Genomic DNA, 230,686 nt, shown 5'->3' with positions numbered 1-230,686 from the left:
TGTATGACGTCAGGTGCGGCAGCGTTCGAGTGCAATCGTAAGGAGAAATTACGTGAACGCAGCAGCTAGTCACAAAAACGAGCCTGAAAAAAAATGCCCTTCAGGAAGCATAACGAACCTCCCAATGCGAATAACCGCGGTTTCCAGCCACGGTCACCAGAAAAGTGCAGTATTTGACCGATCGTATCTCGGCGAGATAGATATTAATTTTGGATTCCCGGCATCAACCAAGGTTCAAAGACCAATTCCGTTGGATCAATTGACGATTCAATCCACGCATCAATCATAAGTACGGTAAGAAAGGCAAAGCCCCCCCGTGGCTCTGTACAAGCATAATGGTCGCGAATCGCTGGAAAGAAATGAATATCACCAGGCAGGCTTTATCGGCATCCTCATGCGGAGGATTCAATCCCGCAATCAGGCAAATAAATTACTGGTTGATGCAATCAGCAGATAATAGATGATGATGCGAGGAATACGGAACAGCACCGAGGCAGCCAGCACGGTCGACCATCGGATTCCTACAACGCCGGCGGTCCAGCAGGTGACCGAATAAGGCAGCGGCGTGGCGGCGCCTAGCACGATGGCCCAGAATCCGTATTTGCGGATGAAGTCGCGCTGATCGTCATTGAACTGGCCGAAGAGCCGCTGAACGGATTTGAAATGCCCCAGCCAGCGGCCGATGAACCAGCCCAACATGCCGGCGCCGACGGATACCATACCAAGGGTGAGGACATAACGCGGCCACTGTTCGGCAAGATCGCTCTTGGCAATCACCAGCAGCAGGATATCCGGAGAAATAGGCGTGACCAATGCATCGGTTACGAACAGAATCAGGCACATCCCGGCAAATCCGATGCGCTCGACCAGCCAGTTCGTAGCGACAACCAGCTCTTCTTCTAACCAAAAGCTCAGCGCAGCCATCACAATAGTGACAAACAGGATGCTGGCCAGGACCTTTATCAGATTCTCCCTGATCATGACACTTTTTCCGAAATTAACTGAAAGTTGCGGATCGTCAGCCTTGAATTCGACACTCATCAAAAAAACCTGCATTTTGTCCTTGCTGTTTACGGAGCAATCCGGAACGATGAGCGGCCATTTCAGAAATTATAAAGGTGATTAAAAGCATATGTGGGAGGCCCCGCAGCTGATCGGCTTATATTATCTTAACTGATGTTACGCAGACAATTGGTCCCTACGTCAAATGCGCCTGTAGGGTCGAATTAATTCGACCCGAGACGCCTTGTTAGTCATTGAGTGCGAATGAATTCGCACCTACAAGCTAATAGCGACCCCTGCGTCAAACGCACCTGTAGGGTCGAATTCATTCGACCCGGGATTTCGGTAAAGGAGACTCAAGCGCTGTAGTGAGCGGCAAACGGCATAAAAAAGCCGCCCGTGCGTAACATCAGATCTTAAATGATACCCAAGCCCCGCGCACGAAATATAAGGGCTGTCGCAAGAACCCATCGGCCTCTTCGAAGTCGAAACCGATGTGGAAATGCCTGATGGGAGTTATTCATGATGAACAATGTTCTTTCTATACTGATCGCCGTGGGTATAGGCCTGCCTGTCGTTTCCCTTGCTGTCGAGGCATTGCGCCGAAGCCCCTCGCCTCCAGCGCAATTGCACTGGGCACCCGATATCCCGATCCAGTATGTCGAAGTGAAGGGCATCCGGCTTCGCTACATCAAAACAGGCCGTGGCCCCGTCCTGGTTCTTTTGCATACGTTGAGAACCCAGCTTGACCTCTTCGAAAAGGTTGTGCCCAAACTGGCCGGGGATTTTACCGTGTACGCGCTCGACCTGCCGGGGCATGGTTATTCCGACATCCCCGCTGTGAAATATGACGCCGAGTTTTTTGCCGATGCGGTTGAAGGCTTCCTCGAAGCCCTCAATTTAAACGACGTCATGCTCGCCGGCGTTTCCATCGGCGGAGCCATTCCGCTGATCGTTGCCGCCCGCCGTAATTCCCGCATTACTCGCGTTGTCGCGATTAATCCCTATGATTATGTTCAAGGCCGAGGCATGGCACGCGGCTCACTATCGGCCCGGCTGGTGGTGATGGCGGCCGGCATACCCGTGCTCGGCGAGACGGTGATGCGCCTTCGCAATATGTTCATCATGAAGAACGTGTTCGAAGGCGGCGTGTCCGACCCGCGCAGCATACCGCCGCAATTGCTGAAAGAGATGTATTTGACAGGCAACCGGAAAGGCCACTACCGGGCGCTCATCAATCTGCTTCGAAACGCCGAAAGCTGGCAGTCGGCGACCAGAAACTATGCCCGCATCAAGGTCCCGGTTCTCTTCCTCTGGGGCGATCAGGACTGGGCCAGACCCGATGAGCGGGAACAGGACCACCGGCTTGTGCCGGGGGCCAGCATGGTGACAGTCGAGCGCGGCGGGCATTTTCTGCCGCTGGACAGGCCCGATGAAGTCGTCAGGCATCTGCGTGAATTTTACCGTCACACTGCATCACTCGACGGTCTAGATAACCTGTAATTGCCGGACAAGACCCGCGCAGATTATTTGCCATTACGCTTTGCCGGCGATTTCCTTGTCGCCGGTTTCGGCGGCGCCGGCGCATCATCGGACTTAGCCTCGTTAATCATGGCATAGCAGGCGCTGTCGTCACCCAGCCCCAGTTCGATCCATGGAATAATGGCGGCGATCGGCGTCAGCAGCACGCCCAGAGCGACCGAAGCCCCTCCCTTGATAGCCAGTCGGGTCCGGTCCGGCATGACTTTCGGTGACTTGAGCGGCCCTGAGACATCCACCGGCACGCGCGCGCTTAAAATGCTGGGATCCTTGGGGCTGGCCTTGAGCCGCAGATTGGCAGTCTCCTGGCGAAGATCGATATGGCCTTCGATATTGATATTGGTATCGGTTGTATCGATCACGAACGGCGCTGTCTTCATAATGCCTTGATTGACCTTGAAGTTGCCGATAATGCAACGTATCCGGGTGCTTTTGTCCTTGGTCAGCAAAAAACCCAGCGACTCCGCCACATCAAGGCCGGCCAGCTCTATCAGCAGGTTGCTGATACGGCCCTGTTCCATCAGCAGCGTGACATCGCCGTTTCCGCGGCCGAGCATATCGGCTACCGAGTTGCCGGTTGTATCGAGAATGATCTGGCCGAAGAACATGCCGTCGCTTTCCTCCTTAAACTGCGTATCGGCCAGCAGGCGTCTGAGCGGCACCTTGCGGATCTTGACGTCTGCCTTTGTAGCGATGATGTCCTTGCTCGCATCAAGCTGGATGACCGCTGTAATCTGGCCGATATCGATGCGGAAATTCAAGGGGTCCAGCGTCAACTTGCCGTGATCCATTTGCAGACGCGTCTTAAACTCGTCAACCGGCAGATTGGGCGTAATGATGTTGTCGCTATAAAAGCTTACGTCCCCGTCCGCGGAGCGCATGGCTTCCGGATCATAGGGCTTATCGGGAAATATGCGCGGTTTCTCTTTTTCTTCCGGCGTCGGATCGGCGCCGATGAATCCGACAAGATCCTTAAAGTCGAGCCGTTTGGACTTGATGTCGGCTTTCAGAAAAGGACGGTCTTTAGGCGAGCTATACGCGACATGGCCGGCGATATCGCTGCTGCCCATGTTTCCTTTCAGATCGTTTATAAGCCACTGCTCGCCGGAGCGCGTCACATGGCCGGTGAATTTATAGGGCGGCGTCTCGGCCAACGGCACGCCGATAAAAGGCGACAGCTTGGCAAGAGTGTCGCCCTGCAGATCGATCGACAGCTTGGGTTCCTGCAATTGCACCGGATCGGCGAACGTCCCCTCGACCGCCACCTTGGTATCGCCGGCGGCCATTTTCAGATCGACGGGATAGGGTTTGCTCTTTTCCCACAGTTCCAGCAAGGAGCCGCCTTGCACCTTCAACGTGAAGCGCTCGCCTTCGAAACGGCCCCGGCCCTGCAACCTGACGCCCTGCTCTTTCGCCGCTCCGGCGGCCGATGCGGTCAAATTCAGTTCTGTATCCGTGGTCGGATCGCGATAGACAAGCTTACTGTCTTCGAGCGTCAGGTTGTCTATTTTGGGAATCTCGGTGCGGTCGGTTTCGTCCTTCTTGTCGGTTTTAAACACCCAGTTGCCCTTGCCTTTGGCGCTCTTTTCCAGCAATGCGTCTAGCTTGGACAGATGGATTTCCGGCAGCACCACATCGCCCTTCAATAAATCCAGCAGCCTGATGCTGAATTGGAGGCGATCCAGCGTCATCATTTCCGGCTTGCTGCCCCAATCGGTATTGGCCAGTTCGATATCATTGACAGTGATGCGCGGCGTCCAGGCGAGGTCGACATCAAGATCGCCCTTAATCTCAAAGCGCCGGTCCAGCTTACTGCTGACTTGGGATGATATAGGCCCGCGCAGCTTGTTCCAGTCGAAGAAAGCCAGGAACAGCGCTATAGCGACGACCAGCACGAGCAAGGTTATTCCGACCCATTTCAAGATTTGCTGCATAGAAATACCCTCTCTGCTCCGCGGCCCATTTGTCACAGGCAGTGACAAAAACGCTCTTTTCAAAAGGAAATTGAGATACCTGGTTTTTATGCATGGATTAGGATCAAAGACTCAATGAAATTGTTAGAGTTCATAGATTACGGAACTACATGACTTTAAAGGACACGAATACAGTGCTATGAATGAAATATGCACTTGCCTTGTCTCATCAATACAATGTATAAATAATATCGATTCAATACTTTTTTTGATGGAGATTAACTATGAAACTGATTAATAAAACATCGTTACTTGCATCAGCCATTGCCCTGGCGTTGGCCAGCGGCATGGCTCTGGCCCAGGCAGCCGGCTATCTGACGCTCAAGGAAGTGGAAGTGGAATGGAAAGGCAAAGCCGATAAAAAAATGCTGGAGGTGGAAATCAAAACCGGCCAGGACATACCCACCGATGGAAAATCCGGCGCCTTCGGCTATGCCATATTGACGGACAGCGGCAATAACGTGCTGGTGCTGACCACTCACCTGCCTATTGACGACAGTTCCTATGAAGCCACGCCTTCCGGATTTCATGCCCACGTTCTGGACCTGAAAAAACCGACCGACGCCTGCCAGGGCGCCAACTTTGAAGTCGATCTGGAAAATTCCGGCAAGAACACCGCTTTCGACGCCGATTACAAATGGAAAGTCGACGATAATGAAATTTCCGTCAAAAAAGTCCCCGTCGGCGATCTGGGCGATGCGGGGGTGGAGTCGGTCGTATCATTCACGCTGAAACCGATACTGGACGCCAATAAGAAACCGACCAATCTTTGCGTGACAGTAGTGGACCAGGCCTAGACTCGCCCTTACACGGCGCAGTGCTGACAAAGCGTTGCGCCGTGCAGGTGATGCTCCGTGTGATGGTTGGCAGCGGATTCTAATTCTTAATAACTGATGTTGCGCACGGATGGTTTTTGCCCCGTTTGCCGCGCCGGGCGCTGCGGCTTTTAACGGCGGTAGGCTGGGTTGATAAACCCGACATTTTCGAGGCCGCCCATGCCGGGTTTCCGCTAAAGCTCCAACCCAGCCTACACATATTTATCTCGTTTGCCGCACTGTCTAAAGGCGGTGGGCCTCGGTCTCCTGCAGCATCTGTTTGAGCCACTGCATATAGGGCGTGCCGCCGGTTCCCCTCGGATCGTCCGTCCAGCGGGTGATGTATTCTTCCGCCCAGCCGTAATGGACTCTCCGGAAGGCCGCCATGGCATCCAGGATGGCGTTGTAAGGCTCCTTGTACCTGGAATTTCGGATGTCAGGCATGGCCTCGACTTCCTTGATCAGCACCTGGTGCCGAAGCGGCATGTACTTGCGCATATCCATCAGATGGTCCGTCAGAACGGATCGCTGGTGGGGAATCTTCATAAAGGCGACCAGTGTCGGCATGATACTGCTCTGCGCGCCGGTCTCGCCGCGAAACTGGATGGGCGCCTGATCCACGCCTTCATAGGTTATGTTTTCGAAAAAGCGGATATAGGGCCGGAAAGTCTTGTAGTAGAGGCTGGCGGACATGTGCTCGGGAATGCGCTTTAACACTTCGACCTGGCGTCGTACGGCGTCTTCGATATGCCATAACTCCGGACTCAGGTCAGCTTCAGCATTCTCCGTCAGTTTGCATTTGATCGATGCGATCGCAGCCAGAATATCGGCCGCGATCGCTTCAATCTCTACATGCACCAGGATGAACCAATGCTCGTCATACAGGTGGACGAAGCTTTGCAGGGTATCGATATTGCCCAATCGGATCGGCTGGTGTTTATGAAAGCGCTTCCAGTTATAGAGGGCGTAGCCGTCGTAGCTTAGAATGGGCAGACAATCGAGCAGCATGGCGGCCCGCGCCAGCGGCACCGCGATATTGTACGGCAGGAGCTTGACCGGCTCCTCCCCGACCTGATTGACGTAAGCGGAGGCGAGAAAGCCAAGCCGCACATAATAAAGGCGAAGCTGAGGAAGGTTCTCCTCGTTGACCGGCCCCTGCCATCTGGGAATTTCAAGCTCCCGCGCGTAAACCCGAAAGTCTTTATCATAGAGCAGGCTCGGCAGATCATGACCGATCTCATCGAGCATGGCATAGCGGGAACCGTGCGGAAATGCAGTCAGAGGATCGTCTTCGGGAAGAAACCCGCGTTGCGCATAGGTAGGCTTCAGCAATTCGCTGGCTTCGGTCTTGTTGATCATTGCAGCATCAAACCTTCCCGTCAAACGCCGCCACTGCGTATTTATGATCATGTTTTCCTTCGAAAAAACAAAAGGTCGCCGCATAACCTGTCTGAGCTACAGGCGCGCCCTATATGTTCTGAGACCGATGCCTTCCGGCACTTGTTCCCTGCCATTTTCCAAGATAGATTTTTAGGACGGCTCAAAATTCCATTTGCAGTCCCGGTATGCCGATACGTTGTATCCGAACGGCATTCTTGCCTTCCTCGTAAGCCGGCAATTGGCCTTCATGTTGCCAGAGCCTGAAAGCCAGCGAGTATGACAGAACGCGCACCGGATAATCGCGCGGCAGTTGTTGCAGATAAGGTTGTATGGTCACGAAATCCGTCACGCCGTATTGCTGCATGATGAACCGCAGGCCGCCGTTGGTGGGGCCGATATTGTAGGCCAGGAGACCCAGAAACAGATCGCCTTTCATTTCAGCCAGATAATGTTTCAGGGTTGCGGCGGCAATGAAGGCGTTGTGCCGGTGATCGAGCAAAGACAATTTATCCACGCCCAGGCGCCTGCCGGCCTGTTCAGTGGCTATCTTGGGCACGCGCGTGATCTGAAACAGGCCGTGTCCGCCGTCGCGGCTATCACGCGGCAGGAACGAAGACTCTGTCGCGGCGACGCCCTGCAACAGATTCGGGTCCAGATCGAACGCTTTAGCCGCTTCTTCGATAGCGGCATTATATTCCTGCGAGCGTTTTACCAGCCGCAGCAATTGCGCCGTGTCATAGCGCCGATAGGCCGCATAAACCTGATGGGCCAGCGTAACGCGCGCCGCTTCCTGTTTGCCGCCGACCAGCGCGCGGAAATGCCCGTACGCCAGGGCGAATTCGCCCTGAATCGCGAACCAGCCGACCATGAGCGCCAGTCCGGCGGCCAGCATCGGCGGCAACAACGATGATAAGGCGCGCAGCCGTGTTCGCAGTTTCCACCAGCCTATCAGCAGCGCCGCCGCAACCAGGATCAAGCCGACCACACCAATCGCGAACGGCAGCAGGCTGCTGAAAAACCGTGTGCCTGAAAATCTGTCGGCCGAATAGCCGAGCAGCACGATAACCAATAGCGCGGCCGTAATGACAAGGCTCGCCGCTTCAAGCATGATCAGCGACAGCCGGCTCCTGAAATTATTGATCGCCGGCTTGTGTGCCGCCGGCTTTTTTGCTGCCGGCCGAGTCGTCGGGCGCGGACGTGGTTTGACTTGAGGCGGTATCGGGGGCTTTTTAGGCGCCGGATGGCCTCGCATTGCCGGTTTATTCATATTAAAAAATCCGATTCAGATAAAGTCATCCAATGTCAGGAAAATTATAGAGTAGGTTTTGATTGAGTTTTAATTATTCATGCTATTTCTATTGCATTGTAGGGTACGCACTGCGTATCTTTTCAGAACCGTGATGCATCGACAAATTTTGAAAATGGTATGCGATGCATACCCTACAGAACCCGCAGCTGGACGGGGCATTGCAGAAACGTTAGGGACGGGGTTACAAACCCCGCCCCGCTTGAACCTTTGTAGATCAGCGGCTTTCTCTGTCAATCGGCCTCGATCTCATAGTTCAGCTTGATCCTCTGCGACGTGCCGGCCTCGGTTTGAATGCTGAGCGCCTTTGTCAGCATCCGTCTCAAGACCACTACGGCCTGCTTGTTGAACAGGCCGACCTTGGTGCCGATATAAAAATCCGGCGTCAGATGCCGGCCTACGGCAAGCAGCGTATCCTCCAGCGTCTCGCCTTCCCTGACCTCAAATTCATCGACACCGAATTTGTTGGCAAGCCACGAGACCTTGCCCGCGCCATAGGACAGTGCCGCGCCGGCTATCATATTGCCTTCGGACTCGCTGGCCTGATTCAGCGGCCGGCCCGTGATCAGATAGGCCAGCGCTTCCGCTTCGGGCAGCGCGGGTTCCGAATAGATGCGGGTCCGGGGCGTCTTCAACAAGCCGGTCACACTGAGCACCGCCGTCACTTTTTTATCTCGTGAAACACGCGTGGCTTCCACGTCCAGCCAGGGATTGTCGACCGGACCATTGAAGGCGAAGCGCCCTTCGCGCACGGCAAGGTCCTGGCCATACTGTTTGTAACGGGCCTCCTTCATGTCGACGGTGCCGTGCATGGTCATTTTTCCGGCTCTCTGGACGATCTTTAGCTTGCCTGCAAGATCGGTCTTTAGCCCTAGCCCTGAAAATTTCACATTCCTGCCCAGCTCGACATCGATATCGACATCGAAGCCCGGCACGGCGGGCGCTGTTTCCTCGACAGGCTCCTGACCGACAATGATTTCATCCTCACTGACCTTGACGGCCTGCTCCGGCAGTTGCTTGATCTGCATGATCGCTGTCGGCACGCCCAATTTGCCCGTCACTTTGCCCTGCCCGTTCGCAAAAGCGATTTTCAATGCCGGCGACACGGCTATCTGCGCTTCCGGCAGTCTCGCGACTTCAAAATCATCGCCGGTCAGCGTCAGTTCGACCGGCCAGCCTGATTCGGGCTGCAGCAGCGCAAAACCGTCCAGATAGACAGCCCCGCTGCCCGACTTGGCCCCGCCCTGTATCCGCAGACGCTCGGCATTGTCCCTGGCAGCGGTGATCTGCAACTTGATATCACGCAGTTTCAGGCCCAGCTCTTCAATATCGACAGCTCCGCCGGAAAGCTTTACCGTGCCGGCCGCCGCCGGTTTTTGCACGACCCCGTACAGCGTCAGGTCCGCCTGCAGTTGGCCTTTGAGACCGGATACCTTATCCGGGACAAAGGCATTGAAGAGCGCAAACTCGGCCACCGATGCCTGTATGCGGCCCATAATGGCCTGGCTCGGGCCGATATCGGCCTGCAGTTGACCGCGCACGAAATCCCTGCCGGCCAGGGCCAGATCCAGATCGGCTGACACCGCATCGCCATCCAGCGTGCCGGTCACGGACGAGGCGCCCAACGGAATGACCGTGGCGGTTTCCCGAGTCTCCAGCAAGACCCTGGACCCGGCCGGCATCTGAAGACTGTAGCGTCCGGCCAGCACTCCTTTCCGCCGCGTTATGTCAGCATCGGCATTGATGATGCCGCTCAGCGTCACCTGTTCCGCCAGATAAGTCTGGAGCAGCGCGAGCGGCAATGCCGACGCCTTCAGCGCGGCCTGAAAGTCGCCGTTGGCTTCATAATGCCCCTGCACGCAGACGGAAGACGCCTGCCGGGCCAGACAACCCTGTTCGAAAGCCAGATCGACGCCGGCCTCGCGCGGCGTTACGGTCATCGCCATGGCTTCCCGGAGCTGCCAGCGGCCCTGATTGGGCACATTCAGCGCCAGTTTCGATAAATCGCCCTGCCAGCGGCCGTTTTTGATGCCGCCCGTCAGCACGGCTGACAGATCGCCTTCGGATGAACGCAGATCGGCGCTGACGCTATTCGCCGCCTGCGTGCCGCTGCCCTCGACCAGCAGGCGGGTTATCTCGATGGTGCCGCTTCTGATGCGGGTCGCCGACAGTCGCAATGACGAGCTTGCCTCGGGACGGTAATCGATATCGGCGTCCAGCAGCCTGGCGCTGTATCCGGCAAAGCGCAGACGTTTGCCTTGCCCCCGGAATTCGATTGCGGGCTGCCGCCATGCGCCCTGCAGGCGTCCATTGCCTTTCAGGCTGCCGCCCAGATCCGGCCACAGCGTATCCAGTCTGGGCGCATCGATCGAGACATCCAATGCGCCCTGCTCCTGTCCCAGTGTGCCGTCCACAGCCAGCCTGTTGGCGCCGGAGACGATACGCAGCGCATCGACCTTGAGCCGGTCGCCGGCCAGAAACAGTTTGCCGTCGGCGCTGACCGGATAATTGCGCAGTTTGCCGGTCAGCTTATCGATATCGACCTCCAGCTGCGGCGACTGCTCCACCAGTTTGCCTTTCAGGTGCGCGCTGAAGGTCAGGTCGCCGGGCATTTCCGGCAGGATAATGGCCGGGTTGAAATGCCGGCCCTGAGCCGTCAGATCGAACGCCGGCACGCCCTTCCATGAGACATCGCCTGCCAATAGAAACAAACCGGTTTTGGATTTCAGCTCCAGTTTCTCTATGGTCATGGCTTCGAGGCTGCCTTTGCCGTTGAATGCCAGACGAGCCTCGGGCAGATACTGTTGCGTCAGCCGGCCATTGACGGTCAGCCGATAATCATCGAGCAGGCCGCTCAGCTCGAATGTGCCCTGCTCGCTTTTCAGCTGGGGCTCGGCGTCAGTCAGCGGCCATTTTAGATTGCGCCAGTCGCCGCGCGCATTAATGCGCGGCTTGCCGAGCGCATCTTCCAGATTGCCTGCCAGATTGGCGATGAAGGGCGTGGATAATTGATTGTCGAAAACGATCCTGTCGATGTCGCCATGAATGGCGGATGCGCCCTGCCAGATGCCGCTGGTTTCGGTGCTGACCTGCCAGTCGGCCTGCAAGCTGAAAGGAAAACCCTTGCCCAGCGTCACCTGCCCCTGCACGGTCGCGACGACAGGCTTGGCGTTGACTTCCAGCAGGCTGACGTTAAGCCGGCCCTGTTCGGTCGCGGCCGTCAGGCGCAGTCTGCCCAGTTCGTACACCTGCTCGCCCGACTTTAGCCGCGCATCGGTCAGCAACAGATTTTCAACCGCAATCTCTACCGGCAGCCGCAGTTCGGCCCGGAAATCGAACGGCGTCTCGTCCTTGGGTGTCTCGGGTTTCCTGAGGTTGACGGTGACGCCATGCAGCGTCAGGTCGATAATTTTGACAGTGCCCGAAAGCAGCTCCCGCGGCCGCCAGGCGAAAGCCAGGCTTTTAACGTCCACGGTTTCGGTTTCGCTCTGATAATGCAGATCAGTAAGTGCGATGCGATCGATCAGCCGGCCTTCTATCGCCGCAACCGTCACCTGCGCCGGCAGTCTTGAAAAAAACTTCTGTAGCAGCCAACGGCTGCCGGCTTCGCTGCTGACCAGCCCGAACAGGCCGGCCGGGATCGCCAGCACGATCAGCACAACAATCAGCCAAATCCATTTCCTCATAGCCTTGTGCCGGCGGAAAAATGGATCTGAAACGAGGAGTCGGCCTCATTCAACGGCACGCCGAAATCCAGACGCACCGGGCCGACCGGCGAATACCAGCGAACGCCCAGGCCCACGCCGGTTTTGAGGCTGATATCGCCGGCATTGAAGGCATTGCCGGTATCGACAAAGGCCGCCACGCCCCAGTCGTCGAGCACGGGATGCTCGTATTCGGCGCTGACGACAGTCAGGAACTGGCCGCCTTCGACATGGCCGAACCGGTCCTTCGGCGCCAGTTCCTTGTAATCATAGCCGCGAATGCTGTTGATGCCGCCCGCATAAAAACGGTACGAGGTCGGCAGTCTTTTCAGATCATCGACCAGCGTCGCGCCCAGGTTGGTCCGGCCGATGAATTTGCCGCCCCCGGGCAAAGGCTGCATCCATATACCTAAAAAACTGCCCTGCAGAAAGCTGACGTCGGAGATCGGATTTTCATAACTGCCTCTGACTTCGAACTCGGCCCTGTAGCCTTTGGTCGGCCGTACGACGCTGTCGGCCACCGAACGCAGCCAACTGGCGCCGGGCACCAATAACAGCGCCTCGCCCGATTCAGTCTCGGTTTCGAATTCCTCATAGCTGAGGTCGATAAAAAGCGTCTGCTTCCAGCCATTATCCAGCGCTTTCTTGTAACGCGTGGAAAGCGCCGCTTTTTTTGATTTGAAGTTGTCGGTATCTTCGTACCTGAAACCGCCGCCGAAGCTGAACACATCGTGGACCGGGTCCTCCAGGGGAATGCTGTATTCGACGTCGGCAATCGACAACACCTGCGAGATGTCGAGATTGGCGGTCAGAAAATGGCCGCGTCGGTTCAGGCGGCGGTTTTTGTAAGTCGCATTGGCCAGCGGCCCTAAGTCGGTATCGAACCCCAGGCCGAAGCTGTACAGGTGCCGGCGCTTTGGAGATAGGGTGATCGCAACCGGCACGCGCTGCTGCTCGATATGTTCGATGTCCGGGATGATTTCCACGCTGTCGAAATAGTCGCTTTGCGACAGCGCATTATGCGTTTTGACCAATTCTCCGGTGGCATAGTACTCGCCTTCTTTTATCGAAATGTACTTTTCCACGAAGTCGGGATTCAGAATGTCCTGCCTGACGGTGACATCGCCGAAATACATGCGCTTCCCGGCGTCAAACACCAACTCGATCCGGGCGCTGTTGCGGTCCTTGTCGATCAGCAGTCTGCTTTCGCTGAAGGTCGCATTCAGGTAGCCGCGCTCCAGCGCCAGCGCTTCAAAGCGCCGCTTCAGGCTTTCATAGTGGCCGTGATGGACGGGACTGCCGATTTTCAGCGGCAGGTCATTGCGCAATTTCTGAAATTCGAGATCGTCATGGGCATCGCCTTTAATCGTGATGTCGATGGCGCTAACGACTGCCTGCGGTCCGGGCCGGATGGCAAAGCCGGCCTGCCAGCAATCCCGTTTAAAGTTAAGCGATTTTTCGACGGCGGCGTGGTAATACCCCAATGCCCGCAGGGCCTGATCAATTTCCTGATCGGCCTGTGCGTACAGGCTCCGTATTTTCCATTCCGGCGCATCGCAGGCTTCCTTCTCCAGGGACAGCATGAGCAGAACGTTGTCCCTGGCCTGGCCTTTAACGCCTGAAACCGACACCTCGGCAACCGCCACGGGCGCAATCAAGTACAACATCAGCATGAGCAGAGCCGGTCCCGGAACTGAAGACATCAGTCGCATGCGTTCCGGCCCCGGGCTTTCACCTGCTGGTTTGCCATGGAATGGAACGCAGCACAGCCAGCGGGTGAACAGTTGGTTTTTTCATAGGCTCCTTCCAGTAATTGCATGTTTAATCAACCGTTGCCGGACTGCGACATATTAAAGGTAAAAGATCAGCGAGTCAGGCGCCCCTGTTCAGCGACATGCGGCAGTTGCCACTCTCTGGCAAGTCCGGCAATTAACGCTCTATTTCAAGCCACACGGCTTTTATATCGCCAGAGCAAGCGGCTGGTCAAGCTGAACGGAAGTTCGACCGCGCAACACAGTCAATTGCAATGGTTTCCGCCCTTTTATTGATATCTTCGGCATAAGGAATTTTAATAACTAAAATAAGTCGTAGTTTTTGAAACAGTTTTATTTGTTTGGGTGTGTGTTTCTGACCAATAATTCCAGCTTATACATGGAGGATATTATGAAGCCGTTATTACTTTTATTAAGTATCTTGATAAGCGCCTGCTCAAGTATGCCAACCGTGCTGAAAAACGCCCCTGCCGTGGACGTCAATCTCGGGGAAGTGCTCGGCAATGTCAATCGTTATCGAGGTACTCCCGTACGCTGGGGCGGCACGATCATTGAAGTCGAAAACGAAGCCGACGTTACGGAAATACAGGTCCTTTATTATCCGCTGGACAGATCAGGACGCCCGCGCCTTGACAAGAAAACCCAAGGGCGATTTATTGTTCAAAGCCCGAATTTCCTGGACCCGGCCATCTATAAAAAAGATTCGGAAATTACCGTCACAGGCAACATCAAAGGCGAGGTCGAGCGTTCCATCGGCAAGAAGATGCTGGCGTTGCCGCTGGTCGAAATCGGTAATATCTATCTCTGGCCGGAAGAGGACTACCGGGATGTCTATTATGGCCCGTATATGGGTTATTATCCGTATTATTATTACCCTTACAGCAGATTTGGCTATTACTATTATCCCTGGTATTAAACCTTTACAGAGCAGCTCTTTAGGGTAATCTCGTCCTCTATAGCAGAGGTTTTTATGAAAAAATCCAACACCCTGATAGCAGCACTGTTAACACTGCTTGCCGGCCTTTTAAATACCCGTACGGCAACCGCCGATGTCAGTATGGGGCCTTATCCCGACGAGCTGTTTCTCGAAATCGGCGACAGGCCCGGTTTCAGGCCCTACCCTTACAGGCCTTATTACAGTTACCCTGGATACAGGCAGTATTACGGCTATCCGAGACCGCCTCAACGTTATGACCAGTATCGCTACGTGCCTAGATACAAGCGGCCGCCTTATTACTATGAGCGGGATTATTATGAGCGCTATTATGATTATCCTCGGCGTCCTCCTTATCGATCCTTTCCAAGGCGAACGCCGGGGTGGGAGGACGATCCAAGATTTGAGCGCCGGTATCGCTAGCTGTTAATTTCGGCCGGTAAAGTCATCATGTAGCTTATCCATTAGGCAATTGTACTTATTGATCCTGTGTCAGGGTCAGGGAACAATAGCCATAAATCATAAAACCCGACCGCATCCGCCACAGGCTGGACCCGTCGGTTCCTGGAGGTACATCTCATGTCATCGAATCCTTCCATCGGCCATTATCTCCTGGCCCGCCTTTATGAGTCCGGAGTACATCATATCTTCGGCGTACCGGGCGATTACATCCTGCGCTTTTATCAGCAATTGTCGGAAAGCCCCATTCAGCATATCGGCACGACCCGCGAGGATACCGCCGCCTTCGCGACCGATGCCTATGCCCGCTGCCGGGGACTGGGAGCAATGGCCGTCACATATGGCGTAGGCGCCCTGAATGTCGTCAATGGCGTCGCCGGCGCTTATGCCGAATCATCGCCCGTGGTCGTCATCAGCGGCGCGCCGGGCATTAAAGAACGGCACGAACATCCCCTGCTGCATCACCGCTTCGGCCCGTTCCGGCTTCAGCACGAAATATTCGAGCGCATCACTTGCGCCACCGCGGTCCTGGACGATCCCTATATGGCTTTCCGCCAGATCGACCGCGTACTGGCCGCGGCCCGCGAGCATTGCAAGCCTGTTTACATCGAACTGCCGCGCGACAGGGTGGATGTGGAAGGTTATCCAATGCCCTCGGAATCAATGCCCGCACCTGCCAGCGATGCCGAATCGCTCAACGAAGCCGTGGAAGAAACCTTGCAATTGCTGGGCAAGGCCGCGTCACCGGTGCTGATCGCCGGGGTTGAGCTGCACAGGCGCGGGCTGCAGGATAAACTTCTCAGTCTGGTCGATAAGACGCATCTGCCGGTCGCGGCGTCGCTGACCGGCAAGTCGGTTCTGGGCGAACGTCACCCTTGCTATCTGGGCATTTATGAAGGCGCGATGGGATCGTCGCTGGCCCGCGATAGCGTGGAGCAATCCGACTTTCTGTTGATGCTGGGCGTCACCATGAATGACATCGATCTGGGCATTTTTACAGCCAAGCTCGATGCCAACCGGATCATACGCGCCACCCAGGACGAGGTCATTATTCACCACCATCGCTATCCGCATGTGCTGCTGCGCGATTTCGTGACCGTGCTGAACGAGCGGATTACGCCGCGTCCCGGTATCAGGCCCGCCGTTGCGGCGGAACCGGCGGCATTCGATTTTCCCGTCAAGGATCAGCCGATGAAAATCCTCCGGCTTATCGAGCGGCTCAACCGCTTCCTGACGCCTGACATGGCCGTCGTCAGCGATGTCGGCGACTGCCTGTTTGCCGCGATCGACCTGAGAGTCCATGAAAACAGCGAATTTCTGGCCTCGGCCTACTACACCTCGATGGGCTTCGCCGTTCCCGCCGCGCTAGGCGCGCAGATCGCCAATCCCACACGCCGCACGCTGGTTCTGGTCGGTGACGGCGCGTTTCAGATGACCGGCACCGAGCTGTCGACGATAGCCCGCTTCGGGCTCAACCCGATCGTGATCGTCTTCAATAACTGCGGTTACAGCACCGAGCGCTATATTCTCGACGGCCCGTTCAACGACATCGCCTGCTGGCAATTCGAGCGTCTGAGCGAGGTATTCGGCCCGTTGTCGGGTTATTCGGCCCGCACCGAGGATGAATTTGAGAACTGCCTGACCCAGGCTTTTGCGCAGCAGTCATCACCCAGTCTCATCAATGTACATTTGCCGCCGGATGATCCATCGGCGGCCATGAGGGGATTAGCCGAGCATCTCGGCAAGCGTGTTTAGGCCTTGCGCGGGAATTGTAGGGGCGACTTTAGTCGCTCATCTATGCGGTTGCCCACGGTTAATTAATCTGCCGATAATGCCTTTGGGCGAGCAGACTCGCTCCCACATCAGCTATAAAGAGCCTGTCCGCGCTTCAACGTCCGCCCGCGCTCTGCTTCGCCGCGATCTGCGCCACATGGCGGCCCTGGTAGCGGGCGCCTTCCAGCTCAACGGCCGAAGGCCAGCGGCTTCCGTCTCCGCCGGCGATGGTCGAAGCGCCATAAGGCGAGTTTCCCATCACTTCATCAAGGCCCATCTGCCCCTGAAAGGCATAAGGCAGGCCGACGATGATGAAGCCCAGGTGCATAAGCACCGGGATGAAGGTCAGTATGGTCGATTCCTGGCCGCCGTGCTGCGTTGCCGTGGACGTGAAAACCGATCCGACCTTGCCGACCAGAGAACCGTTCAGCCAGAGCGAGCCGGTCCGGTCGATGAAATTCTTCATCTGCGCCGTCATATTGCCGTAACGCGTGCCGGTGCCGAAAATGATGGCGTCGTATTCGGGCAGCTCATCGACAGTCGCTATGGGCGCGGGCTGGTCCATTTTATAGCCGGACTTGCGCGCGACCTCTTCCGGCACCAGTTCGGGCACACGTTTGATGACCGCCTCGGCGCCGATCTCGCGCGCACCTTCGGCGACGGCCTCGGCCATGCGCTCGATATGCCCGTAGGATGAATAATACAGCACTAGCACTTTAGTCATCGCTGTCTCCTGAAAATGCGCCGTTCCGCCGCTTGCATCCTGATCAGGCGCAACAATGAAATCATTTTATCTGCGTGAAGCAGGATTTTTCATGCATTGGGAAAACTTAAGACAAATGCTGCCGCGATTCAGTGCGATATCGCACATAGGCGTAAAAATCGGCCTGTGCGATCATCGCCGGCTGAAGAAACGGTAAGCGCTGACACCTTCGGCTTTCGCTGCGTACATGGCGGCATCGGCATGCTTCATCAGCTCGAAGTCGGTGGCGCCGTCTTCCGGGAACACCGCGATGCCTATCGATATCCCTACCTGCATCGCGACGCCTCTCACTTCGATCGGCTCCGCCAGCGCATTGATCAGTGTATTGGCTCTATCGATGCAATCTTCCGGCAAGGTCTGCTGCTCCAGCAGCACGACGAATTCATCGCCGCCCATGCGCGCCACCGTGTCGGAGTGCCGCAGCAGGGCCTTGAAACGCTGCGCGATCTGTTGCAGCAATTGATCACCCATGTCATGTCCCAGGGTATCGTTGATCGCCTTGAACCGGTTCAGATCGATGAACATGACCGCCAGCCGCGTGCCGCTACGCTCTGCCATGCTAACGGCATGCCGCAGCCGATCCTGCAATAATGCGCGGTTGGGCAGGCCGGTAAGCGGGTCATGGAAGGCCAGATAGTGGTTACGCTCGTCCTTGCTGCGCAGTTCGGTAATATCATTGAATATGCCCACATAACGGTCCGGTTGATCCTTACTGCCGGGAATGACGTTGATGCTCAACCATTCCAGGTAGGCTTCGCCGCCTTTGCGCCGGTTCCAGAGTTCGCCCTGCCAGTGCCCGGTGCTCAGCAGTTCCTGCCACATGAGCCGGTAGAAGTCGGCATCGTGGTGGTTCGAACGAAGCAGGCTGGGCTTCTGCCCTATGGCTTCCTGTGCCGTGTAACCGGTGATCTGGACAAAGGCCGGATTGACGGCGATGATGCGCGTTTCATGATCGACGATGAGAATGCCTTCACTGGTGTTTTCGACCACATTGGCGGCCAACTGAAGCTCGGCCGCGCGCATACGCTCCTCCAGTGCCTTGTTGCTGTCGATATAATCGTTTTCGCGTTCCTGTATTTTTTCCAGCATGTGCCGGAAGGCATGCGTGAGTGTCGAGACAGGGCCTAATCCGACATGCGGAAGCTGAATATCGCGGCCGCCTGTCGCCATCGCCTGCGCGGCTTTGGTGATGTTCTCCAACGGCACGAAGATGCGCGACAGCCATAACTGGAACAGCATACCGGCGAAAGCCACGATCAATGCCATAACGAGTATGGGCAACCCGCTATAAACCGCCAGTTCCCACAAAACAGCCGGCTTCGGTATAACGTAGCTTAACAGTAAAAAGCGCTCCGGCAGGCTCGGGTCTAAATCCAGCCGATGCGTGCTGATGTAAACCTTGCCGTAACGCGAGCCGGTTTTCTGCAATGAGTGATGCGTGACGGCGTCGGGCGCCAGATCGGGAAAATCCCGCATGAAACTGTCGCTCTTGCCGAACCTGAAGCCTAAGCTGCCCTGCTGATCCGGGCGCACAATATAACGTCCCTGACTGTCCGCGACGAAAGCCTGCACATGGGGCGGCAGGCTTTGGCCTATCCGGCTCAGAATCTCGCCGATGCGCATGTCGATGACCACGATGCCGGCCAGTTTGCCTGACTCGGTGAAAATCGGCGTTGCGGCGTGCAGGACAGGCATTGAGGCTATCTGATCAAAATCCATTCTGGAAAGATAGACTTCTCCGTCATGCAACTTAACTGTCTCGCGAAAATAGTCCTGGTCTCCAACGGTGCCGAGCTGTTCATGATCAACGACAACCACTTGGTCATCCCTGTATTCCACTCGCACCCGTTCCTGTCCGTTGCCGGCCAGACTGACGTAACGTATCTGTCTGTACATCGGGCGGGTTTCGGCAAATGCGGACAGCATTTTTTGCAAATGACCGATCCCTTCGGCATCGTGGGAACCCTCGAACGCTGGCTCAGAGCCGGATTGCGCAATGGTAAAAATAAACGGCGCACGGGAGAGAAAATCAATATCCTCACGCAGGGTCTCAATGGAATTGAGGATATCATTCCCTATGCGGATTGAACGACTGCCGAAATCGTCATTAGTACGCTTTAATAAGACATCATATCGATAGTAGCCGCATGCCGCGACTATCAGAAGTCCCATTAATGCGACCAGGGATAAAACCATCCTGTTAATTTTTTGCTTGGCTTTGATGATCATGTGCGACATTGAAGAGTTGCCATCAACCCTATCGTTTATCTAGTCCCGGCTTAAGTATATTCTGAGCAATTTAGAGGCGCCGACGGCGATGTGATTGCGGTTTGAGGCGTTATTGTAGCGCACTGGGGAGGAAAATATCCTCGGCATGCTTCCCGGCTTATTGTTTCCATTTAGCTGGGAACAGTCTGGATTGTTAAGTTAACCCATTGTGTCTATCATCATCGTATGAACCGACATGATTTTCTGGAGATTATTTTATGCACCCCATCAATAAAATCGTTCTTTTTTCTTCGGCCCTGCTCAGTTTGATAAGCAGCCCGCTGGTCCCTGCCCAAACGGCAAGTCCTGAACGTCAAAAGGAGATTAGCGAACGCGGCCGTCATGTGATGCCGTTTGAACTTACTCAAACACAGCACATTTTCAGCAAGACCGAAACCGGCGGCCGGCAACAAGTCATCGCCAGAGATCCGGACAATAGCGAACAAATCGCACTGATCCGTCGGCATCTGACCCAGATTGCCGGGGAATTCGCACGCGGTGATTTCTCCGGACCGGAAAAGATTCACGGCCAGGCCATGCCGGGACTGGCGGCATTACGGGCCGCCAAACCGGGCCAGCTTCACGTCCAGTATAAGGAACTGCCTGATGGTGCCGAAATCACCTATTCCGCGCAGGATCAGTCCCTGATTACAGCCCTCCATCAATGGTTCGATGCGCAACTGAGCGATCACGGACCTGACGCCGCGCCCGGCATGGACCATGGCACCATGCATCATGGGCATAAGCCATAAGAATACCGGCTAACGCTGCGCTTAACCAGCTGAAGGATTTTCGCCACAAAGATACAAGGACGCGAAGGAAAAGAAAGTCAAAATCCTCGCGTCCTTCGAATGCTTTGTCGTGTTTTTTATAAATGAGACACCCTTAGGCAAGCAGTCACAAACTCAAAGGCGACTGCCTGTCCTATATTACCCCTGCTTGTGCCAGCGTAGATTGCTCATACCATTGGCGGATCTCCATCAGATGCTCATCCTCCTCGTTCAACGCCGCTTGAAAATCTCTCGACATGTCATCAAGCCCCATGTCATCGGCCAGCTTGACCAGCATGTCCCAACCGGCGTTATCAACCAGTTCGGCGTTAAGCATCGCTTCCAGGCACTGATCGACGGATGTGCGCGGATCGCTCAAGACCTGAAGCACGCCGCCTGACGCCACGGCGCTGACATCGGCTCCGGGCGTCTGCGAGGTGGGATCGGCCCCTAAAGACTCCAATGCATCAGCGATCAGCATGAAGTGCTGGGCTTCCTCATGCCTGAAACGCTTGAGCGTATCGATGGAAATCGGCGGGCCGCTCTTCGCTGCCTCGCACTTGTTGATGAAATAATCGTATAGCCGCGTACCCGTCCGTTCAAAGGCCAGGCGCTCGCCCAGCTTGTCGACCAGAACTTCCGCATTTCTGCCGGCAAGCATCTGCATGGTGGCCTTGGCCGCGCCTTTCAACGTGCCGGGAATTGCTACCGTGCCCACCGGATCGGCTTCCTGAATATAGCGGGCCTCAACGTCCATCAAGGCCGAGCCATTCCCTCGGGAGCTGGGCATATAGGCATTGGCCGCATCGATCATTTTCTGGCTGTCGACAGGCGACCGGTCGATGCCGGTCCGGTTTCTCATGCTCATTTCAATTGGTTGATTCATTGTTCAACTCCTGCACAATTCGGTGATTAAGCGACTTTGCGATTCAGCTCGGTGCCGGGCATCCATTGATAGCCTTCAGCGACCGATTCGGAAGGCGAACCGCTGGAATTAACATGCTGACGGTAAGCCAGGGATGCCTGGTCTTCCTGGGCTTTGTCGACGAATTGGGTGCCGCTGGTGCGCAGATCCACTTCCTTATCGAGCGTCTGGCGCACGAATTCGCGATTGCTCGTGAACGGCATCGGATCGGGCAGCGTTTGCGAAATGATCTCGGCCGGATCCCGGCGCTCGTATTGCTTGAACAGTTCCGAGACGTAGGCGTAGTGTCCGAGTTCATAATCCAGGAAGCGCTCCCAGATCGCCTTGATGCGGGGGTTCGTCTCCTGCTCCACGCAGCTGTAGTAGTTGTAAACTTCAGTCGCTTCATGTATCAACCATTTCTCCAGCCAGGTTTCATTCGGATCGATGATCGATTCATACTGCGTGACATGCTGCTCCTCGATCGAGGCGATCTCGGCGTACAACTGACGCGCGACGGGGTCGGCATAGGTCGGCCCGATATTGGCATAGAAGTCGTGGGTCTGATACTCGGCGGCCATGATGGTCGTGGCGTGCAGCTTGCTGATCGTGTCCGCCGTGGCGCGGTCGTAATGATCCCGCAGATCGTTCTCGGGCGCCCGATGTTCGTCCGCGGTAGGCCGCCCCGGAATAATATCGGTATGGGATTGCAGGATGTTGTTCGCATCCTTGCCTTCCAGGCGATCGAGCAGCGCCGAATAGCGGTAGAGATGGTCGAAGTCCTCCAGCAGCCCGAACCGGTAGACCTGGGCCAGATAAGGATCGGGCTCGTTTTGCGCTACTGCAGCAGTGACCTCGACGGCGACTTGTTCATACGCAATAGTGGTTTCCAGCGGCGAGTGATCGGATGAGATGAGCCAATTGATGGTCGTTTGCTGGTGCTGCTCGACGCGCCGGACTTTCGCCAGCGGCACCTGCAGGTCTTTGTTCATGCGCGCGCATAGATGCTGGAAACGCAGCGCTTCCACTTCCAGTCCATTGGTGAGGATAATTCTCACCCGTGTAAAAGCTTCGTCGTCAAGCTTGCTGATGGGTGGCTGTACCATGTCTTTCCAAGTCATTCGTTGTTTATCGAGAGACATTCCCTTCGAATCGAATAGATTTACAGACATAACGCCTCCTTAACAATTAAGGAATAAATTCACGGTTACTTGTTGAGTAAACACGGCTCCGTGCGATCCTTTCGTTTACATTTCATCATGATGAGGTACCGACCCTGATATGGCGGGATTTTCAGGCTGACTAATATTGCCTGTCTATTTTTGGGTGTCGCCACTTCGGCCTGCCGCCCATGGACTATGTACATCATGATTTTTCCGTAACGGGCGAACATATCACAATCGGATAAATCAGGGCAGCCGGGTAAATACTTAGACGACTTGCCTGTTCAGGAAGGCAGGCTTGTTGATAAAGCGCGATGCGGTGCGCCTTGCACAGATGCCAGCCGAGTGTCTCCCTGCCTGGAAAAAACAGACAACGAAAAACCCGCGTCAGGGCAATTCCACCTGCTCGCCCAGCACGTCCCGCACATACAGCATCTGCACCAGCACCATGACCACGACCGCCAGCGGGGACGCGAGCAGGAGTCCCAGGATGCCGAAACCGGCCCCCATCACGAGCTGGGCGATCAGCAGCAAGGCCGGCGGCAGGGAAACAACGCGCTGCTGGATATATGGCGAGATCAAATAGCCTTCCAGACTTTGCACCACGAAATAGAGGCCGGCGACATACAGCGCCGTCGCTCCGCCTTGGGACAGCCCGACCATTACCGCCGGCACGGCGGCGATGAGCGGCCCGATGTTGGGCACGAAATCCAGCAGGGCGGCGACCAGGCCCAGGATGAAGGCGAACGGCACGTCCAGTATCGCCAGTCCGATACCGATCAGTACACCTACAGTGAGCATGGCGAGGATCCGGCCGAGCAACCACCAGCGGAGCGTATGCCCGATCCGGTCGAAGGCTTCGTTGACATGCTTTCTGTGCTTCTGCGGAAAAAGACGCGCCGTGCCGTTGATGTAAGGCTTCGGGTCGGCCGCAAAATAAAGGCCCAGCACGACCACGACCAGCATACTGCCGAGAGCTCCGAAGGCGGTCGAAAAAATCCCGGCGATCTGGGCCAATTGCTTAGTATCGGTCAAGGCGCGCCCGGCCCGGGCCAGGGTATCCATAAGCGCAGGCCCCCATTCGTACTGTTCGAGGGCGCTCCGCAACCGCTCCGGCGCCGACGGCAACTGCCGGAACAACTGATAGAAACCGCCGGCGATATTCGGACCGTACAGCACCAGAATCAGCACGAAAATGCCCAGCAGCACCACGACCACCAGCGTCAGAGACCAAGCCACGGACAAAGGCGTATGACGGCTGATGTAGTCCGCCAGGGTGCGCAGAAACAGCGCCAGCAACAGGCTCGCAAAAACCAGCAGTAAAATATCGGCCACCTGCAAAAGCATTAGCAGCAACGCAATAACCGCAGCGCCGGACGCGACCACGATCAGCGTCCGCTTGGTCAGCCATCCGCTCGCACTGCCAGTCGCGGCCGTTTCGCTATCTATCGCCTTGCTTTCGGGCGGCCTGGCTTCATCCCCGACGCTCATGGCCGCCTCTTTCCAGAGCGCCGGATACCGGCTGCCCTGTGGACTTCGCCATTGGACGGCCGCGCCATGCCCTTACAAGTCATCCGTTGTTTATCGAGAGATATCCCCTTCGAATCGAATCGCCTTACAGCCATAGCGCCTCCTTAAGGAATAGTTTGCGGTTACGTGCTGAGGGAGCATGTCCCCAATCCTGATAGTGACACGGAATGTCGACCTGCATATGATGGCAAGGCTTTCAGACAGGGAAATGCTTAGCGGTTACTTTAAAGCACAGCATGAAAAACGGCTGGCAGAAAGCGCACTCAGGGCAGTTCCATCTTTTCTCCCAGCACGTCCCGTACATAAAACATCTGCACCAGCACCATGACCACGACCGCCAACGGTGGGGCGAGCAGGAATCCCAGGATGCCGAAACCGGCCCCCAGCACGAGCTGGGCGGCCAGCAGCCAGGCCGGCGCGATCGATATCATCTGCCTCTGGATATAAGGCGTGAGCAGATAACTTTCCAGGCCTTGAATAACGGTATAAAGGATAATGACGTACAGCACCGTCGATCCATCCTGCGCCAAACCCACCATGACCGCTGGAACAGTTGCCAGAATCGGCCCGATGTGAGGTATAAAATCCAGGATAGCGGCCACCAGAGCCAGAATGAAAGCGAGCGGCATCCCTAGCACGACCAGCCCGGTCACGGTCAGTATGCCTACTGCCACCATCGACACGAGCCGGCTGAGCAGCCACCAGCGGAGCGCATGCCCGACCCGATCAAAGGCTTCATAGACACGTCCTCGGCGAGACTGAGGAAACAGGCGCACAACCCCATCGATGTAGGTTTTTGGTTCAACGGCGAAGTAAAGACCCAGCACGATCACGATCAGGCTACTGCCAAGCGCCCCGAAGGCGGTCGAGAAAACCCCGGCGATTCTGCCCAGCTGCTGAGGATTGGTCAGGGCGCGCCCCACTCTGGCCATCGCATCCAGCACCGCGGGTGCCCACTCGTATTGCCCGAGGTTATCCCGCATCCTGTCAATTGTACTGGGCAATTGAAGCGTCAATTGATAAAAATCAGTGGCAATATCAGGACCATACAGCGATCCGATTAGTGCGAGCCCACCCGCCAGAATCAGAACCACCAATATCAGAGAGGCATTCACCGTCAAGGCAGTGTTATCGCTAATAGTAACTGCGGAAGAGCGCAGAAACAGCGCCAGCAGCATGCTCGCGAAAATCAGCAGTAAAATCTGGGCCACCTGCCAGAGCATTAACAGCAGCACGACGATTGCCGCGGCCGCAGCCACCACGATCAGCGTCCGCTTGGTCAGCAGTCCGCTTATGCTCCGGGCCCCGATTCTTTCCATATCCGCCGCTTCGCTTTCCGGCATCCTGCCTCTGTCCCAAAAGCTCATAACGGCATCCTCCATGACTGCAATCGGCCCCTTGCGGCCATCCATCGTTTACGTAGAAAAACATCCTTCGAACTGAACAGTTTTATGGCCATAACGCCTCCTCAGGAATAAGAATTTCAACGCTACCTTGTCAAAAAGACTCTACCCCCGTGTCAATCGTTCCACTTTGCCCGTCGAAAGTTTTCGGTATTTGGAAATATAAAGGGCTGTCACTCACGATCCCGCGGGTCATCTGCCGGAGTCTCCCTGACAACGGAAAACATCAGCAGACAGAATCCCGTAAACCAGGCGGCAAAAGCCGCGACATGCCCGTATTCCCAACGATGACGAAAACGAAGGTACGCCGCCGGGACCGATCCCGAGCCAGACGCGATAACCCGGCCCCACTCGGCATTGACCGGCTGAACGAGCGCCGCCCACAGTGCCAGCGAGAGCACGAGGCCCAGCGTGCCGAACAGTGTCAGGCGAAAAGCACGCAAACGCCGGACCAAAAAGGTCAGCATGATAGCGGCAAGGATGGCTCCGACCTGAATGACAGCCCCTGCCAGGCCGAAAAACCGGTAGAGCGTGCTAGTGACTGCCGCATACAGCTCTGCGTCGTACTGCATCTTCGGTAGCAGTTCGAGCGCATGGGCCGCGCCGAACGTCAGGCCGAGCGCGGCAAGCAGCAGAGTGATAAAACGCCAAGTGCGCAGCATAATCCACCTCGGGCTAATCATTACATCTGTCGGCTATAAATAATCGGCATTCCGCAAGACTTAGATCGCGAAATCAGGCCCTTATCGCCCCCCGTGTAGCTCCATTGATGGAACTCGCTTCCTCGGAGGCAAGAAAACATATCGCGGCGGCAATTCGATTGAGCATGAAATAAATCAGGAAATTGGTGCGAATTCACTTGTGCCCTATAGGGTATTCGCACTATGCGGATACCAACAGTAGGCGCTTTAGGCGAATCCGCGCCTACAACGGTGTTCCTTATCATTATCGACGATCACCACCCGCCCGCCTCCGGCGGCAAATCCGTTGCAAGCCGACCGGCCAATTCTTGATCCGCCACCAGACAAGTCTTATCGGCAAAACGCATGCGTATTCGCCATAAATTGCCAGAGCCTATTTAAGGAAGTAGTCATCATGATTCATTTTTTAAATGGCTGTCTATTCGCAGCAGTACTTATGAATGGCGGCCTTGAACGACAGCGTTCTGATGGATGGCGCTGATTGGGCAGCAGCCTTTACAGTGAAATATTCGGTATAAAAGAGATAACCGCGAAGGTCACGAACGACAATAAGGATGGGGGAGGTAGAATTGCGTCTGGAACAGCAATCGAGAGCACGAAGTTTCAATGCATTGACTGAGTTTGTGTAAAACTCTTGAACCGATCCGACAACTTCCAAAATTAATCTTTCAACTGCATCAGGACATTGACTGTCTCAGATCGACCGAGGGTGTGTCAAAACGCGTGACTATATCTATCTGAAGTGAACATTACTCCACTAAACGGCTTAAAATGAGCGCTTTCTTAATGATTAGCTCCTTAGTGATCGGTATTCAGCTCGATAACTGGCATCATTAAACCACTGACTTTTCGATTTCTACGTTTTGACACACCCTGGACCCTTTGTAGCCGATCACTTTGTCTGATTGAATGACGCCAATTAAATCTTAACCGGTCACATCAAATCAGCGCCATGGGGATGATATGCATAAGGAAAAACTCCTTGTCTATCACAAATTTATCAAGGAGACGCCGATTTCGTGGTAGACATGTAGAAAACTGTGCTGATCATTTGTTAGATATAAGATAGCGAATTACAAGACTATTTTTCCGTCGGGAGGTCGCCCGGCTTTGCATTCAAGAACCAGTCGGGTGGAGACCAACTCTCTGGGATGTGCTTGTGTCCCCAAAGCGCCAGTTGTTGTAATACCGGTAGCAAATCCGCCCCCTTGCGGGTCAAAGAGTATTCGTACCTCACGGGCCTCTCTTGATAAGGATGTTTTTTGATGATTCCGTCCTCCTCAAGCTTACGTAGGCGATTTGCGAGAATATTTGTCGGAATGCCCTCTGGGGAATCCTGAAAATCCTTGTATCTTCTTTTGCGGATCATCAAGTCCCGAACGATGACTAAGCTCCACTTGTCGCCCAGCAAATCAAGCGATCCAGCTACGGGACATTGAGAACGGAATACGGGTACAGCAACTTCTTTATTCATGATGCAAACCATACACATGTCACTTGCAATATGCAAGTCTATATGTCATGATTCAGTCACTTGCAATTAGCAAGTGACAACATCTGATAAGGAGATGCTAACATGAACACAGAGATAAATGCCTCAGCCGGTATGAAAGGCGGTTGCCTATGTGGCGCAATCCGATATGAGGTCACCACTGCCCCCGCCATGGCGGGTTTTTGCTACTGCGAGAGTTGCCGCAAGCTCAGTGGTTCCGGACATGCCTTTCATGCCCTGGTTCCGGAAGAAGCCATTCAAATCAGCGGTAACGTCCGCGGATATGAATGGAAGTCTGACAGCGGAAACACCGTTATCACGAGTTTCTGCCCTACCTGCGGAAGCCCCCTGTTTGGAAAGAGTTCAGGCATGCCAGGCATGGTGACGTTCAGGGTAGCAAGCCTGGACCTCCCCGCAACTATATCTCCGCAAATGGCGGTTTACACAAAACGGTTGCAGCCATGGGATCACCTTGACCCGACACTGCCTGCTTTCAAGGAAATGCCCCCTATGCCTCAAGAGGGATAGATCATAATGAATACGCATCAGCTTTCTGGCGCCATGAATCTTGAAGAAAGAATCCGCGCCTTGCTTATTGGCTTGCCAATTTCCAAGAAGCGCATGTTTGGCGGCATAACCTTTCTGCTGAATGGAAACATGCTATGCTGCACTTCAAAAAAAGGCCTGATGGTCCGCGTTGGCAAAGATGCCGAACCAAAAGCGCTTGCCAATCCTATGACGAAGCGCTGCGACGGTGCCGGTCATACTATGCCTGGTTTCATTTCGATTGAGCTTGATGGAATAACCCAAGACAATGCTCTTGCGGATTGGCTGCAAATGGCGCTGACTTACGTTGACGCTCTTCCACCAAAAACAGAAAAATTCAAAATCAAACCACTACACTCTGCAAGGAGAAATAAATGAAAAAGTTTATGTTTCTGCATTACGGATTTGAAAAACCTACTCCGGAGATCATGAGAGCTTGGGAGACTTGGCTTGAGTCAATCTCCGCCAAGCAATTGGACCAGAGTGGGTTCAGTGGTGGCCGAGAAATCTCGAAGAATGGAATCCGGGACCTCCCATGGAATATGGAATCTATCACTGGTTACAATATCATTGAGGCTGAAAGTCTTGATGCTGCCGAGAAACTTGCCCAAAGCAATCCATTTATTGCAAGCATTCGGGTTTATGAGTTGAGGTCGATGTAGTCCATAGGATGCGCTGAGGCACGAAGCGCATCATTCGCGAGTGATGCGCCTCCTTCGTCGGCACATCCTATTGGATTTACATATTTTGCCTAACACAGCGATCAAATGGACGTGCCGCCTATCGGCGATTTTGAAGGTTCGCTTTTGAATCGGTTTCGTTGACTTCGCTTAACGACCTTCTGCGGCACGCCCTTTACCTTTAAGTTAGAACACAAGAGATCTCCCATGGCTAATCGTCGATTTCAAAGCCTAGATAGGAAAACTCAGGCAAACCTGATCAATTGTTTTCCTGACTTAGCAGCTATCACCTCTAATGAAAGCACGGGCAACTACCAACAAGTAGCTATAACTGTTTACGATCATTGGCTATCTGAAGAAGAGGCGTATAAAGAGTTAAACGATGTTCCAATCGAAAAACAGAAAATAAACGATGCTAAGTTGCACTTATTTGTTTGCAGCCTTACATCAAATTTTGAGTCATACCTTGTTAAACGGGTTGGCAGGTATAAGCAGCATATAACCTTCAGGGCGTTTACATCTCCGTCTGCAAAAAATATGGCATTAAGCCCTTTACCTTATTTGGCAAGCGGTTCTCACTGTTTCATGTTCGTTATCCCGTCTTTGAAACTCATATATATAGAAGGCTGGGACTTTACACATCATGTGTACTTAAAAAATCAAGCTTCAATTGGTGCTCTGAAGGCCGAAGCGGAAAAGGCTGGTGTATATGTACTCTAACCTTACGCTCAAGCGGGATGCGCCTACAGCGCGCCCTTTAGCCCCACGTTAGGTGTTTTAATGAGCCAATCCGAGTCTGACAAGATTCTAAATATATTATTAAAAGAAGAATCAAATCGTTTTGGTTGGAAATGTAGTCGCGGCTTTGTTTTCAAAAAAGAGAAGGATGCATTTTTCACGATTTTGATTACGGGTCATCCGAAGATAAAAAGGCTATCTTGGTCTATGCACTTCAAGCATTATGACTTTGACGATGTTTTTTGGGATGTTGTTAAGCTTCCAGAGAACAAAAAACAACCGCTTAGTTTTAGGGCTTGCGGTGCCTGGGTAGCGCCGAGTATGGAAGTCCAAAGTGGAAACACTACGCTCGATAAGTGGGAAGAAGAATTCATATCAAAAGAAATTTGCAGCGTATTTGAATTGCTTGACCCGATAAGTCTTGACGTGGCGTCTAGTATTACCTCCTATCAAAGCAATCTTGGAGCTCTAGAAAATTACTATTCGCAGCTAATGAAAAAATACCCAAATGCAGTTCGAACCATATGGATCGAGAAACTTCTCACCTGTCTGCTTGAATCCAAACCAAATGAAGCCAAGGAAATTGCTAGTGCCAGAATAGCAGCAGGTGATTCAGGTGGTTTCAACTACGAAGGCAACTCCTTCTATCAATTGGCAAATGAATACGTTAATACATCCAAAAACACCTAACAAGTCAGTCACGGACGCCAAAAAGCTACGCTTTTTGGTTCCCGCCGCTGCGCTCCGGTGCCGGTTACTTCCAACGTTGAATGACAGCTTTCTGTATTGCAGCCGTCATTTGGTTGAAATTCTTGATCGTCTCTTAGCAGCTATTCATTTTTTTAATCTTTAAATAATATCGATATAAGTCTGAATTCGATTTCATAGGTCAGATCAAATCCAGACTTTTTACAGTTAATGATTTCCTTCTCGTCCTCGGCACACCGCTACGCTGCTCCTGTAATATCTGTTCATGCGGCCGTTCATGATCTTCGTGGTGAAATGCTTTTTTGCTGTATTCGCAGAACTACTTGCGCTTGAAGCCCCTCAGTTGCGCTATCCGACAGTCTCAACAAGGAGCTTCGCTATCAAACGGCGATGCTACAAAACGGCTTGCTTATCCTGTTGCTCAGAAGGTTTAGTCTCTGTCCTCAACACCGGTACCGCGCCTAGCAGCTTTTTCGTGTAAGCCTGCTGCGGTTGGGTCAGCACCTGCGCGACACTGCCGTACTCGACGATTTTACCTTTATACATGACCGCGACTTCATCGGCTATTTCGGCCACGACGGCCAGGTCATGCGTGATAAACAGATAACTGACGCCCTTTTCCTGCTGCAGCGATTTCAACAGCTCGATAATCTGCGCCTGCACCGATACATCCAGCGCGCTGGTCGGTTCATCGCAGATGATCAGCTTCGGATCGACCGCCAGTGCCCTGGCGATGCAGATGCGCTGACGCTGGCCGCCCGAGAATTCATGCGGATACCGTTGCGCGGCATCTTCAGGCAGGCCGACCTGCCTGAGCAATTGCCTGACTCTTTCTTGCCTGTTGACCGCGCTGACGCCGGGATGTAGGGCCCGGATGCCTTCGGCGACAATTTCGCCGACCAGCATTCTCGGGTTCATCGAGGAAAAAGGGTCCTGAAACACGATCTGCATGTCCGCGCGTTTTAGCCGTAACGCCTCGTCCTGTAGTGTATCGAGCGCCACGCCGTCTATTTTGACTTGGCCTGCACTGCCCGGTATCAGGTTCAGCAGTCCTTTGCCCAGCGTGGTCTTGCCGCAGCCGGATTCGCCGACTAGCGCCAGCGTCTTGCCCTGCTGGATAGTAAAACTGACGCCGTCGACGGCGCGTACATGATCGACCACGCGTTTAAAAATGCCCTTCCTGATCGGGTGATGGACTTTGAAATCGTCCACCTGCAATAGCGGCGGCTTTTCCTGCCTGCCGTGCTTTAAACAGCTCTGCATGGAGGGCAAGGCACTCAGCAGCTTTTGCGTATACGGGTGTTTGGGATGGCGGAAAAATTCATCGCAGCGTCCGGTTTCGACGATTTTGCCCTGCTGCATGACCGCCACGCGATCGGCCATATTGGACACCAGCGCCAGATCATGGCTGATCAGCCACAGCGCCATGCCGGTCTGCCCTTGTATGGTTTTCAGCAAGTTCAGAATTTGCGCCTGAATGGTCACATCCAGCGACGTGGTCGGCTCATCGGCAATCAGCAGATCGGGCTCGCCGGCCAGCGCAATCGCGATCATGACGCGCTGGCGCTGGCCGCCGGACAGTTGATGCGGATAATCATTAATGCGCTGCTCCGGCTGCGGTATCTCCACCTGCCGCAGCAATTCCAGCACGCGCTGCTTGAGTGCCTGTTGCGGCAAGGCAAAATGCAGCTCGATGACCTCCTCAATCTGGTCGCCGATAGTCATGACCGGATTCAGCGACGACATGGGGTCCTGAAATATCAGGCCGATGCGCCGGCCGCGAATCCGGCAAAGCTCGTATTCGGACCGGCGCAGCAGATTATCACCCTGCAGGCTGATTTCACTGGCCTGAATGCGGGCATTACCGGGCAGCAGCCTCAGCACGGACAAGGCCGTGATCGACTTGCCGGAACCCGATTCGCCGACCAGCGCAAACGTCTCGCCCGGATAGATGTCAAAACCGATATCATCGACGACCTTGGGGCCGTGGTTGAAGCTGACGCTGAGATGCGCTACGGACAGTATCGGCTTATTCATAGGCACCTCGTCTTGGATCAAACGCATCGCGCACCGTATCGGCAAACAGGTTTGCGGCCAGCACCAGCGCGAACATAAATACGAAAGATGCCGCCAAAGACCACCAGACCACGGGCTCGCGCGCCATTTCCAGCCGCGCGCCGTTAATCATGTTGCCCCAGCTGTAGGTCGTCGGGTCGACACCGATATTGATATAAGACAGCACCGCCTCGGCCAGTACCAGCGAACTGAAATCCAGCACGACGGAGATCAGTACGATGTGCATGACATTGGGCAGGATATGGCGCAGCAGAATCACGCGGCGCCGGACGCCCAGCGCCTGCGCCGCCTGCACGTATTCCATCTCGCGCAGCTTCAGCGTTTCGGCCCGCAGCAACCGGCATAATCCGGTCCAGCTGGTCACGCCCAGGATCAGGCAAAGAAACAGCAGCCGCATGTCCGCCCGCACGATCACGCTGGTAAAGGCTTCCTCGTGAGCGGCCATATACACCTGCACCATCAGGATGGACGCGGCTATCAACAGTACGCTGGGAATCGAATTCAGCGTCGTGTAAACATATTGAATGACATCATCGACCCAGCCGCGAAAAAAGCCGGCCAGGATGCCGAACAGGAGAGCCATAGGCAGCATGACCAGGGTCGTCAACGTGCCTATCACGAGGCCCGTGCGTATGCTTTTTATAGCCTGATAAAACACGTCCTCGCCGACTTTATCGGTGCCGAAGACATGATAGTAAGTAGACAGATAGACCAGCATGTAATTGATCGAAACGATCAAAAACACCACAGTCCAGACCGCCTTGGCCGTCGGACTCACGATGAGGCGCTTATGCGGCTCTCTTAAAAGACTCCCTAACAGAATCATGAAAAATACGACCAGACTTGCGCCCTGAATCCAGCCGTAAAGCGCTTTCTTTAATATATCCGGCACCTGTTCGGTTTCGGGATCGGCCAGATGCGCGCCGCCAAATTGCAGGCGCGGATAGCCCCATTGCTCGGTGCCGTCCGCCAGCATCATCATTTCCTTGCTGTACAGATAGGAGGCGAAAGGCGCCGAGTAAGTTTTCTCGCCATGTTCGCGCAGCGGCGTGGCCCAATAATCCAGCGCACTGATAATTTCATTACTGCGACCGTCCTCCGACGGCTTAAAATGTATCGAGTCCAGCAGGCCGATCAGCACAAAGAAAATCAGCACGGTCAGAGAAACCATGCCGACTTTGCTGCGGGCTATCTGTTGCAGGGGACGTTTAATGTATTCCTTGCCGCGCAGATAAAAGCCGAGCATGAGTATCACGGCGATCAGCAGGAATATCAGCGCATCGGTCCATAATATGATCATCAGGACAACCTTACCCGAGGGTCGACGAGAGTGTAGGAAATATCGGTCAGCAGCAGGCCGATTACATACAGGACCGAACCCAGAAACACCATGGCCCGCACGATGGCGAAATCCTGACTGTTAATCGCATCTATCGTGTAGCTGCCCAGGCCCGGAATACTGAAAAACGATTCCATGATCAAACTGCCCATGAACAGTAACGGCAACACGACCACGACACCGGTCAAAATCGGAATCATGGCGTTTTTCAGCACATGCCGGAACAGGGTCCGGGTTTCGGTCAGGCCTTTTGCGCGCGCCGTGCGTACGTAATCTTTTTCGACTTCTTCCAGAAACAGGGTTCTGTACCAGCGCACGCCGGAACCGATGCCGGAAAAAACGCCGATCAATACCGGCAGGATCAGAAACTTCAGCGCCGACAAACCGCCGTCATAACCGGAGATAGGCACCAGCCTCAGTAATTTACCGATCAAAAACTGGCCGCCGATAATATAGAACAGTGAGGAAACCGACATCAGGATCACGCACAGCACGACCCCGGCATGTTCCAGATAACTGTTGCGAAACAGCACCATCATCAAAGCGAAGCTGATATTGACCAATAAACCCACAATCAGCGTCGGCAAAGCGACGGCCAGACTGGGCCACATGCGTTGCTGAATATCGGCCGAGATGTTTCTGCCGCTATCGGATACGCCGAAGCGAAACAGGAACAGGCCGACCGATTTTTGATAAAAGATCGTTCGGGTCAGTTTTTCTTCGCCTTCGGCCTTGCCGTTCCATAGCAACGGCAGGTCATAGCCGCGCTGCTGCTTCCAGTTTTCCACGGCCTTTTCGGTCACATGTTTCTGCCCCAACTGCATGCGAGCCATATCATCAGGACTGTTGACGACAAAAAACAGCACAAACGTCAGGATATTGACGCCCATCAGCAACGGGAAGGCGTATAAAATTCGGCGGATAATATATTGAGTCATTGAATTGTTTCCCTAATGCGGCGGCGATAAGCCAGAATCGCTGGAATCAACAGTAACACAAACACGACAAAAGCTATCAGCAAAGGCCAGTACACAGGCTTGTTCCACTCTGCTCTCTTTTCGGCTCTTTCCGCCGTATCGATGCGTGTATATTTAAGCTGGTTATTGGCCATTAAATTAGGCTTCAGGTTTTTATACCAGCCATGATATAGCGAAAAACTCTTGGGGTGGAAACCGAATACCCATGGCGCATCGCGGCGCACCAGCTCCTGCAGGTTCTGAATGATACGGTAGCGTTGCTCGCCATTGCCCATATTGCGCATTTGTTCGAATAAACGATCGAATTCGGGATTTTGGTAATTGCCCGCATTCTCCCCGCCGTGGGCGACTTTCGCATTGGGCCCATAGAGCAGGAAAAAGAAATTTTCAGGATCGGGGTAATCTGCATTCCAGCCCCAGAAAAAAATCTGCGCATTGCCGTCGCGCATTTTCTGCTGGAAACGATTGTAATCGGTGCCGCGAATGACCAGTTTGATGCCCAGCTTTTCAAATTGTTTGCGATACCAGTTCATTCTTGGACGATCGTCAATGCTGACCGAAGTCGTATCAAAATACAGGATCAGGGCTTGTCTGGTTTTAGGATCGACACCGCCCTGATAGCCGGCTTCGGCCATTAGCCGCTTGGCAACCTCTATGTTTTTACGCTGCGCTTTGCCGTTTACCCAGTCATAGACATAAGGATTGATGCCGTCCTTGCCTTCCGCATGGCCGTATATGCCGGGCGGTATCAGGCCCTGGGCGGCGACGCCGCGCCCGTTCGCAAAAATAGCGATGTATTCCTCATAATCGACGGCTATGGCAATAGCCTGACGCAACTTGCGCGCTTTTTCACTATCGCCGCCGACCGTGGCATCGAGCATATTAAAGCCTAGATAGAAAATAGATGTCGTTACCGCTGTTTCCAGCTGGATGCCTTTTTCTTTCATGGCCTCGGTCAAAGTGGCGGCGCCGCTGCCGGTAAACTGTATGGCCTGGTCGAAATTGTCGGAGGCAATACCGGACGCATCGTAATAGCCTTGCAGGAATTTGTTCCAGTAAGGAATCGTTTCCTTCTCCAGCATGTACACGACCTTATCAATGAATGGCAACTGTTTGCCGGCATCGGCCAGCAAACCTTTTTCCTTATCGCCGGGCTCGCCTTCGGAAGGATACGTTTCAGGATGAAACAACGGGTTTCTCTGCAGGATCATGCGCCGGTTCGGATTGTTCTCGGCCAGAAGATAAGGCCCTGTGCCTATCGGAAACCAGTCTAGCGTGATATTTTTATCGTTCAGGCCGGGCTGTTCGTAAAACACATCGGCTTCCCACGGCATAGGCGAGAAAAACGGCATGGCCAGCCAGAAAATGAACTGAGGATATTTGCCTTTGATGCGTATGCGGTATTTGTACGGACTCAGCGCGGTAACGCCCGTCATGGAAATGTCTTTTATCTCAAATTTCTGCTTGTTCGCGACCTGCTTTGAAAAATCGTCGAAGCCGATGATATAGTTTTTCATCAGTTCAGCGATGGGTGATTGAATTTTCGGATGCGCCAGTCGCTTGATCTGGTATACATAATCCTCGGCGGTCAGTTCGCGCGAACCGGTCTCGGGCAAATCCTGCAAGGAGCCGAGCCTGTCGATCTGCTCGCCGGTCAAATGATGGTAAATATATTCACCTTGTGCATCTTTTGCCAGAATCGGATGCGGCTGATAGCGGATACCGGGTTGGATTTCGAGCAAATAATCGGTATAGGCAATGTCGCTGTCATTTGCGGTTGAAGCCAGTTTTTCGCCTTTGGAATTCAGATACTCGATTTCAGGCATGCCGGTTGCCGTTAACGGCGTTAGTTCATAAGGTCTTTTCAGGTAATGATATTGATACGGCGGTTCATAAATCTGGGCAATAAACGCATATTCATTAGAGCTGTAAGCCACAGCCGGGTCCAGATGCTTGGGGCGTTCTGAAAAGGACTCATATAAAACCGACTGACCACCCTCTTCTTGCGCATAGGGATTATTGAGCTCCGAGCCGACGCAGGCGCTCAACAATACTGTCAGCAATATCAGCACTAGCGTGCGAGATTGGTCGATATGCATCTTCATAGAAAAAAGACTGAACATCAAAATACCTTACAGCCTGAAAAAATCCCTTTTTTAAGGATATGGTTAAAATTTGACAGTCCTGCGTCAGCAGGGCTATCCTTTCTGATCCCCCTTCGTCACGATGGGGTAGATCCGCCGTCTGCTATTATGGCGAATGTTATCATCGACCGGTTACAGGTTGGTGCGGATTGAACAAACATAGATAATTGAAGCTCTATTGTAGCAACAAAAACATGGGGAGATGATAATGGGTTTTATGCAAGGCAAGCGTGTCTTGATTGTTGGTTTAGCCAGTAACCGTTCAATTGCATGGGGCATTGCCCAGGCCATGCACCGTGAAGGCGCAGAGTTGGCCTTTACTTTTCAAAATGACAAACTTCAGAGCCGGGTCGAAACCATGGCGGCTGAATGTGATTCCAACATTATTATTGAATGCGATGTCAGTAGTGATGAGCATATAGAGAACGTTTTCAAAAAGCTTGGCGAACACTGGGACGGACTGGATTGTATCGTGCATTCAGTCGCTTTCGCGCCGCGTGATGCGCTGGAAGGCGATTTCGTCAATGCCACAACCAGAGAAAACTTCAGAATCGCTCATGACATCAGTTCGTACAGTTTTACCGCCTTAGCAAAGGCTGGCCGAGCAATGATGGCGGGCCGTAACGGTTCTCTGTTAACCTTGAGCTATTTAGGTGCGGAACGCGTCATGCCCAACTACAACGTCATGGGCGTAGCCAAAGCCAGTCTGGAAGCAAACGTCCGCTACATGGCCGTCGCCCTGGGCACCGAAGGCACACGTGTGAATGCGATTTCCGCAGGTCCGATCAGAACACTGGCCGCATCGGGTATCAACGATTTCAAAACCATGCTCAGCAAAGCGGCCGATGCTTCGCCTTTGAAGAAAAACGTCACGATCGAGGAAGTTGGTAACGCCGCGGCATTCCTGTGCTCGGACCTGGCTTCCGGCATCACCGGTGAAATTACTTATGTAGACGCCGGCTATAATATTACTGGATATGTAGCTTCTTAAGCGTTTATTTTTTGCGACATAAAAAAAGGGAGCGTACGCTCCCTTTTTTTATTTCCTGGTCAAATCTAGTTTTGAGCCTGGGCCTGGGTCTTCACCGAAATATCAGCTTCTGCCTGCAAACTGTTCAGGACCGCATTGAAATCATTCTGACCAAAAGCTCTGGCAATATTCTTGGTCGCCAGTTCGAGCTGCTTCTTATCGTCTTCACTCATGATGCCTTCTTTAACTTTGGACAAACTCACTACCGCTTGTTCATCGGACGGCAATACTGCTGTAAAGACTGTCGGCTTATCGCCAACGGGTTTGGCTGCCTTAAAGATTGCCTGATTCAACTGCCATGGCAATTCGCCATTGCTGCGAGTTAAGCCGGTCATTTTCTTGACGGTTAACTTATTTTCGGCAGCAACCGTATCAATGGATTCACCGGCTTGCAAACGCGTTTTTATCTGCTGTGCTTTTTCAGCAGCCTGTTGTTTGGCTTTATCTTTTAATAAGGTCTCTATGACCTCCTGTTTGACATCATTCAAGTCACGCGTGGTTGCAGCCTTGTGTTCCAGCATGCGCAACACAACCAAACGCTCAGGACCCAATTCTACAGGCGTGCTGTTATTGCCCTGCTGAACTTCTTCGGAAAATGCGGCACTGCGTATTTTAGGATCACTGGCTATGCCTTCACCATTATCTTTGGTGAATAATGCCGATCTTTTAATGGTTAAGCCTAACGCATCCGCTACCGTTTGCAGGTTGTCAGGATTTTCATAGCTCATTTCGGTTAATGTTTCACCGGATTCATAAAAGGTATTTTCAGCTTGAGCTTTTTGATAGGCCTTTGTTAATTCTGCTTTAACAGCATCAAAAGGCTTGACCTCGCCTGGCACTAATTCAGTTACTTTAATCAGATGATAGCCGAACGCCGACTTAACTGGCTCTGACACTTCGCCGAGTTTCAATGAACTCGCCGCGTCTTCAAACGCTTCCTCCATGGTGCCGGCAGCAAACAGGCCTAAATCGCCACCTTTATTAGCGGTTAATTTATCGTCTGAAACTTCAGCGGCTAACGTGGCGAAGTCTTTATTCGCCGACTCTTTTTTTGCTTGCAATGCTTTTTCCAGCGCCGCTTTTTCATCCTGTTTGTCATTGATGGCAAACAGGATATGACTGATCTTTCTCCGTTCCGGAGTCGAATACTGGTCCTTTTGCTCTTCGTAGAACGCTCTCAGCTTTTCATCCGTTACAGCGACTTTTTTAGCGATATCCTCAAGTAGCAGTTCTACGTATTCTACAGAGACCTGCTCGGGCACCTTGTATAAGTCTTGATGCTGCTGATAATAAGCTGCTACCTCTTCCTCTGAAGGCTGATCAGCCGGTTTCTGTGCCGGAACAGTCAAATAAGCTACATCACGCTGCTGATTCTGGATTTTAAAAAAGCTTTCTACATCATGCTGAGTAGCAAAACTGCTATCGATAATACTGCGCTGAAACTGTTCCATTACCAACGCATTCTTGATTCTGTTTACAAATTCGCCGGATGTCATTCTTTGTGAGTTCAACAAAGCTTTATATTGTTTCTCATCGAACTTACCGTCTACCTGAAAATATTCCAGAGATTTAATGAAGTCACGAGCCTTATTATCGCTGGTAACGAGACCTTCCGCACGCACATACTGCAATAAAACCTCATCCTTTATCAGTTTTTCCAAGGCCTGTGCTTTCAAAGTCTGTTCATCAATGTTGAGCCCCTGGAGATTCTGGCTGTATTGTTCATAAGCCCTATTGACATCCTGCTGATAAAAATCCCTATCGCCTACGGAAGCGACTGGCGGTTCTTTCCCTGTATCCAAATAATTTTGAATACCCCATAAAGCAAAAGGCACGCAAATTATTATTAAGATGCCCCATGCAAAAGCACCTTGCGCTTTTTCTCTAATTTTTGTCAGCATATGCTCTATCCTAAAGAAAACGGCTTAAATTTAAGCAAAAAAAAACCCCGAACCAGACCGGTACGGGGCTTTAATTTGGCGGAGTGGACGGGGCTCGAACCCGCGACCCCCGGCGTGACAGGCCGGTATTCTAACCAACTGAACTACCACTCCAAAGTCTGGTGGGTGCTGAGGGGTTCGAACCCCCGACCCTCGCCTTGTAAGGGCGATGCTCTCCCAGCTGAGCTAAGCACCCGACTAAAGAAGCACTAGTTTACAGCATCTTTTAAAGATTTACCAGCTTTAAATGAAGGAATTTTTGCAGACTTAATTGTAATCTCCTCACCTGTTTGCGGATTACGGCCTTTGCGCTCTGCCCTTTCCTTTACAGAGTATGTACCAAAACCAACTAAAGCAACAGAATCACCTTTACTTAAAGCAGTCGTAACTGCACTAATGAAACCATCTAAAGCACGTCCAGCGTCCGCTTTTGTCAATTCAGAAGACTCTGCAATAGCATCGATTAGTTCTGATTTATTCATCATTCCCCCTTAGGAAGTATTTTTTAAATTGTATTCTGCACAACCAGTGTATGATCCTTATGCGCGATTCCTAGCCACACAAGAAAGCTCGATATTTATATCAATAGCTCTTAGGCAGTGTCAAGCATTAAAGCCCTCGAGCCCATGATTTTTGCGGTTTTGCCGGATTCAAGCAAAACCGCAAGCTGTTTTTTAATGAGCGGTAACAAGACCTTGTTTTTTTAGCTTATCACTTTTAGCCTTTTCTTCGACTTCTTTCTTGTCGCTCGGCTTCGGCATGTACTGTAGAGCCACTTCAAGCACCTCATCTATCCAATGGACAGGCTTGATGTCCAAGTTCTGCTTTATATTTTCAGGAATTTCAACCAAGTCTTTTTCATTTTCCGCAGGAATAAGAACTGTTGTTATGCCGCCACGATGAGCAGCCAGCAGTTTTTCCTTCAACCCGCCTATCGGCAATACCTCACCTCGCAGGGTAATCTCACCGGTCATGGCCACACTTGCCTTTACGGGTATTTTAGTCAATGCCGAAATGATGGCCGTACACATACCTATACCAGCGCTAGGCCCATCTTTTGGCGTAGCTCCTTCGGGCACATGAATATGGATATCATTTTTCTGAAACACCTCATGATCTATTCCCAGAATTTCAGAGCGACTTCTTACCACGGTCATCGCAGCCTCGATCGATTCTTTCATGACATCGCCAAGTTTGCCCGTAGAAGAATGTTTACCTTTTCCCGGAATAACGGCTGTTTCAATCATTAGCAATTCGCCGCCTACTTCTGTCCAAGCCAAACCAGTCACTTGCCCAACCTGATCCTTTTCTTCTGCGAGGCCGTAGTGAAACCGTTTAACGCCCAGATATTTATCAAGGTTGTCAGGATTAATTTCAACTTTGTCTTTGCTCGGCTTCAGCAACAGGTCTTTGACTACTTTACGGCAGATTTTCGAAATTTCCCGTTCAAGACTGCGCACCCCGGCTTCTCGCGAGTAATAACGGATAATGTCCCTGACAGCCGCCTCTGTAATTTCGATTTCATGTTCTTTCAGCCCATTATTTTTAATCTGCTTCGGAATCAAATATCGGATGGCAATATTAATTTTTTCATCTTCCGTGTAACCGGCGAGGCGTATAACTTCCATCCGATCCAGCAATGCGGGAGGGATATTCATTGTATTGGCCGTCGCGACAAACATCACATCGGACAAATCAAAATCCACTTCCAGATAGTGATCCGAGAAAGTATGATTCTGCGCGGGATCCAGCACTTCCAACAATGCCGAGGCCGGATCGCCCCGGAAATCGGCTGCCATTTTGTCAATCTCATCCAACAAAAACATCGGGTTCCGTGTTTTCACCTTAGCCAGATTCTGCAAAATCTTGCCTGGCATAGAGCCTATGTAGGTTCGACGATGCCCACGAATTTCCGCCTCGTCTCGCACGCCACCCAAGGCCATTCGCACATATTTGCGATTAGTGGCGCGAGCAATGGACTCGCCTAATGAGGTCTTGCCTACGCCCGGAGGACCGACTAGACATAAAATAGGCCCTTTGAGCTGCTGCACCCGCTGCTGCACAGCCAGATACTCGAGAATACGCTCCTTGACTTTCTCCAAACCATAGTGTTCTGTTTCCAGAACCTGTTCGGCCAGCTTCAAATCATGCCGTACCTTGGTTTTTTTCTTCCAGGGCACACTGACCATCCAATCAATATAATTGCGCACAACAGTTGCCTCGGCAGACATCGGCGACATCAGTTTAAGCTTGTTAAGCTCTGCCTCGGCCTTTGTTCTGGCTTCCTTGGTCATGCCGGCGTTTTCAATTTTCTTTTCCAGCTCTTCAATTTCATTGGCAACATCATCCATCTCACCAAGTTCTTTCTGAATCGCCTTCATTTGCTCATTCAGATAATATTCCTTTTGATTCTTCTCCATTTGCTGCTTAACGCGCCCACGGATTCTTTTTTCCATTTCCAGAAGATCGACCTCACCTTCCATCTGAGTCATCAAATTTTCCAGCCGTGTTGCAATATCAGCGGTTTCCAGAATTGCCTGTTTTTCATTAACCTTTAGCGTCATATGCGCAGCCATGGTATCGGCAAGACGGCTTGAGTCATCAATACCGGCAAGAGAATTGAGGACTTCCGGTGGGATTTTATTATTCAGCTTGACATATTGGTCAAACGAACTGATTACTGTACGTTGCAGTACCTCTTGCTCCCGTTCAGATATATTTAGGATGTCATCAATTTTTATGACAGCCGCGGAAAAAAAACTCTCCGTTTCTTTATAGTAGAGAACTTTACTGCGCTGACTCCCTTCTACCAAAACCTTAACAGTGCCGTCAGGTAATTTTAGCAATTGCAGAATATTGGCCAAGGTACCGACCTGATAAAGATCGGTAAAATCCGGCTCATCAATTTCAGCTTCTTTCTGGGCAACCAGTAATATCTGCTTGTTATCCTTCATGGCGGCATCCAAAGCATCAATAGATTTTTCCCTGCCAACAAATAAAGTGATCACCATGTGCGGATAAACCACGACGTCTCTGAGCGGCAAAACCGGAATCAAAATATCTGTCTGTTGTATCTCTGTCATTTTGTGCGTTTCCATAACCGGAGCCTTTAGCAATTTTTGAAAAAAAGATATGGGGCCAATAAATAAAATAGCAAGAGTTAAGGACTTAAAACACAGTCATTTGCCTAGCTATAGCGCAAAAAAAAGGGAGCTTAAAAAATAAAGCTCCCTTTTATGCTATCCCGAATAAATTTCAAGATTCGGCCGAGGCCTTCTTCTTTTCCGTTTCATAAACCAGAAAAGGTTCAGACTCACCTAGAATAACACTTTCATCAATAACCACCTTGCGGATATTTTCCGATGATGGCAATTCATACATAGTATCCAGCAGAATATTTTCAACGATAGTTCTTAAGCCACGGGCGCCGGTTTTTCTTTCCATGGATTTGCGGGCGATGGCGATTAAGGAATCTTCTCTGAACTCCAACTCAGCACCTTCCATTTCAAATAAATGCTTATATTGCTTAATCAGTGCATTTTTAGGCTCAGTCAATATTTGGACCAAAGCCTGCTCATCAAGTTCTTCTAAAGTGGCAATAACCGGGAGACGACCGACAAACTCCGGGATCAATCCGTATTTGATCAAGTCTTCAGACTCAACTTCAGCAAAAAGCTGCCCGACATTTTTAGTCTCGTCCTTGGCTTTTACTTCAGCCGAGAAGCCTATGCCGCCTTTTTCCGAACGATCTTTAATGATACGGTCCAGTCCGGCAAACGCACCACCAACTATAAACAGGATATTGGCGGTATTGACTTGCAGAAATTCCTGTTGCGGATGTTTGCGACCACCTTGAGGAGGAACCGAAGCAATAGTGCCTTCAATCAATTTCAGCAATGCCTGTTGTACGCCTTCGCCGGAGACATCGCGAGTTATCGATGGATTATCAGACTTTCTGGAAATTTTATCGATTTCGTCGATATAAACAATGCCAGTTTCAGCCTTTTCTACATCATAATCACATTTCTGCAGGATCTTTTGAATGATATTTTCTACATCTTCTCCCACATAACCGGCCTCTGTCAGTGTAGTGGCATCAGCAATAGTAAAAGGCACATCCAGCAGACGCGCCAGTGTTTCAGCCAGCAGCGTTTTTCCTGAACCGGTTGGGCCTATCAATAAGATATTACTTTTGGCTAATTCGACACCATCTTTTTTTGACTTGCTGCGTAAGCGCTTGTAATGATTATAGACGGCGACAGCCAAAATCTTTTTCGCGCTTTCCTGCCCAATGACATATTCATCGAGTTCTGCCTTGATCTCTTTCGGCTTAGGCAATTCGCCGCCAAAGGAAGAAGAGTCGTCTTGCAATTCGTCTCTTATGATGTCATTACAAAGCTCTACGCACTCGTCGCATACATAAACCGATGGCCCTGCAATAAGCTTCCTGACTTCATGCTGACTTTTACCGCAAAAAGAACAATAAAGCAGTTTATCGTCGTCTTTGCTGTTTTTGTCATTACTCATAAATTGACTCCTGCAAACATCCAGAAACTGATGTTTTTTTACTTTCGATGAAGCAAAGAATATCTAAATACAAAAAAAATACCAACCGTTATTTATCAGAATCAATTGTTCGGCTTGATAATACTTTATCAATGAGCCCATAACTGACCGCATCATTAGCGCTCAAAAAATTATCCCTATCTGTATCCAGCCTGATTTTTTCTATCGGCTGCCCAGTGTGGCCTGATAAGATTTTATTCAGCTTCTCTCTGATTGCCAGAATCTCCCTGGCATGAATATCAATATCGGAGGCCTGTCCCTGAAAGCCGCCTAGCGGCTGGTGAATCATCATTCTCGAATGAGGCAGACAATACCGTTTGCCTTTAGCTCCGCCAGTCAGAAGCAAAGCCCCCATACTGGCAGCCTGCCCGATACACATAGTGCTTACATCGGGCTTGATAAATTGCATGGTATCATAAATTGACATGCCGGCCGTCACTGATCCGCCGGGCGAATTGATGTATAAATGAATATCCTTGTCAGGATTTTCTGATTCCAGAAAAAGCAACTGAGCGACAACAAGATTAGCCATGTAATCTTCCACTTGGCCAACCAGAAATATAACACGTTCCTTTAATAGTCTTGAGTAGATATCAAAAGAACGCTCGCCTCTAGCGGTTTGCTCAACCACTATAGGAACTAACCCACCCGCGGCCTCAGGAGCCATTGCTTGATTCATTTTATACATTCGAAACCTTACCTTTGCTGTTGATTCATTACATCGTCGAATTTCATAGGCTCATCAGATACTTTTGCCTGGGCCGCCAACCACTCAACGGTCTGGTCTTCCAGCACCATTTGTCTGACATCGTCCAGTCGACTTTCATCCGAATAATACCATTTAACCACATCTTCAGGGCGTTCATAACTTCTCGCCATATCTTCAATAGCAGATCGTACTTTATCCGCATCTATTTTGATATCATTTTTCTGAATGATTTCGCCCAAAATCAATCCTAAAGCTACACGACGTTTAGCCTGTTCTTCAAATGCATCCCTTGGCAATTTCAGATCGTCCAGCTTCATTTTCTGCCTTTTAGCAGTCTCTATATAAGGCTTCATCATATTTTCGACTTCCTGGTCGACCAGCGTATTCGGAACAGCAATCTGAATCTTCTCATACAAGGCATCCATGACAGCGTTTTTCAACTTACCCCGCAATGCCTGCTCAAGTTCTCTTTCCATATTGTTTCTGACATCTTCACGAAAAGACTCTACGGAACCATCTTCAATACCATAGGCCTTAACGAAAATGTCATCAATTTCAGGCAATACGGGTTCTTCAACAGCAATGACCTCAACTTCAAACTCAGCCGCTTTACCTGCTAATTTTTCGTTGCCATATTGCTCCGGAAAAGACACTTCAAATGTTTTATTAGCGCCCGCTTCAAGACCGATCAGGTTGTCTTCAAAGCCTGGAATCATCTGTTTCGCGCCAATTTCAACCTGATAGTTTTCCACTTTGCCATCAGTAAAATTTTCGCCGTCAGCAACGCCTGAAAAACTGATCGTTATGCGGTCATGTTCCTGTGATGCGCGCTCTACTTTCTGCCAAGTTTTTCTTTGTGCTCTCAGTTTGTCAATCATGCCGTCAACATCGGCCTCACTGACAGTAGCAACGGGGCGTTTTACTTCAATTTGACTCACGCCCTCCAGTGATATTTCAGGATAGACTTCAAATTCGGCAGTGTATTTAAATCCTTCCGTTTCATTGGAAGGATGAATATGCGGATGGCCGGCAGGTTTTAAATTTTGATCCTGCAATGCCTCAAAATAAGTGGATTGAATCAGGTCGCCGGCAACTTCGCCACGAATCCTATCGCCAAACATCTTTTTAACTACATGCTGAGGCACTTTGCCCGGACGAAAGCCATCGATTTTAACTTCGCGCGCCAACGACTTCAAACGCGCCGCCATTTTTTCCTGGACAACTTCTTCAGGCACGCTAACAGTCATTTTTCTGCTTAATTCTGATGTCTTTTCGACAGAAACTTGCATTTCTTTACCTCAAATAATTTATGGATAGATTTTTATATAGGATACCGGAAACGGCTCAAGGATTTGAAAAATTAACGACTGATATCGCTAATCTTAATATGTAAATATTTTGAATTTAGTGGTGCGAATGGAGAGACTCGAACTCTCACAGGAAACCTACTGGAACCTAAATCCAGCGCGTCTACCAGTTCCGCCACATTCGCACTTTGAATGAACGCGGCATTATAGCCCCAATTCCGTCATCGCAACAAGTTATAAATTGAAAATATTTCCACATCAATACTAATACACAGTTTCGTTCCCTTCCGGCGTAAAATCGCGCTACCTATACCAAGGCGTTATGATGGCTATGGTCATACAAAAATAAGGACGCCTGAAATGGATGTCAGTCTACCGTAAACACAATTCAATTAATAGCGCTCAGCATAAATCAACCTATGCGACCAGAGAACCCGTCAAGCAGCCTGCACAAACAATAAAGCCGATAGCATGTAATTCAACCCTATCGGCATTCCCAAATCCATACTACTTAAAAAACTGCGAAACTGAAAACATCATCAGTGATCAGGCTGCTCGAGACAGGCCATGCAATGCTTGGGACCTTGCTGGATATTCAAGCTTGAATCAAACGCTGACTGATACATCAAAACCCAGCTGCCTGATTTCATCGGCAAAGGCATTTAATGTTTCCGCCGGCAATTTCTCTAGCCACCCCGACTCCGGCTGCATGGAAGGCCGCGCTATTGTATACAGCATAACGCCTCTCAGGCTTACATGCTCTCTAACTGTCTTCAGCATATCCAAATAAGCCTGCCTTTCCTCTTTCGGCAAACCGCGTTTATCATAATCCAGCAGACAGGTCTGTAATTTTGTAGGACACAACTGTGCAGAAAGCATTAAATTTTCCAGACTGGCTTGATAACTCTGCCTCGCATTATTGATCAGCCGCCTGCCCGCTTCGGTAGCGCTGTCAAACTTAAACCAGACCTCTCCGCCATATTCCCTCAATTTCTTCAACCCATACTGAACTTTTGGCTGATGCACCAGACTGCCGTTAGTGATCAATACGAAATTGCTCTGTGGCAAAACACCGACTTCTGTCGCTATTTCGCCAATCAATACCACCGCCCTGTCAAATTCGTTTAAACTGGTTGGCTCGCCGTTGCCGGAAATGGCGATATCCTTGATAACGCGATTTCCGGCCGGTATCTGGAAACGTTCATAAAAATCACCATTCAGCACATCATCGAGAAAAAACCTTAACTCGTCTTCCAGTAGCTGAAAATCCATTTCAGGCGCCGCTCCGATTTTCAAATCGGGAACCTGGCAATAAATACAACGCCAATTACAGGCATTATTGGTATTGAAATTAATCCCTATAGACAAACCACCCGCTCGCCTGGAAAGCACCGGATAGACATATTTCAATCCTGCCACATCCCGACTGTGATTAGTTGTTGTTAATGTTGACGCCATAATTCTGTTCAGAAGCAACTTTAAATCGTATTATTCTACGTCGAACCGTAATTTTCGTTTAAGTTTTTGGAAATCAATGCATGAACGAAAAGATAATATTCCGCATAGTGAAGCCTTGATTGCAAACGGTCCGCCCAATAAGGCGGCAGAGCCTGAAATCATCATAGGCTACTGGACGCACCTGTCGGAATCGCCCTAGCCATGCTGATCGACAATCAGGCTAAAAGCCACTCAAAAGTTCAAGTTCACTCTGTTACATTAATGTTCAGCGAAGTTACAGTTAACAAGAACGGCTACACCAACATCTGATAGGCCCGGTTCAGACGGTGATTGCTAACGGCGTTCTTGACGCGGTTCGTGCCGACAAGAAAAGCCAATAATTTAAACATCATCCGACCAATCCGGCTGCCCCCCCCTGACGTCGCCTTTCGATGAGGATTTGAATTATCACATTCTGTTTGATATTCAGCGCAAGTCTGTGGCGCAAGCTATTCAAAAAGCAATAACCAATATCCCGAATATAAGCTGACCGCTGGAGAATCAGCAAAAATCACGCATAAGTATTTTCAGGTAGATTTAGATGGCAAAATTTAAAGCCATCACCTTATTAAAAATCCCGCAGCCACAAAGGAACTTTTTTATGCGGTATTTTTAACTTAAAGACACCAAAGGCTCCTTGTCTTCCAATTTCACATGGTACATTTTTGAATCCGCTAAATCTATTAACGCATCGATATCAGTGCCATCATCGGGATAATAGGCCACACCCATACTCGCCGATACATACAGTTGCTTATTCTGGTAGTTTACCGGCTGACGGATGGCCTGCTGTACTTCCAGCAGCATCGGCGTGATATCTTCTTTATTTTTAACATGATTAAGAAGCAGTACAAATTCATCACCGCCGAAGCGGGCCGCCACATCCGATTGACGTATAAAATTTCGCAGCGTATGGCCTACATGCATTAACACTTTATCGCCTGCTTTATGCCCTAATGTATCGTTTATATTTTTGAACTGATTCAGATCGATAAAGCAAACAGCGACTTTATAACAATCCCTCTGAGCCATTTTTAAGAATTGATCCGCCAGCACAAACAGATGATGACGATTATCGAGTCCTGTTAGGGTATCCCGATAGGCGATTTTCTTGATTTCCTGTTCAGCTGTGAGACGCAAACGAATTTCTCGCCTTGCGGTTCTGTAAGAAACAAACAACACAACAATGACGAATACCACCACTATCGCCAGCGCTAAAAAAATCTCTGAATACAGCCATAATTGTTCCTTGTCTACCTTAAAATCCGATTCATAAATAAACCCTTCCAAGGCATGATCATTTTCGACCATATTAGCTTGTACAAAAGTGCTGGCCATATGCCGCCAGCGCCAGGGATTCATATGCCCCAACTCAACCAAATCCGGCGCAATCAATGGCCTTATTGCGTTTGCTTCAAATTCCAGGTGTGCGATGGATTTATTAACCTTGTACTTATTCACTAACAAATCAATGATTTCCTGAGGATGATCCATGGCATATCGCCAGCCTTCTAGACTGGCGTTCCGCAATGCTTTTACCTGATCGGGGTGTTTTTTTATTTCATCCTCGGTAGTAAAAAGAATATCACTGTAAAAATCCACGCCGTAGTTACGCGGATTGAGCACCGCATAATCGACGCCATGCTGATTCAGATAGTAAGGTTCGTTGCTCAGATAAGAGTTAAAAGCGACAACTTTCCCGTCAACCAGATCCTGAATATTAAAACTGCTTGGAATGACATGAATGTCAGCCATGTCGATGCCTTCGTTGTACATCATGGCAAAAAAATCGGCATCGACGGCTTTGTCCATCAGCATTACATGCTTGCCGATCAAATCATGCGGTGAAAAAACGCCGGCATCTTTGCGTGCCAACAATACAGACGGAGAATGCTGATATATCGCCGCCAGAGCAACCAGACGCGCGCCACGCAAGCGTTCTAGCAACAGTTCGCTATTGGCTACACCATATTGGGCATGACCTTGAAGCACCTGTTGAACCGGTTTTTTCTCCGGCGAACCGGCGTCAAGTATTACATCAAGACCGGCTTTCCGATAAAAACCTTTTTCCAGAGCCGCGTAGTAACCGGCAAATTGAAATTGATGATGCCAGCGCAATTGTATATGCACTGGTTCAGCGGATATGCTGGAAAAAGACCCTATCAATAAGACATAAAACGCAACCTTCACCCTAATGATGGAAACCATGAAGGTTGCCGCTGTCGCAATAACATAATTAATGCAGCCATAGATAAGATTTATCAGCATAACGCCTTGGGTATTTTGAATATAACTTTACCGTTTGTTAGAGTACGATCTAGGTCAACAAAAAGCCCCGATTATCCGGGGCTTTCTGCATTCATTGCTGGAATAGAATTCCGGCTAAAATCGGTTGACTTTAGCCTATTTTAACTAACACTTCACCTCTGCCAATTTCCGACATATCGCCGGCGTAACGCTGTACCCGGTTAAATGCTACGGAAGCATCGGCAAATCTGGAATTGAGCTTTTTAAACGATGCAAACAGTATAGGCAAAAAAGCCAAGGTATGCGCGCCGCAATCATTAAAACTTGCTGATAATGTGGGCTGGTTCCATAACAGCAAGGTGCCGCGACGCATGGCATAACCCAAATACCGGCCGGTTTTGCCCATGACGGCGATAGTGCCGGCTGTCATTCTGGACCCGCAATAATCACCGGCATTGCCTTCAATGAGGATATTGCCGCGACGCATGTGATCCCCTGCCCGCTCGCCGGCACTGCCTTTGACCAGAACCGTACCGCCTTTCATGCCCATCTTGTTGCCCGGCAAGGCAGCCCCGAGAAAATCACCGGCATCGCCGCCAATGACGATGAAACCTTTTTTCATTTCACAAGCCGCATAAATGCCGACATTGCCTGTTACACCGATCTCACCGGACTTCATGCCCAGCCCAAGATAAGCGCCGGCATCGCCTTCGACTTTAATGCTGCCGCCATCGAGTTCCTTACCGATAAAATCGAGCTTGCCGAAACTGTTCCGGATGACAATCTGTTGCGTATCGGAACCGGCAATATTAAACAATTCATCAACACGAATTTTACGTTTACCGCTTTGAAGTTCAATGGCGGCAATTTCGCTAGGTTCCATGTCCTTCAGCAGATTGCAAACCAGGGGCGACATATCCACACGCTGATCCGGCCGTTGTTTCAGTGAAAATGTTAAAGCGCTCACGCCATAATCTCCTGTAAGTGAAAGTGGAACGGTCCGAGTTTGCCACCGTAATTACCGGCACTGATGCGCGTGATGCCGTTTTCGGCGCCTAAATCGCAGATAGCCTGGATGCCTACACGCATGGCCTTATCAATATCTTCTTTAGTCAGACCGTCGATAACGATCTCCATGACCGATTCAACCTCAGGAGACAGATCGGTCCGCGTCATGCCTTTCAAGGTCGGACAGAAAGCGTCATTGGTGGACGCGCCCAATGCTTTGTATTTCGATCCGACTTTAGATCCGGAACGTACGACACCGCCCGGAAACGGCATGATGACATTGGGAATTTTGCGCATCGCTTCAATCGCCGCCTCGCAAGCCGCCAATGCCTGGGGTTGTGATTTGGCCAAGACAAGAAAGTTGCCGCCGCCTACCGCATCCACCTGTCCGGTCGTCGCTTCGGCCAGAAACTCGCCATCCATGACCGGTATACGCCAGTAACGTTTGCCGTCTATCAGCTTGGCTACTTGAAAGCCGTCGCCGAAATAACGCAGGTTTTTACCCAACGGAATTTTTTTGTCGCTGTCGATACCGGCAAACAAGGCCGACGTGGGCGACGTCAGTACGCACTGCCCGGCGCGCGTTTCCAGTTGCTTGGCCAGTCCCTTACCGCCCATGGCAAAGATCATGACAGAAACGCCCGGACGACCGTCCGGCGTTTCGGAAGGATCCAATACCCGCTCGATACCGGCCTCACAACCGCAGGCAATCACCGAAGTGGCAAAACCGGTCATGGCTTGAGCTGAGATCATGGCCCATTTTTCATTTTGCGCGGTAATGATGGCGCGTGTCGCTTTCATCGGGAAAGCTTCGGCAAAGGTTGCATCTATCTTTACACCATTGATTATCATGCCACCTCTCCTTTAAGCGGATGCACCGTCAAGCTGCCGCGACCGTTCTCCGTGAATTCATCATCGCTGATTTTAAAGTTACCGACTTTCATAGTAAGGAATCGATCAAAATATTTCTGCAAATCTTTTTCTACCGATGGGTCCCAATCCGGCTGAACGATATGGGTGGTGCCCCATTTGGTGTGAACCACTGCGCCGTCTTTGACGACCAGTTTGCCGTCCTTGAAGACGTAATCCGGCTTGGTGAACATTTTTTCGCGGTCGGCATTGTCGGTATAGACGGTAATATCGGCCCAGTTGCCGGCACTCAGGCCGCCGCGGTCTTGCAAACCGATCAGTCTGGCCGCGCCGGCGCGCGTCATGATCGCGATTTCCTGCAGGCTGTATTCGCGGTCTATCGACGCCAACGTGGTCATTTTTTGCGCTTCCGGATGAATCGTCGCCAGCATGTCGTTACGGAAACTCTTGTCCATCAGTAACCGGATCAGATGCGGGTAGCTGGTAAACGGCGCGCCGTTAGGATGGTCGGTCGTCAGGAAAATACGCCACGGGTCGTCGACCAGCAGGAAGGTTTCCAGACCGATGGCCCACTGCAACGCATTGACGAAATTCTGATCCTTGTATTTGAACGGCACGACGCCACAACCCGCATCGCACTCGATATCCATGCAGACCCATTTGTTCGGGCTGGCATGTCTATGGTTGGCGTGCTGGCGCATGTTGTCGCCTGATGCGGTAACGGTCTGCCCGAACAGAACCTGCCCCACATCGATCGTGATATTCTTGTTTCTGTTGACCGCCTCGGCAATCTGCGCGGCACCGGAGGAAAACTTGAAATCTCCTTCCGTGCCATAGCTGTGGAACTGAATATGAGTCAAATGCATTGGCAGGCCGCCGATACCTTGAATTGTATCGAGCGTGGTATTCATATTGCCGGGCACGCCCAGGTTACAACCGTGCACATGCAATGGATGCGTGATGCCCAATTGCTTGACCGCCGTAGCCAGTGCCTGCAGAATTTCGCGCGGACTAACGCCGTAGTGGCTGTTTTTCTCGTCCAGGTCCAGTTTGCGCTGGTTGAACTTGAAGGCGCTGATGCCGCCCGGGTTGACGACTTTAATGCCGATACCCTTGGCCGCATTCAGGGTCCAGGCCACGTAATCATTGATCGCTTTCTGGTCTTTCTTGGCCGTCAGCATGCGCAGCAGGTAATCATCGCTGCCCAGCATGACATAGCCGCCTTTATCCAGAATAGGAATATCGCCCATTTCCATGTGCGCCTGGCGCGCATTGACCGGCAACACGGCGGGTTCGAAGCCGGCGGTATAACCCATTTCGGCATAGCGGTAGCCGGTTACGAATGTGCTGGGCATGGCATGGCCGCAGCCGGAGCGCGTCACATCGGTACGATGTACAGGATCCATGCGATGATCTTCGGGCAACAGAGTTCGGGCGATATTACCCTTGCCGCCACCGATATGCGTGTGCATATCGATCGCGCCAGACATGACCACTTTGCCGGTCAGATCATATTCTTTATCAACTTGAACGTCCGGGCCCGGTTGATTAACGATGCGCCCGTCTTTGATGTAAATGTCCTGTTTCTTGCCATCAATGCCGCTGGCAGGATCATAGACAGTTCCACCTGTTAACTTTATCAACATATATTTACCTACAAAGCTTGTTCAATGGCATTCAGCACGTCAAACGTACTGGGCAGGCCAGAATCGCGACATTTCTTCAGGCGAATCGCGACCACGTTATCCATACGGTATGCATGACCGGCATGATCAATGCCTGGCGTGCCGACCGGAATAAACACGTCCGGCTCTTTAGTGAACGTCATGCCCGAACGGCCGATGACTATCGTCGGCAGATTCGTTACCGGCGGCGCGGCATTGACGTTAAAGGCCTGCACCCATACCAACGCATCGGCTTCACCATTGGCCATCATCAATTCAATATCATTTAAATAAGGATCATATTCCGGAAAACCCCTGGAAAAACGCGTACGCGCCGGGAAACCCGTGGTCCAGCCGCAAACCTGATTGGCCGTCTGATCGCCTTCCTTGCCGCCTAGCGGCAAGCCCGAACAACGCGTATTCAGATCGTTAACGTCCTTGATCATTTCCGACAGCGTCTGCACAGTCAGCTCGGCCTGGCTGTAAGCCAAAGCCCCGGCAGCCCATGTCACTACACTGTAGCTCGCCGCCTTCAGTTTATCGGCGATGCCCTGCAAATCAGCGACAGCGATGCCGCCCACGGATTCAATCCGGATCGGCTGACCTTTAACCAGGGCTCTTAATACGGCCACGACTTCCGGCAGATCGTCCATGCTGCATTCAAAGATCAGGGCTTTTTTTCCTTTAGGCGAAGTGGACGCATCACCGGAAGGCGCCTTGCCTAAATAGATCACTTCACGATTGCCGGTATCTTCCAGGAACATGGATTCCTGATTCCAGAGATAGTGCTCGAAAAAGCGCGGCGCAAAACTTTCAGGATCGGCGCCGACAACCAGAAACAGATCGCAGCGGTTTTTAACTTCCGCCAGCGTGGTGTTCATCCAGCCGGAATCCTGAAGGGCCAGAAAGTTGCGCCTTGCCGCATTGAAATTCATGTTATCGACAACAGCGCCGCTACGATCGGCTAATGCCAGCAAGGCCCGCATGCCGTTGACATCGGTCGCGCAACCGCCGATAACAGGTTGATTGGTGCCTTTTAACAAGGCCGCCGCTTTTGCCACGGCCGCATCCATATTCACTGCTTTGCCGTCAACTCGGGGACTGGTATCGGTAATGGCCTGTTCAAAAGCAGGCGTATTAACCGAGCAGCCATTTTCGATCACTTTTAACGATAATCCGTCGACCCTGATTGTCAGGTCGTCGGTTCCAATACCGCAAAAAGGACTCGGTACTTCAGTTACTTCACTCACGCGCTATCCTCTTGTTGTCTCTACATATAAATCGTTGTTACCCGGTATTCCTCAACAATCTAACCACTACTCTGGCTTTTAAATTCGACTGCCTGTACCACTGGGTAAATATTGAGCATTTTACTCTCAATTGCTATTACTGTCTCAATATACATGCCCTTTTAGCATATATAAATAGTCATTTTGATTTTTCACACATGATGGATTTCATGCGTTATATTTTGAGAGCCGCCCCTTGGACATACAACAGCGGGAATGGTCTTCGGACGAAAATTCCGTAACGTTAATGCCTGGAATTTATCCGTCATTCCCCAGTATGATTATTTGCACCGCCAATAAAAAACGCTTTACCCGCTTACTATTTATCATGGCAACCACGCTTAAGCCTATCGGCATGCGCCGAACAGCCATAACTGCACTCATTACGTCTCAGGCAGCTATGAACAGATACTGGCGGGCGACACCAAACGTCCCCATCTGGTCAACCACCTGCTCTTCCTGCCTGAAAGACATGGCATTATTAAGTACCCTTCATAAGGAAAGGCCCAAGCTGAAAATGACCATGCCGGCAACTGACGATTTATCCGAAACCGATCAAATTCAGCGGGTATTGGCAAAACATCAACTGACCAGCATCGACTATTGGGTATTCGCCGATGAGAACACTCAAAGACTGCGCTTTGAAATAGCCCCAAAATGATACGACGAACTGCCCAGAACCTGTTTCTTTAATGCATCGCACAGCACACGAACATCAGCGGCGTCTGTCCAGGGATGACCAGGAAGCCATGTGGGCAAAAATCCTGAATTAGATTTGATCCACATTATTACGGCTTACATTTTTAAACTTCGGATAAAAAGTTAAGTTAAAATGGCCGGCAATTCAAACTACCGGCCATTTATTTATGTTTAAAAAAAAATTATCTGTTCTGGTAATTGCCTCCTTATTGGCAGCCTGTGCTGTCAGTCCTACCGGCAGAAATCAACTGGTTTTCATGCCTGATGCGCAGATCAACCAAATGGGTTTGCAGGCTTTTGATACATTGAAGCAAGAAAAACCTGTCAGCAATAACGCTCGCTATACCCAAGTCGCCCGATGTATTGCCCAAGCACTCACCCGAGAGGCAGGAGGCGGCAACTGGGAAGTTGTAGTTTTTGAAGACCAATCGCCCAACGCTTTTGCCCTGCCTGGCAATAAAATCGGCGTGCATACCGGCATGATCCAATTAGTTGAAAATCAGGATCAGCTTGCTGCCGTAATCGGCCATGAAATCGGCCACGTACAGGCCAGGCACAGCAATGAACGTGTATCGCAAGAGATGGCTGTCAGTCAGGGCATGGCGCTCATTCAGGCCGTCAGCGCGCCGCAGACCGCTTTAGGCCAGACCGCGATCGGCCTGCTGGGCATTGGAGCGCAATACGGCGTATTAATGCCTTATAGCCGCACGCATGAGAGCGAAGCCGATATTATCGGCGTTGATTTAATGGCTAAAGCCGGCTTCGACCCGAGACAAAGTATCAATCTCTGGCAAAAAATGGATCGGGCCGCGCAAGGTCAACAACCTATCGAATTCATGTCGACTCACCCTTCGCACAGCACCCGTATTCAGGATTTGAATCAGCACATGCCCGCTGCGATGGGACTATTCCAGCAAGCGCAATCAATGGGCAAACAACCTCGTTGCAACTAATCGATGACACCTTATTTAAAATCCCTGCATCCGTACCCGTTTGAGAAGCTGGCGCAACTCAAGCGTGGCATAGTCCCGCCCGATAACAAGGAGCACATTGCCCTGTCCATTGGCGAACCCGCGCATGCCACGCCACATCTGATCCAGGAAGCTCTGCTGACACATCTGCATGGCCTGTCCAAATACCCGACCACGAAGGGCATGCCTGAACTAAGGGCGGCCATAGCCGACTGGTTAAGCCGGCGTTTTGACGTTCCGTCCGAATTGATTGATCCTGAAACACAGGTACTGCCTGTCAACGGCACGCGCGAGGCGTTATTTTCGTTTGCCCAGTGCGTGGTTGATCCGGCCAGCGCCGCACCAGTCGTGATCATGCCGAACCCGTTTTATCAGATTTATGAAGGCGCAGCCTTGCTGGCCGGCGCCGAGCCTTATTATCTGAACACGCTGGAGGACTCCGGCTATTTACCGGATTTTGACGCGGTTCCGGAAGAGATATGGCAACGCTGCCAACTGATTTATATCTGCTCGCCCGGCAATCCGACCGGCTCGGTCATGGAACGGGCCAGCCATGAAAAACTGCTCGGGCTGGCCGAAAAACACGATTTCGTCATTGCCTCCGACGAGTGCTATAGCGAACTCTATGATGACGAAAACAATCCGCCGCAGGGCCTGCTTGAAACGGCCTATGCCATAGGCAATAATACTTTCAAACGCTGTGTGGTTTTCCACAGTTTGTCCAAGCGTTCCAATGCGCCGGGCTTGAGATCAGGCTTTGTCGCAGGCGATGCCGATATTTTGCAGCAGTATTTTCAATACCGGACCTATCACGGCAGCGCCATGTCGCTACCGACACAACATGCCAGCATTAAAGCCTGGCAGGATGAAGCTCACGTGATAGAAAACCGGCAGTTGTATCGCGAAAAATTCGCCGCCGTTATAGACATCCTTGCGGATATTTGCACAATCAGCAAACCACCGGCGGGTTTTTATATCTGGCTAAAGGTGCCGATTGCCGACACCGAATTCACGCAACAGCTTTTCGCTCAGGAAAACGTCACCGTGCTGCCTGGCAGCTTCCTGTCGCGGGAGTTCAATGGCATCAATCCCGGCCAAAACCATGTCCGTATCGCCTTGGTGGCGCCATTGGACGAATGCATAGACGCAGCCCGTCGCATTAAAAGTTTTATTAACACCTTAAAAAAGTAAAGAAAAAACATGTCACAACTTGAAAAGATCATTAACGACGCCTTTGAACAACGTGCCGAAATCACGCCAGCCAGTGTCTCAGCTGAAATCCGCGATGCTGTTGAAGAAACCATCAACCTGCTCGACAGCGGCACGCTCAGAGTAGCGGAAAAAATCGACGGCGACTGGGTTGTCAACCAATGGTTGAAAAAGGCTGTATTGCTGTCTTTCCGCATCAACGAAAACCGCATCATGGAAGGCGGCAACACACGTTACTACGATAAAGTGGAAAGCAAATTCGCATCCTACACGCCTGATGATTTCGCCAAAGCCGGCATACGCGTCGTGCCGAATGCCGTAGCCCGTCACGGCTCCTATATCGCGCCGGGCGCCATATTGATGCCGTCTTACGTCAACATCGGCGCTTATGTTGACAGCGGCACCATGGTCGATACCTGGGTCACTGTCGGCTCCTGCGCGCAAATCGGCAAAAACGTGCACCTGTCCGGCGGTGTCGGCATCGGCGGCGTTCTGGAACCCTTGCAGGCCAACCCGACCATTATTGGCGACAACTGCTTTATCGGCGCACGCTCTGAAATCGTTGAAGGCGTTATTGTCGAAGACGGTTGCGTAATTTCGATGGGCGTGTATATTGGCCAGAGCACAAAAATTTTCAACCGCATGACCGGCGAAATCACTTATGGCCGTATCCCGGCCGGTTCTGTTGTCGTTTCAGGCAACCTGCCTTCCGCGGATGGCAGCTATAGCCTGTACTGCGCGGTCATCATCAAGCAGGTTGATGAAAAAACACGCAGCAAAACAGGCATCAATGAGTTGCTACGCGATTAATAAGCACCAATAACAACGAACCAAACAATAACAACAAACCTAGGGGCGATACCTGTATCGCCCCTATTTTTTTGACAGACTATGCTTCCCTTACCGCAGGACATACAGCCATGAGCAAAAATCTATCCAGTAATGCCCTCATTTATGCCACGCTTGCGCTCAACAGTGAAATAGCACTGCAGAAAGAGTATTTGGCATCGCCCGATGTGCCCGCTGATGAGCGTGCCAACGAAGAAGACATCCTGTCGGACCTCGAGCAGGCGTTTATGGAATTCGTTGACCTGTATAAATCCCGCTGCAAGGCCGACAAAGAACTGCCCAGCATCGACGAATTACTGAATAGCCAACTGTAAGCCTGCCATGTATATACTCTACGGCATAAAAAATTGCGATACCGTCAAAAAAACCCGCAAATGGCTGGACGAAAACAACATAGCCTACCGGTTTCACGATTTCAGGACCGACGGGCTCACTTCCGAACAACTTGCGCATTTTGCAGCGCATGCAGACTGGAACAAGCTGCTGAACCGCAACAGTACCAGCTGGCGCCAGCTCAGTGCCGGACAACAAGCCGATCTGACGCAAAATAAGGCCCTGCAATTGATGCTGGAAATGCCCACGCTGATCAAGCGCCCGGTTCTGGATACCGGCCATCAGATCATTATTGGGTTTAAGACAGATACTTATGCCGCCATCCTCGACGCTAAACCTTAATAACCCACAATCAACATGAGCGATACACTAGAACTGCTTAAAGACCTAATCAAACGCGATTCGGTAACGCCCAAAGACGCCGGCTGTCAGGATCTGCTGGCCACGCGTTTGAAGAAACTCGGCTTCGAAGAGGAGCGCCTGGATTTTGAGGATACTCAAAACATCTGGCTCAGACGCGACGATGCCAAACCCTTATTCGTCTTCCTCGGACACACCGATGTCGTGCCGCCAGGGCCATTGAAGGCCTGGATTTCGCCCCCGTTTGAACCGACCATCCGTGACGGCAAGCTCTATGGCCGAGGCGCAGCCGATATGAAAGGCGGCATCGCCTGTTTTATCACTGCCGTGGAGCGCTTTATCGCCCGGCATCCTGAACACCAGGGCTCCATCGCCATCCTGCTGACCAGCGACGAAGAGGGCATCGCCACGAACGGCGTCGTCAAGGTGGTTGAGGTTCTGGAGAAACGTCACGAGAAAATAGACTGGTGCCTGGTTGGCGAGCCGTCCAGCGACAAGAAGATCGGCGATGTCATCCGTGTCGGCCGGCGCGGCTCTTTATGTGCCAGACTGACTGTCCTCGGCGTACAAGGCCATGTCGCTTACCCCGAACTGGCTGAAAACCCTATTCACACCTTTGCACCGGCGTTAAAGGAATTGACCGAGGAAGTCTGGGATCGCGGCAATCAATTCTTCCCGCCGACCAGCCTGCAGGTCTCCAATATCAATGCCGGCACCGGCGCTGAAAACATCATTCCCGGCAGTGTGGAAATCCAGTTCAACCTGCGCTTTTGCACGGAACTCGACGAGGAAACCATCAAACAGCGCACATGCGCCATACTGGACAAGCACGGTTTCAGATATGAATTGCAATGGCGCTTATCGGGCAATCCGTTTCTGACCGAAAAGGGTGCGCTGATCGATGCGGCTCATGCCGCCATCAAGGCCGTTACCGGCTTTGAAACACTGGATGACACGGGCGGCGGCACGTCGGACGGCCGTTTTATCGCGCCGACCGGCGCGCAGGTGATAGAACTCGGGCCGCTCAATGAAAGCATCCATAAGATCAATGAAAACGTCGGCCTGGAGGATCTGGAAATTCTGACCCGAATCTATGAAAACATGCTCATTAACTTACTGGCATAGAAAAGCGAACATCCAAAACAAGAGCGTTTATCAGCCGGCTTCGTTCGCCACGGATGCCAGTAAGGCGGCCAGAATATCGGGGTCTACCGGTTTCAGCAGATGATGATCAAACCCGGCGCGCTTAGAGCGTGCGCGGTCTTCTGGCTGCCCATAGCCGGTTAAGGCGATCAAGACAGCCAACTGCGTTTCCGACAACTCGCGCAATCGCTGCGCCACTTCATAACCGTCCATATCGGGTAGACCGATATCCAGCAATACCACCTGCGGCTGGAAGGCTTGCGCTCGCTCGATGGCTTTCGCACCGCAGTTGGCCGTGTCGACCTCATGCCCTTCCGCCTGGAGCAACATGGACAAACTATCCAGTGCATCAGGATAGTCATCCACCACAAGAATACGCAATTTGGGACATAAAGGCATGGCTCCTCCTGGCAGCGTAGATTCAGCAATCTCATTATGCTCATTCGATAACAGCGGCAAACGCACCGTAAATTCACTACCCTGCCCGATGCCCGCGCTTGATGCGGCCACAGTCCCTCCATGCATCTCGACCAGTCTGCGCACCAGGGTAAGCCCGATCCCTAAGCCGCCCTGAGAGTGAGATAGTGAGCGGTCGGCCTGAGTGAAAAGATCGAAGACATACGGCAGCATATCGGGCGCAATGCCAATCCCCGTATCCCGGACTTTGATCACGGACATTGATTCCTCCTGGCTCACGCTCAGCGTGATCCGGCCGCCTTCATCGGTATATTTGGCGGCATTATTGAGCAGGTTCGAAATCACTTGCGCCAGACGAAATCGATCTCCTCTAAGCCATTGCGGCGTTGCCGAGTGCAAAATGACCAGTTTCTGTCCGCGGACTTTAATCAAAGGGCCGCAGGTTTCTATGGCACTGTCCACGATCTCGGCCAGATTGAAATATTCGGTTTTCAGCGAGATTTTGCCCTGCATGGTGCGTGCCACATCGAGCAGATCATCCAGCAGGCGCGCCATATGGCTGGATTGGCGGTCGATGATATTACGACACCATTCCAGCATCGGACTGGTTGCCGCATCCTGTTCTTTCAACAATTGCACAGCATTACGGATTGGTGCTAACGGATTGCGCAATTCGTGCGCAAGCATCGCCAGAAACTCGTCCTTGCGGCGGTCGGCCTCGCGTAGCGCTTCCTCTGGGCGCTTGCGCTCGGTAATGTCATGAATAAAGCCATACCATAAGATACTGCCATCGGCTTCGACCTCCGGAATCGAAGAGCCTTCCAGCCAGATTTCACCCTTGGTTGGATGGCATAACCGCCATTGCTTATGCCAGGGTGGTAGACCACGTACCGATCCAGACGTCATGTCACATTTGCCGAAAACAAGCGTATCAATAAAGCCAAACAGAGTGTTTTGCTCGTTAGGAGAAGTGCAATCCAACCATAAGGTTTCATCCGTGTACCATCTGGATGGCTCAAATCCTGAAATGGAGGTAATTGAATCGCCGATAAAAGAAACCTTATAGGGGCTTTGGGGATCATCGGTTTGTTTGATCGTAAAAATCGCCGCCGGAATAATGTTCACGACCCGTTTAAAACGTTGTTCGCTGTCTTTGAGCGCCTGGTTAACACTTAGCAGTTCTTTGGTTCTTAACTCAACTTGATGGTCCAGGTTCTCGTTTAATTGCCTCAATGCTTCTCTAGTATTTTTATGAATAAGAACTTCTTCTTCCAGTTCCCGGTTCGCTTTAATTAACTGATTTCGGCTCGGAATAAGGATAGCTTTCGGCATGAGCGGCCATAACACTATCGAGGCAGCCAGAGAGATGATCGCAGTGATGGCCTTGGCCCCTGCTTCCAATCCATAGACCGGCTTCCAGATAGTGATAACGGATATTAAATGAGTAGTTCCACAGGCCAGAATAAAGAGGCTGAATAGCACGAAAACCCATTTGTATTCGATGTCTTGCCGCTTGTAGACAAAATACCCCATGGCGAGAGGAATGGAAAAATACGCTAACGCAATAAGCAGGTCGGAAACAACGAACAGCCACAACAATTGAGGTTTCCAGAGAAAACAGAAGCCATGCGGCATAAACTCTTCTGCACCAAATAAAAATTGTATTAACGCTTGCACTACTCACAACTCCTTATTTTATTGATGCCGCTGATATCTTTTGCACCGCGAAATTATAGCATTACCCAATTTGTAAGAAACGACGATCCACTAAAACTAATGCTCGACGATAAAGATAAAATCATGACGGATTGATCTTGGATGATTTAATGTGATCCCTATTTTTCTTGCTTCCTTTTGCCATTGACAATCATTAATACGTCACTTGAGGCTACCAAAAGTTCAATAATCCTCTGTGGAAAGCAATCGCTTATACATACAAGCTGCACAGATAAATCAGGATGAATCGGCAGATTCGGCTCAACCTGGCTAGTCAAACATAAAAAAACTGTTGACCTTGATTGTTGCCGGTACATGCTTGCGCCTAACTCAAGCGGAATCTATCAGTTACTTTGTTTAATTACTTTTTAAAAACTGTCCTAAGTTCTGCCTGAATAATAAATAGTTCTAAAAGCTGGCATAACTATCTAAGTTACTTTACTTATCGAATTCAATAAATATATAAAAATAATATCAGTTAGTATTCTCCGACTATAAACTATAGCCCTAACTGATATTAATAATTTTTTATTCTGGTCCATTTCTCGGGCGCGGCAAACGGAATTCAAGACTATCAAAACGGCGAAATCAGCAAATACAAGCCCAACCCTACCATGACCAAGCCACTGATCAGCTTCAGCCAGCGGCCTTCCTTTTCCTGCAGCCGACGCTGGCTGAGCGTGATGATGCCGATGGCCAGCACGATCGCGTCATCGAGCATATAAGCGAGATTGTAAAGCAGCAGATAGCCGTAATAGCTCGGTCCGCTCAATTGCTGCATCGTCAGTATGCGCGTGTAGAGCGCCGGAAAGCCCGAGGTACAGAGGAATTCGACGATCTGCACCAGAATGGCCAGCACCACGGCGCCGATCATGGCGCCGCGCAGACTCTCGGCTTGCAGGATAGCGCGGATTCTGGCGTAGATGCCGGGCTTGGCCGACTCGGGGATCGACAGCGAAACGCCCCAGCCGTAGACCCAGAAATCCTTCAGGTTGATCGCACCGGCCAGTATAGCGATGCCGGCGATGATGATTTGCGACGCGCGCGAGAGGCCTATGATCAGAAAAAGGTTGAGCCAGGCCGCCATGAAGGCGAAATAGGCGATGCCTTCCACGGTAATGAAGGCGCCGGCGACCGCGAACATGCGCACCCGATCCTGCATGGGGGCCAGCAGCGAGATCATCAGGACCAGAACCCACATGGAACAGGGATTGAATCCGTCAAGAAGCCCCATCGTGAGGGTGAAAAGCGGCAAACCGGCCTGTTCCAGGGTAATCCGTCGACCCAGAAACGTTAACTCCGGTTCAGGCGATGGTGCGGCATTTTCCGGTTCACAGGATAGCGGCGCTTCCGGCTCGCAGCTTTCCACCGCACCGACCGATGGTTGATGCTCCGGCGTGGGTTGGGTCAGTGCGTTGCGGATCAGTTTGCCTGTCGTGGCCTGATCGGCATAGCCGACGATGGTCTGGCCGTGCACGTAAAAAGTCGGCACGCTCAGATTGGCGCCTGTTGTTTCGGCTATGTGCTTCAGACGTTCGAGCGCGCCCGGATCGCGGTGGATGTCGCGCACGACAATACGCAGCTGTGGTTGCTCAAATGCCAATATTTTCAGGAATTCTTCAGCCTTCTCGCAATGCGGGCATCCCTCGCGCACGAAAACTTCAATATCGGCGGCCCGCAGGGGTCGCTCGCCATGCGTGGCTTCCTGTGCATTGACAGACCCCATGAAGCCCAGGACCGATATCCACAGCAGCATCGTCAAGGCAAAATCCCAACGTATCGTTTTCACCCGTTTTTTCGCCATCGCACCCTCGTTTTCGACTGATTGTCCAAGATTGCTCCCTGACGGGACTTATTGACATTGCTATCGTCATTATCATAACGTAAGCAGGCCGTCATGCAGATCGGCAATATCTCGTAGTAAAGGTAAACCATGCAAGAATTAAAATATCTGGCCGGCTATTCCGAAAAAATAACCGATCAGATACGCCACCTGATCCATACTAACCGGCTAGGCGAGCTGCTGCTGAAAAAATATCCCGCAGCCCATGACATCAGAACGGACAAGGCGCTTTACGCCTATGTCGTGGATATCAAAAACGACAGGCTTCGCCAGTCCCAACCGCTCAGCAAAGTCATTTATGACGATAAAATCAATGTCCTGCACCATGCCCTGGGGCTTCATACCTATGTCTCCCGCGTGCAGGGCGGTAAACTGAAAGCGAAAAACGAAATCCGCATAGGCTCCATGTTCAAGCAGGTGCCGATCGAATTCCTGCGCATGATCGTCGTGCACGAGCTGGCGCATTTGAAGGAAAAAGAACATAACAAGGCATTTTATAAATTATGCGAGTACATGGAGCCCGCCTATCATCAATTTGAGTTTGATATGAGGCTGTATCTGACGCATGTGGATTTGTTTGGGAAGATTTATTGACCAGTCCTATTGCTGACACCCTTTCCTGTTTGCCTCTTGTAGGGTCGAATTCATTCGACCGTGGGACGTCCAAGATATGACAAGCAGAGGTAGGCTGGATTGTTAAACCCGGCCTTTCGAGCTTCCCCATGCCGGGTTTACGCTAAAGCTCCAACCCAGCCTTGTGCTGCACGTGCTTGTAGAATTTACAAGCCTCTCAAATCAACCCTCTTTTCCTCAACCGCCGGTTCACCTGCCGATGATAAATCCTGGCCAGCAATGGCCGGATCAGCGGCAGGCCGATCAGCCAGGCGACGGGTTTCAGTATCGGCACTCGGCTCATCAACAAAATATAGGCGTCCAGTTCCGACACAATCCGCCCGTGCTCATCGCTGACATGCAGCTCCGTCAAAGCCTTCCCGGGATCGATGCCCAACTCGCGCAGCCGGCCCTCCTGCCCCGTGATGTCGAACCAGCAGACCTGATCGCCGCCCTTGCCCGCGAGTTTTTCATAATTCTGCCTGTCGCGGATGCATTTCGGGCACGCGCCGTCGTAATAAACCGTAATCTTGTCTTTACCCATAACCACCTCTGCAGAGCCTGCGCCAGAGCAGCACCTGGCCAAATCCCAAAATACAAATCAAGCATGAAGCAATCCGGATTCCCGGCGTTGTTTATTGGCTTGACCATCTCTATGAGGATTGATTTAATGGGGAATTCCTTCAAATTTACAATTTTAAGATACTGATGAATAGTTACGAACAGTCCAAAAAAGCCCGCTATATCGCTTCGGTGGTTTATATGGCGATCATGGCGTTTATCCTCGGCGGAACTTATCTTTCTCAACAGGAAAAGGAAAAAGCCAAACTGGAATCCGCCCCCGAGGCATCCTCTGTGGCTGTTGAAAGACAGGCTGACTAGAATCCGCGTTGCGTCGATTTCGTTAACTGATCGAATTCGCATGGCTCAGGCATAAAACTTACAAAATCACGCCTGAGCTTTATTTAATGTTTTACCCCAACGCGGAGAATCACCTCATGGGATCCAGCGGTTTTTTTATCCAATTCATACGTATTGCCGGTCCTTACTGGCATTCCGAAAACAAGGCCACCATTCGCAAACAGACCTTGGCCCTGATTGCACTGACCATCGTGCAGATGTTTATTGCCGTCATCATCACGGAATGGAGCGCTGCGTTATTCGATGCGCTGGAGCAGCGCTCGATGTCCGGTTTATTCAAACAGATCGGGCTTCTCGTGCTGATTTTTGCGGCGAGCATGACTGCCACGGCCATACATTTAACAGTCAAGCGGCGTCTGCAGATCGGCTGGCGGGCCTGGCTGACCGATCATGTGACCAGTCGATGGATGAACAAAGGCCGTCATTATCAGGTAACCCACATACAGACTGCCGAGCACGATAATCCGGATAGCCGTATCGCGGAAGATATCCGTATTGCCACTGAAGACGGCATTGCCCTGTTTCACTCGTTATTCTACAGCTTGCTGGTGCTGATCAGTTTCATTGAAATTCTCTGGACACTTTCGGGCGTCGTTACGCTTGATCTGGGCTTTATTGAAATGCCCATCTATGGGCATCTGGTCTGGATAGCGCTGATTTATGCGGCTGGTGCTTCGGCTTTGGGCTGGTTGATAGGCCAGCCTTTAAGCAAGACGACTAATATCAGGCAAACCGTGGAGGCCAATTTCCGCTTCGGCCTTGTGAAAGCCCGTGAGAGCTCCCTGGCCATCGCCCTGATTCATGGCGAACCCCATGAAAAAAAGCATTTTCAGACGCTTTTCCAGGGTATTATCGACGCTTATGACCGGCAAACCCGTGCCTGGGCGCATATTTTGCTTTTTACTTCCGGCTATTCGGTCTTATCGATGGCCGTCCCCGTTCTGGTCTCGGCGCCGCGCTTTATTTTGGGAACTATCACATTGGGTGCCCTGATGCAGTCGGCCCAGTCATTTCAGCATGTGGCTTCCGCCCTGTCCTGGCCGGTCGATAACATGGCTACAGTCGCCCAATGGCGGGCTTCGGTTGAGCGCGTATTGAGCCTGATCCAGGCATTGGACGATCTGGAAGATGAAATCGTGCGTCCCGATCCGCACCGGATTGTGCTGAAAAAAACGGATGAGCCTATCCTGCGTTTCGAAAATCTGTGCATCAGCCGGCTTGACGGCATCGTCTGCGCATCGGAAGTCAACGACGAGATCAGGGCCGGAGAACGGGTTCTGATTGCCGGCAATGCCTTTACCGGCTCCAAGCTGTTCAAGGCCATAGCGGGACTGTGGCCATGGGGCGAAGGCCGCATCGAATTGCCCGACGATGACTACATTTTTTTTATGCCGCCGCGCCCGTATTTGCCGACCGGCACGTTGCGCGAGGCCATCTGTTATCCTTCTCCCAGTGATGACTTCAGCCCCGACATGATTAAGGATATGCTCGAACTTGTAGGTTTGCAGGAATTAATCGAGCAGCTTGATCAGGTCGATAACTGGGAAAAAGCGTTGCCGCGCGAGCAGCAACAGCGCCTGGGCGTGGTCCGGCTGCTGTTGCAGCGCCCCAAGTGGATTCTGGCGGAAATAGCATTCGACTCGCTGGATTCAGAGGGCGAAATCGCGATGATGAAATTGATCTGCCAGATGCTGCCCGAGGCTTCCATGCTGACGATCAGCAATGAGCCCAAGGCCGAGACGTTTCATCAGCGCCGGATTGTGCTGTAACCACAGCCAGGCCACTTTTAGACAGTATAATGAAACCGGTATTTAACAATAAAAGCGGCAAGAAGCTGCGCGGCGTCAATCTCGGCGGCTGGCTGCTGCTGGAAAAATGGATGACGCCCAGTCTCTTCGAGGGCCTGAAAGCCGTTGACGAGACTTCTTATTGCGTGGAACTGGGGCCGCGCGCCGAACCCTTGCTGAAAAAGCACTGGGATACGTTTATCACGCGCGAGGATTTTGCCTGGCTGGCCCGGATCGGCATCAATGCGGTCCGGATTCCGGTCGGCCACTGGATAACCGAGCCGGACTACCCTTACCATCGCGCCTATGGCCCGGTCTTACATCCCTATGTTAAGGGCGGACTGGAGATTCTCGACCGCGCTTTCGACTGGGCCGAGGAGTACGGGCTGCTGATCGTGCTGGATCTGCACGCCGCGCCCGGCTGCCAGAACGGCTTTGACAACGGCGGCATCCAGAGCGTCTGCGAGTGGCATACCCATCAGGACTATATCGATTACTCGCTGCGGGTGCTGGAGCGCCTGGCCGAGCGCTACCACGGCCGGCCCGCCCTGCATGCCATCGAGGTCTTGAACGAGCCGCGCTGGGACATCGATACGGCTCTGTTAAAGCGGTACACGGCGGAAGGCTACCACCGGATACGGAGATACTGCCAGGCCCGCGACGTTGCCGTGGTCTTCCATGACGGCTTTCGGTCCTACACGGAATATACAGGCTTTCTTCAGGAACCCGGGTTCAGCAATGTCGTGTTCGATATCCACCGCTACCAGTGTTTTGACCCTGCCGACATTAATACGGATATTTACGGCCATATAAAAAAGGCCGCCGTGGACTGGAAAAATGAAGCCGACGACATCATAAGCCATTTAGGCCTGCCGACTTATGTCGGCGAATGGAGCCTGGGGCTGGATTTGAAAATGGTTTCGCTCTGGGCGAACGGACCTTTCGACCATACATTGACAGACATGGACGAGTTCCAGCTGTCTGTCGCCTATCGCGGCTATGCCGCGGCTCAGCTGGCGACTTTCGAGAAATACCTGGGCTGGTTTTTCTGGAGCTACAAGACAGAAACCATGCAGGGCTGGAGCTTTCGGGAATGCGTGAATCGCGGCTGGCTGCCTGATCGCTTTGCCTGATTGTTGGTAATAAAACCGGCTGTGGTTTAATCAATCAGCAAACCACGAAGTTATGTTTTTTCTTCGTGTCCTCGGCAACCGCTCTTGCATTGCTCTACCTCCTGTATCCTACAAGTCGTTCGCGTTCTTCGCGGATAATTAATCACTGATGTTACGGCATGGGCCGTTTTTTATCCTGCTTGCCGCGCTGGCGATAGGTTGTTAAACCGATCTTCATTCAACTCACAGGACCTCGTCGCCTGAATAGGATGCGATGCGCGTGTGTAGGGTTGAATTCAAACAACCGTCGCGCTGGCGGTACTTTTTAAACCCGTCTCAATTCAACTGATGCGTCACATCAGTTAATCAGTCTTGGCATGCCAGCAACACATCGCGGACCCGGTTGGGGAAGTCCGAAATCACACCGGTCACACCGGCGGCGATCAACTGCCGCATCTCATCCTTATCGTTGCAGGTCCAGACATTGACGGCGCGGCCTGACGCCAGAACATCGATAATTCCGCACGGATCGAGCTTTCGCGTCAACGAGTAAAATCCCATCGAATCGGTGCCCGGATGGTAGGCATCGGCATCGAGCAACGCCAGATAGGCGCCCGGTTTCGCGAGCCGGTCACCGGTCAGCACGCCTGTCGCTATGCTGTCTGAGCGCTGGCGCACGCTGACCAGCTGTTCATGATCGAACGACGAAACCAGGACACGGTTTTCCATGCCCAGCGACTCAACGAGTTCCACGACCGCCTCGGCCATGCCCGGGTACATGCGCGGCAGCGCTTTAAGCTCTATGTTGACCATTAGCTCTGCACTTAACGCCAGTTCCAGCGCCTGGCGTAACGTAGGCAGCCCGATCTCGCCGGAAGCGTAGAAGGCGAGCTCCTGCACGCTGACAAACTGCTCAATCTCTTCGCCGGTCAAGCCTTGCAGAAACCACTGCCGTTGATAAGCGGGCAATGAGAGTTGTTCGACGTACCAGCTGCCGGCATCCAGCCGATGCAACTCATCATAGGTGAAATCGGAAATCATATAGCTGCTGAGGCCCGGAAATTTCACTCTGGCATCGGTGCAGCGCGTCAACTGTTCATCGTGATGCACGATCAATTCGCCGTCTTTGGACAGATGCACATCCAGCTCGACCATCTGGCAACCAAAGCGCTTCGCCTTCTCGAAAGCGGCCAATGTGTTTTCGGGCGCAAACGCGCGCGCGCCGCGATGGGCGATATTCAGCACGCCGGCCGGGCGCTCGCTTCCCGCCCGTAGCGGGTACAGTTCAAATATCATGTTTGTTTATCCTTCCTGTTATCAACGGATGTTTTTCCGGCCGGAACGACAGTTCGATTCGCCGGTCCGGCTTGAGTCTTAATGTCCAGGGGCTGCTCGGTATGATTGCAGGAAAAGCCGGCATGCGGCCGGTAATTGGCGCATCCCCAGAATTGGCCGTGCTTGCCTTTGCGCAGGATCATGCTTCCGCCGCATTTCGGGCAGACCGGTTCTTCAACCTCACAGTCCCCGTTTTTACAAACCCTGGAGCGTCCCTTCGTAATCAAGGCACTGCCGCACTTCGGGCAGCCTTTTTGCGTATGGCTGCAGAGCGGATATTGATTGCAGCCGTAAAAAATGCCGTACTGGCTTTTTCTGGCAATCATATAACCGGTTTGACAGCGCTCGCAGGGCGTATCGGCCAATTGCTTCTGGAAACCGTGCCCCTGAAACTCATCGGCCAGAATGGCGTATCGGTCGTCGACCAGTTCGCGGACGAAACTCGACGCCTTGTTGCCGTCGGTGATCAGATACACATGATGCCTTGCCCGCGTCAGCGCGACATAAAACAGCCGCCTTTCCTCCGCGTATTGATAGTCTTCCGCTTCAGGCAATAACAATTCCAGCAGCGCATGCGTGGCTTTTTCCGAAGGAAAACCCTGCTTGCCGTGTTCCAGTCCCAGGACAATCACGTAATCAGCCTCCTTGCCTTTGGACGCATGCACCGTCATGAACTGCAACTTTAAGTTTGGATACTGGCGTTTCAGACTGGAAAGCTCGGGTTGCCTGAAATGAAATCGGGCCAGAATCAGCACGCTGGCGCCAGCAGGCTGTTTTCGAGAGATGCTGAACAGCGCGGCATCGAGGCCGATCGATTCGGCAGCGGTCTTGATCAGCGAGACAGCCGGTTTATCTACCTGACTGTGGCTCTGGATCCGCTTTTTGATCTGGGCCGGATTCCGGCTGACAAACCGGGACGCGACCTCGCCTATTTTATTGTTGAAGCGAAAGGTCTTGTCGAGCACGCTCGTGGCCGTAAAGCCGAAGTGTTTTTCAAAATCCCTCGTGATCGATACATCGCTGCCGGTAAAACAGTAAATGGCCTGCCAGTCGTCGCCCACACAAAACAGGCTGTTATCGGCATGCTGCGCGAGCAGCGCTTTGACCAGCCGGGCCCGGCTCGCCGAGATATCCTGAAACTCATCCACCAGTACATACCGGTAAGGCGAACGATACCGGCCGGATTCTACATAACTTATGGCCTTACCGATCATGTCATCAAAATCGATCGTACCGTTGTCGTGCAGGTGCTGTTGGTAAGCCTGGTAAACCGGCTCAAACAGCAGTACCGCTGCCAGCATGCGCTCCTTGTCTTCATGCTGGTGCGCCAGGCTGCTCAGGTCTTTTACGGACAGGTAAGCCGCCTTGAACAAGGCCAGGACTTTCGCGATCAATTCGCTGAATCTGGATATTTCACCGAATTCGCGCAACCGGCTTAGCAGCTGATCATCCGGCACGGGTCTGAATTGAACGCCGGTCGCCACTAATTGCGTCCTGAGCGCATCGATCAGTACGCCCTGGTGTTTTTGATAGCTGAAAGTCTCGATCAGCCGCGTTTTATGCGTTTCATGCAGCGCGCGCTTCCAAGCCATGCCTTCAAGGTATTTTTGCCGGTCGATGAACGGCGGGGTTTCGCCGTTTTCATTGATGGCGAAATGCTCGATATAAAGCCCGTACCCGGGCAGGTAAAAATCGGGCTGATAGGCTTTGAAATCCGGCCCGGCCGTATTGACCTGGTAATTGGCTTCATACTCGTAAACGATGCCCTGCCGGTACAGGTAATTGGCGATTTCGCATTCCTCATAGCTCTTGACCAGTTCGCCCTGTAGCGTGCGGATTTCGTTTTCCAGAATGTAGGCGTGATAGGCTCCTTCCGTTTTAAAGGCGAACTGGCTTTTATAGGGATAAATAAAGCGCGTAAAGTAAGTGACCAACCGGGATTTATAGTGATGATCGAGTAAAAACTGTTTGATCCGGTCATCGACAAACCTGGCTCTCAATGCTTCGTCTTCGGCCATTTTGTCAATGGCCGGCACCGCGCCTTCGACATCGGTAATGATCTGTTTGCCGAGGCTGTGGAAAGTCTTGACCGTCAGCGTGCTAATGCCCAGCCTGGCGTGAATGCGCTCCTCCATTTCCTTGGCGGCCTTATTGGCATAGGCCAGCATCAGAATTTGATCGGGTGCCGCGAGCCCTGACTTTAGAAGATAACCGGCCCGGCCTATCATGGTGCTGGTCTTGCCGGTTCCGGCCCCCGCCAGCACCAGGTTATGCTGTTCATCGATCACGCAGGCTTTGCGTTGCCTGCCGGTTAAAGGATTGCTCTCAATCCGGTCGAAATAGTCGCGGTATTTCTTGAGCTGGAATTGGACGTAAGCGTCATTGATCTTAGCGATATGGTCGTAGCCCTTTTCCAGGAAAGGCCGGATCAGCTCAATCAGCTGATTCTCTTCCCTAGACAGATAGTGCGAAATATCTGGACGGGAAACGCCGTCGCGCAAATGTTCATGGTTTTTCAGCCATTGCAGGGCGACAGCATGACGGATGTAACGCTGGCCATGGAATAAAGCCTGGGCTTGCTGACAGGCCTGCCTCAGATCGGGAATAATGGCCTGATAAAAACTTTTAATATAGTTTCGGGTTTGCCGGTTTAATTCGGCTTGAAGACTGCCCGCCTTTTTCTTTGAGATACCGCCAAAGCGAATAGTCCGGCCGTCTTCCAGATAAATTGCCAAGGCATCCCAGAAATAGCCTCGTTCAATCGCTATGCCCGGAGCAATCCGCAAGAATGGGATTGTGCGGGTTTCATTGCCCGATACCACGATGCCCTGCCTGGCGACCGTCAATAAACGATAAGTCAAGGCGTGCGCGGCGAATGTCTTGGCTAAAAAGCTGGTTTGATAAGGTATGAGTTGGTTATCCAAGCTTGATTTAAATATTAATAAAATTTAATAAATCACTATTATTTCATCAGATAATCCTTATTAATAGTAATAGGTTATCTTTATTTTATTAAGCGGATTCATTAAAAACACGGTTATTTCTTAAATCATAGGGTAATTGTTAAGTCTTAGTTAAGCTTTATGATTTAACCTTTCTCCCGTCACAGTCCCCTTCTTGGCTGTCTATCACACTCCTAATATATAGTTTAGCCGAAGGCGACTGTGGCGCAAATTGAACAATTCCATCGATTTCAGGAAAGATCAGAAACTGCAGATCGGCAAAATATCCTCATGGCCCGGTCAATGTTTGACGCAGGTCACAAAAAAGCGAATTTACTATACACCTCAAATCGCAGGATCAGTAAAAATAACTCCCTTTCAGTTAGGAATATTTAATGGCTATTAAATCAAGCTGGGTAACCGCTTTTGACGAAATAATAACCGCCGGGGTTAATCATGGCCTAGCTCAGCATACGACTGAAGACGAGTTTTACAATGGGAGGACGATCTGCCTGAACGGCAGACATATGGTCAATTTCGCGCTCTGCAGTTATTTGGGCCTGGAACTGGATAAGCGGCTTAGACAAGGCACTATTGATGCCGTCATGCGCTATGGTACACAGTTTGCTGTCTCAAGAACCTATCTCTCCGCCACACCCTACAAGGAGCTGGAGGCACTGCTGGAGGAACTATTCGGGGGCTATGCGCTGGTCACGCCCACGACAACATTGGGTCATATGGCTGCCCTCCCCGTCCTCATCCAGAAAGGCGATGTAATCCTTATCGACCAGATGGTGCACAACAGTGTTCAAACGGCTGCAAAACTCGTGAAGGTAGAAGGCGTTCCGGTCGAAGTCCTGCCCCACGGCAACCTGGAGCTACTGGAAGAGCGCATTAACGCACTGAGCCCTGAATATAACCATATCTGGTATCTGACAGATGGGGTCTACAGCATGTTTGGCGATTTAGCTCCCGTGGGCGCTTTAGGCGCACTGTTACAGCGCTACGAACAGCTGCATCTGTACTTTGATGACGCGCATGGCATGAGCTGGACCGGCAAACATGGCCGGGGTTACGTCCTCGACAAGATGCCCATTCAGGAACGCATGGTGGTTGCCACGTCTTTGTGCAAGGCATTCTCGGCCGGAGGCGGTGTGCTGATCTTCCCATCGGCACAAATGCATCGCCTGGTTAAAAACTGCGGCGGCCCCATGATTTTCTCAGGCCCTATCCAGCCGCCCATGCTGGGCGCCGCGCTTGCTTCAACCCGCATTCATCTGTCGCCCGAAATCGAGCGCCTGCAAAAGGAACTGAAAGATCGCATCTCGCTGTGCAACCTTCTGTTTAAGGAATATGAACTACCTTTAGCGACTCCGTCAAAATCACCTATTTTTTACATCAAACTGGGACATCCTCATGTCGCCGCCCACATGGTCAAACGCCTGCAGGACGAAGGTTTTTACACGAACCATGCTGTTTACCCGGCCGTCTCGCGGCGCAAATCGGGTATCCGCTTCACGTTGACGAGACATCATTCGGCCGAGGATATTCACAGCTTTGTTAAGGCGATCGCCCGCAATCTTCCGCAGGCGCTGGAAAAGAAATCATAAAGAAACCCAGCCAGGAGTATTAACCCCGATTAATGAGGCTAATACTCCTGCTACAGCATGTGCGAGAATAGTTCTGCTAACTATTATTCCGGCAATAAATCAAATTGGAACATCATCAACGGATTCTGCCGCTTCATCGATCGCATCATGCGCAGTATTGCCCACACCGGGTACGATCGAAATCACGGCGGCGCCTAAACGCATCGGTACCGTAGCCACTTTGGTCAAAACACAGCCTTGCATGACACCAGCCATGGCCAGCAATAATACGATATTCTTTATGCTCATTTTTAATCTCCAACGAATTTATAAATTAGGATGGCAAAGCCTCCTGTTCTTGATTTTCAGCGAAAAAATAGTTCAGATTTAAGTTCACCGAACGCTAATTAGACAGCTCTGTAGGGTATGCATCGCGTACCCTGACAAATTCGTGCTTTAGGCTGCTGAATTACCAGGACGTGATGAATGCAGTAAATGCATAAGCGCTATTCGACAACCTTTCCCGCGATAAACGGATTATCGTCCAATACAAAACCGGCGGCATTCTTATGTCCGCCTCCGCCAAAAGCCTGCGCCAAATGTCCGACATCGTAATCGCCGATAGAACGCAGTGAAAACTGCCACTTTTGCTTTCTGCCGTCATACTGGTAAGTCAGGCCGAATGTCCCCGATTTCTCGGCCAAAACGTGCCCGAGCTCGCTAGAGAAAGAAGATGGTGCGTTAACGGCCAGCCCTTTTTGTCCCTTCAGTGAGATCGGATGGGCAATCTTGGCGAGCCTTTTGACTATTTTTTGTTGGAAATCGATGTATATTCTGCCTATTTCCAGAAGTTCACCCAGATCGATCGCGCCCATTTCAGGCAACGTCATCGGCATTCGTTCATAAAGCGCGCTGGTTATTTCGCGCGTGCCAGCCAACTTAAACAGCCAGAGGTCGCGGTCTTCGATGTGCAACAGGATTGTGGGCGGCTGAAGCTCCGGGAAAAAATATTGCCAGGCCAGTACGCACCCGCTTCGTTTCATATCAAAATGCAGGGACAGGTTTTCCGGCAAGGGCTGAGGCTTGGCTTCCGATGCGGACAATACTGCACTGGGCTTCGAGGCGAAAAGTTCTCCGGAGCAATTTTTGTAAAAAAAAGCCTCGCATTGCTCCATGGCGGTAATATGGTGATCAATCAGGATGATCTGGCCTGCCTGCTCCGCGGCCATAAGTAATTGTTCAGGCGAATAGGAGAAATCCAGTATATAAATTGTTGTTCCCGGCTCAAACGCAGGGAACTCATCGCCATGGCGTGCGGGAATGTAGCGGGCATGCTCGCCCAGTTTGCAAAAGGCGCTCCAGGCGGCGCCTAACCCATCAAGACAATCGGCATGATAAATGACCAGTGTTTCGTATTTTTCTATCATTATTGTTATTTTCAATACTGCTAAATCTTGTGAAGCCTTATCAGCCGCCTCATTCTGCTGTTGCGATCAATGTCTCGCTTACGCCCTGCCTGGGCAGCGCACGACTGCCGGATTAAAGCGGCGGATCTCTATTATGCCAAAACTCAACTTATTATATTCTTATTAAATTAGCCATCTGCGTCCATATCAAGCGTAATTTTTCTTTGCTCCTGCCTTCGGGCAGACAACGCAAATACTGAGCGCGTTTGCTTTCAGGCCATTTATCGGCAAGAGCCGCCCAAATAGCGTCAATGTTATAGTTGGTGCCTGTCTGCAGGCTGACCGGTATGCAATCAGACACAGGGATGCGCAAGGCTTCGGCAACCGTTTCCTGCGCCTCTCGAATATTGCGCGCTTTGTCGTTTTGCGGCGTTTGTAGGTCATAGGGCGGTTGCCATTCTCGCAGGGGGCGCAGTTGATCGATGTGCGTGACTATGGCTAAAACGGGCGGCATGCTTCGGTGCAAGCGTTGATCGAACCAGTTGCGCAAGTCGGCCAGAAATTGGGCATCAGCCTCGCGCCCCGCCTGTGTCGCCGAACAGACCAGCAGCACCAGATCAAAGCCGCCCAGGGCGCGCTCTGGCTCTTTTTCGAACCAATGGCTTTCATCGCCATAACCGGGGCTGTCGAAGATTAGCACTACGCCGCTGTCATCCTGCTTCAGCTTATAGACGGTCAATTCATCAGTGAGCGGCAAGACATGTGCCGCGGCGCGCAGTTCGCCGAGCATCGCATTGATCAGGCTGGATTTCCCCGCTTTCAACTGCCCGACCACCAGAATACGCAAAGGCTGTTTCATTTCCGGCGCCAATCCGGGTTGCGGCTCCGGCTCGGCCAACACCGGCGGCGCTAATTGCCCGCTGTACAGGGCAATGGCGTAGTAGCCGGTTTTCTTGACTAGCGTTCGCAGTAGCCACTGCTCCAGCAGCCCGCGCGGATATTGCGCCACTTTGCCCTGAAAGAAACCGGAGAGTTCGGCCGGTATCGCAGTGGTTGGACTGAGCAGCATCCTGCCCATGCGGTAGATGAAGTGCCCTTTTTCCAGTCTTTGCTTCCATTTCCAAAGTTTCAGACCTTCATCGATGGTCAGCAAATGACTGAAAGGGACTTTCTCATCCAGTAATTGCCGCATATCGCGACTGACTTGCTCGGTAATGAACAGGATATTGCGCAACGGGATATCGAGTTCGGCTTTACCCGCTCTGGGCCGAAAATGACGCGCCACTTTGCGATTAACCTGCTGCACCAGCTGCAGCAAACGCGCGCTGTCGGTCAGCGGGTAATCGGCCGGATTGAGCTCTTCTATCAGCTTATCCAGTTCGCCCCAAATATCTTGGGCGGCAGGCGACCAGCGCTCATCGGCCTGCACGTCCGGCAACTGGAAGGGTTCTATTTGCCGATGTTTCAACCAGTGATTCAAAAGCGTGGCCGCGCCGTAGAACGAAGCCAGTATTACGAGCCCCGTGACCAGATAATGGTTTTGCCACAGCCAGAAAACGCCCAATGCGACCAGGGCAAGCCATGGCAGAACCAGCAGCAGGAATACAATAGCCCAAGGCCAGCTTGAAGGAAGGCGCATCATTAAACCTGTTTCTTTATGGAATTACGTAGCAGTTCCCCGCCGCGGGCGAATTCCGCATTGAACACTTCACGCAACTTATCCGCCTGCAATGCCTTCCCTTGCTGGGTTTTACTGAAATAGAAGCACAGCGTTTTACCTAAGGCATAGGTGACAGCTGCCGTATAAACACCGGCGACACTCAACGCAACTGTCTGTCCATAAGCCGGAATCAGTTTGAGCAGTTCGCGGCCTCCCATGCCTGCCAACACGCCCATGCCGACGGCGCTGATGATTTCCCTGATACTCTGTTTGGTCAATGGCAAGCCATATACATGGGCAATGCTATGAAATAATTTACTCTGAATCGCAACCACGGTGCCCAGACTGGCTGCCGGCACCGGAATCGCGGCGGCCAGCCCGGCTGAAATCGCATAGCCGATGATATGCGGGTGCGCGGCCTGCCAGTAAACATCATTGATAGCACCGATATGGCCTTCCAACATGGCCCGAAGACCCAATGGCAAAACCAGCTCTATGGCATCCCATAAGGCATCCAGGCCATAATCCGCCGGCGCATAGTCATCTTCCGGCAAAGTGAAGTCAAGCGGCACAAATGTGGCGGCAATGCCGGCAAAATACTCGCGCTGCTTTAACAGCGAACAACGCAAATCTGCGGGCACCGATTCACTTATTCGGCCATCGGCAAACGGATAAGGCTGGATATGCGCCATGGCTCGGCCGGGATAGCCCTCATGCAAAGCCGTCTGAGCTACGATGATCGGCCATTTCGGATGCGCTTCATGAACTTGCTTTAGTGCCGAAAGAACCGATTCCTGCTGGTGATCCATGGCCTTGATCACGACGATCACAAGATGTGCCTGCTGTTCGCACCATTTCATATCTTCGCTGGCATCATAGCCCTTCTCGGACAGTCCTCGGGTATCGAGAAAACGCAGAAACGCCGTTTCGGCATCGGGGAAGTCGAACAGCATGGCCGTGCGCGTGCACGGTTTGAAGCCATTGCCGATCTCCGCAGCGGATGAGCCGGTCAATGTCCTGATGATTGAGCTTTTGCCGCTCTGCGTCTTACCCAATAGCCAGAATACAGGCACCGGCAAACGTTCGTGGATGGCTTTTATTTTATCTTCCGCAGCCTTATCGACTTGAGGTTTGATGATCTTGTCAATATAGGCGGAGGTATTTGAAAATGGATTGCTGATTTTTCCCGACCAGGATTTCCAGTTGGTGAATTTGGACATAAAACTTTAAAAATATTGAGTTTGTATAAAAAAGACTCATGCGAGCGCCCATCTTTTCGCATATTTTGTTTTTCTTCTAGCAAACCCAATGGGAATCATTCATGAACAATCTAACTGCTTTCTCTTTATGAGCGAAGATTTTACCACCTGGTTCCATTGATCCATGAAAAGTAAAGGCTGTCGGCAGGAACATCAAAATGGCGGCGGTACACCTTTTGAGCTGCCCCTGCCGAAAGCCAGCAAAGTTCACGTAAGTGCGAATGAATTCGCATTCACCAAGAGCCATACCGCCGCTATACAAGTGCCCCGGGTCGAATTCATTCGACCCGGGGCACTTGGAACCCGATTCAGATACATCATGCTAGCGGAGGGTTTTGAAATCCGCTTCAATTCAACTGATGCGTAAACAACTGTTAATAAACAACAATAGCGTATTTTCAGCTACATCATACCGGCTTTTCGGCTTTAATTTCTTTCAACAAATTCTCTACAGCCTCTTTCTCAATAAAATTCCCTTTTTTATCGCCTATTGCCAGCGCTTGTTCCAGTTCGGCAATAGCGGCAGAATTGTTGTTTTTCTTGTGATAAGCAAGACCTAAGTGATATTTGAAAACAGCAACCTCAGGCATTTTGGCAACCACATCCTTAAACACCTTTAGCGCCTCGTCATTGCGGTCACTATTTAAGAGCGCCCATCCATAAGTATCATAAAAATAAGGTTGTTCGGACTTTTCAAAACGCGCAGCCAGTTTTACGGCACGATCAATATTTTCCTTGGTTTTATAATGATCAAGCAGCAATGAAACCAGATTGTTCACGGCAACATCAACATTCGGATGCTTGGAAATCAACGCTTCGTAATTTTCCAGGGCCTTATCATAGTCCTTGCTTTTTTCATAAATAGCAGCCAGCATCATTCTTAAGCTGATATTGTCAGGATCATTTTCCAGTCCTTTTTGGCTTACTAAAATAGCTTTCTCACGCTCTTGATTTGCAGCATGAATATTCGCCATGGCTTCATAGAATGAAGCTACCTTGGGCCATTTCTCAATCGATCCCGACAACACTTTAATTGCCTCATCCGGGCGCTTATCAAGCACATACAATTGACTTTTTAAAATCAATGGATAAGTATTTTCCGGATTTGCCTTGATAAACTCGTCCAGATACGCAAACATGTCTTTCCGCTGTTTTAATGCCTCATAACTGCGCATCAACCCCACCAAAGCATCGGACAATCCTGGAGAAACAGCCAGCGCATCTTTATACTTGGCAACCGCATCTTTATATAGCCCTTGCCCTTCCGAAACCTTGCCGCTCAGATACTTGGAAAAACCATCGCCCTTTGGCTTCGTTGAAATCGTATCAGCAACTTCCTGGGTTCCCGACCAATCCTTCTTTAACAATCTGACTTGAGCCAAGGCTTGTAAAGCGCCCGCATGATCCGGCTTTACTGCCAGTGCTTTCTGCAAAACTTCATCAGCCCTCGCAATGTCTTTGCTTTTGATCATTTGCGATACCACAGGCATGACCGCATCAAAATTGCCGGGATTCAAGTCGAGTGCTTTACGGAAGTGCTCATCAGCAAGCGCATGAGCGTCTTGCTTGGCATAAGCATGAGCCAGTAGGACCATGGCTTCATCGGATTTCGGATAATCGCGCAATACGCCGCGCAAATCGGAAACGGCCTGGTCGGTCAGACCATTAAGCAGCCTGATTTTAGCCCGCAGCACCAAGGCATCATAATTCCCTGCATTGAGCGAAAGCACCTCATCAACCAACTTCAGCGCCGCATCATTGTCCTTGTCATTAACGGCTATTTTTGCCAGCAACACCTTAGCCGCCAAACCTTCCTTATCTTCAGGCTTGTTATTGACCAGCCAGTTAAGCGATTCCTTTGCTTCCCCCCATTTATTCTGGCTGATCAGCAATTTCGCAAGCGGCAGATAATACCCGGCAGTGTCGGGCCGTTGTGCGATATAGCCCTGTAATACTGTTACCGCTTCAGCAGGCGATTTAGTGCTCAAGAAATCCACAAAAACCAGTTTTGATTTCAAATCATCGGGATGTTCATCAATCACTTTTTGCAAAACCGACTTTGCATCGGCATCTTTTCCAGTCTCGTCATGATATTTTGCCAGGGCATACTGGAAATCCAGATTATCGGGATAACTCTTAATCAGGGCCTGATAATCCGCTACCACCGCCTCCGGCTTATTGGTTTTCATATCAATCTGCAACTTCAGCAAATTGAGCGTCAAATCATTGGCATTTGCTTTAAGCGCGTTCTCCACAATAGCCAGCGCCTGAGTAAAATCCTGGCTTTCCAAGTATATGACAGCTTTTAAATTGACGGCATCGATATGGCCCGATGCCAGAGCCAGTGCTTTGTCCGCTTCGTCCAAAGCCGCCTTTTGGTTGCCTTGCCGCAATAAAATAGTTCCTTTCAAAACATGAGCGTCGGCATTGTCAGGATTTAACTTAAGAATTGCTTCAGCTTCAGCCGCTGCCTTATCGGTTTGACCGGACAATAATAACAACTGCCCCAACTTTCTATGGCCTTCGACATGATCGGGCGTCAACTTGACCACTTGCGATAAATTCTCAAACATCCCTTTCCAGTTCTGTTTTTTTTCATCCATTAACGCCAGATGAAAGTAGGCATCCGAGAGATTATTGTTAATTTGCAAGGCATTTTTAAACTCAACTTTGGCCTTGTCATAATTTCCCTGGCCATAAAATTCCTTGCCGCTGTCCAAATAATGCTGCGCTTTTTCGGTCGCGTCGCCACAAGCCTGAAAACTCAAGGCCATTCCTGTCAATAACAGAGTTCTAACTAATTGCATCACTTATCCTTCTCTTTAAAAAATTTACAATTTACTCACTGATGTTACGCATGGGCTGTACGGATAGGCGCGTAAGTGCGAATTTATTTATGTCCCAGAGGGATATTCGCACCTTTTCATGCCGATTCCCGAATTGCCTCGGGCCGAATGCCGACAGCAGGCACTCCGGGCGAATTCGACCCTACAGTTGCGTAGCATCAGCTAATCAGGAATATATTGTGGCAAAACCGGTAAAACTTCTTGAGCAAAAACCTGTAAACGTTGATCAGCAAGATCAAGGCTTTCACCGGGATTAACCATTGTAGTCAGGCGCACCAGCGCCCCATCGGTTCTGTTTAACAACAGTGCATCTTTAAACAAGTACCATTTCATTAAATACTCATTTGCCAACTTCCGGCCTCTCTGTTGAAACCAGTAGTAAACCAACTGCGTCATATCGCCTTTTTTAATCACAATCCGATTGACGGCCAGAAGCCCCAGATCTTTTCGTTCAATATCAGTGATCTGCCAGCCGCCGCCCGGAATACAAACGCGCGGCGAATGCGGAGAAATTCCTTTCCGCTGGGAAGCGTAATAAGCCGCATATAGATTTACCGGCGCTCCCTGTACCTGTCTGAAATCGGCCAAAATATAATCCGATAACCCCAGTTTGTTGATAACAGTATCTTCCATACTGCTGTGCTGCCCTTGCCAGTCCGCCAATTGCATCGGAAATATCGGGAAGTTTTTGCGCTCGGGGAAAACCTCTGCCCGCTTATCGATTGAAAATACCGTAACAGTAACCACGGCCAGGCTGGCAATAATCGCAATAAAAGGGCGTGATAACGGCCTGACTTTAGCACCTGCACTATCGTCAACAGATTGATCAACTGTCAAACCAAAAACTTCGGCAAAAGGCCGACGATCCGTACCAAGCCTGGACAGCAAAAGCATTTCTGCCACTAAAACACCCAGGCAGGCCATAAAAACGACCCAACCTTCAAAATCATGCAGAAAGCCTTCCGCCATGCTTGAGCCCCAGTTATCGACCAAAACACCGATCATGGCTATGCGAAAGCTATTCATGAACAAGGTGATCGGAATGGTCGACAAAAACACCAAAGCGCGCTTCCAAAACACCGTGTTATACATATAGGCGCAAATAAAGCCCAAACTCATCAGCGGAAAAAGATAGCGCAATCCGCTGCAAGCCTCGACTACCTGCAATTTATAACTGCCTAGATCAATAATGTTGCCTTCCAGATAAACCGGAATCTGACACCAGCGAATGAAAGACACGCCGAATTTTGAAGATAGTAACTGCAAGTTGGCGGAAAGGCTGGCTTCAAGAAAATACGGCAGCGGAATAGCAAAAATCAGCAGCAATATAGGCACAATGACCGGCTTGAGCGCCGGCCATCCCATAATGGCCAAGGCAATGCCCATCAATACGGCTATAAAGGCATACTGAATCAGGATATAAAGAGCGCTGATCTCGCCCACCAAAAATACGACCAACGCTAACAGAACAATACCGAATCCCATCCAGGAAGGCGAAAAAGCAGATTGTTGAATGAGGTTCTTCCGCTGCCAGATAAAATACAGCGTAATAAAAGGAAGAATATAACTATGGCTATACTCTTCCTGTTTTTCCCACCGGGAAACCAGTTCTTCCAACCCACCGGCAAATGCGATTAACAATAATAATAGACCGGATCCGATTAGTGCCAGATACCGGTAGTCAAATTTCCAAATGGCAAGCGCTTTATTCATTATATTTTTATAGCGTTAAAAGTTATGGAATTAGAAACTGGGCCGAGTTCCACTTAAAAATCCTGATATTTTGCCGATTAATATTTTGGAAATTTAACTGGCATCCATTCCAATTCAAATGCTTGTAAAGCAACAGACAAAGTCCTAAAAAAGCCCCATCAATTACCGGCACAGCCTGCAAATCAATCAGTATATTTTTCTTTTTTGAAACACACTCTTTAAAAACCGGCCGTAGGGCATAGATTGTCTTATCTATGCACGCGCCAATCAAATAAATTTTAATCATATGATCGTCTTCTTCAGTATGAATAACGACCGGCTTGATTTCATTTAACTTTTTCTGATTAAAACGTATCCAAAAGGCATAAGGAATCACATTACCCGACAGCAATTTCGCAAACCCTAAGAGCCTGTTCAATATCTGCTGAGTATGATAGATAATGAGGGCATGAGAAAAGTGTACCCCAGCGACATCAGTCGCGAACAATTTGAACCGATCAGAGCTCTGCTAGAAAATGCTCGCAAGAAAACCCGACCTCGTACAGTGGACTTGTATGAAGTGTTCTGTGCCATTCTGTACTTGCTGAAGAGCGGCTGCCAGTGGCGCATGCTGCCGAGCGACTTTCCGAAATGGCGCACGGTCCATCATTATTTTTCGTTATGGAGCGAGAAACCTGAAGGTGGAACCAGCCTGCTGGAGCAGGCATTAAAAAAATCAGGTTGGCGAGGCCCGTACCAGACAGGGGCGCAACGCCAGGACGAGTTTCTGCATCGTTGATGCACAGAGTGTCAAAAACACCGACTGCGCACGCAGCAAAGGTTATGATGCCGGCAAAAAGGTTTCAGGTATCAAGCGACATATTTTTGTCGACACGCAAGGGTTACCCCATGCAATTGCCATCACCACGGCGGACGTCAGTGATCGCCAAGGGGCGCTAAAAACCATTGAACAGAACTGGAAAGACTTAACTGAGGTCACTTCGCTGCTGGTCGATGGCGGCTATAGTGGCCAACCCTTCGCCGAAGCTGTTCAGAGTCTGCTTGGCGCTTCGGTGCAGGTGGCCAAACGCCATGAGCTTCATACCTTCGCTGTCATTCCGCAACGCTGGGTAGTAGAGCGTTCGTTTGCCTGGCTGGAGAAGTGCCGAAGATTATGGAAGAACACTGAGCGCTTGCTCAATACCAGCTTACAGTTCGTTAATCTGGCCTTCCTGGCGCTGTTGCTACGGAGATATTGAACAAGCTCTAAGCCATCGAAGAAATAGCGTTTCCATAACGAAGGTTCTTCTAAAATGCGCCACAGCCATTCCAGCCCGACACGCTGCATCCAGACTGGCGCACGTTTCACCGTTCCGGCAAAAAAGTTAATGACCGCTCCCAAATGACTGATAGCCGGCGCCTTTAATTGATGCCTGTTTTTCTCGATCCAGGCCTGCCCTTTCTTGGCGCCTAAAGAAACAATCAGAAAATCAATTTCATGCCGGTTGATTTCATCAATAACTTCACGGGTACTCATTTCTTCAATTGAGCCAAACCCGGGGCAATAATGCCCTACGGCTTGTAACCCCGCACCAGCCTGATTAATGACCTGACAAGCCCTCTCGCCGACGCCCGGTTCTCCGCCAAAAAAATACACACGCATGGGAGACGTGTTTTTGTCAGCAAATAACGCTTCCATCAAACTCGAACCCGCCACTCGTTCAGGCAATGGAATGTTTAACAATCTGGACATCCAGATCAGCGGCATGCCATCGGCAATCGATAAATCACTGTTAATTACGGATTCCCGAAAAGCGCTATCCGTTTGCGCCGCCATCAGAAAATTAAGATTAGGGGTCGATAAGAAAAACGGCACATCTTCTTTGATTGCCCGTTTTAAAGCTGAAATTGCAGACGACGTGTCCACTGCATCGAAGGGTAAACCGCAAAGACACCATGATTGACGACAGAAGGCTTCCATTGAATAGTCTTTATAGTTAGTAATGAGTATGGATAAATCCGGGAATTGTAGGTGCGGATCGCCTAAAGCCCCTACTGCTGGCACCTGCACAGTGCGAATGAATTCGCACCTACATCGGAAAATCATCTGCGCACTTGAGGCGGTTATATTATGCACATTCCTTAGCTGAGGGAAAATTAAAAGCTCAAGCTGAAGTCACATATTTCTCAAAGAGCTTTGTAAGCTGCGTAGCATTATCCTTTAAATTAAATTCCTTTTTAACTTTCGAAATAGCATTATTATTTAACTGTTTGGTTAAAGTTTTATCTTCAATTAAAGCCTGTATGGCATTTGCAAGCTGTATTTTATTTCCAGGTTCAACCAATAAACCAGTTTCTCGGTCAACCACCAGTTCCGGAATTCCCGACAAGCGCGTCGATATAACAGAAACACCGCTCAGCATAGCTTCCATCAACACGACCGGGATACCATCCATATCCCCGGCACGATCTTGTTTACAAGGTAATACAAAAACATCCAGTTCACTGAGAAACTTAGGGATAGCAGAGTGGGCAATCGCCCCTGCAAAAGAAACACACTCATCAGACAGACCCAGCTCCCTGGCTAATTCTGTCAGATGACCTTCCAACGGACCCGATCCGGCAATTACCAGTTTAAAATCCATGCCCAGCTTTTTCAGTTCATTGACAGCAAGCAACAGATCGTCCGCCCCTTTCTTTTCGACCAATCTGCCGATAAATCCGATTTTGGGCAGATCGGACAAGCCTGATTTTTTCTGGCAGTTAAAGTGTTCAACATCGACGCCACAACGTACAACAATAACCTGATCAACATTACATCCCTGCTGGCGTAGAAATTCCCGATTGAATTCGGAAATCGTGACAAAAAACTTTGCCCTATTCACTTTCTCAGCGAGTAACCATGCCCTTTCAAACAGATCATTGGCATGAGCCGTCACACTGAAAGAGATCCCTGATAAAGAAGCCGCATACATAGCAATATCGGCAGGCACATGGGCAAAATGCACATGAATATGCTGAACGCCAGTTTTTAAAAGCTGTCTGGCAAGGATAACCGAATAAAAAAAGCGAAAAGCCAGGCCCATTGCCGTCCGAGACAAAACCCCTACCTTGAACATGTCCGATAAAAGCGTCTTCAGCGTAATCAAATACCGAAGCGGATGCTTCAACAAAAACAGGACATTCTCTTTTAGTACAGCGTGTTTCTTCTGTGTGTATAAATAAAAAACGCCCGCTTCCAAGTCAGCCAGTTTTTTGTCGGTCACGGAAACGCCGGGCCTATGAACTGAAAAAGGTACGACGGAGTAGCCCAATTGCTCCAACTGAAAAATTTCATTATAAACAAAGGTTGCCGATAACGCCGGAATCTCAGGTGCAAGGTAGGCTAGCTTGATTTTTCTCATAATTTTAACCGAATCTTTAAATCAGCCTTTCCAGATCGCAGCCTGCTGCTCATTTAGTTCGGCAGTAGCCCGCTCCTTGCCTTTTAACAAACAAGCCCACTGATATTTCCTTACAAACTTGACCAATTCTTCATCCTCAAATCTGGGCAAGCCCTTTATTAAACTGTTTAAATAGCCCCAAAACATGGCCAATCCACCCGTCACGTAAGGAGGATGCGCCATACGATAAACTGCAGAAGCCAACATATAGATCATTCCGGTGCCCATGAAATATTGGCCAAACCCATGCCGCATCCGTCCTGTAAAAATATTCTGCTGACTTGATCCCATAGGGCGTAAATGAGTAAATCTTAAATCGGGCTCATCCCAACTTACGGCAATCCAACCCAACTGCCTGCAACGATGGCCATCGATGCCATCCCACATCACCTGCCGGACAAAGCCGCCAATCTGCTCGAAACATTGTCGCCGATAAAACTTTGAAGCCCCGATTGCATTCTCATCGCCGCAACCCTCGCTAACCAGTTTGCCGCTGTTCTTATCTATGAAATAAGGCTTGCCACTGCAGTTACCCAATCTAGGATTCTCATTCATGCGCTGAATCAAAATCTCAAAATAACGGGACGGCATGATCAAATCCAAATCCAGCTTGCAGATAAAATCGAATTCACTCAAATCAACCGAATCATAACCGGCGTAAAAAGCCTCTATCACTCCCGGCCCCACGCTGCGATGACCACGATCTGTGCGCGTTACAATTTTAACAAATGGATAACGGCTCGCATAATCGGCCAAAATAGCCGGCGTTTCATCTGTAGATCCATCATCGACTATTACCCATAACTTTGGCTGAATCGACTGCGCGACGACACTATCCAGTGTTTGCTTCATATAGTCGGCTTCATTGCGACATGGTGATATTATTAGATAGTTAGAAACATTATTACTCATAGATACCCTAATCAGAACTTGTATCGCAAAAAACTTTGATTTAGCTATCTTATAGCTAATATCAATTGACCACTATATTACTCTGAGATTTCTTTTGAACTCTTAAAGAAAGCGCCTTTCCAAACGAAATAAATTTCTTCTCATAATAAAAGGTTGACAAATGAGCAAGAACAAAAAGAACAGCCAATAATATTGGGCGCTTTATATATTTTTCTAATGTTTCACCTTCACCAAGCCATGTGTAGCGTAACCCTCCATGGATAACATAAAGCGCATATGAAATTGATGCCACATAAAAAAGAATCTTGCTATTCATCAATCTGGATATGTGATTGGATGAATGTCTGGCTAATGTTGAACCAATTAGCATAGCCGCCAGATATGGCCTGAAGTAGTTCATAAATCCGCTTTCAGGATGGCAAGATAATAAAAAAAGGACAATTAATATCCACTGACTTATCCATCCTAAGAACTTTTTTGAATATATTCCCAACTTGTCATTAAAAGAAAGCGCTAAAATTCCACCAGCAAGAATTTCATCTACTCTATACCAAGTATTAATAGCCACATATACACCATCGTGAACTCGATATAGCGTCGCGATTAAGCAAAGCACAGGGATTAGCAATAATCCGCGCCCTTTCAGAAGAAGCACAAGAAAAGCAATTCCCATATAAAACTGCATTTCAACGCATAAACTCCAGAGATGACTCGTCATCGCTGTTAACTGCATAGGCGGCCAATTGGCATAAAAGAAAAGATGCGCCATATATTGGTCAATATTAGATTGAGCGAAGAATAATACGATAACGATATATAACCAGGCTAATGGAACAATACGGAATAGCCTTCTGATCAGGAAATCCAAAACATTTTGTTTTTTCAACAAAAAATTTGTTATTAAAAATCCGGACAAGGTAAAGAACAGGCTCATTCCCAATGGGCCCGCTGCTTCATTTAATTGCCAGGATTTTGGTCCAAGAGGTAACAAATGGGCAGCCAATACAATTAATATACTCATGCCTCGCCATCCATCCAGAACTTGATAGCGATCTGCTTCTGTTTGCGCTATTGCTACGCTTGCCATGTAGTTTTTACTTTAGTATTACAGCTTAAAAACAAAAGATTGGCTATTATTAATAATCTTATTTATATTCAATAATTTCATGAACTTTATTTGTTTTTCTACTCAATATAAAGTCTATGATCCCATTAAATTGGGGGAACTTAGCCAACATAACAAAACTTGCATAAAATAATGACAATCGTTTTGAAATTAATTTATGCTTTTTTATCGCGACCTTAATAATTTGCAATAAATAGACAAGCCATCCCAGCAAAAACCATTGATTAATAATAGATAAAATAAATAATAAAATTGGAACTATACCGCCCCAAATAAATATACTAATAGTTTCTTTTAGCCTATATTTTTCAGGTGACATACCATGCAAATAGGCACCTTCAGCAAATGCATATCCTGCCCTTTGACTACGCTTCCACCATTGCCATAACCGAGTCATTGCCACATCATGCAGCGTCATTTCTACATCCAGGCGATAAATTTTCCAGCCAGCCTGTCGCAATCGGATGCATAACTCCGGCTCTTCTCCTGCAATCAAGCTTCCGTTAAATCCATTGACTGCTTGCAGTGCATCAACTCGCATCAAAGCATCTCCACCGCACGACTTGGTTTCACCTACCGGCGTATCCCATTCGAGATCACACAGTAAATTGTAAATTGAAGCATTTGGAAAGCGTTCTCTACGGCGACCACAGGCAACCGCGAATTGAGGATTTGCGCTTAGAAAATCTAAGCTCTGCTGGATCCACCCTTCAACAAGTTCACAATCACCATCAATAAATTGAACATAATTTAGAGACGGATATTGAGCGTTTAAAAACTCAAATCCGGCATTCCTTGCTCTAGCGGCTGTAAAAGGGACAGACAAATCCAGACTAATAACTTCCGCACCTAACTGTCTGGCTAATTCAATACTACTATCAGTCGAGCCAGAATCCACATAAACAACCACATCGGTTTCACGAATAGCTGATTTAATACACCGCGGCAGCCTTTCTCCTTCGTTCCTGCCAATAATTACAATACCCAGGTTATTTTTGTCCATTTAATACCTTTACAACCCGAGCTGGACTACCTACTGCAACAGAATAAGGGGGAATATTATCAAGAACTACCGCATTGGCGCCTATGACGCTGTCATGACCTATTCTGATGCTGCCAAGCAAGCAGACGCCCGCCCCGATATCCACCCGGTCTTCAATGATTGGAAGCTCATGATTATGAAATGTTCTGACGATGCCCATCGTCGTATTGTGCCGGATGTGCACATCATCACCAATGGATTCGGCATGCAAAACCATTCCGCTATGATGCCAGATCCTAACTCTGCGCCCCAGCTTAACGGTATAAGGCAATGTAATACCGCATGTCCATTCCACGACTTTATAGAGAACTTTGTATAAAATCGTACAAGGCGCGCGTAACAATTTATATTTTATGCCCATGCGCCAATTGCCGAACCGGTGCACGGCAATAGCCCACAACCCCTGTTCAAAAAAATCTTTATCATGCGTCAGAAAATCTTCTTTGATCAGAGAAAAGAATCCAATATCTTTCGGATTTTCATTGGTTGAGCCACGTTTTTTCATTAAGGCATTCATTTATTGAAAAAATTAAAATTAACAAAGTCTCTTAATAAAAATACTGGCTCATCATCTGGCTTATCTTGTATTTTCTGACGAATACGGAACAACAAAAAAGCCATACCCCAAGCTAAGTTAGCCAACATCAAATAAAACCAACCATGATTTTTTAAAAAGTACCGCTGTCTAGACTCGAACCAGTAACGGGGACGTCTTTTTTTGCTGCCATCGGTCACGCCGGTTGAGCTGCCAACGAAATGTACAACCCGGCTTGCTGGCACATACCAGCAAGACCAGCCCGACCTTTTCGCTTGTAAACAAAAGTCCGTTTCTTCAAAATACAAAAAATACTTGTCATCAAACAATCCGATGTCATCAAAAACCTGTTTTCGAATCAGCATACTGGCGCCGGCAACCCAATCCACGCTGACAGGCACATCCGAAATCGGCAACGGAACCTGCCATTTTTGCAACAATCTGGAAATAATGCCCAACCTTAATCCATTATCCAGCTCGCTTAAAATGGAATGAAACCGGAATGCCGAGCATTGTGCCTTGCCATCAATATATTCGAGCCTTGATCCTGCTATACCCACCGGGGGATTTTGCCGCATGAATGTCAGCAAATGTTGTAATGCATTTTCACGAACTACGGTATCAGGATTTAATAACCAGATAAAATCAGCACTAAAACCCATTTTTTCTACTGATTCAATTGCCAGATTATTACCACCCGAAAAACCAGAATTGTTTTCTGAGCAAATTAAATAGGCATTTTCATTATTTGAAATCCAGTTTCCAATTAAATCAGCTGAATTATCTCCGGAAGAATTATCGACAACAACGACTTTAACAGATTGATTCAAAATTGTTTTTAATGATTCAAGACAATTGACAACCAATTCACTTGTCCTGTAATTTACGATAACTATAATTATGTTGTAACTAATTTTATTAGCCATTAATGAAGCCTTTTGACGTCCTTGCTAGGTGCATAACAAAAATCTGCGCATGTTGAGATCATAAATTTGACATAAAATGCCAGAATTCAATGGCCGGGATAGCGGATAAAGTACATAATTATTTATTATTAGATCCAGAATTAAAAAGCATTAGTCATTAAAAAAATATTCAACTCTTAATCTTTTTAATTCAGGCTCAAGAACCGGATCAAAACTTCCTTCCCTTTTCTGTATCAATTCCGCCCACGGCAATTCATTTGTCTGTTTTTCAAGCTTTTCCACAAGATCATACGCTTTACCAATTGGCTTGGCTGGATTTCCAACAGCTATCACACCCTCAGGAATGTCTTTGGTTACGACAGAACCTGCGCCAACAATAACATTCGGACCGATTGTTACACCGGGTAAGATAATGGAGCCATGACCAATAAATACATTATCTTTAATATCAACCTTGCCGACTCTATCTAATTTTTTTCCATATGCTCTATTCAACACATCTATTGAACCATCGTGCCCTAAAATAGTACATGCGCTGAGCATAACGTTATTACCCAGTCGAGTGTATGCAGGATCTGTAATATTGGTATAAGGCCAAATATGGCAATCATTACCTATACTATAAAAACCACCCCATTTTTTTAAAAAATTAGCATATTCATAACCACTTGGTCGACAATATTTAATGTAAATATTTTTATATTTACCAGTCCTGAAAGCAACCATTCTTATAAACTTCTTTAATAGGTGATACATTATATGTTACCGTTCAAAATATGAACCAATAAATAGCTTAAGCCCAAACCGTGCCATATTTTTAATAAAAAACAAAATATAACTTTAAATAATCTTAGAAAATCAATAAAAATCCTTTTCGAAAATTAACTACAATGCAAATAATTTGTAAATTTAAACTATCTGAATTCAGATTTTTTTGATATTTGAATTAATTATTTTTATTTAAACAGTTAAAATAAATATCATGCAATTGATTTGCTGCTCTCTCAAAATTATACAACTTGTTCATATATTCTTTAGCAGCATTGCCCCAGATTTTAATTAGTTCGGGATTATTCAATAATTTAGAAATTGATTTTTCAACACCTTCACGAATATTTTCATTTGCCACCTCTATCTCTGCCTTTAACTGTGTTCCATGACTCCAAATACCTTGCCATCTGTTCTGCCGACCTAAATTTATATCAATGACATATCCAGTTTCATTGTGTTTAACCAATTCAGGAATCGCAAAAATATTTGTTGTAATTGCCGGCATTCCCAGTAAAGCTGCTTCAATAATGACCCAGCCCAAAGATTCATCATAAGATGGAAAAATCAATACATCACAATCATGCATAAGTTTAATAACGTCCTTGTTAGGCAAACTTTTATAATGGGTAACCCAATCAGAGGTTTCTAACAATTTATCCCATTCTAGAGGACTAGGTGAGTTTTCCCGCAATACATAACCACCCTCTTTAAACCGCCCAACAACTGTAAGATTTATATTCGCTCCTTTTTCGATAAGATTTTTTATTGCCATATAAGCTGGCACAAGTCCTTTACGAAATAAATCACCGCCAATAAAAAGCATTTTCAATGGGCGTTTACATTTTAAATCAATTGCAGATATCTCATTTTCCTCTCCCAGACTACTGACATCTACCCCTCCCCTGAAAACCCTTATTTTATCTGCAATCCCTGGATAACCCAGATTAAGCATTTTCTCTCTAGCCAGAGCTGCCGCAATATCGCTGAGCGCTAAAATAGCCAAACAACGATTTGAATTTAATATCGACAATCCAAGCGACTCCTGCCATTTATAAACGCTACCCAAATATCGTGGGATTTCATTTTCAAATGAAACAACAAAGGGAATATTAGATAAAGGAATCGCATTCCATGTATGGATTAAATCCACTTTTTGACCAAGAATAACAGGTGTATTTTTGTAAAATGTTCCTTTTCGCTCAAGCCTATGTATCGGTATTGAAACAACTCTCCGATATTCAATTTCTTTAACAGGCAAAGCGTAAGAAACTCTCTCATAACCATATCCAGGAAAAATAATTCCGATTTTCCGAAGTTTTGAGTTAAAAAAAATACTAGCCCTTTTAGGAACAACTGTAACATTTTTACTTAAATCCATTGGCTCCCCGCAATAAGTCCTTAATTATAAATTTGCATGTATTACTATCATCCATAAAGTCTAAGCATCGAAAATCCCATTTGGATGACAAATAAAATATGATTAAATTAAAAAGATTGATTGCTACAACCTTATAAACTAATGGCACACGAGTAACTCAAGATTTATTAGTATTTTTCATAACTGCTTGACTCAAAGCCTGCTCAAACAGTTCTGTAGCGTCATCCCAACTGTATCGGATAACCGTTGCATGAGCTTCATCAGATAAAGCAAGCCATTCCTGCTCCGTCGAGTTGAATACCTTCATCACAGTATCAGTCAAGCTGCCAACATCATCAATTTCACATAAAAATCCGTTTTCACCTTGCCTGACAATATCTTCGGGTCCACCAACTTTCGTCGATACCACAGGACAACGACATGCCATTGCTTCTAAAGGTGGCAAATGAAATCCTTCGGATCGACTACAGCAGAGCCACACATCGCATTGCCCATATATTTCGCGCAAACGTGATTGCTGTGGTTGATATTCAAACTCAAAATACTCTGGTAATAAACTTTTTAAAGGTTTACTGCTTCCAAAACAAATCACTCGCAACTCAGGCAATTGCTCTTTTACTTGCCCAATCACCTTTAGCAAGGTATCGATACCCTTGAACTCAACTTTTGAATATAAGAATCCCAATGTTGGCCTGATTTGCTTTTTTCTGAGCGTAGCAAAAAAAAGATCTGAATCAACACTATTAGGTACCAATGAAACGCTTGAGTCCCGGTAAGTGTTTTGCATTGTTTGCACCAACCAATTTGAGATTGTTATTTTATATAATGGCAATAGATAAGTTTGTTTGACTCTTTCAATCGGTTGCCCCTGATGAACTTCATGGTGCTGAATAAAATATACCTTAGCCCCTTTGCAAGCAGGAAAATGAGCAACCCATTCTGCCGTTTCCCACCAGGTTGCAATGACCACATCCGCGTCGGGCACATCGCTACCTGTAACAGGGCGATTTGATTCCAGGTAAGTAACATTAACACCTAATAAATCAAAATGATTTTGTAATTGTTCAGCAACAGTTACCCAACCAGTACCTTTAATCCATCGTTTTAGCTGTTGCTTGAAGGTTAACAGTTTTTTTTGCGGCGCAATAACATTGACATGATGTCCACGTTCAATCAATTTTTTTGCATAAATGGCACAGACTCTGTCCCCACCCGTCATAGCTGGATTCGCCATTATTATTGTTATATTCATGATAGACGTTATTAAAATAATATTGTTTTATAAAGATATAGTTTAAGAATCTATGAATAATACGAAACAACAAGCATTATCAAATTATTGATAAACCTTTGAGGCACTGGATAAATCGAAAGTTGCCTGTTTCCTATTTGCATCAAAAATCGCTTCGGTACGACCAAGCAACGCGCCCGTCAACAACCATAACCAGGGCGCCAACGAAGCATTGGGCAATTGATCTATCATAACAATTCCAATAAGAAGTGCGTGTGCCGATAGAAGTGTCATTTCCTGTTGCGTTTTAACTCTCTTAAACGCTGATGCGGCACTAAACACCGACAATGTCAAAAGTCCGAATTCCGCGATAAAACCTATCCATCCAAACTCTCCGAAAGTAATGATCCATTTTCCATCCGTCACAGTCATATCGTCACCAGTCTCTTCATTATAAACGCGATTACGCCCCCAACCTCCCCAACCAAAAAATAAGCGCTGCCGTGCATGCTCCAGCAGTCTATCTTCATTTTCAAAACGAAAACCCAATGATTGCGCGCGCTCAGCGCTCATAGACTCTGTCCAGTCCATCAAGGTCTGATGAGGAAAAAGATTCATAATGCTCATTGTCGGATAGAGCAGTGCTATCAATACCAATATTCTGGCTATTCGAAGCTGAGTCTTGAACGAAGTCACTTTAATCAACAGAAATGCCGCATAGCCATACATGATCGAAGCTACACTTTTACAAAGCAATAATACTAGCAATAAATAACAAGTGACATTAGCAGGAGCAAATCTACGTACCTGGATTTTTAACCGCCAAAATGCTGTTGCCGCTATGATTATAACGACTGTAAAAAAAGCTACCCACAGACCATGTCCCATGAAAACAATCGGACGGAAACCGTCGAATCTTATCTGCTGAATCCAACTATGTGGAAAATAACCATACAACCATCTATGCAACTGGGGACTCATGCGCACCTCAAATAACATCAGCAATGAATAAAACAATCCTGCCAAGATGAGGATACGGAACAGAAGGGCATGATCCTCCACAGTGCGAAACAATTGCCTCCCAAGAAAAAACGGCGTAATAATAATTAACTGGTTGATCACCGCGGATACTGCATCATAATGTTCCATCGGAGGTAACCGGTGTCCACCGATAAAAATAGCATCGCCATTTAATTCCGCAGTAACAAAAGGTCCCAATATAAACAGCAGCAGTAACCAGGATATCCAGCCACGCTGGCCCCAAAAAGGAATTCTCCGTCCGGCTATAAATCGGCAACCTAAAAAAGCCGCGAGCGCAGGAATTGATTCTTTCCCAAGAGGCGGTATCATCGGCAAGTCCACTTTGGTACCTACCGGCAGAAACATATGTCCACCGAGTATGGTCCATAAAGTCGCTTCTGTTACCGATTTAGATCTGTATAGCCATATAGCAATCAATGGCCACAAGACAAATAAAACGGCGTAAGCAAACCAATTAGGCATTTAATATTTTATTCCTTACCGTTTACGCGATTGAAAAAACAGACTACCTGTAACAAATTATTTGATAAATAGCATGATATAGCTTTTCCATGCCATTAAATTTGCCGGATTAATCAAGCATGCCCGAAACCCGCTTTTAATCGCCTTTAGTTTTTCGCCTTGCTTATGCAAACGCCAGGCAGTTCCAATTAAAGCACCTTGCAACTGATCCTTAGAATTAAATGCATCCCCTTGATCTTCTGGAACCAAGGGGGGATGGCCTGATTGCAAATCATCAATTCCTTGCTCAGCACGTTGTTGTCTAAAAAGACGCGCAGTTTCTTCGAAGAAAATCCTTTTTTTTGATGGTTGTGTATGTACAATCGATGAGTCATTGAGCCGGTAAAAATAAACAACTTCCGGCACATAGAATATGTTACAGACTTCTGCTAAGCGCAGTTGTAAATCAATGTCGGAGGATGTTACAAAATAGTCTCTAAATCCATTTATCTTATTAATAAATTCACGTCTAATCGCAAAAGTGCACAATGATGTTCGAGTTTTACCTGAAAGAAGTTCTTCCGTAATATCACAAGGATTATCTCCATTGTTTAGGTTGAGAACGTTACGACCTTTGTCGTCCATCATGGCAAAACTTGCACATACAGCTCCATGAGTGGTGTGATGATTGAGCCAATTAATTTGATCTGCTATTCGATTCTCAGGAACTTGATCATCCGCATCACAAAACAAAATGAATTCACCTTGGCAACTTTTTAATCCATTATTTCTAGCTGCCGCAACTCCTCGTTCATCACTATTTAATAAACGTAACCTAGAATCTCTAGCTAAAAAATCCTCAACAATTTTGCGCGACTGATCTGTTGAATGATCATCAATTACTACCAACTCTAAATCACAGAAAGATTGATTAAGAACAGATTCAATTGCTTGATAAACATAAGCCTCTGCATTTCGCATCGGCATAATGACAGAAACAGTTGGTAGATTCTTTTTCATATAAATTTAATGGATAATGATTTTAATAAAATACAACAAGTATCAATCTTACAAGCTTTATAGTAATTAATTAACGGTCTTAGTGCTTGATAATAAATCTGTACTTTTAAAAGTAAGACGGAAATAGCATATACCCTATAAAACAGGCCATTTATCAATTAATCAAAACCAATAGATATCTACCAAGTCCATATGACAAAAATAATATGGGCCACATCTTAAGCTCACCTTTCCAACTGAGCAGTTTATACTTATTCATCTTGTATAAGATCAATGGAATCTCCACTACAGAGTTTAAAGCAATAGCAACAACAGCCCCATAAAGACCAAAAAAGTTATATGCAATCGGAACTGTACCAAATAAAAAAACAGTTGATGTTGCTGTCAAAATCATAATAGTCTTTGAATCACCTAGTGCCATGAAACAAACACCAGCCATCGTTGTTCCCAAAAATACAATCGAAAATGAAAGAATTTCCAACATCCAGCCTGCATCCTGGTAGCGTTCATCATAAAGCAGATCAATAACTACATGACCTGTACTTGCTAATCCCCCAACAACAATCATTACTACTATATCCAGACGAGAACGCATCCGATAATAGACATTTTTTAAATCTTCCGGCCTGGTTCTAGCAACCTCGCTCATAGCCGGATAAAATACCGATGACCTTACTTTTTTCACGACCTCTTTAAAAGCCGTTGCAAGAAAAAAAGCAATTCCATAAACACCTAATTCCTCAGGCGAAATCAACCCTCCTAAAATAAGTCTGTCTCCTTGAGCAATTAAAAAAGTAAAGATTGACGATCCGAAAATCCATTTGCCAAAATGAAAAATTTCACTGACTGCCTCACTATCCCAGCAAAACTGGCAGCGATCACCGATGTCTGATGCATGCGATAAGGTCATTTTTATACTACATGAAATAACAGTGCCGAATACTAGTGCCCATATATCATGAGTTTTCCATGCCCAGAAAATCATAAAGCCAAGGCCAACTACTTGACTGAAAATCTCTATTGCCACCAATTTTCCCATCATCAACTTTCTGTTTAATAATGACAATTGGATTGAATTAAACCCTGAAATTGCTGCCGTTATCGACATAACAGCCAATATGAAGGGTAATTTAGCATTACCATAAGCAGTATTAGATGACAAATAGCTAAATTGATTAAGATAATATAGGCTTGCACTTATAATTAAAGTGACGGAACAAATCAGAAAACCTCTGATTATCTGAATTGTCCAGGCTGTATTCAGATAATCACGCTCTTCTCCACGCCTGCTCTGGACAATATTCTGAAGCAAGCCGACATCGGAAAACATTTGCAAGCCCGCTAAAATCACATTCACAATGGCCATTATCCCGAACATTTCTGGCACTAGTAAACGAGTCAAAATCAAATTACCACCAAAGCGCAAGAACTGCGAAAACAAGTGCCCGATTAGTACCCAACTGCCTGCTTTGAATGTCCGTTCCCTCAAACTGATAGTCTGTGAATTCATTTCTTTTTAATTACCTATATATTCCATTTTCGCTTTGTTCTTTGGATTTTGTAGTTAATAAACAAATTTTATATATCAGCACTGTTCTGCTCTCTTAACATCATAAAAAATACTTGGGTATATTTGATCTAAAAGAGCGCCAACTTAACATTTGGCCCAAGTGATCCAAAAAATCCTCACAACCGTCGCCAATATTGGATGTTGGAACCGACTATATGCAACATTCATTAAAAGCGGACGGGGCATCGTTGAGGGTAAGATTGTATAACGATTGTATTTTTCTTATTACTGTTGTTTTAGTAGTTGTTATCGACCGTAAACAGTTTTTTGTATCTTTTATTAATGCGTAAAATGACTGCTAGTTAATTCAATAATTATGCGAGTGCTGAAAAAGCCTTATAAAAGATGATCTTTCAGTAAATTTTTTACATCCAGAAATGTCATCAATATTCATTAAATAACCGTAAATACTATTTGAATAATTATCGAAATGAAAAAATTGTATATAGGCGCTAATCGATTGCACTCAGTTAAGTCGCCATTCCATTGATTCATAAAGAAATGACGACATGTTTTTTAACTTAACAGTATTATTGGCAGCATAATTGCCGAGGTAGTACATAACACTGATTAAACCATCCAAAATTAGTATTAAATTATTTTTATTACTTGGATATGTAAATCTCATTTGATCCCACATTCACATCGCCGGTGGAAGTCACAACAATGCCTTGCTTGCCTCTGTTATTGGAATCCAGCAGTTCAATATAATTACCAGTAACCAGTACCCGATCAGATTTAACCGTATCCTCGGTCCTGACCGGCGTCCTTATTCCCGTAAAACCAAAATCCTGGGAATGCGTGATGGTATTGTCCAGAATCTGCAGATCCGTGCAGGACGCGCAGCCGATGCCGACATTGCCGACATTGGTGACCTTGTTACCGGTAATCATCACATTGCTGAAGGACTCTTCAGTCGCATAGCCGGGATCGACGCTGATGCCCCAGCATGTCGGCTCGGCCGCCCCAATGGCTTCAAAAACCGTGTTGTCCTTAATGGCCAAATCCCTGACGACACCATGAACCACCAGGGCTACACCGGTGCATTTGCCGCCGACAAACGCTGATTTGGTTAAGGTATTGCTGGAAACCGTAATGCCGAAATTATTAGCGCCACTGATATAAATATTATGGTTGAGTATTTTTCTGGCAAAGCCGTTATTGGTGAACTTGTTGTTGTCGATCACACAGTCATTGCAGCCGCCCAGCCAGCCCTGGCCTTTATTATTGATGATTTGCGAGTTTTTCAGTTCTATACTCTCATTGACCCGATTGGCGCCGGGATTGGGCACATTAGCGCCCGCCGAATGCACACCGATATCAAAGCCATCAATAATAACCCCATCGATTGAAACAAAGTCCACATCATTAAACAGGAAAATACCGGATCCGGCACCGTTACCCTTGATCGACAGATTTTTGACGACATAGCCTTCGTCATGGTCGGCCTCGCCGCCATCCTGAAAATTCAACACGCCATTGGTGCCGCTGCTGGTAATGAGCGGTAAGTTGGCATTTGTAGATTTTGTAGATGCCGTATTAGGCGGCATGTAGTCAGCGATTGTGCATGGTGCATCCGCAGCGCAGTGTTGATTGAACAATCGGGGATAAGATGAAGTAAACGTCCCGCCTCGGCAGAACAGAATGGCATCCCCGGCGTTCAGATTCTTGAATCTTGACATGGCGAAATCGAAAGTCGCCCATGGCTCATCGGTCGACCAACCGCGATTGCTATCCGAGCCATCATTGCAGACATAATAATTCTGCGCATAGGATGGACTGGAAATCAGGCAAAGCAACACTAGACTCGTATTAATAATAAATATATTTCTTTTCATTATCACATCCCAAAGCAGATTAATTTAAATAATTCCAAAATACAAAACGATTATTTTCCATTTACACACATTAAGCCTTTATAGAAAGTTAACGGATAAAAATAATCTGATGAAAGAATCTCTAGCCGCAATAATTAGAACTAAAATTCCCTGACAATGCATAAAATTACATCAAAACTTATTATCAGACACATTATTAGTCATGAAAATGTGGCTATAGAAAATCACTGTAATCAGTCTACTTTAACCAGTGCTTAAGAACTGATATTAGGCAAGGGCAAATCCATCTCTTGCTGCGCTACTGATTTGTAGTTATGTGCCTGTAAGGGCGAATTATTTATACTCTTACAGGAAATTGAATCACCTATGACCGAATGCCAAAAAAGAGTCTTGGGGGCGAATGAATTCGCCCCTACAGTAGAAAATCTACTGCATAACATTTAATAATATCCCTGATGCTCAGGCAAGGTTTCCGATTTGTTTAATACTGTGCCCAACAATTGGGTACCAGACAGCATTCGCAATGCTTTAGTGACTTCTTCGGGTGTATTGCCGCCCTCTTCAACCACCAGTAATGCGGCATCGAAATAGTCCATGCTGACTAAAACATCGTCAGTGGACAGAATGGGGGGAAGATCAAATATTATAATTCTTGATTCGTATTGGTTTTTTATGTCTTTGATCAGTCTCTTCATTCTGGGACTGGACAGCATTTCTGAAGATCCTGTTACCTGGTCCCTGCCTGGCAGTAATACTAAACGCTCAAATCCTGGATTAACTAAAATATCAGATAAGGGCATATCGTCTTTTACGGTCTTAGTACCAGTCAACCAATATCCCCCTGGATTAACCAGGATATCTGATAAGGGTATATCAGACACGAGGTAATCGCTCAGTCCTTTTTCGACCTGCAGATCAAAATACCAGTGTATTTTGGGCTTTCTTAAATCCAGATCGACAAGCAGGACTGTCTGATTGACTTCCATGGACATTGCGATGGCCAGATTGGCGGCAACCATCGATTTTCCAGCGTTTTGTGTCGGAGCAGTGATGGCAAAACTGTTCCAGTTGTTTTCCCGCAATTGTTTGAGGACTTTAGTGCGTAACATCCGAAACACTTCCGCTATAGGATCATGTTTCAGCATTGCTACCACTCTACGCTCTTTCATAACATCCTGATTGGCGGCATGTACTTTAGTTTTCGCATAAACTATAGCTTGCTCCTCGGTAGGCTTGTTTTTTTTCGGACTGGCGGACTCGGATTGTTTAGATTTTTTATACTTATCTAAAGCTTGCTGTATATGTTCCAACTTTATTGCCCTATATTCGCTGTTTGCTCGTCTATTCTGGATTTTTATATCTATTATCATCTTATTCTTGAGAGCATAGATATATCCACACAAGTGCCGCCCTTTCTATCGCTATAAAAAGGCTTCGATAATAAGCTTAAATTAATATTCTTTCTTATTTTCCCTAAAATTTTCCGCTCAGGAGAAAATTATTCTAACTCCTTATTATTAAGAGTTTTTTAACCTTTTAATTCCTAACAGTTGTTTTCAAACTCCATTCATATAAAAAACTATTGAATAATTGCAATTGTTTTTATATAAGCCCCAACCGATTCCAGGTTTTGTACCATAAAATATCGAGCGGCATATAAAGCGTATGTATCGCCACTATCATTCCTAGAAGCAATACTCCCGCTATGACGCTGAAGCTAATAATGTTTTTTCTGGTTCTGTCCCTATCTTCCTGATTTTCTATATAGGGAACCACGACTAAAGGTTCCATACCGACGATATGTGCCAAGGAACGATGCCCTCTGATGCTGCCGTCCATCATTTCTCTCAGATAACCGACGCCCAAACCGGCTCCTATAGAAACTATAAATCCCATGAACAATATTTTAAGCCGGTTGGGCTTGATAGGTTTATTGGGCAGAAGTGGCGGCTCGAGCAGACTGAATTTTTCAGCTTTTTGCTCCTCTTCCAGTGTCTGTGCCAATTTAGCTTCAAGCTGTTTTGCCTTGAGCTCGTTGTACTTAGCTTTGTTATTATCCAGATCCCTCATCAGTTCATAGTAACCACGTTCAACTTGATGCGTTTGTCCCACGTTCATTTCCAGTGATTTTAATTTTTCCTGCATTTCAGCCCGGTGCGTTCTAATACTGGCTTGCTGAATTTCAGCCACATCCATTTCGCTTTTAATCTGCAAAAGAGCTGGATTATTGATGCTTTGATCCGGCAACTTTTTTGTAGCAGATGGACTCGCCGAACCTGTTAGCTCGGCAACTTTGCGTTGAGCAACCTTAATATCCGGGTGATTATCGGAATATTGCTGCCGTAATTTCGTCAGTTCCTGTCTCGCTTCCTGCAATTCAGCATTCGCCTCTGGCTGCTCAGGATTTTGTCCCGATTCAAGTATTTCGACCTGCCGTTTAATTCGAACAACATCCGGGTGTGTGGCTGAATACTTGCTCAATAAGCGAGCCTGCTCCAGCTTTAATTCCGCAAGTGAACTCGGCGCACGAGCATCGGAGCCCGATGAAGCCAGTAGACCTTGACCAGCTATAGCCATTTGCGATTTTAAGCTGATTTTTCGTTCATCAAGCATTTTTTCCTGCAAGCCCAATTGCTGAATCTCACTTTCGATACGGCTGATCATTGATAAATTGGAAGATAATAACTCCGGCAGACTACCCTTGTATTTTTCTTTATATTCAGCCAGTTCATTTTCAATTTTCTGAATCTCAACTTTGAATTTCTGCGCCTCTTCTTCCAGAAACACAGTTGTTTCTTCGGCTCTCTCTGTACGGTTACGGACGTTTTCATTCAAAAACAGAGTGACCAGTTCATTGGTTACTTTTTGTGCCAGCTGCGGATCTTTATCATCAAATGACAATTTGAATGCGAGCGTTGCTTTGCTCATCCTTCCCCCTTGACTGATTACATCGGCATTCACAAGCTCAAGGTGAGCACTCATCCGAAATTGTTCAGCCTGTTCTGCTACCGTCAACTTTTCCTTTTGCTTGGAATACAGACCAAATTTATCAATGATTTTTGTTAAATTATCAATCGTCATAACCCGTTGCTGAATCAGGCTGATACGCTCATCCGCATAACTGGTGACGGTTGATTTAACCAGATCGGTTGGAATTTGCTGCTGTTCAATTAAAATGGTGGCTTGCGATTGATAAACCGGCGGCAAGATCAATGCGACCGCGATACTGGCAAGCAACAATATAAGCGCGGGGATAACAATGATATATTTTCGTCTGCGCGCTATCTGCAGGTAATCTTTCAGAGTTTTAACGTTTTCTTCCATTGCAGTCTTTATCTCGAAATACTTAATCCGGACCAGTTGTAATTAATAGACAACATAAATATATTTGACTCTGCTGTTCCAGCCCTTGAGTTTACTATTGCAGCCGAGCCTGGCCTCTCCTGCTGTCTATAAGCATAGGATGCCGACAACAACCAATCCTCTGTTAATTTCCAGTTAACGTTAGGCGAAACCCGTATATTTGTACGGCTTAGCCCCAACCCGTCACTTCTATCACCGACTGAATCCGTTTCCTGATAACTGGTCATCAACCCGCTTGAAAGTCGCTCGGTTATTTGATACGAAAAATCAAGGCTGATCCTTGTTTGTTCGGTTAACTGTCCTTGACCTGAAGGAACTAACGATCGGCTTAAACCGAAAGTTGACGATAGACTTTCACCTTTATAATGTACACCGATATCCGTTAAAAAACCTTCCGATGTATTTTGATCGGTTGCCGTCAACAGACCGGGAATTATTACAGTCTCTGTGCTTGTGTCTGTAATTCGCCCGCCGATGGTGCCGCTAAATTGCCATTTTTCTGAAAGCTGATAGTTCGACGACAGATTTATCCCATAACTGTCACTGCTGGAATTTATCTGTCCCGTCGATTCATAATTTGAATAAAATATGGAAATGGTCTGCGCAAATAGTTCATTCCACTGCCGTTGCCAACCCATATTGATTGACTTATTTTCGTTATCATTAAAGTTATTAAACCCAGTTTCGTTATTGTCAAAATCTGAGCCAGAATAGGTTGATTTTGAGTAGGATGCTGAACCGATCAAGCTGTCCAGCTCCGTAAATCTGTAAGAATAAGTCGGAGTGACTGTTATGTTGTCGCGGTTCACGTTAGATGAAAAATTGCCAGTGTCCTGTTCTGCAAAATTTTGGCTGGGTAAAATAGAATAGCTCGCACTTAACCCTGTATTACTGCGCTCGGTTCGATATGCGGTGCTTAATCCGTAGTTTTGCGGATTGTTATTGAGTTCTTCTATATCGGTATAATGCTGAAGACCGTAACTGGCGTTACCTTGCACATCCCATGCTTCGGTTTTACGGGCAAAATTAAGTGTAGGCGTTAAAACATAAATGAGTGATCCTTCGGGGTCTTGAGGCAACATCCTAACATTGTCATTATAAGACAACGACTGATCCACATTGCCAGCCACTGTCCATTCAGCGGCATCAGGACCGGAACAAAAAACGGCCATACCAATAATTAATAGGCCTCTCATGCAACCAGCGTAACATCCTTGTTTACCCTGTTGAGAAATGATTTTCATGTGCTTAATAACGCTTATATAGAGTGCATTCAAGGCACTATAATTACATCGCCACTATGCAGCAAGTGGTTGTTTTCTAATTTGTCACCATCTTCTACTTCGCCGTATTTAAATGCAATCGGTTCGGATTTGTCGCCATTACGGCGCAAAATGACAATATCATTGGCTTTTGCGAATGCGGTCAATCCGCCGGCAAGGCTCAGCATCTGCATGACATCCATCGGTTGATACATAACAAATTGGCCTGGCTTCTTCACTTGTCCGATGACATAGATAGAATTGCCCTCAACCGACTTGACCGAAATATTAACCACCGGATCGGCAATATACTCTGCGAGTCTTTCTTTCAAAATAGCCTGTATCTGATTTATCGATTTACCGGCAACCGGGATACTTCCCGCTAGCGGAAAACTTATGCTGCCATCCGGCAACACGCGCAGTTCCTTTTGCAAGGCTTCTTCATTCCAGACTGAAATTTCAAGGATGTCTCCGGAATTAACCGTGTATTGATAGGAGTCCGCATGCGCAGTTTGAAAAAAAACAAAGAGTACCGGCAACACCGGCAACAAAAAAATTCTCATAAAAAACAACATAATTTTTTACTACTATTTTATAAAATTAAAAAAGGGGCATTACGCCCCTTTAGTATAACCGAAAAAATCAATTTTCTTATGCAACAGATAGTGCTGAATTGGTTTTACGGCGTGAAAAACCGGCTAATCCCATTAAAGCAGAACCGAATAGCCAGACTGCAGCAGGAATTGGTGTTTGAACGTTAAGAGTATAGCTGCCAGTTCCATGAGCCAATACATTTATAAAATATTGAGTATTTGCTGGCAACAGATAACTGAATGTCCACTCAGGGCCAACTTGAGTTGCAGCTACAAGCAATGTAGTTAAAGAACTGTCTGCATAAAGCTTAACATCATCTATAAATGCAGTGCCTTGTGGCGTTGCAATTGAGAAAGATGAGACGTATGAAGCATCTGGATTAGATTCAATACCCCAGATATGGTTGATTGAGCCCTGAATTTGACCAGAGCCCGACACTAATTGACCGGTGCCACCAAAATTAACAGCCATGTTATCTTGATCAGCAAAATCAGGATCTGCTTCTGTTAGCGTTAAAGTAGCCGCGTTTGCGCCAAAAGAAAGCACGGATAAGAATACAAAACTTAAAAAAACTTTTTTCATAAAAAAACCTGCAACAAATTATAAATTATCATAATTTGCAACCCGACTATCTTGGCAAATCCTCCCACCAAGACTCGCGGTTTTCCGCCCCTGCTTCACAACAGGTTAGGCCTTGATCATCCATGAACCATGCCAACCGACCGGTTGGTCACGGACTTAACAACTATCATTCCAATTCTGATAGCATCCAGCGGTCAATTTCAACACACCAGAAAATAACTATAATAAACAGTTATCTATAAAATTTTTAATAAAAATTAATCTAGTTTAATTTCAAAAGAGCATTATTGATATTGCGTTACGATAAAATATTCTATCGCCTAGCCTCGGCAAGTAATAAAATCAAGTTTATTAAAAGCCTTTAGTCTATTTTAATTTCTTATTTTTCTATTAATTTTTCGCTTAACTCAAATAATATACTATGGATATTGCGCTAATAAGCTTTCGCCCCCGAAAAACCTTTAAAAATGGTCAACATTATAATTTTAATATCCAGCCATAAAGACCAGTTTCTTATATAAGCCAAATCATATTGTATTCTTCTTTCCATTTTATCCAAAGTATCCGTTTCTCCCCGATAGCCATTGATTTGCGCGTATCCGGTTATTCCCGGTTTTACTATATGCCTGAGCATGTAGCCTTTTATTTGTCCGCGATACCATTCATTGTGCGCTACTGCATGGGGCCTGGGACCAACAATGGACATTTTCCCCTGCAAAACGTTGATAAACTGAGGCAATTCATCCAGCGATGTACGTCTTAAAAAAGCGCCCAGTCTTGTCACTCTAGGATCATTCTTTTGTGCTTGTTTAATACTATTGTCATCTTCAGTGACAGTCATCGTTCTGAATTTCCAAACGATTATTTCTTCGCCCCCAATACCGTATCGACGCTGTTTAAATATTACTGCTCCAGGCGAGCTCATTCTAACACTTACACTAATTATTACAAATGGAATTGCAATTACCATTAAAATAATCAGACTTAACAGTACATCGAAAGCCCTTTTTATAACACCATCAACCCCATAAAAAGGAGTATCACGAATACTTATGACAGGTATTCCCTTTATATGATGCAAGCTGGATCTTAACATATCAAATACAAATAAATCAGGGACATAATAAACTGAAACGGTTGAATCCGATAAGTGCTCAATCAGCTCCTTAATTCTAAGCTCTGCTCGCAAGGGAAGTGTAATATAAACAATATCGATAGCTCCCTTCTTGGCATCTTTAATTAATTGCCGAAAGTTACCTTTCAATTTATTTTCAGCTAAGTCGCCTCTGTCAGTTTCAGTTTTCTGTTCATCATCATAAAAGCCAACAAAATGCAACCCCATCGATTCATCTTCGGCAAATATATTTTTTAATTCGACACCTAATCTAGTTGCTCCAAAAATCGCAACTCGGCGAGTATTTCGACCCCTTTTTCTGATTATGCCGGCAATACTGCTGGTAATAATGTGCCAAGACACTATCTCCACAGGCACCATTCCAATCCACATCCAAAAATAATGTTTAAAAACAGGATCCACCAAGGGATAAGTTTGATCAACGATCATTATGACAACTAATACCCAGAACCATGAAATAAGAATACGCCTTATTTCAATATGAATGGATAGCCCTCGACTTTGCCGATATAACTCATTGAATTCTGCAAAGATACCAAAAGCGACGACGGATATCAGAAGCCACCAAGTATGCTTGCGATCCCATTCAACGGCGTTAAGGTCAAGGATGGCCCATAAAGTCAATCCAATAACGATAACGTCCAGCAATCGCGCCAATGCTATTAATTTATTACTGTGAGGACGAATAATTCCGAGTCTGTGAGCGTTGTTCACTTTAAAATTATATTTTTATTAGGCAATAAGAGGAGATCTTGCATCAAATACCAACTGATTCTAAGGCATTTCAAATATCGCTACAAGTTAACTCTTTGAAGTCAAGATACATCTAGCAATCTAAGTTACTAATTTAATTACATTTTTATTTTATATCGAGACAATCAGCATTTTTTGAATTTAAAATCAAGCCTTCAACAAAAAATTAATTAAGTATTAACAATTGTTTAATGACTTGACTAATTAATAGATTTCATTTCTTGGGCGTAATACCTAGAGCATAAAATGATGAGCTATTATATGTACAAATACTGATTCAGTATATCAGCCATCATACCTTCGGGAATTATCGATGAGTTGAGTGTTCTATATGAAGGCAAAAGACATTGTTACTGCAAGGAATCGCATTTTTCTAAAAGTTTGCTTTGGGCATGAGCGCTATAAATAGTTTGAATCCAGCAAATGCATGGAGCAATTTGTCGCCCAGATCAAGTGAACGAATAAAATCATGCGACAGCTATTACCTGCAATGCCTCTAGTCGTCTCTTGTTTTTCACTCGGCCAGAGGCTTTAAACTTCACGCCATTTATGCCTTTACGGATACAAATGGTGCTGCGCGATGTCGGGTTGCTTTGCATTTTTCCTTCGCAGATTATGAAAAAATGCAAAGCCCTATCGCTTCCTGGAACTATTAGTCATGGATGATTAATAACGTTAGAAGGTATTGGAGGTGACAAATGAACAAAGGCAATGCTGTACCTGCAAAATCCGCCGTTGTAGTTGTCGATTTTCAGAATTACAAAATTCGAAGTATCGCCCAAGAATATGTCAGACTTTTAGCCGAATACGGAGTCGAAGCCGCCTCATTATGGAGCATGGATAAGGTGGCGGATAATATAGAAAAAAAACAGTTTAATCAATTTGTCCTGCAAGAAATGCGCAAGTATGGTTTTGTAGTCCGTGAGCACTAGAAAAGGAAAGCGGCAACTTGATCCGGTCATGTGGCAACCTTCAATAAAAAGACAGGAAAATGCCAATATAACCGGCTTTATGGCCAGGGTACGAGAAAGCTACGGAGTTAATGTCACAGGCTATGAGAACCTATACCGCTGGTCCATTGCTGAGCCGGCGGCGTTTTGGGATTTGATGTGGCGGTTTGCCGGCATTATCGCGTCTGAGAAAGGCAGGCAAATTGTCGCGAATGCCGACAAAATGCCCGGCGCCAGATGGTTTCCCGAGGCGAGGCTTAATTATGCGGAAAATCTGCTGCTTAAAAGCCATGAAGACCAGTGCGCCATTATTTTCCATGGCGAAAACGGGGAAAGCCAATGCTTGTCCTATGGCGAGTTGTACCGCTGCGTGTCGCAACTTGCGCAAGCGCTGCACCACGATGGCGTTAAACCGGGCGATCGAGTCGCAGGCATCTTGCCTAATCGGCCCGAGAGCATTATCGCGATGCTGGCCACAACGAGTCTGGGAGCAATCTGGAGCAGTTGTTCACCAGATTTTGGAGTGGCCGGCATCGTCGATCGTTTCAGCCAGATCGGCCCTAAAGTCCTCTTTATCGGCGATGGTTATTTTTTTAACGGCAAGACTTTTGATCGTTCCAACCAGATCGCCCCGCTGCTTCAAGCCATGCCATCCATCGAAAGACTGGTACTGACTCCCGTCATAAGCAGTTTTGACGGGGCGAACGAGAATCAGGTGACGCTTTGGCAGGATTACCTGGCCGGTTTTCCGAATGACCGTCCCATGGTGTTTGCGCAACTGCCGTTTGATGCGCCGCTGTTTATTCTTTACTCCTCGGGCACGACAGGCCCTCCCAAATGCATTGTTCACGGTATCGGCGGCACTTTAATTCAACATTTGAAGGAACACAGATTGCATACCGATATCCATGCCGGCGATCGTCTGTTTTATTACACAACCTGCGGCTGGATGATGTGGAACTGGCTGGTTTCAGGCCTGGCATCGGGCGCCACGCTGGTAATTTATGACGGCTCGCCGCTTTATCCTAAGGCCGATTTCCTGTTTGATTTAATCGATGCGTACCGGATCAATATCTTCGGGATTTCCGCAAAATATATCGATGCCCTCAAGAAAGCGGCCGTTGCGCCCAGGACGACACATAACCTGGCCTCGCTCAGGACGATATTATCGACCGGCTCGCCGCTGGCGCCGGCTAGTTTTGACTTTGTTTATGACTCAATAAAATCCGATGTCTGTTTATCGTCTATTTCAGGCGGTACCGATATCATTTCCTGTTTTGTCTTAGGTTGCCCGATTCTGCCTGTCCGGCGCGGCGAGATTCAGTGCCGGGGACTGGCCATGAAGGTCGAGGTCTACGATGAAAAGGGACAACCGCTACAGGGTGAGAAAGGCGAGCTGGTTTGCACAGCGCCCTTCCCTTCCATGCCCGTGGGTTTCTGGAATGATCCGGAGCAACGCCAGTATCATGCCGCCTATTTTGAAAAGTTCCCCGGCGTCTGGAGTCATGGTGATTACGTGGCTTTGACCGATCAGGGCGGCATGATCATATACGGACGCTCAGACGCTGTTTTGAATCCGGGAGGCGTCAGAATAGGAACGGCGGAGATATATCGACAGGTGGAACAGATCGATGAAGTGCTGGAGAGTCTGGTCGTCGGACAGGATTATGATGGAGATTGCCGGCTTATTCTGTTTGTGGTTTTACGCCCTGGCCTACAGTTAAACGATCAGTTAATAGCGGCCATCAAACAACACATAAGAACGAATGCCTCGCCTCGCCATGTGCCGGCCCTCATTCTGCAAGTGACCGATATTCCGCGCACCAAAAACGGCAAAATTGTCGAACTTGCGGTACGCGATATCATCCACGGCCGCCCGATCAAAAATCAGCAGGCATTGGCTAATCCCGAGGCGCTCGAGCAGTTTCGCCGGCTCGTGCCTTTGCTTCAGTGAGCCGATACGCTCAAGCTCGCGCGCCTCGAAGTCATTTAACCGCTAATGCATGGTCGCCAGTTCGCGCCGTTGTTCGTCCAATCCGTCCCAGAATGCCGCAACGCCATCGAGCATTTCACAGCCGTAATGAATGAACTGGTCTTCATCCAGTTGCTGAGTGAAATAGAGTTCTTCCAGTTCTTCCTGCGTGTGCGAGGCATGCTGCGCTTCCAGTTTATCGTGCCAGATAAAAAAGCCTAACGGCAGCTTAAACCCGTTGCGCTCGTTGAAGCGCTTAAAGCCGGTGATCAACTGCCCCCAAAACCCGGCCGCAGCCCAGTTTTCTACCGCGTAGCTGGCTGCCTGGGAAATCTGGTAATTATCCCCGCCGTATAAACGGATTAATTCATTACAAAAAAACAGCGTGGCATCGGTGCCATGTTTCGGTTGCCCTATATCGGCAAATTCCAGCTCCAGTTTTTTGGCGATGGCATAGAGCCATTCGAAATGACCAGCGGAAAAATGGAACGTACTGCCTTCTATGCTGCCCTCGGTGGAGCCCAGATCGTGGTCTTCGGTTCCTTGCGCCATAGCCTTGAAGCTGACGCCCAGTTCATTCGCCAGAATTTCTTTCGATGCCCGCATGGCTTCCAGCGTATCGGCATGGATCATCTTGTTGAGTTGAGCGATCAGGAACTGATTGGAAAACACTGAAAACTGAATGACAAACGCTTTAATCTGGCTCAGGTTCTGGTTGCCTTGCTCAAACCATAACGTATAAGGATTATCCGTGATCACCCGGTGCTGGAGCAGTTCCTTGTTGATTCGCTGCTGAAACTTCAGGAACTGTCTGGCCTTATCAATTGAATATCCGGCTTGATGTTCGCTGAGGGCCGCCAGGGACGGCAGGCTCAATCCTTCGATATGATGTTGCTGTGCAAGGCTTTTTAACGATTCAAAAGTATCGTTTCGCATGATGCACCTCTGAATATAAGTGGTTGTCAATTGAGACCAAAGCTGAATTAGATAAGTTGCACCATGACTGTCTTGAACGGTCTTGAACCTAATGGCCTTTACATTGATCTTATCGAGTATAAATTGCGAGGGAGGTAATGCCATGAATAGCGCATCAAATCCCGTCGGCACCGATGGCTTTGAGTTTGTCGAATATACGGCTCCGGATACCCGGGAACTGGAAAATCTGTTTATTCGGATGGGCTTTACGGCCATTGCTCGGCATCGGTCCAAGGATGTCGTATTGTACCGGCAGGGCAATATCAATTTTATTATCAATCACGAGCCCAGCAGTTTTGCCCAGGCTTTTGCCAAAGTGCACGGCCCTTCCATTTGCGCGTTCGCTATTCGCGTTAAAGATGCCGCCGAATGCCTGGCTCGCGTAATCAGCCTCGGGGCGGAACCCCAGCGCAGCGATATCGGGCCTATGGAACTGAATATCCCGGCCATCCGGGGCATTGGTCGCAGCCTGATCTATTTCGTCGACCGTTATGGCGACCATTCCATTTACGATGTCGATTTCGTGCCGTTCGATAATGTCGATTTAAGACCCGCCGGCCTCGGACTGACCGATATCGATCATTTGACCCATAATGTCTACCATGGCGGCATGGACAAATGGGCCGAGTTTTATCAGCGATTATTCAATTTCCGCGAAATCCGCTACTTTGATATTCACGGCAAGGCTACCGGCTTGAAGTCGCGGGCCATGGTCAGCCCATGCGGCAAGATACGCATTCCGGTCAATGAGCCGACCGATTCCAAATCCCAGATTCAGGAATATCTGGATGCCTATCATGGCGAAGGGATTCAGCATATCGCCCTGCATACCAATAACATCTACGCCACCGTGGAACAATTGCGCGCTAACGGCATCGTCTTCATGGATGTGCCCGATACTTACTATGAGGCCGTTGACCAGCGTGTGCCGGGCCATGAAGAAGACCTGGAGCGGCTACGCCGCGATCACATACTGATCGATGGCGCACCGGGTCGAGGCATTGGTTTATTGCTGCAAATTTTCACCAATACCGTGATTGGGCCGATTTTCTTTGAAATCATTCAACGAAAAGGGAATGAAGGCTTTGGTGAAGGCAATTTTCAGGCGCTTTTCGAGGCGATTGAACTCGACCAGATCAAACGCGGAGTCATCTGATGAACTGGATACACATACCCAAAACAGAAGGACACGCTTCACGGCAAGCACATGCCGACTTGCCGGCCGGCACCTTCGAGCGCGAACTGGGGAAGGAAGGCTTTTACGGGCCGGCGACGCAGATGTATCATCGCCACCCGCCCACAGGCTGGAAATCGGTCGAAGGACCTCTACGACCACGCGCCTTCGATGCGAAGAAACTGAGGTCTCCTGTCGACTGTCCCTGGTATGCGAGCCTGCTGTTCAACAATGCCCATGTGCAAATCCGTTTTATGACATTGCAAAACAGCATGGATCATTTGGTGCGCAATGCCGACGGCGATGAGCTGATTTTTATCCATCAAGGCTCAGGCGACTTGTTCTGCGATTACGGCCACTTGAATTTCCGTGAAGGCGACTACCTGATGCTGCCGCGCGGCACGCAATGGCGCATGGATGTGACGGAACCGATCCAGGCGCTCATGATCGAGGCCACCAATGACAGCTACCGGCTGCCGGACAAAGGCCTGGTCAGCCAGCAGGCGATTTTCGATCCGGCTGTGCTGGACACGCCGATCATTGATGACGCCTTTATCAACCAGCAGGATAACGCGGAATGGCGCGTCATCGTCAAGCGCCGGCAGCAATTGAGCACCATCACCTATCCGTTCAATCCATTGGATGCAGTTGGCTGGCACGGCACGCTGATGCCGGTGCGCCTGAACTGGCTCGATATCAGGCCGTTGATGAGCCATCGCTATCACGTGCCGCCGTCGGCGCACAGCACGTTCGTCGCCAGCCGTTTTGTGGTTTGCACGTTTGTGCCTCGGCCGTTCGAATCCGATCCCCATGTCCTGAATGTGCCGTTTTTTCACAGCAATGATGATTACGACGAGCTGATTTTTTACCATTACGGCCAATTTTTTTCGCGGGATCACATCTATCCGGGCATGATGACGCTGCATCCGAGCGGCATTCCGCACGGCCCGCATCCGAAAGCGTTAAAGAATGCCGACAGCAAGCGCAACGGCATGACCGACGAGGTGGCGGTCATGATCGATACGCGCGACGCGCTAACCATATCCGAGCAAGCCACCGCTATCGAATGGCCGGAGTATGTGGATTCCTGGAAATGAAACTGGGCACGCTTAAAACAAAGCATCGTGACGGCACGCTGGTTGTGGTCGACAAGCAGTTGAGCCGCTGTGTCTTGGCGCCTGATATTGCCCTGACCCTGCAAGCGGCGCTGGACGACTGGCAGGACATCAGCCCCCGATTGGAAGCGGTCTATCAAGCACTGAACAAGGGCGCCTGCAAGTCCATGCCGTTTGAGCCGGGCCAGATGACTGCCCCGTTGCCCAGAGCCTATCAATGGCTGGACGGCAGCGCCTACTTGAGCCACGTCGAGCGCGTGCGCAAGGCCAGAGGCGCCACCTTGCCCCCCGATTTGCTTGACAACCCGCTGATGTACCAGGGCGGCTCTGATATGTTACTTGGCCCGCATGACACGATCGTTGCCGCCAGTGAAGAGTACGGCATCGATTTCGAAGCCGAAGTCGCCGTCATTACCGACGACGTGCCCATGGGCATTTCGGCGGCTGATGCCGCCAGTCATATCCAACTGGTTATGCTGGTCAATGACGTGTCCTTGCGCCACCTGATTCCCGGCGAATTGGCCAAGGGCTTCGGCTTCCTGCACGGCAAACCCGCCAGCGCCTTCTCGCCCGTCGCCGTGACGCCTGATGAACTGGCTGACGCCTGGCAGGACAACAAACTGCACCGGCCGCTGACCGTGCACTGGAACGGTGAACTGTTCGGCCAGGCCGATGCCGGCACCGACATGCAATTCAATTTCGCGCGCCTGATCAGCCATGCCGCCAAGACGCGGTGTCTGGGCGCCGGCACGATCATTGGCTCGGGCACGGTCAGCAATTACGATCGAGCGGCCGGGTACTCCTGCATTGTCGAGAAACGCGTCGTTGAAATCGTTGAATCCGGTGCGGCCGTGACGCCGTTCATGCATTATGGCGACCGGGTCAGGATAGAAATGTCAACCCCGCAGGGACAGTCCATTTTTGGTGCTATCGAGCAGGTCGTCAAACCATGGGCATAATCTTGTACAGTTATTACAGAAGCTCCGCCTCGTTTCGGGTGCGGATCGCGCTGAACATCAAACGAATCGATTACGAAATCCGCCCCGTGCATCTGCTGAGAGACGGCGGCGAACAACACCATGAGGATTATCTGAGAATCAATCCCCAAGGTCTTGTGCCGACCCTGATCGATGGCGGCGCCGTGTTGACCCAGTCCTCGGCGATTATCGAATATCTGGAAGAAGTTTATCCGACCCCTGCATTACTGCCCAAGTCGGCCCTCGACCGGGCCTATATGCGTGCACTGGTACAGTTGATCGCCTGCGACATCCATCCGCTGAACAACCTGCGCGTACTGCAATACCTCAAGGAGAAGCTGAATTATGATGATGCCCGGCACGCCTGGTATTGCCACTGGATTCAGAAAGGCTTCTCTGCCCTGGAGTTATTGTTGGAGCAGCATGACTGCAATGGCCTGTCTTGCGTGGGCGATGGTCCCGGCATGGCCGATGTGTTTCTGGTTCCGCAGGTTTACAACGCCTTGCGTTTTAACTGCGAAATGCATGAATTCCCGTTGATCAGCCATATTTATGAAAACTGCATGCAGCAGTCCGCCTTCCTGAATGCCACGCCTGAAAATCAGCCTGATGCGGAAAAAGCGCTTTGAAACAGCTGAAAAAAGGGCCGGGTTATCCGGCCTTTTTCCTGAAACTCGCTTAAGATTAGCGCAATAGCTCGAGCACCTTCTCGGCTGTCTTTTGTTTGGCTTTGGCTTTGGCCGCCTCGGCAGCCTCGGCAGTAGTTTGAGGCGCGTTTTCAACCTGAACTTTCAGTTGCTTCACGGTTTCCGCGCCGCTTTCCATGGCTTTGATTTGCTCAGGCTTCGCCTGTTCCAGCCTTTGTTTGGCCGTTTCCTTTGCCGCGTTCAGCGTTTGCTCTTTAACGGATTTCGGCGCATTTGCCACATTCTCCTTTAACTGTTGAGCCTGTTGCAGTATCTGCTGGGCTTCAGTCGCTCTTTTCGCCGTTTCCGGTGCCGCCGTGTTAGCCGCATCTTTGGCCAATTGCTTGGTCACCGCTTCCAGTAAATTGTCTCCAGCCAGCGTCGCACCGGACGCCATCAACAAGGAACCGAATAAAATTGCTTTGTTTCGCATGAGCCTCACTCTCAGTAAATAATGATCTGAAACAGTAGCATAGTACCGTAAATCTGAATCGTTGATGAATTTATTGCGGGGAATGCGTCAGATGTAGAGATACATTTAGCGTGAGGCTGGAGAAAATAGGTTTTGCCTTCTCAAGGAAAATTAAACGCCGCGACCACATACAGCAGCAAGGCCATAAAAACCAGCACGGTAAAACCGAATTGCATCGCGATCAGCGTCGCCAGTATCGCGCTAATGACGGAGGCTCAGCCATTGATGCCCCAGGCCCACGGAATCAGCGTCGGCGCGGTCTGGCCGAGGCTGTCCATCGCCATCGGAAACGGCATGCCCATAAAAAAGCCCAGCGGTGCGATCAGCAGTATCGAAAACACCAGTCGGCTGCTGCCGCTCAATTCCAGCAGGAAGCCGGTCAAGGATTCAAAGCCGAGGATGTAAAATGCACTGAACAAGGCGATGCCGGCTACCGGCCAACGGACCATCGATTTTGCTCGGTTGCCGCATAATCTTTTCGAAAACAGACTGCCGCCGCCGGCGCTGACCAGAAATGTGCACAATACCGCCGTAACGGCATAGATCGGATGATGCAGAATCAGGATAAACTTCTGAATGAAAGCGATTTCAACAAAAAAGAAAGCCAGGCCCAGACAGACAAAATAAACCACAACCTGCCGATAGCCCTGAGTCCCGGACTTGATACCCAGCCTGTCCTTGCCCAGCACAAGCGGCAGCGCAATCAGCACCAGACTGGCGAGCAAGGCTTGCAGCAATGCGGCTATCAGCAACAGATAACCGCTTTCCAGCAGCGACATACCGCCCTGCCCCAACAGCGGCACAATCTCGGGCAGGGTTTTCCATTTGAAAAAATGAAAGAAATAAGGCCGGTCATCCGTTGCCGGTTCGATATTGAATTTGTAGTTCTTTATAAAAGCTTCGCCGTCAGCGCCCAGTAAGGCCTTCGCCGCCTGGTAGAAATACGGCTGCGGCAAGATATTGAAGCGGTTGACCTCCTCGACCGTGATGCCAGGATAATAAGCCAGGTCGAAACTGCGTTCGCTGCTGAATTGCTTGAGATTATCGATTTCCTGATCTGAAAAAGGCCCGTTTTTAACCAGCAGCGTGCTGGTTTGCCAACTGCGGATCAGCACGATGCGCTGCTGCGGATCTTTTATCTTCAACGCCTTGCACGCATTCACGACCGTTGCCAGCAGTTTCAGCGTATCCCTCGGCGGCATTTTGATCCAGCGGGTGATGCTGAGATAGCCGCCCGGCGACAGATGCTGCAGATCCGCCTGTAGCGCCTGTTCGGTATACAAATAACTCTCGGACAGCGCATAAAGCCCAGCCGCCGAGGCTCCGAACGCATCCAGCAAGGAAATGTTGATCAGGTCATAGCGTTCATCGCTCGTGGCGACAAATCCGCGGGCTTCGCCTATATGCAGGTTGACATGCGGATGCTGATAGATATGGCCCGCGAAATCGGCGTATTTTTTCTCGACCAGATCGATCACCTGCGGGTTGAGTTCAACCGCATCGATACGCGGAACGGCATGATGGTGCGCCTGAAGGATGTCGCTGCCGGTGCCCGCCCCCAGGATCAGGATGTTTTGCAGCGAGCGCAGATGGTAAGGCAACGCCGAGGTGGTCTGATCCAGATAGCCCAGCGTTTCCGGATTGCCGTCGTAGCGGTCGATCGCGGTCATATTGTCGGCATCGGCAAAGACGGCCAGCTGTTCGGGCGGCTCGGTCGTAGCATTGAGACTCAGCCCCGGTGCATGGCGCAACGGCGTAATGGCGCTCTTGACCACGTCAATCAGGCCCAACGGACTGGAATAGCGGTCTATGACCTTGGTGCCCGGAATTCTCAGCATCTGGATTTCGCCTTTATAAGGCGAAACATTCAGCCTGAGCCAGCCGGTCAGCGCGAACGTCGCAGCCAAAGCAATAATAATGCCGGCACTGAACCGGAACCTTGTTTCTCCCGGCTGTGCCCGAAAACTGTAATGGGACACGATCAGTGCGGCCGCAATGCCCAGTCCGGTTAAAACGGTCAGTATTTTTTCGGGAAACAGCAGGAACAGCAGCAGGATGATGCCGATGCTGCCGGCGCCGGCGCCAAGCAAGTCCGCCCCGTAAATAGACGACACGCGGGTCTGGTAATGATAAAAAGACAGGCCGATCACATTGGCTGCAAAGAAGAACGGCAATGCCAGCAGCAGGTACAGTAAAAGCAAATAGAACAATTGCACGGGCGCCCACAGAATCTCTTCGGGATTGAAGGGGATCATCTGGGCCAGGGCGTAACAGGCCGGCACCGAAAAGCTGAACAGCAGCATGTTGGCCGTGATCGCAGCCGGAAACCGGCGTTGCAGCGCATCGCGGTTCAATGCCAGAAAAACGCCGCTGACGCCATACCCGAGCAGCGCCAGGCTGATGATCATATAGGCGAAATGGTGCCACTGGATGATCGAGAACAGGCGCATCAGCAACACCTCATACGCCAGCGCCGACGCCGAGATAACGGCTACCGCCAACAGATACGAGCCGGTCGGCCTGGTTTCGGTCATTTAATGTTCACCGGTCAGCGGCACAAAGGCAACCGGCAGAATTTGCCGGGTAGTAACCTTGCTGTCCGCATCCTTGGTCACCAGCACCAGATGCTGGACCATGAAACGGCTGCCGACCGGTATAATCATGCGTCCTCCCGGTTTCAGTTGCTTGATCAGCGGCGGCGGAATATGACTGGCCGCGGCGGTGACGACAATCGCATCGAAAGGCGATTCGGACGGCCAGCCGTAATAGCCGTCCCCGATCAGGGTCCGCACGTTCTTGTATCCCAATTGCCCCAAGCGTTCCCCGGCCTGCCGGCCCAGCCCCTCGATAATTTCCATGGTAAATACCGCATCGGTCAGTTCGGCCAGAATGGCGGCCTGATAGCCTGAGCCGGTGCCGATTTCCAGCACCCGGTCGCCTTTCTCAAGGCTCAGCAGATCGGTCATGACGGCCACGATATAAGGCTGGGAGATGGTTTGCCCGTAACCGATAGGCAGCGGCCTGTTGTCATAAGCGTAGGGACGCTGATCTTCCGGCACGAACTCATGCCTGGGCACTTTAAGCATGGCGTCCAGCACTTTTTCATCAAGCGCGCCTTTCTCGAGAAACTGCTGGCTCATCCTGACACCGGACTTGATGACATTGATCATTTCCTGGCGCTGCTTCATGAAGCCCTCTTCGGCTATGGCAGCAGTAAAGCACAGGAACAGCAACCAAGCCAAGGCGAGTCCTTTTGGAACAGAGCGATAGGTTTTTGGCATGCAAACAACCTCCGGATTTAACCTGCATAAGTTAAAGCGCTCCGTGCCATAAAGCCCATGGGCTCCCGCCAAATCAATTCCGGCTCGTCATAAAGATTTTCGGTTATTTTGGCCGCCTGTCCATGATTCGAATCATTTGGCAACTGATGTGACTACGCAAACCGGCCGATCTTGGTGGGCCTGGCAAAAACTATTTTTGCTGCCAGACCTCTAAAGGCAGCCAAGGTCTGCTTCACTATTTGCCAAAACAAAGCATTGACTCATCACATGCCGCGCTATCAAAAATCCCTGCTCGTCTTTCGCCGCGACTGGCTGAGCTGCGGTCTTTTCCGGCCGTCGCATGCCCTGCGCAGACAACGGACAAAAGCGCTGTTTCGAAGTCGTCACTAATCCGGAGATCCCGCCATGCCTTATTTATACCTGCTGTTACTGATGCTGATGCCCGGTTGCACCGGCCTGCCGCCTGGCGCCAAACCCGTCACCGGCTTTGAGCTTAACCGATACCTCGGCAAATGGCATGAAATTGCCCGTCTCGACCACAGCTTTGAACGCGGCCTGACCGAAGTCACGGCCGAATATGGCCTCAGGGACGATGGCGGCGTCAGCGTGCTGAACAGCGGTTACAATGCCGAGACCGGTCAGCGTCAATCGGCCGAGGGCAAGGCTTACTTTATCGAATCGCCCGATGTCGGCCGCCTGAAAGTATCTTTTTTTGGGCCATTCTACGGCGCCTATAACATCATCGCCCTGGACAAAGCCAACTACAGCTATGCCATGATTGCAGGGCCTGATCGCGATTATCTGTGGATTCTGTCGCGCACGCCGACCCTGGATAAAAACATCATGCAAGCCCTGATTGATCAAGCCCAATCACTGGGTTTTGCTACCCAAAATTTAATTTATCCCTGATCAATAAAAAGCCTTCTACCTTCATTGATGCTCCGGAACTGGAACCGGTGATGGCCGATTCAGTACATGACAGGGTACTCAGGCATTAACAACAGGCCGCTCCGGATTCAACGGACAGGCTTTTGTTGGGCGGCGCGCAATCGAACAAACCGAAATGCGTGGATTTATCGCCCCAGATTTCAAAATGTTCGGCATAGCGGCTCATGCCGAGCATGTCGGCGGTATTGCCGCAGACGCGCAGGGGCCGGCCGGTTTCAAAATGATGGTGATCGTCCAAATCAAAAAAGTGGGGCGATTCGGGCAATGTGCCTTTATAGACGGCGACCTGCCCGAAATCCTCGCAACGGTCTTCCAAGGGCATTTTGAAAGCCCTGACCGTCACCGAGCGGAAATTGACCATGCCGATTTTGGCCAAGACCTCCGGATCGCCCAGCGTGATCGGATTGCCCTTGACGGTGCGGACATCAGGACAGCCCAGGTCGTGCATGATGCGGCGGAAATCCTCCCCATACAGGGCGCCGCCCAGACATTCGCCCAGCAGCACCGGGTCCTGTCTGAGCGCAGCAGGGATACGCCGGTCGGCATAGACATCGGAAAAGTAGAGTTCGCCGCCGGGCTTGAGCACGCGGAAAACTTCCGCCAATACCTGCTTTTTATCGGGCGACAGATTGATGACGCAATTCGACACGACAACATCAATGGAATTGTCGGCAATGCCGATCGAGGCGAGATCCTCGATGCGCCCCTGCAGGAATTCGACATTGGAGCACGCATAACCATACCGTTCGGCATGCCAGTCGCAATGACGCCTGGCGACATCAAGCTGAGCTTGCGTCATATCGACACCGATGACCCGTCCCGATTCACCGACCAACCGGGACAGCAAGTAACAATCACGTCCCGAACCGCACCCCAGGTCCAATACGGTACGGCCTTCAAGCGCTGGAGGCAACGGCGAACCGCAACCGTAGAAGCGGGCCACCACTTCCGGGTGCAGATCGGCGAGAAACGGACGCAAATGCCCAGGCATCGCGTCAAGCGTGCAACAGGCGCTGGTCTTTAAATCCTGACTGGATTTAAGCACCTCCCCGTAATAATTTTGAACAGATTCACTGAGGGCGGCATCGGTCATGTAGGCTCCGGATAGATAAGTAGATATTTGTAGGGACGCAAGTAAACGAAATAAACCATTACGTGTTTATTTGCTGAGTCGTTAAAACAGAAGATTTCTTACACGCGATTGTAAAATATTTTGCACAGGCTTTACAGGCTTGCAATACGCAACCTAAGCCCCCACTGGTTTGCAGATCAAAAAGCGCAGGATGGTTTTGATTGCTCCGTCAGTGCTCAGTACAGAACTGAGAGATCCACAATTTTACCGGCAATGGATGCAAATCAACTGTTTCAAACCGGCCCGGCACAGCCGATGGACAAACTCTGGATATGAGCACAGTTATCCTTTTGCCTCTATCTCAATATGAATGGCCTGAAATTTGTCATCATAAAAGGCGATCCTGTCCTTCAGTGCACGATGCTCTTCATAAGGATCCTCATAGGTCCAGACCGCATCCTCGAATGTCTGGCCGCCCAGATTGAGATGATAATAGTGCGCGGAGCCTTTGAACGGGCATTCGGTCGTGGTATCCGATCGCTCCAGCTTGTCCATCTTGACGTCGGAGCGGGGAAAATAGTAGCGAGGCGGATGCTGGTCTTCGTCGACTTGAACGACATCGCTGGAGTCTGCGACCACCTCGCCGTTGATCTCGACCTGAACTCTTTGATTAATGGGTTTTTCCTGGACTTTATGGTTGGGCCATTTTTGGTGGCCGGGTGATTTGCTCATGCTGACCTCCTGAGTGATGGTGCTCGTATCAATGCCACCGAAAGGATCGCGGCAGCACTCGCCTAACCCCCGCCGTAAGGGCGAGTGATGATTTCGAGGAGATGCCCGTCGGGATCTTCGAAATACACCCCGCGGCCACCGTCGCGGTGATTAATCTCGTCTGCCCGGTGCTGACCGGGATCGGCCCAGTATTCAAGCCCTTGCTCGCGTATGCGGCCGAAGATCGAATCGAAGTCGTCTTCACCGATCAGGAAGGCGTAGTGTTGCGACGCGATCTCTTTGTGGGTTTCATAGAAGTCGAGCGAAACTCCGTTGCTGAGTTCAACGACTAGAAAGGGTCCAAAGGGTTTGGGGGCCGGCAGCCCGAGGATTTTTGTCAGGAACGTTGCCGACCGTTGCTGGTCACGGCACGAGACAATGGTATGGTTGAGTTGCACGCTCATAGGGATACTCCCTGACATCGGGTTTATTGATTTGTGACCGCGGCAAACATCAGGCGGTTCAACCCGGTAGGATGAGCACATCCTTGCGTTATCCAGTCTTTCTCTTACCGTGAATTTTTTTCCAACGCTGTCTGGCAGGCTAGACAATATTTACAAGGAATAGCCTTTCTTCGCGTTTCCGGAATCGGTTCGCCGCATTCTTCACAATCGATAGCCGATTCACCCGTATAAAGCGATTTTCGGGTTTCTTCGATAAAGAGCGCCGTCATTTGATCCATTCTCTCAATAATGGCATCCGTTCCACCTGCCCATGCTGATGACATATCAGTTTCTCTTATTTAAAAATTTATAAAAATTACATTCATTTGTTTGAGCGTTTAATGTTAATGCCATTAAATTCTTTAATTAACAGGCAATTTTACATTACCCAAAGCTATCTATAGATTAAACTTTTAAAAGTAAGTTTGAAGTTTTTTGACTACACATCATCGGCAAATTACACATCCCAAAGCTGATAGCCGATTATCGCGCCGACAAGTTCAAACACTCGCTGAAAACCTTTAATAATAGGCATTAATACCTATTGATAAGGCATGCGAACCGCCGCACACTTCTGCTAAAGAGGTAAAGCTTCTGAAAACGGAAAACCCGGCATTCCTTATTGCCCTGCCAGATCAGGAGAATAGCCATACGGAGTATGGCATTGCTTCCATTGGCTCTGCTTGCCTTACTTTATTCAACTCGAGTGCGACAATTTTTCATTATCCGTTCAAAATCGCGCTTTAATTGCAATCTAAGATCAAACGCTTAAAGTTGGTGCCATGCCTGTCGCCTGCATCTGTCATCGGCTCGCTCCCGGCCTATGGATTCTTGAACGAATCCGGATGCTATAAAGACTATTTGCACACTCATGCTTAACATTTAATTGACGAGATAATGCTATGGTAAGTCGCAATTTCCCTATCTGCCTTATTGGCCTGATGGTTTTTATGGGTTTGAGCTCGGGCTGCCAAATGCACCGTGGCGCCGATTCCCGCGACGTACTAGGCGCTGTTGAAATCCGCGATGAGCAGATGAAAGGCCGATGGCCGGCCGAATTGCCCAGAACGGTTTATGTCAGCGACTTTATCCTTGATGCCCAAAAAATCGAAGGTGATCAGGGTGTTCGGGGCGCTCTGCCCGGCCGAGGTTTAGGACAGATCGGGCAACGGCTGCCGCATCCGATGGCACACTCGGATCCTAAGGCGCGGGCTAGGGAAATCGTTAATGACATGAGCCAAAGCCTGATCAGCAATCTCAGGGATAAAGGCTTCACTGCGCAGCGCCTGTCCGGCCCGCAGGTGACTCTGCCGCGCGACGGCTGGCTGCTACAGGGCATATTTACCGAAGTCGATGAAGGTAACCGCATTAAGCGTGCCGTGATCGGCTTTGGCCGCGGCGCGACCACTATGAACGTCCAGGTCGGCGTCAGCAATCTGGCCGGCGCGCAGCCACAGACGCCCTTTATCGTATTTGGCACCATCAAAGATCCCAAAAAAGTGCCTGGCGCTGCCGCGACCATCAACCCTTATGTGGCCGCCGCCAAATTTGTCATGGAAAAAAATGCAACGGAAAAGGATATCGAAAAAACCGCCGAACAGATCGTCAACGAGATTCTGAAACATACTCAGCAATTCAAAGAACAGAAACGCCGATAAAATAAAGGCATCAGAATTAAATACATTGACTGATACTCTGACTATGCCTTTTTCCTCGTTATTAAGATTACATAGAGCAGTTTTATCGCTAACAAGTATCCGAATTCTGAGGGCCATTTCTGTTATCAGCCATGGGCAGTTTCAGGCCAGTCAGGAAGACTGGCTGACATTGAAGGCGTCGGCATAGATATCCTTCATGGAGGCGCCCGCCAGAAAGGCTTTCTTTTTGGCTGTCTTGACCATTTCTGGATGCCCGCAGAGAAACAGGCGCCAGTTCTTGAGATCGGGTATCTGCTGAAAAGCCACGTCATGGGCGCGTCCCGCGGCAAAGCCGTGCGGCACATCTCCGCCGGACAGGCACGGCACGTAATCGAAATTCGAATATTGCCTGACCAGATCGCGCAGCTCCCCGGTCAGATAGACTCCGTTCAGGTCGCGGCTGCCGTGAAATAATCGAATAGGGCCGGTGTGACCCTGACTAAGGGCATCGCGGATAATGCCGTAAAGCGGCGCAAGCCCGGAGCCCGTACCGATCAGAACCATGCCCTGTTCGGCATTGCCGGGCGTGTAAAAGCAGTCGCCGGCGGGACCGCGAACCTCGACCGTCTCGCCCGGACGCAGTTCCTCATGTATCCAGCCGCTGACCCTGCCCTGCGGCAGGCGGCGAACATGGAGGTGAAGGTGATCATCTTCATGCGGCACGCTGGCGAGTGAGTAACTGCGGCCCAGCGACGGGTCCTGAAACAGGTTGATGAACTGCCCGGCTCTGTAATCGATGGGCACATGACATTCGAGCGTGACATGCATGATTTCTGAATTGAGCAGTTTCAGACTTTTGACGGTAGCGGGAACAGCCGCCTGAATATCCTTATCGTCCGGCAGAGCGACATCAAGATCTGAAGTGGGATGACAAACGCAAGCGAGAAAATAGTTCTGGAGTTTGAGGCTATCCTTCAATCCTTGCTGCGAAATTTCGGGAGGCGTCCCGACAGTGGCACGCATCAGGCAGGTCTGGCAGGCTCCGCTGCGGCAGGAAAAAGGAACGGGCACGCCGCGACTGGTCAAACACTCCAGAACAGATTGGTTCTCGCCCAATTCGAAGTTGTCTTTTGCATAACGAATAGTCACCATGGCAGCGTACCTGTATTTCTGAAATAAAGAATTAACGGCCCAGCACGTCGTTTCGCGTGCTCTCGGCGATAGCGGCAACCTGATTGATCAGAGCCTCTTGCACGCCCAGCTCGCGGAGGGTCGCCGCGAGGTTTTCAATCACCGCATCGACATGCGTATCATCCAGGCCGCGCTCGACCAGATGGGCATGGCCGGCGCGCATATCGAGACCGCTGTAATTGTGCGGCCCGCCGAAGGCCATGGTCAGGAATGCTTTTTGTTTCGCGGCCTGCTTCTCCATATCCACGTCCTCGAAGAAGGAACTGATGCGGTCATCGCTCAATACCTTGCGGTAAAAAATATCAACGGCAGCATTAACGGCGGCTTCGCCACCTAATTTTTCGTACAAGGACTCTTGTTGCGACATATTTTTCTCCAGTTCAATTAAAAAGGTGTTTAAAATACATCTTAAAAGATACGCCCCAAGAGGGGGCAGTGATAAGGCGTAACTATAAGATGTATTTAACATGCATCTTATTTCCAGGTAGTAAAATCGTCAAGCCCTATCTTTTATTTTTTAAGCCCTGCTTGAAACGCAGGCTGATTTTAAGGAGCATCAAACATGCAGCTTACGCAATTCACTGATTATTCACTGCGCCTGCTGATTTATCTTGCCCGCTTGCCGGAACCGGGCATGGCGACCATTTCAGAAATTGCCGAGTATCATCAAATTTCCCGCAACCATCTGGTCAAGGTGGCGAACAGCCTGGCCAATCAAGGCTTCATCATGACGACCCGGGGCAAGGGCGGCGGCATTCAGCTGTCCCGACCCGCGAATACCATAGGGGTCGGGGAAGTAGTACGGAGGACCGAAGTCAACATGAATCTGGTGGAGTGCTTCGATACACCGTCCAATCAGTGCCGCCTGACCCGCGACTGCTTTCTGAAGGCCATGTTATACGAGGCGCAGCGCGCATTCATGGCTGTGCTGGACAAATACTCGCTGGCCGATGCGGCCCGTTTCGGCGTCAGAGTCGACCTGTCAGCATTGTCTGAAGATCCTTCATCGTCCGCCTGACGCGTAAAACGGGTTTTGGCGCTTCGCCCGGCCCGAAACGCCTTATGGCTAAGCGGTCCGATCGCTTGTGCGTCGCAATCACATAAGCAGCCAAAGGACCATGCAGGTGAATCTCGCCATAAAGCCCATCAACCATTTGGCTTTTCCGGTTGGCGATAAAGCTTGCCAATAGGCTGAAATTGCTTGCTTTAGCTTTAGCCTCAGCCAGTCGGCCGCAAGATCCGCTTTGGATCAGCAATACCGGCGAGGCAGGGATTTGAAAAGAGATCTTGCCGATCTAGCGCCCTTGGCTACTAGAACAGGCTTTGTCAGGCCAGGCTGCAACAAGCCCCGGCAAGCCAGGGCTGTTGCAGCTTCAGAATTACAGCGATTTCAAATACTCGACCAGGTCTGCTTTCTCCTGATCGGTTAACCCCAGTTTTAAATGACTGTTGTAATGATTTACCACATCGAGCAGTGTAGCAAACCGCCCGTCATGATAAAAACCGCCTTTGGTGTGGGTCCACAGCCCCTTCAGCGGCGCAGTCCGATAGCGCATGTCCGGTGACCGGTTGGCCTGGAAATCGTCAATGCCGATCTCTTCCGGTGTGTGCATGTTCCACCCCGGTTCGCTATAAGTCGGCGGCACATGGCAGGTCGCGCATTGGCCTTTGTCTTCGAAAACCTGTTTGCCGCTGGCTGCGGCGGATGGATTGAAACTGCCTTTCGGTGCCATTGGCGCGGGAATCGCCAATTGATAGAAATGCAGCGCCGGCAATTTGGCGCTAACGAGATCGGGATCGTTGCGCACGTTGTCGAAACCGGCTTTGGCGGCGACCGGGAATTGCTCAGGGTCTTTCAGGCGCGGATCGAAGAACGTGCCCTTCCCGTGCATTTCCAGCACAGCGACAAAGGCATTCCAGTGCGTCACGGAACCCCAGCCGGTCCAGGTGTGCAGATTGACGCCCGCCAGGCCGAACGCGGGAGGAATGAGCGTCGCGGCCGATTTGCCGTCCGGGCGGAAGGCTTTGCCATCGAGAACCAGTTCAGCATCGAATTTTCCCGGGCCCCAGGACGCCAGCACGTCCCGCACGGTCTTGTCATCGACTTCGAGCAGCGTCGTAAACGCGCTGAGGTCGGGAGCCAGGCCGATGATCGCGCCGACGTTGAGATCACGATTGGCCCAGGCGTCGAGCCGATGACCAACCCCGGGCGCCAGTGAATTGTCCACCGTGGAGTGGCAGAGTGCGCATTGTATGCCAATTGAGCTCAGATCATTTCCGGCAAAGATGCCCTTGACGCCAACGACGGCATTGAGGCGCAGCAATTCAATTGTGACCGCCGGATCATCGAGGTTCACGCCGCCGCTCTTCAGGCTGGATACGATGTTTGCCGGAAGCGCATCGACATCAACCTTGAGACCTACCGCTAGCGCCGTCTTCGGGCTCACGCCCGGGCCTACGCCGCCGAATTTAGCGCCTTTTATTGCCTGGTGCAATTTCAGCGTATCGCCCCAGAAGGCCTCGTCGCCGAAGGTATCGTATCGAAAAATTTTACTGCCATCGGCCAGCGTTTGCTGAGCCTGCCTGTTAATTTGCTTATCGAACTTTATCAGTGCCTGCCGCTTGTCATCAGAAAATGCCGTACTGACGGAGATGACCAGTAGAGGAATTGTCATCATGTATATCCAATATCGTTTCATGATAATCTCCATTTCTTGAGAAAAGTTAGGATGAATACCAGATAAGCGAGTGCCATTTTCTATCCCATCAAGATGAATATTGGGTATACACACAAAAAACAGCTATGTCTGTGTGTTAGCATACGTAAAAAGGCGTTTTGCGTGATGTCCGTTTATTGCGATCGTCCGTCAGCCAGCAGCGCCTTATCTTTTAATAAAATACTTCATCCCCTGGAGGCATAATGAGAGACATATACGGAACCCAGCATCTGGCCCTGCAGGATGCTTTTGATACGCGCAGCCTGGCCGATGCTGTCGGTCAAATCATTGTCCAGTCAGAAATTGCCGATGAGCATAAGAGTTTCATCGAAACCCGCGACATGTTCTTTCTGACGACGATCGATCACCGGGGCTACCCTACCTGTTCATACAAAGGTGGAACGCCGGGATTTGTTAAAGTGGTGGACAACAAAACGCTTGCCTTCCCCAGTTACAACGGCAACGGCATGTTTTTGTCCATAGGCAACATCACGGCCAACGACAAGGTCGGCCTGTTATTCATCGATTTTGAAACGCCGCACCGCGTTCGCGTTCACGGGACGGCGGCTGTCGATAGCAATGATCCATTGCTCGTCGACTTTCAAGGTGCGGAAATGATCGTACGCGTCACGATTACCGAGATATTCGTCAATTGCCCGCGTTATATTCACAAGTATCAGCGGGTACAGACGTCCAGGTACGCGCCTCAAGACGGTCAGCCAACCCCGCCGCCGCAATGGAAGCGCATCGATGCGCTACAGGATGCTCTTCCGGAAAGGGATAAAGGCATAGCAGAAACACTGGGCGGCACTATCACGCCGGAAGAATACGGTACCCTGGTCATGAAAGGAGAAGCCTGAGGTAACGTTTCCTCGACCTTTCCAGAAGGAACTTTTGGTTTCGGCGGCATTTCTAATTTCTTGAGTATGTTTTTTTGTTTAAACCAAACCACTACAAGGTGACTACCAATGAAACATCTTAATCAATTGATGGCTGCTTTTTTTCTGTTAATTTCTTATGGCATGGTCAGTTACGCCGGCGAACCGATAAATAAACCCGAATCCCAGGGCACGAACAGAATGGGTGGAGGCATGGGCGGAATGGGTAGAGGCATGGGTGAAATGGGTGGTGGCATGGGCGGCATGATGGGAGGCATGTCCGAAGAGCAAAAAGATCTGCATATGCGGACTTTTCAGGACCATATGCTGTTAATGCACGAGCTTTCCGATAAGATTCTGGCAGAGAAAGACCCCGCCAAAAAAGAACAGCTTAAAAAACAACAGTTGGATTTGTTAAAAGCGCATCATGATCAGCTGATGGAACATCGTCGGCAATGGCAAAAAGATCATAAAAAAATGCAGCAGCCGGGCTCAAAAACCAATCAATAAATCTATCAAGGGCGGCTTAGCGGCCGCCTGGCGGTATCGCCACGATTAACTTCAATTCAAAAAGCTTGCTTTTAACTATTTCTTATTATCATCAGGTTGAGTTATTGTATCCACCTTTTAAGCAAAGGATAACCTGATGAATAAGTACCCCGAAAAGACCTGTCATATTGATCGCCTCGTAACCCATCCCAAACTGGTTGCTGCTGTGCTGGACGGACAAAAGACCCAACAACGCAGGGATGGCGTCTACGCTTATCCGGGCGAGACCTTTGAACTGGAAGGCACGGCATTTATCGTTACCGCGCTGGAGCGGCAAAGCCTGGGCGAGATGACTGATGCCGATGCAAAAGCCGAAGGCTATCCTAACCTTGACGCCTATAAAGATGTGATCCTGAGAATGCACGCCGGCATGACCTGGAACAATGACAGTCTGGTCTGGGTCCATTCTTTTAAACGTAACGATTAGTCTGCATCGGTACTTTTTCACATTTATGTGCAACTTTTTTAACAATAACCGAACCAACTGAGCCTGCCCGCCATCTTAACGGAGTCTGTCATATAAATGTTTTTAAGCGCGATCCATCCAGCAAAGCCGAGTGTTTATAATAACTGGACAGTTATTGTCTGGCTTATTTTGGGGCTGATGTTTTCTCCCCTGTCTCGCTCGTCTGAAGGCACAACCGACCCCGGGCTGGTTGAAGTCATCAGTTCCCTGATAACTTCAAACCGGCACCCTTACCTGCTGCATAACGACATTTACGACCAGCATGAAGACATTCAGGCGCTTTACCAATTGAATAGCTATCAATTGGTCTGGTTGAAGAACGGCGCTTTGGATAGTCAGGTGGATGATGTGTTAGCGCTGTTGGCAAACGCTGAAGAAAACGGTCTGAATGCGCAAAATTATGATGAGTCTTATCTTGCCCGGAAATGGCTGCAAATCAAAGCCGGCCAGGATAAATCGCCACAGGCCCTGGCGTTGTATGATACGGCACTGAATATTGCTCTGCTGCGTTATCTTTCCGATCTGCATTACGGCCAAATCAAAGCTCATAATGTAAAACTGGGCGCCGATATAATCCTGGAACAGGTTAGTCTTGCCGGTTTAATTGTGGAAGCCGCCGCCCAGAAAAAACCGTCCGAACTCGTTGCCAAGGTTGAGCCGGTACTGCCTGTCTACCGGCATTTGAAAGAGGCCTTGTCCAGATACCGGCAACTCGCCCGGACAAACAATTTTCATCAGTTCTCGTTTATACAGACATTACGGCCGGGCCAGCATGATTCGCAAATGGTATTTCTCCGTGAGTTGTTGACGGCTTTAGGCGATATGCCCGAATCGGCAGAAACCGATGCGAAAAACGGCAAACTTTATGATGCGTCCCTGGTCAATGGGGTCAAGAATTTCCAACTGCGGCACGGGCTGGGAGGCGACGGCGTAATTGGCAAAAGCACAGTCGCCGCCCTCAATATGCCTCTCGCTGATCGAATCCGGCAAATTGAATTGTCCATGGAACGATTTCGCTGGCTGCCCAGAGTGAAAGAAGGTTCGCTGATTATCGTCAATATTCCCGCTTTTCAGTTATGGGCTTATGATTCAATCGGTATGGAAACAGTGCCGCCTTTAAACATGAAGGTGATCGTCGGCAAATCCTTAAACAAGCAGACGCCTGTGTTCATGGCCAACATGCATTTTCTTCAGTTCAGGCCCTACTGGAACGTGCCGCGAAGCATCGTCAAGGAAGAACTGCTGCCTAAACTGCGCCTGAACTGGTCTTATCTGGCCGGGCAGAATATGGAGCTGGTCAATAACTTCGGCCCGAATGCAACCGTGATGGCGGTTAACGACGAGACAATAAATCTTTTAAGCCGCGGTCTCTTGAAAGTCAGACAACGCCCCGGCCGCCTGAATGCGCTGGGCAGCGTGAAGTTCATGTTTCCGAATGATTACAATGTTTATCTGCACGATACCCCGACTCAGAATTTGTTCAAGCGCACAAGAAGAGACTTCAGCCATGGCTGCGTTCGGGTCGAGGACCCTGAAGCATTAGCCGAATTCGTGCTGAAATCCAAGGACGGCTGGGACCGGCAAAGAATCAGCAAAGCCATGCATCGAGACAATCCCAGATACGTCCAATTGGACAATCCCATCCCGGTCATTATTTTCTATACCACGGCAATGGCTACGGCTGATCAGGTGTTATTTTTCGAGGATATATACGGTCTCGACAATCCGTTGGTTCAGGCGTTATCCAGACCGGTTCAAAAGAAAACAGCCGATACGGTTGTCCTCACTGAATAAAAAAGCATTTGCCGAAATTTACCAGGTTCTGACCCGGCCTGTATCGAGATGCACGAAGTTCGAACGACGGTAATAGCCGACGCCTCCGGATTGCATGGCAATGGCGGCATTGCGCAAATGTTTGGTATTAAACCCTTCAATGCGGATATCGATAGCCCTGCCCTGCATATGCAGGCTTTTGGTAGCGACGCCGTCGCTCTGCTCATGCAGCAGCGCATTGGTATAGGGCGAGCGGTAACCGGAAATAATATGGAAGGGTTTGTTTATGCCCAGCATGACTCGCAAGTTGTAAAGCTGATCCAGCAGCGACGTGTCAATGTCATAGACATCATCGGTTCTGTGATCCCTCAGCAGATAATTGACCTCCTGCAGGGCATCCGAAATATAGCGGCCTTTTTCAAAATAAGTTAATGCTAATCTTTCGCCAGTATGAGTGTTTAGAAAAGCGAGATTTCGGGCGGACCGGTAAGGCTTTCTTGCCGAAGCCTCAACAAGACTGGGAAAACCTGCCGCCAGTGAACCACAGGCTAGCATCTGTAAAAATCTTCGCCGATTGATTTGACTCTGAGTTTTATCGATTGTTGACATATTTTTTACTGATTCCTCTTGAGCGGATCGATAACTACCGTACTGACATAACCTGATCCGCCGCCGGCACTTCAAATTGAAGCACCTGAGTTACGTCCAAAAGCCGGTTATTCTATTGTATTTGGTGGTTATCTGACAATTAAGCCACAAACTGGGCCGCTATTTTTCAATAGCCATAAAGCATAGTTCATTAAATATCAACAGGCTTGGGACTCAACCTGAAGAGAATTCTTATTCTATTGGCAAAGCTTTGCCTGCGTTAAATACTGATTCCAGTGAGCCGACTGCCAGACCTTCAGAAAAGGTGCCGGCGACGGCGCCAGCCAGTAAAGCGCTATCGTGCACACTGTCATTAACACAGAAGCCGGAATATTCTTATAACTGAATAATTTCAACGCCGTACCAAACGATTTTTTCATTCTCGTATTGGATAAATCAACGCTATACAGCTCATCCAGCAACAGATGCACAATAAAGCCGACGGCTATGAACAAACCGTTCAGCCAAGCGTGTAAAATATCCCATTCGAGGAAATAAAAACTGATACAGGTCATTAAACAGGCAAAAAACACGGCCGCTAACAGGGAATGAAACACCCCACGGTGCTCGGTAAAACTGTTAAACAGGAAAAACAAGCCATAGCGTATCCCAAGATAAGTGGCCACAATACCCAGCAGCAGCTGTTGTTGAGCATAGCCATCCTTGAATGCCACCCATACGCCGGACACACCCAATAAGGCCAGTACGTTGAACAACAGCTTGACCGGCTTGGAATTGCTGGCATCGATATCAGGCAGCATGCCGCCGACTATCCCCAAAAAAATAAGCCAGGGCGCATCGGCGCCATCAATCAGCCCCACATTAGCGGCAACCAGGGCGGTGCCACTGCTGGCAGCCGCGGCGATGAATACATGGGCTTTGAAATTCGCCATACTAAGCAATGATCTCCTAATTATCAGAACAAAAAGGCGCATATGAGATCATATGTCTGCATGCATGGCAAATTGACTCAATGATTACCCGTCACCCTGACTTTTTTTGGAAAGCTTATGACTGACCTGATTTCGCTGCTAAAACACCCCGATACGACCATTGCCATTGTTGGCGCCACAGACAATCCCGCCAAATTCGGCAACATTATTTATAAGGATCTAAAGCGTAAAGGCTTCCGCTTGTTTCCAGTCAATCCTAACAAGAAAATGGTAGAACATGATTCGGTTTATCCGTCACTATCGGAAATACCCGAAAAACCGACGATTGTCGACTTTGTGGTCCCGCCTGAAGTAACCTTGAAAATATTAAAACAATGCCTTGATCTGGGACTGATGAATGTCTGGCTGCAACCGGGCACAACTACCCCGGCAGTCATCGATTTTTTACAACAAAACCGGTTCAACTATCTAACGGCTTGCATCATGGTAGAGAGTCGATTTATTTCGAAATAAAACTTGACAGAATGTTGTCAAAGTTATTTTTTCCCACAACAGATAGGTAAAGATTCTCGGCACCCGATTATCTTGTCTGTCAATCGTTTTTAACTGCCAAAATAATGCCAATAGGCGCTATTGACATTCATATCTCATTGATAGCTAAAGATAATGTTTCAAAGCTTGAATAATTGTCCAAAAGCTGAACAATCTAACAAAAAGACTTTAAAAGTGACCAGTTAGCTAATTTATTTTCAAGTTACTCACAGAGTTATCCACAGAAAATGTGGATAACTTCCTTGGGATTAATCTGCTTTTTTAGGCAAAATTGAGAACAATATGCAATTTATTCTCCGGTGAATCTGGTTCTAACGTTGCGCTAACACAACAGAACCGAATTGAAAACAAGATAATTAATCGTAAAGAGCGGCGGATGTTAAATGCCAGAATTCATCCGGCACTTAAATCCATATCGGCTGATTCGAGCTTCTATCTGGAAATGGAGGACTGTGCCTGGCTTAATGATCAGATTCACGCTGAATCAGTAAAGCGAGCCATATATTATTTCAAATAAAGAAACTATTAATTAATAACAAGCCATGTTGTCAACTAATAAGAGCGGCTGTATAGTATGCCTCAATTCACTTATTTCCTATCCACATATATTAACGGATCTTCAAAATGACTGATTTTCAAAGAGATGTTTTCATTGGCCTGATGTTCATCACAGGCGTTTTTGGTTTTATTTCAGGCGAATTTATTGTTTCTACCGTTCTGTTTGCAGCATCGGCTATTTTTAGTAATATATTCTTCAATCGCAGACTGCACGACTAACATTTTTACCATCTCCTGGTATTGCACTCCAGACAGTGACGACTGATTGTCCTGTTTGACTTCTCGCACTCCCACTGCTGAAAAAACAGTGGGAGTTTTTTTTGCCCTGAACCTTGCTAATCATTGACGCAGGCGTGCAGGATCACAAATTTTGAATTGGCTGCGATAACCGCACAGCTGCCAAAAAGCCGCTTAAGCGCCATAGGGTAATCCAGATGGCGATTGCCAATCACCCATAACTCACCGCCTGGCCGCAATATTCTGCGCGCGTGCTTGAACATGCTTAAAGCGATCTGATCGCCCACGGTATGTTGCTGATGAAAAGGCGGATTACAAAGAATCAAGTCGGCCGAATCCGGCTCAAAATCCGTCAATCCGTCACCAGTGCGGAAGATCGCCTGCCGCTCCGACCCCAAAGCGCTATAAAAATTTTCTCTTGCAGAAGCCACTGCCATAAAAGACTCATCAACAAAGTGAACAGTCGCTTGCGGATTGCTTACGGCGGCCATCAAGCCGACTACACCATTGCCGCAGCCTAGATCGATAATATCGCGTGCTTCGGACTTGATGGGCAGGTGCTGCAGAAAAAAGCGCGTACCGATATCGAGGCTGTCGCGCGAAAATACATTGGCGTGATTGGTGATCAGATAATCGGTGCCCTCAAGCCGATAGCGAACTGGATAAGGATTGGCCGGCACAATCCGTTTCGGATCAGGCGCGGTGAAAATCAGGCGCGCCTTTTTGTGCGCTAGAGACGTTGTCGCCGGACCGACCAGACGTTCCAGTATTTTCCAGACCGAAGCCGGCAAGGCCTTAATCATGCCGCCGACGATAACCCGGGTCGATGACGTCAGATGCGGCTGCAGGCGGATCAACTGATCCTCCAGTAAAGCCAATGTTTTCGGTACTTTGATCAGAACCCGGTCGAAAACACCGTCCGGTGCTTCCAGGCTGTTCAACAGACTGACGCTGTCCTCGGCCAGGCCATTGCCGGCCAGATTCATACGGCTCGCCTGCTGCGATAGATACGAGTCGGAAATCGCCTGCGGCCGGAAACGGTTCAGCGCCACGGCCAGGGCGCCGAACGTGTCGTTGAGAATTAAAATCCGGGCATCGGCCGGCGGTTTCCCGTCTTCTGCCAGGTAATTGAGCAGGTATTCATCGGCCGCGTCCCAGGCGCGCAGCAGCTCGCGCGCGCGTAGCGGCAGGCGATTCAGTTTAAACTCGCCCTGAGGTACGGTTAAGAGATTGTCCACACATGGTCCACTATGGGCAACCATGCGGCCGCCCGTTTTCATAACACTAAATATTAAGCGCGCGACATGAATTTGCCGGTCGCGGTATTGATCCTGATCAGCTCTTCATTCTCCAGGTACTCAGGCACCTGAACTTCCAGTCCTGTTGTCAGCCGCGCCGGCTTGGTGCGGCCTGTCATCGTCGCGCCTTTTATGCCGGGCGCCGTATCCACAATCCCGAGCACGACGGATCCGGGCAGTTCGATAGCCAGCAAGGCATCGTCTGTCAGCAGGGCCACGATGCCTTCGAGCCCTTCGGTCAGGTATTCCTTCTGCCCTTCCAGATCTTCAGCGCTGAGACTGTACTGGCTATAGTCTTCCATATTCATGAAGATGTAGTTGTCGCCGTCGATATAAGAGAACTGCACTTTGGCGCGCACGCAATCGGCATCCTTAAAGAAATCATCACCCTTTAAAGACTCGTCCAGCTTCTGACCTGTCTTAAGATTGTTAAAACGGACTTTGTACAATGTCGTCGCACCTCGGGACGAGGGACTTCTGACTTCGACTTGCTTGACCACATGCGGGACGCCGTTTATTTCGACAACCATGCCTTTTTTCAAATCACTGGCCTTTGCCACAAAATTCTCCTTATGATAATCCCTGCCGCCATACAACAAGGTTCTGGATTTAATAATTAACAACGACCGCCCAAACCGATAGCCGCGGCTTTTGTATTGCGTTGGTTATTATATCGCAGAAGCACGGCTTGAAGCAGTCCGTTGAGGAGAATCAGCAAGGCCAGCCAGGTTCAGACGGGCCATGTCCGCTTAGATTTTCAAGCGCTCGACGATGCGCCCATGCTGCAGATGTTCCTCGATAATCTCATCAATATCGGCTTTATCATGATAGGTGTACCATACCTCTTCCGGATACACCACCAGCACCGGGCCTTCACCACAGCGGTCCATGCAGCCGGCATTATTGATGCGGCACTTGTCTCGACCGTTCAGTTTCAATTTTTTAACCTGATCCTTGGCGTAATCGCGCGCAATCTGGGCGCCGCGGTTCGCGCAGCAGGCACTGCCATTCTCGCGCTGGTGGGTACAGAAAAATACGTGGTATTTGTAATAGCTCATGGCAACTCACATCATAGTCTTTATGGCCACCTATTTTATCGCGGCCTGGAAATTTGCACAGGTTTCTTTATTAGCCGGGCTTTCTGAGCATTTTGCGCACTTCGCTCAGATGCGTTTCCTCCTGAGCGATCAGGCGCCTGGCATACTCCTCCAGCATCACGTTTCGGTCTTTCACCAGTTCCAGCAATTCATAATAAGCCGATAAAGCCAGCATTTCATGCTCCAGCGATTCCGTCAGGATATCGCCGATGTCATGACGGTGCGATTCCAGCAACGGGCCGATGCCAAGAGAAGGATGTCCGCCAAAATCGGTAATCAATTCACCTGCTTCATTGGCATGGGTCAAGGATTCGGCTGCCTGACCGCGCAGCCACGAAACAATGGGGATACGGTTATAGCCATATATCATCAATGCGTAATGCGAATAACAAACAACGCCGGCCAGTTCGGTTTCCAGGATTTTATTCAGCACAGTCAGCACTGCGTCATTATCGATTCCGGTTTCAGCCATGGTAGTCTCCAATAGAAAAATTGATGAACATCTTATTCATTTGAAAAGAAACTTCTTCATTGGTGCCCGTTCAAATTACAAAAAATGCTGACTTCATGTCCTCGAAAAGAACTTCGATAGTTGAATGGTATTCCTTATGCATAAATTTCTTTGGGCACTGGCGCGTATCATTATCATAGGGGCCATTCTTGGATTCCTGGTTTCCCGTTGGCTCGGCATTAATACGCCTTTGCTGAAGAAAAATCCACCGGCCGAAGTGCTGTTGAGCGCGCGCATAGGCTTGCCACCGGGCTTTTCGATTTCGGTCTATGCAAAAGATTTACCCGACGCCCGCATGCTGCGTTTTACCGAAGCGGGCGATCTGCTGGTCAGCCTGCCTTCCGAAGGCCGGGTCGTATTGCTTGAGCGGGATGCCAATCATGACGGCGCACCGGACGGCAGAAGCGATCTACTGACCGGGCTGAATCGGCCGCACGGCCTGGATCTTCATCAAGGCCGCTTATATATTGCCGAAACCGACGCGATCGGACGCATACGCTTCGATGCCCTGACGCGTCAGACACAAGGCGAATACGAGCATATCGTCACCGATATTCCTGGAGGCAATAATCACTGGAGCCGCACGGTACGCTTCGGGCCGGACGGCCTGATGTATGTATCGGTCGGATCGAGCTGTAATGCCTGTGTGGAAAAAAATCCGAAGCGGGCAGCCATGCTGCGCTATGACTCAAACGGCGGAAAGGAAGAATTATTTGCGACGGGGCTGCGCAATACGGTCGGTTTTGACTGGCATCCTGTCACCCATGAACTGTTCGGCGTCGATAACGGTCGCGATTTCCTGGGCGATGATTTCCCGCCCTGCGAACTTAACCGGATCGAGCAAGGCAAGTTTTACGGCTGGCCTTATGCGAACGGCAACAAAATCCCTGATCCTGACTTTGGCGCCGGCAATGAGGAAAAAATACGCAACAGCCAGGCTCCGGTTCATGAATTTGCAGCCCATACAGCACCTCTTGGCATCACTTTCCTTCGCAGCAAAAACTTGCCGCCGGAATTCAAAAACTCGGCACTGGTCGCCCTGCACGGCTCCTGGAACCGCACCGAAAAAATCGGTTATAAGGTCGTGTCGCTGCATTTTGGACCCAATGGCACGATCACGGAACGCAACTTTGTTACCGGCTTTGAACATAAAGGCGACGTCATAGGCCGGCCTGTCGATGTTGCCGAGGGACCGGACGGTGCTATTTATATCTCGGATGACTTTACGGGCAGTATCTACCGCGTTTACCGGCATTAAGTAATAGGCATGAAATTAATCAGGAAATTATAGGTGCGAATGAATTCGCACCTACATCGAAAAATCTCTGCTCATTTAAGAAAATTATTTTCCTATGTTACAAGAATACAGCCGGGGCATTTTACGCTGCCGCGGCTCAAGACTCCGGCAACTCAACCGCATCGCCTATACCGTTAAGCGCAGCATCAAGCCGTCTCTCGTCCAGCTCATTCTCCCATTTGGCAGCGACCACAGTCGCGACACCGTTACCGATCAGATTGGTCAGCGCGCGTGCCTCTGACATAAAGCGGTCTATGCCGAGAATCAGCGCCAGCCCGGCCAACGGAATGGTCGGGATGGCCGACAACGTCGCGGCCAGGGTAATAAAGCCGCTGCCGGTCACACCCGATGCGCCTTTCGAGGTCAGCAGCAGAACGCCGAGTATCGTCAATTCCTGCGTCAGCGTCAGCGGCGTGTTGGTAGCCTGAGCGACGAAGATCGCGGCCATGGTCAGGTAAATCGATGTGCCGTCCAGATTGAACGAATACCCGGTCGGAATCACCAGGCCCACAACGGATTTCGAACAGCCCAGTTTCTCCATTTTCAGCATGATGCGCGGCAGTACCGATTCCGAGGAAGACGTGCCCAGCACAATCAGCAACTCCTCCTTGATGTAGCGTATGAATTTCAGGATGCTGAAACCCGTCAATCGAGCGATCAGCCCCAGCACGATAAAAATAAACAGTAGACAGGTCAGATAAAAGCTGCCCATCAATTTCGCCAAAGGCGCGAGCGTTGCGATGCCGTATTTGCCGATCGTAAAGGCCATGGCCCCGAAAGCGCCGATCGGCGCCAGCTTCATGACAGTCGCGACGATACCGAACAGCACCTGCGAAACCTTGTCGATGAACAGTGCTACGTCTTCGCCGAGTTTCCCCATGGCGGCCAGCGAGAAACCGAACAGCAACGCAAACAGCAACACCTGCAGGATATCGCCCTTGGCGAAGGCATCGACAACGCTAGTAGGAATGATATTGAGTAGAAAATCCACGGTGCTCTGTGTTTTCGCCGCCGTGGTATAGGCAGTTAATCCCGTGGTATCGAGCGTGCTGACATCAATATTCATGCCTGCGCCGGGCTTGATGACATGAACTACGATCAGCCCGATAGCCAGCGCCAACGTGCTGACGACCTCGAAATAGACTAACGCCCTGATGCCGACGCGCCCGACCTTGTTCATATCCCGCATGCCAGCAATGCCGGAAACGACGGTGCAGAAAATGATCGGCGTGATAATCATCTTGACCAGCTTGATGAAACCGTCGCCTAAAGGTTTCATGGCGATGCCGGTTTCAGGATAGAAATGGCCGAGCAGAATGGCCAGTGCAATGGCCGTCAATACTTGAACATAAAGCTGTTGATAGGATTTTTTCCGGCTCTGGACGACTTGCATGGATACTCAGGATAAAAATTTCAGTTAACGCCACTGTGCGGGCCGACGTGCGCCAATCAAATGCTGGCGCCAGTATTGATTATTCAAACTCGATACCAACACCTTGCCGGTACGCTGGCTGGGAGCATGGATAAAGTTATTATCGCTGATATACAGGCCGACATGGGAAAACGGGCGGCCATTGGTATTGAAAAAAACCAGATCGCCGGAACTGAGATCGTGTATCGAGATCGGCGGCAGGGCCCTGGCCATCTCGCGCGTCGTGCGCGGCAAAGCGATGCCTTGCCGTTCATAAACATGTTTGATAAAGCCGCTGCAATCGAAACCCTCTTGCGGAGAGGACTTGCCATAGCGATAGGGAACGCCTTGTAAGCTCAGGGCATAATTGATGACCGGCGGCAGTTGTGAGTGCGCGGGCCTCACCGGACTGATTTTAGGCTCATGGGCGCAACCGACAAACAAAGCCGACACTAACGGCAGGATAAGCCGGATGAAAAAATACAGATCGTCTACTCCAGCGGAATTTTTCAATGGCTTTGATAATAAAAACAGTTAAGAATTATTAACAGGAACGGCATACAACTAAATGATTGCATTATCATATCCGAATCCGATAACAAGCGCACATAATCGGCTTGAGAAACGTTTAATGGCTTCAGGAACCTGAGCTGTTCAAGCAGCTGTCCAGCTTGTTCTTTAACGAAACGCTAAACAGGAACATTATTATGCGGAAGACTATCGGTTATGCCGCCCATGATCATCACTCCCTGCTCGTCCCGTTCAGCTTTGAGCGGCGCGATCCGAAACCGACCGATGTCCAGATCGATATTTTATTCTGCGGCGTATGTCATTCCGATCTTCATCAGGTACGCAATGAATGGGGCGGCTCGACATTTCCGATCGTGCCGGGCCATGAAATCATCGGCAAAGTGACCGCTGTTGGCAGTGACGTAACGGATTTTAAAATCGGTGAACTGGTCGGCGTCGGCTGCCTGGTCGACTCATGCGGCACCTGCCCCGATTGCCACGATCATCAGGAGCAGTTCTGCGACTGCGGCCACGTTTACCTATAACAGCCCAGATCCGCATACCGGCCTAATGACTTACGGCGGCTATTCCAATCAGATCGTCGTCGACCAGCGTTTTGTGCTGCATATCTCGGATAGCCTTGATCCGGCTGCGGCAGCACCCTTATTATGCGCGGGCATTACCACTTACTCCCCGTTACGGCACTGGCAGGTAGGGCCGGGCGACAAAGTCGGCATTGTCGGCCTGGGCGGACTCGGTCACATGGCGGTAAAATTCACGCGTGCGTTTGGTGCTCATGTCGTGTTGTTCACAACCTCGGCAAACAAAACGGAAGACGCCAAGCGCCTGGGCGCCCATGAAGTGGTCGTGTCGAAAGATGCCGATGCAATGGGCAAGCACCGCGCCAGCTTTGATTTTATCCTGAATACCGTGGCCGCTTCGCACAATCTGGACGCTTACACGGCATTGCTCAAGAGGGACGGCACTTTATGCCTGGTGGGCGTGCCCGATCACGCGCATCCCTCCCCTGCCGTTGGCAACCTGATCTTCAAGCGCCGCAGCATTGCCGGCTCTCTGATCGGCGGTTTAAAGGAAACACAGGAAATGCTCGATTTTTGTGCCCAGCACCAGATTACGGCCGATATCGAAATCATCCCGATCCAGCAAATTAATGAAGCCTATGAACGTATGCTGAAGAGCGATGTGAAGTACCGCTTCGTTATTGACCTGGCCAGTTTAAAGGGTGATACAGACCGTTAAGTTTTTACTCGATCTGGCGGGCATCAAGCCACAAAAAAGAGCACGGTAAAGTAATGACAGATACTGCCCGCCAATACAAAAATGTGCCAAATATTATGAAAATACCTGACTCTGTCATCCAGCGCGTAAAACACCACGCCTACGCTATAAAACAGCCCTCCCGACAAGAGCCAGACAAAGCCCTTCATCGGCATGACTTGCAGCAATGGCTTGAGGGCAATCAGTATAATCCAGCCCATCAGAAGATAAATAACGACCGGCAGAATTCGCTGCTCTTTTTTGGACAGTAACTCCAGCAGGCTCCCTAGCGCCGCCAGACTCCAGACGATTCCAAATATTGACCAGCCCCAGCTGCCACGCAATGTAACCAGTGTGAAAGGCGTATAGGTGCCGGCAATCAGGATATAAATGGCATGATGGTCGAGTTCGGCGAACAGTTCTTTGGCTTTGCCCTCCAAGCCGTGGTAGAGCGTCGAAAAAGTATAGACCAGTACAAGAGAGGCTCCATAAATACTGAAGCTGATGATTTTCCATACATCTCCCTGTCGTGCCGCCAGCACAACCAGCATTACCAGGCCCGTAGAGGCGGCTATCGCGCCCAGTAAATGACTGATGACATTGAATCGTTCTCCATCATGCACTTGCGCTACCCTTAACTTTGCTAAACCCGGTCATGTAATAGCGTTACCAGCTCGACTGGATTAAGAATACGTGCTCTTTAAGCCCTTGTCATTGTCGGTTTCTGTCTCGATTGCCACTGTAGCTTTCGACTGCCTGCCCGAATAGGAGATTGACATGCCCGTGTATCAATTCCAATTCATTGCCCCCCGGTTAGCAAGCTTTGCAAATTTCGCAACGGTAAGCAACAGGATCGGCCCGATAACAAAGCAGCCGGTCAAGACCAGCAGCAGGATGCGCTCGCGACCAATGGGCGTGACGATATCGGCAAGCGCCAGCCAATAAGTCACACCCAACTGGAACAGTGCGATACCGAACCATAAACCGGGCGCCCTTACACCGTTGCAAGGCAAATCAGCAAATTGCGATGGACGGTCGTCATAGTGCTTCCGCTCAGCCAGGCCACGCCCTTGCAACGACGACAGGAAAAATTGCGCAACCGAGAAGCTGACATAGCTAAGGAACATGAACGACAAACTGTCGAAGAACGGCATGCCGAATACGATCAGGTCGTTTTCGAGCACATCGTAGTGATAAACGTACCAGCCGAAAGGAAAATCAAAGTTGATGCTGCCCCATTCGGCGGCCCATGCCACGAAATAGCCGTTGATCAGCCAGATCAGCGTACGCCGCATCCTTTGTTTGAAATAAGACAGCATCAAAAATGCGCAGAGAGCGCGCGCGACATAGGATCGGACAATTAAGGACGATACTAATTGCTGAATCACTGGATAATCACTTTCATCAGTATCTGATGGCTAATTGGGCATGGACCTGCAAGCCGGACAGTCTTGAATATATTTCTCCACAATCAGGAAACCTTAAGTTTCGCTTTTTTTTGAAACCGATATTTTTGATAAAGTTCCAAAAGAAAAATATCTATGATCACCCTAATTCACAAGTGTATATTCGCTTGTCAATCGGGCTTGGTCAATAATGGACAGTACATGCTTGCGACAGTGGAGATGGAGCTCAATAGCGGGCGAAATCGTGCAACCAAACCGGCCTTGATCCAGGAAAATTCGAAAAACCGTAAAAATTGAATGCGGGGAAGAGTATCTCATAATAACGAATACAACAAAGAGCACACCTAAGATGAACGAAACAGAAAATCTCGACGACATAGCCATCGATTGCCGTAAACTGATTGCGTCCCAGCAAACATTATTGCTATCGACCGCCACAGCGAACGGCACTCCCGACATCAGTTATGCACCTTTTGTACAAGATCAGGCAGGATGCTTTTATATCTTTGTCAGCGAACTTGCCAGCCACACTGCCAATTTGCTGCTCAATCCGCAGGCATCTGTGATGTTTATACGCCCGGAATCCGAATCTCATAATCTATTTGCGCGTGAGCGGGCTGTATTTGGTTGTAAAGTTAACGAGATAGCACATGATGACGAGATTTACACTATCCAGTTGCAAGCCCTGAGCGCCAAATTCGGCGAAGTCGTCAGCCTGTTACGTTCGTTGTCGGATTTTCATTTATTTGCTTTACATCCTGAAAATGGACGATATGTGGTAGGTTTCGGTCGCGCTTATATTATTGACATGCATAACGGGAGCGTGCGCCCTGTTAATTCAAAAACATAAGGTATAGATACAATTGATTTTTAGACTTGATGGCCTTATATCAGACCTGTCTAAACTTTAAAAGAAGATCCCCAACATGAGTTCCATGCATATAGTCTGCCCTTTCTGTCACACCACAAATCGAATTCCTTCCGACCGTTTGGAGCACCACCCCCATTGCGGAAAATGTAAGCAAACTTTATTTACCGGCCAGCCACTGGAATTAAACAGCGATCATTTCCAACGTCATATTTCGCTCAATGATATTGCTGTCGTTGTCGATTTCTGGGCGCCCTGGTGCGGGCCTTGCAAGATGATGGCTCCGGCTTTCGCCCAGGCTGCGGCTAAACTTGAACCTCGGGTACGTTTGGCCAAGCTTAATACTGAACAGGAACAAGGCATTGCCGCTCAATTTAACATTCGCAGCATTCCTACGATGATTCTATTTAAAGCCGGCCGTGAGATTGCCCGTCAGTCAGGCGCCATGAATGCCCAAGATATTGAGCGCTGGATCAGCAGTCATGTTTAAATTCATCCTGGCTTGTTGAAGCATGATCAGGATGCATTTATGCTATGGAAATGGATTGATTACAGAAACAATCGCGCTACGCTTGGCTTGAACCGGATATTCAGTATGAACGCAGAGAATTTGAATAAGAGGGATGACGGTGAAAAAATCAAAAGCATTAGTAGCTATTGAAAAAGATGGGGTGAACGATGGGGCTCGAACCCACGACAACCGGAATCACAATCCGGGGCTCTACCAACTGAGCTACGCTCACCATAATATGGACTTCTCAAGAAATGGCGCGCTTGGCAGGACTCGAACCTGCGACCCCCGGCTTAGAAGGCCGGTGCTCTATCCGGTTGAGCTACAAGCGCAAATTGGTCGGGGTAGAGGGATTCGAACCCCCGACATCCTGCTCCCAAAGCAGGCGCGCTACCAAACTGCGCTATACCCCGACGACCTTCTTTATTAATGGCTTGCTAAACTTCTCAACCACCCTTGAAGAGCTGACTATGATAAGGGAGCTTCCCTTTCTCGTCAACTCTTTTTTGAGTATTTTTATAGTTATTTTTCAAATAAAGCATAAATCATTGAAATTAAAATACTTCATCATCACATTTAAAACACATCTGGCCGCCTATACGACGGCCGAATTTGATGATTACAACTTGGCTTTAACAAGCTGATAAATTTCTTCAGCCGCCACATCAGCGCCCTTCATGATCCGTTCCAGTTCTGCCAGCTTTGCCTCGGCAAAGTCTCTGTCTTTAAGACTGCCGGCGTTGATATAGACATTCAGAGCTGCGCTTTTTAAGGCGCCGTAGCCGGCCATCACAGCCACGCCGGCATCACTGATCACGCCCAGATTACCCTTATCTGCCGCAATACGGCTTAATTCAATTGCTTCCGCACTGGCGCGGGCACATGCCAGAGGTACCTCTGTCGCTTCTTTTAACACGGCCTGAATAGCTGCACTGCGCGCCGTTTTTTCCTCTTCAGTTTCTTTCGGCAAACCGTAGGTAGCCATTAAACGATCAAAGACATCCACATCGGCTTTAATCATGCCGATCAGTTTTTCCCGCAGAGCTTCCGATTTCTCCAGCAGCGCCTGCATTTCAGCTTCGACCTCGACGTATTTAGGCTTGCCGATAGTCAGATTGCACACCATGCTGGTTAAGGCGGCCGATTGCGCGCCCATTACAGCGGCGGCGCTGCCGCCGCCGGGCGTAGGCGCTTTGCTGGCCAATTCATCAAGGAATACCTGGACTGATTTATCTTTTATTTCGCTCATTACTATCCTTCTTTAATCATTAACTCTACTTCTCAAGCAAACGCGTTTGCCCTGAGATAATATTTTGGCTTTACCTGTACGTGAGCCTGAACATTTATTGCCATATTATTCCCGGCGCCAATTCGTGCCGCCCGGCACATCTTCCAGAATGACACCCTGCTCTTTCAATTCATCGCGAATACGATCGGCAATTGACCAGTCTTTATTCTTTTTGGCATCGAGGCGCGCCTGGATTTGCTGTTCAATCTGCTCACCTGATAAAATCACGGCGCCCGAACCGGCTATTGCTCCACCTTTAAGAAAAGTTTCAGGAGCATCTTGCAGTATTCCCAGCAGACTGCCTAAATATCTTAGCGTAGCCGCCAATTGCACCGCTTTTTCTCTATCGTTTTCCTTGACTTTATTCAACTCTCTGGCCAGATCAAATAATACGGACAGGACAACAGGCGTATTAAAATCATCATCCATGGCCTGTTCAAACCGCGTTTTATAATCGGCTTCTATTGTTGCCTCTACCAATTCGATGCCACGCAGAGCCGTATAAAGCCGTGTTAGGGCTGCTGCTGCCTCATTCAAATGCTCGTCGGAATAATTCAGCGGACTGCGATAATGACTGGAAAGAATAAAGAAACGTATAATTTCAGGCCGATAGCGTTGCAGCACTTCCCGAACGGTAAAGAAATTGCCCAGTGATTTGGACATTTTCTCTTCATTGATACGCACAAAGCCGTTGTGCATCCATAAATTAACGAATTTTTCACCGGTCGCACCTTCCGACTGGGCGATTTCATTTTCATGGTGAGGAAACTGCAGATCCATGCCGCCACCATGAATATCGAAATGATTTCCCAGGCAGCAGGTCGACATGGCCGAACATTCGATATGCCAACCGGGACGACCCAGGCCCCAAGGCGATTCCCAGGCCGGCTCATTCGGCTTAGCCATTTTCCACAACACGAAATCCATCGGATTCTGCTTGGCCAGATCCACGTCAACGCGTTCGCCGGCCTGCAGTTCGTCCAGGTTCTTACCCGACAATTGGCCGTAGTTTTTGAATTTGTCTACCGAATAGAACACATCGCCATTACTGCCAACATAAGCCAGTCCTTTAGCCACCAAGGACTCAATCATGGCAATAATCTGTGCGATGGATTGCGTGGCTCTGGGTTCGATATCGGGCGGCAGCACCGAAAGTGCCCGCTCATCCTCATGCATAGCCTCGATGAAACGCTCCGTCAGTTTGCCGAATTCTTCGCCGTTTTCATTGGCCCTCTGAATAATCTTGTCATCAATGTCGGTTATATTACGCACATAAGTCAAGTCATAACCCAAATAACGAAAATAGCGCGCAACCGTATCAAACACGACCATGACGCGAGCATGACCGATATGACAGTAGTCATAAACTGTCATGCCGCAAACATACATGCCGACTTTGCCCGCTTCGCGCGGCTGAAACAATTCTTTCTTTCGAGTCAGGGTGTTATATATTTTTAACATTTAGTTATAGTTACCATGTCATATCGTTAAAAAATCCATCCAAGCGCCCGTAATCGACTTCTGCAAGACAGAGCGCCAGATGAAATTGTGTAAGTTTATAAACAAAATCGCACAATTTACCAAGCACATACTTCTCTTTCAAGATAAAAACACATAGAATCTGGCATTTGCATCACTCATAAGGAAATCCCATGCGCGTCTTCATTCTTTTCATGATGCTGTCTCTAACAACACTTTCTTTTGCAACGGAAAACAAAATGTCTGACACACAAACCAAAGTTAAATTAACAACAACACTCGGTGAAATCGTTATTCAGCTGAATCCTGAAAAAGCGCCCGTTTCATCGGCAAATTTTCTGACTTATGTTAACGAAGGCTTTTACAACGGCACTATTTTCCATCGCATTATTCCAGGCTTTATGGCGCAAGGCGGCGGTTTCGATACCAGCTTCAACCAAAAAGCCGTGCATGCTCCCATCAAAAACGAAGCCAATAATGGCCTGCCCAATAGTCGCGGCACAATCGCCATGGCACGCACACCAGATCCCGACTCTGCAACTGCGCAGTTTTTTATCAATTATAAAGATAACTCATTCCTGAACCACACCAGCCCGACGCCTAATGGCTGGGGTTATGCCGTTTTTGGCGAAGTGATCGAAGGCATGGACGTAGTCGACGCCATGGCCAAGCAGCCCACAGGTAACCGCGGTCCGCATCAGGACGTGCCTAAGACCGACATCGTGATTGAAAAAGCTGAAGTCATTAAATAATCATCAAGATAAAAACTAAAGACGAGCAATTGAAAGCCCAAGGCTGAATCCGGTTTTGCCTTGGGCTTTTTCACCTGTTTCTTCATGAATAAAGACATTCTATTCATTTCAGATCTGCATATCTCCCTGGATAAACCTGAAATTACGCGCCGTTTTCTTGCCTTTCTTGAAAAGCGAGCATCCAAGGCTGCGGCAGTTTATATTCTGGGCGATCTTTTCGATGCCTGGATAGGTGATGACGACCCTACCCCGCCCAACAACAAGATTCGGAAACAGCTGAAACAACTGACTGATTCGGGCACAAAAGTTTATTTACAGCAAGGCAACCGTGATTTCCTGCTGGGCGATAAGTTCTGCCAGGAGACCGGCGTGATCTTGATGGATGATTATATAGTCATTGATCTTTATGACATGCCTACCTTGCTCACACACGGCGATTTACTCTGCACCGACGACCTGCCCTATCAGGCTTTTAGAGCAAAATCACATACGCCGGAATGGAAGCGCTATGTCTTATCTAAACCACTACTCCTGCGCTTACTGATGGCGCGCTGGTACCGTTTTCGCAGCCACTTTCATAAACGCAAAAAAACGCAGGAAATCATGGACGTCAATCAAAATGCGGTAGAGGCTGTCATGCGGGAACACAACAGCTTGCGCCTGATTCATGGACATACTCACCGACCCGGCATTCATAACTTTGAAATAGACGGACAGCCTGCCCAACGCTTTGTACTTTCTGCCTGGAGAAGGGATGCGGCCGAAGTTTTGTGCTGGAATCGCAACGGTTACAGCATAGAAGCCATTTAACCAATCAGCTTGAAGCGGCTTCCTATGGTCTGATATCCGGATTAATTACTGTTCTAGCGTAACGAACTCACCGTGACCAGATAGGAAGTAATCCTTTAGAAAATTATTAGGCAAATGAAACACGGCCAGACTCAAGCTCATCAGTTCAAGCAAACCGCATAAGCAAGCTTATATAACGACATAAATTTGTCACACATCGCCAAGCCGACAAACTTAAAATAATCATTAGCATTTCAGGCAGTTGTATAGAGCATGCGTTTTACTCTGAGTAAATTAGTGTCAGTCACTTTCTACGATTTTGTGTCGAGCAAGAACGCAGAAAAGACCTTATAACCACCTTAAGAGTTGACTTTTGGGGTAAAATCATTAAATTTAAGCGTCTGGTGTGACCAGGAAAAATTCCTTATTAAAGAGATAGAAAAAGTCACCCTAATGCTTTAAAACTAATATTAGTCTTAAAAAAACATAATCAGTATTCTGTCTAATTAACAGAATATCAGGAGAAATATATATGAAGAAGCCTTTAAAAAGTTGGCTGCTTGCTTCAAGTGTGGCTGCTATATTAGCTGCTCCAGCGGTTTCAACTGCTAACAGCGAAGTTGAAAAACTGACTCAAAACCCGGCTAACTGGGCTACGTGGGGTGGTGACTACGCCGGTACTCGCTACAGCAAATTGAATCAGATCAACGTCAACAACGTTAAAAATCTGCAGCCTGCATGGTCTTTCTCTACAGGCGTATTACGTGGTCATGAAGGCGGCCCGCTGGTGGTTAACGATGTGCTTTACATCCATACCCCATTCCCCAACACTGTTTACGCGATTGACCAAAAAACTCAATCTGTAATTTGGGAATTCACTCCTACACAAGACGCTGACGTTACTATTCCGGTTATGTGCTGCGACACTGTTAACCGTGGTTTAGCTTACGGCGACGGCAAAATTTTCTTACAGCAATCCGATACCGTGTTAACGGCTTTAGATGCTAAAACCGGCAAACGCGTATGGAGCGTACAAAACGGCGACCCTAAACTGGGTATGACCAACACTCAAGCTCCATTAGTTGTTAAAGACAAAGTGCTGACCGGTATTTCTGGCGGTGAGTTCGGTGTTCGTGGCTTCCTGGCCGCTTATGACATCAGAACCGGCGAATTGGCATGGAAAGGCTACAGCATGGGTCCAGACGGCGATACGCTGATCGATCCTAAAAAGACAACAACCTGGAAAGACGGCAAAGTTACTCCTGTTGGCGAAAATTCAAGCACAGGCACCTGGGAAGGCGACCAATGGAAAATCGGCGGCGGTACAACCTGGGGCTGGTACAGCTATGACCCTAAACTGAACCTGGTGTATTACGGATCAGGCAACCCGTCCACATGGAACCCTACACAACGTCCTGGCGACAACAAATGGTCTATGTCTTTATGGGCTCGTGACGCTGACACCGGGGAAGTTAAATGGGTTTACCAAATGACTCCTCACGATGAGTGGGATTTCGACGGCATCAACGAAACTGTTCTGGTTGACCAGGAAGTCAAAGGCAAAATGCACAAAACTATCGTGCATTTCGACCGCAATGGTTTTGGCTACACGTTAGATCGTGAAACTGGCGAATTGCTGGTTGCTGAAAAATTCGACAAATCCGTCAACTGGGCTACCCACGTTGACATGAAAACAGGTCGTCCTCAAGTTGTTTCAAAATACTCTACCGAACAAAACGGTGAAGACGTAACCACTGAAGGCGTTTGCCCTGCTGCATTGGGCAGCAAAAACCAACAACCAGTGTCTTACTCTCCTGACACCGGCCTGTTCTATATCTCTGGCAACCACTTGTGCATGAACTACGAACCATTCGAAGTTTCATACACAGCCGGCCAGCCTTATGTAGGTGCCACCCTGACCATGGAACCTGCTGGTGCAGACGTTCTCACAGGCAAACCCGACAACTCAACCAACCTAGGTCAGTTTACAGCGTATGACGCTAAAACCGGTAAAATCGTCTGGTCCAACAAAGAGCAATTCTCTGTATGGTCAGGTTCTGTTGCTACATCCGGTGGCGTTGTGTTCTACGGTACTCTTGAAGGCTACCTGAAAGCAGTTGATGCTAAAACCGGTAAAGAATTGTACAAATTCAAAACACCTTCCGGCATCATCGGCAACGTTAATACTTGGGAATACAACGGCAAACAATATGTTGGCGTTCTGTCAGGTATCGGCGGCTGGGCTGGTATCGGTATCGCAGCAGGTCTTGACACCGGTGAAGAAAACTCAAACTCTGAAGGTTTAGGTGCTGTTGGCGCATACAGAAGCTTGAGCTCTTTCACTAAATTAGGTGGTACATTAACTGTATTCGCATTACCTAATTAATAAATCGATCTGATTTTTTAGGTTGATCCTGAAAAGCCCTGACCGGTAATCGGTCAGGGCTTTTTTTTGCCAATCAATTTCTTAAGCTGGACATAATATAAACCTAAGCTATAGTTAGACTTTTCTATCCTTATCATAAGAAATTCTATGTCACCGCAACATGCATTCGATCAGTTAATGACTGAGTTCAACCCGTGCCCTGCCGATTTTTATTTTCTGAATTTGATTCCATTAATTGAGATCATATGGGTCAATGGCGAAAATCAGCCTGGAGAATTAAGGATTCACTACAACTTTCTTATCGAACATATTGTTTTTTTAGATCGCATAGCAAGCATTCAGCAGTCAGCATTGAAGATGCCAATGCTTTCCTTAATCGCTTTGCTCATAACCGGCCTTCTGCCCGTTTGCTGGCAGAATTAAGATCAACTGTGTCTAGAGCACTACCCGCGCAAAGACACTCAACAATTTTTGAGTACTGCTTGGATATTGCCGCAGCCTGCACGACCCAATATCCTTATGGATTAAGGCACAGAATTATTGATGAAGAAAAAAACTGTTAACGAAAATCTTCGCTGAACTTAATATTAAGCCGGATACGATTCTACCTGACTAGTTCCAATCACTGCATTGAACTAATTTTTTGTTTAAATAACAAATCGTTATACAGTAAACTAGTGATTCTTATTGTTCAATTTACACAAGGAGAACTTAATGCGGGCTTCGCATCAGATTAATAAAGTACTTGCCGGATTATTTCTAACCGCAGTGACGCTTTCGGCCGCGGCGGAAGAAAAATTCAAAGTCTGCGCGGATCCATTGAACCCGCCTTATTCGACTAAAAATCAGGACGGCTTTGAAAATAAAATCGCCGAACTGTTCGCCAAGGAACTCGGCCAGACGCTTGAATACACATGGCTTCCTCAACGCATCGGCTTTGTTCGCAATACCTTGAACGCGCCATTAAAAGAAGACGATGTAGACAGTAAAGAGTTTAAGTGCGATGTCATCATGGGCGTTCCTGCCGACTATGACCTCACGTTAACGACAGTGCCCTACTACCATTCGACTTATGTGCTGTTGATTGCCAAGGGCCGCGGATGGGATGACATAAAGGATGCCTCGCAGTTGGCCGATTTGTCGCCGGAACGTGAGGAAGATCTGCGGATTGCCATGTTTGATCGAGGCCCAGGAACAGCCTGGCTGCAAAAAAACGGCCTGCTTGACCAAGGTATTCCCTATCAATCCATGTCGGGTGATGCGGAAAATAACGTGGCCATGCAGATACTCAATGATATAAATGCGAAAAAGATCGACATGGTTATTCTTTGGGGACCGATGGCCGGCTATGTCATCTCACAAAGCTCAAAGAACAGTTATACGATGATTCCGATGCAATCGGCCCCCGGCATGAAATTCGATTTCTCAATGGCGATGGGCGTGCGCTATGGCGACAAGGCCAGACAGGAAACGCTCAATAAACTGATTGTCGCCAAAGCAGACCAGATTCAGGCAATCATTAAAAGCTATAACGTTCCCTTATTGCCGATACCGAAACAGGTGAAACGCGAAGATGATGACTAAATAGTCTTGATTCTAAAGGCGACCTTGATTGGTCGCCTTGTGTTAATTGCGATTAAACAATTTGATAAGATGAGCCAATCTGGTAGCCCGCTCATGTGACAATTGCCCCCATTGAAAGCGCCATTGCCAATTGCCCTCAATAGTACCGGGAACGTTCATCCGATGACTGGAATCCAGCTCCAGAATATCCTGCATAGGAATAATCGCCAAATTAGCAACCGATGCCAGCGCGGCGTGTATCAGAGCACAGTGCAAAGGCATTGCGGGGTTACCGAGATATTCATAGACGAATCTTTTTTCCTCCTCACTCAACGCTTGCGACCAGCCTAAAGTCGTATCATTGTCGTGAGTGCCGGTATAAACCACGCAGTTTTTTTCATAGTTATTCGGTAAATAAGGATTATCAGGCCCGCTACCGAAAGCAAATTGCAGAATCTTCATGCCCGGCAGTTCAAATTCGTCCCGCAATTCCACGACTTCAGGAGTAATAATGCCCAAATCCTCGGCAACCAATGGAATCGATCCATGTTCAGCTTTTATGGCGTTCAGCAGGTCTTTTCCCGGAGCCTTAACCCACTGGCCATGAATCGCCGTCTCTTCCTCGGCCGGTATCTCCCAGGCTGCCTCGAGTCCTCGGAAATGATCGATGCGCAAAATGTCGAACAGCTCGAGCTGCGTATGCATACGCTCAACCCACCAGTGAAATCCGGTATCCTTCAGATATTCCCAGTCATAATGGGGATTTCCCCAGCGCTGGCCTGTAGCGGAAAAATAATCGGGCGGCACACCTGTCACCACGGACATTTGACCGGACTCGTCGAGTTTAAAAACCTGGCGATTAGCCCACACGTCAGCGCTGTCATAAGACACGAAAATCGGAATATCGCCGAATAACAGCACGCCGTGCTGATTAGCGTAAGCCTTTAATTCCAGCCATTGCCTGAAAAAGATATATTGTTCGAATTTAATTCTCTCAATTTCCGTATTTAAACGACGACGGGCTTCTTTAATCGCTTTTACGTCTCTTTCCTTGAAGTGCTCTGGCCACTGATTCCAGCACAGTTGATTAAACTCATTCCGGAGCGCAATAAATACGGCAAAATCATCGAGCCAGAACGCCTGAGCCTCACAAAAATCCGCAAACTGTTCTTTATCCTGTGTCTCGGCACGTTCCAGAAACTCTTGAAAAGCCAATGCCATCAAGTAGCCCTTGTCGGAATTCGAAGCATTCTGATAGATTTGACTGGATAACTGCAACCAGCCTTTATCAGCCAACCAATCCATATTAATAAATGACGGATTACCGGCGTGTGCCGATAAACATTGATAAGGCGAACGATCCGCATGGGTCATGCCCAAGGGTAGCGTTTGCCATACGGCGATGCCGGCATCCGCTAGAAAATTAACAAAATGATACGCTTCCTGACCCAAGTCCCCCAGACTGCCAGCACCTGGCAATGATGAAATATGCAACAGTATGCCGGCGCGGCGTTTGCTTAACATGTCATTCCTGCTTAATATATTTAAATGTGTTCAATGCCGGGCCGCATGGCGCCGCCCATAGCAGGAGCGCCTGAACCCTGGGTAAATGACATGGACAGATAAGCCGGCGGTTCCTCACCTAATAACCTGTACAAATTGGTCAAATTGAGCCGGAACTGTTTTTCAAAATTGCTGACCGCTTCGCCGGGATTGTAATCGCCAAACCACCAAAACCAGTCGGAACCCTCGCAAACTGCGAGCTGAAACTCAGCCTTCTGTACTTGTTCGTCAGTCAAGCGTCCTGTGGAAACGACTTTATCAAATGCCCATTTAACGTCACCGAGCATATCCCATCCCCGATTTTTGTCGACATCGCCTATCCACGTTGAAAAAGTACCATAGACCCAACTGCCGGCAACCAATCTGGACAAAGGCTTAACCTCTACCCTATTTTTCAGGCATTCTGAAAAAGTAGTTAATTCAATCCCCGGATGACTGGATAATCGTTTATATAAAGCGCTAAGAAAATAGTAACCGTTAGCAGGAAAATATTCCCAGGCATTCTCGCCATCCATAATGATGGGAACGACTGTATCATCCGGCTCATGCATGGCAATATTTTCCAGATGATGAATCAAATCGCTGACAGCATCATCGGCATGCCATTTGGAATACTCAAAACCGATCAGGTCGGATAATCCGTCATCGCGGAAAAAACAGGCGATATCGGTATCTCGAAGCATAAAAGCGTGATGTATGCTTGGCTTTTCCGCGTCTTCAACCAGATTTAAACTGTTATGCGCCACCGAGCCGCCGCTTGCCGCCCAGTCAAAACCGACATCATCCAGTATTTTCAACGTCTGTTCGCTGATACTGCCTTCTGAAGGCCAACATCCTTTCGGTTTAAAACCAAAAAAGCGTTTAAAGGTCTGCACGCCTTTTTCGAGATGCCATCTGACTCGCTCTTCTCCGCCCGGATAAGCATCCAGTTCCGGTAGCGGCGCATGAGGCATGGCCTCATGCGTGGAGTTCAAATCCAATAAAAGCGGCATGATAGGATGCGCATAAGGCGTTACCGACAGCTCAATCTGGCCTTTTCTGGCCAATACCTTATACCTGAGAATGACGTTGGCCAGTTGCTCGCCTATAATTTCCAGGATTTCCAGTCTTTCATGCAGCGTATAACCGGCGCCTTTTTCTATCAAGCGCTTGACTCTGATGTCCGCTAACTTGACGGTTTCCCCTATCCAGGCCAGGTGATACCAGACTAGAATGTCACTGATAAATTGAGAATTGACGTAATTTAAAGACTCATAATGGTGCTCAAGCCATTCAGCCATCTCAACCAATTTTTTAAACGCCGGATAACGATTGATTTGCCGCTCCCGGTTGGCACGCATACAGTCCTTAATCAACTTCAAGCGAGCTTCGGGATCGGCTGGAATGCTCGGCTCGACCAGCGCCGCCAATAGCGGGTCAGTAATTGAAATACCATCATGCAAATAACTACTGACCTGCTTGGCATAGTCCTCTATCTGCTCCAGCAAGATAGGAGCAAAGTTTACTACGGCCTTGGCTTTGGGCACGGCTTCCAGATGCGCCACCATATCAACATAATCCTTAATCACATGGAGATACGTCCACGGCAGTTTATATTCGCCTGTCTGTAAGTCTCTATATTCCGGCTGATGCATATGCCAGCACAATACTAATTTCAATTTCTTTTTATCAAACATAATGTCGTCTGCTTTGTCCTTGTCTTATCTGGCGTAATTAAAACCACCTCATCGGGATAACATGAAACCTTTCTTCCTCAGTCCCCTGAAGAACTTCACCGCTTATCTGACATAGTGCCTTCGAAGCCCCAGCATATCTGGCGTCACTAACACGACCCCGCCGGGGCTGACATAAAATCTTTTTTCATCTTCTTCCCTGTTTTCGCCGATCACAGTACCTTCCGGCACTTCGCAGCCTTTTTCTATAATAGCTTTCGTGATACGGCAATGACGGGCGATATTGACCTCAGGCAGAACAATTGTATCCTTCAAGGTTGTATAGGAATTAACTCTAACGTTAGAAAACAACAAGGAATGCCTGACCGTCGATCCGGAAATCACACATCCGCCAGACACCATGGAATCGACGGCCATTCCACGCCGCTTGTCATTATCAAAAACAAATTTGGCCGGTGGCGCCTGTACCTGGTAAGTCCAGATCGGCCAGCTCTTGTCATAGAGATTCAGATCCGGCTTAACGCCAATCAACTCCATATTAGCGGACCAGTACGCATCTATCGTACCCACATCACGCCAGTAACTTTGTTCGCCGCTTTGCAAATCCAGGAACGGATAAGCATTCACCACATATTTATCAATAACATTCGGAATAATATCCTTACCGAAATCACGGCTTGACCCCCGCGTATCGGCGTCCTTGATCAATTGTTCATACAAAAAACCGGCGTTGAAAATATAAATCCCCATCGACGCCAGTGCAGTATCGGTTCTGCCCGGCATGATAGGCGGATTTTTCGGTTTTTCCACGAAAGCTCTAACGCGCCGGTTGGTATCGACATCCATGACCCCAAAAGCCGTTGCATCCTTCAACGAAACTTCTATGCAGCCTATCGTTAGATCGGCATTTTTTTCGACATGATCGGCCAGCATGGGGCCGTAATCCATTTTATAGATATGATCACCGGCCAGCACGAGAATGAATTCCGGCCTGCGGCTGCGCAGAATGTCGATGTTTTGATAAATCGCATCGGCAGTCCCTGCGTACCAGGAACCTTCATCATGCCTTTGCTGAGCCGGCATCAAGTCGACATACTCACCAAATTCACCGCGCAAAAAACCCCATCCCTGCTGGATATGGCGAATCAGGGAATCGGCTTTGTATTGGGTCAAAACGCCTACTTTACGAATGCCGGAATTGATACAGTTGGACAGCGGAAAATCAATGATCCTGAACTTGCCGCCGAAAGGAACGGCAGGCTTGGCGCGCCAGTCCGTCATATTCTCCAATCGAGAACCACGACCACCGGCTAGTATTAAAGCAATTGTATTACGTGTTAAATGACTGACAAAACGATCATGATGCTGATTACTGGACGCTGACATTTTTGATCTCCATGTGGAATAGGCTCACAACTGTTATTTAATTTTTGGTAATATTTACAAAATCATTATCACGAAATCATTATCTTACTATTCTGAGGGCATTCAAAGTGAAAAAGCAGTCGACCAATACGCTTGACTCCGATTCTATTAAAATAATAGAAGCCAGGCATCATGACCCTTTTTCGATTTTGGGCCGCCATCAAAAAAACAAGTCAACTCAGATTAAAGTTTACCTACCTTACGCCGAATCAGTACGCCTGGGTAATGATGGCCCTGCGTTCCAGCGAATAACCGGCACGGACTTTTTCGAATATAACGCCGAAAATAAAGAACTGCCAACACATTATAAACTGTCCTGGACAGATAAAGACGGTTATCCGCACGAGAATTATGATCCGTATGATTTTCCTGTGCAGCTATCCGAATTTGACCGGTATTTATTCGGAGAAGGCCGCCACTGGCATATCTACCAGAAACTGGGCGCTCATCTGCATAACGTTGACGACATTGAGGGCGTGTCATTCACCGTCTGGGCGCCCAATGCCGGCCGGGTTAGCGTAATTGGTGATTTCAATCTCTGGGACGGCCGTTGCCACCCGATGCGAAATCTCGGCAACAGCGGCATCTGGGAACTTTTCATACCGGGCCTGAACGCCGGCTGTTTATACAAGTTTGAAATATTGAACCGGCAGAGCAATGAAGTTCTGATCAAAACCGACCCTTACGGACAGCAATTTGAATTTCGTCCGAAAACTTCATCCATTGTCGTCGACGAAAAAAGCTATCAATGGCAGGACCATCAGTGGATGAACCAGCGCAGCACAAGTCATGACTGGCTGCATGAACCCATGTCAATCTATGAAGTCCATCTAGGCTCATGGAAACGCGATGCCCAGGGCAACTTCCTCAATTATCGGACACTGGCCGTACAACTCGTCGACTATGTGAAAGAAATGGGCTTCACCCATATTGAATTACTGCCCGTGACCGAACACCCCCTGGACGCGTCATGGGGTTATCAAACCACCGGCTACTTCGCGCCAACCAGTCGCTACGGAACCCCCAATGACTTCCGCTATTTCATCGATACCTGCCATCAAAATGACATAGGCGTCATTCTGGACTGGGTGCCAGCACATTTCCCCAAGGATTACTTTGCCCTGGCCCGTTTTGACGGCAGCGCGCTTTATGAGCATGAAGACCCGCGTAAAGGCGAACACCGCGACTGGGGCACGCTGATCTATAACTACGGCCGCAACGAAGTAAAAAACTTCCTGCTGTCCAGCGCCATCTTCTGGCTGGAGGAATTCCATCTCGACGGTCTGAGAGTTGATGCGGTGGCCTCAATGCTCTATCTGGACTATTCCCGCGGCCCAAATGACTGGATTCCGAACATGTATGGCGGCAACGAGAATCTGGAAGCCATCGAGTTTCTGAAAGAACTCAATACAGTCACGCACGACCAGCACCCCGGCACGGTCATCATGGCAGAGGAATCCACGTCCTGGCCGCAAGTGACGCGGCCGACCTGGACCGGCGGACTGGGGTTCTCCATGAAATGGAACATGGGCTGGATGCACGACACTCTGGCCTATATGAGCCAGGAATCTATCCACCGCAAGTACCATCATGATCAGCTCACCTTCGGAATGCTTTATGCATTTACCGAAAACTTTGCCCTGCCCTTCTCGCATGACGAGGTCGTGCATGGCAAAGGCTCTTTAATCAACAAAATGCCCGGCGACGAATGGCAACGCTTTGCCAATCTGCGGCTGTTATATACCTACATGTATACCTACCCGGGCAAAAAACTGCTGTTTATGGGCTGTGAGTTCGGACAAGGCACGGAATGGAATTTCAACCGGGCCCTGGACTGGTACGTATTGGATTATGCGCACCATCGCGGTGTGCAAAAGCTGATTAAAGACTTGAACATCCTCTATAAAAAACATCCGGCTTTATACACGCATGATTTTGATCATCATGGATTTGAATGGATTGACTGTCATGACGTACAGCAATCCATCATCAGTTACCGCCGTAAAAGTGATCACGAGGATCTGTACATCATTCTTAACTTTACGCCGGTCATCAGAGAGCAATACCGGATCGGCGTTCCGCAAGCCGACACCTACACTGAAATCTTCAACTCCGATTCCACCTATTATGACGGCAGCAATGTCGGCAATGGCCAAGTGACATCAGAGCCTGTCACCTGGATGAATCAACCCCATTCCATCAGCCTGACTTTGCCCCCCTTAGGAGCCATCATCTTAAAGTCACAAAGGATTGCATAAACAAGATATGAAAAAAATACTTTTTGTCACCAGTGAGGCACATCCTTTGATTAAAACCGGGGGCCTCGCTGATGTTTCAGGCAGCCTGCCCAAAGCATTGGCTGAGTTATCACAAGACGTACGCCTGCTCATGCCCAATTATCAGGCCATAAAAACCCATGGCGATGTTCGCTTTCTATGCTCCATACGCGTCGATAACCGCGATGTCAATATTCTTGAAACGCATATGCCGGATAGCTCGGTTATCGTCTGGCTGGTCGATTATCCCGAATTTTTCAATTATCCGGGCAACCCTTATCATGACGAGCAAGGCAAAGACTGGCCCAATAATGCCGAACGCTTCGCCTTGTTTTGCCGTATTGCCGTTGAAATCGCCATGGATCGGACTCACCTGAACTGGAAGGCCGATATCGTGCACTGTAATGACTGGCAAAGCGGCCTGGTTCCTGCTTTGCTATCCTTGGAGCACAACCGGCCTGTCACTGTATTCACCATACATAACATGGCCTATCAGGGCTTATTCCCGAGCAGCAGCACCGCCACTTTAAACTTGCCGGGCCAGTTATGGCAGCCTTACGGGCTGGAATTTCATAATATGCTGTCCTTCATTAAAGGCGGTCTGGTTTATGCCGATCGTATTACCACGGTCAGCCCGACTTATGCTCAGGAAATTCAGACGCCGGCGCTAGGTTACGGCCTTGAAGGACTGCTGGCTTATCGCAAGGATGTCCTAAGCGGCATCATTAACGGTATTGATATTGAACAATGGAATCCGACAACCGACCCCCTTATTGAGCAGTGCTATCAGGCCGAATCGCTTCTGGACAAACAACTTAACAAGTTAGCCTTGCAAAGAAAACTATCATTGCCGGTTGGCGAGCATGTTCCGGTCATTGGACTGATCAGCCGACTAGTTGAGCAAAAAGGCATAGACCTGTTGCTGGATTGTCTTTCCGAAATGGCCGCCATGCCCTTGCAATTTGTGCTGCTCGGCAGCGGCGACAAGGTCTTTGAACAAAGATTGCTAAATTTTGCACATTCGTACCCGGACAAGATCTCGATCACTATCGGCTACGATGAACCACTGGCCCATCTTATCGAAGCCGGCGCCGATATTTTCCTGATGCCGTCGCGGTTTGAGCCCTGCGGCCTCAATCAAATGTACAGTCAACGCTACGGCACTTTGCCGGTCGTTCATAAAACCGGCGGCCTGGCCGATAGCGTTGTTGACAGCCTGCCCGAAACAATCAGCAATGGTACGGCTACCGGCATTGTCTTCAACGACGCCAGTTCCGGCGCTCTAATGGAAGCGATCAAGCGTACACTGATTTTATACAGCATGCCTGACGTCTGGAAGAAACTACAGACCAATGCCATGAAAAAAGATTTTTCATGGCAACGCAGTGCCGAACAGTATCTGGAATTATATCGGGGCATCTCACTCCATCCCTAAAAGGACGGACATTCCGGCCGCCTTTAACTGTGTTTCGTCTTTGGAGGTTGCGTTGAATAGAACACGCCTGCTATTGATCTTCATGCTTCTGTTCGGCAAGCTTGCCTTTGCAGGGCAGTCCATTATTGAAGTGATCCCGCTGGCTAACCGGCCAGCCTCCGAGATACAGCCCTTACTCGCCCCCTTGCTTGACTCCACCGATCATGTAATTGCCAACGGCTCCAACCTGGTGGTCAAAACCACGCCGGAACGGCTGGCTGAAATCAGGGCGCTCGTCAGTGAACTGGACACCCGGCTGAACAATCTGGTCATTACGGTCGTGCAGAGCCGGCACCTGACCGCCGAAGAACTCAATGCAGCGGCCAGAGTCAGAATCAGTGGCCCGATTGATGATTTGTCGAAAGCCCGTGCCAGCATACACGGCTATTATTCTCAAACCCAGGACCAGTACGCCAACGAAAGTACGCAAACCATCCGCACCCTGGAAGGCAATACGGCTTACATTCAAGCCGGCAGCGCGCATCCGACTGAAAGCGTACAGATTTTCGATTCGGGCTATGGCCCGACAGTATCCACGACTACTGGCTTTATAGAAACGACGACGGGCTTGGCCGTCACACCGAGGCTTTCGGGCGAGCAAGCCATTCTGGACGTTTCACCCTGGTCGGACAAGCTCAACACGCGCGGCCAGACTGAAACTCAGAACGCCCAAACCACAATCCGGGTCAAGCTGGGCGAATGGGTGGAGCTGGGCGGCATCAATGAAGACAGTCAACGCAGCGACAGCGGCAATCTTGCGCGTATCCGGCAAACCGGCCAAGAAAGGCTGCGTATTTTAGTTAAGGTCGATAAGATCGATTAATCATGTAGGCTGGGTTGAAGCTTTAGCGGAAACCCGGCATGGGCGACTTCGAAATACTGGGGTTATCAACCCAGCCTACCACGCTACCGAATAGATGATTTTGAAACTTCAACATTTTCATAGCCAAACTTGGATAAAGTTCCTTTTACTATAGGCCCAAACCAAGCGTCTGCATCAGGGTTAATAACAACCTCTAACAATAGGTCATCTAAGTTGCATGGAACGTTTACGCCTGGAGATAGCCCTGCGTCTTTCTCCCCACCCCAGAAATATGGCTCACTTTCGGGAAAAAGTGATATGTCACCATCATCTCCAATAACACACCTAAGTTCCCTTTCTGCACTGAAAAATGGAGTCTTATGAAAAAGGATATTGAGATAATTAGTTTCGTCAATCAGTTCGTTTGTATAATCAATATAATTGATCTCACCTATCAAAACATCGTAATCTCTGTAGTCTCCGAATGATTTTTTGAGAGCCCCGATATTGGATTTTATCGCGATACTATTATTGCCTTTTCCATAAACTTTCCACATTGAATGTGATTCATGATCAAACATGTTCCAGCAGTTAACGAGCGTATTTACTCTAACTATTTCTTGGAACATTCGATGAGACTCAACAAAACGCCTTATTTCATCTTCTCTAAGGCTAACTCCTGGATATAGCTTTACCATGAGTTCTTCAGGTGGAATTTTTAGGTTTCGCTCAGGCAACTGCCCTTCATATCTATCTAAATTTTTTAAAATACTACCGCGAGCAAACCATAAAGATTTATTCAAAAGTAAAGAAACGAATTGTTCAAAACTCATATAACGCCAAACAATCTGAGAATCTTCAGGGGTATTCAGATTTGGATGAGGCAAAAAAGCCGTATCTGGCCGATCTTCAGCTTTAGATTTAGGCGGAGGTGGTAATATTTTATTGCCTGCAGCTACCCATTCTTGAACTACTCGGTAATCCCTATTTCCACCATTTTCTGGTATGAATAGAACTCGATTATCATTTCTTGTGACCTTTAATGTATTTGAATTTCGTCCTCTTAGTTTTTCTATAGAAGATATATTTTTTAATGAGATTTCGATGCTCATTTACGTGGTTTAGCGTTATGGTAAAAGGCGAGCGGTAACTAAAATCAAACGAACCCACCAAACATTGATAAAAAATCAACCCTGCTGTAACAGCTTATAGAGTCCGGCGCCAACGACCACTAACCCGACAGTCGCCCAACCCAGCCTATCCATGTATTCACGTAATTTCGACTCGAGCCTGGCTCCGCCGGCTGCCAGCAACATGGCCACCAGAAAAAAGCGCGTGCCACGGCCAATCAAGGAGGCCAGAACAAAAGGCACGAACACCATGCTCAGCGCCCCGGCCGCAATTGTGAAAACCTTATAGGGAATCGGCGAAAACCCCGCGACAAAAATCGCCCAGAAACCCCACTCTTCAAACCACTTCCTCGCGAGCAAATAACTGTCCCAGTAATGGGTCGTCTCAAGCCACGGCCCGATGCTGTCGAACATAAAGTAGCCAATCGTATAGCCCAGCATGCCGCCCAGCACCGAGGCAATCGTGGTAAACATTGCCAATCGGAACGCTTTATCGGGCTGTGACAGCGCCATTGGCGCCAGCATGATGTCGGGCGGCACCGGAAAAAATGAGGATTCGGCAAAACTTACCGCGCATAGAAGTTTGGCCGCGTGCCGGTGTTTAGACCATGCCAGTGCCTTGTCATATAATTTTTGGAATATCACATTTCTCTCCCTGATAAAAAAGGTACAAAACTTACCGGTTCCAACTCTTCAACTTCAAATCCGCCTTGTATGCGGGTTATCCGTTGTAACGCCTGATTTCCCGCCTTGCCAACCGGGATGACCATAATACCGCCCAGCGCCATCTGCTGCAGCAGCGTTTCCGGAATTTCAGACGGTGCGGCCGCCACCAGAATGCCGTCATACGGCGCATGTTCCGGCCAACCCAGGATGCCATCGTTATGCAAATAACTGACGTTCTTCAGTTTTAAATCCCACAAGTGACTTTTGGCTTTTTTCTGCAAAGGCCAGATTCTTTCTATGGAATACACATGATCGACTAATTGCGCCAGAATGGCGGTCTGATAGCCGCAGCCTGTACCGATCTCAAGCACTTTTGCCAAGCGGCCGAATTCGAGCAGCAATTCCGTCATTCTAGCGACGATATAAGGCTGGGAAATAGTCTGGTTGTATCCGATCGGCAAGGACACATCTTCATACGCCCGACTCGACAGTGCTTCATCCATAAAGATATGTCGAGGCGTATCGCGCATAACATCGAGAATTTTATTGTTTTTAATGCCCTGTTGCGATAAGCGGTTGGCCATACGCTCCCGGGTACGCCTGGAAGTCATGCCGATTCCTTGCAGTCTTTGCATCACAAGCTGTTCTCCTTGGGCAACCATGCCTTTAACCCATTGATGCGCTCGTACCAGGTTAAATCGACCTGTAGAGGCGTAACTGACACATAACCTGAATTAATGGCGTAAAAGTCGGTTCCGGGTCCGGCATCCTGCTCTCCCCCCGGCGGGCCCACCCAGTAAATGCTGCGCCCGCGCGGATCGGTACTCTTGACTACCGGTTCGGCTTTATGGCGCTGGCCCAATCGCGTCGCCTGATAGCCTTTCAGATCTTTTATGGTCACATCGGGCACATTGACGTTCAGGATGGTATCCTGTGACAGAGGATATTTGATCAATTGCCGCAACAACGTTATCGCCACATGCGCGGCTGTTTCAAAATGGGTAGGATTGCTTGATGCCAGGGAAATGGCGATGGCGGGAAGCCCCAGAAAGCGGCCTTCGGTTGCAGCGGCGACGGTGCCCGAATACAGCACGTCATCCCCCAGGTTTGAACCATGATTGATGCCCGCAAAGACCATGTCGGGCTCATTTTCCAGCAGTCCCGTGATGGCCAGATGCACGCAGTCAGTCGGTGTGCCGTCTACTCTCACGAAACCATTGTCGGCTACAGCCATCCGTAAAGGCGTTTCCAGTGTTAAGGAATTACTTGCAGCGCTGCGGTTTCTATCCGGTGCAACCACTGATATGTCGGCATATTCACGCAATGCATCCGCTAGCGCACAGAGGCCTTCAGCCAAGTACCCGTCATCATTACTTAACAAAATGTGCATTATCAGTCGCCCTGAAGCAAAATAAGCTATAGAATTTCACATCTTAGCAACAATACTCTACAAAATCAGCTTTCGTGGTAAAAAAAAATCTCACTCCAGAAGACAGCCATTTATTTCGACAAACAGTCGGAAAGGTAACGACTGTAAAGGACGATAAGGTACTGTTTACAGAAGATAAAAAACCCAAGCCTTTTCCCAAACCGGCCTCTGTCGACATGGAGGACTATTTAGTCGATACGACTGAAACTGATATTGAAAGCGTGAGCCTTGAAGACACGCTGAGTTTTATTTCGCCCGGTCTGCAAAAAAACATCTTAAAGAAACTGCGCCGCGGCTATTTCGGCCTCGATGCCGAAATCGATCTGCACGGACTGAGCAGTAATGAAGCCAAGCGCCAATTGCTCAGATTCCTGCACATGTGCGTGGAGGACGGTTGCCGCTGCGTCCATATCGTGCACGGTAAGGGCTATCGCTCGCCTGACAATCATCCTATCCTGAAAAACAACCTTAACCTATGGCTCAGGCAGCATAAGGACGTTCAGGCTTTTTGCTCGGCGCCGCCCAAGGACGGCGGCGCCGGCGCGGTTTTTGTGCTATTGCACGTCGCCGAGAAATACCGCAACGATAACGAGTTCTTTTAATCCACGGTCCATTGCACGAGCCCGCTATAGGCGGTGCCGATAACCAGCACACCAAACACGATCCTGTACCAGGCAAACGCAGTAAAATCATGATGGCTGATATAGCGAAGCAAGGCGCGTACGGCTAACAAAGCGCTGAAAAAAGCCGCGACCAAGCCGACGGCAAATACTGGCAAGTCCGTGCTGTGCAGCAATTCGTGGTGCTTATATAAATCGTAAATGCTGGCGATAATTAAAGTCGGTATGGCCAAAAAGAAAGAAAACTCGGTCGACGCCTTACGCGACAAGCCGAATAACAAGCCGCCAATAATCGTCGACCCGGAGCGGGACGTGCCCGGAATCAGTGCCAGGGCTTGCGCAAAGCCGAGCTTTAAAGCATCCAGCATGGTTAAATCCTCAACTTCATGAATGCGGATTTTATGCTCCCTTTTTTCCGCCCAGAAAATGATAAATGCGCCGATAATGAATGCCGACGCGACAGGAATCGGCTTAAACAGATGCGCCTTAATCAGGCTGCCGAATAACAAGCCCAGGATCGCCAGCGGTAAAAAGGCAATCGCCAGATTGACAGTGAATTTGAGCGCATCGGGTTGCCATTTCAACAATCCTGAGACAGTCGCGCCGATCTTGACCCGGTATTCCCAGCAGATCGCCAGAATGGCGCCTGTCTGGATCACAATTTCAAAAACCTTGCCGGTTTCATCATTAAAACCCAGTAAATCGCCAGCCAGGATCAAATGCCCCGTGCTGGAAATAGGCAGAAATTCGGTCAGGCCTTCAACGATGCCCATGGTAAAAGCTTTTAAAGCGAGTATTAAATCCATTGAGTTTCTCTGTTTATACTTCTTCGATGATTTCGCGTAATACCGCCGTCGCGTAACTGCCGGCCGGTAAGGTAAAACTCAGCGCCAGCGCCTGGTCGTTGATAAATTGCCACTGCAGATGCTGGACATTCACCCGTAGCGCGCGCCGGTCGCTTTCCACATCGGCATGGATCAAGCCCTGAGCCAGGTCTTCGTACTTGTCGGCAATGGCTTGCTCGATCGCCAGGGCATCGGCCGATGCACCCGGTTCACCTTTGCCCCATAAAGCGCCGGTTGGGTGTATTTCTTTAGCCTGCAGCCGCCGTATGATGTCCTGATCGGGCAGATCCGATTTGAAACAGCTATGCGATCGGTCGAACACATAAGTATCGCCGGCAACAGCCTGATTCCAGTTTTGCTGAGTGATTCGATAGGCCAGAATCTGATTGAACAGGTAAGATCGAGCTGCCGATAAATAAATGCTGCGTTGCTCGCGCTTGACTTTCATGCCCTGAAACAGCGCCAGAGCCTTGCTGACATTGCGACCTTCATGACCGAAACGCTGGGAACCGAAATAATTGGCAATGCCGCCTGCTTTGATGGATTCCAGCCGGGCAATGGCTTGTTCCTGATCGCCCTGCCACTCCCGCACGATGATCTTGAAACTGTTGCCGGACAACACGCCGCGTTTTAACTTTTTGGCATGACGAACTGCCTCAAGAACCTTGACGTTATCGGATTCAAACTGCGTCCAGTCAGGATCTTCCTTGCCCGGCAGCCAGACGCTGAACCATTGCGTCGTGACGGCATGGCGGTCTTTCAGGCCGGCATAGCTGACATCGCGCTGCCTGACATTGGCAAACCGGGCCAATTGCCTGGCTACGTATTCGGTATTTTCATCCTTTTTTTCTATGCGCAGAAACACATGCTCGCCGGCGCCTGCCGGCTCAAAGGAAAGATGTTCGTCGACGGTAAAGTCTTCCGGTGCTGTGCGAATTTTGCCACGGCCGGCAGCCCCGCCATAAACACAGGGCCATTCAGGTATTTCAATCAATTGCGTCAAGTTCGGCTCGGCTTATTGAGGTTTGATAGCCGCATGATTTCCTGCTTCGCCATCACTATCATTTTTCTATCAACACGACAGCCTGAACGGCTATGCCCTCTTTGCGCCCTTCAAAACCGAGCTTTTCCGTCGTGGTCGCCTTGACATTGACGCAATCGACATCGACCTTCAGATCATCGGCGATATTGCGGCACATCGCGCTGATGTAGGGCGCCATTTTGGGCGCCTGAGCGATAATTGTGATATCGGCATTGACCAGACTGTAGCCTTTTTCCTGCACAATGCTGTAAACATGCCGCAGCAGCACTCGGCTGTCGGCGCCTTTAAATTCGGGATCGGTATCGGGAAAATGCTTGCCGATATCGCCCAGTGCCGCCGCGCCCAGCAGGGCATCGCTTAACGCATGCAGCACGACATCGCCGTCGGAATGCGCTTCCAGTCCTTTTTCATAATCTATTTTTACGCCGCCTAAAATGACGTCTCCGCCTTCTTTAAAGCGATGTACGTCATAGCCTTGTCCAACTCTGATCATTGTTGTTCCATATAAAATTGTGCTAAAGGTAAATCTTCCGGCCGCGTGATCTTTATATTGTCCGGGCGGCCTTCGACGATTTTCGGCTTTAGCCCTTTCAACTCCAGCGCACTGGCTTCATCGGTAATAGCCGGATTGCCTTCAGCCTCCTCCAATGCGCTTTTTAACATGCCGTAACGGAACATTTGCGGCGTCAGCGCTCGCCAGATATGGTTTCTGTCCAGTGTGCCATCAATACGGCCGTCCTGTACGTTTTTTAAGGTGTCGTGCGAAGACAGAGCCAGTATGCCGCCCACTTCATCATGGATCAGGCAGGCGATCAGATGATGAATATCGGAAGCCGTGATACAAGGCCGGGCCGCATCATGCACCAGAACCCAATCATTATCCGATGCTTTACCGTTTATCGATCTCAATGCCGAAAGCACTGAATCAGCCCGCTCTTTGCCGCCGGCCGCGGTCAGAATTTTCTCATGCTTCGCTATTGGCAATTGCGGCCAATAAGGATCTTCTCTGGAGATGGCGACCGCGATAGCTTCAAAAACATCGGCTTGCAGCAAACGCGACAACGCTTGCTCGATCACGGTTTTGCCGGCCAGTTCAAGGTATTGCTTGGGCCTGTTGGACTGCATACGCTTGCCGACGCCGGCCGCAGGTACAATACCCCAGAATTTTGTAGTTTCGGTCATTTATTACTAGTCGAACGATAGGATTTTATTTAGGCCGGGCGCATTCAAGCCTACTACTATAATGGAATTATTATTCCAAAACCTGGAAGAACGTCTCATCTTCCTTAATCATACCTAACTCATACCGGGCCCTTTCCTCTATGGCCGCCTGCCCTTTTCTCAAGTCCAGCACCTCGGCGTAAAGCGCTTCGTTGCGCGCTTTTTTCTCCTCCACTTGTTCCTTCAGCTCATCAAGACGCTGTTGATACGCATGAATTTCCCGAATGCTGCCATCGCCATACCATAAGCGGTATTGAAGATGAATGATCAGCAAAATGATAATTATGATAAGACTTTTTATTGGCTCACCCTCGGAACGGATAGCGGGCGGCTGATAAGCCGCCCTGTATCATTCCAAAATCCACCTGAACTACAGCATCCTGAACGCGCTGCGTCCCGCGTATTTGGCCAGGCCGCCCAGTTCATCCTCAATTTTCATCAGACGATTGTATTTGGCAACACGATCGGAACGGCTTAAAGATCCAGTCTTGATTTGCCCGGTACCGGTTGCCACGGCCAGGTCGGCAATCGTGGTGTCTTCGGTTTCGCCGGAACGGTGCGAGACAACCGCCGAGTAACCGCCGACCTGCGCGGTGTTGATCGCGTCCAACGTCTCTGATAGCGTACCAATCTGATTGAGTTTAATCAGAATGGAATTGGCGATATTTTTGTCGATGCCTTCTCTCAGGGTTGCCGGATTGGTGACAAACAGGTCATCGCCGACCAACTGGATCTGGCCGCCTAATTTTTCAGTCAGCACTTTCCAGCCGACCCAATCGTTTTGATCCAAGCCATCTTCAATCGAGATAATCGGGTATTTTTTGACCCAATCCATGAAAAAGTCAGTCATTTGCGCCGAGTCGAAGCTTTTGCCTTCCGCCGACAGTTCATAGCGGCCGTTTTTGAAATATTCGGAGCTGGCCGCATCCAGGCCCAGGCAGATGTCAACGCCCGGCTTGTAACCGGCCGTTTCTATCGCTTCAATGATAATGGCAATCGCTTCTTCGTTGGAGCTGAGGTTCGGCGCGAATCCGCCTTCGTCGCCGACCGTCGTGGCCAAGCCTTTCGCCGTCAATACTTTTTTCAGATGATGGAACACTTCGGCGCCGTAACGAATCGCTTCGCGGAAGGAAGGCGCGCCTACCGGCAAAATCATGAACTCCTGCAGATCGACGCTGTTATCGGCATGCGAGCCGCCGTTGATGATATTCATCATCGGCACCGGCATGATGAACTCGCCGCTCTTATTCAAATGACGATATAAAGGCGCGCCGGCTTCCCTGGCCGCCGCATGGGCAGCCGCCATGGAGACGGACAGAATGGCATTGGCGCCTAAACGGCCTTTATTGTCGGTGCCATCCAGTTCAAGCATTTTTTGATCGATGCCTGCCTGGTCGTCCGCATCCATGCCGATAATCGCGGCGCGAATTTCGGTATTGACATTGGCTACGGCCTTCAATACGCCTTTGCCCAAATAACGGCTTTTATCGCCGTCGCGCAATTCTATCGCTTCGCGTTCACCCGTTGATGCGCCGGAAGGCACCATGGCACTGCCTGTCACGCCGGAAGCTAAAACAACATCCGCTTCGACAGTTGGATTACCTCGCGAATCAAGAATTTCTCTAGCGCGAATATCGACTATTTTGGCCATGCTGATGACTCCTTTATTGTTATATGGTGGTTTCTATTAGATGGGTTGACTTAACGGCCCGATCTATCGTGGCTAATGTTTCCAATAATTCTTTCATTCTGTGCAACGGCCAGGAATTCGGGCCATCACTCAACGCTTCCGCCGGATTCGGATGGGTTTCCATGAACAGTCCGGCGATGCCGACGGCCATGGCCGCTCTTGCCAGTACCGGCACAAATTCACGCTGCCCGCCGGAGGACGTGCCTTGCCCGCCCGGCAACTGCACTGAATGCGTCGCGTCGTAAACGACGGGACAACCGGTATCTCTCATGACGGCCAATGAGCGCATGTCGGACACCAGATTATTGTATCCGAATGACACGCCGCGCTCGCAAACCATGATTTGCTGATTGCCTGTCGCCTTGGCCTTATTGGCCACATGGATCATATCCCAGGGAGCCAGAAACTGGCCCTTCTTGATATTGACCGGAATGCCCTGCCTTGCCACGTCCTGAATGAAATTGGTTTGCCGGCATAAAAAGGCCGGCGTCTGCATGACATCGACAACCGACGCCACTTCCGCCAGCGGCGTGTCTTCGTGCACATCGGTCAATACCGGCACGCGGATTTGCTGCTTGACCTTTTCCAGGATTTTCAGCCCCCGTTCCACGCCGGGCCCGCGATAACTTTCATGTGAGGAACGGTTGGCCTTGTCGAAGGATGACTTATAAATAAACGGAATGTTCAATGCCGACGTGACTTCCTTGAGATAGCCCGCCGTATCCAATGCCATTTGTTCGCTTTCGATGACACAGGTGCCGGCGATCAGAAAAAACGGCTGATCGAGACCGGCTTCAAAATGGCATAATTTCATTTTACGGTTTCCTTTTTATGCTTGGCCGCGGCAGAGACAAACCCGGAAAACAACGGATGGCCTTTTCTGGGCGTTGACGTGAATTCGGGATGGAACTGGCAAGCCAGGAACCACGGATGATCCGGAATTTCAATGACTTCGACCAGACGGCCGTCGATCGATTTGCCGGAGAAGCGCAGGCCGGCCTTTTCGAGTTTCTCAAAATACTGATTGTTAAACTCATAACGATGGCGATGTCTTTCGGTAATCACATCTTTCTGATAGAGCTGAAAAGCCAGTGAGTCGGGTTGCAACAAGCATTGCTGCCCGCCCAGGCGCATGGTTCCGCCTAAATCGGAGTTTTCGCTGCGTATTTCGATCTGGCCGCCTTCATCCATCCATTCGGTAATCAAGCCGATAACGGGGTGCGGTGACTTCGGCAGGAATTCCGTACTGTGTGCGCCTTCAAGGCCGGCCACGTCGCGTGCATACTCGATCACGGCAACCTGCATGCCTAAGCAAATGCCCAGATAAGGAATCTTGTTTTCACGTGCGTATCTGACCGTAGCGATTTTGCCTTCCACACCGCGCTCACCGAAGCCGCCCGGCACCAGAATCGCATCGACGTTTTTCAGCCGTGATACGCCTTCGTCTTCAATGATTTCCGAATCGATATAATGGATGTTGACCTTATGGCGCGTACGGATGCCGGCGTGAATCAAGGCTTCATTCAGCGATTTATAGGCATCGGTATGATCGACATATTTGCCGACGATGGCGATATTGACCTCATCGGTCGGGTGAGCCAGCGCTTCAACCACATTTTGCCATTCGGTCAAATCGGCCGGCGGCACATCCAGCCTCAGTTTATGCACGACGATATCGTCCAGCCCCTGTTCATGCAGCATCAGCGGGATACGGTAGATCGAATCGGCATCGACAGCCGTGATAACCGCTTTTTCCTCGACATTGGTAAACAAGGCGATCTTGCGCCGTTCGCTGATCGGCACCGGCTGTTCGGAACGGCAGATCAGAATATCGGGCTGGATGCCGATAGTGCGCAATTCCTTGACCGAATGCTGGGTCGGCTTGGTTTTGATTTCGCCGGCGGAACGGATATACGGAACCAGCGTTAAATGAATGAACAGCGATCTGTCAGCACCCAACTCAACGCGCAGCTGACGGATGGCCTCCAGAAAAGGCAGCGACTCAATATCGCCGACCGTGCCGCCGACTTCAATCAGGGCCACGTCCATGCCTTCGGCGCTTTGATAAACCCGGCGTTTTATTTCATCGGTGATATGCGGAATGACCTGAACCGTCGCGCCCAGATATTCGCCTTTACGCTCCCGACGCAACACGCTCTCGTAAATCTGGCCGGTCGTGAAATTATTCTTCTTGGCCATTGTGGTTTTAAGAAACCGTTCGTAATGGCCCAAATCCAGGTCCGTTTCGGCGCCGTCCTCGGTAACGAACACCTCGCCATGCTGAAAAGGACTCATCGTGCCCGGATCCACATTGATGTAAGGGTCCAGTTTGGTCATGGTGACTTTAAGGCCGCGGGCCTCAAGAATAGCCGCCAGCGAAGAAGCCGCAATACCCTTGCCAAGAGATGATACGACGCCGCCGGTAATGAAAATGTATTTTGTCATGTAGAATTTTAGACTTCAGATGATAACTGATGAAGTTATGCCGGCAATTGCTCCCTGCACCGCCCTATTTCCCCATCCATGGATGGCGTAAAACATGCCCATTTTAATCGACAATGCGAAATTCGTCATTGTCTTTCAGGTTTTATTCTTGTTTTTGCCTGCATAGCCTGATGCAGGCATCTGTTTTTTCACTATAAAATTCGGCGCTGATCCATTTATCGCCAACAGCCGCGAGTTTGCCATCCAGATAAACCAATGGCATGACCTCTCGCTCCCACGGTGGAACACCCTCCTCCTGGAACAGGTTTTTAAGTGCATGACGGCCTTTACGGCCCGGCAACAGCATTTTTTCGCCGCCGCGTCGAAATCTGACAACCACATTGGCAGTCAGCCACCGCTCGCGCAATATGCCGGTCGATGAGGGCAAACAAAGCCAATGCTGATCATCGACCATCTTCAGCGAAGTTTGCCCGGCAGGCCAATTGATATCCTGCAACGCCTGTTTTGGCGCTTGCTTCAGACAATACAGCCTGTCGCGGTAGCGCCGGATGTTGTATCCCTGCCCGGACAGCACGGGATCACTCCCCGCTCTTGCCGCAACAATCTGACTCAAAATCCGCTCAACAAAACCCTGAGCCGGCATTTTCAAGCCCAGCATCTGGAACCAATGCCGGATGACCAGTTGCTGCCTGGGTTTATTTAATCGCTGCAACTGGCTGATCGACAACGTTTTATCGTCTTCATTGAAAACGGCATGGAACAAATCATCGGCGATAACCGAGATCACGGCCTGCGCATCAGCGCAATGCCTGGCCGAACGGGCAACCGTTTTATCGCAGGCCGGCCAGCGTTGTTTGATTAACGGCACGATGGCATTGCGCAGGAAATTGCGGTCGTAATCGTTATACAGATTGCTGGGATCGTCCACCCAGTTTAGCTTGTGCGTTTCGGCATAACGCCTTATCGCCTGCTTGGATATATTCAGCAATGGCCTGAGTATCACGCCCCGCCCAAAAGCCATGCGTTCGGGCATGCCGGACAACCCGCGCAGGCCGCTGCCGCGAAACAACTGCAGCAGCACCGTTTCAAGCTGATCTTCCCTGTGCTGGGCCACCAGCAGAATGTCATTAGCCCCTACCAGGGCTTTTAACGCATCATAACGCGCGTTTCTTGCCGCTTCCTCGGGACTTTCTCCAGGCATGGCAACGGCATTGACATACTGCGCTTTAAAACCGACACCGAGCGTTTTGGCCGTTCTGCTGCAATGCGTAGCCCAGGCATCGGCTTCCGCCTGCAGGCCATGATGGACATAGACCGCCGTTATTTTACCGCTGAGACCTGTTATCGATGCGCATAAATGCAGCAAAACATGAGAATCGACACCACCGCTGTAGGCGACATAAAGATGTGAGGCCGGTTTAATCTGATCCAGCGCCGATTCGATGATTGATGATGACAGCATGCCGTGTAGCCCGAAAAAACAAAAGGCCGGCAAAAGCCGGCCTGAAGATCGGATTGATAAGCCGGAATTTAGCGGCCTTCCTCGATAAAGGCGCCGAAGCTCATAATCCGCTGATAACGATTTTCCAGCATTTCCTCAATGGATTGCCGCTTTAATTCATCCATATGGCGAATCAGCGCTTCCCTTAAATTCAAGGCAATGGTCTGAAAATTTCTATGTCCGCCGCCTAATGGCTCCCTGACCACCTCATCCAGGAAACCCTGCTCGCGAATACGGTCGGAAGTAATGCCCATCGCTTCCGCTGCCAATTGCGATTTATCAGCGCTTTTCCATAGAATGGATGCGCAACCTTCCGGTGAAATAACCGAATATGTGCTGTATTCGAGCATGATCAGCCGATCGCCGACACCGATTGCCAAGGCCCCGCCGGAGCCGCCTTCGCCGATAATCGTGCAGATAATGGGCGTTCTCAGTTTCGCCATTTCGAACAGGTTTCTGGCGATAGCCTCACTCTGGCCGCGTTCCTCGGCGCCGATGCCCGGATAAGCGCCCGGAGTGTCGATCAGGCAAATGATCGGCATTTTAAAACGCTCGGCCATTTTCATGACCCGCAGCGCCTTGCGGTAACCTTCAGGCCGCGGCATGCCGAAATTGCGGTAGATCTTTTCCTTCGTGTCGCGGCCTTTCTGATGACCTATAACCATCACAGGCTGACCTTCCAGTCTGGCCAGACCGCAAACGATAGCGGGATCATCGGCATACGCGCGATCGCCATGCAGTTCGTGGAAATCGGTAAACATATGCTCGATATAATCCAGCGTGTACGGACGGCCGGGATGTCTTGATAATTGGGAAATTTGCCAGTCGGAAAGATCAGAGAAAATCGACTCGGTCAATGCGAAACTTTTTTCTTCGAGCTGCTTAAGCGCTTCTGAAATATTGATATTGTTGTCAAACTCCACATTGCGGAGTTCTTCAATTTTCGCTTCTAACTCAGCGATGGGTTGTTCAAAATCGAGGAATTTTAGATCCATGGAGACTTGGCTGTTAATATTGCTGAAAAAGGGAATTTTATAGAAAAAACATATTTAATTCTAAAAAATTTCCCGTTTGTTTAAAGAAGTCCGGCATTTCGTCAAAAAATATAATTCACTTCAACGCAGCAGAAAAATGACTTCATGGCTTTTATGGGACTTAAGTAGCTTAGGTAGACTGGGTTGGTAAACCCAGCATAGGCAGCTTCGAAATGCTGGGTTTACCAACCCAGTCTACAAATCCAGTGTTCTTTACAGTGCCATGCCTAAAATTGACATGTATGAAGCACAAAAACAAGGTCACTTTGCGCGCCTGTCGAGCTCTTTCAAATGCTTCAGTTTTTCCTTGATTTTAATTTCCAGCCCTCTGTCGACCGGCTGGTAATATTGCGTCCCTGCCAGCTCATCGGGAAAATAATTCTCCCCTGCCGCATAGGCTTCCGGCTCGTCATGCGCGTAACGGTATTCCTTGCCGTAATCAAGCGCTTTCATCAATTTGGTCGGCGCGTTGCGCAAATGCACCGGCACCCCCAGGCTGCCGCTTTGTTTGGCATCGCGCATGGCCGCGTTATAAGCCATGTAAACGGCGTTGCTTTTAGGCGCGCAGGCCAGATAAACGACGGCCTGGGCCAATGCCAGCTCGCCTTCGGGACTGCCTAGCCGCTCCTGCGTTTCCCAGGCATTAACAGCAATCTGCAGAGCCCGGGGATCGGCATTGCCGATATCTTCCGAAGCCATTCTGACGATGCGCCTGGCCAGGTAAGTCAGGTCGCAGCCGGCGTCGATCATGCGGCAGAGCCAGTAAAGCGAGGCATCAGGAGAACTGCCGCGCACCGATTTATGCAAGGCTGAAATCTGGTTGTAAAACTCCTCGCCCTGATTATCGAACCGCCGCACGCCGCCGGTCAGCACTTCCTTGGCTATTTTCTCATCAATCATGCGACTGTCATTGGCGGCGGCAAGCTCCACGGCGATTTCAAGCAGATTCAGCAACCTTCTGGCATCGCCATCGGCCGCTTCGGCAAATTGTCGTTTAACCTTATCGTCCATTTCGATAGCCAGACTGCCCAATCCCCGTTCCGTATCGGTTAATGCCTTGTTCAGTACGCCCAGCAGATCCTCGGGTGTCAAGGCATTGAGCACATAAACGCGAGCCCGTGACAATAACGCATTATTGAGCGCAAAGGACGGATTTTCAGTCGTCGCGCCGACGAAATAGACAGTGCCATCCTCCACATGCGGCAGGAAAGCGTCCTGCTGCGCCTTGTTGAAGCGGTGCACTTCATCGACGAACAAAATAGTGCGCCTGTGCTGTTGCTGCTGAATTCTTTGGGCTTCGCCAACGGCCGCGCGGATTTCCTTGACGCCGGCCAATACGGCGGAAATAGGCATGAATTCGGCATCGGAATGATGAGCGATAAGCCGAGCCAGCGTTGTTTTGCCCGTGCCCGGAGGCCCCCAGAAGATCATCGAATGCAGCTTGCCTGTAGCGATGGCTTCATACAAGGGCTTGCCGGGCTTCAAAACATGCTGCTGGCCGACATATTCCTCTAATGATCTCGGCCGCACCCTGTCGGCCAAAGGTTTGGTCAAGTCGTCAAACATATAGAGACAGGAAAAGATGAAGAACTAAAGCAATTAACTTTGCACCGGTCTTCTTGATTATTCAGAGAAAACATCGGCACCTTTAGGCGCGTTGAATTGAAACAGATCCTGCTTGATTTCACGATTGATCGCAACATTGGAAAAATAAATGCGCGTCAGCTGGCCAAAATTATCGCTTAACTCCATGCCGCCCAGCGAACCGTTGCTCAGGCCAATCAGGACATATTTGAAACCGCTTTCCTCATTTTTAGGCACCAATTTTACCCAGAGCAGGCCTTCATCCTCGCCCTGTTGCTCCATCGTAAAGTTATCCTCCAGAGACACCTCGCCGCTTAACAATAAAGCCGGCGTGGAGCCCAGCGATTGATCGAGTTTTTTAACCGTGACTTGTTCCAGGTCCGGGTCGTAAAACCAGACTTTTCCGGAACTGGATACAATTTGCTGCTGAATGGGCTTTTTATAATCCCAGCGAAATTTGCCGGGCCGCTGCAGATAAAACATACCGTAACTGGTCTGCACCGGATCGCCGGCTTCGTTGATCAACACCTGTTTAAAATCGGCCGTCAATGTCCTTGTGGCGCTCAGGAATGCTTTCAGTTCCCGTACAGGCCTGTCTTCCGCATAACTGGCACCGCTAACAAAGGCCAACAACAGCCAAATCAGACGTAAATAATTCATTTTATTCATAGATGCTCTAACTTATTGCGGAAAAAGATTATTGAAAAAAGTATTAACCCCATCAGCCGGCGCAGTTTCCGCGCAGGCTGCATATTCAATCGGGGCCGAACCGACAATATAAGGATATTCCCGTGCGCCCTCGCAAGCTTCATTCGCCAGCAAGCCGCTGTAAGGATCAACCCAGGCCATTTTGATATTGTCCGGCGGAATCAGGTTCACAGGCTGCGTTGAAATCTGCCGCATCATCGAGGTCCAAACCTGAAGCGCTCCGGTTGAGCCTGTCAGGCCGATTGGCTTATTATCATCGCGTCCCACCCAGACTACGGATAAATAATCGCCGCTGTAGCCAGCAAACCAGCTATCTTTGGAATCATTGGTCGTACCGGTCTTGCCGACCAGGCCATAATCGCCCGGGAACACCGAATAGGCTGCGCGCCCCGTACCTTCGCGCATCACTTCCTGCAGCATCGTATTGACGATGTAGGTAGCGGCGGGGTCGACTGCCTGCCTAACCGTAAACGGATAGCTTTGCAGACGCTCGCCATTGGCCGCGACCACGGCCCTGATGCCCCGCAACGGTGTTGAAAAACCATCGCCGGCCAGCGTTTGATACATTTGCGTGACTTCCATCGGCGTTAATTCCGCGGCGCCCAGCAGGAATGACGGAAACAGGTCAACAGGCCGCGTAACGCCCATGTTTCTTAATGTCTTGACCGTCCTGGCAACCCCCACATCCATGCCTATGCGCACTGTCGCCAGATTGTACGAATGCGCCAGGGCAGTGTGCAGACCGACATTGCCGTGTTCTCTATGGTCGTAGTTTTTAGGTTCCCAGACCTTGCCGTCACCGCTTTTGATATGAATGGCTGTGTCGCTGATCGGCGTCGTAATCGTGTATCTGTCCGGATACTCCAGCGCCGTCAGGTAAATGACCGGCTTGATCAAGGATCCGATCGGCCGGACCGCATCCAGCGCGCGGTTAAATCCTGCCGCCGAGTTTTCCCGGCCACCGGTCAGAGCGGCAATTTCACCGCTGTCCCTGCGCGTCACGACAACCGCCGTTTCAAGCTTCTTGGCTTTAGGCAGTTTTTCCAACTGTTTTAACTTGGCCGTAACGGATTGCTCCAGCGTATCCTGAACCAAGGTATCCAGGGTCGTAAAAATAGCCAAGCCCTCGGACGTTAAATCTTCCTCGCGGTATTCCTGTTTCAGTTGCCGTTTGACCAAGTCAAGAAAGGCGGGATAGCGGTTTGCCGAGCGGTGCGTGCGCTCAACCACATTCAGCGGTTTTGCTTTCGCCTCAGCCGCTTGGTCGGCGCTAATATAGGCTTCCGCCGCCATCTCATCCAGGACCAGATTGCGTCGTTGCAAAGCACGTTCAGGGTAGCGCCGGGGATCATAATAAGAAGGCCCACGGACCAGGGATACCAGCGAGGCAACCTGCTCCAATGGCAGATCCTTTAAACTGCTGCCAAAATAAAACTCACTGGCCAAGGCAAAACCATGCACAGCACTGCCACCATCCTGACCAAGAAAAACCTCATTCAAATAAGCTTCAAGAATCGCATTCTTACTGAAGCGGGCTTCCAGTATCAGCGACATAAAAACTTCATTGACCTTACGCCACAGGCTGCGTTCAGACGTCAGGTAAAAATTTTTGACCAGCTGCTGGGTGATCGTACTGCCGCCCTGCACGATGCCGCCGGCGCGGACATTAGCCCACATGGCTCTGGCGATACCCTTCAGTGAAATGCCGAAATGATTGTAAAAATCCCGATCTTCGGTCGCCAGCAAGCCTTTAATCAGCGCATCGGGCGCGTCCTGCCATTTGATCAGGATCCGGTCTTCCTTGATAGTAGGATAAAAGCTGCCGATTTGCACGGGGTCCATGCGCACGATGGCCACTTCTTTCGATTGTGTCAGGTCGACGATATTGGCTATGCCCGAATCGGTAAAACTCAGACGCAAGAGGCTGGGTGGCTGTTGCTGATCCCAAAAGGTGAAATTACGGGTTTTCACGCTGACATACGGTCCCTGTCTGAAATACGTGCCCTCCGATGATAATTGGGCATCCTTACGATAATGCAAGGTCTGCAATAAATTCTCAAACTTTGCCGCGGAAAGGCCATAGCCGGCATAAAGCTCAACGGGGCTGGCATAAACCCGGGCGGGAATTGCCCAGCGATTACCTTCAAACTGCTTGCGTACGTTGTAATCCAGGTAGCCCAAATAGCTCAGCAGAACAAATGAGAATCCCGCGATAAAAATCCAGACTGTCTTTCTAAACCAATGAGAAGCGGGTCTTTTCGCCGTTTTTTTCTGGACATATCGGACCGCGCGCTTTTTTGTTTTTTCTACCATAGCCTCTTACAACGTTCATTATTTTATAATTATCATCCCTGACAGCGTTCCTTATTATACATAAAGTAGGATTACCTGAATCAGCAACCCTTAATCTATCTGGATAAAGTGAACGATAAATGAATAATACAGGCTGGCTTTTAAAAAACGATTAAATGGAATCAGCTAAAACATTGGGACTCAGTCAGAGCATGAGTCCGAAAGGCGCTCTGGGCCGAAAGTTGCTCAAGGGGCTTGCCAAAAATACTGCCTTGACCGTAATTGATACCGATTTCCCTCAGAATTTTAATCGTTTGAGGACATTCGACATATTCGGCAATGGTTTTCTTGCCCAGTTTTCTGGCAATCTGCTGCATTGAGCGCACCAGCATCTGGTCAGTTTCGTCATTGACCAGATTCTGTATAAACTGGCCGTCAATTTTTACATACTCAGCGGGGAATATTTTCAAATAATTAAACGAGCAAAAACCGGCGCCGAAATCATCCAGGGCAATATGACATCCTAATGCCCGGATCTGATTAATCGTAGACAGAGTCTGCTCGAAATTGCCTACTGCCGCCGTCTCAGTGATTTCGAACGTAAGACGGTCGCCGCTGACCCATGACCTATCCAGTTTTTGCCGAATAAAAGCGGCGATCGAATCATCCTGAAAGGCCATGCAAGATAAATTTATTGCCAGCTTTATATGTGAGAATTCCTGAGGCAGTGAAGTTAAAAAATCTATGGCCTTATCGACCACCCAAGCGTCAATGCCATGAATTAACCCCATTCTTTCCGCCACCGGAATAAATTCACCCGGATCAATCACGCACTCGTCACCATCCCTCATTCTGATCAAGACTTCATAATGGGATATTTCGCCGTCGAATAAACCTACCACAGGCTGAAAAACAAGAAAGAATCTGTCATTTAACAAGGCGTCCCGAATTAAGGGCAACCAATGAATATCGCGCTGCCTTTCCTTGAAAGCCTGATCGTCTTCGCAATACTGCCATACTCTGTTACGGCCTTTGCTCTTGGCTATCGCGCAAGCCTGATGGGCTCTGGATATCAGCTCGCCGGGATGCTTGACGGTTTTGGAGGATTTTAACGAAGCGATGCCAATTGAAGCCGTAATGTGGTAACAGACATTGCCTATTGCAAAGCGAAACTCATCCAGTCTTTTACAGATATGCTCCGCAACAACCCTCGCGTTATCGAAGGTCGAATTTTCCAAATACAAACATAACTCGTCCGATCCGACCCGGGCGAACAGGCCTTTTGCCTGAATCGCCCTTTTGATAACGGCAACCACTTCAATCAGCAGCCTGTCAGCGGCATCAAATCCTTCCAGATCATTGATCAGTCCGAACCTGTCCAGATCGATAAACAGTAACACACCATTTTGCCGGAATTTGACCTGTTCATGCAGCACCAGATAAAGATGCTGCTCAAGATTGCGCCGATTCAACAAGCCGGTCAGATCATCATGAACAACCAGATATTCTAATTTCGCATCGAGCAACTTGCGTGCGGCCAACTGGCTAATCAATTCCTCTTTCTGCTTGTAACGCAGAAACCGCTCGTCTTTTAACACCAAAAGAAACTCAACCAGCATAAGCAATTCGGCAGACAAGTATGGACGGACAAGCTCATAGCGCTGACATTCGCTTTCCAATGCCGGCGTTTTGTTCTTTGACTGCTCATTGACGAGCACAATAAACGGCAAAAAAATCCCTTCATCCTCATGCGACAGGAATTCACACAATTCCTTAATCTGGCAATGGGGCAATTTTTCATCAATGATGACCAACCCCAGGAGCTCGGGGTCATGTTGATAGGCGCGCAGCATTTCATAAATCTGATTGCCGTCGGCAGCGACAGCCAGATTATGAAATCCTCGCGCTTGTAGATATTCTATTGTTTCAACTCTTGAGTCAGGTTCAGCATCAGCAATAATAATCTTTTTTTGTTTTTGTAAGCTGTTCAACATCTTTGACCTGCCTTAACAAGGAGTTAACTTTTCTAGTATTTAAAACATTCTATACACTTCCGGATGAAGTTAAGGCGAATTGAAATAATTGAAAAGCTTAACTATCGTTAATGTAAAACTTGAAAAATCAATGACTTTTCTCAGTATAAATAAGAAACCTTAAATTAACTTTTTTTCAGTATAAATAAGAAACCTTAAATTCCCATGACTTTTCTCAGTTACACCCGCAGTTATTTATAACTGACATACCCGCGATTTAGCCGGTGATTATCAATGTATAAATCTGTTCGGCTTTGGTCCTTGCCTGATTGAGGTCAGCCGGTCACATTTCCAGCACAATCTTTCCCATCATATGCCCTTCCGCTAGTAATTTATGCGCATCGGCCGCCTGATCGAGTCTTAATACATGACTGACATTGACCTTTAAATCACCCTGTTCGATCAGTTCGGCGCATTGTTTTAAAATCTCCACATGTTTCGCGCGCGCGGCGTCAAGCTCCCTTAACATGGGCGCCAGCATCAATTCAAAACCGATCTTCAAATTGCGCATGCGGGCCTCGGCCAGACTGATCATGCCGGGATCCAGCAATGTCACGATAGCGCCGAAATGGGCCGTCGCCTCTATGCTGGATTTAAAAACATCAGGACCGACCGTATCGAAAACCAGATCAGCGCCATTTCCTTCAGTCAGACCGTTGACGCGGTCCAGCACATTCTCTTCCCGGTAAAAAATAACGTCATCAGCACTCAAACCGCGTACAACATCGGCTTTTTCTTTGGAACTGACTGTCGTGATGACGCGGGCGCCTTTTTGCTTCGCCAACTGTATGGCTACATGCCCTACGCCGCCGGCGCCGGCATGGATCAGAACTGTCTGCCCCGACTGCAAACCGCCGCGCTCGAACAGGGCGCCCCAGGCCGTAATCAACACCAGCGGCAGGGCCGCCGCTTCGGTAAAAGAGATGGTTTTAGGTTTCAAAGCCACCCAGCGGCTGTCGACAACCGTATATTCGGCGTAATTGCCTTGCTCCTTTCCCAGGCCGCCATTGCAAAACCATACTTCATCGCCGGCCTTGTAATGCGTAACGTCATCGCCTACGGCAACGATAGTGCCGGCGCCATCGCAACCCAGTACGGCAGGCAGCGCATCCTTGTAAAAGAGCCCGTTGGCCCTCACCTTGGTATCGATGGGATTGATGCCGGCTGCTTTAAGACGGACTTTTACCTGAGCCGGGTGAGTTATTTCGGGTTCCGCTATGTCCTGTAACTGCAGAACTTCAGGCCCGCCTTTTTCAGTCATTAATACTGCTTTCATCGTTATAACTCCATTGCTTAATTTGAACTTTAAAAACCATTACCGTGTGCCTGTTTCGGTTACTGACACTGATTTCTTCCAACAAGTTGCCTATGATACAGTCTCGTCCCTAACCCACTGGCCGCGGTAATCTGCATAGTCATAGTGCTTTAATAAAGTGACTTTTTCCGACGATACCTCATAGACATCAGGCAGATTGTGGCCGTTAAACCGGTTGGCTTTAATCAGGCTGTAGGCTCCGATATGTTTGAAAACCACGCGATCGCCCATCTTCAACGGCTTATTGAACCGATATTCGCCGAATATATCGCCGGCCAGACAGGTGCAACCCGCCAAGACAGCCGCATAGGCGCCCTCTGGCTCATGCTCGTGCAGTTCAGGCTGGCGCTGATATTCGAACACTTCCGGGTTATGATTAACTGACGTATCGAGTACGACGATGGTTTTGTCATCGCTGATGAATGTATCGATCACGGTGGCGATCAGATGTCCTGCCTGTCCGATCACCGCCTTGCCCGGCTCGATATAGACGTCAATGCCGAAATCGCTTTTCAGCCGGCGAACCATATCAATAAATCGGCTGTGATCTTCGATCCGGTTAAACAGATAGCCGCCCCCCAGATTCAACCATTTGAGACTAGCGAATCTTGACCCCAAACGAGACTGAAGTTTTTCTATCGTTTTAATCAACGGCGTGAAATCCGTTGCTGAAAAAATAGTATGAAAGTGCAGCCCGTTGATCTGGTCAAGGCAGGTCGAGCGGCACAATTCATCGATATCGACGCCCAGTTTTGAAAACGGCCGGCACGGATCGAAACGCTTGTCATCAAGGAAGGACAACTTGGGATTCAGCCTTAAACCGACCGAAGCTTTAGCCTTGGCAGCATCGCCAAAACGCTGATACTGATTCAAAGAGTTAAAGCTGATGTGCGTGCACAGGCTTGCAATATCATCGAGTTCATCGGGCCTGATGCCGGGTGTAGTCAGATGGATGCTACCCTGCCCCGCCAGAATTTCATCGGCTAGGCGCGCTTCAAACAGGGAACTGACCGAAAAACCGTCAACGAAAGGTTTTGCCAGCTCAAGCACAGAGGAAAAAGGCAGGGCCTTGATCGAATATAAAACCTTGCAGCCGCACTGATTGCGCAGCTCCTCCAATACTTTCAAGGTATTAGTGACCTCGGTTGCATCCACGACAAAAGCCGGCGAGGAAGTAACGCTGTTTTTTAGCGACTGCAAATCCATCAGCTTGAAAACGGCCGGCCGAGACCTTTATAAATCGCTTTTTCCGTAATCACAAAATCCATGGCTACATCATGAGATTCCATGGCGACCCGATCCAGTAATTGAGATTCGTAACACGCACCGAGCAACACGGCATCGGCTCTGGCGCATCGCAATAAACGATCATAATAACCGGCGCCGTTGCCGAGGCGTCCGCCATGACGGTCGAAAGCCACGCCCGGCACAATAATGCAATCGAGCTGTTCCGGTGCGATTTCCTTGCCGGCCTCGCCCCATCTTTGCCAGGGCGGCTCAAGAATCCCCCACATGCCGGGCACTAATTCGGCAAAGTCTTCCAGCCGCCATAGGCCCAATTTGTTATAGCCTTGCTCATCTTTGGTACAGTAGGGAATGACGATACGTTTATCGGTCGGGATTTCCTGTAACAAGGTCGGCCCGGTCCTGGCTTCTGACCGGCAGTGGATGTACCACATCACGGTTTCGGCCTGACGATAAGCCGGGTGCGCCGTGATTTGATCGCAAATGATCCGGCTGACCGTATCCTTGTCCGCCTGTGCGTTGCGTGCATCGTAAGCCTTGCGGCGTTGCTGGGCTTTCAGATCATTCATCATAAGACTAGCAGGGACGACCATCAGGCCGCCCTTGCGCAATTAAGGATTTATTGCATGGCCGCAATAATGGCATCGCGCATTTCAGTAGTGCCGGCCTTTGAGTTCCGGTTCAAATCCGGCGTGACAAATTCGCCATCGCTGATGACTTTTTCGGTCGCAGCCTTAATACGATTCGCAGCTTCGTGTTCACCCAGATAGTTCAGCATCATAACGCCCGCCATGATCACAGCGGTCGGGTTCGCGATGTTTTTGCCGGCGATATCCGGCGCACTGCCGTGCACCGCTTCAAACAATGCCGCATCGCTACCGATATTGGCACCCGGAATCAACCCCAGGCCACCAACCAAACCGGCCGTCAGATCGGAGAGAATGTCTCCGAACATATTGGTCGTCACGACCACATCGAACTGAGACGGGTCCATGACCATATGCATACAGATGGCGTCGACAATCTTTTCGTCGCATTCGATGTCTGGATAGCGCGCCGCGACTTCCCTGGCAACATCCAGAAACAAACCCGACGTGTACTTCAAAATATTGGCTTTATGACAAATCGTGACTTTTTTGCGGCCGTTTTCACGTGCATATTTAAAAGCATACTCAACAATACGTTCCGAGCCCTGACGCGTCACGACCGCCAGACTTTCGGCTATGTCTTTTTTGGGTGTCAGGAAGTGCTCCAAACCGGCATACAAACCTTCCGTATTTTCCCTGACGACGACGATATCGACATTGTCAAAACGGGTTTGCGCGCCTTTCCATGTTTTGGCCGGACGGACATTGGCATAAAGATCATATTGCTGACGCAAGGCGACGTTGATGCTTCTGAAACCCTTGCCGACCGGTGTCGTCAGAGGCCCTTTGAAAGCCACGCGATTTTTTTCAATCGAGGCCAGAGTTGCATCAGGAATCGGCGTGCCGTGTTTATCAAACGCGGCCATGCCCGCATCGGCCTCTTCCCAGTTTATCTTGGCGCCGGACGCATCAATAATCTTGACCGCAGCCTCCATAATGGAAGGACCGATACCATCACCTTTGATCAACGTAACGTTGTGCATTCATTTCTCCGAAAAAATAAAATTGCCTTGATAATACACAGATTCAACGATTTTTTAAAATCCAAAAAGCCGAGGACAGTGTTATTCTGCAATTTTTTCTTTTATACTTGCGAGCTAAACACATCAAGGGGATATCATGGAAAAACCATTCATTTTACACATGCTGACCACTGCCAAAAACCTCAGCCCGTTTGACGTCAACATGGCGATGGATGCCGGTTGGGTTTCAGCAGTCCCGTATATCAATGTCGAACCCAGCGAAGTTCAGGGGCTGGTTCAGGACGCCATTTTCTCGCGCAGCCAAAAAAACCTGAAAAGAACCGCTATTTTCATCGGCGGCCGTGATACCAAACAGGCCATGGACATGCTGAGAGCAGCTAAACACGCCATGGTGCCTCCGTTTGAAGTCTCCGTTTTCGCTGACCCCAGCGGCGCATTCACGACAGCAGCCGGCATGGTTGCAGCCGTCGAGCGGGAATTAATGACAAAATTCAACACCACACTGGAAGGCAAAAATATTCTGGCATTGGGTGGAACCGGCCCGGTCGGACAAGCCGCCGCCGTGATTGCAGCTCAAGCAGGCGCCCATGTAAGAATTATCGGCCGCCAGCTGGAAAGAGCGCAGCACATAGCCGATATGTGCAGCAATGAGTTCGGCGACGGCAAAATCACCATTGAAGCCGGCGCCGATGCCGATAAAGCCGAATACATAAAAACTGCCGACGTGGTCTTTGCAACCGGTGCCGCTGGCATTGAATTACTCAGTGCAGAGCTGGTTGCATCAGCTCCGCAACTGAAAGTGGCCGCCGATGTCAACGCCGTGCCGCCATCAGGCATTGCCGGTGTCGATGCATTCCATGACGGCACACCGATTCAAGGCTCAAACAGTGGCGCTGTCGGCATAGGCGCACTGGCTATCGGCAATATCAAATACCAGGCCCAAAACCGCTTGCTGAAGAAAATGATCAGTACCGATAAGCCTGTTTACCTGCATTTCGAGCATGCTTTCGAAGTTGCAAGAACCTATATTAAATCAAATATTTAATTTATAAGCTGGTTATAATTTCAGTTTAACCCGCCCTAATGAAAGAGGATCTCTAATGCAGAAACGCAGCATTATTCACATGCTGGACCCTATGCCAAACAACAGCCCATTCGATGTCAACATGGCGATGGATGCTGGTTTTGATGTACTTGTGCCTTACAGTAACGTCAAACTGGACAAGGTTTATGGATTGACCCAGGATGCCATATTTTCTCGCGGTCCATCCGGGGTTAAACGCACTGGCATTTTTATTGGCGGTCGTGATCTGGGCCTGGCCATGGACATGCTGGACACCTGCAAACAAGCTATGGTGCCCCCTTTTGAAGTTTCTGTTCTTGCCGATCCCAGTGGCGCATTCACGACAGCGGCCGCATTGGTGGCCTGCGTGGAAAAAGAGCTAAAAGCAAAGCATGGCAAGGAACTGAAAGACTGCAATGCCGTCGTCTTTGGCGGAACCGGCCCTGTCGGTGTCGCTACAGGCGTCATCGCATCCCTAGCCGGCGCCGATACGGCATTGATCGACCATTTGTCAATCGATACAGCCCTGGATATGGCCAAGGAATACAATCGCCGCTTTGGCTGCAATCTTAAAGGCACTTACGCCAGTTCAGAAGCCGATAAAGCTCGCCTGGTTTCCAATGCCGACATCATCTTTTGTACCGCGAAAGCCGGCATTCAGGTTTTAAGCGCTGACGTTCTGAATGAAGCAAAACGATTGAAAGTAGCGGGCGATGTGAATGCGGTTCCACCTTTGGGAATCGAAGGCATCAAGCTTAAGGACATGGGCGCACCACTAATTCATGCGGTCAATGCACCGGGCGCAGTGGGCGTAGGCGCCTTGGCTGTCGGCAATGTTAAATATCAGCTGCAGCATGAATTACTGAAATCCATGCTGGAAACTGATAAACCATTGTATCTTGATTTCAGGGATGCCTTTAACAAGGCCAGGGAACTATTATAAGCAACCGAAGGAAGGGGCGCTGCCTGGCGCCCCTTTAAAACAATCTCTGCTAAATCAAACCAGAATCGATATGACCGAACTTAACCGCCAGGCGCGTTAATTCAACATCGTTTTTTATGTGAAGCTTGTCATAGAGGCGATAGCGATAAGTATTAACGGTCTTATCACTCAATATCAACATATCCGCCATTTCCCTGATAGTTTTTCCCTGAAGAATTAAATTCACCACTTCAGCCTCTCTCTGAGACAGCTTTGAAAATGGCGATTCACTATTGCCCGCCAATCCCTGAAAAGCCAGATTTTTGGCAACTTCCTTGCATAGATAACGCTCGCCGCTTATTACGTCGCGAATTGCACTCACCATTTCCTCTGCTGAAGAGCTCTTGGAAATAAATCCCAAGACCCCCAGCTTGAGCAATTGACGTGGAATAGGACCATCGTTATGAACCGATAAAGCAATTATTTTTACTTTAGAATCATGCTGCAAAATTCTACGGCATGCTTCTACGCCGCCTATGCCGGGCATATTCACATCCATCAACACTACATCCGGCGACAGATTAACAACCGCATCGACGGCTTCTTCTCCAGATTTGGCCATACCAACAACCTTAATATCTGAAGCAGCATTCAACAATGCCTCAATACCAGTCCGGACAAGCTCATGATCATCAACAAGCAAGATACTAATCATATGTTTTTTATTGTTTTATATTAATTATAAACCAACCACTTGAATGGGAAATACTGTCCCCATGCTCTAACAGTCTCAATATTATAGTGTGACATATAAGTTATTATACATACGTAGCTTTACTTAGTGCTCGGATAATATACATCACACTCAATTTGCGTTCAGATACTTACAAATCAATATTTACACAATTATACCGCTACATTATTACCATAAGATGAATATCAACCGACCGGCAAAACTCTGAAAGAACAATAAATTATTCATTTTGACAGGAATTTTTGCCGTTCATTGCAAGATGCCTTCCCCGACGTCATCTCCTTTCTCGGTTATCGTTCAGGAGATATCTAAATCGATCAAACACCTTTTTTCACTTATATTAAAATATGAATCCTTATCAAAAAGTTAATAGTATACCTACAACCGCCCGAATGTAACTATAAAAACGTTCATACACCATATAGACGACCATGCCGATGAAAACCCTCATCCAGGTCGGAGCCAATTACCTTAAAATTTATAAAAAGTTTATACTCTTCATCATCATTTTTCCTCAGGACATTAGTTTATGCCAGACAGAGCAATGGACATAGCCATATACGCTTTGATCACTATGAAAAAATCTAATTGAACGGCGCGACAAGCGAAGAATCTGCTTGAAAACGGCCTTTTTTGGCCACTTTCGCCCCCAGCTATTGGTAATATCTTGAAAGCTATGACACTAAATATCGAAGATGCCCTGCCTGAACCGGTTATTGTCAGGCGAATTGAACCACATACCGGGATAGATGGAAAACTTGTATAAACTAACTGATCCAAACCGGCTTCAACTTGGAAGCTAATCCCTTAACACACAGAGTATAAGGCAAGCACATGATCAAAATTCAAACCGTTAAACTCTCCGGATTAACTCTGGCAGCACTGCTCGCCGGCCACATGAACACGGCCTCGGCGGAAGAGAAACCGGCACTAGGCAGAACCGTGCTATTAGAAAACAAAGTGGAACTGCCCAGTAAAAACATCAATGCCAAGACGACACGAGTCACCTTCCCGCCCGCCTTTAAAACACCTGAACATACGCATGAAGGCCCCGGCCCCCGCTATGTGACCAAAGGCAAGCTGAAAGTGACTGAAGGCGGCAAAACTCATATCTATTCCGCCGGCGACGTGTTCTGGGAATCCGGTGAATTAATGACAGTGGAAAACATCGGAAAAGGCCCGGCCGAACTGATCATTTTTGAACTGGCGCCGGCCGAGTAAAAGTCTGTGGGAAGTGAAGTCACCTTTTCAACTCGCAGGCATAGGCGGCTTCGAAAGGCTGGGTTTACCAACCCGGCCTACAATCTTAACCGAAGCGCTATCGGTTAAACTCGGCCAGCACAGCCAGCAAATAATCCAGATCCTTCTCGGTATGATCAGCCGCAACCTGCAATCTGATTTCCTGCTCACCTTTCGGCACGACCGGATAATTGAGCCCCGTAGCCAGAATTTGATGCGTGAATAAATGCGCCACCAAAGCCGAAGTTTTCTCCGTATCCCTGATCAGAATGGGCACGATAGGATGTTCGCCGGGCAAGGTTTCAAAGCCCAACCGTTTTAGCCCGGCCCTGAGCCGGGCGCTCAGGCTGCGCAATTTCTCCAGCAAACGCAAGCCCTCCGGACTGTCCGCTATATCGAGCGCGGCCATGGCTGCGGCCGCTTCTGCCGGTGTGATCGGATTCGAATAAATATACAAAGGCGCGGTTTCGCGCAGATAAGCGATAACGGCCGAGCTCGCCGCCACATAGCCGCCGTTCACGCCGAACGCCTTGCCGAGCGTGGCGATCAGGATATCGGCCTTACCGCCGGTATATTCTTCGGTACCGCGCCCGGTCCGGCCGAAAGCGCCAACGCCGTGCGAATCATCGACAACAGTGATAATGCCTTCTTCATAACCGGCTTCATGGCGCCGGTAGCAGGCATTGATCCGATCAAGCGACGCATGATCGCCGCGCATGCTGAAAATGCCGTCCGTCACGACGCAGACGCGCTTGATCTGGCCCTTATTGGCTTCAAGGATGCGCTCCAGCGCATCGATATCGGCATGCGCATAGACTTCCTTCCTGACCGGATGCGACAGACGGATCGCATTGATAATGCAGTTATGGTTCAGCGCATCGCTGACGACCAGCGTCTCCTCGGAGATAAACTGCGGCAGAACGCCCATCATGGTCGCATAAGCCGCACTCATGATCATGGCGGCATCGCGCCCGTGAAATTCGGCCAGCTTTTTCTCCAGTTCGACATGCGGCCGATAAGTGCCGCTGATAAAGCGCACCGCGCCGGGCCCCGTGCCGAACTGTTCAGCCGCTTCAGCTTCTGCATTAATCAACCGGGGATGCCCGGTCAAGCCCAGATAGGAATTGGAATTCATGCGCAGGAACGCTTGCTCTGGATAACCGTCCAGAAAATAGCGCGGGCCGAAACCGTCCGTTGGAGCCCGCCTGCCGGTAATGATTTTCTCATCACCCTTGCTTATGCCCTGCTGTTGCAACTGTGTTAATTTAGCGTTGAATAACTGCTCTATTTTTGTCAGCGACATAAATGCCTCCTTAGCTTTTGCCCAGTTTGACCGCAATTTTCTCCAGCATATCCTCGACCATTTTCGACAGATCGAAGCGCGGCTGCCAGCCCCATTCCGCTCTTGCGGCGCTATCGTCCATATGCCGAGGCCAGGAGTCGGCAATCGCCTGGCGCACCGGATCGATGCGGTAACCGATCGTGAATCCCGGCAAATGCTTTTGTATTTCCGCTGCCAGCTGCCGCGGCGTAAAACTCATGGCCGTGATATTGAAGGCATTGCGATGGCGCAGCTTCTGGCCATCCGCCGTCATCAATTGAATCGCGGCATCGATCGCGTCGGGCATATACATCATGTCCAGCTGCGTGTCGGCATCAAGAAAGCAATCGTAATGCCCGTTTTTGACAGCTTCGTAAAAAATATCCACGGCATAATCCGTTGTGCCGCCGCCCGGAAGCGCGATATTCGAGATCAGCCCCGGATACCGCAAGCCGCGCGTATCGACGCCGAAACGACGATAATAATAATCGCACAGCAGTTCACCTGAAACCTTGGTAATGCCATATAGCGTGGACGGCCGCTGGATCGTGTCCTGCGGCGTATCGACAGGCGGCGTGCCGGGGCCGAAAGCGCCGATGGAACTGGGAAAAAATACGGCGCAGCCATGCACTCGGGCTGCCTCCAGCACGTTGAGCAAGCCGTTCATATTGATATCCCAGGCTTGCCGCGGTTTTTCTTCCGCGACGGCGGACAATAGCGACGCCAGATGAAAAACCGTATCGATTTGATAGTCTTCGACAAGCTGACGCAACGCCGCTGCATCGCGCACATCGAGATTGCAATAAGGCCCTGATTGCTGCAATTCGCTGAGCGGCTGCCTGCTGTGCCCGGCTGCCACAACATTGTCCGCGCCGGACTGATCGCGCAGAGCCATTGTCAATTCGGAGCCTATCTGGCCTGTGGCCCCCGTCACCAATATCTTTTTCATAGCCATCCTCGCTGTTTTTTATGTTTATTATTCGCATTAATACCCGGTCAACTCGACATAGCCATGGCCTGAAACGGGCCTGCCGTTTTTTGTCCCCTTGACGCTGACCGCGCCTTCCCAATAACGGACACTGACGTTGAGTTCCTGGTCGTTTATCAGCGGCATAACATCAAGCTCAAGATTCTGGCCGGGCACGCTCAAGCGCCACGATGACGGGTAGCTGGCCTTCGAATGCGGACTGGTCCAGGTAGCCAAAACCCTGACCGTAGCATCCTGCGCCTTAAGCGGCACTTTGACATTGTCGGCCAGCACGATGGAACCGGAACTGTTGCGGTCGATCCTGCCATCCTTGCGTCTGAGCTGGTAGAACATCAATTCGCTGCCATCGGAGAGCTGCAAGGCAAACCAATCCCATCCGGCCTGCTCCTTAGACAATGAACTCGTGCTCCATTCCCTGTCCATCCAACTATAGCCCGATACCGAAAACATATTGCCGCCGATGCGGACACTGCCTTCGGTCGACAGTCGGGTGTAAGAATAATAATACGAGGCATTGCCGGGTTCATCACTTTTCCGGCTCAAGCCGTTTTCGCCCTGAAAAACCGGACCTTTCTGTGCCCTCAACTCGAAATCAATGGCAAAGTCGTCGCTTTTAGCCGACAGGCGCAGAGGAAAATCCGCGCCGCCCCGTGCCGATGCCGACCAATCATAAAGCCAGACCTGATACTGCTTGTCAGAGGCGCCGGCCAGCCCATTACCGGCTCGACTGAAACGCTCGTTGGTATAAAAACGATTGTTCTCGACATCGGTCAAGGTCAGATGGGCCATATACACCTGGTTGCTTCGCCAGACTGACTTCGATGCCGGCATGTCAGGACGCAATGCAAACCGAAAAAACGTCAGTTCATAACCGAATCTGCGGCCCTGAGCATTACTCAGATTGCCGGTGAAGTACCACCACTCGGTCCGGTATTGATTGTGCGCGCCATGGTCGAGAGGAAACGAGAACCTGCGCGGCTTCAAGGCCCGCGCAAAGTTTTGATCGCCTTCGGACAACACATCACTGAAGGCATCGTCTTTTTTTGACAGGGTTTTACTGAAAGACTTGTCCTTGCCCGGTTTGAGATCAAACGGAAACTCGACAGGCAGCCACCAGAGGACCGCCAGCAATATGACCAAACCTAAAAAAATCAGCTTTCTCATCACTCGTTCCGCAACGCTTCGGCCGGTCGTGTCCGCAGCATTTTCAGCGCCGGCAGGACGCCAGCCAGCAAGGCGGCACCAAACGCCAGAGCCAGCCCCTGGTAGACAACAGCCGCATTCATATGAAATGCCATTGTCCAGCCGAACGAACGCAAGTAAATGACAAAAATCAGCACATACGCGACGATATAACCGACCGGCACGGCAAACAGGCCGGCCGCCAGCCCCATCAGCCCGGTCTCGCCGATAATCAGCACTGTCAACTGCGCCGGCGTGACGCCTATGGCCCGCAATACGCCCAGTTGCCGCGTCCGCTCAAACTGCAAGGCCATCAGGGCGCTGAAAACGCCGACAAACGCGATAATGGCCGACAGCCAGCGCAGGGTTTCCGTAATCGTGAATGTCTGCTCGAACAAGTCCATCGACGCCTCATAAATCGCCCGGTTCGATTGTATCGACTGCGGCGCCTTAAGCCGCTGACCCAACTGGTCTTCCAGTCGTTTCAAGTCGATGCCGGGTTTGGCGTAAACGCCGATGCCGGAATAGCCCAGGTCGGGCCAATAGCGCTCATAATTGCGACGACTCATCACCAGATGCCCTTGATCGCTGTAGTCAGCCTCAATTGCGATCGCCTCAAAAGGCTGTACGTCCTCTTCCGTGCGCAGCATGATGGTCTGGCCGACCTTGACGTCGTGATGGTACGCATAAGGCTCCGTGACAATAATCGTCTGTTCGCGCTCAAACCGGTTCCAAACCGTACCAGCCGCCGCCTGCTTGAAAGTAAAGCCGCGCCTGGCTTGTGGATTCAACTCATACACCGACACCTTGGTAAGCTCATCATTGGCGATCAGGTTCGTAGCCAGCAGAGTGCTCAGCATTTGCACGTCGCCATGCGCGGCCAGTCTTGCTTTCAGACCATGATCCCCCGACGCGGCGGCCGGCGTCTTCTCACCCGGCAACGACACATACAGGTCGGCGCGCAGCGCGCTTTGCAGCCATTCCTGCACCGTCTGGCGGAAGCTGCCTATCATCAGATCCATGCCGATCGTCGCCGCAACGGCCATCATCAGCGCGGCGATGGCGATGCCCGTCCGACTGATCTCGGCCGACACCATGCGTGCCGGCAAGCGCCCTAAAATGCCTGAAATACGCCCGAACACGCGCTCGGCCAACTTCATGACCATCAGCGTAAAAACCGGCGTCAGCAAGGCAAAGCCGAACAACAACAGGAAAATGCCGACCAGCCCCAACGCGATGCTTTTGCCGGACCACAACGCCAGCACCAGACCCGCCAGTATGAACAGGCCGCCCGCCAGGCCCGTCACTTTGATCAACCGACGTACGCCCGATTCCAGCTGCGACCTGATCAGCACCGTCGTCGGCGGCAAGCGCGTCGCTTCCAGGGCGGGCGGCAACACGGCCAGCAGCGTCGCGCCGATTCCCAACAGGATGCCTTTGCCCAATTGCGCGGGCGTGATCATCAAAGAGGCCGCGTCGATGCGGAAATAAACCGCGTTGAGAGTGCCCGAGATCAGATGCAGCAAGCCCTGAGCCAGCATAATGCCGAGCGCTATACCGATCGCCGTGCCGGCTATCGCCAACCAGAAAGCCTCATTGATAATCAAATTAAAGATCTGCCGCCGAGTGACGCCCATGGCCCGCAAACTGCCGATCAGGCGCCGGCGCTGCACGACCAGAAACGTCATCGTGTTATAGATCAGAAACAGGCCGACCAGCAGCGAAAGCAGCCCCAAAGCCTTCAGGTTGATTGAAAACGCCCGCGTCATCTCGCGCATGGCTTGCGACTGGCTGTCCGCCGACAGCAACAAGACATTGGCCGGCAATACCTGGCATATCCGGGCCAGCGTTTCGGACGCGTCGTCATCGATCAATGCATCGATGGAACTGAGCCTGCCGAACAGGCCCAGCACCTCCTGCGCCGTGGCGATATCGGTTATGATCAATCCTGATAATGCCTGTTCGGAAATAGCCTGGGAAGGCGACAACAAGGCGATGATTTTTAACCGATGCTCGCCGTTACCGGCCTTGACCGTGATTTCGTCATCAACCCTCAGATGCAAACGCGCTGCCGTTTGTTCGCTGATCAGCGCCGTACCCGGCTCGGTAATCAGGCGCGCAAGAAAGCCGACATCGCTGTACTGCTGTTGCCAGGCCGATTGAAAGGATTTTTCAACGAAAGGATCAATGCCGATCAGCTTAAAGCTGTCATTGGGCAACCGCACATGACCGCTCACGATCGGCGACAACTGCTGTATGCCCTGCTCCACGCGCAGCCGCGTGTAGAGTTTTTCATCGAGACCGCCGTCGCCGGCCACGATGCGATGCGTTGCCGTTCCCGAAAAGGCCTTGCGTGTCTGGTCAAACGCAGACAGCGCGCTCTCCATGGCCAGCTCGATAGCAACCACGACCGCAACGCCCAGGGCAATGCCCACCAGCGCCAGGGCCAATTGCCAAGGATGCCGCCACAAAAAATTGCGGCTGGCACGGTTAAGGACGGAACTCATCGACCGAAACCAATGATTTGTCTCGGATTGAAACAATGCGGTCGGCCTGACCGATGACTTCGCGGCTGTGCGTCGCCATAATCAGGGTTTTGCCGGCTTTTTTGACCAGTGTATCGAGCAGCGCCAGGACCTGGCGGCCTGTCTCCAGGTCCAGATTGCCGGTCGGCTCGTCGGCGAGAATCAGATCCGGGTCGTGAATCAGGGCCCTGGCGATGGCGACGCGCTGTTGCTCGCCGCCCGACAGGCGGTCGGGATAGGTATCGGAGCGATCCGCCAGACCGAGCTTGTTCAGTAATGCCTCGACTTTATCGCGATCCGTTTGTGTCAAAGGCTTGATCAGCTCCAGCGGCAACAGCAGGTTTTCGGCCACCATCAAGGTGGGGATCAGATTATAAGACTGGAAGATAAAGCCCAGATGATGGCGGCGAAACAGCGTGCGTCCGTGCTCGGAGAGCGCCGTAATGTCAGTGCCGTTAATGATGACGCTGCCGCTGTCAGGAGGGTCGATGCCGCTGATCAGATTCAGCAATGTCGATTTGCCGGAGCCGCTGCGGCCGAGCAGCACGATAAATTCGCCACGGCTCACCTCCAAATTCAAACCGCTGAAGATCCGATGCCGCCTGCCCGATTCCTCATAGCTTTTGCTCAACTGTTGTATGGCGATAGCCGCTTCTGTTGGCATAAAGGTAGCGCCTTGAATCCCTTCCGGCGCTAGGCCATGAAATTGTCATCCCTTTTGGCGAGCTCGGCTTGCTCTTTCTTCTGGGTCCTGTGCATCAGGAATACGAAATACATGGCCAGCCCGAAAAGAAGCCAGGCCTTGATGCGGAAAAGAAACACCATCTCGGCGAGCAGTGTCGGATGGCTGTGTAGATAAAGATTTAATGAATCGAAAATTTCCATGAAATTCCCCTCTAAAAGCTTCGTTAAAGCCACTTTATAGAACTGATTTTAATCAAAGAATTCAAGATTATTTGATAAGCCCAAACTTAGAGCGTTAGAATCAGAGACTTAGCGAAACCTTGACCAGTCGAAACAGAATATGGATAAGGAAAAAGAAATAACCCGCTTAATGCCGGAAGGCATCAGAAGATCGCGCAGATACAGCGATTTCTTTGCGTACCCTGAAGATCGGGAACTGGAAGAATTGAGAATCGTGCATTCGCTGAAAGCATCGCTGGAGGTAACGAATGTCGCCTTCTTCGATCAAGCCAGCACGCGCGGCCGCGGCAATGATCCGCCCGATTGCGAAGCCTTGCTGTTCGACGGCAGGAGATTGGGTGTTGAAGTGACGGAACTGGTCGATCCCGAGGCCATCATGGCCTATAAAAACGGCGTCCTTACGCAATGGGCCGAATGGGACGAAGACAAGCTGATAAATTCGATCACGCAACGCCTCAAAGCCAAGGATATCGCCAAAAATATCAAAGGTGGCCCCTACGATACTTATATGGTGATCATCCACACGGACGAGCCCATTCTCAATTTTGATTATACGTTCCCGATCCTGTCGGATTATCCGTTCCGTTATTACTCGGTTATAGACAGGGCTTTTCTGCTGATGTCCTACGACCCGAAATACCAATGCTGCCCGTATATTGAGCTGAACATAAAAAACTAGGCGACTTTCCCGCTAACGGCCAAGCTACTGCTTAAGGTTTCAGACTGAAAACAATACCGGCTCCATCGACGGATTGCTGTTTCTCTCCTTCCGGCTCTTGCGTCATAACCGCGCCGCCGTTTAATTGCAGCGTCCGCTGCTTTCTGGCTGTAAACAGGTTCTGCGCGGCGGCGTTTTTCTCGCTCTTCTGTCCGGTGCTGTCAATCACCTCGAACGGAATAGAAAGATCGAGCGGTTTTTGAAGCTCGAAGGCTTGGTCGGCATTACCTGCATCCACCGCTGGCGCGTTTGTTTTTTGCCCGGATGGTTTTTTGTTTTCGGCCTGATCCTGCTTTGCACTTACCGACGCCCTGTTTTTTCCCACATCAGTCTCGGCAACGGTTCCATGTCCATATAGAAAAAGGCAGGCCCCCATCATAAGATTCAATAACGCTACGCTGTAATTTTTCATCGTTTATCGCACTCCAGCCATAAAGTCATACCTTCAGAATGATTATATTACACCTGTGAACAGCACTTGAATGTGACAATTAACGCCATAAAAAAATCCCAAGCTGAACAATTCGCAGACTGAGTTAAAGCTATGCGTAAACCAGCGGCATTAGCTGGCATGATTTTGCCTTTATTTTCGATACACCCAAAAATACCCGAAGTACCAATACCCCAATCCCGTAAGACTGAATGGTTTGTCAGGGCGATCAAATGCATGTCGATTATGAACTGATGTTATGCAGACAATTTACCCATACCTCAAGCGCCTGTAGGGTCGAATTCATTCGACCCGGGACGCCCTGTTAGTCATTTAGTGCGAATAGTGCGAATACCCAAAGGGCACAAGTGAATTCGCACCTACAAGCGCATTGGGCCGCTTTCGGTCAAGGAGACTCAAGAGCTGTAGTGCTCGGGAGCGGCAAACGGCATAAAAAGCTACCCGCGCGTAACATCAGTTATGAATTTAATCGCATAGACAAAAAATATTTAGCGGGATAATGGATTACATCAAGGCCTAAGATCCCCGGAAGAGAGATAAGTAAAAAGCATGGGCATAAAAACTAAAACAGCGTAAAGAAGAGCCACGCCACCTATAACCAGTAAAAAACCATATAATTTTTCCATCACCGATTCCACCCCAGTCAGAAAGTCATATCTTTAAGGCAACTATGTCATACTTGTTGCCATTAACTATGGACAATTAAAGGCATAAAAAGTCCCTGACTAAACGGACATATTATTGGATTAGCTGTGCCTTTATGCCCTGTGGGCGCCATGGGTAAAGCGCTGGCGCTTAATCGTAAGCTACGGTTGCAGCCGTTTGGCACCCGACATTAACTTGAACAAAAATCCTTCTCGCCAATCTTATTTTTGTTAACGGCTCAAGCGTTTAATCTCAAGGGAAAAGTTTTTTACGTCTTGTTCCTATCAGGTTTTACTAAGCAATCAGCCAGAGAGGAGATAACTTATGAAAAAGTGGTTTTTTCTCACGATGACATGCACGGCAGCCGTCTTCCACCCCAACCTTCTGAACGCCGAAGAGCGGCCGAAAAGTCCGGCCGAGGGCTACAATATCCATGTGACCGCGCCGCACCGCCATGAAGACGGCACCGTGCACGGCCCCTATCACCATTATTGCAAACCGATCAAACCCGAAATCCTGCAATGCATGATCTTCCTGTCGGACGATCCTGATGCCGAGCTCGTTGAAATCGAATATTTCGTTGACCAGAAACTCGCGCGCTCCAGCGTGACCCTGGATCAATGGAACAAGCATTTCCACGACCATAAGGTGGAAATTGCCTCCGGCCGCGTGCAGGTACACGATGTGCCACCCGAGAAAGCCAAGGAAATCGCCGATGCGGCCGCCAAGACCGACGGCATCATTTTCCATTTATGGCCCGAAGGCGCCAAGCTGCCGAATGGCGAAGTGACGTTTCCGACCGCCGTCAGCCATAAGCCTGTGGATAAGCTGGAAATACCGAAATAGAACGATAGAAAATTTCTGCAGGCATCTTCATATTGTGGGGGCGACTTCAGTCGCCTCTTAAACATCAAATTGCCAAGTAAACCACGAAGAACGAAGGCACGAGTTTTTTATCCTAAACGTTGCGGGTTGGACTGGCGCAGCCAACCCGACATGATGGCTTAACATTGGATTGCCCAACAGAGGCGGCCCAACCTACGCCGCTAAAGCGAATCTCTTTATGAGTTCAGTGCCGGATTTCCGCGAAAGCCATACCGAGCTCATCAGCTACAACGACTAATTGCCTATCGCGTGTCCAAAGGCGCGTTCCTGCCAGGCGGGCGGCAGCCAACAGATGCACATCAACGTAACCAATACCTCGTCCCATCAAGGCATGTTTTTCAATGAAAAACAGCACCTCGCCCGCACTCGCCACGGGCGCCGAAGGCAACGACTGCAATAATCCCAGCACCAGCTTGCGGTCTTGCAGATTGCCGCATGCCAGTTCGCCTACGACCCAGGGATGCACCAGCACCTGTCCCTCCAGCAGCATAGCGGCCAACTCAGCATCACTGCGCCGCAAATGATCTATCCAGACCGATGTATCCACCAACATCATGCAGTAATGTCCTGACGGCGCGGAACCGGCTTTAATTCCGGTTGAGTCCCTCCCAACTGCGCCAGACGGCGGGCACTCTCGCGCTGCACCAATGCCCGCAACGCTTCACGAATCAACTGGGTACGTTCAGTTAAGCCAGTGAGCTGTTGGGCTTGGGCCAGAAGCTCATCGTCGATATTTATAGTAGTACGCATAAATCCTCCGAAAGTCATCAAATTAATCATCAATTGATGCTTAATCATAATATATGTTCAGTACTAAAAACCAGTTGTTCAACAGCGAAGTTTTGTCTGTATGCAAGCGTGAACGCAACACAGTCTGTAAAACCGCCGTAAAGCGCTGAGCCGACCTGTCGGTATCGTCCCACAACAAGCTGAACAGTGGAATATTGAGTCGCCTGCTTTTGGCCCAAAAAAATGCAGTTCAACCTATGCGGCTTTTTAGCAGATACGGGGAGCACGAAGTTTTACCTTAATTTTCTTTACGAACTTCGTAGTTATGAATTGAGCAGACCGCCGCAAACTGACCTTTTTTGTCACTATCTGACTAAACCCGCCATTTTTAACAGTATGATTAAATAGCCTTCTGACGCCTTCTTGTCTCTGAAGCCCATAAAGATCACGCTTTGCGCATCTTGGCACGCCCCTTGCTTTATCCCTAATGTCTTTAACTCCATAACAAAACAGGAAGAAGCATCATGAAAACTCAAATGCAAAAAGTACAACAAGGTTTTACTTTGATCGAATTAATGATCGTTGTCGCAATTATCGGTATTTTAGCAGCAATTGCAGTGCCTGCTTATATGAACTACACACTCAAAGCAAAATTCTCTGAAGTGGTATTAGCGACTGCTGGAGTCAAGGCTGGTATTGAAGTCTGTATTCAGGATGGCAATTGTGGCACTCCAGGTGGTGCTGTTGCCGGCGTTGCTTTTGGCACTAATGGAGTCCCGACTGCGCCAACTGCTACCGATTATTTCTTAAGCATGACTGTTGACGATGCAGGCGTAATCACTGCCACAGCTCAAACAGCTGGTGGCTTAGCTGGTGAAACTTACATCTTGACTCCTTCAGCTATCGCCACTGATGGCAAAGTCACTTGGGCTAAGTCTGGCACTTGCACATCCTATGCTGGTGGAGCACTTTGCTAAGATTAATGCAAAAACTTAATAGATTAAACATTTAACCTGTATTTAATCTTTAATATAAGCCATCCAATCCTTACGGGGTTGGGTGGTTTTTTATAGGCGTCCATTTTACACATCTTCAGGTTTTATAAAGAATGACTATAATTAATCATTCTTTAACATAATGCCTGTTGAACTACTTATGACTGATGCTTATGCCTTTCCTTTTGAACTGGATCCTAAATCTATAAACGACTGGCTGGCTACGTTGGATGCCTTATCGACTGACGATAAAATCAATCAGCTTTACACAACTATTACCCAGCTCAGCAACTCGGCCATTGAAGCCCCTATACTTTACGCTGTTCTGGATCAGTTAACGCCAGCCATTTTAATGGCGTCAAACAGTCTTGAGCAGATGGTTATTAGCGGCAAGGCGTCATCCTCCGCGGATAAAACGAGCAAGCTGGTCAATTTCGCCGTCCGGCTTGTTAAATCCCTCTGTTTCGCTTATGGCAATATCAGCAATGACAATGCGTTAACTCAAGCGCAGCAGACTTCGATTATTTATAAAGCCATGCAGCTGGCCTGCTTATTGGTAAGGCGCTACACTATTTTCTACGAAGCCCCTGATCCAGCGCTCTGGGCAAGACTCAACGAGCTTTATTTGAACGCCAGGACGCTCGATATTCTTGATGCTGCTATTCAAGACGTTGTTCCCGGCCCGACCCGGCAACCCAGTATTGAAGCTGTCCTGAAGCAAACATTGCTATTTTCCATCTGCAATGCCTATCAATATTCTCCACCAGAAATTGCCGATATTTTTTCCACAACGGGCAAGCTCTGCCACTTGCTGAAACTGGATCCGCACCCGTCGGAATCTTCATTTTTCTGCTGGCGCCCTGATTCACTGGCAGCCCCGCAATATACCGATCCCAATAGAGCGGAAGAAGAGACCGTGTATATCAATACATCAGGGTTAATTGCTCACTTTGAGAACAATACAGCCCAACGGGAAAATTACAAAACCTTCCTGCCGACATTGAACCGACTGACCGCTTTCGAAAAAATCAGGGAATCGGTTGATCCGTCGAGCCCCGCTGAGTGCGACATAGCGATAGGAACGGCGCGGGCGACTCAATTCCTGAAAACGCTGATCAACAGATATCTCATTCTTGAACTGAGCGGGGCTCTGGAAGAGCAATCAGAACCGATCAAGCTGGAACTGGAGCCCATGGAGGACAAGAAAAATATCTTCGGCTTGCTCGCCACCAAGCTTTTGAAAGACGAAAGACCGGCATATATCATCAAAACCCGGACCTTTGAAACCCGTAACCCCAATTTTTTTGCAACCAAAATCAGGCAGAATTGCGCAATCGGTGAACCGCTGGTTTTCATACGGGAGAATAAAAGACCGCTGCTGGCGATTATTCGCTACCTGCGCATCGAGCCCGTGATCGGTCTGAAACACATACTGCTGGAGATACTGGACGGCGATATTTATCCGTTTGAAATCAATGAAAAAGAAGGGTTTATCATCAGGCGTACCGCTGGCAAAAAAGAAATCATCCTGCCTCCCGACAACCATGCCATAGGAACCATTTTTTCTATCGACAAGGGATTGATAATCGGGACTTTTCGCATCGATAAATTTGTTGAGTCAACCTCGCATTTTATGCGTTTTGAGGTTAGCCGGGTTACCGACTGACTGGCAATAATCGTTGGATTGGCGCTCGCCAGCCCAACCTACCCCCCTGTCGCCAGCATCAATTTATAGTCGGCTATGCCTTGAATAGCCATTTTCACCGTTTGTTGTCTTATTTGATGCCTATCGCCAGCAAATTGCTTTTTGATTACCTCACAGCCGCCGTCTTTGTATTGCCAGGCTATAAAAACCGTGCCCACAGGCTTTTCCGTCGTGCCGCCATCGGGCCCGGCTATGCCGGTTACGGCACAGACGCAATCCGCATCGCTGTTTGCCAAAGCGCCTAGCGCCATTTCCATTGCCGTTTCGGCGCTGACTTCGCCGTATTTTTCCAGCGTTTCCTGCCTGACGCCCAGCATCTGCACTTTCGAGGCATTGCTGTAGGTGACAAAGCCCCGGTCAAACCAGGCCGAACTGCCCGGCACTTCGGTAATGGCCTGGGCAATCCAGCCGCCGGTACAGGATTCGGCCGTGGCTATTTTTTTTCCATCGGCTTTTAGCGAGCGGCCCAGCTGTTCGGCCAGTTCAAATAATTCGTGATCCATGATGTAGCCTCCTGCGACTTCGGATAAAATAGGCACATGAGTATAAAACAAAATTCCGCTACCCCCCATACGCCGATGATGCAGCAATATCTGCGCATCAAATCCAATCATACCGACACGCTGGTTTTTTACCGCATGGGGGATTTTTACGAACTTTTCTATGACGACGCCAAGAAAGCGGCGCAGTTGCTGGACATTACCCTGACCAGCCGAGGGCAATCGGCCGGCATGCCGATCGCCATGGCCGGCATTCCCTATCATGCGGCCGAAGGCTATATCGCCAGATTGCTAAGACAAGGCGAGTCTGTCGCGATTTGCGAGCAGATCGGCGATCCCGCAACCTCGAAAGGCCCGGTCGAGCGCAAGGTGGTACGCATCGTCACGCCCGGCACGGTCACGGACGAAGCCCTACTCGAAGACCGGAAGGATAATCTGCTGGTCGCCGTCTGCGCTTTGAATCATCAGCACGGCATCGCCACGCTAGACCTGACCAGCGGCCGTTTTATCCTGCAACAGGTAGAATCAGAAGATCAGCTGCTCGTGGAAATCGGACGCCTGAATCCTGCCGAACTGCTGTTCAGCGAAGACTGGCCGATGCCTGCCGCCATCAAGCAACGCAGCGGCCTATGCCGCCGGCCGCCCTGGCATTTCGAGACCGAAAGCGCACGGCAACTGGTGCTGAAGCAGTTCAACACGCACGACCTGAAAGGCTTCGGCTGCGAGCATATGCTGGCCGCCATCGCCGCCGCCGGTGCGTTGCTGCAATATGTCAAGGACACGCAGCAAGGCGCGCTGCCGCATATTCAGGGCATACGCATCGAAAACAGCGACGACAGCATCGTGCTTGATGCGGCCAGTCGCCGCAATCTTGAGCTGGACTCGCACCCGTCCGGGCAACTGCAATACACGCTGTTCGGCGTCCTGGACAATACCGCCACAGCCATGGGCAGCCGCTGCCTGCGACGCTGGATAAACCGGCCTCTGCGCAATCATGTCGTCCTGAACGACCGCTATGCCTGCGTCGCTACGTTATTGGACAGCCTGCTGTACCGCGATGTGCAGACCCAGCTTCGGCAAGTCGGCGATATTGAACGGATCAGCTCGCGCATTGCCTTAAAGTCGGCGCGGCCTCGGGATTTAATCGTATTGCGCAATACGCTGGCGGTGCTGCCGACCCTACAGAAAGTGCTTGCTACGAGCGACAATCCGCAATTAACTCTGTTAAGTGGAAAAATCGGCGAGCAGCCGGTGATGCTGCAACTGCTGAACAAAGCCGTCATCGACAATCCGCCCATGCTGATCCGCGATGGCGGCGTGATCGCGCCGGGCTATAGCCGGGAACTCGATGAACTGCGCAACCTGAGCCAGAACGCCGACCAGTTTCTGATTGACATGGAGAACCGGGAAAAAGCCGCGACCGGCATCACGAATCTTAAAGTCAACTACAACCGCGTGCAGGGCTACTATATCGAGATATCGCGCCTGCACGCCGAAAAAGTACCCGGCCATTACATCCGCAAACAGACCCTGAAAGGCGTCGAGCGCTATATTACGGAAGAGCTGAAATCGTTTGAGGATAAGGTTCTCAGCGCGCGCGAGAAATCGCTGGTTTTCGAGAAGTCTCTGTACGAGGAACTGCTCATGATAATCGCCGCCTCCCTGATCCCGCTGCAGGAATGCGCCGCCGCGCTGGCCGAACTCGATGTGCTGGTCAATTTCGCCGAGCGCGCCGATACGCTGAATTTGTCCGAACCGGCACTGGTTGACGAGCCCGGCATCCATATCGAGGCAGGCCGGCATCTGGTGGTTGAGCAGGTGTCCGATATTCCGTTTGTGCCTAATGACTTGTCGTTTTCCAGCCAGCGCCGCATGCTGGTCATCACCGGCCCTAACATGGGCGGTAAATCCACTTATATGCGCCAGGCGGCGCTGATCGTCCTGATCGCGCATATCGGCTGTTATGTGCCGGCCAAGACTCTGACCTGTGGACCAGTCGACAAGATTTTCACGCGCATAGGCGCTTCCGATGACCTGGCCAGCGGTCGCTCGACGTTCATGGTGGAAATGTCGGAGACGGCGAATATCCTGCACAATGCCACGTCGAAAAGCCTGATCTTGATGGACGAAATCGGCCGCGGCACGAGCACGTTCGACGGCCTGTCACTGGCCTGGGCCTGCGCCGATTATCTGGCCAAGGAAACGAAGGCGTTTACGCTATTTGCCACGCATTATTTCGAACTGACAACGCTGGCCGATGAGCAGGAAACTATCCACAATGTGCATCTGGATGCCATGGAGCATGGCGACCGGATTATTTTCCTGCATGCGGTCAAGGAAGGACCGGCCAATCAGAGTTACGGCCTGCAGGTAGCCTCGCTGGCCGGCGTGCCGCGTTCCGTGATCGATAAGGCCAAAGCCAAATTACAGCATCTGGAGAACAATGCCTATATCGAGCAGCAAGCAGAGACCGGGGTTAATCAGCTGGATCTATTTTCGGCCAAGGAATGTCATCCCGCCGTGTGTCTGCTGGAGGATATGAATCCAGATGAGGTCAGCCCCCGTCAGGCATTGGACTTGCTTTATCGGCTTAAGGAGATGGTGTAGGCTGGGTTGATAAACCCAGCACTTCGAAGTCACTTATGCCGGGTTTACGCTAAAGCTTCAACCCGGCCTACCGTATTTTTTATTATTTCGGGTTTGCTTCGCTTTCCAAAGCTTCAGCCAATTGTTTAGCCGGCATGTAACCCGGATAGATCGTGCCTTTTTCGCTTACGATCATCGGCGTGCCTCTGGCTTCAAATTCCGCGCCGAGTTGCATGTGTTCGTCGACCGGATTATCACAGGTTTTAGCAGCCGGCGTTCCGCCTTTTTTAGCTGCTGTCAAGGCCGCATTGCGGTCTTCAGCACACCAGACGGAAACCGCTTTATTATAGGAATCTGAACCTTTGCCTGCTCGCGGGAAAAACAGGTATTGAATCGTGATGCCCTGGGCCATGTATTGATCGATTTCCGAATGCAATTTACGGCAATAGCCGCAATCAATATCGGTAAAAACAGAAATCTTGTATTTGCTTATCTTCGGCTTGAACACGATCATTTTATCCTGACCGAGTTTTTCAAGAGCCTGTTTGCGCGTACCGCCCAACTTTTCTTCTGTTAAGTCGGTGCGCTTCGCTACATCGATTAAATGGCCCTGTAGTAAATATTTGCCGTTATCAGATACATAAAAGATATTCGCACCGATTGTGACCTCATAGAGACCGTTTATCTCGGAGGGTTTGACTGAATCAATTTTCACCTCCGGCATGGATTGGGAGAATGCTTGCCGGATAGCATTTTCATCTGCATGGGCGGCGGACAAGGTCAGGCCGAATAGTGATAGCGCGGCAATCTTGATAACTTTTTTCATGGTCTTCTCGTTTTTTTCCTTTGCATAGTTAGGGTACGCAATGCGTACCTTTATATAATTCACCGGAACGTTATAAAGAGAGGTACGCATTGCGTACCCTACGGGGGTGGACATTGGCCGAAGTCAGATTGCCGCATAACATCAGTTATAAACAGTAACCTTATTATTGAAATAAACGCCCAATATCCAGAATCATGGCAAATACCATTAAAAAGAACAACAAGGCCATGCCAATCTGTTGAAAGAAAAGTTGTATTTTTTCCGAAACGGGACTGCCTTTAATGGCTTCTATGCCGAAAAATAATAAATGCCCGCCATCCAGCACCGGTATAGGGAGCAAATTGAGCACGCCCAGACTGACGCTAACCAGGGCAAGGAATTTAAGGAAATGGGTCAGGCCCATTGTGGCTGATTGTCCGGCAAACTGGGCAATACTGATAGGGCCGCTTAAATTTTCAACAGAAGCCTGGCCAATCAGCATTTTGCCCATCATCTTCAAGGTCGATACGGAATAATAATAAGTTTTTTCTAAAGAGGCAGGCACTGCTGCAAGCGGCGATAAGGAATATTCAGCTTGCATGGATTTCGCCAAGTCTTTCGGTACAGAAACGGACGCCCCAATTTTTCCTTCGGGCTTCTGCTCGGATATGACACGTTTAGGCGTCAACGTTATCGGCATGCGTCTGTCATTGCGCTCAATAAGCACATTGATTGCTACATCCGGATGGCTTTTTACGTAGTCCACCCACTGCACCCAGTCATTGATCTCGATGCCGTCAGCGCTGATAATCAGGTCGCCCGTCTGCAAGCCGGCCTCCGATGCCGCTCCATCGGCAAGCACTTGCCCTATGATCGGTTTCAGTTCCGGTGTCCAGGGTTTAAAGCCCAGTCGCTTATATAACTCATCAGGATCGCGACTGTCCTTTTCGGAAATCTTTAAAATCCTGGTGCTTTGCTCATCTTCAAAATTTTTGACTTTGACTTCTATTGGCTCTCCATTATCGAGCGTGGAAGCGATCAAAACACTCAAGGCTTCGGACCAGGTCGGCGTCGATTTACCATTGACGGAAATGATCTCGTCGCCTTCTACGAAGCCCGCCTCTGCCGCCAATGTGCCTTGCTCCACCGGGCCGAGTATCGGTTTTATGCCAATTTCGCCTATGACAAATACAGTCCAGAACAAGGCGACAGCAAGCGCCAGGTTAAACACGGGGCCTGCCGCCACAATTGCCGCTTTTGCCGGCAAAGGCTGGCGATTAAAAGCGAAAGGCAGATCTTCTTTTTTAACCTCGCCTTCACGCTCGTCGACCATTTTGACGTAACCGCCCAGCGGAATCGCCGATATGACATACTCTGTTGATTCAGCATCTTTCTGATAGGACCACAATACTTTACCGAAGCCTACAGAAAACCTGAGCACTTTGACTCCGGCTCTACGAGCTACCCAAAAGTGCCCAAATTCATGAAATGAAACCAGAATACCGATCGCAATGATGAAATAAAACAGAGTATGCATGAAGTCCTTTAACCAATAAGCTCGTCAATAATTTGATTAGACAACTTTCTGGCTTCTTTATCCACGTCCAAAATAATTTCCAGGCTATCGGCCGGCTTAATATCAAATTGCTTCATGCAACGTTCAATAATGACCGGGATATCGGTAAAGCGCACACGCTCATTCAAAAAAGCGTCTACCGCTATTTCATTGGCGGCATTCAACACGGTTGGCATGATGCCTCCGGCATTGATGGCTTCATAAGCCAGGCGCAAGCAGGGAAAACGCTCCAGATTCGGCTCTTGAAAATCCATGCGCCCGACATCGAAAATATTCAGCGGCTCCACACCGGAATCGAATCGTTCCGGCCAAGCCATGGAGTGGGCGATGGGAATGCGCATATCCGGATTGCCCATCTGTGCCAGTACGGTACCATCCACATAATCGACCATCGAATGAATGACGCTTTGCGGATGGATAACGACCTGTATTTGTTCGGGCGTCATATTGAACAACAGGCAGGCTTCAATCATTTCCAGGCCTTTATTCATCATCGTGGCCGAATCGACTGAAATTTTCTTGCCCATGTCCCAGTTGGGATGAGCGACCGCCTGGGCTGGAGTCACATGCGGCATTTGCTCTATCGGCATTTCGCGAAACGGACCGCCCGAAGCGGTCAGCAGGATGCGTCTGGCCTGCTTGGCCCGCATGCCGGTTTTATAGCCGGCAGGCATACACTGGAATATCGCATTGTGCTCGCTGTCGATCGGCAGCAATTGCGCTCCCGAATCGGCGACAGCTTGCATGAAAATATCGCCGGACATGACCAGCGCTTCTTTATTAGCCAGCAGTACTGTTTTACCGGCCTTAGCCGCGGCCAGGCTCGGCAACAGGCCCGCCGCGCCAACGATAGCAGCCATGACCGAATCGACGTTATCCAGCGTGGCGACATGCTCCAGCGCATGGGCGCCGGACAGGACTTTAATGTCAGGCACCGGTGAATTTTTTAATTTGTCTTTAAATGCCTGAACCTTGCTCTCGTCGACAATGACGGCGTATTCAGGATGATGCATCAGACATTGTTCGTATAAGGCATCGGTATTGGTATTGGCCGTTAAGGCGATGACCTTGTAAAGATGGGCATGCCTGGCCACCACATCCAACGTACTGACGCCGATCGAGCCGGTTGCTCCGAGTATGCAAATGCCCTTCTTCATGATACCAGCCTGTAAATCAGGAATATGCCGGCATAGAAAAACGGTGCCGCGGCAATCAGGCTGTCGATTCGGTCCAAAATACCGCCATGTCCTGGCAGAACGGAACCGCTGTCTTTTACGCCTCGCTGACGCTTGGCAAGGCTGAAGAACAGATCGCCGTAAATGGAAATCAAAACGGTCAACACGGACAGTAAAATAAAGTCCGATGCGATCATAAAGTCAAAGCCATAGATCAGGCTTAACACAACGGCACAGACTGCGCCGACTGCTAAAGCGCCATACATGCCGGCCACTGTTTTGCCGGGACTGATGTCAGGCGCCAGCTTGGTTTGTCCGTATTTTTTGCCGACGAAATAGGCTGCAATGTCGGCCGCCCAGATCAGGATCAGAAAATAAAGCGCCATTTCCACATCGTAAAAAGCTCTCAGTCGACTTAAAAACATCCAGGCCGACAATAAAACAAACCAACCGATCAATGCTTTATAACGCGTTTTCAACTCCAGTTTTAATAAGCCCGACGGCGTATTTCTGATCAATATCATGACCAATATCCAGAATAATACCGGAGCGATAACTAGCCATTCCAACGCGCCTGAATAATCCCTGACGTCAGGCCAATCCAGATTCTGCGCCACAAACTCGAGAAAATAGGTCCAAAAATGAATGCCCAGCATCGGCAGAACCAGTGCTAGCAATAACAAACCCCGCTTTAACGGTGAGTCGATGCCTGCCAGATTACCCCATTCCCACGCAGCGGCTAGAATGATCAATGCTAAAACTAATGAAAAATACTCCGAGGACAACTGGAACACTGCCAGTATGACCAAAAGAGCCAATATTGAGGCGGTTATAATTCGCTGAAGTAACATTTTATTAATTATTGTAATTTTATTAAGGTTTAGAGAGTGACGGCTTTATTAAGCACCTGCTCCCCGGTGTGGCCGAAGCGCCGCTGCCGGCTTTTAAAGCTCTTAATAGCGTCTTCAATTGAATTCTGGTCGAAGTCCGGCCAGAGCGTCGATGTAAAATACAGCTCCGTATAGGCTAATTGCCACAACAGAAAATTACTAACGCGTTGCTCGCCGCCTGTTCTGATAAACAGGTCGGGCTCGGGCAGGTCAGCAGTGGATAGATGCCGTTCGATCAGTGTTTCAGTGATCTCCTGACTTTCCAGCTCTCCGGCCGCCATTTTTTCGGCTACTTTCCGGAAGGCCTGACACATATCCCAGCGACCCCCATAGTTTGCAGCCACAACGAGAGTTAAGCCCTTGTTGTCCTTGGTCTTCGCCTCTCCTTCGACAATTTTGGCCTGTAATTTATCTGGGAATGCCATTCTGTCGCCGATAAATCGCAAACGGATATCGTTACGGTGCAGTTTGTCGATTTCTCGCTGCAGAGTAGTGATAAACAGGCTCATCAGCATGGAAACTTCATCTTGGGGACGCCGCCAGTTCTCACTGCTGAAAGCAAATAAAGATAAAACTTCAATCTCCTGCTTGGCGCAGTATTCAACGACTTTTCTGACGGCTTTGACGCCAGCCTGATGCCCCATGGGGCGCGGCATAAATCTTTTCTGTGCCCAGCGGCCATTGCCATCCATAATAATGGCGATATGGCGCGGCTTATTATTATCTGATACTAAACTGTTGGACTCATCAGACGACATTACTAAATCTCAGTTAAATTGACAGCAGATCTGCCTCTTTGGCTTCCAATAATTTTTCCACTTCCTTGACATATTGATCAGTCAGTTTCTGGATTTTTTCTTCAGCAGCGCGCGCTTCATCTTCGGAAATCATTTTTTCCTTCAATGCGTCCTTTATTTCCGAATTCGCATCGCGGCGAATATTTCTGATCGCCACACGACCGTTCTCCGCTTCATGCTTTACCACTTTAACGAGATCGCGACGGCGCTCTTCAGTCAGCGGCGGCAATGGAATACGAATGGTCATGCCGGAGGTGTTCGGATTCAAGCCGAGATCCGACTTCAGAATCGCTTTTTCGATCGCCTGCACCATGGTCTTTTCCCATGGCGTGATAGTCAAGGTACGTGAATCTTCAACGGCAATATTGGCGACCTGTGATAATGAAGATTCTGTACCATAATAGGAAACAGTTATCTGTTCCAATAAGCTCGGATGCGCCCTACCCGTTCTTATTTTTGAAAATTCATGTTTTAACGCTTCTATGCTTTTGCCCATGCGGGTTGCGGCACTCTGTTGAATATCACTAATCATTATATGCTCCTCATTGAATAAGAGACCCTATCTCTTCACCCATCATCAGTTTCATGATAGCGCCTTTCTCAAAAACATTCATGACGCGCATCGGCAGATTATTATCCCTGCATAACACCAGTGCGGTCGCATCCATGACGTTCAGTCGCTGATCCAGCGCTTCATCATATGTTAACCGAGAATAAAATACGGCATCCTTTACTTTTTCAGGATCGGCTGAATAGACGCCTTTGACTTTAGTCGCTTTAATCATCAACTCTGCATTGATTTCAATCGCTCTAAGGCTGGCTGCTGAATCCGTCGTAAAAAAGGGATTGCCTGTTCCGGCTGCGAAAACGACAACACGGCCTTTTTCCAAATGCCTGACGGCCCGGCGGCGTATATAATCTTCACACACCTGGTTGATTTTCAGGGCCGACATGACTCTGACCTGTTGACCTAAATGCTCCAGCGCATCCTGCATGGCCAGCGCATTGATGACCGTAGCCAACATGCCCATCTGATCACTGGTTACCCGGTCCAAGCCTTCCGAAGCTTTTTCAGCGCCGCGCAGGATATTGCCGCCACCTATAACCAAGCCGACCTGGATACCCACATCACATAAATCTTTAATTTCCGTGGCAAGACGTTTGACAATATCTGAGTCGATACTGCCGCCTGTCTCACTCATTAGAGCCTCACCGCTTAATTTAAGTAAAATTCTCTGGCAAATCAGCTTAGTCATATTCAATCGGGGATAGGTGTTTATTAGCACAAAGTTCCCCGGCCTGTAGCCGGGGAGTTCTCTTAACTGCCTCTAACTTGAGCCATAACCTCTTCGGCGAAGTTTTCTTCTTTCTTTTCAATGCCTTCGCCTACTTCAAAGCGTGTGAAGCGAATAACGTTGTTACCTTTTGAGGCGACCAGTTTACCGACGCTAATTTTGTCGTCTTTAACAAAAGGCTGGCCTAACAAGGTGATTTCGGCCAGAAATTTACTGATGCGTCCGGCGATCATTTTTTCAATAATTTCCACAGGCTTTCCGCTTTCCGCAGCTTGAGCCGAGAAAATTTCCTTCTCTTTCTCAATCAGTTCCGCCGACACCTGATCTTCAGAAACACATTCAGGTTTGCTTGCGGCGATATGCATCGCGATGTCCTTGCCTAATTCGCTATCCGCTTTGGCTAATTCGACGATGACGCCGATTTTGCTACCATGCAGATAACATGCGGTACCGCCTTGAGCCGTATGGTATTTTGCAAAACGTCTGATGGTGATATTCTCGCCCAGTTTTGCAATCAAGCTGCGACGCACTTCATCAACGATGCTGCCATCGGCCAATTTCATGGACAGCAATTGCTCGTCTGTTTCAACATCGGAAGCCAGTAAAGCAACCGTTACATTGTTAACAAAATTGACGAAATCATCACCTTTGGCAACAAAATCGGTTTCGCAGTTAACATCCACCATAACCGCTGTTTTCGCATCATCGCTGACCTTCACGCCGATAATACCTTCAGCGGCAGTACGGCCTGATTTTTTATCGGCTTTGGCTAAACCGGCTTTGCGCATGTTTTCAATGGCCAGTTCCAGATCGCCATTGGTTTCGACTAGCGCTTTTTTACATTCCATCATGCCGGAACCGGTTCTCTCACGCAGTTCCTTAACCATTGCTGCAGTAATACTCATTATTTTTCCTCACTGTTCGTACTATAAAAACGCCCCCGTGAGGAGGCGTTTTTTTCTTGATCTGAACCCTCACTCATACAGGACATTGCCTGTTAAAAATGAGGGAGTGAATTATTCTGTTGCTGTGGCTTCTTCAACGAAGTCATCGGCTTTTGCCGACAGATCCAGACTTGCCGATTTAGCTTCCATTACAGCCGCAGAAACACTTTGACAGTATAGTGAAACTGCTCGAATTGAATCGTCATTACCGGGAATGACGTAATCGATTCTTTCCGGTGAGTTATTGGAGTCAACAATACCGACCACCGGAATGCCTAATTTCTTCGCTTCGCTGATTGCATTTTTCTCATACCCTACATCCAGTACGAAAATCACATCAGGGATGCCTTTCATGTCTTTGATACCACCCAGACTACGCTCGAGCTTTTCAAGTTCACGCTCCATGCCCAGCGCTTCTTTCTTGCTGAACCGTTGGTAAAGCGTGCCGTCAGCTTTCATCGCTTCCAGTTCTTTCAGACGATTGATTGATTTCTTGATGGTTTTGAAATTGGTCAGCATGCCGCCTAACCAGCGATGGTTGACATAAGGCATGCCGCAACGTTTTGCTTCTTCCGCAACAACTTTGCGCGCTGCTTTTTTAGTGCCGACAAACAGGATGGTGCCTTTGTTTGCGGTCATTTGACCCAGATAATTCATGGCGTCGTTAAACAGCGGAAGCGTTTTTTCCAAGTTGATGATATGGATTTTGTTACGTGCGCCGAACAGGTAGTTAGCCATTTTCGGGTTCCAGTAACGAGTTTGATGTCCAAAATGAACACCCGCTTCAAGCATTTGACGCATGGATACTGCTGCCATTAATTTCTCCTAAGATTAAAAATCGGACGCTTGTCCGAGTGGGTTACGCCTCCACTTACCCCGCCTGGCAACCAGCCTCAATAAATTGAACCGGCACCCTGCCAAACGTGACGATAAGTGTGAGTATTAATACAAAAATGAACTTAACTTTATATCATAATTAGCTTTTTACAACAAGCCAATCTCTGTTAAACTCTTCACATGTCACAACTTGACCAACCTTCAGAGCCAGACCTTTATCCTGCCTCGTCAGTTATATCCAGCACCAAACAACCTTAGCAAACACAAACAAACATCTCCATGAGCATAATCATTAAAACCGAAAGTGAAATTGAAAAAATGCGTATCGCCGGAAGACTGGCCGCCGAAGTTTTAGAAATGATTGCGCCCTACGTTGTCCCAGGAGTTACTACCGAGCAACTCGATAAAATCTGTCATGATTATATTGTCGACGTGCAAAAAGCCATACCGGCACCGCTTAATTATCACGGTTTCCCGAAATCCATCTGCACCTCTATCAATCATCAGGTCTGCCACGGCATTCCCAGTGAAAAGAAACTTAAATCGGGCGATATCGTCAATATTGATATTACGGTCATTAAAGATGATTACCACGGCGATACCAGCAAAATGTTCTGTGTAGGAGAAGTGAGCCAGCATGCCAAAAGGCTGGTCAATGTGACTCGCGAGGCCATGTTTCGGGGCATTGAACAAATCAAACCGGGCGCCACTTTAGGCGACATAGGCCATGCCATACAGAAACACGCCGAAGCCAATCGTTATTCCGTAGTCAGGGAATTTTGCGGCCACGGTATCGGCAAAAATTTCCATGAAGACCCACAGATCCTGCATTACGGCAAGGCCGGTACCGGCGAAGTGCTGGAAGCCGGCATGATTTTAACCGTTGAGCCCATGCTGAACCTCGGCAAACGCCATGTCAAAGTATTGGCTGACGGCTGGACCGCGGTCACTAAAGACCGGAGCCTGTCCGCTCAATGGGAGCACACCATCCTTGTCACGGCCGACGGTTATGAAATCCTAACTCTGCGCCAGGAAGAAATGTGAATGATCTGAATAACTCCGCGTTGTTTGCAGAAAAAGACAGCTTGTCACAATTCAAACAACTGCTGAAGCAGAAAGACGCCGACCTGCGGCAAAAATTTGACCCGCACAGTTCGGTTTCCGGATTGCTTGAAGAAAAATCTATTTTCATCGACAAAATCCTGAGCCTCTGCTGGCAGCATTACCTCGGCGATTATGCCCAATCGCTGAGCCTGATCGCCGTGGGAGGTTATGGCCGCCGGGAATTATTTCCTTATTCGGATATCGATATTGTTGTTTTGCTTGATTCGGATGACACCTCGCCTTATCAGGAATCATTGGCAAGTTTCTCTACTTTCCTGTGGGACATTGGCTTAAAACCCGGACAAAGCGTGCGCACTATCGAGGAATGCATTAAAGCCGCACAGGATGATCAGACAATTATGACCAGCCTGATGGAAATGCGCCTGATTGCCGGCAATATTGCTCTTTATGAAACACTCAGACAGGCCACTGCGCCCGATAAAATCTGGCCCTCGGATCAGTTTTTTATTGCCAAGATGGAAGAACAGCGGCAGCGTTATGCCAAATTCCACTGCACAGCCTACAACCTCGAACCGAATATTAAAGAAGGCCCGGGCGGATTGCGCGATATGCAAATTATCGCTTGGGTATTTAAGCGTCATTACAATTCCGCCACCCTTAAGGAACTGGTCAAATACGGCTTTCTGCCGGAATCCGAGTATTCGGAGCTGGTTGCTGCCCTGGATATGCTCTGGCGCATCCGCTATGCATTGCACCTATTGACCAATCGTGGCGAAGACCGTCTGATTTTTGATTATCAACGCGATCTTGCCCAGCAATTTGGCTTTAGCACGGAAAATCAGACCTACAATCAGGATGTCGAGCAGTTTATGCAGTTTTACTTCAAAACGGTACTCGGGCTCGAGAGACTGAATGAAATGTTGCTGCAATTGTTTAACGAGCGCTTCGTCTGTGGAGAAGCCGTCTATAGACCATTACCTTTTAATGCTAAATTTTCTGTTATCAATGGTTATCTTGAAGCGACTGAAGACGACATTTTCGAGCAGGAACCAACTACTCTGCTGGAAATCTTTCTAATCCTGCAGCAAAACCCGTCGCTCAAAGGCATCAGAGCCACGACCATCCGCCTGATCCGCAAGAATCTACACCTGATCGACGATGCGTTTCGCAAGAACAAGACAGCCAACCGCCTCTTCATGGAAATATTTCGCCAGCCGCGCGGCATTACCCATCAATTAAGGCGTATGAACCGTTATGGAGTTTTAGGCGCCTATCTGCCCGGCTTTGCCAATATTGTTGCACGCATGCAGTATGATTTATTTCATATTTACACAGTGGACGAGCACACGATTTTCGTGATCGGTAACTTGCGCCGGTTTGCGCTGGAAAAACACATTGACGAACTACCCTTCTGCAACGATATCTTTCTGCTGATTGCCAAGCCAGAAATTTTATACATTGCCGCGCTGTTTCATGATATCGCCAAAGGCCGAAATGGCGACCATTCCGTGATAGGCGAAGAAATTGCCAGGCAATTCTGCATTCAGCACGATCTTTCATCACATGATACCAAGCTGATCACTTGGCTGGTCCGCAATCACTTGATTATGTCAATGACGGCCCAACGCAAAGACATCAGCGACCCCGATATCATCCACGAATTCGCCCAGCAAGTGGGCAGCATCGAATATCTGAATTACTTGTATCTACTGACCGTGGCCGATATTCGCGCCACTAACCCGGAACTGTGGAATTCATGGAAAGACGCATTGCTTCAGGAGCTTTATTCGGTAACGCACAACGCTCTGCAAAGAGGACTGGAAAATCCGGTAGCATTGGAAGACCGTTTACTCGAAAATAAAAAAGAAGCCAAAGACGAACTGGTCAAGCTTGGTATATCCGAACCCGTCATTTCTCAGTCATGGAAGCATGCCAGCGATGATTATTTCCTGAGATACTCAGCGGATGAGATAGCCTGGCATACCATTGCCATCGCCTCCTCCAGCGAGGACGAACTGCCTTTGGTGCTGCTGCGCCCGCAAACCCAGAGAGGCAGCGCTGAAGTCTTCATTTATACAAAAAATGAAGAGGCCATTTTTTCAATAAGCACGGCAACATTAGACCAATTGGGGCTTACGATTCTGGATGCCAGAATCATGACCACACTGGATAATTATGTGCTTAACAGCTTTCAGGTACTGGAACAATCAGGGGAACCCATTAACGAACCGTTCAGGGAAGTCCATATCTGCACGACACTGCGCCACAACCTGCTGCATCGGGAAGTCAAAAAACACAAAAATATCCATCGCCAATCAAGACAGGCCAAGCATTTCCCTATCCCGACCACCATTCGGTTCCATGCAGACCCTTTAAACAGGTACACGATCATAGAATTGATTACAACCGACCGTGCCGGCCTCTTATCCAAAATAGGCCGAGCCTTTATACGGCAGAACATCCATCTGTATAGCGCAAAAATAACCACGATCGGCAGCCGCGCCGAAGACATGTTTTATATTACCAATCAGCAATTACAACCTATCACTGACACGACCAAGCAAGAACAAATACGCAGGGAAATTCTTAAAATGCTGGAGACGGGCAGCGATTAAAAAACAGTCCATACCGATCAATAGGCAAAGCCATTATTAGAAGCCAGCGTTTTTTCGATAAATTGAATCAGCCGGTTATAGTCGTTCTTTCCCATATCGATATAGCGCATGCCGATCTTACAGAGATCCTTGGAAATTCTCCGCGAGTAAGCAATATGACAACGCGCCGCTATAGGCGATACCCGCCCGTTTTCATCGGGCAACTCCAAACTAATGGATAACTCCACAGGCCTGCCGCCACGCACATAACTGCCGCCCGGCGTCATGAAATTGCGCTGCTTGATATCGCATTGAATACAGATTTCCGCACTGCTAGTATCTAATGCCAAAACGTTTAACTGCACGCCATCCTCATTGGCAACAACTGCTGAAAGTTGCTTTGAAATTTTTGGATAAAGTTTTTTACGCATTGCTTTTATTCTCAGATTCTCAACAAATTGATTGTGAGAAATTCTAGCTTAAAACAATGCGGGGACCAGATGAATCGGGCGCTTAATTAATTTTTTTATCCAAAATATGAACCGCATCACATTAATTTTGGAATTAATGTAATGCCTTGCGTCAAACTGATTTACCCAAAAGCCCACCACTCGCCAGGCCATTAAACTGATCATTAGCGATAAAGCCCAAGCGCTCAGACGATTGACTTCCCTTTGGCGAGCTTGGGCAGATTGCCTTCCAACCCCATCGCCATGCGCATGACTTTGTTTTTTGCCGGCGAAAGACGTTCGGCTAACCCCAAGCCCAAATTCCGTAAGAATTTGACCGGCAGTATCTCATTGCTGAACACGCGGTAAAAAACATCCATAATCGTCATCATTTTCAGATTTTCGTTGCGCCGCAATTTCTCGTAACGCTTTAAAACAGCCATGCTATCAATAGCCTGCTCCTGTTTCCGCGCTTCAATTAAAACTTCGCCCAGCGTAGCCGCATCCAGCAAGCCGATGTTCACCCCCTGCCCAGCCAACGGATTGATCATGTGCGCCGCATCGCCGACCAGAACGACGCCGGGCTTAACATAGTCCTGCGCATGTTGCCGCTTTAGAGGAAAACTGGCCGTGCCGAGAACACCCTTGACCCTGCCGAGACAATCAGGAAACGCTTCCACCAACTCGACCATCAGTTCCGCATGGTATAATGCTTTTAATCGAGCCACTTCATCCGGCGAGTTATACCAGACTATGGAGCCATAATGTCCCGTTAACGGCAAAAATGCCTGCGGCCCGCTAGGAACAAAACGCTGCCAGGTAATATCCTGCTGCCCGTAATCGGTTTCAATATAAATGACCAAGGCATGCTGTTTATAATCCCAACTCGTTACGCCCAAGCCCACAGCCTGCCTGACCCTGGATTGTCCACCGTCTGCGGCAACCAGCACTTTTGCCGACAACAGACGGCCATCGCCCAATTCCAGCTCGGAATGATCATTTTGACTTTCAACCGAATAACTGATTCTGTTAATCGTGGCAGGGCAGATCAGCTCGATATTACTGAAATCGCGCAAGCGGTCCAATAAAGCCAGTTGCGTCACCCGATTTTCAACGATATAACCCAGCTCCTCATGACCAATATCATCGCTGCAAAATTCCGTATCACCGGCCGTCTCCCAAACACGCATGCGCCGGAACGGACAAAGTCTGCGGCTGACAACACCCTGCCAGGCACCGACGGCTTCGAGAATGTTTTTCGATGCGATACTGAGCGCCGAAACCCTCAAATCATGCGGCTGATCGACAGAAAAATCTTGCGGCAACGAACTTTCTATTACGGCCACCTTCAATAAGCTGCCGCCCAGGCTGCAAGCTACAGCCGCACCCACCATACCGCCACCCACGATTACAACATCAAAATTCTCTTTCATATCAATCAACTATAAGACAACCTGAATTTCTACAATCCGATAAAACAAAACACTAGCGCATAAATGACAGGTAATCTTTATCGTGTTATCATTAAAAAGTTTCACCAGATGAAATTTATCTGAAAGATTTCGTAGTAACTTCAATGCGCCTGCCTGAATTAATATTTAATTATTTGACTCTAACACGCATTGAAACAAAAAACGAACTATAAACGCTGTCTCTTGGCGGCATGATTAGAGCGGGCTGGAAAAATGATTAAAAATTCCCGATTAGGTAATAAAGAACAAATGCTGTATAACGCCGAATTGTCGCAGGATAGCTGCGGCGTGGGTTTTATCACCCACAAAAAGAGCTTACAAACCCATGATTTATTGGTTAAATCCCATGAAGCGCTTTGTACCATTCCGCACCGTGGTGGCATGAATGCGGAAGGAATTGGCGACGGAGCCGGCGTTAACATTGATTTATCCCTAAAGTTCTTTCGCAAGATCACCGGTATCGACAGTCTGGAACTCGGCCAATTTGGCGTAGCCAATTTCTTTTTTCCGGAAGATCATGATCACTACGATTCCGCAGCTAGGGAACTTATTGATCGCCACTTCAAAGCATTTAATTTGCCTATTATTCAGTGGCGTGACGTGCCGGTCGACAAAACCGTGCTCAATCCTGCCTCAATCAAGGCGCAACTGCCCATCAAGCAAGTGGTTTTCGGACGTCCGGAGCACTTAAAGGCCGCCACGCACGATCAGTTTGAAAAGCATATTCAGACCACCTTGCTGGCTATTGAAGTCGAAGGCTTCTCGCGCCCAGAACTGAACGGTTTTTATCCCTTGTCCATGAGCTCGCGTACGCAAGTCTACAAGGGCCGGCTCAACTCTTTTGAAGTCATTCCGTACTTCATAGATCTGTACGATAAAAATCACGAAATCAGCACGCTGTTTTTCCATACCCGGTTTTCAACCAACACAGCTCCGGCTGCGCTGATGGCGCAACCATTCCGTTACATGGCTCATAACGGCGAATTAAACACCGACAAGAAAAACCGCTTGAGCGAAAACGCTATCGCTCGCCAGCACAACAAACACATCGTGTTCCCATGCGGCCAGTCAGACTCAGGTCGTCTGGACCAAACCCTGACGCGCCGTATCAACGAAGACAATCTCAATATCGTCACGGCCGTGCTGGCGATGATGCCGCCAGCCTGGGAAAACGACACGACACTGTCGCCACAAGTGCGCGCCATGCTGGAATATTTCAGCCTGTATGAAGAAAAGAACGACGGCCCGGCCGCGCTGATTTTCAGCGACGGCATACGCGTCGGTGCACGCCTGGACCGCCTCGGCCTGCGTCCTTTACGCTCGGTTGAAACTGAAGATTATCTGGCCGTCATGTCCGAAGCCGGGCAAATCGATTTCCCCCCCAAAGACGTCTTAAAGCGCGGGCGCATCGAAGCCGGCGGCATGATCTACTTCGACCACAGCACCGGCGAAGCTTACAACACCCATCAAGTCATGGAGCGCCTGGCCCAGGAAAAAGACTACCAGGCGTTGCTGGCGAAAAGCTGTATCCATATGTCGGAACTGCCGAAGGTTGAACTGTCCGAAATCGATAACGAGCATTCCTTTACGATAGATCAGCAACACACCGCTTATTCTCTCAATCAGGAAAGCTTCAGATTTTTGCTCGACCCCATGCTAACCACCGGCATGGAAAAAGTATCGGCCATGGGCTACGGCATTGCGCCTAATGCGCTGTCCGGCACGGAAGGCGGCATGTCACGCTATTTCAGCCAGCGCTTTGCGCAGGTGACCAATCCGCCACTCGACTCACTGCGGGAAAGCGACGGCATGACCTTGCGCGTGGCCTTGGGAGCCAAACCGACTTTTTCCGATGAGTACAGCAAACAGCTCGTTATAGACTCACCGATTCTGCAACGCACCCAACTGGGGCAAATCCGTAAACAATCGGCCGTCAGCGTTGTCACGCTGGACATGCTATATACGCCCGACTTTAATGATCCGAAACGTAACGAGGACGCGCTGGAGGTAGCATTGTTGGCTGTTTGCGAGCAGGTTGAGAACGCTGCGCGCAAAAACACCGGCATTATTATCCTGAGCGATACCAACATCGGCAAAGACAGAGCCGCCATTCCGGCACTGCTGATGATTGCGGCCGCCAACCAGCATCTGGTCAAACAGGGCCTGCGTTTTAACTCATCGTTAATCGCGGAGACCGGGCAGGCGGCAAGTTCGCATGATATCGCCACGATTTTAGGCTTCGGCGCTTCGGCGGTCTGCCCGATCAGCGTGCACAACCGGGTGATCAGCCATTATGCAACTGGTGAACAGCAAAAAGCGCTGTACAATTTCCAGAAAGCGGCTGAAAAATCGCTCATGAAAACCATGGGCAAATTCGGCCTATGTACCGTGGAAAGCTATATTGGCGGGGAATTCTTCGAATCCAATTATCTGGATACCGACGAACCTAAACTAAGCCCTTACTTTCCAAATATCCATGCTTCGGTCGGCGGCGCGCGTTATGCCGATATCGCAGCCAGCGCAACAGAATGGCACCAAAAAGCACTGTCCGTGCGCGAGGAGAAAGACATTCCGTTCCTGGGACTGTTCAAGGAACGTCAGGATGGCGCCGGACATACCTTCGGAAATACCGCGGTTCGGGAATATATCAATATGACCGATGAGGAGATTCTGTACATCCCTCAGGATAAATCGCCCGTAGCCAGCGACACTGCCTACGTCGATTTCGGTTATGAAAAACGCACGCCGGAACAAATCGATGCCTTCGGCATCACGCCGGCTTATCGCAGTTTTACCAAAAATCTGTACCTTGAGCGAGATTCCAGACCAGCCGCCTTGCGCGACATCATGGATTTCCCGGTCGACATCAGCACTGCCGAAACAGCCGCCGATTTCGACCGCATTCTCGGCAGACAGAATCTGCACGGTAACATCAACTATCTGATTCGCGGCCTGAAGGTCACTCAAGCCGATAACGCTTCTTTCAGCATCGGCTTTACTGAAAACTCATCTGAAGCACGTTTAGAGCAACTGGCACAGCATCTAAAAAAACGTTTCTCCAAGACCGAGTTCAGCGCGGCCATCACAGGCAATGCGTTAAACATCAAAACGGCCGACACGGATAGCCTGCTGGCTAACTATTTATCATCCATTCAAAGCGCACGCGATCCGATTGCCTTGGCTGAAGTACAACCGGCTCATGAAATCACAGCAACGTTGGCTTCCGGTGCAATGAGTCACGGAGCTCTTCTGGCGGAAGCGCACGAAGCGGTCGCCCAGGGCACGAACATCGTCGGCGCACTCAGCAACTCCGGCGAAGGTGGTGAACATTCCAGCCGTTTCAACTCGCTGCGCTCGAGCAAAATTAAACAATTCGCGTCAGGGCGTTTCGGAGTCTGGGCCGGCTATCTGGCCGATCTCAATATCCAGGAGATCGAAATCAAAATCGCCCAAGGCGCTAAACCGGGCGAAGGCGGCCAATTGCCAGCGCCCAAAGTCTCGGTCGAAATCGCCGCCTTGCGCGGCGGCACGCCCAAAGTTGAGCTGATCAGCCCCCCACCGCATCACGACACCTACTCTATCGAGGATTTGGGGCAATTGATTCATGATGCCAAGGCCGCGCGCGTAAAAGTCGGCGTTAAGCTGGTGTCGTCGGAAGGTATCGGCACGATTGCTGTCGGTGTCGCCAAAGCCGGCGCCGACGTAATCAACGTGGCCGGCAATACCGGCGGCACCGGCGCGGCCGCCGTGACCAGCCTGAAAAACACCGGCCGGTCGCCTGAAATCGGTATCGCCGAAGTGCACCAGGCATTAGCCGTCAACGGCCTGCGCGACAAAGTCATATTGCGCTGCAGTGCCGCGCATCAAAGCGGGCTCGATGTCGTTAAATCAGCTATTTTAGGTGCCGATTCCTTCGAATTCGGCACCACAGCCTTAATGATGCTGCGCTGCGTCATGGCCAAGAACTGTAACATCAAATGCCCGGCCGGCCTGACCACGGAGCATGAAGAGTTTAAAGGCGATGCGCGCGTTCTGGCCCAATATTTCATGAATCTGGCTCATGAAGTCAGGGAAATACTGGCCGTATTAGGCTATCGGAATCTGCTCGAAATACGCGGTAAAACCGATTTACTGCACCTGATCAATCACGAAGCCATGATCGGTCAACTGGATCTGACCCGCTTGCTTGCGCAAGTGAGCGAGGTAAAAGTTGAAAAACCGATCTACCTGGAAGCCGACTTCAGCATTGATGACGCCATTATCAAACGGTTTAAAGCCGATATCATTGACGGCAATAAACAGCAGCTCATCATCGAAGGCGCCGATTTCAAGCTGAACAACCGTAACAAAACGGTGGGCGGACAGGCTGCAATCGATATTGAGCGCACACTGGCCTATGCGCTCAACGATGAGCAGGTGTCCCGTTCCAAGATCATTTACACCAACCAGCACGGCCGCCGTTATCTGGCGCCGGACAGTGTGATCATCCGCACGCATGGCTCGGCCGGGCAAAGTTATGCCGCCTTCATGAATGACGGCATGCGCATGGAACATACCGGCACCTGTAATGACGGCGTCGGCAAGTCGGCTTGCGGCGGCACACTGATCGTCGAATCGCCGGGCGGCGGCATTAAAACGCCAGGCAACAACGTGCTGATCGGCAACTTTGCCCTGTTTGGCGCCAGCGGCGGCAAGGCCTTTATCAATGGTGAAGCCGGCGACCGTTTTGCGGTCAGAAACTCAGGTGCCATGGCGGTCGTTGAAGGTGTCGGCGATTTCGCCTGCGAATACATGATTAACGGCGCCGTGTTGAATATCGGCCGGTTTGGCAAAGGCTTCTGCAATGGCATGTCCGGCGGCAATGCCTATCAGTATGACCCGGAAGATCAGCTTGAAAATCTGTACGACAAGTCGTCCGTGGAACTGCATCGCCTGACCGAGGACACCGACACGGCCCGCGCCCATGAGCAGTTCATTCTGTATATGCTCGAGCAGCATGCCGACTATGCCAACTCAAGCAGAGCCAGATGGCTGCTCGATCACTGGCCTACCGAACGTGAGCATTTCAAATTTACGCAGCCCCTATGGCTCTATAAAACCCAGACGGCCAAATATTTGCAGCAATCACTGGATCGCAAGGAAATGATCGAGGAATTGTCGCTGGAACTGGCGGCCGCGCAAATTGAGCAAGTCAGAAACGCTTACCAGACAACACAACCGTTGTTCGGCGGCGCGATTCCGGCTTATGGCACGACCGATACGGCATTGATGTTCAAGCTGGTCAACAGCTTTTCAGTGTTTGAAAAAGCTCAATCTTCTGCACGTGACATGCTGAAACATCTGCCTGAAGCGTTGCAAACTCAAAGCCAGATAGAACAGGCTGCGCGCAAGCTGATCATGGAGCGTCCGCGCAAACTGCAGGAAGCGCTGGTTAAAAATACGCGCGAAGCTTACAGCAATTACAGTGATGATCAACTTGCCTGTCTGCTGGCGGCCAAACGTCTCAATGATTACAAGAAAGCATTAATCAGGCGTGATGTACAAAGTATCTACTCGATAGGCTCTACAGCCTGGATTATTGAGCAGGAAAAAATCAATAGGGAGGCATTGGCCGACATTCCTTCTATCGAGGAATATCTGGCCGGACTCGTCGGCTTGGGCATTGTTCAGGACATGATGAGCGCCCAACCGGCTTAAATCCATTCTTTTCAACACATCGGCCTCTCCTCTACAATAGGAAGGCCGATCTACAGACAGTGATTTGTTAGTAACTTAAATGAAAACACCTCATATCCCACTCGACGCTCCCTATAGCGATAGTCAGCGCGCATGGCTTAGCGGCTTTTTTGCCGGCATGCATACGCATATGCTGCAAAGCGCCGGCTCTGTCAATCAAGCAGATGCCCGCGTCATCAACATTCTGTACGGCAGCCAGACCGGCAACGCCGAATCCATCGCCCATGATGCCGCCAATATCGCAAAAACACATGGTTTGAAACCACTGGTAAAAAGCATGGATGAGGTTGAAATCAATCATCTTGCCGCCATGGAATACTTGCTGATCGTCACCAGCACCTACGGCGAAGGCGAAATGCCTGACAATGCCCAAATGCTGTGGGAAGCCGTTTCCGCCGATTCGGCGCCGGCCCTTAACAACATGAAATTCTCTGTGTTGGCGTTAGGCGACACCAGCTACGACTTATTCTGCCAAGCGGGCATGGAGTGGGACAGAAGGCTGGCTGAACTGGGAGCGACGCGCATCTATGACCGTACTGACTGCGACGTCGATTTTGAAGAATCTGCAGCAAACTGGATCAGCGCCGTTATTCCGCATATGGCTGATGGCGCATCAACCACGGTTATCGTTGATGTCGAAGCAAGTCCTGCCGAAAAATCCCAATACAACCGGAAAAACCCGTTCCCGGCTAAAATGCTCGTCAACCGACTTCTGACAGCCGAGGTGTCGTCAAAAGAAACACGGCATTATGAGATTTCCATTACCGGTTCCGGGTTAAGCTACGAAGCCGGCGATGCCCTATGCGTGGTGCCAACCAACTGCCCCAAGCTGGTCGCAGATATCCTGAAAGCTATCGGCTGCAAGGGCGATGAGGACGAACCGGTCAACGGCGAATCCATTGCTTTACATGAAGCCTTGCGTACGCAATTCGAGATCAAGCTCCCCAGCAAGGAATTGGTCGAAGAGATTGCCAGCCGTTCGGGTGATCAGGAACTCAACGGCATTCTGGAATCGGGTGACAAGGATAAGCTGGCCGATTATTTATGGGGTTGCGACATACTGGATTTGCTGCTGCAATTCCCGCAAATAGAATTTTCGGCCGCCGAATTCATAAGCCTGCTGAAGCCGTTACAACATCGCGCCTACTCGATCTCCTCCAGTGGCAAAACGTATCCGGACACCGTTCATTTAACTGTGGCCAGCGTGCGCTATGAGAGCCATAGCCGCCAGCATAAAGGCGTTTGTTCGACCTTCCTGGCTGATCTTGTTGATGACGAAACCGAAGTGCGTGTCTTCTTTACGCCCAACAAAGTCTTTAGGGTGCCTGACGACAACAGCCTGCCTATGATCATGGTCGGCCCCGGAACCGGTATCGCGCCGTTCCGAGCCTTCCTGCAAGAACGCGAATACAGAAACGCGTCCGGCAAAAACTGGCTGTTCTTTGGCGACCGTAACGCCGCTACCGATTTTATCTATCGCGAAGAACTGGAAGCCATGCAGCAAAGAGGACTGCTCAATCGTCTGGATCTGGCATTCTCCAGGGATCAGGAGGAAAAGATTTATGTGCAGGACCGCATGCGTGCAAACGGTGCAGAACTGTTTGCCTGGCTGGAACAGGGCGGTTACTTCTTCGTCTGCGGCGATGCCTACCACATGGCAAAGGATGTCGACAAAGCGTTGCATGACGTGATTGCCGAACACGGCAAATTGTCAGAACAGCAAGCCATTGATTATGTTAATCAACTGAAAAAAGACAAACGTTACGTCAGGGACGTTTATTAATCTTATCTGATAATCCGGGAGTGGCTGACCTGTCACTCCTGACAGATGATAAATCCTTCAATCAGCCAGACTTAAGCAGATACCTGCCCTTTACTCAGATATCTTTCCGATTGCATCTCAACCAGTCTTGACTGGGTTCGCTTAAATTCAAAAGGCTCTTCATCCGTATAAAGCTGATCAGCAGGTGCTGCAGCCGTGCAGATCAGTTTCACGTTATGCTCGTAAAGCACATCGATCAGGACCACAAAGCGTTGCGCTTCATCCTTGTTTTCCAAGGAGAATTTGGGAATATCGGCGAGCAGTAAGGTATTAAATTCGCGGGCAATGGTCAAATAATCGGCCGCACCTAATGCCCTGCTGCAAAGCTCTTTAAACGAGGTGAACAGGATATCGTCATGCGCCGCCTCAAAATGGACGTGCCTGCCCTGCACTTGCAAAACTACGGATTCCGTCGCGACGCCATTGGTCAGATTCTTGTAGCTTTGCCGCAGAAACTCGTCTCCGGCCTCTCCAAGCGAGGCATGGAAAGTCGTGGATAATGCCTTGAGATGAGTCAAGCGGTAATCTGCTTTGGCTACCAGTTCCAGAATTTCAGCGGACTGCTTCAGCAGCGCAATAAACGGCAGAAACAATTCCCGCTGCAGGCCATCTTTATAAAGCGCATCGGGATGATAATTGGACGTGGCAACCATAATGACGCCTTTTTCAAACAGCTGTTGAAATAAACGCGCCAGTATCATGGCGTCGGCGATATCGCTGACATTAAACTCATCGAAACATAACAGTAGTGTAGATTTTCGAATGTGTCTTGCCAATGCGGGAATCGGATCGCCGCTGTTGGATTGCCGCCATTGGTGGATAAAGTGATGAATTTCCTGCATAAAGACGTGAAAGTGAATACGTCGTTTATGCTTGATTGGACAGGCTTGAAAAAAGAAATCCATCAGCATGGATTTACCCCTGCCAACGTCGCCGAATATATAAAGACTTCTACCTTGTTCTGGTTTGGCTGAAAGCAGTTTGCCCAGCGTCAGCTTGCTATCGTAATCGGCTTTTTCTGAAATGGTGTCCAGCAACTGCTGCAAATGGCCTAAAACTTCCACTTGAGCGTCATCATTCTGGATATGACGTTTGACGACTAGCTCCCGGTAATGCTTCTCCAAAACCCCATTTTCTAAGGCCGCTTGATTGGATACTAGATAGTCATGTTGTCGTAAAAAAGGTTTGAACATGAAAAAGGTTGGTTGCCGAAGAGCTTAAAGCGCTTCGGATTTGATTTTTGAGCAGCGCCGACATCGATAAACAGTGATCAGCTTTCCCTGTTTGACATCGAATTGTTTTTCCTTGATGACTTCCCACTTATGAAAGCCGCTGCGACATAAAGTATTGCCTTTATGTAGTAGCGATACTTTCGGCCGTTTAAACTGAACAACATCACCCATTTTTATGCTGATAAAATAAAAA

General features: G+C 49.5%; 200 protein-coding genes, 6 tRNA genes, 1 pseudogene and 1 riboswitch. Of the genes and pseudogenes, 68 read left to right on the top strand and 139 right to left on the bottom strand.

The window, feature by feature from the left end:
• The first annotated feature begins 52 nt into the window (after positions 1-52).
• Entirely contained in the window at positions 53-289 is a 237-nt protein-coding gene (locus METLU_RS27755; RefSeq protein WP_155920439.1) for a hypothetical protein, read from the top strand.
• 128 nt (positions 290-417) lie between these two features.
• Here METLU_RS27755 and METLU_RS0103925 read toward each other — a convergent pair whose 3' ends face one another.
• On the bottom strand, positions 418-1,056 hold the full coding sequence (locus METLU_RS0103925; protein ID WP_231383541.1) for a YqaA family protein: 639 nt from the start codon (positions 1,054-1,056) through the stop codon (positions 418-420).
• Positions 1,057-1,524: 468 nt separating this feature from the next.
• Here METLU_RS0103925 and METLU_RS24445 point away from each other — a divergent pair, with 468 nt between their 5' ends.
• The gene (locus METLU_RS24445; protein ID WP_051299765.1) at positions 1,525-2,505 is read left to right on the top strand and encodes an alpha/beta fold hydrolase; all 981 of its coding nucleotides are present in this window, start codon (positions 1,525-1,527) and stop codon (positions 2,503-2,505) included.
• 23 nt (positions 2,506-2,528) lie between these two features.
• Here the strand turns inward: METLU_RS24445 and METLU_RS0103915 are convergent, their stop codons facing one another.
• Positions 2,529-4,475, bottom strand: a complete 1,947-nt coding sequence (locus METLU_RS0103915) for an AsmA family protein (protein WP_027157087.1) — start codon at positions 4,473-4,475, stop codon at positions 2,529-2,531.
• Positions 4,476-4,738: 263 nt separating this feature from the next.
• On the opposite strand from METLU_RS0103915, the gene METLU_RS0103910 reads away from it, so the two are divergent.
• Positions 4,739-5,311, top strand: coding sequence for a hypothetical protein (locus tag METLU_RS0103910; protein WP_027157086.1), 573 nt, complete (start codon positions 4,739-4,741; stop codon positions 5,309-5,311).
• Positions 5,312-5,572: 261 nt separating this feature from the next.
• Here METLU_RS0103910 and METLU_RS0103905 read toward each other — a convergent pair whose 3' ends face one another.
• From METLU_RS0103905 to METLU_RS0103890, 4 genes are all read right to left on the bottom strand, one after another.
• Positions 5,573-6,739: a PrnB family protein gene (locus tag METLU_RS0103905; RefSeq protein ID WP_196806490.1), complete on the bottom strand. Its 1,167-nt coding sequence runs from the start codon at positions 6,737-6,739 to the stop codon at positions 5,573-5,575.
• A 130-nt stretch (positions 6,740-6,869) separates the two neighbouring features.
• Positions 6,870-7,976 (bottom strand): transglycosylase SLT domain-containing protein, encoded by a 1,107-nt coding sequence (locus METLU_RS0103900; protein ID WP_027157084.1) that lies wholly within the window; start codon positions 7,974-7,976, stop codon positions 6,870-6,872.
• 272 nt (positions 7,977-8,248) lie between these two features.
• Complete coding sequence (locus METLU_RS0103895; RefSeq protein WP_027157083.1) at positions 8,249-11,701, bottom strand: translocation/assembly module TamB domain-containing protein; 3,453 nt, start codon at positions 11,699-11,701, stop codon at positions 8,249-8,251.
• Positions 11,698-13,422 (bottom strand): autotransporter assembly complex protein TamA, encoded by a 1,725-nt coding sequence (locus METLU_RS0103890; RefSeq protein WP_231383540.1) that lies wholly within the window; start codon positions 13,420-13,422, stop codon positions 11,698-11,700. Before METLU_RS0103890 ends, METLU_RS0103895 begins: the two co-directional genes overlap by 4 nt.
• A gap of 460 nt (positions 13,423-13,882) precedes the next feature.
• On the opposite strand from METLU_RS0103890, the gene METLU_RS0103885 reads away from it, so the two are divergent.
• The 3 genes from METLU_RS0103885 to METLU_RS0103875 all read left to right on the top strand — a co-directional run bounded on the left by METLU_RS0103885 (position 13,883) and on the right by METLU_RS0103875 (position 16,639).
• The gene (locus tag METLU_RS0103885; RefSeq protein ID WP_027157081.1) at positions 13,883-14,407 is read left to right on the top strand and encodes a Slp family lipoprotein; all 525 of its coding nucleotides are present in this window, start codon (positions 13,883-13,885) and stop codon (positions 14,405-14,407) included.
• A gap of 54 nt (positions 14,408-14,461) precedes the next feature.
• A complete protein-coding gene (locus METLU_RS0103880) occupies positions 14,462-14,848 on the top strand; it encodes a hypothetical protein (RefSeq protein WP_027157080.1) in 387 nt (128 codons plus the stop codon).
• Between the two features lie 156 nt (positions 14,849-15,004).
• Positions 15,005-16,639, top strand: coding sequence for an alpha-keto acid decarboxylase family protein (locus METLU_RS0103875; RefSeq protein WP_027157079.1), 1,635 nt, complete (start codon positions 15,005-15,007; stop codon positions 16,637-16,639).
• A gap of 133 nt (positions 16,640-16,772) precedes the next feature.
• On the opposite strand, the gene wrbA is transcribed toward METLU_RS0103875, so the two are convergent.
• Both wrbA and METLU_RS26585 read right to left on the bottom strand, forming a co-directional pair.
• On the bottom strand, positions 16,773-17,381 hold the full coding sequence (wrbA, locus tag METLU_RS0103870) for an NAD(P)H:quinone oxidoreductase (RefSeq protein ID WP_027157078.1): 609 nt from the start codon (positions 17,379-17,381) through the stop codon (positions 16,773-16,775).
• Positions 17,382-17,552: 171 nt separating this feature from the next.
• Positions 17,553-19,658, bottom strand: coding sequence for a diguanylate cyclase domain-containing protein (locus METLU_RS26585; RefSeq protein ID WP_051299764.1), 2,106 nt, complete (start codon positions 19,656-19,658; stop codon positions 17,553-17,555).
• 248 nt (positions 19,659-19,906) lie between these two features.
• Between METLU_RS26585 and METLU_RS0103855 the strand changes: the two genes are divergently transcribed.
• On the top strand, positions 19,907-20,440 hold the full coding sequence (locus tag METLU_RS0103855; protein ID WP_036242831.1) for a hypothetical protein: 534 nt from the start codon (positions 19,907-19,909) through the stop codon (positions 20,438-20,440).
• Positions 20,441-20,612: 172 nt separating this feature from the next.
• Here the strand turns inward: METLU_RS0103855 and METLU_RS0103850 are convergent, their stop codons facing one another.
• The 6 genes from METLU_RS0103850 to METLU_RS24435 all read right to left on the bottom strand — a co-directional run bounded on the left by METLU_RS0103850 (position 20,613) and on the right by METLU_RS24435 (position 27,633).
• The gene (locus tag METLU_RS0103850) at positions 20,613-21,344 is read right to left on the bottom strand and encodes a ferritin-like domain-containing protein (RefSeq protein WP_027157076.1); all 732 of its coding nucleotides are present in this window, start codon (positions 21,342-21,344) and stop codon (positions 20,613-20,615) included.
• Positions 21,345-21,370: 26 nt separating this feature from the next.
• Complete coding sequence (locus METLU_RS0103845) at positions 21,371-22,534, bottom strand: hypothetical protein (protein WP_027157075.1); 1,164 nt, start codon at positions 22,532-22,534, stop codon at positions 21,371-21,373.
• 378 nt (positions 22,535-22,912) lie between these two features.
• The gene (locus tag METLU_RS0103835) at positions 22,913-24,016 is read right to left on the bottom strand and encodes an AI-2E family transporter (protein ID WP_027157074.1); all 1,104 of its coding nucleotides are present in this window, start codon (positions 24,014-24,016) and stop codon (positions 22,913-22,915) included.
• A gap of 302 nt (positions 24,017-24,318) precedes the next feature.
• The gene (locus tag METLU_RS0103830; protein WP_027157073.1) at positions 24,319-25,422 is read right to left on the bottom strand and encodes an AI-2E family transporter; all 1,104 of its coding nucleotides are present in this window, start codon (positions 25,420-25,422) and stop codon (positions 24,319-24,321) included.
• Positions 25,423-25,631: 209 nt separating this feature from the next.
• Positions 25,632-26,120 carry a hypothetical protein gene (locus METLU_RS0103825; protein WP_051299763.1) on the bottom strand — a complete coding sequence of 163 codons (489 nt, stop codon included), beginning with the start codon at positions 26,118-26,120 and terminating at the stop codon, positions 25,632-25,634.
• Between the two features lie 1,120 nt (positions 26,121-27,240).
• Positions 27,241-27,633 carry a winged helix-turn-helix transcriptional regulator gene (locus tag METLU_RS24435; protein WP_036243485.1) on the bottom strand — a complete coding sequence of 131 codons (393 nt, stop codon included), beginning with the start codon at positions 27,631-27,633 and terminating at the stop codon, positions 27,241-27,243.
• A 102-nt stretch (positions 27,634-27,735) separates the two neighbouring features.
• Between METLU_RS24435 and METLU_RS0103810 the strand changes: the two genes are divergently transcribed.
• The 5 genes from METLU_RS0103810 (at position 27,736) to METLU_RS0103790 (ending at position 30,305) form a co-directional block, all read left to right on the top strand.
• Entirely contained in the window at positions 27,736-28,179 is a 444-nt protein-coding gene (locus METLU_RS0103810; protein WP_051299762.1) for a GFA family protein, read from the top strand.
• A gap of 6 nt (positions 28,180-28,185) precedes the next feature.
• Positions 28,186-28,575, top strand: coding sequence for a TfoX/Sxy family protein (locus METLU_RS24430; protein WP_051299761.1), 390 nt, complete (start codon positions 28,186-28,188; stop codon positions 28,573-28,575).
• Positions 28,572-28,859 carry a YciI family protein gene (locus METLU_RS0103800; RefSeq protein WP_027157070.1) on the top strand — a complete coding sequence of 96 codons (288 nt, stop codon included), beginning with the start codon at positions 28,572-28,574 and terminating at the stop codon, positions 28,857-28,859. Before METLU_RS24430 ends, METLU_RS0103800 begins: the two co-directional genes overlap by 4 nt.
• A 225-nt stretch (positions 28,860-29,084) precedes the next feature.
• On the top strand, positions 29,085-29,597 hold the full coding sequence (locus METLU_RS24425; RefSeq protein ID WP_051299760.1) for a hypothetical protein: 513 nt from the start codon (positions 29,085-29,087) through the stop codon (positions 29,595-29,597).
• 60 nt (positions 29,598-29,657) lie between these two features.
• Complete coding sequence (locus tag METLU_RS0103790; protein ID WP_027157069.1) at positions 29,658-30,305, top strand: hypothetical protein; 648 nt, start codon at positions 29,658-29,660, stop codon at positions 30,303-30,305.
• A gap of 411 nt (positions 30,306-30,716) precedes the next feature.
• Here the strand turns inward: METLU_RS0103790 and METLU_RS0103785 are convergent, their stop codons facing one another.
• The 4 genes from METLU_RS0103785 to METLU_RS0103770 are packed head-to-tail and all read right to left on the bottom strand — an operon-like array spanning position 30,717 to position 36,820.
• The gene (locus METLU_RS0103785; protein ID WP_027157068.1) at positions 30,717-32,360 is read right to left on the bottom strand and encodes an ABC transporter ATP-binding protein; all 1,644 of its coding nucleotides are present in this window, start codon (positions 32,358-32,360) and stop codon (positions 30,717-30,719) included.
• Positions 32,353-33,699: an ABC transporter permease gene (locus METLU_RS0103780; RefSeq protein ID WP_051299759.1), complete on the bottom strand. Its 1,347-nt coding sequence runs from the start codon at positions 33,697-33,699 to the stop codon at positions 32,353-32,355. The genes METLU_RS0103785 and METLU_RS0103780 overlap by 8 nt, the downstream gene beginning before the upstream one ends.
• Positions 33,699-34,676 carry an ABC transporter permease gene (locus METLU_RS0103775; protein ID WP_027157066.1) on the bottom strand — a complete coding sequence of 326 codons (978 nt, stop codon included), beginning with the start codon at positions 34,674-34,676 and terminating at the stop codon, positions 33,699-33,701. Before METLU_RS0103775 ends, METLU_RS0103780 begins: the two co-directional genes overlap by 1 nt.
• Positions 34,673-36,820: an ABC transporter substrate-binding protein gene (locus METLU_RS0103770; protein ID WP_027157065.1), complete on the bottom strand. Its 2,148-nt coding sequence runs from the start codon at positions 36,818-36,820 to the stop codon at positions 34,673-34,675. Before METLU_RS0103770 ends, METLU_RS0103775 begins: the two co-directional genes overlap by 4 nt.
• A gap of 247 nt (positions 36,821-37,067) precedes the next feature.
• On the opposite strand from METLU_RS0103770, the gene METLU_RS0103760 reads away from it, so the two are divergent.
• A complete protein-coding gene (locus METLU_RS0103760) occupies positions 37,068-37,850 on the top strand; it encodes an enoyl-ACP reductase FabI (RefSeq protein ID WP_027157063.1) in 783 nt (260 codons plus the stop codon).
• Between the two features lie 65 nt (positions 37,851-37,915).
• Here METLU_RS0103760 and METLU_RS0103755 read toward each other — a convergent pair whose 3' ends face one another.
• From METLU_RS0103755 to METLU_RS0103710, 10 genes are all read right to left on the bottom strand, one after another.
• A complete protein-coding gene (locus tag METLU_RS0103755; protein ID WP_027157062.1) occupies positions 37,916-39,790 on the bottom strand; it encodes a SurA N-terminal domain-containing protein in 1,875 nt (624 codons plus the stop codon).
• 76 nt (positions 39,791-39,866) lie between these two features.
• Positions 39,867-39,943: transfer RNA gene (locus METLU_RS0103750), tRNA-Asp, on the bottom strand.
• A 6-nt stretch (positions 39,944-39,949) separates the two neighbouring features.
• Positions 39,950-40,025 (bottom strand) — tRNA-Val (locus METLU_RS0103745).
• A gap of 13 nt (positions 40,026-40,038) precedes the next feature.
• On the bottom strand, positions 40,039-40,311 hold the full coding sequence (locus METLU_RS0103740) for an HU family DNA-binding protein (RefSeq protein WP_027157061.1): 273 nt from the start codon (positions 40,309-40,311) through the stop codon (positions 40,039-40,041).
• A gap of 192 nt (positions 40,312-40,503) precedes the next feature.
• The gene (lon, locus tag METLU_RS0103735; RefSeq protein ID WP_027157060.1) at positions 40,504-42,927 is read right to left on the bottom strand and encodes an endopeptidase La; all 2,424 of its coding nucleotides are present in this window, start codon (positions 42,925-42,927) and stop codon (positions 40,504-40,506) included.
• A gap of 157 nt (positions 42,928-43,084) precedes the next feature.
• Entirely contained in the window at positions 43,085-44,356 is a 1,272-nt protein-coding gene (gene clpX, locus METLU_RS0103730) for an ATP-dependent Clp protease ATP-binding subunit ClpX (protein ID WP_027157059.1), read from the bottom strand.
• Positions 44,357-44,444: 88 nt separating this feature from the next.
• On the bottom strand, positions 44,445-45,083 hold the full coding sequence (gene clpP, locus METLU_RS0103725) for an ATP-dependent Clp endopeptidase proteolytic subunit ClpP (protein ID WP_027157058.1): 639 nt from the start codon (positions 45,081-45,083) through the stop codon (positions 44,445-44,447).
• Between the two features lie 8 nt (positions 45,084-45,091).
• Positions 45,092-46,393: a trigger factor gene (gene tig, locus METLU_RS0103720; protein WP_027157057.1), complete on the bottom strand. Its 1,302-nt coding sequence runs from the start codon at positions 46,391-46,393 to the stop codon at positions 45,092-45,094.
• A 119-nt stretch (positions 46,394-46,512) separates the two neighbouring features.
• Positions 46,513-46,596: transfer RNA gene (locus METLU_RS0103715), tRNA-Leu, on the bottom strand.
• Positions 46,597-47,017: 421 nt separating this feature from the next.
• Positions 47,018-47,869: a radical SAM protein gene (locus METLU_RS0103710; protein ID WP_027157056.1), complete on the bottom strand. Its 852-nt coding sequence runs from the start codon at positions 47,867-47,869 to the stop codon at positions 47,018-47,020.
• A 76-nt stretch (positions 47,870-47,945) separates the two neighbouring features.
• Here METLU_RS0103710 and METLU_RS28925 point away from each other — a divergent pair, with 76 nt between their 5' ends.
• Positions 47,946-48,068 (top strand): hypothetical protein, encoded by a 123-nt coding sequence (locus METLU_RS28925; RefSeq protein WP_269209164.1) that lies wholly within the window; start codon positions 47,946-47,948, stop codon positions 48,066-48,068.
• A 452-nt stretch (positions 48,069-48,520) separates the two neighbouring features.
• On the opposite strand, the gene METLU_RS0103695 is transcribed toward METLU_RS28925, so the two are convergent.
• The 5 genes from METLU_RS0103695 to METLU_RS0103675 form a co-directional block, all read right to left on the bottom strand.
• Positions 48,521-50,176, bottom strand: coding sequence for a GGDEF domain-containing protein (locus METLU_RS0103695; protein ID WP_027157055.1), 1,656 nt, complete (start codon positions 50,174-50,176; stop codon positions 48,521-48,523).
• 130 nt (positions 50,177-50,306) lie between these two features.
• On the bottom strand, positions 50,307-51,122 hold the full coding sequence (locus METLU_RS0103690) for a formylmethanofuran dehydrogenase subunit C (protein WP_027157054.1): 816 nt from the start codon (positions 51,120-51,122) through the stop codon (positions 50,307-50,309).
• Positions 51,119-52,015, bottom strand: a complete 897-nt coding sequence (fhcD, locus tag METLU_RS0103685; protein ID WP_027157053.1) for a formylmethanofuran--tetrahydromethanopterin N-formyltransferase — start codon at positions 52,013-52,015, stop codon at positions 51,119-51,121. The genes METLU_RS0103690 and fhcD overlap by 4 nt, the downstream gene beginning before the upstream one ends.
• Positions 52,012-53,679 (bottom strand): formylmethanofuran dehydrogenase subunit A, encoded by a 1,668-nt coding sequence (locus tag METLU_RS0103680; protein WP_027157052.1) that lies wholly within the window; start codon positions 53,677-53,679, stop codon positions 52,012-52,014. Before METLU_RS0103680 ends, fhcD begins: the two co-directional genes overlap by 4 nt.
• Before the next feature lie 8 nt (positions 53,680-53,687).
• Positions 53,688-54,947 (bottom strand): formylmethanofuran dehydrogenase subunit B, encoded by a 1,260-nt coding sequence (locus METLU_RS0103675; protein WP_027157051.1) that lies wholly within the window; start codon positions 54,945-54,947, stop codon positions 53,688-53,690.
• 439 nt (positions 54,948-55,386) lie between these two features.
• Here METLU_RS0103675 and METLU_RS24420 point away from each other — a divergent pair, with 439 nt between their 5' ends.
• From METLU_RS24420 to dapE, 7 genes are all read left to right on the top strand, one after another.
• Entirely contained in the window at positions 55,387-55,647 is a 261-nt protein-coding gene (locus METLU_RS24420) for a thioredoxin domain-containing protein (RefSeq protein ID WP_155920437.1), read from the top strand.
• A gap of 205 nt (positions 55,648-55,852) precedes the next feature.
• Entirely contained in the window at positions 55,853-56,638 is a 786-nt protein-coding gene (locus METLU_RS0103660; protein ID WP_027157050.1) for a M48 family metallopeptidase, read from the top strand.
• Between the two features lie 3 nt (positions 56,639-56,641).
• On the top strand, positions 56,642-57,847 hold the full coding sequence (gene dapC, locus METLU_RS0103655; protein WP_027157049.1) for a succinyldiaminopimelate transaminase: 1,206 nt from the start codon (positions 56,642-56,644) through the stop codon (positions 57,845-57,847).
• 9 nt (positions 57,848-57,856) lie between these two features.
• Positions 57,857-58,675, top strand: a complete 819-nt coding sequence (gene dapD / locus METLU_RS0103650; RefSeq protein ID WP_027157048.1) for a 2,3,4,5-tetrahydropyridine-2,6-dicarboxylate N-succinyltransferase — start codon at positions 57,857-57,859, stop codon at positions 58,673-58,675.
• Positions 58,676-58,785: 110 nt separating this feature from the next.
• Positions 58,786-59,028 (top strand): hypothetical protein, encoded by a 243-nt coding sequence (locus tag METLU_RS0103645; protein WP_027157047.1) that lies wholly within the window; start codon positions 58,786-58,788, stop codon positions 59,026-59,028.
• A gap of 7 nt (positions 59,029-59,035) precedes the next feature.
• Complete coding sequence (locus METLU_RS0103640; protein WP_027157046.1) at positions 59,036-59,389, top strand: ArsC family reductase; 354 nt, start codon at positions 59,036-59,038, stop codon at positions 59,387-59,389.
• Positions 59,390-59,404: 15 nt separating this feature from the next.
• Positions 59,405-60,532 carry a succinyl-diaminopimelate desuccinylase gene (dapE, locus tag METLU_RS0103635; RefSeq protein ID WP_027157045.1) on the top strand — a complete coding sequence of 376 codons (1,128 nt, stop codon included), beginning with the start codon at positions 59,405-59,407 and terminating at the stop codon, positions 60,530-60,532.
• A gap of 30 nt (positions 60,533-60,562) precedes the next feature.
• Here the strand turns inward: dapE and METLU_RS27135 are convergent, their stop codons facing one another.
• Together METLU_RS27135 and METLU_RS0103625 are read right to left on the bottom strand one after the other, a co-directional pair.
• Entirely contained in the window at positions 60,563-62,644 is a 2,082-nt protein-coding gene (locus METLU_RS27135) for a hybrid sensor histidine kinase/response regulator (protein WP_231383539.1), read from the bottom strand.
• Positions 62,645-63,257: 613 nt separating this feature from the next.
• Positions 63,258-64,487 carry a glutaredoxin family protein gene (locus METLU_RS0103625; RefSeq protein WP_027157044.1) on the bottom strand — a complete coding sequence of 410 codons (1,230 nt, stop codon included), beginning with the start codon at positions 64,485-64,487 and terminating at the stop codon, positions 63,258-63,260.
• A 129-nt stretch (positions 64,488-64,616) separates the two neighbouring features.
• Between METLU_RS0103625 and METLU_RS0103620 the strand changes: the two genes are divergently transcribed.
• Entirely contained in the window at positions 64,617-65,120 is a 504-nt protein-coding gene (locus METLU_RS0103620; protein ID WP_027157043.1) for a YgjP-like metallopeptidase domain-containing protein, read from the top strand.
• Between the two features lie 196 nt (positions 65,121-65,316).
• On the opposite strand, the gene METLU_RS0103615 is transcribed toward METLU_RS0103620, so the two are convergent.
• Positions 65,317-65,682, bottom strand: coding sequence for a thiol-disulfide oxidoreductase DCC family protein (locus tag METLU_RS0103615; RefSeq protein WP_027157042.1), 366 nt, complete (start codon positions 65,680-65,682; stop codon positions 65,317-65,319).
• Between the two features lie 164 nt (positions 65,683-65,846).
• Between METLU_RS0103615 and METLU_RS28245 the strand changes: the two genes are divergently transcribed.
• The 3 genes from METLU_RS28245 (at position 65,847) to METLU_RS0103600 (ending at position 68,979) form a co-directional block, all read left to right on the top strand.
• Positions 65,847-66,020 (top strand): hypothetical protein, encoded by a 174-nt coding sequence (locus METLU_RS28245; RefSeq protein ID WP_196806489.1) that lies wholly within the window; start codon positions 65,847-65,849, stop codon positions 66,018-66,020.
• A 116-nt stretch (positions 66,021-66,136) separates the two neighbouring features.
• Entirely contained in the window at positions 66,137-67,828 is a 1,692-nt protein-coding gene (locus METLU_RS0103605) for an ABC transporter ATP-binding protein/permease (RefSeq protein WP_036243479.1), read from the top strand.
• A 29-nt stretch (positions 67,829-67,857) separates the two neighbouring features.
• Positions 67,858-68,979: a glycoside hydrolase family 5 protein gene (locus METLU_RS0103600; RefSeq protein WP_027157040.1), complete on the top strand. Its 1,122-nt coding sequence runs from the start codon at positions 67,858-67,860 to the stop codon at positions 68,977-68,979.
• A 345-nt stretch (positions 68,980-69,324) separates the two neighbouring features.
• Here the strand turns inward: METLU_RS0103600 and METLU_RS0103595 are convergent, their stop codons facing one another.
• On the bottom strand, positions 69,325-70,254 hold the full coding sequence (locus METLU_RS0103595; RefSeq protein ID WP_027157039.1) for a glycerophosphodiester phosphodiesterase: 930 nt from the start codon (positions 70,252-70,254) through the stop codon (positions 69,325-69,327).
• The gene (locus tag METLU_RS24410; RefSeq protein ID WP_231383538.1) at positions 70,251-73,217 is read right to left on the bottom strand and encodes a UvrD-helicase domain-containing protein; all 2,967 of its coding nucleotides are present in this window, start codon (positions 73,215-73,217) and stop codon (positions 70,251-70,253) included. The genes METLU_RS0103595 and METLU_RS24410 overlap by 4 nt, the downstream gene beginning before the upstream one ends.
• A gap of 413 nt (positions 73,218-73,630) precedes the next feature.
• Here METLU_RS24410 and METLU_RS24405 point away from each other — a divergent pair, with 413 nt between their 5' ends.
• Positions 73,631-74,845: an aminotransferase class I/II-fold pyridoxal phosphate-dependent enzyme gene (locus tag METLU_RS24405; protein ID WP_036242828.1), complete on the top strand. Its 1,215-nt coding sequence runs from the start codon at positions 73,631-73,633 to the stop codon at positions 74,843-74,845.
• A 99-nt stretch (positions 74,846-74,944) separates the two neighbouring features.
• On the opposite strand, the gene METLU_RS0103580 is transcribed toward METLU_RS24405, so the two are convergent.
• From METLU_RS0103580 to METLU_RS0103545, 7 genes are all read right to left on the bottom strand, one after another.
• The gene (locus METLU_RS0103580) at positions 74,945-75,133 is read right to left on the bottom strand and encodes a DUF6726 family protein (RefSeq protein ID WP_027157038.1); all 189 of its coding nucleotides are present in this window, start codon (positions 75,131-75,133) and stop codon (positions 74,945-74,947) included.
• A 197-nt stretch (positions 75,134-75,330) separates the two neighbouring features.
• Complete coding sequence (locus METLU_RS0103575) at positions 75,331-76,251, bottom strand: DHHA1 domain-containing protein (RefSeq protein ID WP_027157037.1); 921 nt, start codon at positions 76,249-76,251, stop codon at positions 75,331-75,333.
• Between the two features lie 151 nt (positions 76,252-76,402).
• A complete protein-coding gene (locus METLU_RS0103570) occupies positions 76,403-77,872 on the bottom strand; it encodes a GTPase family protein (RefSeq protein ID WP_231383537.1) in 1,470 nt (489 codons plus the stop codon).
• The gene (locus METLU_RS0103565) at positions 77,872-79,110 is read right to left on the bottom strand and encodes a YcjF family protein (protein WP_027157035.1); all 1,239 of its coding nucleotides are present in this window, start codon (positions 79,108-79,110) and stop codon (positions 77,872-77,874) included. The genes METLU_RS0103570 and METLU_RS0103565 overlap by 1 nt, the downstream gene beginning before the upstream one ends.
• 446 nt (positions 79,111-79,556) lie before the next feature.
• On the bottom strand, positions 79,557-81,956 hold the full coding sequence (locus METLU_RS0103555; protein ID WP_036242826.1) for a tetratricopeptide repeat protein: 2,400 nt from the start codon (positions 81,954-81,956) through the stop codon (positions 79,557-79,559).
• A 201-nt stretch (positions 81,957-82,157) separates the two neighbouring features.
• Positions 82,158-83,708, bottom strand: a complete 1,551-nt coding sequence (gene xrtD, locus METLU_RS0103550; protein WP_027157032.1) for a VPLPA-CTERM-specific exosortase XrtD — start codon at positions 83,706-83,708, stop codon at positions 82,158-82,160.
• 22 nt (positions 83,709-83,730) lie between these two features.
• The gene (locus METLU_RS0103545; RefSeq protein ID WP_027157031.1) at positions 83,731-84,126 is read right to left on the bottom strand and encodes an STAS domain-containing protein; all 396 of its coding nucleotides are present in this window, start codon (positions 84,124-84,126) and stop codon (positions 83,731-83,733) included.
• 30 nt (positions 84,127-84,156) lie between these two features.
• On the opposite strand from METLU_RS0103545, the gene METLU_RS27130 reads away from it, so the two are divergent.
• A protein-coding gene (locus METLU_RS27130) for an IS5 family transposase (protein WP_155920432.1) occupies positions 84,157-84,946 on the top strand; the annotation gives its coding sequence in 2 pieces (ribosomal slippage) (positions 84,157-84,419 and positions 84,418-84,946; 792 coding nt in all).
• Positions 84,947-84,978: 32 nt separating this feature from the next.
• On the opposite strand, the pseudogene METLU_RS28590 reads toward METLU_RS27130, so the two are convergent.
• The 20 genes and pseudogenes from METLU_RS28590 to METLU_RS0103430 all read right to left on the bottom strand — a co-directional run.
• Positions 84,979-85,524, bottom strand: a pseudogene (locus METLU_RS28590) (WecB/TagA/CpsF family glycosyltransferase); the annotation flags it as partial.
• Positions 85,525-85,852: 328 nt separating this feature from the next.
• On the bottom strand, positions 85,853-87,091 hold the full coding sequence (locus tag METLU_RS0103525; RefSeq protein WP_081679008.1) for a glycosyltransferase family 4 protein: 1,239 nt from the start codon (positions 87,089-87,091) through the stop codon (positions 85,853-85,855).
• A gap of 21 nt (positions 87,092-87,112) precedes the next feature.
• On the bottom strand, positions 87,113-88,042 hold the full coding sequence (locus tag METLU_RS0103520) for a glycosyltransferase (RefSeq protein WP_036242824.1): 930 nt from the start codon (positions 88,040-88,042) through the stop codon (positions 87,113-87,115).
• Between the two features lie 61 nt (positions 88,043-88,103).
• A complete protein-coding gene (locus METLU_RS0103515) occupies positions 88,104-89,129 on the bottom strand; it encodes an acyltransferase family protein (protein ID WP_027157027.1) in 1,026 nt (341 codons plus the stop codon).
• Between the two features lie 58 nt (positions 89,130-89,187).
• Positions 89,188-90,171: a glycosyltransferase gene (locus tag METLU_RS0103510; protein ID WP_027157026.1), complete on the bottom strand. Its 984-nt coding sequence runs from the start codon at positions 90,169-90,171 to the stop codon at positions 89,188-89,190.
• Positions 90,158-90,727 carry a serine O-acetyltransferase gene (locus tag METLU_RS0103505; protein ID WP_196806488.1) on the bottom strand — a complete coding sequence of 190 codons (570 nt, stop codon included), beginning with the start codon at positions 90,725-90,727 and terminating at the stop codon, positions 90,158-90,160. Before METLU_RS0103505 ends, METLU_RS0103510 begins: the two co-directional genes overlap by 14 nt.
• Entirely contained in the window at positions 90,724-91,671 is a 948-nt protein-coding gene (locus METLU_RS0103500) for a glycosyltransferase family 2 protein (protein ID WP_027157024.1), read from the bottom strand. The genes METLU_RS0103505 and METLU_RS0103500 overlap by 4 nt, the downstream gene beginning before the upstream one ends.
• Before the next feature lie 150 nt (positions 91,672-91,821).
• A complete protein-coding gene (locus tag METLU_RS0103495) occupies positions 91,822-92,427 on the bottom strand; it encodes an acyltransferase (protein ID WP_027157023.1) in 606 nt (201 codons plus the stop codon).
• A gap of 190 nt (positions 92,428-92,617) precedes the next feature.
• Positions 92,618-93,820, bottom strand: coding sequence for a glycosyltransferase family 4 protein (locus tag METLU_RS0103490; RefSeq protein ID WP_081679007.1), 1,203 nt, complete (start codon positions 93,818-93,820; stop codon positions 92,618-92,620).
• A 157-nt stretch (positions 93,821-93,977) separates the two neighbouring features.
• Positions 93,978-95,072 carry a glycosyltransferase family 4 protein gene (locus METLU_RS0103480; RefSeq protein WP_027157020.1) on the bottom strand — a complete coding sequence of 365 codons (1,095 nt, stop codon included), beginning with the start codon at positions 95,070-95,072 and terminating at the stop codon, positions 93,978-93,980.
• Between the two features lie 84 nt (positions 95,073-95,156).
• Entirely contained in the window at positions 95,157-96,554 is a 1,398-nt protein-coding gene (locus tag METLU_RS24395) for a hypothetical protein (protein ID WP_051299754.1), read from the bottom strand.
• Positions 96,555-96,611: 57 nt separating this feature from the next.
• The gene (locus METLU_RS26570) at positions 96,612-97,553 is read right to left on the bottom strand and encodes a glycosyltransferase family 2 protein (RefSeq protein WP_081679006.1); all 942 of its coding nucleotides are present in this window, start codon (positions 97,551-97,553) and stop codon (positions 96,612-96,614) included.
• Between the two features lie 154 nt (positions 97,554-97,707).
• The gene (locus METLU_RS0103465; RefSeq protein WP_027157018.1) at positions 97,708-99,063 is read right to left on the bottom strand and encodes an oligosaccharide flippase family protein; all 1,356 of its coding nucleotides are present in this window, start codon (positions 99,061-99,063) and stop codon (positions 97,708-97,710) included.
• A gap of 665 nt (positions 99,064-99,728) precedes the next feature.
• Positions 99,729-100,961 (bottom strand): right-handed parallel beta-helix repeat-containing protein, encoded by a 1,233-nt coding sequence (locus METLU_RS24385; RefSeq protein WP_196806487.1) that lies wholly within the window; start codon positions 100,959-100,961, stop codon positions 99,729-99,731.
• Between the two features lie 440 nt (positions 100,962-101,401).
• Positions 101,402-102,331 carry a CpsD/CapB family tyrosine-protein kinase gene (locus METLU_RS0103455; RefSeq protein ID WP_051299751.1) on the bottom strand — a complete coding sequence of 310 codons (930 nt, stop codon included), beginning with the start codon at positions 102,329-102,331 and terminating at the stop codon, positions 101,402-101,404.
• 232 nt (positions 102,332-102,563) lie between these two features.
• Positions 102,564-104,285, bottom strand: coding sequence for a GumC family protein (locus tag METLU_RS0103450; RefSeq protein ID WP_027157016.1), 1,722 nt, complete (start codon positions 104,283-104,285; stop codon positions 102,564-102,566).
• Positions 104,286-104,293: 8 nt separating this feature from the next.
• Positions 104,294-105,568, bottom strand: a complete 1,275-nt coding sequence (locus METLU_RS0103445; protein ID WP_155920429.1) for a porin family protein — start codon at positions 105,566-105,568, stop codon at positions 104,294-104,296.
• A gap of 29 nt (positions 105,569-105,597) precedes the next feature.
• Positions 105,598-106,149: a polysaccharide biosynthesis/export family protein gene (locus tag METLU_RS0103440; RefSeq protein WP_051300198.1), complete on the bottom strand. Its 552-nt coding sequence runs from the start codon at positions 106,147-106,149 to the stop codon at positions 105,598-105,600.
• Between the two features lie 88 nt (positions 106,150-106,237).
• Positions 106,238-106,762, bottom strand: coding sequence for a VPLPA-CTERM sorting domain-containing protein (locus tag METLU_RS27750; protein ID WP_155920427.1), 525 nt, complete (start codon positions 106,760-106,762; stop codon positions 106,238-106,240).
• 33 nt (positions 106,763-106,795) lie between these two features.
• Positions 106,796-106,883: riboswitch (cyclic di-GMP riboswitch) on the bottom strand.
• Between the two features lie 312 nt (positions 106,884-107,195).
• Complete coding sequence (locus METLU_RS0103430; protein WP_027157013.1) at positions 107,196-108,611, bottom strand: undecaprenyl-phosphate glucose phosphotransferase; 1,416 nt, start codon at positions 108,609-108,611, stop codon at positions 107,196-107,198.
• 737 nt (positions 108,612-109,348) lie between these two features.
• Between METLU_RS0103430 and METLU_RS0103425 the strand changes: the two genes are divergently transcribed.
• Complete coding sequence (locus tag METLU_RS0103425; protein ID WP_027157012.1) at positions 109,349-109,582, top strand: hypothetical protein; 234 nt, start codon at positions 109,349-109,351, stop codon at positions 109,580-109,582.
• The gene (locus METLU_RS0103420) at positions 109,572-111,554 is read left to right on the top strand and encodes an acetoacetate--CoA ligase (protein ID WP_081679005.1); all 1,983 of its coding nucleotides are present in this window, start codon (positions 109,572-109,574) and stop codon (positions 111,552-111,554) included. Before METLU_RS0103425 ends, METLU_RS0103420 begins: the two co-directional genes overlap by 11 nt.
• A gap of 42 nt (positions 111,555-111,596) precedes the next feature.
• Here METLU_RS0103420 and METLU_RS0103415 read toward each other — a convergent pair whose 3' ends face one another.
• Positions 111,597-112,508 (bottom strand): hypothetical protein, encoded by a 912-nt coding sequence (locus METLU_RS0103415; protein ID WP_027157010.1) that lies wholly within the window; start codon positions 112,506-112,508, stop codon positions 111,597-111,599.
• Between the two features lie 142 nt (positions 112,509-112,650).
• On the opposite strand from METLU_RS0103415, the gene hppD reads away from it, so the two are divergent.
• Genes hppD through maiA form a run of 4 tightly spaced genes read left to right on the top strand, consistent with a single transcriptional unit; the run spans position 112,651 to position 116,442 of the window.
• Positions 112,651-113,703 carry a 4-hydroxyphenylpyruvate dioxygenase gene (gene hppD / locus METLU_RS0103410; RefSeq protein WP_027157009.1) on the top strand — a complete coding sequence of 351 codons (1,053 nt, stop codon included), beginning with the start codon at positions 112,651-112,653 and terminating at the stop codon, positions 113,701-113,703.
• Positions 113,703-114,818: a homogentisate 1,2-dioxygenase gene (locus METLU_RS0103405; protein WP_036242821.1), complete on the top strand. Its 1,116-nt coding sequence runs from the start codon at positions 113,703-113,705 to the stop codon at positions 114,816-114,818. Before hppD ends, METLU_RS0103405 begins: the two co-directional genes overlap by 1 nt.
• Positions 114,815-115,795: a fumarylacetoacetate hydrolase family protein gene (locus METLU_RS0103400; RefSeq protein ID WP_027157007.1), complete on the top strand. Its 981-nt coding sequence runs from the start codon at positions 114,815-114,817 to the stop codon at positions 115,793-115,795. The genes METLU_RS0103405 and METLU_RS0103400 overlap by 4 nt, the downstream gene beginning before the upstream one ends.
• Positions 115,786-116,442, top strand: coding sequence for a maleylacetoacetate isomerase (gene maiA, locus METLU_RS0103395; RefSeq protein WP_196806486.1), 657 nt, complete (start codon positions 115,786-115,788; stop codon positions 116,440-116,442). The genes METLU_RS0103400 and maiA overlap by 10 nt, the downstream gene beginning before the upstream one ends.
• Before the next feature lie 55 nt (positions 116,443-116,497).
• Here maiA and METLU_RS0103390 read toward each other — a convergent pair whose 3' ends face one another.
• The 3 genes from METLU_RS0103390 to METLU_RS0103380 all read right to left on the bottom strand — a co-directional run bounded on the left by METLU_RS0103390 (position 116,498) and on the right by METLU_RS0103380 (position 120,111).
• The gene (locus tag METLU_RS0103390) at positions 116,498-116,932 is read right to left on the bottom strand and encodes a hypothetical protein (RefSeq protein ID WP_027157005.1); all 435 of its coding nucleotides are present in this window, start codon (positions 116,930-116,932) and stop codon (positions 116,498-116,500) included.
• Positions 116,933-117,186: 254 nt separating this feature from the next.
• Positions 117,187-118,641, bottom strand: a complete 1,455-nt coding sequence (locus METLU_RS29115; protein ID WP_407939105.1) for a spermidine synthase — start codon at positions 118,639-118,641, stop codon at positions 117,187-117,189.
• An 864-nt stretch (positions 118,642-119,505) separates the two neighbouring features.
• Entirely contained in the window at positions 119,506-120,111 is a 606-nt protein-coding gene (locus METLU_RS0103380) for a protein-L-isoaspartate(D-aspartate) O-methyltransferase (protein WP_407939104.1), read from the bottom strand.
• Positions 120,112-120,657: 546 nt separating this feature from the next.
• Between METLU_RS0103380 and METLU_RS0103375 the strand changes: the two genes are divergently transcribed.
• Positions 120,658-121,161: a lipocalin family protein gene (locus tag METLU_RS0103375; RefSeq protein ID WP_027157003.1), complete on the top strand. Its 504-nt coding sequence runs from the start codon at positions 120,658-120,660 to the stop codon at positions 121,159-121,161.
• 85 nt (positions 121,162-121,246) lie between these two features.
• Here the strand turns inward: METLU_RS0103375 and METLU_RS0103370 are convergent, their stop codons facing one another.
• The 4 genes from METLU_RS0103370 to METLU_RS27120 all read right to left on the bottom strand — a co-directional run bounded on the left by METLU_RS0103370 (position 121,247) and on the right by METLU_RS27120 (position 123,770).
• Positions 121,247-122,293 (bottom strand): methyltransferase domain-containing protein, encoded by a 1,047-nt coding sequence (locus tag METLU_RS0103370; protein ID WP_027157002.1) that lies wholly within the window; start codon positions 122,291-122,293, stop codon positions 121,247-121,249.
• Between the two features lie 321 nt (positions 122,294-122,614).
• Entirely contained in the window at positions 122,615-123,004 is a 390-nt protein-coding gene (locus METLU_RS24375) for a DUF427 domain-containing protein (RefSeq protein ID WP_036242819.1), read from the bottom strand.
• A 62-nt stretch (positions 123,005-123,066) separates the two neighbouring features.
• Positions 123,067-123,447: a VOC family protein gene (locus METLU_RS0103355; RefSeq protein WP_027157000.1), complete on the bottom strand. Its 381-nt coding sequence runs from the start codon at positions 123,445-123,447 to the stop codon at positions 123,067-123,069.
• A 104-nt stretch (positions 123,448-123,551) separates the two neighbouring features.
• Complete coding sequence (locus METLU_RS27120) at positions 123,552-123,770, bottom strand: TraR/DksA C4-type zinc finger protein (protein ID WP_036242817.1); 219 nt, start codon at positions 123,768-123,770, stop codon at positions 123,552-123,554.
• Positions 123,771-124,388: 618 nt separating this feature from the next.
• On the opposite strand from METLU_RS27120, the gene METLU_RS0103350 reads away from it, so the two are divergent.
• Positions 124,389-125,144: a DUF4410 domain-containing protein gene (locus METLU_RS0103350; protein ID WP_027156999.1), complete on the top strand. Its 756-nt coding sequence runs from the start codon at positions 124,389-124,391 to the stop codon at positions 125,142-125,144.
• A 150-nt stretch (positions 125,145-125,294) separates the two neighbouring features.
• Here METLU_RS0103350 and METLU_RS0103345 read toward each other — a convergent pair whose 3' ends face one another.
• Positions 125,295-126,275: an FAD-binding oxidoreductase gene (locus METLU_RS0103345; RefSeq protein WP_027156998.1), complete on the bottom strand. Its 981-nt coding sequence runs from the start codon at positions 126,273-126,275 to the stop codon at positions 125,295-125,297.
• Between the two features lie 31 nt (positions 126,276-126,306).
• The gene (locus METLU_RS0103340) at positions 126,307-126,681 is read right to left on the bottom strand and encodes a group I truncated hemoglobin (protein WP_027156997.1); all 375 of its coding nucleotides are present in this window, start codon (positions 126,679-126,681) and stop codon (positions 126,307-126,309) included.
• A 195-nt stretch (positions 126,682-126,876) separates the two neighbouring features.
• On the opposite strand from METLU_RS0103340, the gene METLU_RS0103335 reads away from it, so the two are divergent.
• Positions 126,877-127,332 (top strand): Rrf2 family transcriptional regulator, encoded by a 456-nt coding sequence (locus METLU_RS0103335; RefSeq protein WP_027156996.1) that lies wholly within the window; start codon positions 126,877-126,879, stop codon positions 127,330-127,332.
• A gap of 361 nt (positions 127,333-127,693) precedes the next feature.
• On the opposite strand, the gene METLU_RS0103330 is transcribed toward METLU_RS0103335, so the two are convergent.
• Positions 127,694-129,013 carry a c-type cytochrome gene (locus METLU_RS0103330; protein ID WP_196806485.1) on the bottom strand — a complete coding sequence of 440 codons (1,320 nt, stop codon included), beginning with the start codon at positions 129,011-129,013 and terminating at the stop codon, positions 127,694-127,696.
• A gap of 221 nt (positions 129,014-129,234) precedes the next feature.
• On the opposite strand from METLU_RS0103330, the gene METLU_RS0103325 reads away from it, so the two are divergent.
• The 4 genes from METLU_RS0103325 to METLU_RS0103310 all read left to right on the top strand — a co-directional run bounded on the left by METLU_RS0103325 (position 129,235) and on the right by METLU_RS0103310 (position 132,718).
• Positions 129,235-129,891, top strand: coding sequence for a pyridoxamine 5'-phosphate oxidase family protein (locus METLU_RS0103325; protein ID WP_027156994.1), 657 nt, complete (start codon positions 129,235-129,237; stop codon positions 129,889-129,891).
• 108 nt (positions 129,892-129,999) lie between these two features.
• Positions 130,000-130,419, top strand: a complete 420-nt coding sequence (locus tag METLU_RS0103320; RefSeq protein WP_027156993.1) for a hypothetical protein — start codon at positions 130,000-130,002, stop codon at positions 130,417-130,419.
• 136 nt (positions 130,420-130,555) lie between these two features.
• Positions 130,556-130,885: an ASCH domain-containing protein gene (locus METLU_RS0103315; RefSeq protein WP_027156992.1), complete on the top strand. Its 330-nt coding sequence runs from the start codon at positions 130,556-130,558 to the stop codon at positions 130,883-130,885.
• 96 nt (positions 130,886-130,981) lie between these two features.
• Entirely contained in the window at positions 130,982-132,718 is a 1,737-nt protein-coding gene (locus METLU_RS0103310) for a L,D-transpeptidase family protein (RefSeq protein WP_051299749.1), read from the top strand.
• Positions 132,719-132,736: 18 nt separating this feature from the next.
• On the opposite strand, the gene METLU_RS0103305 is transcribed toward METLU_RS0103310, so the two are convergent.
• Together METLU_RS0103305 and METLU_RS24365 are read right to left on the bottom strand one after the other, a co-directional pair.
• Positions 132,737-133,306 carry a DUF882 domain-containing protein gene (locus tag METLU_RS0103305; RefSeq protein WP_027156990.1) on the bottom strand — a complete coding sequence of 190 codons (570 nt, stop codon included), beginning with the start codon at positions 133,304-133,306 and terminating at the stop codon, positions 132,737-132,739.
• 236 nt (positions 133,307-133,542) lie between these two features.
• Positions 133,543-134,238 (bottom strand): metal-dependent hydrolase, encoded by a 696-nt coding sequence (locus tag METLU_RS24365; protein ID WP_036242813.1) that lies wholly within the window; start codon positions 134,236-134,238, stop codon positions 133,543-133,545.
• 117 nt (positions 134,239-134,355) lie between these two features.
• On the opposite strand from METLU_RS24365, the gene METLU_RS0103295 reads away from it, so the two are divergent.
• On the top strand, positions 134,356-134,751 hold the full coding sequence (locus tag METLU_RS0103295) for a CoA-binding protein (protein ID WP_051299748.1): 396 nt from the start codon (positions 134,356-134,358) through the stop codon (positions 134,749-134,751).
• A 663-nt stretch (positions 134,752-135,414) separates the two neighbouring features.
• Positions 135,415-135,567: a hypothetical protein gene (locus METLU_RS28240; protein ID WP_196806483.1), complete on the top strand. Its 153-nt coding sequence runs from the start codon at positions 135,415-135,417 to the stop codon at positions 135,565-135,567.
• A 116-nt stretch (positions 135,568-135,683) separates the two neighbouring features.
• Here METLU_RS28240 and METLU_RS0103280 read toward each other — a convergent pair whose 3' ends face one another.
• From METLU_RS0103280 to METLU_RS0103265, 4 genes are all read right to left on the bottom strand, one after another.
• Positions 135,684-136,847, bottom strand: a complete 1,164-nt coding sequence (locus METLU_RS0103280; protein ID WP_051300195.1) for a methyltransferase — start codon at positions 136,845-136,847, stop codon at positions 135,684-135,686.
• A gap of 29 nt (positions 136,848-136,876) precedes the next feature.
• A complete protein-coding gene (gene efpL, locus METLU_RS0103275) occupies positions 136,877-137,443 on the bottom strand; it encodes an elongation factor P-like protein EfpL (protein WP_027156987.1) in 567 nt (188 codons plus the stop codon).
• Positions 137,444-137,632: 189 nt separating this feature from the next.
• On the bottom strand, positions 137,633-137,941 hold the full coding sequence (locus METLU_RS0103270; RefSeq protein ID WP_027156986.1) for a (2Fe-2S) ferredoxin domain-containing protein: 309 nt from the start codon (positions 137,939-137,941) through the stop codon (positions 137,633-137,635).
• 70 nt (positions 137,942-138,011) lie between these two features.
• On the bottom strand, positions 138,012-138,452 hold the full coding sequence (locus METLU_RS0103265) for a ferritin-like domain-containing protein (protein WP_027156985.1): 441 nt from the start codon (positions 138,450-138,452) through the stop codon (positions 138,012-138,014).
• A gap of 136 nt (positions 138,453-138,588) precedes the next feature.
• Here METLU_RS0103265 and METLU_RS0103260 point away from each other — a divergent pair, with 136 nt between their 5' ends.
• Positions 138,589-139,749, top strand: a complete 1,161-nt coding sequence (locus METLU_RS0103260; RefSeq protein WP_027156984.1) for a PQQ-dependent sugar dehydrogenase — start codon at positions 138,589-138,591, stop codon at positions 139,747-139,749.
• A gap of 136 nt (positions 139,750-139,885) precedes the next feature.
• Here the strand turns inward: METLU_RS0103260 and METLU_RS0103255 are convergent, their stop codons facing one another.
• Positions 139,886-141,181 carry a dicarboxylate/amino acid:cation symporter gene (locus METLU_RS0103255; protein ID WP_027156983.1) on the bottom strand — a complete coding sequence of 432 codons (1,296 nt, stop codon included), beginning with the start codon at positions 141,179-141,181 and terminating at the stop codon, positions 139,886-139,888.
• Between the two features lie 24 nt (positions 141,182-141,205).
• Positions 141,206-141,712, bottom strand: a complete 507-nt coding sequence (locus tag METLU_RS0103250; protein WP_027156982.1) for a C40 family peptidase — start codon at positions 141,710-141,712, stop codon at positions 141,206-141,208.
• A gap of 194 nt (positions 141,713-141,906) precedes the next feature.
• Here METLU_RS0103250 and METLU_RS29110 point away from each other — a divergent pair, with 194 nt between their 5' ends.
• Positions 141,907-142,254, top strand: a complete 348-nt coding sequence (locus METLU_RS29110) for an alcohol dehydrogenase catalytic domain-containing protein (protein WP_407939055.1) — start codon at positions 141,907-141,909, stop codon at positions 142,252-142,254.
• A 25-nt stretch (positions 142,255-142,279) separates the two neighbouring features.
• The gene (locus METLU_RS29105; RefSeq protein ID WP_407939054.1) at positions 142,280-142,969 is read left to right on the top strand and encodes an NAD(P)-dependent alcohol dehydrogenase; all 690 of its coding nucleotides are present in this window, start codon (positions 142,280-142,282) and stop codon (positions 142,967-142,969) included.
• Positions 142,970-142,992: 23 nt separating this feature from the next.
• Here METLU_RS29105 and trhA read toward each other — a convergent pair whose 3' ends face one another.
• Both trhA and METLU_RS26565 read right to left on the bottom strand, forming a co-directional pair.
• The gene (gene trhA, locus METLU_RS0103240) at positions 142,993-143,610 is read right to left on the bottom strand and encodes a PAQR family membrane homeostasis protein TrhA (RefSeq protein ID WP_027156981.1); all 618 of its coding nucleotides are present in this window, start codon (positions 143,608-143,610) and stop codon (positions 142,993-142,995) included.
• A 165-nt stretch (positions 143,611-143,775) separates the two neighbouring features.
• Positions 143,776-144,375 carry a hypothetical protein gene (locus tag METLU_RS26565; RefSeq protein WP_155920424.1) on the bottom strand — a complete coding sequence of 200 codons (600 nt, stop codon included), beginning with the start codon at positions 144,373-144,375 and terminating at the stop codon, positions 143,776-143,778.
• Between the two features lie 367 nt (positions 144,376-144,742).
• On the opposite strand from METLU_RS26565, the gene METLU_RS0103225 reads away from it, so the two are divergent.
• Positions 144,743-145,243, top strand: coding sequence for a HugZ family pyridoxamine 5'-phosphate oxidase (locus METLU_RS0103225; RefSeq protein WP_027156979.1), 501 nt, complete (start codon positions 144,743-144,745; stop codon positions 145,241-145,243).
• Positions 145,244-145,319: 76 nt separating this feature from the next.
• Positions 145,320-145,751: a thioredoxin TrxC gene (trxC, locus tag METLU_RS0103220; protein WP_027156978.1), complete on the top strand. Its 432-nt coding sequence runs from the start codon at positions 145,320-145,322 to the stop codon at positions 145,749-145,751.
• A 177-nt stretch (positions 145,752-145,928) separates the two neighbouring features.
• On the opposite strand, the gene METLU_RS0103210 is transcribed toward trxC, so the two are convergent.
• The 5 genes from METLU_RS0103210 to cysS all read right to left on the bottom strand — a co-directional run bounded on the left by METLU_RS0103210 (position 145,929) and on the right by cysS (position 148,521).
• A tRNA-His gene (locus tag METLU_RS0103210) sits at positions 145,929-146,004 on the bottom strand.
• Between the two features lie 23 nt (positions 146,005-146,027).
• Positions 146,028-146,104: transfer RNA gene (locus METLU_RS0103205), tRNA-Arg, on the bottom strand.
• Between the two features lie 4 nt (positions 146,105-146,108).
• Positions 146,109-146,185: transfer RNA gene (locus METLU_RS0103200), tRNA-Pro, on the bottom strand.
• Between the two features lie 206 nt (positions 146,186-146,391).
• Positions 146,392-147,021: a methenyltetrahydrofolate cyclohydrolase gene (gene fchA, locus METLU_RS0103190; RefSeq protein WP_027156977.1), complete on the bottom strand. Its 630-nt coding sequence runs from the start codon at positions 147,019-147,021 to the stop codon at positions 146,392-146,394.
• Positions 147,022-147,126: 105 nt separating this feature from the next.
• Positions 147,127-148,521 carry a cysteine--tRNA ligase gene (gene cysS, locus METLU_RS0103185; RefSeq protein ID WP_027156976.1) on the bottom strand — a complete coding sequence of 465 codons (1,395 nt, stop codon included), beginning with the start codon at positions 148,519-148,521 and terminating at the stop codon, positions 147,127-147,129.
• Positions 148,522-148,778: 257 nt separating this feature from the next.
• On the opposite strand from cysS, the gene METLU_RS0103180 reads away from it, so the two are divergent.
• The 5 genes from METLU_RS0103180 (at position 148,779) to METLU_RS0103160 (ending at position 154,050) form a co-directional block, all read left to right on the top strand.
• Positions 148,779-149,291 carry a peptidylprolyl isomerase gene (locus METLU_RS0103180; protein ID WP_407939053.1) on the top strand — a complete coding sequence of 171 codons (513 nt, stop codon included), beginning with the start codon at positions 148,779-148,781 and terminating at the stop codon, positions 149,289-149,291.
• 84 nt (positions 149,292-149,375) lie between these two features.
• On the top strand, positions 149,376-150,101 hold the full coding sequence (gene lpxH / locus METLU_RS0103175) for a UDP-2,3-diacylglucosamine diphosphatase (protein WP_027156974.1): 726 nt from the start codon (positions 149,376-149,378) through the stop codon (positions 150,099-150,101).
• A 511-nt stretch (positions 150,102-150,612) separates the two neighbouring features.
• Entirely contained in the window at positions 150,613-152,466 is a 1,854-nt protein-coding gene (locus tag METLU_RS0103170) for a methanol/ethanol family PQQ-dependent dehydrogenase (protein ID WP_027156973.1), read from the top strand.
• 147 nt (positions 152,467-152,613) lie between these two features.
• Positions 152,614-152,889 (top strand): hypothetical protein, encoded by a 276-nt coding sequence (locus METLU_RS0103165; RefSeq protein ID WP_027156972.1) that lies wholly within the window; start codon positions 152,614-152,616, stop codon positions 152,887-152,889.
• Between the two features lie 291 nt (positions 152,890-153,180).
• On the top strand, positions 153,181-154,050 hold the full coding sequence (locus METLU_RS0103160; protein WP_027156971.1) for a quinoprotein dehydrogenase-associated putative ABC transporter substrate-binding protein: 870 nt from the start codon (positions 153,181-153,183) through the stop codon (positions 154,048-154,050).
• Positions 154,051-154,092: 42 nt separating this feature from the next.
• Here METLU_RS0103160 and malQ read toward each other — a convergent pair whose 3' ends face one another.
• The 3 genes from malQ to glgC form a co-directional block, all read right to left on the bottom strand.
• Entirely contained in the window at positions 154,093-155,553 is a 1,461-nt protein-coding gene (gene malQ, locus METLU_RS0103155) for a 4-alpha-glucanotransferase (RefSeq protein WP_027156970.1), read from the bottom strand.
• A gap of 20 nt (positions 155,554-155,573) precedes the next feature.
• Entirely contained in the window at positions 155,574-157,268 is a 1,695-nt protein-coding gene (locus METLU_RS0103150; protein WP_027156969.1) for a glycoside hydrolase family 57 protein, read from the bottom strand.
• A 102-nt stretch (positions 157,269-157,370) separates the two neighbouring features.
• The gene (glgC, locus tag METLU_RS0103145; protein WP_027156968.1) at positions 157,371-158,651 is read right to left on the bottom strand and encodes a glucose-1-phosphate adenylyltransferase; all 1,281 of its coding nucleotides are present in this window, start codon (positions 158,649-158,651) and stop codon (positions 157,371-157,373) included.
• 107 nt (positions 158,652-158,758) lie between these two features.
• On the opposite strand from glgC, the gene glgB reads away from it, so the two are divergent.
• Genes glgB through METLU_RS0103130 form a run of 3 tightly spaced genes read left to right on the top strand, consistent with a single transcriptional unit; the run spans position 158,759 to position 163,263 of the window.
• The gene (gene glgB / locus METLU_RS0103140) at positions 158,759-160,948 is read left to right on the top strand and encodes a 1,4-alpha-glucan branching protein GlgB (protein WP_027156967.1); all 2,190 of its coding nucleotides are present in this window, start codon (positions 158,759-158,761) and stop codon (positions 160,946-160,948) included.
• A gap of 7 nt (positions 160,949-160,955) precedes the next feature.
• Positions 160,956-162,401, top strand: coding sequence for a glycogen synthase GlgA (gene glgA / locus METLU_RS0103135; protein WP_027156966.1), 1,446 nt, complete (start codon positions 160,956-160,958; stop codon positions 162,399-162,401).
• Positions 162,402-162,453: 52 nt separating this feature from the next.
• Positions 162,454-163,263: a hypothetical protein gene (locus METLU_RS0103130; protein WP_231383535.1), complete on the top strand. Its 810-nt coding sequence runs from the start codon at positions 162,454-162,456 to the stop codon at positions 163,261-163,263.
• 83 nt (positions 163,264-163,346) lie between these two features.
• On the opposite strand, the gene METLU_RS27745 is transcribed toward METLU_RS0103130, so the two are convergent.
• The 4 genes from METLU_RS27745 to surE form a co-directional block, all read right to left on the bottom strand.
• On the bottom strand, positions 163,347-164,354 hold the full coding sequence (locus METLU_RS27745; protein WP_155920422.1) for a DUF2971 domain-containing protein: 1,008 nt from the start codon (positions 164,352-164,354) through the stop codon (positions 163,347-163,349).
• 75 nt (positions 164,355-164,429) lie between these two features.
• Positions 164,430-165,017 (bottom strand): YqaA family protein, encoded by a 588-nt coding sequence (locus METLU_RS0103115; protein ID WP_027156962.1) that lies wholly within the window; start codon positions 165,015-165,017, stop codon positions 164,430-164,432.
• The gene (locus METLU_RS0103110; protein ID WP_027156961.1) at positions 165,014-165,676 is read right to left on the bottom strand and encodes a protein-L-isoaspartate(D-aspartate) O-methyltransferase; all 663 of its coding nucleotides are present in this window, start codon (positions 165,674-165,676) and stop codon (positions 165,014-165,016) included. Before METLU_RS0103110 ends, METLU_RS0103115 begins: the two co-directional genes overlap by 4 nt.
• Positions 165,673-166,428: a 5'/3'-nucleotidase SurE gene (gene surE, locus METLU_RS0103105; RefSeq protein ID WP_027156960.1), complete on the bottom strand. Its 756-nt coding sequence runs from the start codon at positions 166,426-166,428 to the stop codon at positions 165,673-165,675. Before surE ends, METLU_RS0103110 begins: the two co-directional genes overlap by 4 nt.
• A 74-nt stretch (positions 166,429-166,502) precedes the next feature.
• On the opposite strand from surE, the gene METLU_RS0103100 reads away from it, so the two are divergent.
• Positions 166,503-167,069 (top strand): Smr/MutS family protein, encoded by a 567-nt coding sequence (locus METLU_RS0103100; RefSeq protein WP_027156959.1) that lies wholly within the window; start codon positions 166,503-166,505, stop codon positions 167,067-167,069.
• Here METLU_RS0103100 and METLU_RS0103095 read toward each other — a convergent pair.
• From METLU_RS0103095 to METLU_RS0103010, 18 genes are all read right to left on the bottom strand, one after another.
• Positions 167,066-167,893: an undecaprenyl-diphosphate phosphatase gene (locus METLU_RS0103095; protein ID WP_027156958.1), complete on the bottom strand. Its 828-nt coding sequence runs from the start codon at positions 167,891-167,893 to the stop codon at positions 167,066-167,068. The genes METLU_RS0103100 and METLU_RS0103095 overlap by 4 nt on opposite strands.
• A gap of 13 nt (positions 167,894-167,906) precedes the next feature.
• On the bottom strand, positions 167,907-168,935 hold the full coding sequence (truD, locus tag METLU_RS0103090) for a tRNA pseudouridine(13) synthase TruD (RefSeq protein WP_027156957.1): 1,029 nt from the start codon (positions 168,933-168,935) through the stop codon (positions 167,907-167,909).
• 58 nt (positions 168,936-168,993) lie between these two features.
• Positions 168,994-169,467: a 2-C-methyl-D-erythritol 2,4-cyclodiphosphate synthase gene (gene ispF / locus METLU_RS0103085; protein WP_027156956.1), complete on the bottom strand. Its 474-nt coding sequence runs from the start codon at positions 169,465-169,467 to the stop codon at positions 168,994-168,996.
• Positions 169,464-170,156: a 2-C-methyl-D-erythritol 4-phosphate cytidylyltransferase gene (gene ispD, locus METLU_RS0103080; protein WP_027156955.1), complete on the bottom strand. Its 693-nt coding sequence runs from the start codon at positions 170,154-170,156 to the stop codon at positions 169,464-169,466. The genes ispF and ispD overlap by 4 nt, the downstream gene beginning before the upstream one ends.
• Before the next feature lie 70 nt (positions 170,157-170,226).
• Positions 170,227-170,496, bottom strand: a complete 270-nt coding sequence (ftsB, locus tag METLU_RS0103075; RefSeq protein WP_027156954.1) for a cell division protein FtsB — start codon at positions 170,494-170,496, stop codon at positions 170,227-170,229.
• A gap of 69 nt (positions 170,497-170,565) precedes the next feature.
• Positions 170,566-171,846, bottom strand: coding sequence for a phosphopyruvate hydratase (gene eno / locus METLU_RS0103070; protein ID WP_027156953.1), 1,281 nt, complete (start codon positions 171,844-171,846; stop codon positions 170,566-170,568).
• A gap of 19 nt (positions 171,847-171,865) precedes the next feature.
• Positions 171,866-172,699, bottom strand: a complete 834-nt coding sequence (gene kdsA / locus METLU_RS0103065) for a 3-deoxy-8-phosphooctulonate synthase (RefSeq protein WP_027156952.1) — start codon at positions 172,697-172,699, stop codon at positions 171,866-171,868.
• Positions 172,696-174,330 (bottom strand): CTP synthase, encoded by a 1,635-nt coding sequence (locus METLU_RS0103060; RefSeq protein WP_027156951.1) that lies wholly within the window; start codon positions 174,328-174,330, stop codon positions 172,696-172,698. Before METLU_RS0103060 ends, kdsA begins: the two co-directional genes overlap by 4 nt.
• A gap of 142 nt (positions 174,331-174,472) precedes the next feature.
• Positions 174,473-175,792 carry a tRNA lysidine(34) synthetase TilS gene (gene tilS, locus METLU_RS0103055; RefSeq protein ID WP_027156950.1) on the bottom strand — a complete coding sequence of 440 codons (1,320 nt, stop codon included), beginning with the start codon at positions 175,790-175,792 and terminating at the stop codon, positions 174,473-174,475.
• A 68-nt stretch (positions 175,793-175,860) separates the two neighbouring features.
• Positions 175,861-176,826 (bottom strand): acetyl-CoA carboxylase carboxyl transferase subunit alpha, encoded by a 966-nt coding sequence (gene accA / locus METLU_RS0103050; RefSeq protein WP_027156949.1) that lies wholly within the window; start codon positions 176,824-176,826, stop codon positions 175,861-175,863.
• 300 nt (positions 176,827-177,126) lie between these two features.
• On the bottom strand, positions 177,127-178,431 hold the full coding sequence (locus METLU_RS0103045; RefSeq protein ID WP_027156948.1) for a replication-associated recombination protein A: 1,305 nt from the start codon (positions 178,429-178,431) through the stop codon (positions 177,127-177,129).
• A 57-nt stretch (positions 178,432-178,488) separates the two neighbouring features.
• Positions 178,489-179,118 (bottom strand): outer membrane lipoprotein chaperone LolA, encoded by a 630-nt coding sequence (gene lolA, locus METLU_RS0103040; RefSeq protein WP_027156947.1) that lies wholly within the window; start codon positions 179,116-179,118, stop codon positions 178,489-178,491.
• A gap of 12 nt (positions 179,119-179,130) precedes the next feature.
• Entirely contained in the window at positions 179,131-181,470 is a 2,340-nt protein-coding gene (gene mrcB, locus METLU_RS0103035; protein WP_027156946.1) for a penicillin-binding protein 1B, read from the bottom strand.
• 161 nt (positions 181,471-181,631) lie between these two features.
• Positions 181,632-183,443 carry an EAL domain-containing protein gene (locus METLU_RS0103030; RefSeq protein ID WP_027156945.1) on the bottom strand — a complete coding sequence of 604 codons (1,812 nt, stop codon included), beginning with the start codon at positions 183,441-183,443 and terminating at the stop codon, positions 181,632-181,634.
• Between the two features lie 322 nt (positions 183,444-183,765).
• Positions 183,766-184,758: a zinc-dependent alcohol dehydrogenase family protein gene (locus METLU_RS0103025; RefSeq protein ID WP_027156944.1), complete on the bottom strand. Its 993-nt coding sequence runs from the start codon at positions 184,756-184,758 to the stop codon at positions 183,766-183,768.
• A gap of 90 nt (positions 184,759-184,848) precedes the next feature.
• Positions 184,849-186,003, bottom strand: coding sequence for a type III PLP-dependent enzyme domain-containing protein (locus tag METLU_RS0103020; protein ID WP_036242808.1), 1,155 nt, complete (start codon positions 186,001-186,003; stop codon positions 184,849-184,851).
• Positions 186,003-186,635 (bottom strand): 5-formyltetrahydrofolate cyclo-ligase, encoded by a 633-nt coding sequence (locus METLU_RS0103015; protein WP_407939052.1) that lies wholly within the window; start codon positions 186,633-186,635, stop codon positions 186,003-186,005. Before METLU_RS0103015 ends, METLU_RS0103020 begins: the two co-directional genes overlap by 1 nt.
• 26 nt (positions 186,636-186,661) lie before the next feature.
• On the bottom strand, positions 186,662-187,672 hold the full coding sequence (locus METLU_RS0103010) for an isocitrate/isopropylmalate dehydrogenase family protein (protein ID WP_027156941.1): 1,011 nt from the start codon (positions 187,670-187,672) through the stop codon (positions 186,662-186,664).
• A 136-nt stretch (positions 187,673-187,808) separates the two neighbouring features.
• Between METLU_RS0103010 and METLU_RS0103005 the strand changes: the two genes are divergently transcribed.
• Both METLU_RS0103005 and METLU_RS0103000 read left to right on the top strand, forming a co-directional pair.
• Positions 187,809-188,717: an NAD(P)-dependent methylenetetrahydromethanopterin dehydrogenase gene (locus METLU_RS0103005; protein ID WP_027156940.1), complete on the top strand. Its 909-nt coding sequence runs from the start codon at positions 187,809-187,811 to the stop codon at positions 188,715-188,717.
• 55 nt (positions 188,718-188,772) lie between these two features.
• Entirely contained in the window at positions 188,773-189,678 is a 906-nt protein-coding gene (locus METLU_RS0103000) for an NAD(P)-dependent methylenetetrahydromethanopterin dehydrogenase (protein WP_027156939.1), read from the top strand.
• 49 nt (positions 189,679-189,727) lie between these two features.
• Here METLU_RS0103000 and METLU_RS0102995 read toward each other — a convergent pair whose 3' ends face one another.
• A complete protein-coding gene (locus METLU_RS0102995) occupies positions 189,728-190,372 on the bottom strand; it encodes a response regulator (protein WP_027156938.1) in 645 nt (214 codons plus the stop codon).
• An 873-nt stretch (positions 190,373-191,245) separates the two neighbouring features.
• Between METLU_RS0102995 and METLU_RS0102990 the strand changes: the two genes are divergently transcribed.
• Entirely contained in the window at positions 191,246-191,632 is a 387-nt protein-coding gene (locus METLU_RS0102990) for a cupin domain-containing protein (protein ID WP_027156937.1), read from the top strand.
• Between the two features lie 97 nt (positions 191,633-191,729).
• Here METLU_RS0102990 and METLU_RS0102985 read toward each other — a convergent pair whose 3' ends face one another.
• Genes METLU_RS0102985 through METLU_RS0102960 form a run of 6 tightly spaced genes read right to left on the bottom strand, consistent with a single transcriptional unit; the run spans position 191,730 to position 198,551 of the window.
• Entirely contained in the window at positions 191,730-192,953 is a 1,224-nt protein-coding gene (locus METLU_RS0102985) for an aminotransferase class I/II-fold pyridoxal phosphate-dependent enzyme (RefSeq protein WP_027156936.1), read from the bottom strand.
• 10 nt (positions 192,954-192,963) lie between these two features.
• Positions 192,964-193,920 (bottom strand): NAD-dependent epimerase/dehydratase family protein, encoded by a 957-nt coding sequence (locus METLU_RS0102980; protein ID WP_027156935.1) that lies wholly within the window; start codon positions 193,918-193,920, stop codon positions 192,964-192,966.
• A gap of 36 nt (positions 193,921-193,956) precedes the next feature.
• Positions 193,957-195,123 (bottom strand): lipocalin-like domain-containing protein, encoded by a 1,167-nt coding sequence (locus tag METLU_RS0102975; protein ID WP_027156934.1) that lies wholly within the window; start codon positions 195,121-195,123, stop codon positions 193,957-193,959.
• Positions 195,123-197,648 (bottom strand): FtsX-like permease family protein, encoded by a 2,526-nt coding sequence (locus METLU_RS0102970; protein WP_027156933.1) that lies wholly within the window; start codon positions 197,646-197,648, stop codon positions 195,123-195,125. The genes METLU_RS0102975 and METLU_RS0102970 overlap by 1 nt, the downstream gene beginning before the upstream one ends.
• A complete protein-coding gene (locus tag METLU_RS0102965; RefSeq protein ID WP_027156932.1) occupies positions 197,632-198,330 on the bottom strand; it encodes an ABC transporter ATP-binding protein in 699 nt (232 codons plus the stop codon). Before METLU_RS0102965 ends, METLU_RS0102970 begins: the two co-directional genes overlap by 17 nt.
• 29 nt (positions 198,331-198,359) lie before the next feature.
• On the bottom strand, positions 198,360-198,551 hold the full coding sequence (locus METLU_RS0102960; protein ID WP_027156931.1) for a hypothetical protein: 192 nt from the start codon (positions 198,549-198,551) through the stop codon (positions 198,360-198,362).
• A 139-nt stretch (positions 198,552-198,690) separates the two neighbouring features.
• On the opposite strand from METLU_RS0102960, the gene METLU_RS0102955 reads away from it, so the two are divergent.
• Entirely contained in the window at positions 198,691-199,269 is a 579-nt protein-coding gene (locus METLU_RS0102955) for a hypothetical protein (protein WP_027156930.1), read from the top strand.
• 31 nt (positions 199,270-199,300) lie between these two features.
• Here METLU_RS0102955 and METLU_RS0102950 read toward each other — a convergent pair whose 3' ends face one another.
• A complete protein-coding gene (locus METLU_RS0102950) occupies positions 199,301-199,720 on the bottom strand; it encodes a hypothetical protein (RefSeq protein WP_027156929.1) in 420 nt (139 codons plus the stop codon).
• A 1,008-nt stretch (positions 199,721-200,728) separates the two neighbouring features.
• Between METLU_RS0102950 and METLU_RS0102945 the strand changes: the two genes are divergently transcribed.
• Entirely contained in the window at positions 200,729-201,250 is a 522-nt protein-coding gene (locus tag METLU_RS0102945) for a DUF1264 domain-containing protein (RefSeq protein WP_027156928.1), read from the top strand.
• A gap of 223 nt (positions 201,251-201,473) precedes the next feature.
• On the opposite strand, the gene METLU_RS0102940 is transcribed toward METLU_RS0102945, so the two are convergent.
• Both METLU_RS0102940 and METLU_RS0102935 read right to left on the bottom strand, forming a co-directional pair.
• The gene (locus METLU_RS0102940) at positions 201,474-201,845 is read right to left on the bottom strand and encodes a type II toxin-antitoxin system VapC family toxin (protein WP_027156927.1); all 372 of its coding nucleotides are present in this window, start codon (positions 201,843-201,845) and stop codon (positions 201,474-201,476) included.
• Positions 201,842-202,039, bottom strand: a complete 198-nt coding sequence (locus METLU_RS0102935; protein WP_027156926.1) for a type II toxin-antitoxin system VapB family antitoxin — start codon at positions 202,037-202,039, stop codon at positions 201,842-201,844. The genes METLU_RS0102940 and METLU_RS0102935 overlap by 4 nt, the downstream gene beginning before the upstream one ends.
• Before the next feature lie 503 nt (positions 202,040-202,542).
• Between METLU_RS0102935 and METLU_RS0102925 the strand changes: the two genes are divergently transcribed.
• Together METLU_RS0102925 and METLU_RS0102920 are read left to right on the top strand one after the other, a co-directional pair.
• On the top strand, positions 202,543-202,995 hold the full coding sequence (locus METLU_RS0102925; protein ID WP_027156925.1) for a pilin: 453 nt from the start codon (positions 202,543-202,545) through the stop codon (positions 202,993-202,995).
• 178 nt (positions 202,996-203,173) lie between these two features.
• Positions 203,174-204,679, top strand: coding sequence for a hypothetical protein (locus METLU_RS0102920; RefSeq protein ID WP_027156924.1), 1,506 nt, complete (start codon positions 203,174-203,176; stop codon positions 204,677-204,679).
• Between the two features lie 38 nt (positions 204,680-204,717).
• Here the strand turns inward: METLU_RS0102920 and METLU_RS24345 are convergent, their stop codons facing one another.
• Complete coding sequence (locus tag METLU_RS24345; RefSeq protein WP_036242803.1) at positions 204,718-205,221, bottom strand: CinA family protein; 504 nt, start codon at positions 205,219-205,221, stop codon at positions 204,718-204,720.
• Between the two features lie 36 nt (positions 205,222-205,257).
• On the opposite strand from METLU_RS24345, the gene mutS reads away from it, so the two are divergent.
• Complete coding sequence (gene mutS / locus METLU_RS0102910; RefSeq protein ID WP_027156923.1) at positions 205,258-207,825, top strand: DNA mismatch repair protein MutS; 2,568 nt, start codon at positions 205,258-205,260, stop codon at positions 207,823-207,825.
• A gap of 82 nt (positions 207,826-207,907) precedes the next feature.
• Here mutS and METLU_RS0102905 read toward each other — a convergent pair whose 3' ends face one another.
• From METLU_RS0102905 to rpsB, 9 genes are all read right to left on the bottom strand, one after another.
• On the bottom strand, positions 207,908-208,630 hold the full coding sequence (locus METLU_RS0102905) for a DsbC family protein (protein WP_027156922.1): 723 nt from the start codon (positions 208,628-208,630) through the stop codon (positions 207,908-207,910).
• Between the two features lie 163 nt (positions 208,631-208,793).
• Positions 208,794-210,146, bottom strand: coding sequence for an RIP metalloprotease RseP (gene rseP / locus METLU_RS0102900; RefSeq protein ID WP_027156921.1), 1,353 nt, complete (start codon positions 210,144-210,146; stop codon positions 208,794-208,796).
• 8 nt (positions 210,147-210,154) lie between these two features.
• On the bottom strand, positions 210,155-211,342 hold the full coding sequence (ispC, locus tag METLU_RS0102895) for a 1-deoxy-D-xylulose-5-phosphate reductoisomerase (protein WP_027156920.1): 1,188 nt from the start codon (positions 211,340-211,342) through the stop codon (positions 210,155-210,157).
• Positions 211,339-212,211: a phosphatidate cytidylyltransferase gene (locus METLU_RS0102890; protein WP_027156919.1), complete on the bottom strand. Its 873-nt coding sequence runs from the start codon at positions 212,209-212,211 to the stop codon at positions 211,339-211,341. The genes ispC and METLU_RS0102890 overlap by 4 nt, the downstream gene beginning before the upstream one ends.
• A 29-nt stretch (positions 212,212-212,240) precedes the next feature.
• A complete protein-coding gene (locus METLU_RS0102885) occupies positions 212,241-213,008 on the bottom strand; it encodes an isoprenyl transferase (RefSeq protein ID WP_027156918.1) in 768 nt (255 codons plus the stop codon).
• A gap of 13 nt (positions 213,009-213,021) precedes the next feature.
• Positions 213,022-213,579 carry a ribosome recycling factor gene (frr, locus tag METLU_RS0102880; RefSeq protein WP_027156917.1) on the bottom strand — a complete coding sequence of 186 codons (558 nt, stop codon included), beginning with the start codon at positions 213,577-213,579 and terminating at the stop codon, positions 213,022-213,024.
• 10 nt (positions 213,580-213,589) lie between these two features.
• Positions 213,590-214,303 carry a UMP kinase gene (gene pyrH / locus METLU_RS0102875; RefSeq protein WP_027156916.1) on the bottom strand — a complete coding sequence of 238 codons (714 nt, stop codon included), beginning with the start codon at positions 214,301-214,303 and terminating at the stop codon, positions 213,590-213,592.
• A 62-nt stretch (positions 214,304-214,365) separates the two neighbouring features.
• Positions 214,366-215,247 (bottom strand): translation elongation factor Ts, encoded by an 882-nt coding sequence (gene tsf, locus METLU_RS0102870; protein WP_027156915.1) that lies wholly within the window; start codon positions 215,245-215,247, stop codon positions 214,366-214,368.
• Between the two features lie 111 nt (positions 215,248-215,358).
• The gene (rpsB, locus tag METLU_RS0102865; protein ID WP_027156914.1) at positions 215,359-216,102 is read right to left on the bottom strand and encodes a 30S ribosomal protein S2; all 744 of its coding nucleotides are present in this window, start codon (positions 216,100-216,102) and stop codon (positions 215,359-215,361) included.
• Between the two features lie 300 nt (positions 216,103-216,402).
• Between rpsB and map the strand changes: the two genes are divergently transcribed.
• Both map and glnD read left to right on the top strand, forming a co-directional pair.
• Entirely contained in the window at positions 216,403-217,167 is a 765-nt protein-coding gene (gene map, locus METLU_RS0102860) for a type I methionyl aminopeptidase (RefSeq protein WP_027156913.1), read from the top strand.
• Positions 217,164-219,803 carry a [protein-PII] uridylyltransferase gene (gene glnD / locus METLU_RS0102855; RefSeq protein ID WP_027156912.1) on the top strand — a complete coding sequence of 880 codons (2,640 nt, stop codon included), beginning with the start codon at positions 217,164-217,166 and terminating at the stop codon, positions 219,801-219,803. Before map ends, glnD begins: the two co-directional genes overlap by 4 nt.
• 17 nt (positions 219,804-219,820) lie before the next feature.
• Here glnD and METLU_RS0102850 read toward each other — a convergent pair whose 3' ends face one another.
• Positions 219,821-220,213, bottom strand: a complete 393-nt coding sequence (locus METLU_RS0102850; protein ID WP_027156911.1) for a hypothetical protein — start codon at positions 220,211-220,213, stop codon at positions 219,821-219,823.
• Positions 220,214-220,437: 224 nt separating this feature from the next.
• Positions 220,438-221,664 (bottom strand): FAD-dependent monooxygenase, encoded by a 1,227-nt coding sequence (locus METLU_RS0102840; RefSeq protein ID WP_027156910.1) that lies wholly within the window; start codon positions 221,662-221,664, stop codon positions 220,438-220,440.
• A gap of 252 nt (positions 221,665-221,916) precedes the next feature.
• Between METLU_RS0102840 and METLU_RS0102835 the strand changes: the two genes are divergently transcribed.
• Complete coding sequence (locus METLU_RS0102835; protein WP_027156909.1) at positions 221,917-227,400, top strand: glutamate synthase-related protein; 5,484 nt, start codon at positions 221,917-221,919, stop codon at positions 227,398-227,400.
• 79 nt (positions 227,401-227,479) lie between these two features.
• On the top strand, positions 227,480-229,222 hold the full coding sequence (locus METLU_RS0102830; protein WP_027156908.1) for a sulfite reductase subunit alpha: 1,743 nt from the start codon (positions 227,480-227,482) through the stop codon (positions 229,220-229,222).
• Positions 229,223-229,293: 71 nt separating this feature from the next.
• On the opposite strand, the gene zapE is transcribed toward METLU_RS0102830, so the two are convergent.
• On the bottom strand, positions 229,294-230,385 hold the full coding sequence (gene zapE / locus METLU_RS0102825; protein WP_231383534.1) for a cell division protein ZapE: 1,092 nt from the start codon (positions 230,383-230,385) through the stop codon (positions 229,294-229,296).
• Positions 230,386-230,686: the final 301 nt, after the last annotated feature.

The organism is Methylobacter luteus IMV-B-3098 (genome assembly GCF_000427625.1).
Taxonomy (GTDB): domain Bacteria; phylum Pseudomonadota; class Gammaproteobacteria; order Methylococcales; family Methylomonadaceae; genus Methylobacter; species Methylobacter luteus.
This window is presented reverse-complemented; position numbering and strand designations above follow the sequence as displayed.

Excerpts from the sequence above, each read along its gene's own strand:
- METLU_RS0103925 (WP_231383541.1), bottom strand. The coding sequence starts at position 1,056 with ATGCAGGTTTTTTTGATGAGTGTCGAATTCAAGGCTGACGATCCGCAA.
- METLU_RS24445 (WP_051299765.1), top strand. The coding sequence starts at position 1,525 with ATGATGAACAATGTTCTTTCTATACTGATCGCCGTGGGTATAGGCCTG.
- METLU_RS0103915 (WP_027157087.1), bottom strand. The coding sequence starts at position 4,475 with ATGCAGCAAATCTTGAAATGGGTCGGAATAACCTTGCTCGTGCTGGTC.
- METLU_RS0103910 (WP_027157086.1), top strand. The coding sequence starts at position 4,739 with ATGAAACTGATTAATAAAACATCGTTACTTGCATCAGCCATTGCCCTG.
- METLU_RS0103905 (WP_196806490.1), bottom strand. The coding sequence starts at position 6,739 with ATGATCATAAATACGCAGTGGCGGCGTTTGACGGGAAGGTTTGATGCT.
- METLU_RS0103900 (WP_027157084.1), bottom strand. The coding sequence starts at position 7,976 with ATGAATAAACCGGCAATGCGAGGCCATCCGGCGCCTAAAAAGCCCCCG.
- METLU_RS0103895 (WP_027157083.1), bottom strand. The coding sequence starts at position 11,701 with ATGAGGAAATGGATTTGGCTGATTGTTGTGCTGATCGTGCTGGCGATC.
- METLU_RS0103890 (WP_231383540.1), bottom strand. The coding sequence starts at position 13,422 with ATGTCTTCAGTTCCGGGACCGGCTCTGCTCATGCTGATGTTGTACTTG.
- METLU_RS0103885 (WP_027157081.1), top strand. The coding sequence starts at position 13,883 with ATGAAGCCGTTATTACTTTTATTAAGTATCTTGATAAGCGCCTGCTCA.
- METLU_RS0103880 (WP_027157080.1), top strand. The coding sequence starts at position 14,462 with ATGAAAAAATCCAACACCCTGATAGCAGCACTGTTAACACTGCTTGCC.
- METLU_RS0103875 (WP_027157079.1), top strand. The coding sequence starts at position 15,005 with ATGTCATCGAATCCTTCCATCGGCCATTATCTCCTGGCCCGCCTTTAT.
- wrbA (WP_027157078.1), bottom strand. The coding sequence starts at position 17,381 with ATGACTAAAGTGCTAGTGCTGTATTATTCATCCTACGGGCATATCGAG.
- METLU_RS26585 (WP_051299764.1), bottom strand. The coding sequence starts at position 19,658 with ATGTCGCACATGATCATCAAAGCCAAGCAAAAAATTAACAGGATGGTT.
- METLU_RS0103855 (WP_036242831.1), top strand. The coding sequence starts at position 19,907 with ATGCACCCCATCAATAAAATCGTTCTTTTTTCTTCGGCCCTGCTCAGT.
- METLU_RS0103850 (WP_027157076.1), bottom strand. The coding sequence starts at position 21,344 with ATGAATCAACCAATTGAAATGAGCATGAGAAACCGGACCGGCATCGAC.
- METLU_RS0103845 (WP_027157075.1), bottom strand. The coding sequence starts at position 22,534 with ATGTCTGTAAATCTATTCGATTCGAAGGGAATGTCTCTCGATAAACAA.
- METLU_RS0103835 (WP_027157074.1), bottom strand. The coding sequence starts at position 24,016 with ATGAGCGTCGGGGATGAAGCCAGGCCGCCCGAAAGCAAGGCGATAGAT.
- METLU_RS0103830 (WP_027157073.1), bottom strand. The coding sequence starts at position 25,422 with ATGAGCTTTTGGGACAGAGGCAGGATGCCGGAAAGCGAAGCGGCGGAT.
- METLU_RS0103825 (WP_051299763.1), bottom strand. The coding sequence starts at position 26,120 with ATGCTGCGCACTTGGCGTTTTATCACTCTGCTGCTTGCCGCGCTCGGC.
- METLU_RS24435 (WP_036243485.1), bottom strand. The coding sequence starts at position 27,633 with ATGAATAAAGAAGTTGCTGTACCCGTATTCCGTTCTCAATGTCCCGTA.
- METLU_RS0103810 (WP_051299762.1), top strand. The coding sequence starts at position 27,736 with ATGAACACAGAGATAAATGCCTCAGCCGGTATGAAAGGCGGTTGCCTA.
- METLU_RS24430 (WP_051299761.1), top strand. The coding sequence starts at position 28,186 with ATGAATACGCATCAGCTTTCTGGCGCCATGAATCTTGAAGAAAGAATC.
- METLU_RS0103800 (WP_027157070.1), top strand. The coding sequence starts at position 28,572 with ATGAAAAAGTTTATGTTTCTGCATTACGGATTTGAAAAACCTACTCCG.
- METLU_RS24425 (WP_051299760.1), top strand. The coding sequence starts at position 29,085 with ATGGCTAATCGTCGATTTCAAAGCCTAGATAGGAAAACTCAGGCAAAC.
- METLU_RS0103790 (WP_027157069.1), top strand. The coding sequence starts at position 29,658 with ATGAGCCAATCCGAGTCTGACAAGATTCTAAATATATTATTAAAAGAA.
- METLU_RS0103785 (WP_027157068.1), bottom strand. The coding sequence starts at position 32,360 with ATGAATAAGCCGATACTGTCCGTAGCGCATCTCAGCGTCAGCTTCAAC.
- METLU_RS0103780 (WP_051299759.1), bottom strand. The coding sequence starts at position 33,699 with ATGATCATATTATGGACCGATGCGCTGATATTCCTGCTGATCGCCGTG.
- METLU_RS0103775 (WP_027157066.1), bottom strand. The coding sequence starts at position 34,676 with ATGACTCAATATATTATCCGCCGAATTTTATACGCCTTCCCGTTGCTG.
- METLU_RS0103770 (WP_027157065.1), bottom strand. The coding sequence starts at position 36,820 with ATGAAGATGCATATCGACCAATCTCGCACGCTAGTGCTGATATTGCTG.
- METLU_RS0103760 (WP_027157063.1), top strand. The coding sequence starts at position 37,068 with ATGGGTTTTATGCAAGGCAAGCGTGTCTTGATTGTTGGTTTAGCCAGT.
- METLU_RS0103755 (WP_027157062.1), bottom strand. The coding sequence starts at position 39,790 with ATGCTGACAAAAATTAGAGAAAAAGCGCAAGGTGCTTTTGCATGGGGC.
- METLU_RS0103740 (WP_027157061.1), bottom strand. The coding sequence starts at position 40,311 with ATGAATAAATCAGAACTAATCGATGCTATTGCAGAGTCTTCTGAATTG.
- lon (WP_027157060.1), bottom strand. The coding sequence starts at position 42,927 with ATGGAAACGCACAAAATGACAGAGATACAACAGACAGATATTTTGATT.
- clpX (WP_027157059.1), bottom strand. The coding sequence starts at position 44,356 with ATGAGTAATGACAAAAACAGCAAAGACGACGATAAACTGCTTTATTGT.
- clpP (WP_027157058.1), bottom strand. The coding sequence starts at position 45,083 with ATGTATAAAATGAATCAAGCAATGGCTCCTGAGGCCGCGGGTGGGTTA.
- tig (WP_027157057.1), bottom strand. The coding sequence starts at position 46,393 with ATGCAAGTTTCTGTCGAAAAGACATCAGAATTAAGCAGAAAAATGACT.
- METLU_RS0103710 (WP_027157056.1), bottom strand. The coding sequence starts at position 47,869 with ATGGCGTCAACATTAACAACAACTAATCACAGTCGGGATGTGGCAGGA.
- METLU_RS28925 (WP_269209164.1), top strand. The coding sequence starts at position 47,946 with ATGCATGAACGAAAAGATAATATTCCGCATAGTGAAGCCTTGATTGCA.
- METLU_RS0103695 (WP_027157055.1), bottom strand. The coding sequence starts at position 50,176 with ATGCTGATAAATCTTATCTATGGCTGCATTAATTATGTTATTGCGACA.
- fhcD (WP_027157053.1), bottom strand. The coding sequence starts at position 52,015 with ATGATAATCAATGGTGTAAAGATAGATGCAACCTTTGCCGAAGCTTTC.
- METLU_RS0103680 (WP_027157052.1), bottom strand. The coding sequence starts at position 53,679 with ATGTTGATAAAGTTAACAGGTGGAACTGTCTATGATCCTGCCAGCGGC.
- METLU_RS24420 (WP_155920437.1), top strand. The coding sequence starts at position 55,387 with ATGAACAGATACTGGCGGGCGACACCAAACGTCCCCATCTGGTCAACC.
- METLU_RS0103660 (WP_027157050.1), top strand. The coding sequence starts at position 55,853 with ATGTTTAAAAAAAAATTATCTGTTCTGGTAATTGCCTCCTTATTGGCA.
- dapC (WP_027157049.1), top strand. The coding sequence starts at position 56,642 with ATGACACCTTATTTAAAATCCCTGCATCCGTACCCGTTTGAGAAGCTG.
- dapD (WP_027157048.1), top strand. The coding sequence starts at position 57,857 with ATGTCACAACTTGAAAAGATCATTAACGACGCCTTTGAACAACGTGCC.
- METLU_RS0103645 (WP_027157047.1), top strand. The coding sequence starts at position 58,786 with ATGAGCAAAAATCTATCCAGTAATGCCCTCATTTATGCCACGCTTGCG.
- METLU_RS0103640 (WP_027157046.1), top strand. The coding sequence starts at position 59,036 with ATGTATATACTCTACGGCATAAAAAATTGCGATACCGTCAAAAAAACC.
- dapE (WP_027157045.1), top strand. The coding sequence starts at position 59,405 with ATGAGCGATACACTAGAACTGCTTAAAGACCTAATCAAACGCGATTCG.
- METLU_RS0103625 (WP_027157044.1), bottom strand. The coding sequence starts at position 64,487 with ATGGCGAAAAAACGGGTGAAAACGATACGTTGGGATTTTGCCTTGACG.
- METLU_RS0103620 (WP_027157043.1), top strand. The coding sequence starts at position 64,617 with ATGCAAGAATTAAAATATCTGGCCGGCTATTCCGAAAAAATAACCGAT.
- METLU_RS0103615 (WP_027157042.1), bottom strand. The coding sequence starts at position 65,682 with ATGGGTAAAGACAAGATTACGGTTTATTACGACGGCGCGTGCCCGAAA.
- METLU_RS28245 (WP_196806489.1), top strand. The coding sequence starts at position 65,847 with ATGAATAGTTACGAACAGTCCAAAAAAGCCCGCTATATCGCTTCGGTG.
- METLU_RS0103605 (WP_036243479.1), top strand. The coding sequence starts at position 66,137 with ATGGGATCCAGCGGTTTTTTTATCCAATTCATACGTATTGCCGGTCCT.
- METLU_RS0103600 (WP_027157040.1), top strand. The coding sequence starts at position 67,858 with ATGAAACCGGTATTTAACAATAAAAGCGGCAAGAAGCTGCGCGGCGTC.
- METLU_RS0103595 (WP_027157039.1), bottom strand. The coding sequence starts at position 70,254 with ATGATATTTGAACTGTACCCGCTACGGGCGGGAAGCGAGCGCCCGGCC.
- METLU_RS24405 (WP_036242828.1), top strand. The coding sequence starts at position 73,631 with ATGGCTATTAAATCAAGCTGGGTAACCGCTTTTGACGAAATAATAACC.
- METLU_RS0103580 (WP_027157038.1), bottom strand. The coding sequence starts at position 75,133 with ATGAGCATAAAGAATATCGTATTATTGCTGGCCATGGCTGGTGTCATG.
- METLU_RS0103575 (WP_027157037.1), bottom strand. The coding sequence starts at position 76,251 with ATGATAGAAAAATACGAAACACTGGTCATTTATCATGCCGATTGTCTT.
- METLU_RS0103570 (WP_231383537.1), bottom strand. The coding sequence starts at position 77,872 with ATGATGCGCCTTCCTTCAAGCTGGCCTTGGGCTATTGTATTCCTGCTG.
- METLU_RS0103565 (WP_027157035.1), bottom strand. The coding sequence starts at position 79,110 with ATGTCCAAATTCACCAACTGGAAATCCTGGTCGGGAAAAATCAGCAAT.
- METLU_RS0103555 (WP_036242826.1), bottom strand. The coding sequence starts at position 81,956 with ATGCAATTAGTTAGAACTCTGTTATTGACAGGAATGGCCTTGAGTTTT.
- xrtD (WP_027157032.1), bottom strand. The coding sequence starts at position 83,708 with ATGAATAAAGCGCTTGCCATTTGGAAATTTGACTACCGGTATCTGGCA.
- METLU_RS0103525 (WP_081679008.1), bottom strand. The coding sequence starts at position 87,091 with ATGAGAAAAATCAAGCTAGCCTACCTTGCACCTGAGATTCCGGCGTTA.
- METLU_RS0103520 (WP_036242824.1), bottom strand. The coding sequence starts at position 88,042 with ATGAGTAATAATGTTTCTAACTATCTAATAATATCACCATGTCGCAAT.
- METLU_RS0103515 (WP_027157027.1), bottom strand. The coding sequence starts at position 89,129 with ATGGCAAGCGTAGCAATAGCGCAAACAGAAGCAGATCGCTATCAAGTT.
- METLU_RS0103510 (WP_027157026.1), bottom strand. The coding sequence starts at position 90,171 with ATGGACAAAAATAACCTGGGTATTGTAATTATTGGCAGGAACGAAGGA.
- METLU_RS0103505 (WP_196806488.1), bottom strand. The coding sequence starts at position 90,727 with ATGAATGCCTTAATGAAAAAACGTGGCTCAACCAATGAAAATCCGAAA.
- METLU_RS0103500 (WP_027157024.1), bottom strand. The coding sequence starts at position 91,671 with ATGGCTAATAAAATTAGTTACAACATAATTATAGTTATCGTAAATTAC.
- METLU_RS0103495 (WP_027157023.1), bottom strand. The coding sequence starts at position 92,427 with ATGTATCACCTATTAAAGAAGTTTATAAGAATGGTTGCTTTCAGGACT.
- METLU_RS0103490 (WP_081679007.1), bottom strand. The coding sequence starts at position 93,820 with ATGGATTTAAGTAAAAATGTTACAGTTGTTCCTAAAAGGGCTAGTATT.
- METLU_RS0103480 (WP_027157020.1), bottom strand. The coding sequence starts at position 95,072 with ATGAATATAACAATAATAATGGCGAATCCAGCTATGACGGGTGGGGAC.
- METLU_RS24395 (WP_051299754.1), bottom strand. The coding sequence starts at position 96,554 with ATGCCTAATTGGTTTGCTTACGCCGTTTTATTTGTCTTGTGGCCATTG.
- METLU_RS26570 (WP_081679006.1), bottom strand. The coding sequence starts at position 97,553 with ATGAAAAAGAATCTACCAACTGTTTCTGTCATTATGCCGATGCGAAAT.
- METLU_RS0103465 (WP_027157018.1), bottom strand. The coding sequence starts at position 99,063 with ATGAATTCACAGACTATCAGTTTGAGGGAACGGACATTCAAAGCAGGC.
- METLU_RS24385 (WP_196806487.1), bottom strand. The coding sequence starts at position 100,961 with ATGAAAAGAAATATATTTATTATTAATACGAGTCTAGTGTTGCTTTGC.
- METLU_RS0103455 (WP_051299751.1), bottom strand. The coding sequence starts at position 102,331 with ATGATAATAGATATAAAAATCCAGAATAGACGAGCAAACAGCGAATAT.
- METLU_RS0103450 (WP_027157016.1), bottom strand. The coding sequence starts at position 104,285 with ATGGAAGAAAACGTTAAAACTCTGAAAGATTACCTGCAGATAGCGCGC.
- METLU_RS0103445 (WP_155920429.1), bottom strand. The coding sequence starts at position 105,568 with ATGAAAATCATTTCTCAACAGGGTAAACAAGGATGTTACGCTGGTTGC.
- METLU_RS0103440 (WP_051300198.1), bottom strand. The coding sequence starts at position 106,149 with ATGAGAATTTTTTTGTTGCCGGTGTTGCCGGTACTCTTTGTTTTTTTT.
- METLU_RS27750 (WP_155920427.1), bottom strand. The coding sequence starts at position 106,762 with ATGAAAAAAGTTTTTTTAAGTTTTGTATTCTTATCCGTGCTTTCTTTT.
- METLU_RS0103425 (WP_027157012.1), top strand. The coding sequence starts at position 109,349 with ATGAACAAAGGCAATGCTGTACCTGCAAAATCCGCCGTTGTAGTTGTC.
- METLU_RS0103415 (WP_027157010.1), bottom strand. The coding sequence starts at position 112,508 with ATGCGAAACGATACTTTTGAATCGTTAAAAAGCCTTGCACAGCAACAT.
- hppD (WP_027157009.1), top strand. The coding sequence starts at position 112,651 with ATGAATAGCGCATCAAATCCCGTCGGCACCGATGGCTTTGAGTTTGTC.
- METLU_RS0103405 (WP_036242821.1), top strand. The coding sequence starts at position 113,703 with ATGAACTGGATACACATACCCAAAACAGAAGGACACGCTTCACGGCAA.
- METLU_RS0103400 (WP_027157007.1), top strand. The coding sequence starts at position 114,815 with ATGAAACTGGGCACGCTTAAAACAAAGCATCGTGACGGCACGCTGGTT.
- maiA (WP_196806486.1), top strand. The coding sequence starts at position 115,786 with ATGGGCATAATCTTGTACAGTTATTACAGAAGCTCCGCCTCGTTTCGG.
- METLU_RS0103390 (WP_027157005.1), bottom strand. The coding sequence starts at position 116,932 with ATGCGAAACAAAGCAATTTTATTCGGTTCCTTGTTGATGGCGTCCGGT.
- METLU_RS29115 (WP_407939105.1), bottom strand. The coding sequence starts at position 118,641 with ATGACCGCGATCGACCGCTACGACGGCAATCCGGAAACGCTGGGCTAT.
- METLU_RS0103380 (WP_407939104.1), bottom strand. The coding sequence starts at position 120,111 with ATGAGCCAGCAGTTTCTCGAGAAAGGCGCGCTTGATGAAAAAGTGCTG.
- METLU_RS0103375 (WP_027157003.1), top strand. The coding sequence starts at position 120,658 with ATGCCTTATTTATACCTGCTGTTACTGATGCTGATGCCCGGTTGCACC.
- METLU_RS0103370 (WP_027157002.1), bottom strand. The coding sequence starts at position 122,293 with ATGACCGATGCCGCCCTCAGTGAATCTGTTCAAAATTATTACGGGGAG.
- METLU_RS24375 (WP_036242819.1), bottom strand. The coding sequence starts at position 123,004 with ATGAGCAAATCACCCGGCCACCAAAAATGGCCCAACCATAAAGTCCAG.
- METLU_RS0103355 (WP_027157000.1), bottom strand. The coding sequence starts at position 123,447 with ATGAGCGTGCAACTCAACCATACCATTGTCTCGTGCCGTGACCAGCAA.
- METLU_RS27120 (WP_036242817.1), bottom strand. The coding sequence starts at position 123,770 with ATGTCATCAGCATGGGCAGGTGGAACGGATGCCATTATTGAGAGAATG.
- METLU_RS0103350 (WP_027156999.1), top strand. The coding sequence starts at position 124,389 with ATGGTAAGTCGCAATTTCCCTATCTGCCTTATTGGCCTGATGGTTTTT.
- METLU_RS0103345 (WP_027156998.1), bottom strand. The coding sequence starts at position 126,275 with ATGGTGACTATTCGTTATGCAAAAGACAACTTCGAATTGGGCGAGAAC.
- METLU_RS0103340 (WP_027156997.1), bottom strand. The coding sequence starts at position 126,681 with ATGTCGCAACAAGAGTCCTTGTACGAAAAATTAGGTGGCGAAGCCGCC.
- METLU_RS0103335 (WP_027156996.1), top strand. The coding sequence starts at position 126,877 with ATGCAGCTTACGCAATTCACTGATTATTCACTGCGCCTGCTGATTTAT.
- METLU_RS0103330 (WP_196806485.1), bottom strand. The coding sequence starts at position 129,013 with ATGAAACGATATTGGATATACATGATGACAATTCCTCTACTGGTCATC.
- METLU_RS0103325 (WP_027156994.1), top strand. The coding sequence starts at position 129,235 with ATGAGAGACATATACGGAACCCAGCATCTGGCCCTGCAGGATGCTTTT.
- METLU_RS0103320 (WP_027156993.1), top strand. The coding sequence starts at position 130,000 with ATGAAACATCTTAATCAATTGATGGCTGCTTTTTTTCTGTTAATTTCT.
- METLU_RS0103315 (WP_027156992.1), top strand. The coding sequence starts at position 130,556 with ATGAATAAGTACCCCGAAAAGACCTGTCATATTGATCGCCTCGTAACC.
- METLU_RS0103310 (WP_051299749.1), top strand. The coding sequence starts at position 130,982 with ATGTTTTTAAGCGCGATCCATCCAGCAAAGCCGAGTGTTTATAATAAC.
- METLU_RS0103305 (WP_027156990.1), bottom strand. The coding sequence starts at position 133,306 with ATGTCAACAATCGATAAAACTCAGAGTCAAATCAATCGGCGAAGATTT.
- METLU_RS24365 (WP_036242813.1), bottom strand. The coding sequence starts at position 134,238 with ATGGCGAATTTCAAAGCCCATGTATTCATCGCCGCGGCTGCCAGCAGT.
- METLU_RS0103295 (WP_051299748.1), top strand. The coding sequence starts at position 134,356 with ATGACTGACCTGATTTCGCTGCTAAAACACCCCGATACGACCATTGCC.
- METLU_RS28240 (WP_196806483.1), top strand. The coding sequence starts at position 135,415 with ATGACTGATTTTCAAAGAGATGTTTTCATTGGCCTGATGTTCATCACA.
- METLU_RS0103280 (WP_051300195.1), bottom strand. The coding sequence starts at position 136,847 with ATGGTTGCCCATAGTGGACCATGTGTGGACAATCTCTTAACCGTACCT.
- METLU_RS0103270 (WP_027156986.1), bottom strand. The coding sequence starts at position 137,941 with ATGAGCTATTACAAATACCACGTATTTTTCTGTACCCACCAGCGCGAG.
- METLU_RS0103265 (WP_027156985.1), bottom strand. The coding sequence starts at position 138,452 with ATGGCTGAAACCGGAATCGATAATGACGCAGTGCTGACTGTGCTGAAT.
- METLU_RS0103260 (WP_027156984.1), top strand. The coding sequence starts at position 138,589 with ATGCATAAATTTCTTTGGGCACTGGCGCGTATCATTATCATAGGGGCC.
- METLU_RS0103255 (WP_027156983.1), bottom strand. The coding sequence starts at position 141,181 with ATGCAAGTCGTCCAGAGCCGGAAAAAATCCTATCAACAGCTTTATGTT.
- METLU_RS29110 (WP_407939055.1), top strand. The coding sequence starts at position 141,907 with ATGCGGAAGACTATCGGTTATGCCGCCCATGATCATCACTCCCTGCTC.
- METLU_RS29105 (WP_407939054.1), top strand. The coding sequence starts at position 142,280 with ATGACTTACGGCGGCTATTCCAATCAGATCGTCGTCGACCAGCGTTTT.
- METLU_RS0103225 (WP_027156979.1), top strand. The coding sequence starts at position 144,743 with ATGAACGAAACAGAAAATCTCGACGACATAGCCATCGATTGCCGTAAA.
- trxC (WP_027156978.1), top strand. The coding sequence starts at position 145,320 with ATGAGTTCCATGCATATAGTCTGCCCTTTCTGTCACACCACAAATCGA.
- fchA (WP_027156977.1), bottom strand. The coding sequence starts at position 147,021 with ATGAGCGAAATAAAAGATAAATCAGTCCAGGTATTCCTTGATGAATTG.
- cysS (WP_027156976.1), bottom strand. The coding sequence starts at position 148,521 with ATGTTAAAAATATATAACACCCTGACTCGAAAGAAAGAATTGTTTCAG.
- METLU_RS0103180 (WP_407939053.1), top strand. The coding sequence starts at position 148,779 with ATGTCTGACACACAAACCAAAGTTAAATTAACAACAACACTCGGTGAA.
- lpxH (WP_027156974.1), top strand. The coding sequence starts at position 149,376 with ATGAATAAAGACATTCTATTCATTTCAGATCTGCATATCTCCCTGGAT.
- METLU_RS0103170 (WP_027156973.1), top strand. The coding sequence starts at position 150,613 with ATGAAGAAGCCTTTAAAAAGTTGGCTGCTTGCTTCAAGTGTGGCTGCT.
- METLU_RS0103165 (WP_027156972.1), top strand. The coding sequence starts at position 152,614 with ATGTCACCGCAACATGCATTCGATCAGTTAATGACTGAGTTCAACCCG.
- METLU_RS0103160 (WP_027156971.1), top strand. The coding sequence starts at position 153,181 with ATGCGGGCTTCGCATCAGATTAATAAAGTACTTGCCGGATTATTTCTA.
- malQ (WP_027156970.1), bottom strand. The coding sequence starts at position 155,553 with ATGTTAAGCAAACGCCGCGCCGGCATACTGTTGCATATTTCATCATTG.
- METLU_RS0103150 (WP_027156969.1), bottom strand. The coding sequence starts at position 157,268 with ATGTTTGATAAAAAGAAATTGAAATTAGTATTGTGCTGGCATATGCAT.
- glgC (WP_027156968.1), bottom strand. The coding sequence starts at position 158,651 with ATGTCAGCGTCCAGTAATCAGCATCATGATCGTTTTGTCAGTCATTTA.
- glgA (WP_027156966.1), top strand. The coding sequence starts at position 160,956 with ATGAAAAAAATACTTTTTGTCACCAGTGAGGCACATCCTTTGATTAAA.
- METLU_RS27745 (WP_155920422.1), bottom strand. The coding sequence starts at position 164,354 with ATGAGCATCGAAATCTCATTAAAAAATATATCTTCTATAGAAAAACTA.
- surE (WP_027156960.1), bottom strand. The coding sequence starts at position 166,428 with ATGCACATTTTGTTAAGTAATGATGACGGGTACTTGGCTGAAGGCCTC.
- METLU_RS0103095 (WP_027156958.1), bottom strand. The coding sequence starts at position 167,893 with ATGGATTTAATACTCGCTTTAAAAGCTTTTACCATGGGCATCGTTGAA.
- ispF (WP_027156956.1), bottom strand. The coding sequence starts at position 169,467 with ATGATCAGAGTTGGACAAGGCTATGACGTACATCGCTTTAAAGAAGGC.
- ispD (WP_027156955.1), bottom strand. The coding sequence starts at position 170,156 with ATGACCGAAACTACAAAATTCTGGGGTATTGTACCTGCGGCCGGCGTC.
- eno (WP_027156953.1), bottom strand. The coding sequence starts at position 171,846 with ATGGCCAAAATAGTCGATATTCGCGCTAGAGAAATTCTTGATTCGCGA.
- kdsA (WP_027156952.1), bottom strand. The coding sequence starts at position 172,699 with ATGAAATTATGCCATTTTGAAGCCGGTCTCGATCAGCCGTTTTTTCTG.
- METLU_RS0103060 (WP_027156951.1), bottom strand. The coding sequence starts at position 174,330 with ATGACAAAATACATTTTCATTACCGGCGGCGTCGTATCATCTCTTGGC.
- tilS (WP_027156950.1), bottom strand. The coding sequence starts at position 175,792 with ATGCTGTCATCATCAATCATCGAATCGGCGCTGGATCAGATTAAACCG.
- accA (WP_027156949.1), bottom strand. The coding sequence starts at position 176,826 with ATGGATCTAAAATTCCTCGATTTTGAACAACCCATCGCTGAGTTAGAA.
- METLU_RS0103045 (WP_027156948.1), bottom strand. The coding sequence starts at position 178,431 with ATGTTTGACGACTTGACCAAACCTTTGGCCGACAGGGTGCGGCCGAGA.
- lolA (WP_027156947.1), bottom strand. The coding sequence starts at position 179,118 with ATGAATAAAATGAATTATTTACGTCTGATTTGGCTGTTGTTGGCCTTT.
- mrcB (WP_027156946.1), bottom strand. The coding sequence starts at position 181,470 with ATGGTAGAAAAAACAAAAAAGCGCGCGGTCCGATATGTCCAGAAAAAA.
- METLU_RS0103030 (WP_027156945.1), bottom strand. The coding sequence starts at position 183,443 with ATGTTGAACAGCTTACAAAAACAAAAAAAGATTATTATTGCTGATGCT.
- METLU_RS0103025 (WP_027156944.1), bottom strand. The coding sequence starts at position 184,758 with ATGAAAGCAGTATTAATGACTGAAAAAGGCGGGCCTGAAGTTCTGCAG.
- METLU_RS0103020 (WP_036242808.1), bottom strand. The coding sequence starts at position 186,003 with ATGGATTTGCAGTCGCTAAAAAACAGCGTTACTTCCTCGCCGGCTTTT.
- METLU_RS0103015 (WP_407939052.1), bottom strand. The coding sequence starts at position 186,635 with ATGGTCGTCCCTGCTAGTCTTATGATGAATGATCTGAAAGCCCAGCAA.
- METLU_RS0103010 (WP_027156941.1), bottom strand. The coding sequence starts at position 187,672 with ATGCACAACGTTACGTTGATCAAAGGTGATGGTATCGGTCCTTCCATT.
- METLU_RS0103005 (WP_027156940.1), top strand. The coding sequence starts at position 187,809 with ATGGAAAAACCATTCATTTTACACATGCTGACCACTGCCAAAAACCTC.
- METLU_RS0103000 (WP_027156939.1), top strand. The coding sequence starts at position 188,773 with ATGCAGAAACGCAGCATTATTCACATGCTGGACCCTATGCCAAACAAC.
- METLU_RS0102995 (WP_027156938.1), bottom strand. The coding sequence starts at position 190,372 with ATGATTAGTATCTTGCTTGTTGATGATCATGAGCTTGTCCGGACTGGT.
- METLU_RS0102990 (WP_027156937.1), top strand. The coding sequence starts at position 191,246 with ATGATCAAAATTCAAACCGTTAAACTCTCCGGATTAACTCTGGCAGCA.
- METLU_RS0102985 (WP_027156936.1), bottom strand. The coding sequence starts at position 192,953 with ATGTCGCTGACAAAAATAGAGCAGTTATTCAACGCTAAATTAACACAG.
- METLU_RS0102980 (WP_027156935.1), bottom strand. The coding sequence starts at position 193,920 with ATGAAAAAGATATTGGTGACGGGGGCCACAGGCCAGATAGGCTCCGAA.
- METLU_RS0102975 (WP_027156934.1), bottom strand. The coding sequence starts at position 195,123 with ATGAGAAAGCTGATTTTTTTAGGTTTGGTCATATTGCTGGCGGTCCTC.
- METLU_RS0102970 (WP_027156933.1), bottom strand. The coding sequence starts at position 197,648 with ATGAGTTCCGTCCTTAACCGTGCCAGCCGCAATTTTTTGTGGCGGCAT.
- METLU_RS0102965 (WP_027156932.1), bottom strand. The coding sequence starts at position 198,330 with ATGCCAACAGAAGCGGCTATCGCCATACAACAGTTGAGCAAAAGCTAT.
- METLU_RS0102960 (WP_027156931.1), bottom strand. The coding sequence starts at position 198,551 with ATGGAAATTTTCGATTCATTAAATCTTTATCTACACAGCCATCCGACA.
- METLU_RS0102955 (WP_027156930.1), top strand. The coding sequence starts at position 198,691 with ATGGATAAGGAAAAAGAAATAACCCGCTTAATGCCGGAAGGCATCAGA.
- METLU_RS0102950 (WP_027156929.1), bottom strand. The coding sequence starts at position 199,720 with ATGAAAAATTACAGCGTAGCGTTATTGAATCTTATGATGGGGGCCTGC.
- METLU_RS0102945 (WP_027156928.1), top strand. The coding sequence starts at position 200,729 with ATGAAAAAGTGGTTTTTTCTCACGATGACATGCACGGCAGCCGTCTTC.
- METLU_RS0102940 (WP_027156927.1), bottom strand. The coding sequence starts at position 201,845 with ATGATGTTGGTGGATACATCGGTCTGGATAGATCATTTGCGGCGCAGT.
- METLU_RS0102935 (WP_027156926.1), bottom strand. The coding sequence starts at position 202,039 with ATGCGTACTACTATAAATATCGACGATGAGCTTCTGGCCCAAGCCCAA.
- METLU_RS0102925 (WP_027156925.1), top strand. The coding sequence starts at position 202,543 with ATGAAAACTCAAATGCAAAAAGTACAACAAGGTTTTACTTTGATCGAA.
- METLU_RS0102920 (WP_027156924.1), top strand. The coding sequence starts at position 203,174 with ATGACTGATGCTTATGCCTTTCCTTTTGAACTGGATCCTAAATCTATA.
- METLU_RS24345 (WP_036242803.1), bottom strand. The coding sequence starts at position 205,221 with ATGGATCACGAATTATTTGAACTGGCCGAACAGCTGGGCCGCTCGCTA.
- mutS (WP_027156923.1), top strand. The coding sequence starts at position 205,258 with ATGAGTATAAAACAAAATTCCGCTACCCCCCATACGCCGATGATGCAG.
- METLU_RS0102905 (WP_027156922.1), bottom strand. The coding sequence starts at position 208,630 with ATGAAAAAAGTTATCAAGATTGCCGCGCTATCACTATTCGGCCTGACC.
- rseP (WP_027156921.1), bottom strand. The coding sequence starts at position 210,146 with ATGCATACTCTGTTTTATTTCATCATTGCGATCGGTATTCTGGTTTCA.
- ispC (WP_027156920.1), bottom strand. The coding sequence starts at position 211,342 with ATGAAGAAGGGCATTTGCATACTCGGAGCAACCGGCTCGATCGGCGTC.
- METLU_RS0102890 (WP_027156919.1), bottom strand. The coding sequence starts at position 212,211 with ATGTTACTTCAGCGAATTATAACCGCCTCAATATTGGCTCTTTTGGTC.
- METLU_RS0102885 (WP_027156918.1), bottom strand. The coding sequence starts at position 213,008 with ATGTCGTCTGATGAGTCCAACAGTTTAGTATCAGATAATAATAAGCCG.
- frr (WP_027156917.1), bottom strand. The coding sequence starts at position 213,579 with ATGATTAGTGATATTCAACAGAGTGCCGCAACCCGCATGGGCAAAAGC.
- pyrH (WP_027156916.1), bottom strand. The coding sequence starts at position 214,303 with ATGACTAAGCTGATTTGCCAGAGAATTTTACTTAAATTAAGCGGTGAG.
- tsf (WP_027156915.1), bottom strand. The coding sequence starts at position 215,247 with ATGAGTATTACTGCAGCAATGGTTAAGGAACTGCGTGAGAGAACCGGT.
- rpsB (WP_027156914.1), bottom strand. The coding sequence starts at position 216,102 with ATGGCAGCAGTATCCATGCGTCAAATGCTTGAAGCGGGTGTTCATTTT.
- map (WP_027156913.1), top strand. The coding sequence starts at position 216,403 with ATGAGCATAATCATTAAAACCGAAAGTGAAATTGAAAAAATGCGTATC.
- METLU_RS0102850 (WP_027156911.1), bottom strand. The coding sequence starts at position 220,213 with ATGCGTAAAAAACTTTATCCAAAAATTTCAAAGCAACTTTCAGCAGTT.
- METLU_RS0102840 (WP_027156910.1), bottom strand. The coding sequence starts at position 221,664 with ATGAAAGAGAATTTTGATGTTGTAATCGTGGGTGGCGGTATGGTGGGT.
- METLU_RS0102835 (WP_027156909.1), top strand. The coding sequence starts at position 221,917 with ATGATTAAAAATTCCCGATTAGGTAATAAAGAACAAATGCTGTATAAC.
- METLU_RS0102830 (WP_027156908.1), top strand. The coding sequence starts at position 227,480 with ATGAAAACACCTCATATCCCACTCGACGCTCCCTATAGCGATAGTCAG.